Genomic DNA, 226,371 nt, shown 5'->3' with positions numbered 1-226,371 from the left:
CGGGCGAGAACGGTGGGCGGCTGGCCGCCTATACGGCCGGCCCCGTCGTTCGCGAGATCATCCGGCGCAGCGGCGCAATGCTTGGCGTTCAACCCCGCTTCGGAACGGAGGACGATCCGCAGTTGCTGGTCGATTATTGACCCCGGGTTCACTGCATACGGGTCGCGTTTTCTTCAAAATACAACGTGCGGCGGATGATTTCCGTGATCCGATGCGGCGCGTGAAGGGCCAGGACTATCTTTCCCGATGGTCTCCATGCTGTTTCGGCAAACGCCCAAGCTCTAGAAACGGTAGTGGAGCCGCACACAGCCCTGATCCAGCGTTTGCGCACCAATGAGTGTCGGGCTGGCGCGAAATCCGGTTGGCGGGAAGAGGCGGCGCCCATTGCCCAGCATCTCCGGAATGACATAGATTTCGATCTCGTCTAGCGCGCCGCGCTCGATGAAGGCCATCTGCAACTGGCCGCCGCCCACCATCCAGACGTCGCCGTCGTCCAGTGCGCGAAGCTCTGCGATCAATGTGTCGACGTCGTTGCGCACCTCGAGCGGCCCCTTGGGCTCGTCGATCGGCTGCGAGGTGACAACGATGACCCGCTGGTCCCCATAGGCCCAGGGGGAGGGCTCATTTGCAACGAAGTCGTAGGTGCCGCGTCCCATGACGATCGTGCGGATGCGTTTAATGAAGGTGCGGTAGTCGTGCTCGCCGAGATCCATGCCGTCATATTTGAACAGCCAATCGAGATTGTCGTCCGCGGTGGCAATATAGCCATCGAGACTGGTGGCGATATATCCTAGGATGCGGGCCATGGAAGCCTCCTTGAATAATAAATAAACGAACGTACATTTATATATAGCCATGGCAAGACGCAAGACAATCCCCGATGCGCAGGTTCTCGACGCGCTTCTCAACGTCCTGATGGAGGCCGGGCCTGCCGGGCTGACATTCGCCCGGGCCGCTCAAGCCGCGGGCCTTTCGGCGGCCACCTTGGTGCAGCGCTACGGCGACCGGGATGCATTGGTGCAGGCCATAATGTTGCGGGCCTGGGACTGTTTGGACGCGGAGACGGCGTCTGCCGATGCTCAAGAGGCGTCGATACCGGAGGGCGCGATTGCCCTTCTCCTGCGCCTCATGCCGCCGGACAGCGCGGAACGCGACGTGACTGACGGTCTGCTGCTGCTTCGGGAAGACATTCGCAACCCAATACTGCGCGCCCGTGGTGCAGCTTGGGGGCACCAGCTTGCAGAGGCTCTCGGCCGGCGCCTGTCACAGGACCCGGAAGAGGGGCGGCGCCTTGGCTGGCAAATGGCCAGCGTCTGGCAGGGCGCTCATACCTGGTGGGGGTTCACGCGCCAGGACACGGCGGAACGGGCGATACGAAATGCATTGGAGGAATGGGTGAGAGACGCAGTAGAACGACACGGTAAGGCGTAGGACAAGCCACTGATGTTCCTACGGCTGTTTACCGGCCCCGGTGACGGGAAACGTCCGTGCCCGAGCATTTCATTCCGCTGAACGCCGCGCGAACTTGTCGGCGCGGCGTTCAGTATGAATTTTGGCGCGCGAGGACTATATCCCTCCGCCCCTCGACTGGCGCTATGAGGCCGACGTCAGCTTGACGTTGCCGCCATGGCCGCCCCCGCCAAAAACCTGGTGGTCGCCGAAGGTCGAACGCAACTGGTTGCGCGGGCCGGGCAGGCCGAGTTCCGGGAAGAGCAGTTCGGAGACGCGGTAGGCCTCCTCGACATGCGGATAGCCGGAGGCGATGACGGTGTCGATGCCGAGAGCCTGATACTCGCGAAGCCGCGCGGCGACGGTCTTCGGCGACCCCACCAACGCCGTGCCGGCGCCCGAGCGCACCAGGCCGATGCCGGCCCAGAGGTTTGGCGACACCTCGAGCTTGTCGCGGCGGCCGTTGTGCAGGGCCACCATGCGGGCCTGGCCGACCGAGTCGGAGTTCTTGGTCAAAACCTCCTGCGCGGAGGCGACGGCTTCGTCGGAAAGTTTCGAGATCAGCCGGTCGGCGGCATCCCAGGCTTCATCGTCCGTCTCCCGCACGATGAAATGCAGGCGGATGCCGAAGGTCGCTTCGCGACCCTTCGCGGCGGCGGCCTTGCGGGCATGGGCGATCTTTTCCGCCACCTGCGCCGGTGGCTCGCCCCAGGTCAGGTACTTGTCGACGAGGCCGCCGGCAAAATCGATCGCGGCATCCGAAGAACCGCCGAAATAGATCGGCGGGCGCGGCTGCTGAACCGGCGGAAGGCCGAGGCGTGCATCGATGGCCTTGATGTACTTGCCGTCCAGCGTCGATCGGCCGGTTTCGATCAGTTCGTTGAAGACGTGGAAGAATTCGGCGGCGTGGTTGTAGCGTTCGTCGTGCGGCAGGAAAATGCCGTCGCCGGCCAGTTCCTGCGCGCTGCCGCCCACCACGATGTTTAGCAGCAGCCGCCCATTCGATACGCGATCGAGGGTGGAGGCGAGGCGCGCGTAGTAGGCAGGCGTCGCCGTACCAGGGCGGATTGCGACCAGAAATTTCAGCTTTTCCGTACGGGCAGCAAGGTCGGCGGCGAGCACGAAGGATTCTTCGCAGGCTGCACCGACCGGGATGAGCACGCCCGAATAGCCGAGGCGATCGACGGCAACCGCGATCTCGCGAAAATAACCTGGATCCGGCGGGCGGCTCAATTCGTCCGAACCGAGATAGGCGCCATCGCCGGAACTCGGGATGAACCACAGGAAATCGAGGGGCTGGTCGGTCTTGCTCATGAATAGGGTCCTGCCGGTCGTCTGAAAGGGTCGCGCATGCCGGGTGCATGTGCGGTTCAGCGCAGAATAATTATTTCTATAGTTTCTGTAAGAAATTCTATTCCCTGTTCGGCACCGCCTTGGGATTATTCATCGCCCGGCAAGGGTCGCCTTAAGCTACAGGCGCCGGCCTGCGGCAAGCCGCCGCTCGAGCCAACGGCTATAGCGCGATGCGCCAAAACAGATAGCGAAATAGACGACGGCCACCACGATGTAGGCCTCGTTGTAGAAGCCGAGCCATTTCGGATCGGCGGCGGAGGCGCGAGCGGCGTTCAGGAGATCGAAGATGCCGATGACGGCGAGTAGGGAGGTTGCCAGCAGAAAGCCGATGGCGAGATTGACCAATGCCGGAATGACGATGCGAAAGGCCTGCGGCAGGATAATGAGGTGCAGTGTGCGCCAGTAGCCGAGGCCAAGGGCGGTTGCCGCTTCGGTTTGCCCCGAGGGCAGGGCCTGCAGACCAGCGCGGATGACTTCGGCGATATAGGCCGCCCAGAACAGCGTGACCATCAGCATGGCGCGCAGCATCTTGTCGAAGGACAGCCCGTCCGGCAGCGCCATCGGCAGGATCAGCATGGCGACATAGAGGATGCCAACCATCGGCGTGCCGCGCATCAACTCGATATAGAGGACCGAGAATGTGCGCAGTCCACCAAGTGTCGAGCGGCGGGCGAGTGCCAGCAGAACCGCAATCGGCGTGGCGGCAGCAAAGCAGACGGCCCAGACGAAAAGCGTCACCGGCAGACCGCCCCATTGGTTCGAGGGGATGGGCGTGCTGGTAAAGGCGCCCTGCATCAGCAGCCAGCAGGCAAGAATCGTTAGCGGCCAGGCGAAAAGCAGCGGCCGGCCCCAGAGACGCGGCAAGGCACTTGCGATCAGGATCGCGGCAAGCAGCAGGATAACGAGCGCCGGCCGCCATTGCAGGTCCGGCGGGTAAAACGCGAAAAGAATGAAGCGCAGCTTGGCGGTGACAAAGGCCCAGCAGGCGCCGGCCCGCGTGCAGGCCTCCGCATTGCCGGTAAACGTGGCGTCGAGCACCGCCCACCGAAAGAGAGGCGGCAGGATCTGCGACAGCAGCAACAGCGTCGCCGCAGTAATGAGCGTGTTGGTGCGTGTGCCGAACAGGCCGGTGCGCAGCGTTGCAAGGGTGCGGGCGGCGGCGGTCATCGTGTGCTTCCCCGTAGCGCAACACGGCTATTGTAGGCATTCATCAAGGCGGAGAGGGAAAGGTTGATCGCGAGGAAAGTGCCGATCAGGATGATCAGGGCTTCCATGGATTGGCCGGTCGTGTTGGCTGTTGTGTTGATGATGCTGACGAGATCGGGAAATCCGATGGCGACGGCAAGGCTCGAATCCTTGGTGAGATCGAGATAACTCGATGTCGTCAGCGGCGTGATGACGCGCAGCGCCTGCGGCAGCACGACAAGACGGATGATCTGGCCTTCATGCAGGCCGAGCGCGCGCGCGGCTTCCCATTGGCCGCCACCCACCGATTGGATGCCCGCCCGAACGATCTCGGCGATGAGGGCGGAGAATTTTATGACGAGGCCGGTAAGGAGCGCAGCGAACTCAGGCGAAAGATTGAGCCCGCCGCGGATGTTGAAGCCGGAGAGCGCGGGCACCTCGACAGCCGGCCTGGTGCCGGAGAGGAAGAGGGCGGCAAGGATTGCGGCAAAAGCCAATGCTATTGCCATAGTTCCGGTGCGACGCGTGAGACGTCGGGAGAGGCGGAGGACAAGAAGAAGCGCGACGCCGAGGATTGCGACAAATCCCAATGCGGCGGCGAGGCCGAATGGCCCGCCCTCCAGCGAGACCGAGGGGATGTAGACGCCGCGGCTGGTGAGAAAGATTGTGCCGAACAGCGCGGAGGCCTGGCGCGGCGCGGGCAGGGCCTTTGCCAGCGACATCCAGAAGAAGAGCTGGAGCAGCAGCGGCGTGTTGCGAGTGATCTCGATGAACCAGCGTACGAGACCGGAGAGCAAAAGATTGCGCGAGAGGCCGGCAATGCCGATGGCAACACCGAGGATCGTCGCAAGCAGGCAGCCGAGCAACGAGACCTTTAGCGTGTTGAGAAGACCCGAAAGGATCGCCCGCAGATACGTATCGCCCGCGCGAAATGAAATGGCGCTTTCGCCGATCTCGAAATTGGCGGAACTCGACAGGAAGCCGAAGCCGGGCAGGATACCGATCCGCGCCATCGTATCGAACACGTTGTGCACGAACAAGGCGCCGACTGCAGCGATCACGGCAAGAAAGGCGAGCTGGCCGAGCGGCCAGCCGCCCCACCAGCCACGGGCTTTCTCGACAATGCCGGGCCTCGAAGGGCCCGGCACGACGGTTCGAAACACGCGTCTGTCCGACATCAACGGAACGGCGGAGAGTAGAGCAGGCCGCCATTGGTCCACAGGCTGTTGTAGCCGCGTTCCCAACCAAGTGGCTTCAGGTTACGGTCGAAGATCTCGCCGTAATTGCCGACGGTCTTGATGATATTGTAGGCCCATTTCGGATCAAGGCCGAGTTCCGTGCCGAAGGACGGATCGACGCCGAGGAAGCGCTGGATGGCCGGATCTTCCGATTCCAGGAACTGGTCGACATTCGCCGAGGTGATGCCCCATTCCTCGGCCTGGATCGTGGCGTTCACGGTCCAGTTCACCAGTTCCAGCCAACGATCGTCACCGCCGGCGATTGCCGGTGCAAGCGGCTCCTTGGACAGGCGCTCGGGCAGGAGAACGTAGTCGTCCGGCTTCTTCAACTGCGTGCGCTTGCCGACGAGGTCGGAAGAATCCTGCGTGATCGCGTCGACTCGGCCCGATTCCAACGCATCGATGAACTGCCCCGTATCCTCGATGGTGACGGGCGTGAATGTCTTTCCGGTCTTGCGGAAGAAGTCGGCGACGTTGAGTTCGCCCGTCGTGCCGCTCTGGGCGCCGATGGTCGCGCCGTCCAGATCGGCGGCCTTCGTCACGCCGAGATCCTTGCGCACCAGAATGCCCTGGCCGTCATAGAAGACCGTCGGGCCGAAATGGAAGCCGAGCTTGAAGGCGCGGGTGGTGGTAACCGTCACACCCGAAAGCAGGATGTCGAATTCGCCGCTCTGGAGGGCGGGAAGGCGCTGCTGCGGCGAAGAGGAGGTGAACTCCACCTTGTCCGGCGTGCCGAACACGGCAATCGACAGGGCCCGGCCGAAATCGATGAAGAAACCCTGCCACTTGCCGTTGCTGTCCGGCGCGAAGAAGCCGGGCGTCGTGCCGACGCCGACCTTGATCGCGCCGCGCTGGTTGATCTTGTCGAGTGTCGGGCCGGCATGGGCGATGCCCGAAAGCATGGTGGTGGCGAGAAAGGCGGCAGCGACCGCCGATTTGACGGCCCGCCGAAGGGTCTTGTGCGCTATCATATTGAAATGTCCTCGTTTTCAAAAGAACTAAACTTCCGCCGCGTGGGTGAATTACCCGAAGCGTTGAAGGTCTGTTTATATTATCTATAAAATTAGTGTATTTAAGAAATCGACATCCAAATTTGCCCGGTTCCGAAGCAAATTGCTTCTCACTGGCTGTGCGTTTCGATCTGCTGATTTTCAGATGGCCCGGTCGTAAGGCTCATCTCACACAGGAGACGGGCCGTGTCTGAACCGTGCTTTCAAGAAGCGTCCGGACGGGGCGGCGGCGAGGCGCGCGCGTTGGCCTCAAGGTCAATCGGGTTTGGCCGCTAGCGGGTGTTCAAATACTTCGGGAGGATGACTTGAAATCGGGTGAGGTGGATGGGGGCTTATGGAACGTCGTCGTGTGCTACGATGCCGCCTTCACCTTCCATTGTCTGGATACGCCGGGTTTCGGAGCGGTTGAACTTCAGTCGCACGCCGATCCCGCCACGATCTCCATCCGGCAGGAAAGCGGCGCCGGCAGCCTCCAGGGAAGCGCGGAGTGCCGCGATGCTTTCGTCATCAGGCTTCCCGAGCTTGCGCTCAAAGCTCTCGATCGTCGAGATGTCGACTCCCGAGGCGACGGCAAGACGCTCCCGACTGTATTCGACGAGTGCGCGCGCTGCCCGGCACTGAGAGCCTGTAATCATGGGATCTCCTTTTCGCGGCAGTATCGTTCAACAGCTTTGGCGGGTCAACGCGCCGGATTTCCCGCACTTGAACAGGCTTCCCTTGGCGAGAAGAGAAGGGCGGGCTGCTCGCGTGAGGACGCCGATCCAAGCGACAGCCTTCCGGTGAAAGAATATTCTCCGCGGTCGAAAAGAAATAATCTATAAATTCTATAAACTAATATGATTTTTGTTAGGCTAGTCCCATCAACGTATCGAGGGGACATTCGATGGGGCAGCAATCCGAAACCATTTTCTCCAAGGGACTCTCGCGCCGCAGCCTGATCAAGGCGGCTGGCGTAACGGCCGTGGCCGCGACCGCCGGTGTTATCGGTGCGCGTTCAACGCGCTACGCCATTGCCGGCAATCTCATTCCAATCAAGCTGGAATGGACCGAAGTGGCTGCGTGTCATTCGCCCGTCGGCTTCGGCCTTTCCAAGGGCATCTATGCCAAACATGGCCTCGATGTTGAGCTCTTCTATCAGGGCGCGAGCGGCCAGACGCTCATCCAGGCGCTCGCCACCCGCAAGGCGGAAGCCGGTCCGGGGCTCCTTTACGATTGGCTGAAGCCGATCGAGCAGGGTTTTGACGTGCGGCTCTTTGCGGGCTCGCATGGCGGTTGCCAGAGCGTGCTCGTCAAGCCGGACTCCGACATCAAGACGCTGACGGACCTGAAGGGCAAGACGATCGGCACCTTCGACGTCATGTCACCCTCGCGCGTCGCCTTCTCCGTCGCACTTGCCAAGGCCGGCCTCAACCCGGAGACCGACGTCACCTGGAAAGTCTTCCCCTTCGATCTGGTTGCCGAAGGCGTGCTGAAGGGCGAGGCGGATGCTGTCGCCCACATGGATCCCTGGGCCTATTCCTACGAGAAGCAGCACGGCTTCCGCCGCGTCGCCGATACGCAGACGGGCACGTTCAAGGACCGCGTCTGCTGCGTGCTCGGCGTCAACGGCGACTATTACGAGGCCAACAAGGACGCCATCAAGCGCGTGGCATCCGCCAATCTCGAAATCCACCAGTATACGTCCCAGCATCCGGACGAGGTGGCGAAGTGGTATTTCGATACGCTGAAGCCCGGCCTGCCGCTCGAAGACCTGACGGAAGTCCTCTCCGCCTTTACCTATCACGACCATTGGTTCGGCAAGGAACTCCTGAAGGAAGTGAGGATCGGCTACGAAGACCTCAAGCTGACCGGCGTCATCGACGCCGCCACCGATCCGGAAGAGATCGCCAACCGCATCACCATCGACATCTTCGCGTGATCCGATGAGTGCTGCGGTAGACGAAACATTCGGCGGGGCAGGGCGGCGATCCGTTAGCCTGCCCCTGGCGGGGATCTGGCGCAACGGGTTGTTCGCGGCCGCGACCTGGTTTCTTGCGTCGGCGCTGACCTACGGGCTGCCCGACGTCATCAGCTGGGGGGCGACGGGGCTGTTTGCCGCCGTCACCCTCGTCGGCGCGCTCATCTTTCTGGTGCTTTCGGTCACCGTCCATCGCCTCGGCAGCGCCGGCCGCACACTCGTGCACTACGGACCCTGGTTCATCGTGCTCGGCCTCTGGCTTGCCGTCTGGGAAGTGTTGACGGCAAAGCTCGGCTGGCTGCCAAAACCTTTCTTTTCGCCGCCGCAGGGTTTGCTGCACGTCTACATGACGGATTGGGATCGGCTGCTCATCTGCATCGCCTATACCGGCCGGCTGTGGGGGCTCGGTTTCTTCTCAGGCATCCTTGTCGGCTTTGCCGGTGGCGTGGCGCTCGGCTGGTCGAAACGCTTCGCCTATTGGGGCATGCCGCTTCTGAAACTCATCGGCCCCGTACCGGCGAGTGCCTGGATTCCCTGCACCTTCTTCATCTTTCCGTCGACCTTCCACGCCTCGATCTTCCTCGTGGCGCTCGCCTCCGGCATCCCGGTCGCAATTCTCACGGCGGCAGGCGTCAGCCAGGTGAACCGGTCCTTCTACGATGTCGCCCGCACGCTCGGGGCCGACAACCGCTTTCTGATCTTCAAGGTCGCGATTCCGGCAGCGCTGCCGAACGTCTTCGTCGGCATCTTCATGGGCCTCTATTACTCCTTCGCCGTTCTCGTCGTGGCCGAAATGCTCGGCGCAAAATTCGGCCTTGGCTGGTACCTGCAGTTCAACACGGCCTATTCGGCCTACGCCAATGTCTACGCCGCCCTCATCATCATGGCACTGATCTGCGCCGGCCTCGTTCGCCTGCTCTTTGTCGCGCGGGATCGACTGCTCGGCTGGCAGAAGGGGGTTCTCTAGATGTCCGTCGCCTTCGCAGAAGCCAGTGCCGCCAACAGCATCGCTCTCGACGTCGAGGGGGTCTCCCATCGCTACGACCTCGACGGCAAGGCACTTCAGGTCCTCGACAACGTCAGTTTCACCGTAGAGCCCGGCGAGCTTGTCGCCCTGCTCGGTCCCTCGGGCTGCGGCAAGTCCACGCTGCTGCGTCTTGCCGCCGGCCTGGAGGCGCCGACGGTCGGAAACGTGAGCGAGGACGGCCAGCCGATCCTGGGACCGAACCCGGACCGCATCCTCGTTTTCCAGGATGCAACGCTGTTTCCGTGGCGCACCGTGCGGGCCAATGTCGCGATCGGCCTCGAGGCACGCGGACTTATTCGCGAGCGCGAGTACCGCATCGACGAGGTGCTGAAGCTGGTGAAGCTGGAAGGCTTTGCCGATTTCTACCCGCACCAGCTGTCGGGCGGCATGGCACAGCGCGCAGCGCTGGCGCGTGCGCTCGTCAACGATCCGAAACTGCTGCTGCTCGATGAGCCTTTCGGCAAGCTCGATTCGCTGACACGCCTGCGCATGCAAAAGGAGCTTCTCAATCTCTGGAAGACCGCCGGCTTCACGGCATTGCTCGTCACGCACGATGTCGAGGAAGCGCTCCTCCTCGCCGATCGGGTGATCGTTCTCTCGGACCGGCCGGCCTCGATCGTCGCGGAGTTGCGTGTCGACCAACCCCATCCGCGCCGACGGGACGATGCGAACCTCATCGCATTGCGCACCTCGCTGCTCGAAAAGCTCGGTATCTCCCATGACGTCTAGTGGCCGCAGCAGCTATCCGGTGGTCGCCATCGCCGGCGGCGCCTTCGCACTCGCCGCGCTCGGCTGGTGGTGGCTGATCTTCAGCAAGGTCGTCGAGAACGACTACCTGACCGTCGGCCAGGCTGTCACCTGCATAGCCGGTGCAACCGATCTCTGCACGCTCGCCCAGGCGCTCTGCACCAACGACCATCTCTACGGCATCCGCTGGTACGCGCCGGAGGCTTTCTGGGCCGCTGCGGCCGTCCTCGTCGCGGGTGTCCTTCTGTCTGCCCGTCCCTCGCGCGCCTGAAAGCGCATCACTCAAGGAGAAGTGCCATGACGATCCACCAATCCCCCGAGATTGCCGAGCAGGACATCGTGCAGCCGCCGGCCGGCACCGCCACGTTCAAGAGCCGGCATCCGGAAACGATCGCGCTGCACGGCGGAAGCTTCCGCTTCGATCCGACAAGCGGCGCAGTGGCCGTGCCGATCTACCAGACCAGTTCCTTCCAGCTGCCCGGCACCGACGGCGCCGACAAGCTTTTCGCGCTCGAAGCCGCGGGGCATCTCTACACCCGCGTCTCGAACCCGACGCAGGATGCCTTCGAGCAGCGCCTTGCGGAACTCGAGGGCGGCGCGGCAGCCTTGGCGCTCGCCTCCGGCCAGGCGGCGTCCGCCTTCGCGATCCTCAACGTGGCACGCACCGGCGACAACATCGTCAGCGCCGCTGGTCTCTATGGCGGAACCTGGGCGCTCTTTGCCGCCACGCTGAAAAGCTTCGGCATCGAAACCCGTTTCGTCGATGCATCGGATCCGGAAGCCTTCGAGAAGGCGACGGACGACCGCACCCGAGCCTACTATGCGGAATCCCTGCCGAACCCGAAGCTGGAGGTCTTCCCGATCGCCGAAGTCGCCGCCATCGGCCGGCGCCACGGCATCCCGCTGATCGTCGACAACACGGCGGCCCCCCTGATCATTCGTCCGTTGGAGCACGGCGCGGCGATCGTGGTCTATTCGACGACGAAATATATCGGCGGCCACGGCACCTCGATCGGCGGCGCCATCGTCGACAGCGGCACGTTCCCCTGGGCGGAGCATGCCGAACGCCAGCCGAACCTCAACGAACCGGACCCGAGCTACCAGGGTAAGACCTGGATCGAGAAGGCCGCCACGATCGCCTTCCATCCCTACATCCTGCGCGCCCGCGCTGTGTTGCTGCGCGACCTCGGTGCCGCGATCAGCCCGCAGAACGCTTTCCAGTTCATCCAGGGCCTCGAGACATTGCCGCTGCGCCTGCGCCAGCACAATGAGAACGCGGTGAAAGTCGCCGAATACCTGAAGGGCCATGCGAAGGTCGAACGGGTGATCTTCCCGAAATACCAGGAGGGAAGCGCGAAGGCGCGGGCGGAAACATACTTCAAGCCCGGCTACTTTGGCGCACTGGTCGGCTTCGAGCTGAAAGGTGGGCGCGAGGCGGGGCGCCGGTTCATCGACTCTCTCCAGCTCTTCTACCACCTCGCCAATATCGGCGATGCCCGGTCGCTGGCGATCCACCCCTCGACGACGACGCATTCGCAGCTCTCACTGGAAGACCAGCTGGCGACGGGTGTCACGCCCGGCTACGTGCGACTTTCCATCGGCCTGGAGCATCCCGACGACCTGATCGCCGATCTGGAGCGCGCGATCGCGCTGGCCTGAAAGCCGGCCAGACTCCGATCGGCGATTAACCCCGGCGCTCCCTCCTCGCGTCGGGGTTTTTCGTTACGAGGAGAGCCGCACACGGGTCTCGTACAAAAAGAAACGCCATTCCATTTTATAATCCATAAAAAAGATAGAATTCCTGTATTCGGCCCGACCAAACGCTACTCTCGCCGTCAATTCCAAGCGTGACGGACCTTTGTCCAATCACGACAGCGATGAGTACGATACGAATGACGCAGATCGAGAGTGCCTGGGGTGCTGGCCCCGGTGATGACTATGAAGCGCTGGCAGCGCCGTTCCGGCCGATTTTCGCAGAAATTTCGGCGCGGGCAACGGAGCGTGACCTGGAGCGCGACCTTCCGCACGAGGCAATCCGCCACCTGAAGGAAGCCGGCTTCGGGGCCACGCGCCTCCCGGTCGCGGACGGTGGCAAGGGTGCGAGCCTGCCGCAGTTTTTCAATCTGCTTATCGAACTGTCCGAGGCCGACTCGAACATTACGCAGGCGCTGCGCGGCCATTTCGGCTTCACCGAGGATATCCTCAACACGAAGGATGCGGAGCGGCGAAATCTTTGGGCTGGTCGTATCGGGCGCGGTGAGATTACGGGAAATGCCTGGAGTGAGATTGGCACCGGTGCTGCCCTTGACCGCTTCGCCACCAATGTCGCGGAAAAGGACGGAAGGCTCGTCCTGAACGGGGCGAAATATTATACGACTGGCTCGTTCTTTGCCGATTGGATCGATGTCGGAGCGTCGAATGCGGACGGCGAAGGCATTTCGGTCGCCGTGCGGCGCGAGGCCGAGGGTGTCGAGGTCATCGACGACTGGGATGGTTTCGGCCAGACCCTGACGGCAAGCGGCACGACCACCTTCCTGGACGTCGCGGTGCAGCCGGAAGACATCGTTATCGATGATGAGCGCTTCAAATACAGCGCTGCCTTCTATCAGTTGGTGCACCTGGCGACGCTTGCCGGCATCGGACGCGCCATCACGGCGGATGTCGCCAAGGCCGTGGCGGAGCGCCGTCGGACTTACACCCACGCCGCCGCCGCCCGCTCCAGCCAGGACCCGCAGGTACTGCAGGTCGTCGGCCGCATCCGCGCCGCCGCCTATGCCGCAAGCGCGATCACCCTGCAGGCCGCCAGTAGCCTCCAGCGCGCATATGAAGCGCATTTCGTCGATGATCCAGAAGCCGAGGAAAAGGCGAACGCGATTGCGGAACTCGAAGCTGCGCAGGCCCAGACGGTGGTCTCCGACCTGATCCTCGAAGCCTCCACGTTGCTGTTCGACGCGCTTGGCGCCTCGGCGACGAAGAAGCCGGCCGGCCTTGACCGCCACTGGCGCAACGCCCGCACGCTCGCCTCGCACAATCCGCGGATCTACAAGCACCGCATCATCGGGGACTTCGCCGTCAACGGCACGCCACCACCCTACCAGTGGCGCATCGGCGCGAGCGCGGGTTGACTACGATGATCAGGCTCGAAGGCATCACCAAAAGCTTTGCCGGCAAGGATGGTCCGGTGGACGCGCTCGACGGCATCGACCTGTCGATCGCCAAGGGCGAGATCTTCGGCATCATCGGCTCGTCCGGGGCCGGCAAGTCGACGCTGGTACGCCTGATCAACCTGCTTGAGCGTCCGACCGGCGGTGACGTCTTTGTCGCCGGTCAGCGGGTCACGGACGCCAGGGGCGAGAGCTTGCGGGACCTGCGTCGATCGATCGGCATGGTCTTTCAGCACTTCAATCTCCTGAGCGCCCGTACGGTCGCAGGCAATGTCGCCTATCCGCTCGAACTGACTGGCCAATACGGCAAAATCGAAATCGCCGACAAGGTGGCGGCGCTGCTTGCCCGCGTCGGGCTGACCGAACATGCACACAAATATCCCCGGCAGCTTTCCGGTGGTCAGAAACAGCGCGTCGGCATTGCACGGGCGCTTGCCTGCGAGCCGCAGGTGCTACTCTGCGACGAGGCGACGAGCGCGCTTGATCCGCAGACGACCGGTGCCGTGCTCGATCTGCTCCGCCAGATCAATCGCGATCTCGGCGTGACGATTGTGCTCATCACGCACGAAATGGATGTCATCCGCCGTACCTGCGACCGGGTTGCCGTGCTCGATCGCGGTCGCGTCGTGGAAGAAGGGCGTGTGACCGACGTCTTTCTGCATCCACGCCACCCGGCAACGTTGCGTCTCGTTCGCGAAGCGGAACCGGATGGTGGGTCGCTCGATGCCGTTGCAGCGTCCGATCTCGGCGGACGCACGGTTCGGCTCACCTTCACGGGACCGTCCGCACATAAGCCGATCCTGGGGCGCATCGCGCGCGAAAACATCGTCGACTACAGCATTCTTGGCGGTCGCGTCGGCCATATCCGCGAGACGCCCTACGCCCAGTTTGTCGTGTCGCTCAGCGGCCGTGACGTGGCAAGCGCCATTGCGAGCCTGCGGGCCAGCGGCGTGCATGTTGAGTTGCAGGGTGGAGCACTTGCCGAAGACCTGCCCATTGTGCCGCCCGGCCTTCAGGAAAGGCCACTCCATGTCGTTTGAGAACCTCTACTGGGGGGATATCGGAGCGGCGCTCGGCCAGACGCTGGCCATGGTCGGTGGTGCGCTGCTGCTCACCGTGCTTGTCGGCCTGCCGCTCGGCATCCTGTTGTTCCTCACAGGTCGACAGCAGCTGTTCCAGGCGCCCGTCGCCTATGGTGGCCTGTCCTTCGTGCTGAACATCATCCGCTCGGTGCCCTTCATCATCCTGCTCATCGTGCTGATGCCGGTTACCGTGCTCGTCACCGGCACATCGCTCGGTATTCGCGGCGTCATTTTCCCGCTGGTCGTCGGCACGTCGCCGTTCTTTGCTCGGCTCGTGGAAACGGCGCTGCGCGAGGTTGATCGCGGCATCATCGAGGCGAGCCTCGCCATGGGCGCCTCGACGTCGCAGACGATTTTTCGCGCGGTGCTGCCTGAAGCGCTGCCGAGCCTCTTGGCCGCCGTTACCGTCACCGCAATCGTACTCGTCGACTACACGGCCATGTCCGGCGCCATCGGCGGCGGCGGGCTGGGGGATCTCGCCATCCGGTACGGCTACCACCGGTTCCAGACGGAAATCATGCTGGTTTGCGTCGCGATCCTCATCGTCTTCGTCCAGCTCATCCAGGCGAGCGGTAACCGCCTCGTCACCCATTTTTCCCGCAAATGACCAGCGCTCGGAGGACCCACATGCGCATCCTGAAATTCCTTACCATCGCCGCCGGCCTGGCGCTTGCGGCCTTCGGCACCGCCAAAGCCGACGAAACACTCGTTGTCGGTGCCACCGCCATCCCGCACGCGGAAATCCTCGAATTCGTCAAGCCGATCCTCGCCAAGGAAGGCCTCGAACTCGATATCCGAGTCTTCACCGATTATATCCAGCCGAACGCCCAGCTGGTCTCCGGTGAATTGGATGCCAACTACTATCAGTACCGGCCGTTCCTGAACGACTACAACAAGCAGCGCGGCACCGAGCTTACACCGATCGTACCGGTGCATATCGAGCCCTTCGTCGCCTATTCGACCAAGATCGATGCGGTGGATAAACTCGAAGATGGCGCGACCGTCGCGATCCCGAACGACCCGGTCAATGGTGGCCGCGGTCTGCTGCTGCTCCAGAAGCTCGGCCTCATCAAGGTCTCGGGCAAGCCGGAGCTGACCTCGCCGGAAGATCCGCTACCGACCATCAAGGATGTTACCGAGAACCCGAAGAACCTGAAGATCGTTGAATTGGAATCCGCGCTGCTTCCGCGCGCGCTGGGTGAGGTCGATCTGGCCGCGCTCAACGGCAACTACGTCTTCGAGGCGAAACTCGACATCACGAAGGCGCTGCTCATCGATCGCGGCCAGGACGGCTACAACGTCTGGAGCGAGTATCTCGTCACCCGCCCGGAGACCAAGGGCGACGCGCGCGTGGCAAAGCTCGCCAAGGTGCTGAACAGCGAGGAGACCCGAAAATTCATCGAAGAGCGCTACAAGGGACAGGTGGTCGCTGCCTTCTGAGCTTTTTAATCTCTCGCCGCCGGGCTGCACCCTATAGCAGCCCGGCTCCTCTCAAGACCCGATTGACGGCTGAGACATGACCACGACACACGCGACTGCAAAACTTCTCCCGCCTGATCCCGCTCCCGGCGAGCCCGGCTGGCTGCCCAACCCGCCGGCAACGGCGGCACATGTCATCCGCAACGATGCGGAGGCGATCGCGGTTGCCGAGCAGTTGAAGCCACTTTTTGCCGTCGAGGCAAAGGAGCGCGACCGGAATCGTCAGCTGCCGTTCCGGGAAGTGGACCTGTTTTCGCAAAGCGGCCTCTGGGGCATTACCATTCCCAAGGCCTACGGTGGCGCCGGCGTCTCGCAGGTCACGCTCGCAAAGGTTTTTGCCTCGCTTGCCGCGGGCGACCCCTCGCTTACGCAGATCGCACAGAACAGTTTCGAGATCATCGACGTCATCCGCCAGACGGGTAGCGAGGCGCAGAAGCACGAACTCTTCGGCGTCGTGCTTGCCGGAAAGCGCCTCGGCAATGCCTTCTCCGAATTCGGCGGCAAGAATGTCGAGAGCTTCGAAACGCGACTGGTGCGCAAGGGCGACCATTTCGTCGTCTCGGGTCGCAAGTTCTACTCCACGGGTGCGCTGTTTGCACATCTGGTGCCGATCGTCGCGCTGGACGAGGAAGGCCATGTCGTCGTTGCTGTTGCCGACCGGGATGCCGAAGGGCTGGAGGTCGTCAACGACTGGTCGGCCTTCGGCCAGCGCACCACGGCGAGCGGCACGGTTATCCTCAACGAGGTTTTCATTCCGGCAAGCCGGGTGCTGCCCGCCCACATCGTCTACGAAAACCAGAGCGCCGTCGGGCCGCAGAGCCAGCTTATCCACGCTGCGATCGATGCCGGCATTGCCTGTGGTGCCATCGACGCGACGATCGATCTCGTGCGCAACCACGCGCGACCGTGGATCGACAGCGGTGCGGACAGGGCATCCGACGATCCCTATACGATTGCGGCGATCGGCGACCTGAAAATCCGTCTGCATGCGGCCGAAGCACTTCTCGAACGCGCAGGCCGACAGCTCGACGACACGATTGCCGATGTCACCGACGAGACGATCGGCAAGGCGAAGATTGCAGTCGCTGAGGCCAAGGTTCTGACAACGGAAGTCGCGCTTGCGGCGGCCAACAAGCTCTTTGAGCTTGCCGGCACGCGCTCGACGCTCGGAACCCACAATCTCGATCGATTCTGGCGCGATGCGCGAACCCACACGCTGCACGATCCCGTGCGCTGGAAGTTCCACGCGGTCGGCCAGTATTACCTCAACGGTGTGCAGCCGCCGCTACATTCCTGGATCTGACGGAGAGGGCGGTCTCGTCCTCGCATGGAACATGCCAAAAGAAATTCTGCTCAACGCCTTCACCATGAACTGCGCCGGCCACATCAACCATGGCCTGTGGACCCATCCGCGCGACCAGTCGCATCGCTATACCAAGCTGAGCCATTGGATTGAGCTGGCGGCTACCCTCGAGCGCGGCCTGTTCGATGGTGTGTTCCTGGCCGACATTGTCGGGGTCTATGATGTCTACCAGCAGTCCATTGACCTCACGCTGCGCGAATCCATCCAGCTGCCGGTCAACGATCCGTTGATGCTGGTGTCCGCGATGGCTGCGGTGACGAAGGGACTCGGTTTCGGCGTCACGGTCAATGTGAATGCGGAGGAGCCCTATATCTTTGCCCGCCGCATGTCGACGCTCGATCACCTGACCGATGGCCGCATCGGCTGGAACATCGTGACGGGCTATCTCGACAGTGCCGCACGGGCAATTGGGCAGACGGCGCTCGGCGAACACGACCAGCGCTACGATCGGGCAGATGAATGCCTGGATCTGCTCTATGCGCTCTGGGAAGGTAGCTGGGACGACGACGCCGTGCTGCGCGACCGCCGCGGCCGGACCTATGCCGACCCATCGCGCGTGCGAAAAATCCGGCATGAGGGAGCCTATTACCGGGCTGAGGGCTATCACCTCAGTGAACCTTCGCGGCAGCGTACGCCGGTGCTTTATCAGGCCGGTACCTCCGGCCGTGGCCGGCAATTCGCGGCCCGCCATGCCGAATGCGTCTTCATCTCATCGCCCGATACGAAGGTCGCCCGCACCGCGTCGCGCGCCATCCGCAAGGGTGCGGTCGAGGCGGGGCGGCGGGCGGAAGACGTCCGCATCTTCGCCGGCATCACCGTCGTGGTCGACCGGACGGAACGGGCGGCCAAGGAGAAGTACGAGGACTATGCCCGCTACGCGAGCCCCGAGGCGGGGCTGGCGCATTTCTCCGCCGGCACCGGTATCGATTTTTCGCAGTATGAACTCGACGAGCCGATCACCTACGGCAAGGGCAATTTCGTGCAGACCTCCGTCGATCTCGCACGCGAACGCGGCTGGACGAAGCGCAGCATCCTCTCCGACATGCCGCTTGGCGGGCGTTATCCGCTGATCGTCGGCAATCCCTACCAGGTCGCCGATGCGCTTGAGGCATGGATTGCCGAAGGCGAGATCGACGGCTTCAACCTTGCCCGCACGGTGGCGCCGGAAAGCTACGAGGATTTCATCAATCTGGTGGTGCCCGTGCTGCAGGAGCGCGGCCGCTACAAGACAGCCTATGGCGAAGGCAGCCTGCGCAACCGCCTGTTCGGCGAAGGCAACCGATTGCCGGAGCGACATCACGGCGCGGACTTCCGGGCGAACGCCCTTCTTCGCGCGGCGGAATGACAAGACGCGCGTCCAAACCAATTTTTCGAGGAGCATGACATGACCATTCACACCAAGCCCGCCCACCTTCCGACAATCGACTTCTCGCGCTTTTACGGCGACGCCGCGGAGCGCGCTGGTTTCGTCAAGGAACTGACCCGTGTCCTGCACGACCATGGCTTCTTCTATCTCACCGGTCACGGCGTGCCGCAAAGCCTGATTGATGACGTGCTTTCGGCCTCGAAGCGCTTCTTTGCACTGCCGGAAGCGGACAAGCTGTCGATCGAGATGGTGAAGTCGTCGCATTTCCGCGGCTACAATCGCGCCGGTTACGAGCGCACCCGCGGTGAGCAGGACTGGCGCGAGCAGCTCGATATCAACACGGAAGGCGCGCCCGTTGACGCCGGAGCGGATACGCCGTGGAACCGGCTTTACGGCCCCAACCAATGGCCCGACGCCCTGCCGGAACTGAAGCCGCTGCTTCTGCGCTATCAGGCGGAAGTCACCCGCATCGGCATCGACGTGCTGAAGGCCATCGCGCTTGCGCTCGGCCAGCCGGAAAACGCCTTTGCCGAAATCTATGAACCCTCGCCGTCCCAGCTCCTGAAGATCATCCGCTATCCCGGTCGCGAGGCCGCGGGGAGCGATCAGGGCGTCGGCGCGCACAAGGACGGCGGCTTCGTCACCGTGCTCCTGCAGGACACCACGCCGGGCCTGCGTATCCGCACGGAAGAGGGTGTGTGGATCGAGGCGCCACCGGTGCCCGGCACCTTCATCATAAACAGCGGGGAGCTTCTGGAACTGGCGACGAACGGCTTTGTCCGGGCGGACGTCCATGACGTCGTGACGCCGCCCGCCGGCACGGAGCGGTTCTCGGTCGCCTTCTTCCTTGGCGCCCGCTACGACGCTACGATCCCGGTCATTCCGCTACCGGAGACGTTGAAGCGCGGTGAGCGCGGCGTGACGGTCGACCCGCTCAACCCGATCTTCCGGGAGGTCGGCATCAACCACCTGAAGAGCCGCCTGCGCTCCCATCCTGATGTCGCGGCGAAACACCATCCCGACCTGCTGCATCTTCTGGAAAAGCCGGCCAAGGCCTGATCCCTCTCCCGAAAGGAACGACCATGAGCAGTGTCACGACGCTCGTCCAGCCACCAGAGACAGCCCGCCGCATCGCGAGCGAGGAAGAGGCCCTCGCCGTGGCGCGCGAACTCGCCGGGGATTTCATTGGCGGTGCAAGCCGGCGAGACTACGAGCGTGCGCTTCCCTATGAAGAGCTCGACCGCCTGTCGGCCTCCGGATTGCTCGCCATCACCGTGCCCTCTGAGTATGGCGGCATCGATGTATCGAATGCGGTGCTGGCCGAGGTCACGGCGATCCTGTCCGAAGCCGACAGTTCGATCGGCCAGATCCCGCAGAACCATTTCTATATCCTTGAAGCCCTGCGCCATGATGGCAGTGAGGTGCAGAAGCGGTTCTATTTCGGGCGGGCACTTGCCGGCGACCGCTTTGGCAACGCGCTGTCGGAGGTCGGAACGAAGACCGTTGGCGACTACAACACCCGCATCACGCCGGATGGCGCGGGCTTTCGCATCAATGGCCGGAAATTCTATTCCACCGGTGTGCTCTTTGCCCATTGGGTGGTGATCTTCGCGCTCGATGGCGAGGAGCGGCTGACCATGTCCTTCGTGCCGCGCGAGACGGAAGGCATCGAGATCGTCGACGACTGGGATGGTTTCGGCCAGCGCACGACGGGCAGCGGAACGACGATCCTGACCGATGTATACGTCCCGGCCGATGCTGTGGTCCAGCACCACAAGGGGTTCGAGCGTCCCGGTACGATCGGCTCCGTAGGGCAGATCATCCATGCGGGGGTCGATCTCGGCATTGCACGCGCCGCGTTGAAGGAAACCATCGGCTATGTACGCGACCGGGCGCGGCCGTGGACCGACAGCGGCGTCGAGCGTGCGGCGGACGATCCGCTGACCATATCCCGCATCGGCGAGCTTGCCATCCGCATCGAGGCCGCCGAGGCGACACTGGAGCGGGCCGGGCGCAGGGTAGACCAGGCGCAGATAAGTCTCAGCCAGGAAAATTCCGTGGCGGCGACGCTGGCAGTTGCCGCCGCCAAGGTGTTGACGACGGAGCTTGCGATCGACGCCACCAACGTGCTCTTCGAACTCGCAGGCACCTCGGCCACGAAGCGCGGCCTCAATCTCGAACGGCACTGGCGAAACGCCCGCACCCATACGCTGCACGATCCGGTGCGCTGGAAGTACCACGTGGTCGGCAACTATCACCTCAACGGCGTCATTCCGCCGCGCAACGGCGCGCTCTGAAATCCAACCCTCGTGGTGGGGGTGGTCACCTGGCCGCAATCCTTCGGGGTTGCGGCCCTTTTTTTGCTCATGAAATAGAGGCGACGGAGGGCCGCATTTGATCTTGGTCTTCGCGCTCCCGCATGCGCGACAGAACTGCTTGCCTCTATCCGGCAAACAGAAATGCCATTTCCAAAATTAATACATATAAAAGATAGAATTCCTGTATTTGATCATCCAAGGCGCTATTCTCCGCCGGGACAGGAAGCCGCACGGCATCCTCAAGACGCTGGAGACCACCATGGCGCGCCATATCCGTTTCAATGCCTTCGACATGAATTGCGTGGGCCATCAGTCGCCGGGCCTCTGGGCGCATCCGCGCGACAAATCCTGGAAATACAAGGATCTGGACTACTGGCAGGATCTCGCGCGTACATTGGAGCGCGGCGTCTTCGATGGCATCTTCATCGCCGATGTCGTCGGCTACTACGATGTCTACAAGGGCTCGAACTACCATGCCATCCATCAGGCAGCGCAGCTGCCGGTAAACGATCCGTTGCAACTGGCGGCGCCCATCGCGCTTGCCACCGAACATCTCGGCATCGGCATCACCGCGTCTACCTCGTTCGAGCACCCCTATACCTTCGCCCGCCGCCTTGCGACGGCCGATCATCACTCCAAAGGCCGTGTCGGCTGGAACATCGTCACCTCCTACCTGGAAAGCGGGGCGAAGAATGTCGGGCAGGGCGGTCTTCGCGGGCACGACAACCGCTATGAGGTCGCCGCCGAATACGTCGAGGTGCTCTACAAGCTGCTGGAAGGCTCCTGGGAAGAGGGTGCGGTGGTGCGGGATGGTGACAAACGCATCTTCACCCATCCGGAGAAGGTCCACGAGATCGCCCACAAGGGCAAGTTCTTCGAGGTGCCCGGCTACGGTCTCACCGAGCCGTCGCCGCAGCGCACGCCCGTGCTGTACCAAGCCGGCGCTTCGGGTCCGGGCAAGGCTTTTGCAGCCGCCCATGCCGAATGCATCTTCGTCGCCGCGCCGACGAAATCCGTCCTGAAGGCCTATGTCGCCGAAATCCGCCAGCGCATCGCCGCGGCCGGGCGTGATCCGAAAAAGGTCTTCATCTATACCCTCGTCACCGTCATCACCGACGAGACCGAGGAAAAGGCGCAGAAGAAGTTCGAGGACTACAAGAGCTACGTCTCCTATGATGGCTCACTCACCTTCATGTCCGGCTGGAGCGGCATCGACTTCGGGCAGTATGCCCCGACCGACATCGTCGAAAAGATCGAGACCAATGCCATCCATTCCTTCGTCGAGCACATCGCCGGCGGCGACAAGTCCTGGACGATCGACGAACTCGCCCAGTTTGGGGGCATCGGTGGCATGGGACCGGTCTTCGTCGGTTCACCGGAACGCATCGCCGATATCCTTCAGGAGTGGGTTGCGGATACGGATGTCGATGGATTCAACCTCGCCTATGCCGTGACACCCGACAGTTTCGAGGATGTCGTCACCCATATCGTACCGGAACTACAAAAGCGCGGGGCCTATCCAACGGCCTACAAGCCAGGCACGCTGCGAGAAAAACTGTTTGGCGAGGGTGCATACCTGCCCAAGACTCATCCTGCCGATGGGTATCGCGATATCGAGGCGGTGAAGCGCCGCGAGGCCGAGGCGTTGCCGGCCCTGAAATCCGTCGGCGCATGACATGCCAGCCGGAAGGAATGAGGCGTTGACCGCCACCACGGACGCGACGACGCCGCCGCTGGGTTTGACGACGTCGGGTAACAGCTCGGATCGTCCGGTCGTGGCAATTATCGGCGGCGGTTTTACCGGGGCGGCGCTCGCCTATCACCTGGCCGGAAGTCTTGCCTCCGGTGCGGCGCGGATCGTCGTCTATGAGCCAAGGGCGACGCTTGGCGCAGGCCTCGCCTACGGCACGGACGATCCGGTCCACCGCATAAACGTGCCTGCCGCCCGCATGACGCTCGTGCCGGGCGATGACGAGCATTTTCAGCGCTGGCTGCTGGAGACCGGAGCGTTCGCGGACGACCCGCAGGCAACCATCGCGGATGGCCATGTCTTCGCCCGCCGGTCGACCTTCGGCCAGTACGTTTCCGCACAGCTCCAGCCGTTCATCGCCGCAGGAAGGATCGAGCATCGCCGAATCCGGGCGGAGGCCGCGACCCCGGCCTGGAGCGGAGGCTGGCATATCGACGCCGATGATGGGTCCCGGCTCACGGCCGACCTGATGGTTCTAGCGACAACCCATCCGAGCCCGACAGCTCCAGCGGCCCTCGATCGGGTGCTGGCCGGACATCCCCGCTACATAGCGGACGCCACTGTGGCCGGCGTATTGTTAAAAATCCGGCCACAGGATCGTGTCCTCGTGCTGGGCGCAGGTCTCACCGCTGCTGATGTCATCGCAGCGCTCGATGCGGCCGAACATCAGGGGCCGATCACAGCCGTCTCCCGTCGCGGTTTGCGTTCACGCGGGCACAACCTCGCCCCGCAGGATCCATTCGGCGAATTCGTCGTCCCACCGGCCCGCTCTGCACGCGCCCTTCTCCGGCGTGTCCGCAGCACCCTCGCGGAGGCTCAAGTCGTGGGTGTGACCTGGCATGCGGTGTTCGACCGGCTGCGGGCGCAGGGTGGCGACATCTGGCGCGCCCTGCCGACAATCGAACGCCGACGCGTCGTGCGCTTCCTGCGTCCCTATTGGGACGTGCACAGGTTCCGTATCGCACCGCAGGTCGAAGGCGCAATCGACCGGCGTCTCGCCGCGGCTACGCTCGCCTTTCGCGCCGCGTCGGTCCGCGAGGTCACTCGCGCGGTGGAGAACGATGAAATCACCGTGACGTTCCGGCAGCGCCACGGGCGGGGAACCTTTGAAGGCCGCTACGACGCAGTGATCGTTACGACCGGGCCGGACCATCGATCCATCCTGTCGAGCCAGCCGCTTGTCGCACAGCTTGCCATGGCCGGCCTGTTGCACGCCGACCCGGTGGGCCTTGGGATTGCGGTCGACGAAAACAGCCGCGTCATCCGGTCGGATGGCGGCATCGCGGAAACGCTCTACGTCGCAGGCCCGCTGGCGCGCGGGACATTCGGGGAACTGATGGGCCTGCCCCAGGTGACCGAGCATGCCGTTTTCGTCGCCGAGAGGATCGCCCTGACGGTGCGTGCCACGCAAAGCCGCATCGGCAGGGCGACCGGCATTCTCTAGCCGCTCGGCTTGTTGATGTAGCTCGCATTGCCCAACCCCGTCCCGATCGTCACGGCGGCCCAGCCCGCCACGTCGGCCATGCGCGGGGCCTCCGACAATCCCTGCACGACGGCATCGTTGTGCATGATGATAAAGGTCGGCTGATCCATAATCCGCGGGATTGCCTTGCGAAGCGCTTCCGGCAGGTTGAAGTGCGTGCTTTCCCAGTTTCCTCCGGGAAGGTTCTGCCCGCCCCGCGCGATGGACCCATCGGCTGCGATGATACCGGGACAGCCGATGCCGATCACCGGGGCAAGCGCGAGCTTCGCCTTCTCGGCCTTGGCGATGAGGCTCTCGATCATCCTGACGAGATGTTCGATGGTCGCGGTTCGCCGGGGCTCGTCGTCGGCATGGCGCCACAGCCGGGAATTCCAGACCTTGGCACGGGAGAAGTCCGGCTTGTCGTCGAGGTTGAGCTTGACGACGCCGGCGCGGATGTTGGTCCCGCCGATATCGACGGCGAGGATTGCGTCATGCCCCTTGAGCATCCAGGCGGGAATGAGGTGGACCGCGCCAACCAACCCGGCCTCGTTTGGGTGGTGGGAGATCGCGACCAGTTCGACCTTCAGGCCTTCCGCCTTGAGCTGCAGCCCGGCGCGCGCGATTGCCAGTGCACCGGCCTTGCTGTCGCTAAAACCACCTCCGACGACGATCCTGCGCGTTTCCCGCCACGTTTCCTCCTTGAGGTAGCGCATGAGGATGGTGGCCAGTTCCTGTGCGAAATCATTGATTGCGGCACGCACGAGGATCGCCGCTTCGGTCCCTTGCTCCTCAAGCAGCTTGTCGATTTCCTTCTTGGAAAGCTCGGCGGTTAGAACCGCGCCCAGCGGATCGGCACCACCTTCACGGACGCGTTTTCTCCACCCTTGGATGGCATCTCGGAAGGCGGATTTGTTGGCGCGGTCGCCGATAAAACCGTCCTTGTTGCGCAGTTCCAGATTGCAGCTTGCCACGTTCACGGTGGGCAGGTCATCGGCGCCGTGGGTGACGGGTGGGTCATTGTCCTGCGTCGGTTTTGGCTTCGTTTTCTGCTTGGCCATGCCGGCTCCTTGCCCGTGCGAGAAATGCGAGAGCACAATGCAGCGGATAAAAAGTTGTTCCTGTCGGGGCTTGCCGACTGGAGACAGCGATCTACTTGCTGGTCGATGAGCGAGCAGGAAAAGTTGCGGCCGTCGGATGCCGCAATCCGTCATCTGATCCGACGTCTCACCGACGAGCCTGACCGCTGGGCGCTTTTTCTTGATATCGACGGGACGCTGCTCGATCTGGCAGCGCGGCCGGATGACATTCAGGTTCCCCTGTCGTTGCCGCACGACCTCAATGCGGTTTCTGCCCGGCTGGGTGGGGCTCTCGCGCTCGTCACGGGGCGCAGCCTTCCTTACGCCGACAGGCTGTTTGCGCCGTTCCGCTTTCCGATCGCCGGGTTGCACGGCGCGGAATTTCGAAGCGCCGACGGCAAGACGGCCATGGTGTCTGCGACGCCATCCTTCGAAGGTTTGAAGCAGCGCCTCGTCGAGCAGACCGCCTGGATGGAGGGGGTACTGATCGAGGACAAGGGCGCGGCTGTTGCCGCGCATTACAGGCTGGCGCCCGCCTATAATACGGCGCTTGAACACCTCATGCAGAATGTCGCGGAGGAGGCCGGGCCGGACTGGGTGCTTCAGCCGGGCAAGATGGTTTTCGAAATTCGCCCCGCCCGCGCGGACAAGGGCGAAGCCGTCGCCTCCTATCTGGAGGAGCCGGGTTTTGAAGGAAGGTTGCCGATCGCGATCGGTGACGACCTGACGGATGAGACGATGTTCGCCCTTGCCAATGCGCGTGGTGGACAATCGATCCGGGTCGGTTCTCTCAATCCCGCCACCTGCGCGCTTTCAAGAGCGTCATCGCCTTCGGCCGTCCGCTCGGCGCTCGCCACCATTGCCGTCGCAACCGCCGGCGAGCACCGGACGGCGGCATCCTGAAGCAACGGCATCGGCGCTCGCGCGGAGCCGCCGTACAGGCGGATGTCACACGGGTGTCAAGTGGCAGGGATAGGGAGCGGTTCTGTTTCCGAAGGATGCTCCCATGAAAACGCTCGTTTCTGCCGCTGCTCTGTTCACCGCCAGCCTCGTCGCACTTCCGGCCTTTGCCGAAAACCTCGTCCTTTACACCAGCCAGCCCAACGAAGACGCGCAGGCGACTGTCGACGGCTTCATGGCCGCCAATCCGGACATCAAGGTGGATTGGGTCCGCGACGGAACGCCGAAGATCATGGCCAAGCTTCAGGCCGAGATCGCTGCCGGCAATCCGGTTGCCGACGTGCTGCTGATCGCCGACACCGTCACGCTCGAGCGCCTGAAGCAGGATGGCAAGCTGCTCGCCTACGCCTCGCCGGAAGCCGCCAATTATGACGCCAGCCTTTACGACAAGGACGGCCACTACTATTCGACCAAGCTGATCACCACCGGCATCGTCTACAACACCGCCGCCGGCATGAAGCCCGCAAGCTGGCAGGACCTGGTAAAGGCCGATGCCAAGGGCCTCGTGACCATGCCGAGCCCGCTCACCTCGGGTGCCGCCCTCATTCATGCGCAGACGCTGACGGGCGTCGAGAGCCTCGGCTGGGCCTACTACAAGGCACTCGCCGAAAACGGCACGACGGCTGCCGGTGGCAACGGCGCCGTGCTGAAGGCCGTCGCCTCGGGCGAAAAGGCCTATGGCATGGTGGTCGACTACATGCCGATCCGCGAGAAGGCCAAGGGCGCGCCGGTCGAATTCGTCTTCCCGGCCGAAGGCGTCTCCGCCGTCACCGAGCCGGTCGGTATCCTCGCTTCGTCCAAGAATGCCGAGGCCGCCAAGAAATTCGTCGACTATGTCCTGTCGGTCGAGGGCCAGGAAGGTTTTGTGAAGCTCGGTTACATCCCGGCTCGCAACGGCATCGCCATGCCGGAAGGCTTCCCGGTGCGCGAGACCATTCGCGTGCTGCCGCTCGATGCCGCAACCGCACTCAACAACACCGATGCGGACCTGAAGACCTTCTCCGATCACTTCGGCTCGAACTGAGGCTCGGCTGCGGCCTTCCATGCACGGATATGTTCGTCCGGGAAACAGCCAGCCGGCCTGGTTGTTTCCGCTTATCGTCAGCGTGGTCCTCGTCCTTAGCGTGCTGCCCCTTGCGCGGCTCGCCGTGACGGGTATCGCCGCCTTTGCGGGCGGTGGTGCGTTCGCCGTGCTCACCGACCGCACCCTCTGGTCGGCGACCTATTACACGCTGGTCACCGCCCTCTTCGGAACCATCATCTCGCTGGTGATCGGGGCGTTCTTTGCCTTCGTGCTGACGCTGACGGACGTGCCGGCGAGGGGGCCGTTCAGCTTTCTGTTCGTGCTGCCGATGATGATCCCGCCCCAGGTGACGGCACTTGCCTGGGTGCAGATGTCCGGCCCGTCCAGCCCGCTGCTCAAGGCGCTGCACATCGCGCCACCGCTCGGCTCGCCGCAGCCGCTCTACTCGGTCGGTGGCATTGCGCTGCTCTATGGCGTGCAGCACGCGCCGCTCGTCTATCTCGCGCTGAGAGCCGGGCTGTTGATCATTCCGCGCGATGGTATCGAGGCGGCGCGCCTCTCCGGTGCATCGGCCTTGCGCATCTTTCGCGATATCGTTCTGCCATTGGCGCTGCCAGGCATGATCGCGGGCGCGGCGGTCGCCTTCGTTTCGTGCATCGGTAATTTCGGCATTCCGGCGATCCTCGGTATACCGGCCTCGATCTACACACTGGCGACGCTGATCTTCACCAAGTTCGCTGCCTTCACGGATCAGACTTTTGGTGAAGTGGCCGTGCTTTCCGGTGTCATCGCGCTGATTGCCGTGGCCGGGCTTGCCGTGCAGGAGCGGGCGCTCGGCGGCCGCGATTACCGCATTCTCGGCCACTCCGGGGCGGCGACGTCATTCCAGGTCGGACGGTGGAAATTCGTCCTGATACCCCTGCTTGTGGTAGCACTTTTCTTCATGCTCGTCGCCCCCTTCCTCGCCCTCGTCGTCGGTGCGCTGGTCCCGGCCTTCGGCGTGCCGCTGACCTTGGAGACCCTGTCGTTCCATGCCTTCGAGGAGGTTCTGCTGCGGCAGGTCGTGACGCGCACCGCCTTTGCCAACTCGGTTTTCCTCGCCGCAATCACCGCGGGTGGTTTGCTGGGCCTGTCGGTGCTCGCCGGCTATGTGCTGACCCGTCGGCGCGATGCCGCTGCGCGCCTTGTCGCCAGCCTGATCGAGATCCCTTACGCGCTGCCCGGCATCATCGTCGCCGTCGCCTTCATCCTCGTCTTTGCCGCGCCGCTGCCGGTGTTCAACGTCACGCTCTATGGCACGATCTGGATCATCCTCCTTGCCTATTTCGCGAGCTTCTTCGCCGTCAGCCTCAAACCGGTCGTCAGCGCCTACCGACAGCTCGATCCGGGACTGGAGGAAGCGGCGCGGCTGGCCGGCGCCGGTTTCTTCCGGCGCCTCATGGATATTCTCCTGCCGCTCGTGGCGCCGGCAGCCGGCGCGTCGGTCATTCTCGTCTTCCTCATCGCCTGCAACGAGCTGACGGTATCGGCGTTGCTCTGGTCTGCCGGCACGCAGACGCTGGGCGTCGTCATTTACAATCTCGATGACAGCGGCAGCTCCGATCTCGCCTCGGCGCTGTCGGTGCTCGTGGTGGTCCTGGTCGTCGTCATGATGCTGCTGCTCGAACTGATGGCAAAATACCTGCCGAGAGGGGTGCTGCCATGGCGAAGCTGATCCTCAACAATGTCAGCAAGGATTTTGGCACGGGTCGCCCGGCAGTGAGTGGCTTGTCGCTGGATGTCCGCGAGGGCGGTTTTCTGGCGCTGCTCGGTCCCTCCGGTTGCGGCAAGACCACAGTGCTGCGCATGATCGCCGGCTTCGAGGCGCCGAGCGACGGGGCGATCTATCTCGGCGAGCGGCTCCTTGCCGATTCCGAAAAATCCCTGCCGCCGGAACGGCGCAACATGGCCATGGTGTTTCAGTCCTATGCCCTCTGGCCGCACATGACCGTCGCCGAGAATGTCGGCTATCCGCTGAAGGTGCGCGGCGTATCGAAGGAAATCCACCACACGCGAATAGGCGAGGCGCTCGATACCGTCCGGCTTGCAGACTACGCCGACCGGCGTCCGGCGGACCTGTCCGGCGGCCAGCGGCAACGGGTGGCGCTCGCCCGCTGCCTTGTCACCCAGCCGGACGTGGTGCTGCTCGACGAGCCGCTCGCCAATCTCGACCGGCATCTGCGGCAGGAAATGGAAGAGACCTTTCGCGAGTTCCACCGGCGCTCCGGCGCCACGATGGTCTATGTCACGCACGATCAGAGCGAAGCCATGGCGCTTGCAACGGATATTGCCGTCATGTCGCAGGGAAAACTCCTGCAAGTGGCGCCGCCAGAGGAAATCTATGCCCGGCCGGAGGGCCGGCTTGTCGGCGGTCTCATTGGTCGCGGCGCCATTCTGTCGCTTGCCCTGCCGGATGGGGCACCTCGGAGGATTCCGTCGCAGATGCTGCATGAGAGCCTCGCCGTACCATCGCCCTCCGATAGACCGATGGCCGGCGTCCTTGTTCGGCCGGAGGATGTCCAGCCGTCGGGAGAGGGGATTGCGACGCGCGTTCGCGCCTCGCTCTACGAGGGTGAGCGATATAGCCTCACCCTCGAACTCGGCGACGGCCAGATCCTGCGCGCCTTCAGTCGCCATCGGCCGCACATCGACGAAACGATACATGTGACGATCGCCGGTGCCTGGCGGCTGTAGAAAACCTTCGTCATCAGCGGGTGATCACCGGAACCAAACGCCCTTCTGAGAATTTCTGCGCGAATTGGTTGATCTTAGCAGACAAGGCGGCAGATCGTGCGAAATGAAGAATATCCGCTCCATGTCGAGGCAAATCCGCGCTCTCCCATCATCCAGCCGGGACAGAATGCCTGGCAGGTGGCAACAGCCGACCGGCTCGGTGTTCTCGTTGATGGCGAGGCGTATTTCCAGGCGCTGGAACGTGTTTTGGAGCAGGCACGCAACGAAATCTGGATTGTTGGCTGGGATTTCAATCCGGACATTCCGGTTCGCCCGGGAGAGCCACTGTCGCCGACGCTCGGCGCCTTCCTGCTGAGGCTCGTCGAGGAGCGCCCTGATCTGACCATTCGTGTCCTCGTTTGGGCGATGGGGCCGGTCTATTCCGGCAAATCGCTGAAAATGTTCCGCAAGCGGCGCTGGTCTTCCCATCCCCGCATCAGGCTCGCTTTCGACAGCCGCCATCCGATCCGTGGCTCCCACCACCAGAAGTTTGTCGTGGTCGACGACCGTGTCGCCTTTGTCGGCGGCATCGACCTGACAGCGAAACGCTGGGACACCAGCGACCACAGCGTCGATGACCCGCGCCGCACCATGCCTTCGGGCGAGCGCTATGAGCCCGTGCACGATATGCAGGTGGCGATGGATGGGGACGCGGCGCGGCTGGCGGGCGAACTCGCACGCCGGCGATGGTTACACGCCACCGACGAGGCGGTTCCGGTTTGCACGGGCCAGAGTGCCGCGAGCCTTGATGATCTCTCCGCCGACATGATCAATACCAGCGTCGCCTTTGCCCGAACCGAGCCGGGAATTCGCGGGCGTCCGGCTGCGCGAGAGGCGATGGACCTCACCCTTGCCGCGCTCTCGGCGGCGCGCGAGCACATCTATATCGAAAGCCAGTATTTTGCCTCGAAGACGATTTGCGACCTGCTGTGCGAAAAGCTTGCCGACCCTGTCGGTCCGGAGGTCGTCGTGATCTCGACGTTGAGTTCCCACGGCACGATCGAGCGCCTCGTGCTCGGCGCCAACCGCGACCGCTTCATCCGACGGCTCAGCCAATGCGACAAGCATGGTCGCCTGCGTGCCTTCTATCCCGTCGTGCCTAAACCGGATGGGACAGAACAGGAGATCATCATCCATTCCAAAACCATCGTGGTCGACGATGTGTTCCTGCGCGTCGGTTCGTCCAATCTCAACCAGCGTAGCGAAGGGCTTGATACGGAGCTTGACGTGGCAATCGAGGCGCGGACGGATGCGGAACGTGCGAGCATCGTTGCCTTGCGCGACCGGTTCGCGGCGGAACATCTGGATGTGGAGCCGGCCGCATTCGGAGCAGCTGTCCGTGCGAAAGGCTCTCTTGTAGGGGCAATCGACGCGTTCAATACGCGGGAGCGTGGCCTGAGGCCGTTTCTGCAGGCTGAGGGCCGGGGTGCCATCGACCCGGTTTTCGGAACGGGGCTTGTTGATCCGGTCGCGCCCTGGTGGCCTCTTTCCGCATGGCTGCGCTCGGCGCACTCCTTCGCGCGGCGTCATCTCGGATTGTCACGCAGGCCGGCTTCGTCCTTCGATCCGAGCAAGGCTTCGCTCGCCAGTAGCGACACGAGCCCCAGCGGCAGCGGGATGAAGAAATAGACGACACGGAAAGCGATCAACGCGCCGATCGAGGCGGAACTCCCGAGCAGGAAGGAAATCGCAGCCTCCAGGACGCCGATCCCGCCCGGCACATGGCTCACAAGTGCCGTAAGATTGCCGACGACATAGGCGGCGGTGGTTTCCATATAGCCTGCCGCGCCACCAAGAAGCTGATGCAGGCAGGCCGCGACGAAGGCAAAGTTGACTGTGCCAACACAGATTTGTAGGGCGGCAAGATTCGGTTTCGGCAAGGCAAAGTGCCAGCTTTTCACCTTCAATTCGCCGCGCACGAAGACGGCCAGCGCGAGGTAACCGGTGGTCACCGCAAGGCAGCAGAAGCCGAGCGCGATGGACGCCGTCGTTCCCAGCCCGGCAACCTTGCCGGCCGTACCGGGGAGCACGAGAAGGCAGAGCCCGGCAAGTGTGATCAGGCCGAGACCGACCGTAACGCCGCAGAAGACGATCAGCTTGGCGATCTCTTCGGCATTCAAGCCCCAGCGTGCATAGAAGCGGTAGCGCACGGCGCCGCTGCTGAGGGCCGCAACCCCGACATTGTGCCCGATCGACAGGCTTGTGAAGGAGGCGAGTGCCGCGCGTGGATAGGCAAGCGGTTTGCCAACGTAACGCAAACCGAGAAAATCGAAGAGCGTCAGGCAAAAATAGGAACAGGCCGCGAAGGCAAGCGCGAAAACCATGTTCGTTCGCGGGATGGCGGCGATTGAAGCCTGGATATCCTGCCAGGAGTACTGGTTCAAAGCCCGGTAGACCAGATAGCCGGCGACGAGAACGGCGCAGGCGATAAGCGCGTGGAGCAGGTGGGTGCGATTCATTCGGTCTGTCTTTCCTCACTCGGTGGAGCGGGAACGAAAACAAGCCTTTCCGTGTTCCGACGGCGACAAACAATTGAAAGGAAAGGCATGGGCAGGCGGCTCAGGATCGCGACCTACAATGTGCACAGCTGCTTTGGCACCGACCGCAAGCTCGACCCGGCGCGGATCGCTGCGGTGATTGCGGAATGCGAAGCGGACATCGTTGCGCTCCAGGAGGTCGACGTGGCGCGCGCCCGCAGCGGCGGAATCGACCAGGCGCAGACGATTGCTTCGCATCTGCAAATGATGTCGCATTTTCACCCCGCGCTTCATCTCGAGGAGGAGCGCTATGGTGATGCGCTCCTGACGGCGCTTCCGACACGTCTCGTCAAGGCGGACGGCTTGCCGTCGCGCGGAGAACCACGCGGCGCGCTCTGGGTCGAAGTGCCGGTCGAGGCGATAAAGCTCCAGATTTTCGTCACCCATCTCGGTCTTCTCGGCGCGGAGCGCGTGCGGCAGACAGAAGCTCTGATCGGCCCGGGCTGGCTCGGCGCTCCGATGCCGGAGGGTTCGCGCGTCCTGCTTGCCGGGGACCTCAATGCCATTGCGCGCTCGGCCTCGTATCGGATGGTGGCGCGCCGGCTGCGTGACGTGCAGGTCGAGGCGGGGGGCAGACCGCGGCCGACATTTCCCTCGCGCCTGCCGATCCTGCGGATCGATCACATGTTTGTCGGTGAGGGGATCCGCGTGCACAAAGCCTTCGTCCACGACAGCCCGCTTGCCCGCCGGGCCTCCGATCACCTGCCGCTCTGTGCCGAATTGGACATCGGATAGCGGACAAATCGGGGCAGACAGGGAACTTCCGTCCGTCATCGCAATTTATCGTTTTGCGTTGAAAGGAGGAAAAAATGGAAAACCATTCGGATGTCCAATTGCATTTCGATGTCTTGAGCTGCCGAGCGCTCCTGTGCTGCGCCGGCAAGGAATACGTCCTGCCGGATACCTATCCGAGCCGGGAGGCAGCCCATGCTGCGGCGCAGACGTTCGTCCGCGAAACGCTCGGTTTGAAGGATGACCGCGATCACGCTTTCGGCGATGTTGCGATCTGGCTGCGGTGAAAAACGCTCCTCAAAGGAAAGCGTGACGCCCGGTCTCAACAGGAGGTTTCGGTCATGCCGGCAAAATCAAAAGCGCAACAAAAGGCCGCCGGCGCCGCTCTGGCGGCAAAACGCGGTGACATGAAGAAGAGCGAGTTGAAGGGGGCTTCGAAGAGCATGGAAAAATCCATGTCCGAAAACCAACTGGAGGAACTCGCATCGACGAAACGCAAGGGCAAACCCGAGCACGTCTCGAAAACCGACTGACGCCTACCGCAACATCACGGCAGGTGGCAAACTCCGGAAAAGTGCATGGCGGCGTGTCCAAAGCACCGCTCAGATACCGCCCATGCAGAGATATTTCATTTCCAGGTAGTCCTCCAGCCCATGGCGGGAGCCTTCGCGGCCGATGCCGGATTGTTTCATGCCGCCGAACGGTGCTGCTTCGGAAGACATGCGGCCCGTATTGATCCCGACCATTCCGTATTCCAAGGCTTCGGCCACCCGCCAGACCCGGCTGAGGTTTGATGCATAGAAATATGCGGCGAGGCCGTAGATCGTGTCGTTCGCTTCGCGCACCACCTGGTCGGCATCGTCAAAGCGGATGATCGGCGCAAGCGGGCCGAAGGTTTCCTCCTGCGCCACGCGCATGGTGTGGGATATGCCGGTCAGCACGGTCGGCGCGTAAAAGGTGCCCACGCCGTCGATCCGCTGGCCACCGCAGCGGATGATTCCACCCTTTTCGACCGCGTCGGCGACATGCGCCTCGATCTTGGCGCGGGCGCGCGTGTCGATCAGCGGGCCGATTGCGACGCCCGGTTCGAAACCGTCGCCGACGGAAAGCGTTTCGACGCGTTCGGTGAATTTCCGCGCGAACTCGTCATGGACGCCGGACTGAACATAGAGCCGGTTGGCGGAGACGCAGGTCTGCCCGGCATTGCGGAACTTGGCCTGTATGGCGCCATCTACCGCGGCGTCCACATCAGCGTCGTCGAAAACGATGAACGGCGCGTTGCCGCCGAGTTCCAGGCTGAGCTTCTTCACCTGGTCGGAGCACTGGCGCATGAGGAGCCGCCCCACCTCTGTCGAGCCGGTGAAGCTGATCTTGCGAACCTTGGGGTGCGAGCAGAGTTCCCGTCCGACGATATCGCCATCGGACGCATAGATCAGATTGACCACGCCGGACGGAAAACCCGCTTTTTCAGCAAGCGCGAACATCGCACCCGCCACCAGTGGTGTCTGCTCGGCCGGCTTCAGCACGACCGTACAGCCGGCAGCAAGCGCCGGCGAGATCTTGCGGGCCACCATCGAGGCCGGAAAATTCCATGGCGTGATCGCACCGACAACGCCGATCGGCTGTTTGATGACCAGCATGCGGCGATCCCGCGACGGCGCCGGTATGGTTTCGCCGTAGATCCGGTTGGCTTCCTCGGCATACCATTGCAGATAGGCGGCGGCGTGCGAGACTTCGGATTTCGCCTCCGCAAGCGGCTTTCCCATCTCGGCGGTCAGGATGGTGGCGAGATCGTCGGTGTGGCGCACGATCAGCTGGTGCCAGCGCCACAGCGTATCCGAGCGTTCGCGGGCGGTCTGCGCGGCCCATTCCGTCTGTGCTTCGGATGCCCGCTCGATCGCCGCGCGGGTTTCGTCCACGCCCATGTCCGGGAGTTTGGCCAGGATTTCGCCCGTCGCGGGATTGAAGACCTCGAAGGTTTCCCGATTTGCAGGCCTGCCAAGCCAGACGGCATCAGCAATGCGTTCGAACAGGCCCGGCTCGGCAAGCCGGCGCATAAGATTGTCTGACAGAGTCACGTTGTATCCTCCCGGCTGTCCTGCTCTTATCTTCGGGAGCTACAGCTGAATTCTTCGCCAGACAATGCCCGACGTTCATCTCGGCAGGGAGGGGGCGAATTGTCACCGGTACAAATCACAGGCCGAACCGTCTATTGCGGCGCCTCGCTCTTGATTTCCCGCAGCAGGTCCCGTGCCTTGTAGAAGTTGGGATTGCGTCCGAGCACATGCTCCAGATCGGCCACTGCCTTGTCGGCCCGCCCTGTTTCCCGCAAGGCGACGGCACGGCCATAATAGGTTTCCTCATTGTCGAGCTTCAGCGCGATGACCGTGTCGAAATCGGCAATCGCCCTGTCGTATTGCTTCCTGTCGAGGAAAACGATGGCGCGATTTTGCTGGGCGCTTCTTTGCCGCGGATCGAGTTGGAGGGCACGGTCGAAATCCGCCAGTGCCTTTTCCGGTTTACCGTCCCGGCGATAGATTTCTCCACGGTTGTTGTAGTGGTCGGCATGGTTTGGATTGAGCGCGATGGCCTTGTCCAGGTCGACAAAGGCGCCGTCGAAGTCGCCGAGGCGATAGCGGACGAAGCCGCGGGAGGAGAGGGCCACGTCATCGCCCGGATTGAGGGCGAGGGCCTTGTCCAGATAGGCAAGTGCCGGCCTGTTGTCATCCTGTTCGGCGTGGCTGACGCCGAGGTTGCGCTGGTACTCCGCATTGCCGGGGTCCCGTTCGATCGCGCGTTGGAAATCTTCCGCAGCGCGCGCAAAATCACCTTTTGCGACATAGGCGGAACCCCGCAGATTGTACCAGGACGCCTGCCTGCCATCGAGTTCAATCGCTTTGTCGAAATCGGCGATGCCACGATCGATCTCTCCCTTGTATATCCATGCCGAACCCCGGCTCTGAATGCTCTCGGCGCGCTGCGGCTCGAGGCGCAGAGCTTCGTCGAAATCGACGATCGCCTGGTCGAACTGCTTTTCCATCGCATAGGCAGTGCCGCGCGACGTGTAGGAACTGGCGGTGGGTTTGCGCCTGATCGCCTCGTTGAAATCGGCGATGCCCTTGTCGAGTGCGCCGGACTTCGTGTGGGCCACCCCGCGCCCCTGGTAGCTCTCCGCCCAGGTAGGGTCGAGTTTCAGGGACGTGTCGAAATCGGCGATGGATCGGCCGAAGTCACCGGCTTCGAGATAGGCTCTGGCGCGGTTCTGGTAGGCGACCGCGTTGTTGGGAACCATCTCGATGACGGTGGCAAAATCAGCCGCCGCCTGTTTGGGGCGCCCTGCAAACAGGTGAACCATGCCGCGCTTGTTGTAGGAAATGGGGTTGGTGGGGTCGAGCCGGATCGCTCGGTTGAGATCCTCGATCGTTTCTATCGGCGTGCTGCCGCTCAAGCTGTCCTGCGCTCCCACAGGAGTGAAGCAAACCGCCATCAGAACGATCATCGCACCAAACACAGCTTTCATCGCCGAAACCCTCTCCAACGCACGTCGGGGCAGCGAATCTAGACGGGTATGCTGTCGAGTGCGCCCCTGTTTCGATGAAAGGACCCGCACAGGCGGTGAGCGACGAGACCGAAGACGGCTTCTTCGTTTTTAGGGCTCCCGTGAGGAGCGCTCCAAGCTGCGCCCCAGGACCCCGAGGAAGATCGCGAAGAAACCTTTCGGTTCCTGCGGGGCATGGGCGTGCACGTCGCCGTAGGTTTGCGCAAGGAACCGGTAGCTGTCCAGCCTTTCGGCGGGAATATAGCCCGGCGCCTGTGCCGGGGATTGGCGCAGGCAATACCAATCGACGACGAGGTCCAGCATCGGGCAACCCCGCAACCGGGTAGTATCGGCGCCGAATGTCGATGCGTGTTCCTCGACGGCATGTGCCATGCCGCCTGCCATCAACTGGCAAAGATCCCAGAGCGTCATGCCATGCACGCGCGCTGCCATTTCCGGCGGCCACTCTTTTGGCAGGTAACGCTGAGCGGTCAGGGAGTGCATGTGTCGATAGAGGAAATCACCATAAGCGCTAGCTTCTAAGACAGAATCTGGCTCCGCACCCATTTGGTAGTGCTCCGCGCGATAGAGCGAAACCAGGTCGGTATCGACGGGCTCGCCGGAAAGCGACACGCTCTGGACCATCGGGGTTTTGCCTCCCATTTCGACGACAACGAAGCCTGCCGGGAAGGCGACGAGCGAGGGCACGGCGATGTTGGTGAGCCTGCGGCCTTCGATATCAAGCGCGGAGCGGGCTTCGACATGCAGATGGCCGCTGAAATGGAGATTGATGCCCGCCTTCGCCAACGTCTCCGCTACTTGACGATGGGGCGTGCGCTTGGCCACGGTCGTCTCGCCGAACAGCGTCCTTTCGCTGCCCGTACCATCCTCGAAGGGATCGATCGCCGGGTAGTGAGAGAAGGCGAGCAGTTGCTTGCCTTGCTCTTTCGCGCGCCGTGCGACGTCCGCCATCCAGTCAACGAGATAGGGTTTGACGCGCAACAGCGCGTTCCAGCCGGCATCGGAACTGTCGAGGAATGCCTTCTTGCGGGCGATGTCGCGCTTGCCGTTACGCGGTTCAAAGACATTGGCGTCAATCAGCAGCAGCCAGAGACCGTCCTCCGGCTCGACCAGATAGGAAGCGTCCATCAACCGGCGCACGGTCTGCCCGTCGGCGGAGACAAGGTCGTGCTGGCGAAGATCCGGGTCGTCGCTTTCGCCAAATGGCGTTTCCCAGTGCAGATAGCCTGGCTGGTGGAAATAGCCGAAATCCCGCATGGCTATGAGGCCGGCGGGCACGCCGTCGCAGTACATTTTCGGTGTAACGACCGGCTGGCCGGGATCGCTTGCCGCTTTTTCGGCATCGCTCGTGACCAGCGTGGTTCCGCCGGATGCATCGACGTAGCGGGTGTCCCGGTGTTTGCCGAGTGGTCCGAAGACGTCATGGTTGCCGGGCGTCGCATAGAAGGAAAGCCCATGGTGGGCGCGGTAGCGTTCGAGCAGGCGGACGAGGCTTGCCGTGGTTTCGCGCTGTCCGTCGTCGGTATAGTCGCCGAGCAGCACGACGTGGCGGATACCCCTGGCGACGACCCGGTCCAGGGCTGCCATGAGCGCCGCGAAACTCTCGTTGAACACCCGCGTCGAGCCCGCCGTATCCGCCCAGGTCCTGACCGTCAGCTTGCGGCCGTTTACCGAAATCCCGGCGAAATCGTAATCGCCTTCGATATCGTGGAAGTGAGCGTCCGCGATGACGGCGACCGCCGGCATGGCCGTCAGGCCCTTCTGCGGTAGAGGAAGTAGCGGCGGCTGTCGACGGTCGCGGGGACCGGCAGCGGCTCCAGCGCCGCGTGGTCGAGCGGTAGGCCGCTGATGGCGATGCCGCCCGTTGCGAGCGCCCGGCTGACGATGTCCGGCAGCCAGGTCAGGGTGATCGCGTCCTTCTCGTCATAGCCCGTGCCGATATCGGCGTGGACAAGTGCCGCGGTTCCATCGGCATAGCCTTCGGCGGTTTGCGCGATCTCGCCGAGGATCAGGTCACCCGGCTCCGGCATGGAGGACGAATGCGCCCCGAGCGCCCGGTCGAACGCGACGATCCGCCGGCCCGGGAATTTTTCACGCAGGTGATCGAACGTGCGGCCATTGCCGAGCCCGATCTCCAGAATGACCCCGTCGGCTGGAAGCCGGAGCGTTTCGCTGACATGGTTGATCACGTCGCGCTGCGCCGACATGCGGCGGATGAAGCTTTCCAGACGGCTCATGACTATGCCTTGATGATCGCGTCGCCGGCGATATTGCGGCGTGCGAAGACGTTGCGGGTGTCGATGATCAGATCGCTCCATTCGGCGAGTGCCGCATAGTCGACGCTGTCATGATCGGTGGCGATGAGCACGGCGTCGAAGGCCCGGACCGCATCCTCACTCCAGACGATCGAGGGGCGTCCCTTGAAAGCGCCATATTCGCGCGTCGGCGGTATTTCGGGCACATAGGGGTCGTAATAGTCAACCGAACCGCCGCGTTCCTCGATCAGTTCGATCAGCTTGAGCGAGGGGCTTTCGCGGATGTCGGGCACGTTTTTCTTGTAAGCGAGGCCGATTATCAGCACTTTCGAGCGGCTCAGCGCCTTGCCCAGACGCCTGTCGAGCGCTTCGGCAAGCTTGCCGATCACATGGCGGGGCATGGCCGAGTTGATCTCGCCGGCAAGCTCGATGAAGCGGGTCGGCAGCTCGTAGGCGCGCGAGGCCCAGGTCAGGTAGAAGGGGTCGATCGGGATGCAATGCCCGCCAAGGCCGGGGCCGGGATAGAACGGCATGTAGCCGAAGGGTTTTGAGCTGGCGGCATCGATCACCTCCCAGATGTCGATGCCCATCGCCTCGTAGATCACCTTGAGTTCGTTCACCAGCGCGATATTGACCGCGCGGAAGACGTTTTCCGTCAGTTTCACGGCTTCAGCGGTGGCGGTGGACGAGACGGGCACGATGGTCTTGACGACTGCGCCGTAGAAGGCGGCCACGAGGGTCTGCGCCTCGGCGCCATCACCGGCGACGACCTTCGGGATGGTCGAGGTCTGGAATTCCCGGTTGCCTGGGTCTTCCCGCTCCGGCGAGAAACCGAGGAAGAAGTCTTCGCCCGATTTCAGGCCGCCGGCCTCCAGCGTTCGACGCACGAGGCCGTCGGTCGTGCCGGGATAGGTGGTCGACTCCAGCACCACGAGCTGTCCGCGTCGCAGCGTGCGGGCAATATCCTGGCACGTTTTCTCGACGAAGCTCATGTCGGGATCACGATGATGGGTCAGCGGCGTCGGCACGCAGATGGTGATGACGTCGCAGTCGGCAAGCTTGCCGAAATCGGAGGTCGCGCCGAACCGGCCGGCCCGGTGTTCTTCTGCGAGAATGTCGCTCGGAACGGCTTCGATATAGCTGCGGCCGGCATCGATCGCTATGATCTTGCCGGGATCGATGTCGAAACCGGTCACACTGAATCCGGCACGCGCGACCGTGATGGCGAGCGGCAATCCGACATAGCCGAGGCCGATAACGCCGATATGCGCCTCACGCGACTGGATACGTGCGAGCAGCGTTTCATAAGCATGCAAGGCTGTTGGCATCCGTACTCCGCGCTCATATACAGGATCGGCGAGTTCAGATGGGAGAGTTTGCCCCGCCTGTCAAGCCTCGCAAGGATAGGTGACATTGCGTCCCGGCTCCGTGGCGCCAGCCGTGCGGGCGCCGATGCCGCTCCGTCGACGAATGCGAAAACAAGGCCGCCGGCATTCATGAAGATTGCATTCTATGCCCCGCTGAAATCGCCGGAACACCCCGTTCCATCGGGGGACCGCCTGATGGCGCGGCAGATCATTACCTGCCTGCAGCGCGCCGGTCATGGCGTCGACCTCGCCTCGGAGCTTCGTGCTTTGCTGGGCGACAGCGCGGACGAGGCGGGCTATGCGGCCCTCCAAAGCCGTGCCGAGGCCGAGATTGCTCGGCTTTCGGCCCTTTGGCGGGAAGAAGGCGTGCCGGATCTCTGGTTCTGCTACCATCTGTATTACAAAGCGCCCGACCTGATCGGACCAGTGCTCTGCGAAACCTTCGGCCTGCCTTACGTCACGGTTGAGGCATCCTACTCCCATCGCCGGAACATCGGTATCTGGCGCGACATGCAGGCGAAGGTGCTGGACGCGATACGAGGCGCCACCGTCAATATCGGCCTGACCGCCCGGGATATGGAGGGGATTCGCGAGGTTGCGCCGGAGGCGGTGATGGCAACGCTAAAGCCCTTTATCGATGACGGAATTTTTACCGGAAAAGCGGCTGAACCGGAGCCGTTCCGTCTCGTCACTGTCGCCATGATGCGACCGGGCGACAAGATGGAGAGTTACCGTGCACTCGCCGCAAGCCTGCGGCAGATCACGGATATCCCCTGGACGCTGTCGGTTGTCGGGGATGGGCCGGCACGCGACGACGTCGTGGCGCTCTTTGCGGATTTTGCCGGGGACCGCATCGAATGGCTTGGGCAGAAAGAGCCCGTCGATGTAGCAAAAATCCTCGCGAAGGGTGCACTCTATGTCTGGCCGGGATGTGGCGAAGCCTATGGGCTTGCCTATCTCGAAGCCCAGGCCGCCGGCCTTCCCGTCGTGGCCTGGGCGACGGCGGGTGTGCCTGAAGTCATCGAGAACGGGGTCAGCGGCTTGCTGACGGCCCCTGGTGATCACGCGGCCTACGGCGCAGCCATCAAAGACCTCCTCGGGAACGAAGAGAAGCGCCGACGCATGGCGGACGACGCGCGCAACCGCGTCCGGAACGATCACTCCCTCTCTGCTGCGACCAGAACGCTCGACACCATCCTTCGACGCCATATTGGAGAGCGCAACCAATGACAACGGCAGACACCCGCTCTTTGCAGGACGAGATTGCCCGGCGCGCGGATATCGGCAAGCCGCTCGGCCTCTGGCTGCGCGACGATGATGCAATCGAACCCACCGCAGCCCTTGACCATCTGCTCGCTTTGACGACCACACATTCGGTGCCGGTTCTGCTCGCCGTCATTCCATCCCTCACGCACGAAGCGCTGGCGGGTCGGCTGACGGATGAGGGGCATGCTTCTGTTGCTGTCCACGGCTGGGCACACAAGAACCATGCGCCTTCCGACGAAAAGAACCAGGAACTCGGCGCTCACCGACCCGAGGATCAGGTTCTGGCAGAACTCGGCGCGGGTTTGGAAACCTTGGCTGCGCTCCATGCCGGGCGTTTTGTGCCGATGCTCGTGCCGCCGTGGAACCGCATTGCCCCTGCCGTTGTCGCCGGCCTGCCCGACCTTGGTTTCGAGGCCCTGTCGGTCTTTGGCCCGGAGAAGCCGGCGCCGCTGAAAGTGCTGAACACGCATGTCGACATCATCGATTGGCGCGGCACGCGTGGCGGCCGGCCGACCGAGGCGGTGATCGCCGATCTCATTCGTGTCTCGCAGTCGCATGACGGGCCGATCGGCCTGCTGACGCATCACCTCGTGCATGACGGCGCGGCCTGGGATTTGATGGAGATGATCTTCGAAGCGACAGCGGCGCAATCGGGTTGTTCGTGGCGTTCCGCCGGAGACCTGCTCCGAAACGGGTAAGGTTTCTCCAACGCGACCAACGAAAAACGTCCGATAGAGTGCAATCTTCTGGTTGTATTAGTATTTTGATCACTCTCTTGTGGTCCAATCCACTTTGCAAGCGATGGGACGGCTGCCGACGCTGCGGCTGCCATCGCGGGGAATGAGTTGCAAGGCAGGTACGGCCCTTGGACAGGACGCGAGCGACTACCTTCGGTGAGGGGCACCCCGTAGAGGCCAGACTGTTTCGATCTCTGGCCAGCCGTATGCGGTATCTCTGATGAAGCAGATACCAAAGACGCGGCTTCGCTTGATCGCCGTCGCCTGGCCCTTCGTCCTGATCGTTCTTCTCCAGACGGCACTCGCCACCTTCAGCCTGCAGGTTACCTCATCGCTGCGCGCCTTCGTTACCGGGGAAAGTCTCTGGTCGAAGGGGCAGCATGATGCGCTCTATTACCTCAACCGTTATGCTGAATCCGGCAACCGCACGTTTGTCACCCGCTTCAATCAAGCGGTTGCGATCCCGATCGGCGATCGTGAGGCACGCCTGGCGCTGGAGGCCGATCCGCCGGATACCAAGGCGGCCTTCGCGGGTTTCCTCAAGGGTGGCAACCATCCGGACGATATTCCGAATGTGATCTGGTTGTTCCGCTACTTTCGCTGGCTGCCGGTGATGGCGGATTGCATCGATGACTGGCGTACGGCGGAAGGCGCGTTGATGCAGCTTCTGCCGATCGGCGAGGCGATCGACACCTCCAGCCATATCAGCGAGGCCGACCGGCGCGACATCGTGCGGCAACTCGATGAGATCAACGTCCTCGTCACGCCGCTCACCAAGCGTTTTTCGGACCGTCTCGGCGAAGGCACGCGCCAGGTACAGACCGTCCTGCTTGTCAGCAACCTGGCGATGGCGCTGGTGTTCATCCTGCTTACGGTCTGGCGGCTGAACAGCTTTCTCATCCACCGGCGCGACATCGAGGCGCGACTGTCCCACAGCGCCCATCATGACGATCTCACCGGCCTGCCAAACCGCCGGCTGTTCGAGGAAAGCCTCGGCCGCGCGCTGGAAGGGTCAAGCAAACGCCATGCGCTGATGTTCATCGACCTCGACCAGTTCAAGGCGGTGAACGACCATGGCGGGCACGCAGCAGGCGACGAGTTGCTGCGACGGGTGTCTCGCGATCTGGGCAAGGCAATCCGTGGTACGGACCTGCTCGCTAGGCTTGGTGGCGACGAGTTCGGCATCGTGCTGCCGCACTGTGCACCAGAGGACGCCTTGCGCATTGCCATGCGCCTGCGCGAAATCACCGAGGCGATCGATTTCGTCTGGAACGGGCACCGCTATGCGATCAGCGCCAGTGTCGGCGTGGTCCATCTCGGCGATCACACCTATACGTTGCAGGAGGCGCTCCGCGCCGCCGACATCGCCTGCTACATGGCCAAGGAGAAGGGCCGCAACCGCGTCCATGTCTATGAGACGACCGACGCGGCGCAGACCCAGTTCGCCGCCAACCTCAACTGGGTGCAGCGCCTGCACCGCGCGCTGGAGGAAGACCGCTTCCTGCTCTTCTCCCAGCCGATTGCTGCCCTCGACACGGGCAAGGAGCGGCAGGATCATTGCGAAATCCTGCTTCGGCTTGAGGAAGATGGCAAGCTGTTGTCGCCCGGCGCCTTCATTCCTGCCGCTGAACGGTTCGGTCTCATGCCGTCGATCGACCGCTGGGTCGTCAGCCATGCGCTCGACATTATCGGCCGGCGCAAGGGCGCGGTTTCCGGCACCTATTCCATCAATCTCAGCGGCCTGACGCTGAAGGACGAGACGTTCCTGCCGTTCCTGCGCGAGGCGCTGCGGCGCAGCCACGTCCCGGCCGACGTGCTCTGCTTCGAGATCACAGAAACCAGCGCCATCGAAAATCTTGACGAGGCGATCGCCTTCATGAACGCGATGCGTGCCATGGGCTGCCGCTTCGCGCTCGATGATTTCGGTGTCGGGATGTCGTCGCTCACCTACATGAAGCGCCTACCCGTGGACTATGTGAAGATCGACGGCAGCTTCGTGCGCGACATGCTTTCCGACAAGGCGGACTGGATGACGGTCGAGATGATCAACCAGATCTCGCATCTCGCCGGCCGCAAGACGATTGCCGAATTCGTCGAGACTGTGGAGATCCGCAAGGCGCTTCGCGTCATTGGCGTCGATTATGCGCAGGGCTACTTCATCGGCCATCCCATGCCTTTTGAGGCGGATGAGGCAGCCGTCGTACCGCCCCGTCGCGCTGATGTTGCCTAGCAGAAACCGAGCTAACTTAGTGGAGTGGCAGGCGTTACGCCTGATCCGACGCCCGCTCCAGTGCCTTCAGCATCGTGCGTTCGGCAAGGTTCAGATAGGTCTCCATCTGCGCAGCCGCCTCGTGCGGCTTGTCCTGTTCGAGCAGCGTCACGATGGCGCCGTTCATGTCGACGAAGGGGGAGTGCAGGTGTTCCGGATCGTTGAGCAGTCCGAAGCAGAGACGCAGCTCCGCTGAAACCCGCTCGTAGAATTCGTTGAGCCGCACGCTGTCCGACAGGTCGATGATGGCGGTGTGAAACATCATGTTGGCGCTACCGACGCCGATCCAGTCGCCCTGCTCGCGCTGGCGTTGCCCTCGGTTCACGGCCTCCCGCATCACCTTGATCGCCGGATGCTGATACCAGGCCTGGCGGAGAGCGCCGCATTCCAGCATGCGCCGCACGCGATAAATGTCGATGATCGAGGCCATGCTGGGCACGGCGACGAAGACGCCGCGATTGGCCTCGTGGCGCAGCAGCCCATCCTTGGTGAGCAGGCGAAAGGCCTCGCGCAGCGAGTTGCGCGAGACGTCGAAACGCTCGCTGAACGCCGCCTCGGACAGTCGCTGGCCGGGTGCGAGCTCACCCGAAATCAAGAGCGTGCGAATGCGCCGCGCCAACCGGTCCGCAAGGGGCAGGCCCTCTCCGTCATCCGTCATTCCGTTCTCCCCGAACCCGGTTTCACACCGGATTTACCCTCATAATGTGCCTGCTCTTAGCACGAATGCGGGGGCGGTGGGGCTGAAAATTGTCGCCAATCCCGCGCTATGTGATTGGTAAAACGGCAGAAATAAGGAACGATATGACAAAATTGTTGAACAATATTGACATTTTTGTGTAGCAGCGCATGATTAAGCTATCGAGCCATTCGCGAGGGGCGATGGCAGACCTGGGAGAAACCCATGCAGCAGAACGAGCTTGCGGCCAGCCAGACCGGCACCGCGGCGCAGAGCAAGATTACGCAGCGTCGCGCCCTGCTTTCGGCCATGTTCCTGATGTCGATGTCCGCGGTCGGGCCGGGCTTCATCACGCAGACGGCGACATTCACGGTCAAACTCGGTGCGGCCTTCGCCTTCGCCATCCTTATTTCGATCCTGATCGATTTCGTCGTGCAGGCCAATATCTGGCGCATCGTCACGGTGACGCGCATGCGCGCCCCGGCCATTGCCAATGCGGCCATCCCGGGCTCCGGCTATGTCCTCGCCGTGCTGGTCATCATCGGCGGCCTGTTCTTCAACATCGGCAATATCGGCGGCGCCGGCCTCGGCTTCAACGCCATGATCGATCTTGATCCGAAGATCGGCGGCGCCATCGGCGCGCTCGCGGCCATCGGCATCTTCCTGTCGCGCCGCGCCGGCATTGCCATGGATCGCGTCGTTTTCGTCGCCGCCTTCATCAAGCTGGCGCTGATCGTCTATGCAGCGATCGTTTCCGGCCCGCCGGTTGCCGAAGCCTTCCGCCAGAGCTTCCTGCCGGACACCATAGATTTCGCCACCATCACCACCATCGTCGGTGGCACGGTCGGTGGCTACATCACCTATGCCGGCGCCCATCGTCTGCTCGACAAGGGCACGGTCGGGGTCGAGAACATCAGCGCGGTCAACCGTGCGGCCTTCAGCGGCATCGCCATCACCGGCGTGCTGCGCTACATCCTCTTCCTCGCGATCCTCGGCGTCGTTGCAAGCGGCGTGGTGATCGACCTTTCCGGCCAGGCCGCCAATCCGGCAGGCCAGGCTTTCCACGCTGCCTCCGGCAATATCGGTTTCCGCCTGTTCGGTGCGGTCTTCCTCGCCTCGGCGATGACCAGCATCATCGGTGCCGCCTATACGTCCGTCTCCTTCCTCACGGCTTTCAAGCCTGACATGACGGAGCGCCAGCGCAACCTTTCCACCGTCGCCTTCATCGCCTTCTCGCTCGTCTGCTACCTGATCATCACCACGCCGCCGGCCGCCATGCTGGTCTTCGTCGGTGGCCTGAACGGTCTCGTGCTGCCGATCGGATTCTCGATCTTCATGTATGCCGCATGGGCGCGGCCCGACCTGATGAACGGTTACCACTATCCGCGCTGGCTGCTGATCCTCGGTGTCCTGACCTGCGTGCTGACATGGTATATGGGCTACAAGTCGGCCGGCGCGATCTTCAGCCTGCTCGGCGCATAAGGGGAGGGAAACCATGGTAGCGATCGATCTCAACAGCGATCTCGGCGAAAGCTACGGTGCCTGGCGAATGGGCGATGACGCGGCGATGCTCGCCGTCGTCTCCTCCGCCAACATCGCCTGCGGCTTCCACGCCGGCGACCCGGCCGGCATCTACCGCACGGTGAAGGCGGCCGCAGCGAACGGCGTCGTCATCGGTGCCCATGTCTCTTATCCGGACCGTGTCGGCTTCGGTCGGCGCGATCTAGACGCTACCGCCGAAGAGCTGATCGCCGACGTGATCTACCAGATCGGCGCGATCAAGGGCGTTGCCGCCGCGGCGGGTACGACCGTGCGCTACGTCAAGCCGCACGGGGCGCTCTACAACCGCATCGCCTACGACGCCAAGCAGGGCCAGGCGGTGATCGATGGCATCAAGGCCGTCGATCCGTCGCTGATCCTGATGGGCCTTGCCAACGCGCCGATCCTCGATCTCGCACGTAAATCGGGCCTTGCCGTCGTCGCCGAAGCCTTTGCCGACCGCGCCTATACGCCGAAGGGCGAACTCGTCTCCCGCCGGGAAGCCGGTGCCGTGTTGCACGACGAGGCAAAAATCGCCGATCGCATGGTGCAGCTTGCCCGCGAGGGCACACTGGAAGCCATCGACGGCAGCACGATCAGGGTCGAGGCACAATCGATCTGCGTGCATGGCGACAGCCCCGGCGCGGTTTCGATCGCGCAGGAAATCCGGCGTCGCTTCGAGGCGGAAGGCATCGCCATCCGCTCCTTCGCCGACAAGGATTGAGGGGCCACGATGATCCCGACCGCGTACCTCAACCATACCGACGCCACGGCCGCCCGCGATGCGCGGGCGACGTATCGCGGCGGGCTTGTCAGGCCGACCTCCGGCATCGCGCCGGGCTTCACGCAGGCCAACATGATCGTGCTGCCGCGCGACTGGGCCTTCGATTTCCTGCTCTACGCGCAGCGCAATCCGAAACCGTGCCCGGTGCTGGACGTCTCCGATCCGGGCTCGCCGACGACATTGCTCGCCCCCGGCGCGGACCTGCGCACCGACCTGCCGCTCTACCGCATCTGGCGGGATGGCAAGCTCGCCGAGGAAACACCGGACGCGACCGCGGCCTGGGCGGAGCGAGACGACCTCGTCGCCTTCCTGATCGGCTGCTCCTTTACCTTCGAGACGCCGATGGTGGATGCCGGTATCGAGATCCGGCACATGACGGACAAGAGCAATGTGCCGATGTACCTCACCAACAAGGCCTGCCGCCCGGCCGGGAGGCTGAAGGGCAACCTGGTGGTCTCCATGCGACCGATCCCGGCTTCACGCGTTGCCGACGCCGCGACCATTTCTGGCCGCTTCCCGGCCGTGCATGGTTCGCCGGTGCATGTCGGCGCGCCGGAGGAAATCGGTATTGCGGATCTCGCAAAGCCGGATTTCGGCGACGCGGTGCGGATTGAACCCGGCGAAGTGCCGGTGTTCTGGGCGTGCGGCGTCACTCCGCAGGCGGCTGTGATGGCCTCCGGCGTGCCCTTCGCCATCACCCATGCCCCCGGCTACATGTTCATCACGGATATCCCCGATTCCGCCTACCACGTGTGAGGGTTCGATGCGCTTTCTTCCCGTCAGCCTGACCACCATCCTTGTCGAGCTTGCCGATCTCGACGAGACGCTCGCTCTCTTCGCCTCGCTGCAGGCCGAGCCCATCGACGGCATCGAAGAGATGGTGCCCGCGGCGCGCACGCTGATGATCCGCTTCCGTCCGGAAACGGTTTCATCCGCCGAGCTCGCGGCCCGCATCAGCACCCGCGACCTTTCGGCGAAAATCGCGCCGTCGGAGAATCTAGTCGAAATCCCGGTGCGCTATGACGGCGAGGATCTCGGTGACGTCGCGGAATTGACAGGCCTCAGCGTCGAAGAGGTCATTCGTCGGCACACCGAAAGCGAGTTCACCGTCGCATTCTGCGGTTTCGCGCCCGGCTTCGGCTATCTCGTCGGCGGTGATCCGGCGCTCACGGTGCCGCGCCGCAAGAGCCCCCGCACCCGCATTCCGGCTGGCTCCGTGGCGATCGCCGGTGCGTTCAGCGGGGTCTATCCGCAGGCAAGCCCGGGCGGTTGGCAGATCATCGGCACCACGCCGGTCAAGATGTGGGACATCGACCGTGATCCCGGCGCGCTGTTCCAGCCCGGCTATCGCGTGCGCTTCTTCGACATGGCGACATCCGGCAAGACCGTCAGCATCCCCGAGCCGGCTCCGCGTGCGGACCGCAGCGTTGCGGCAGAAGCTCCGCAGTTCAAGGTGCTTGCAGCACCAATGCCGGCCGTCTTTCAGGATCTCGGCCGCTTCGGCCAGACCGGGCAGGGGGTTTCCGCCTCCGGCGCGCTGGATCGCGGTGCCTTCCTCGCCGCAAACCGCATCGTCGGCAATCCGGCCAACACGCCGGGGCTCGAACTCACCCTTGGCGGCTTTTCCTTCGAGAGCAACGTTCGTGCCGTGATCGGCCTCGCCGGTGCGCCCTGTCCCGTCACGGTGCGCGATACCGCTGGCCGCAGTCAGGACTTCCAGGCCTATCAGCCGATTCCCCTCGAGCCCGGCGACGTCGTGACCGTCGGTCATCCAAAAAAGGGCATGCGCGCCTACCTTTCCGTTCGTGGCGGCTTTACTGTCGCGCCGGTCCTCGGCAGCGCGGCCACGGATACGCTGGCGGTCGTCGGCCCCGAACCCGTAACAACCGGGGCCGTGCTCGTCCTGAAGAACGACAAGGTTGGACTGACGAGCGTCTCAACCGATGAAGTCCCTGCCTTCGATCCGCCGTCAGCGGCAGACGTGGTGACGCTGGACGTCGTGCTCGGCCCGCGCACCGATTGGTTCACTGAAAAGGGTATCGAGACACTGACCAGCCAGCTCTGGCAGGTCACGCCGCAATCGAGCCGCGTCGGCATCCGCCTTGCCGGCGACGTGCCGCTGGAGCGCAAGGACAGCGCGGAATTGCCGAGCGAAGGCACGGCGACGGGCGCAATCCAGGTGCCGCACAGCGGTCAACCCGTCCTCTTCCTCGCCGACCATCCACTGACCGGGGGTTATCCGGTCATCGGCGCGGTCGCCGAGTATCACCTCGATCTCGCCGGCCAGGTTCCCATCAACGCAAAGATTCGTTTCCGCCCGATCGGCCCCTTCGCCGACATCGCCGCGACCCGATAGGAGGCATGCCATGAAGAAAGTGCTGATTGCCAATCGTGGCGAAATCGCCGTGCGCATCGTGCGCGCCTGCCGTGATCACGGCCTCCAGTCGGTCGCCGTCTATGCCGACCCGGATGCGGACGCACTCTTCGTGCGCCTCGCCGACGAGGCCTATGGCCTCGATGGGGTGCGTCCGGCGGAAACCTATCTCGATATCGAAAAGCTGGTCGCGATTGCAAAACGTTCCGGCGCCGATGCCGTTCACCCCGGTTACGGCTTTCTGTCGGAAAACGCCCGGTTCGCCAAGGCGGTGCAGGAGGCCGGGCTGATCTGGATCGGGCCTGATCCGAAGGTGATCGAGGCGCTCGGCGACAAGGTCGAGGCCCGGCGCATTGCGCAGAGTGTCGGGGCGCCGCTCGTCTCCGGCAGCGACGGCCCGGTGTCGTCCGCCGCCGAGGTAATCGCCTTTGCGGAACAGCACGGCCTGCCGGTGGCCATCAAGGCAGCCCATGGCGGCGGCGGCCGCGGTATCAAGGTCGCCTGGAAGATGGAGGAGGTCGCCGATCTCTATGAATCCGCGGTGCGCGAGGCGACCGTCGCCTTCGGCCGTGGCGAATGTTTCCTCGAACGTTTTCTCGATCGTCCGCGCCATATCGAGGCGCAGGTCATCGCCGACAAACACGGCAATGTGCTGGTGCTCGGCACCCGTGATTGCTCGGCACAGCGCCGTAACCAGAAACTAATCGAGGAGGCCCCAGCCCCCTTCCTCTCGCCGGAGCAGCGCGAAAGAATCCATGCCGCCGCCAAGGCGATCTGCGCCGCCGCCGGCTATTCCGGTGCTGGTACGGTGGAGTTCCTTCTGGGCGTCGACGGCACGATTTCCTTCCTTGAAGTGAACACGCGCCTTCAGGTCGAGCACCCCGTCACGGAAGAGACCACGGGCATCGACCTCGTCATCGAGCAGTTCCGCATTGCCGAAGGCCAGCGGCTGCATCTGCTTGAAACGCCGGCTCCGCGCGGCCATTCCATCGAATTCCGCATCAACGCGGAGGATCCGGGCCGCGGCTTCCTGCCGACGCCGGGTACGATCACCGTCTTCGATCCGCCGTCCGGCCCGGGCGTGCGCGTCGACAGTGGCGTCGTCAGCGGCTCCAGCATTCCGGGCGTCTTCGATTCGCTGATGGCCAAGCTGGTTGTCACCGGCGCGACGCGCGAGGAAGCGCTTCGCCGTGCCCGCCGGGCGCTGAAGGAATTCCGCATCGAGGGCGTGGCGACGGTCCTGCCGTTCCACCGCGCGGCCATCGACACCGAAGACTTCATCGGAACCGACGGCTTCAAGGTGCACACCCGCTGGATCGAAACCGATTTCGCAGCCATGCCGGATGCCATGGCTCGCCCCGAGCCGGCGAGCGATCCCACGCTGATCCGCACCCATCTCGAGATCGACGGCAAGCGTGTTTCGCTTGCGCTGCCGAGCCTGCTGCTTGCCGGCCTTGGTGCGGCCGGGCAGGGCGTGGCACCTGTCGTCGGCGGCAAACCGGCCGAGGATGGCATCGCCGCCCCCGTTTCCGGCACGTTGCAGGCCTTCAAGATCGCCGATGGCGCGGCCGTTGCCGAAGGCGAGTTGGTCGCGGTGATGGAGGCGATGAAGATGGAAACGCAGGTTCTTGCGCCAAAGGCCGGTCGGCTGCGCCTGCGCGTGAAAGAGGGCGAGTATCTCCAAGCCGGTGATACGCTGATGGTGTTCGAGGGCTGACCACCTCCCGCTGCCTATCCCAACAGGGACATTGACCCGGGCGGGGTGCGCTTGCCTAATCCAATCAGATTTTTGATTGGAGAAAACATGGTACGCACCCTTTCAAGCACTCCCAAGGCGGACGGTTTTCGTGCGCCGGGGGAATTCGAGCCGAAGGCCGGCTGCTGGCTGATCTGGCCTGAGCGGCCGGATACCTGGCGGCTCGGCGCCAAGCCCGCGCAAAAGCTTTTTGCGCGCGTGGCGGCGGCGATTGCCGAGAGCGAGCCGGTCACCATCGCCGTCTCGCGCCGCCAATGGCTGAATGCACGCGCCATGCTGCCGGAGAGCGTTCGCCTCGTCGAAATGTCGACGGACGATTCCTGGTTGCGTGATAGCGGCCCGAACTTCGTCATCAATGACCGCGGTGACGTTCGCGGCGTGGACTGGACCTTCAACGCCTATGGCGGCCATGACGGCGGCCTCTATTCGCCCTGGAACCTCGACGATCTCGCCGCCCGCAAGGTGCTGGAAACCGAACGCATGGACCGCTATCGCTCGACGCTGATCGCCGAAGGCGGCGGCCTGCAATGTGATGGCGAGGGCACGCTGATCACCACGGAACAGTGCCTCTTGAACCGCAACCGCAACGGCCATCTCGGCAAGGCGGCGGTGGAGCAGCAGCTTTGCGATTATCTCGGGCTGGAGCACGTCATCTGGCTGCCGCGGGGTTTCTGCTTCGACGAGACGGACGGCCATGTCGATGACGTCTGCTGCTTCGTGCGGCCGGGCGTGGTGGCGATGAGCTGGACGGAGGATCGTGACGACCCGCAATACGAGATCGTGCGCGAGGTGGAAGATGCCTTGCGCTCGGCGCGTGATGCGCGTGGCCGGTCGCTGGAAGTGCACCGCATCACCCATCCCCGCCCGATCGAGATGACGGCGGAGGAGGCGGAAAGCGTCGATCAGGTCGATTCCACCTGGGCGCGGCCGGCCGGCAACCGCATCGCTGCCACCTATATCAACTACTATCCCGGCAATTCCGTCGTCGTCGTGCCGCAGTTCGATGATGAAACATTGGATCTCGCAGCCAAGGCCAAGCTCGCCGAACTTTTCCCGCAGCACCGCATCACTGGCATCGAGAATTCCCGCGAAATCCTGCTCGGCGGCGGCAATGTCGCTTGCATCACCCTGCCGGTCTATGCCGGCCAGACGAAAGCCTGAGGGAGAGGACCATGCGCAAAACCACACTCGTCTCGGTCCTCGCCTTGCTCGCCACCATGGGCGGTGCCCGGGCGCAGGAAGAAAAGGTCGTCAACGTCTACAACTGGTCGGACTACATCGCGCCGGATACGGCCGAAAAATTCGAGAAGGAAACCGGCATTCGCGTCGTCTACGACGTCTATGACGGCAACGAGGTGCTGGAAACCAAGATGCTGACCGGCGGTTCGGGGTACGACGTTGTCTATCCCTCGGCCTATCCATTCCTGAAGAACCAGGTGAAGGCCGGCGTCTTTCTGCCGCTCGACAAGACGAAACTCGGCAATGTCGGCAAGCTCGACCCGCAGGCGTTGTCGCTGATTTCCGGCGCCGATCCGGACAATCTTCATGCCGTGCCCTACATGGCCGTCACCGATGGTATCGGCTACAATGTCGCCGCGGTGAAGCAGCGCATGGCGGATGCGCCGGTCGATAGCTTCGCCATGGTCTTCGACCCGGCCATTGTCGAAAAATTCGCCGATTGCGGCGTGGCGATGATCGATGCGCCGGCGGAAATCATCCCGATGGCGATGAACTATCTCGGCATCGATCCGCATTCCACCAGCCCGGATGACATCGCCAAGGTGGAGGAACTGCTTCTCAAGGTGCGCCCGCACATCCGCTACTTCCACTCCTCGCGCTATATCAACGACCTCGCCAATGGCGACATCTGCGTCGTGCTTGGCTGGTCGGGCGATATTCTGCAGGCCAAGGCGCGGGCGGCCGAAAGTGAGAAGAAACTGGAGGTCGCCTATGCCATCCCGAAGGAAGGCACGCTGATCAACTTCGACACGATGGCCGTGCCGAAAGATGCAGCGCATCCGAAAAACGCGCTGGCCTGGATTGACTTCAACATGCGGCCAGACATCGCTGCGGCCAATTCCAGCTACGTTTCCTATGCCAACCCGATCCCGGAATCGCTGCCACTGATGGACCAGTCCGTCGCGAAAGATCCCGGTGTGTTCCCGCCGGATGAGGTCAAGGACAAGCTCTTCGTGGTTGAATCGAGCGACGCAAAGCTCCTGCGCCTGCAAAACCGCATGTGGACGCGTATCGTCTCAGGCCAGTGAGGGCAAAGTCAGGTCGCCGCCGCGGGCGGCGGCCATCAGTTCGACCTGGGAGTGGATGCCGAGCTTGCGGTAGACGCTCTTGATATGGTTGCGCACGGTCCCAGGCGAGATGGACAGGGTGCGCGAAATGGCCTTTGCGCAGCCGCCATCGATCAGCAGGAGGGCGATCTGGCGCTCACGCCCGCTGAGGTCAGCAAGCGACAGCGGCGTCTCGCCCGGTGGTCGCCATTGCCGCCAGAGCCGTTCCAGCACGCGGCGGGTCGCATCGGCGGTCGCCTCCGCCATGGCCAGTTCCTCCATGCCGAAGGGGCGGGCGCCGCGGCGGCGCAGATAGGTCACGAAACCGGCGGCGTTGCGATCAAAATTGAAGACGCCGGTGATTTCGTCGAAGCTGCCGGAAGGCTCGTAGAAGTCCCGGTAATAGGCGCTGGTGTGGAAGTCGCCCTTGTCGAGCGCGGAAAGCGGCAACAGGAAATCCTGCCGCGAGCCGGCAAAGAGGCGGAAGAACGGGTCCTGACGATACTTGCGTGTGTCGTAGTTGCGGTTCCAGTCGTCGGGGTCGCGCTCGTAGATGGTGATCGAGGCGCTGTCGCGCAGGTAGAGGCCGATATAGACCTGGTCGGACGCGGTGAGATCACGCGCTCCGGCCGTGAAATGGGCTGAAATCTCTTCGGGCAATGTGGCGCTCACCGCAGCGGTGATGCCGCTGCTCCAGCGCTGGAGTTGCTCGAAGGTGAGATTCAATTGCATGACGACAGGATAGACGGGGCGCCGGGGAATTCAAGCCGGACGCCACTGACGGCCCGGCCCCCGATTTGGGCGATTTCCACAAAACCAACAGAACATCCATGGGGTATCCGACGTTTTCGTCACGGAACGGGCGGCGCTGTACGCTTTTCGTGCCCCGCGACCGCAGCTTTTGCGCGAGTTTGATGCCGAAAATTATGCTGATTTGGGCATATTGACAATTTCCACAAAACCAACATAAATCCACATAAGTGGAGATGAAGGTCGTGGATTTTTCGGTTCTTGCACTCAGGTCGGCAATCACATCAGGCAGCCTCTCGTCCGAGGCTCTGGTCCGGGAATGTCTGTCGCGCATCGAGCGCCTGAACCCGATCGTCAACGCCTTCAGCCAGGTTTTTGCGGAAGAGGCGCTGAAAGAGGCGCGGGCCTGCGACCGGGAGGCCGCAGAGGGCCGTTTCCGCGGTCCGCTGCACGGCATTCCGATGGGCGTGAAGGATCTTTTCTTCGTCGCGGACCATGTCTGCCAGCGTGGTTCGGCCGCGTATAAAAATTTCGCTCCCAAGGCGACGGCGCCGATCGTCCAGCGGATGATCGACGCCGGATCGATCATGATCGGCAAGACGACCACCACGGAGATGGGCTGGTCCGGTTCCGGTCACTCCGAGTTCTATGGTCCGACCCGCAATCCCTGGAATCCCGAACTGACGAGTGGCGGCTCCAGTTCGGGTTCCGGTGCGGCGCTCGCCGCCCGCATGGTCCCCTTCACCTTGGGGTCTGATGGCGGCGGGTCCGTGCGCATCCCGGCGGCCTTCTGTGGCGTCTTCGCCATGAAGGGCTCGCTGGGGCGCGTGCCGGCCTGGCCGTGGAGCGCGACGGAAATGCTGTCCCATGCGGGTCCGATGAGCCTTTCGGCCAGGGACAGTGCCTTGCTGTTCGACATTGCCAAAGGGCCGGACCCACGCGACCATCTGGCGCTGCCCGATGATGGTGTCCGTTACGTCGACGCCGAATTGCCCGGGCGACTGCGCATCGGCTTTGCGCCGAGCCTGTTCGGCTTTGATGTTGCGCCCGAAATCGAGCGGGTCGTGCGCGGGGCGGTGGCGACGATCGGACAGGAACTGCGGCTGGACATCCGGCCCGTCACCCCGGACTGGGACGATCCGATCCGGATTTTCGAAACACTCTGGGTCGCCGGTCGCGGTGTCGCCTATGGCGCGCAATCCGACAGGGCCAATTTCGGCAGCGGCTTCCGCGGCCTCATCGAGGCGTCCGCGCAGTATGATCTTGCCGACTATCTTTCGGCCATGAAGGCGCGGGCGGAGTTTGCCGGCAGCGTTCATGCGCTGTTCGAGGAGATCGACCTCCTGCTGCTTCCAACCCTTCCTGTCGAGCCGTTTGCGGCCGATCGCGAAGCGCCCGAAGGGTTCGCTTCCCCGTCCGAGGTGCTCGCCTGGACCGGCTGGACGCCCTTTACCTATCCCTTCAACCTGTCCGGCAACCCGGCGGCTTCGCTGCCCTGCGGCCTGACGGTGAACGGCCTACCGGTCGGCCTGCAAGTTGTTGGCCGCCGTCATGCCGATGCGCTTGTCATGGCGTTCTGCCAGCAGGCCGAAGATCATGTTTTCAAAGAAAAAATACCTCCGCTTGTCAGTGCTGGCGACAAAGCGGGGCGGGGAACACCCAGCAACCCAACTGCGGAGATATCGACATGGAATTCAACAGGAGAGCATTTCTAAAGAGCTCGGCGCTCGCGGGCGTTGCCGTCGGCCTGCCCGTGCTCAACACCGCCTTTTTCGTCAATCCGGCGCATGCTGCGGAGGGCAAGGTCCTCAACTTCATGTCGGCGGAAAACTTGACCGGAAACTGGGATCCGTCCTCCCACACGACGCTCGCCCAGATCAATCTGGAAAGTTTTGTGTTCGGCTATCTCACCCGTGCGCCGATGCGGCCGGACAAGCCGGACGAGCTGGTGATGGAACTGGCGACCGCGATGAAGCTCATCGACGAGCACACGCTGGAATTCACGCTGCGTGAAGGCGTGACCTTCCACGACGGCAAGCCGTTCACGGCCGAAGACGTCAAGGCGACCTACGAATATGCGAGCCAGCCCGACCGGCCGGCGGCCTGGTATCCCGGCATTTGCGAGGTCGAGGTGGTGAGCGACCATGTCGCCCGCATCAAGACCGAGAAGGGTGGGTATCCGGCGAGCCTCTTCTGGTTCCTCTCGGCCTTCCTGCCGATCATGTCGGCGAAGGACGTCGCCGACCCGAAGACGCTGTCGTCGCGTCCGAACGGCACCGGCGCCTTCAAGTTCGCCCGCCAGGAGGGCAACACGACGGTGCTTGAAGCCTTCGACGGCTTCTATCTCGGCAAACCGACCCTTCCGGGCATCAATTTCAGCTTCGTGGGTGACGCGACCACCCGCACGCTGGCCCTGCTGAACGGCGAGGCCGACCTCATCGAACGCCTTGAGGCAGAGCAAGTCCAGACCATCGAGGAAACCGGCGGGTTCAAGTTGAACAAGGCGGTGTCCGTCGAGAACAAGTATCTCTGGTTCCGCTGCTCAAAACCGCCCTTCAACGATCCGCGTGTGCGTAAGGCGGCGGCCCATGCCATCGACCGGGCCGTGTTGCTCGACATCCTCGGCGTCTCGGGTCATGCCTCCAAGGCGTGGATTTCGCCGGTGAAATTCGGCTACATCGATACGCCGAACTATCCGGAATACAATCCGGAGGAAAGCCAGCGGCTTCTTGCGGAGGCGGGCTTCCCGAAGGGCGAGGGCCTGCCGGAACTCGAATACATTACCTCGGTCGGCTTCTATCCGAAGACCAAGGAATATGGCGAGGTCATCACGGCGATGCTCCAGGAACAGGGCTTCCCCGTGAAGCTCAACGTCATGGAGGTCGCGGCCTGGAACGAGCGGCTCTACGACCGGCCGGGCGGCGGGCCGGGCCACATGATCGACTGCGGCTGGTCGACCGGCTCGCCGGAACCGGACCTCGTGCTGCGCACGCACTTCCATTCGAGTTCGAAGCGGATCTGCGGCATCGACGACAAGGATCTGGATGCGGTGCTCGACAAGGAGCGCAACACGCTCGACCCGGCGGCACGCAAGGCGGTGATCCAGAACGAGGTCATGCCGATGCTGGCCGACAAGGTGCCCGCGCTGTCGCTGTTCACCTCGGTGTTCATCCACGCCATGCGCGATGGGCTGGACGGGATGTATTTCTACCCGAACGGCATGATGGACGCGGCGAAGTCGACGCTTTCCTGATGGCAAGCGGCGGCCGCCATCGAAGGCGGCCGCCTCCATACCGATCAGTGTCAAGGGAAGCCGCATGTTCATCCTGTCGTTCCTGTTGAGACGGCTCCTGCAGGGAGCCCTCATCATTCTGCTTGTGACCTTCATCATCTTCACGCTGCTGCGCGTGGTGCCGGGCGATCCCGCGCGCCTCATCGTCGGCGGCATGGCGCCCGACGAGGTGGTGGCAATGAAGGCGAAGGAGCTCGGCCTCGACCGGCCGATTCCGCTGCAGTTCGTGTCCTATCTCGGCGACATCGTGACCGGCGATCTCGGCACGTCCTTCGTCCGGCCGAAGAGTGGCGCCAGCCTTGGCGGTGCGTCCTTTGACGATGCCACCCGCGAGGAGCGCGCCAAGGTGATGGACCTCATCCTCGGCACGCTGCCGATGACACTTCAGCTTGCGGCCGTCGCACTGGCGCTTGCCTTGCTTGTGGCCGTGCCGCTCGGCACTTTGGGCGGGCTCTATCCGGGGCGCTGGCCGGACAAGCTGGCGCTGGCGATTGGCTCCATCTGCGTGTCGACGCCAAATTTCTGGCTCGGCATCGTCCTGACGCTGTTCCTGTCGGTGAAGCTGAAACTGCTGCCGGCAATCGGCTATCGCGGCTTCAGCTACACCATCCTGCCGGCGATCGTGCTGGCGGTGGAGATCGTGCCGTTTATCCTGCGCACGCTCACCGTCTCGGTGGCGCAGGTGATGCGGGAGGATTTCATCCAGCTGGCGCCGATCCGGGGCTTGAGCCGCAGCCGCACGATCTTCCACCATGCGCTCGGCAATTCGGCGATCCCGCTGATCAACCTGCTCGGCGTGCAGCTCGGCATGCTGCTGGGCGGGGTTCTCGTCATCGAATTCATCTTCGACTATCCGGGCCTCGGCCTGCTGACGATCAACGCCGTGCTGCAACGCGACTTCCCGCTGATCCAGGGAATCGCGATCTTCATTTCCGTGATGTTCGTGATGATCAACGTGCTTGTCGACCTGATCGCGATGACCATCGATCCGAGACTGGAGTACTGACGTGGCCGATATCGTCCAAGAGAGCGCCGCCCCGCGTCCTGCCGAAAAACGCGGCGTCACCCCGACCCGGCGCATGCTCCAGATCGCGTCCGCGCGTACGGATTTCCGCATCGGGTTCATCGGCTTCGGCCTGCTCGTCGTGCTGGCGATCTTCCTGCCGCTCCTAAGCTCGATCGACCCGATCAAGATCGCATACAGTTCCAAGCTGCTGCCGCCGTTTCCCGCAGAAGGCTGGAAATGGCCCTATCTGCTCGGCACGGACCAGCTCGGCCGTGATGTTCTGCTGCGCTGTCTGGTCGGCCTGCGTTACTCGCTGATGATCGGCATCACCACGGTCGTCCTGATGTTCGTTGTCGGGTGTAGTCTTGGCCTCTATGCCGGCTTCCGCGGCGGTTGGGTCGATGCCGTCATCATGAGGCTGACCGATGCGCAGCTGTCGATACCGATGATCATCCTCGCCATCACCATTCTCGGCGTCTCCCGCCCGACGGTGCCGGCGATCATCCTCGTGCTCGGCCTCTCCGGCTGGCCGCTCTATGCCCGCGTCGCGCGCTCCGTGGCACTTGGCGAGCGCAATCGCGGCTACGTGCTCGGCGAACGGGTGCTTGGTGCATCGGATCTCCGGATCATGCTGCTCTTCGTCGCTCCCGTCGTGCTGCCGCCGATCGCCTTCGTCGCAGTGCTGGATATCGCCCGCATGATGATCTTCGAATCCATCCTCGGCTTCCTCGGCCTCGGCGTGCAGCCGCCGACGCCGACCTTCGGCAATGTCATCGCCGATGCGCGAAAATATCTGCTCAATGCCTGGTGGATCGCCACCATGCCGGGCCTCTTCATGCTGGTCTCGCTCACCTGCCTCAACCTGATGGGCTCGGCGCTGGAGCGTGCCCGCAATGCTGTCCTGAGAGGAGAGGCGTGATGACTGACCCCATTCTCGCCGTCTCCAACCTCAGCGTCGATCTGCAACGGGAAGACCGCAAGCGCCGGATCGTCGACGATGTGAGTTTTTCGCTGGCACGCGGCGAGGTGCTCGGCCTCGTCGGCGAGGCAGGCTCCGGCAAGTCGGTGCTCGCCCGCGCACTGGTGCGGGCGATTGCCTCGCCGCTCGACATTGCCGGCGGCAAGGTCGTCTTCGAGGGCAGGGATATCCTCACCCTCAACCCGCGCGGTCTCGCTTCGGTGCGCGGCAACCGCATCGGCTTCATTGGCGCAAACCCGATGGGTTCGCTCGATCCGCGCCTGCCGATCGGCAGCCAGATTGTCGAAAAGCTGCGTTGTGTGCAGCCGAGGATCGGACGGGCGGAGGCGCGGGATAAGGTGCTCGACCTGCTCGGCCGTGTCCGTATTCCATCGCCAAGCGCCCGCTTTCACGAGGCGCCGTTCCAGTTCTCCGGCGGCATGATGCAGCGGGTGATGATCGTCGATGCGCTCGTCTCCGATCCGTCGCTGGTCATCGCCGACAATATCACGCAGCCGCTCGACGTGACGGTTGCAGCACAGATCATCCGGCTGATCGATGGTCTCCGGCAAAGCCTCGACACGGCCTTCCTGTTCATCTCCTCATCGCTGCCGGTGGTGGCGCAGATCGCGGAACGCACGCTGGTCATGCAGCGCGGCCGTATCGTCGAAGAGGGCCGGACGGCAGAGCTTGCCACCAACCCGCAGCAATCCTACACGCAGACCCTGCTCTCCCGCATTCCGCCGATCTGGAAGAATGTGACGGCGCCGGTCGCGACCGAAGGCGAACCGGTGCTGACGGTCGACAACGTCCTTCGCACCTATCTCGTGCGCCGGCGCGGTTCCTTCAACGCCTATAACGAAGTGAAGGCGGTGCGCGATGTCTCCTTCACGGTGAAAGCCGGCGAGAATTTCGGAATCGTCGGCGAAAGCGGGTGCGGCAAGTCCACGCTGACACGGCTTCTGGCCTGGCTGGAGCAACCGGATGGCGGCCGTATCGCCTTCCTCGGCAAGGACCTGTCGCATCTCTCCGCCCGATCGCTGACGGAGATGCGCAAGTCGTTCCAACTCCTCCTGCAGGATCCCTACGGCTCGCTGCCGGCCGGCATGCCGCTCCGGCGCATGATCGAGGAACCGCTGCTGATCCACGGGATCGACCGGGTCGAAGCCGGACGGTTGGCGCTGGAGGCGATGGCGGAAGTGGGGCTCGACGCCGACCTTGCCGAACGGCTGCCGGTGGGCCTCAGTGCCGGCCAGCGCCAGCGCATCAACATTGCCCGGGCACTGGTCCTGAAACCGCGTCTCCTCATCCTCGACGAGACCCTGTCGGCACTCGACCAGGTGGAGCAGGCCGAATTGCTGGACCTCTTCACGCGGCTTCAGGCGACGCACGGATTTTCCTATGTGTTCATCTCGCACGATCTCGCGCTCGTGCGCCGGATGTGCCACCGTATCGCGGTCATGTATCTCGGACGCATCGTGGAACTTGCCGACAACACCACCCTGTTCGAACACCCGCACCACCCCTATACGCGGGCGCTTTTGAGTGCCATGCCGACGCTGGAGGACAACCGTTTTCCGCGTCCGCGCTATCTTCTCGATGGCGAGCCGCCGAGCCCGATCGATCTGCCGCTCGGCTGTTCGTTCCGCTCGCGCTGCCCGCGTGCGGAGAACGACTGCCAGAAGACCGATCCGCCGCTGGTCGCACTTGCCGGTGGCAACTACGCCGCCTGCCTGCACCGGCACACGGCGCTGCATGAGGAGGAGACCGCCGATGTCGAGTGAAGTCCGCAAGGAGGTCATCCTGGAACGGCTCGACCGCGACCAGCGTGTCAGCGTGCTCGAGCTTTCAGCGGAGTTCGGCGTGTCGGGCGAAACGATCCGGCGCGACCTGAAGGATCTGGAAGCCGAAGGCGCCGTCCGGCGCGTGCATGGTGGCGCCATCCCGGCGGGCCGTACGGCCGATACACCGATCACCGAACGCATCAAGCTGCATGCGCTGGAAAAGGACGCAGTCGCCGGCCTCGCGCGCGATATCATCAGCGACGATTGCGTCATCTTCCTGGATACGGGCACGACGACACTGGCACTCGCCCGCCGACTCATCGGCTTCAAGAAGCTCCGGCTCTACACCAATTCGCTGCGTATCGCGCAGGCCGCCTGCGAGCATTTTGGCGTGCAGGTGCTGATGACGCCGGGGCACCTTCGCCCGGTGGAGCAGGATCTCGTCGGCTACGACACCATCGCCTACATCCAGCAGTTCCACTTCGACATGGTTTTCATGGGGGCAGCGGCGGTCAATGCCGACTACGGCTTCATGGATTTCGAAGAGGACGAGGCCCGCATCCGCCAGGTGCTGCTGAAGCAGACGTCGCGAAGCGTGATGCTCGCGGATCATTCCAAGTTCGGCAAGGTCGGCAATGTCATCACCGCACCTTTCGGCCGCGTGCACACGCTCGTGACCGAGCGCCCTCCGCCGGAAGATATCGCCGGTGCTTTACGCGCGGAAGAGCTGGAGATTATCCATGGATAGCGCGGTGATGGTGCACGGTGCCGACCTGACGGCGATTTTCGACCGGATATCCGCCATCGGCGCACGGCCCGGCGAGGGTGTGACGCGGCTTGTGGCCAGCGCAGAGGATGGCGCGGCGCGTGCCCTTTTCTCCGAATGGATGGCGCAAGGCGGTGCCCGCATGGCGCAGGACGCCATCGGCAACCAGTTTGCCTGTTTCGACTGGGCCGGTGAAGGTTCCCCCTGGATCTTCGCCGGCTCGCATCTTGACACGCAGCCGCGCGGTGGCCGCTTCGACGGCACGCTCGGCGTGCTCGCCGCCGGCTGCGCAGCACTGGATCTCGACGCCGAGATAAAGAGTGGCCGCGCCCGGCCGACCCACAATCTTGCGGTCGTCAACTGGACGAACGAGGAGGGCGCACGATACCAGCCGAGCCTGACCGGTAGCAGCGTCTTCTCAGGCGCCTTGCCGCTTGGTGATGCTCTCACACTCACGGATGGCGCCGGGATTTCGCTTCGCGACGCGCTCGCCGCGATCGGCGTGTATGAGGGGACGGGACGCATTCCGCCACGCCCCGAAGCCTATGTCGAACTGCATGTCGAGCAAGGGCGCACGCTTGCGGAAGCTGGCCGCCGGATTGGCGTGATCGAGGGCACCTGGGCCGCCCGCAAGATGACGGTCACCTGGATCGGCCGTGCCGCCCATACCGGCCCGACGCCGATGGCCGACCGGCGCGATGCGCTTCTGGCCGCCGCGCAGGGGATCGCCGCCTTTGAGGCCGTCATTGCGGCAAACCACCCTCATCTTCATCGCTCCGCCGCGCGCCTCGTCGTCGAGCCGAACTCGCCGAATGTCGTGGTCGAACGGGCGACAGTCTGGTTCGAGTTGCGCGGCCTTGACGTGGCGGAACTGGGCAGGGCGGGAGAGGCGGCACTTGCAGCGTTCAGAACGGCCGCCGCCGGTACGGGCACACGGCTGGAGATCGCAGCCGACGCGCTGAGGCCACCCGCGGACATGGACAACCAACTCATGGCCATCGTCGACGAGACGGCTAGGTCCTGTGGTTTCGAACCGTTGGCCATACGCTCGGTTGCCGGGCACGATGCCGTCGCGCTGCAAAACAGCGGCATTCCCTCGGCCCTGATCTTCATTCCCAGCGTCGACGGCATCGCGCACCACCCGGACGAATTCACGCATCCGGAGGATGTGCAGGCCGGTTACACGGTGCTGACGGCGGTGCTCCGGCGCCTCGTGCAAGGAGGTTTCCATGCAGGTTGACGACGCAATGCGCGCTGCACTCGCGGCGGTCGGTTTGCCTGATGCGGTGCTCTCGCCCGCAATCGGCGGCGTCGTGTCGCCCATTCACCGGGCCGTCGAGAACCAGTGCTGCTTTGCCACCGGAAAAGGGTCAGACCCGGTCTTCGTGAAACGCCGGCACGACGACATGGCTGTGTTCATCACATCGGAACATGTGGTGGAGGCGAGCGGTAAGGCGGGCGAACTCGGCATCGCGCCACGCCTTCTCCATGCCGACCCTGCCAATGGAATCCTGGTATTCGAAGCGCTTGGCGAAGAATGGGCATGGGGACATACCGATGTCTTGCGCCGCCCGTCGGTCTTGGAAAACCTGCTTTTGGCGAAGCGGGCCTTCCATAAAGCCGTGCCGCTTTCTGAAACACGCAGCGTTTTCAACCTTATCGCAGACTATCGCCAATTGGCCGATGCAGCGGACGTGATCCTGCCCGCACCGGTTCTCACCGTCACGGCGGCTGCCGCGCAAATTGCTGCGGCCATTACCGCCGCGGGTATCGATACGGTTGCCTGCCATGCCGACGGCGCTTCGTCCAATGTCATGGTGGGACCCGGCAATACGGTCCGGCTCGTCGATTTTGAGTGGGCGCGCCAGGCGGACCTAGCCCACGATCTCGGTACGGTGCTCGCCGAACTGCTGCCCTTCGATGGCGAGGCTTTGCTGGCGATCGAGATCGCAACAGGCAGGCCGGATGCGCAGATGCTTGCGCGGGCGCGCCTCTATGGTGCGGCAGACGATCTGATGTGGGCGCTCTGGGGCTTCATCAGCGCCGCCCGCTCGCCACGCAAGCATGTCGAATTCTTCAAATATGCCGAGTGGCGGCTCTTGCGAGCGCGGACCGTCGTCGAGGGGCCGCACTTCGAGACGTGGCTGAGGAAAGTCTGATGGAGGGGGCGATGAGGCGCAGGTTGGGTGAAGGCGCATCTCTGGGAGAGCAGGCGATCGAGCGGGCTATCGCTGTCGTGACGGACTGGCAGGGACGGGAGATTTTCTACGAACCCGTGCCCGGCGGTATCAGCAACCCGAACTGGCGTGTCCATATCAGCGGCGCGCCGCACAGCTTCTTCGTGAAGATCCCCGGCGAGGGTACGGAGATGTTCATCGATCGCCGGACCGCCAACGAGGCAGGTCGCAAGGCGCATGCCGCGGGTGTCGGCGCCCGCATCGTCGACTTCTTTCCGGAAACCGGAATCGAGGTCAGCGAATTCGTCGACGGGCTGCGAACCTCCACCAATGCCGATTTTCTCGACCCTGTCGTCCGCTTCAATGGCCTGCGTGCTCTAAAGGCGTTCAACGACAGTGCGCCGCTCTCCCAGCTCAAGACCACCTTCGACATGATCGACGAGCATTTCCAGCAGGTGTTGACGCTGGGCGGCGAGTTCCCGATGGATTTCGGCTGGCTTAACGCCCGTTACCGCGAAGCGCGGGCTGCTCTGGAAGCCTCCGGCCTCGACCTGGCGCCTTGCATGAACGATACGCTGGCCGGCAATTTCCTGCTCCATGCCGACCGCCGGGTCATGCTGGTCGATTTCGAATATGCGTCCACCAACGACCGCGCCGCCGAACTTGCCCTCTGGTTCAGCGAGATGTGCTTTTCGCCGGAGGTCGAGGCGGAGTTGATCGAGGAATATTACGGCCGCGCCGACCGGGCCGTGCTGGCGCGAGTTTCGCTGTTCAAGGCGCTCGTCGATCTGAAATGGTCGACCTGGGCCATGGTGCAGAATGAGGTTTCACGCCTCGATTTCGATTTCTTCAAATACGGTTTCTGGAAGCACATGCGGGCGCGGTTCGTGATGAACGATCCGCGCTGGCCTGAATGGCTGAAGGCGGTTTAGGGGATTGGGAGGAGATGCCGTGCTGATTTCACCCGATTTCATGCGCCGGATTGCAACCGTTGCCGCGCGTGAAGCGCTTCCGCGTTTCCGCTTGCCGGGCCTTGTCACCAACAAGCTCGCCAGCGGCTTCGATCCCGTCACCGAGGCGGACCGCGAGACCGAAAAGGCGATCCGGGCACTGATCAGGGCGGAGTTTCCGGATCATGGCATTCGCGGCGAAGAGTTCGGTGCTGAAGGCGCCGATGCGAGCCATGTCTGGGTCGTCGATCCGATCGACGGCACGCGTTCCTTCATTTCGGGCATTCCACTCTGGGGCACGCTTGTGGGCTTGATGCAGGATGGCGATGCCATCGCCGGCATGATGGCACAGCCCTTCATCGGCGAATTGTTTTATGCGACGGGCGCGGGCACGCATTACGAAGGCCCGCACGGCAAGGCGCAGCTTTCAACACGCGCGACAACAGACCTGTCCGAGGCGACGCTCTGCACCACGACGCCGGCGATCTTCGAGCCGGAACGACGGGCCGCTTTCGACCATTTGGAGCGGCAGGTCCGTCTTTCGCGCTACGGAACGGATTGTTATGCCTATTGCATGCTCGCCGCTGGCCAGATCGACCTCGTGGTGGAAGCTGGCCTGCAACCGTATGACATCGTCGCCCTCATCCCGATTATCGAGCAGGCAGGTGGCACGGTGACGGATTGGGATGGTGGCCCGGCGGAAAGTGGTGGCGGCATCATTGCAGCGGCGAACTCGGAGCTGCACGCAAAGGCATTGGCCGTTCTGCACGGAAAATGAGCGGGCGGCACGCATGGTGCCGCCCCGTTTCATCCAATCGTTCAGACCTGAACGACATGCGCCGAGCGCGGCAGCGAGGAGAGAATTTCCGGACCGTTCTCGCGCAGGATCACGATGTCTTCCAGGCGAATGCCGAAGCGGCCGGGCAGGTAGATGCCGGGCTCGATCGAGAAGACCATGCCTTCCTCGAGCACGGTGTCGGAGGTCGCGGTGATGTAGGGCGGCTCATGACCGTCAATGCCCATGCCGTGGCCGGTGCGGTGCACGAAGTATTCGCCGTAGCCGGCATCCGTGATCACCTTGCGGGCGGCGGCATCGACGTCACGCGCCGGAACACCGGGCCGCGCGGCCTTCAGCGCCGCCTGCACGGCCTTCTCGACGATGGTGTGGATTTCGCCATAGCCTTCCGGCGGCAGGCCGATCACGGCCATGCGGGTAATGTCGGAGGGAAAGCCCTGCTTGCGGCCGCCGATGTCGATGACCACGGCGTCGCCCTCCTCGATCACCCGGTCGCTTGCCGAATGGTGCGGGAAGGCGCCGTTGCCGCCGGCGCCGACGATCCAGAACTGCGGTGAGGCGCCTTCCGAAGAGAAGTGCGCCCGGATCTCGGCAGCGAGATCCTTCTCGGTCATGCCCGGTTTGACGGCCGAAAATGCCGCCTGCATGGCCCGGTCGGCAATGCCGGCATTCATTTTCAGCTTGGCATATTCCGCACTGTCCTTGCGCATGCGCAGGCCGCCCAGCGTGGCGGGCGTGAAGTCGCGGCGCGTGTCTGCGGGCAGGGCGTCGAGAAGCAGCAGGGCAAAGTCGGCGCGCATAGTTTCGTCGAGCGCGACAAGGCCGGGGGCTTCCGCGCCGATCGCGGCGAGTGCTGCATGCAAGGCTTCAACCGGGCCGGCATCGTCCGCCCAGGTGTGGAAGGCGATGTCGGTGAATTCGCGGCTGCCCTCGGCATTCAGTCCCGGCATCAGGAAGGCTTCCTTTTCCGGGCCGATCAGCAGTAGGCAGGGCCGCTCATCGGGGTGCGGGTGGAAACCCAGCACCCAATCCATGTGCGAGCCCGGCGCGACGGCGACGAGGCCAGTGCCGGTGTCGGCCATGCTTTGACGTAACGCCTTGAAGCGCGTTGCGGTCTGTTCGTTCATGATCATGTCCTCGTTGAGATGGCGGAAAGGGGATGGTCGCTGCAGGCCGGTCCGACAGCGCCTGGGCGATCGGACCGGCGGCACCGTGTGCTAGCCTATGGGTTTACGGGTCTTGCTTGGCTTCGGCGCGCCGCGCTCGACGGCGGTGCGCTTGACGACGAGGCTTGGCGAGGTCTCGGCGGATGGTTCGCCGTCGCCGAAAACGTCCATCGTGCAGGTGTGGAAGACCGTTGCCATTTCGTTCGTATGGTTCCAGGTGACATGCGTCAGCGTCGACGGAAAATGCGCGGAATCGCCTGCCTCCAGAACGGTGCGTTCGCCATCGATCTCGATGGTCAGCGCACCTTTCACCACGAAGTAGATCTCCTCGCCCTCGTGCGACATCGGTTCGCTGCGGAAACCCGGTGGCTCGTGGATGAGGGTCGAGCGCAGGATGTTGCCCGGGAAGGATGCGGAAAGGCGCTCGTAACTGACGGCGCTATCGGGAGTACCGCCGAGCGCATAGACGAGGCGACCCTCGTGTCGTGTGATCGGTGCGTCGACCTTGGGCAACTGGAAGAAGGAGCCGACATCGGCCTTGAGGGCGCGGCTGACCGCAACGAGCGAGGTCAGCGACGGCACGGTGATGCCGCGCTCGATCTGCGAAATGAAGCCGACCGAAAACCCGGCCGCATCCGCGACCTGCTGCAATGTCATCTTGAGCTCGCGTCGGCGCTCGCGCAGGCGCTCTCCAACAGCAGAGCCCGCGTCAGACCCTTCTACACTCGTCACCGTCGTCATCCGAGTTTTTAGTATTACTTCAATAGTGCGCGAGCGGTCGGCATTGTCAAACGAATTTTAGTGCTGCTAAAAAATAGCGACACCTCTCATCGTCCTGGCAGGTGAAAGGCCTGCTGGAAATAGGAGCGGAAAGCGAGCATGGGCGGCGTTAATTCCATGTTGCGTCGCCAGGCGAGACCGACATCCATGGCCGGGACGGGGTCACTGATGTTCATGGTCTCGATGCGCCGGCCTTCGAGCGACCAGGGCCTATGCACCATGTCGGAGAGGATCGCCACGCCCTGGCCGTTTGCGACGAGCGAGCGGGTCGCCTCGACCGACGAGGTCCGCAAAATGACGCGTGGCTGGTAGGGCGAGGCGCTCCAGTATTTGAGCGCCGAATGTGCCGCTTCGTCCACCGTCAGCATGATGTAGGGTTCCTCGGCGATCTCCTTGAGGCCGACCGTTTCCGCCTGCAGGAGATGATGCTGCGCCGGCAGCCAGAGGCGGCGCGTCGAACTCAGCACCTTTTCCGTGATGAGGGCCGGATTGAGAATGTTGGAGGTGAGCAGCACGGACATGTCGTAGCGGTTGCTCAGGAGCCCTTCCTCGATAGACTCGCGGTTCAGTTCGAAAAGCTGGATCTCGAGTTTCGGGAAATGCCGGCGCAGTCGCTCGATGTGGAGCGGCAGGAAGTAGCCGATGACGGTATAGGTGGCGGCTACGGTCAGCGTGCCCTCGATCTCGCTGCTGACGACGTTGAGATGCGTCGCCTCGTCGACCTTCTTCAGGATCTCGTAGGCATGCGACAAGAACTGCCGTCCGGCGGACGTCAGGTCCATACCGTGCGGCGTGCGCAGAAAGAGGCTGACGCCCACCGTGCGTTCCAGCTCCTTGATCGCGGTCGTTACCGCGGACTGCGAAATGGAAAGATCGACGGCGGCCTGCGATATCTGCCCGAGTTCGGCGGTCGCGATAAAGTAGCGGATCTGCCGCAGACTGATCGTCATGGCTGTCGTCCTCTATCTGGTTTCCCGCGAAGAGGTATCAAAAAATCAGAATGGTCGATATCGAATTGGGCATCAAGCCGCCCAATTCCGTGCAGGTTCCAATTATCCATTTGTTTTTCCTAATTTTTGCGGCGCAACAAAAATGGGCAAGACGTTCTGATTTTCAGAATTCGTATATGAGAAAATAGAATTTTTCAAAAGAGGATAAACATCCTAGCGTTCTGTTGTCGAGAAAATGCATGTGAGGACGAGACATTGCGCGAGGTAGTCGACATCAACTGCGATATGGGTGAGGCGTTCGGTCGTTGGCACGTCGGCGATACCGAAGATGCATCCCTCATGCCGCTGATCAGTTCGGCCAATATCGCCGCGGGCTTCCATGCCGGCGATCCGAACCTGGTGGATCAGACGGTGCGTCTTGCCGCCCAGCACGGCGTCGGCATCGGTGCGCATCCCGGCTATAACGATCTTCAGGGTTTTGGCCGTCGCAAGATCGCCGGCACCGCGAAGGAACTCGTCAACGACATCGTCTACCAGGTCGGTGCGATCCGCGAATTCGCCCACAGGCACAGCGCACGCCTACAGCACGTGAAGCCGCACGGCGCGCTCTACATGGAAATGGCGGTCAATCCGGAATTGTCGCAGATCTTCGTGCAGTACATGCGCACCGTCGAGCCGAATGCCTACATCTTCTGCATGGGCGGCTCCGCGACGTGGCGCGCGGCAATCGAAGCCGGTCAGCCGACCGTGCGTGAATTCTACGCCGACCGTGATTACGACGACAGCGGCTCCATCGTGTTTACCCGCGACGCTGGCCGGCCGGATCCTGCCGCCATTGCCCGCAAGGTCGTGCGCGCCTGCAAGGAAGGCAAGGTCCGCACCGTCAAGGGCAACGACATCGAAATCGACTTCGAATCCATCTGCTTCCATTCCGACACACTCGGCGCGCTCGACATCGTGCGCCAGATGCGCGAGGCGCTGGTTGCCGAGGGCATTCGCATAACGTCGGTGTCCGGCGTCGCCGGCCCCTAGGACGAATGACACGAAAATAGACAGACAGGGCCCTTCCGCCGCTTGGAGAAAGCGGAAAGGCTCGACCATTCAAGCGGAGAGAGACATGAGCAAGATCGAGATCAGATCGCCCCTGCCGGGCACCTTCTACCGGTCATCCTCGCCGGATGTGCCGCCCTTCAAGGCGGATGGCGACAGCGTGGCGAGCGGCGATGCGATCGGGCTCATCGAGGTCATGAAGACGTTTCAGGAAGTGCCGGCCGGCGTCGAAGGCAAGAACATCACCTTCCTCGTCGACAATGACGAGCCGGTCATGGCGGGCCAGGTCATCGCCGAGGTGGAGGCATGACGATCCGCTCGCTCCTCGTTGCCAACCGCGGCGAGATCGCGGTGCGCATCATCAAGGCGGCAAAGGCGCTCGGCATTCGCACCGTGCAGGTCCATAGCGCCGCGGATGCCGACATGCTGGCGGTGAAGCTTGCCGATGCGGCCGTCGATATCGGCTCGCCGGCGCCGAAGAAATCCTATCTCAACATCGAGGCGGTGGTGAATGCCGCCAAGGCGGCAGGCGTCGACGCCGTGCATCCGGGCTACGGCTTCCTGTCGGAAAATGCCGATTTCGCCGATGCGGTGGAAGCGGCCGGCCTGATCTTCATCGGCCCGAAGGGTGACGCGATCCGCCTGCTCGGCGACAAGGTTGCGGCGCGCGAGGTTGCTGCCAAGGCCGGTGTTCCGACCGTGCCGGGCAGCGCAGGACGCCTTGCAACGATCGAGGAAGCCCGGGCCGTGGCGGCGAAGACCGGCTTTCCGATCATGATCAAGGCGGCAGCAGGCGGCGGCGGTCGCGGTATCCGCATCGCCGCCGACCTCGCCGATCTGGAGCGCCATTTCCCGCAGGCTTCTGCCGAAGCATTGGCTTCGTTCGGCGATGGCGGCCTCTATCTGGAAAAGGTCATCACCAAGGCGCGCCATGTCGAGGTGCAGATCCTCGGCGACGGCCAGAACTTCATCCATTGTTTCGAGCGGGAATGCTCGTTGCAGCGCCGCCGCCAGAAGGTCTGGGAAGAGGCGCCGTCCTTCCTGCTGCCCGCCGACGTGCGCACCCGGCTTTGCGACAGCGCCGTGGCGCTTGCCCGCGAGGTCGGCTACCGCGGCGCCGGCACGGTGGAATATCTCTATGACGAGGTGACGAACGAGTTCTACTTCATTGAGGTCAACACCCGCATCCAGGTCGAGCATCCGGTCACCGAGATGATCACCGGCATCGACCTCGTCGAGGAAATGATCCGCGTTGCCGGCGGCGCGCCGCTGTCGATCCGCCAGGAGGATGTGCAGGCCGAAGGCCACGCCATCGAGTGCCGTATCAACGCCGAAGACCCGGCCAAGGGCTTTCTGCCGGCGCCGGGCACCATCACCCGGCTCGTCGTGCCGGAGGGCGAGGGCATCCGTTTCGATACGATGCTCTACGAAGGCTACACGATCCCGCCGTTCTATGACTCGCTCGTCGGCAAGCTGATCGTCTGGGGTCGGACCCGCGATGCGTGCCTCGAACGACTGAGAGGTGCGCTGGAAGGCCTGACGATCGAGGGTATCAAGACGACGGTGCCGCTGCACCTGGCACTCGCTCAAGACGACAGCGTGCGGCGCGGTGCCTTCGACACGCGCTTCCTCGAAACATGGCTTGAAACCGAATTCGCCGCGAAAGCCGGCGCGACTGCGGAGGTTGCCTGATGAGCATCAGATACACATTCGGGGGCGACGAGCACCTCTTCGTCGAATGCAGCGAGGACATGTCGCTCGAAGCCTTCTTCAAGAGCCTCTCCATGGCAAAGGGCGTGCGTGAAAGCGGCATCAAGGGTGTCACGGAAATCTGCCCGGCCAATGCCTCGTTCCAGATCAAGTTCAACCCGGACATCATCCATCCCGACGACATCCTGAAGGAAGTGAAGTCGATCGAGGGGGCGGCCGCCAAGGCCGAGCCGGTGCTGAAGACCCGCATCGTCGAAATCCCGGTTTTCTACAACGACCCCTGGACGCACGAGACGCTGATGCGGTTTCGCGAGCGCCATCAGGACCCGACGGGCACGGATCTCGACTATGCCGCCCGCATCAACGATTACGGCTCGGTCGACGATTTCGTCGGCGCCCATTCCGGCTCGCCCTGGTTCGTCTCGATGGTCGGCTTCGTCGCCGGCCTGCCTTTCATGTACCAGATGGTCGAGCGGCAGCGGCAGATCCAGGTCCCAAAGTACCTGCGTCCGCGCACGGACACGCCAAAACTCACGGTCGGCCACGGCGGCTGCTTCGGCTGCATCTATTCGGTGCGCGGTGCCGGCGGCTACCAGATGTTCGGCATCACGCCGATGCCGATCTTCGACCCGACCCAGACGACCAGTTATCTGCGCGATTTCATGGTGTTCTTCCGCCCCGGCGACATCGTGAAGTTCAAGCCGATCGATCGCGATGCCTATGACCAGGCGGTCGAGGATGTCGACAAGGGCCGCTTCGCCCCGCCGATCCGCGAGGTGAGCTTCGACCTCCGGGAATTCCAGAAGGATATCGACGGCACAAACGCCAAGCTGGAGGGCATGCTCTATGGCCATTAAGGTTCTCCACCACGGTCTCGCGACCACCGTCCAGGATCTCGGCCGCCCCGGCTATTTCCACCTCGGCATCCCCGTCGGCGGCGCGATGGACCGCTATGCGATGCGCGCGGCAAACCTGCTCGTCGGCAATGACGAGGGTGCCGCCGGTCTCGAAGCCGTCTTCATCGGCCCGAAGCTGGAATTCACCGAGGACGCCCTCGTCGCGATTACCGGCGCCGAGATGCCGGCGAAGGTGGATGGCGTGGCACAGCCCGGCTGGACCGCCTTCAAGGTCAAGGCCGGCCAGACGCTGACCTTCGATTTCCTGAAGTCCGGCGCCCGCATCTGCATCGCCGTTTCCGGCGGCATCGATGTGCCGGAAGCGCTCGGCAGCCGCTCGACCTATCCGATCGGCGCACTCGGCGGCTTTAAGGGCCGCCCGATCGCCGCCGGTGACGAACTGCCGGTCGGCAAGGGAAGCCTTGCCAACGAGGGCAAGACGGTTGTCGAGGAGTTGCGCCGCAAGCCCGGCATGCCCGCGGAGCTGCGCGTGCTGCCCGGCCTCTACTGGCACCGCGTCACCGAGGAATCGCAGGAAAACTTCTTCGCCGACGAATGGAAGGTGGCAAACGAGGCGGACCGCATGGGCTATCGCTTCAAGGGCGGCCGAAAGCTCGATTTCGTCGAACGCGAACAGCCCTTCGGCGCCGGCTCTGACCCATCGAATATCGTCGACAGCTGCTACCCCTATGGTTCGATCCAGGTGCCGGGCGGAACCGAACCGATCATCCTGCACCGGGATGCCGTCTCCGGCGGCGGCTACTTCATGGTCGGCACGGTCATCTCCGCTGACATGGACCTGATCGGCCAGCTTCAGCCGCACACGCCCACCCGCTTCGTCAAGGTGACGATGGAAGAAGCGCTCGACGCCCGCAAGGACCGCGCCGCACTGCTCGGGAGGCTGCGCGCGACCTTCAACTGACAGCCAAACGCATGCATCAAAACAAGAGAGGGAACGATAATGAACACGCTCGTCAGAACTGCACTCGCCACGACGGCCTTGGCTTTCGCGCTCAACGGCGCAGCCATGGCCGAGACTTGGTATCCCTATGACGCCCAGGCGATCGAACCGCCGTTTGCGGCGGATGGCAAGCCGGTCGACGTGAAATACGAACCGCTCGCCAAGGCGGAAAAGCCCTGGAACATCTGCGTCTCCTTCCCGCACATGAAGGATGCCTACTGGCTCGGCGTCGACTACGGCGTCGCGGAACAGGCGAAGGACCTCGGCGTCAAGATGAACCTCGTCGATGCCGGCGGCTACACCGAACTTGCCAAGCAGATCAGCCAGATCGAGGATTGCGTCGCCGGCGGTGCGCAGGCCGTGGTGATCGGCGCCATCTCCTTCGATGGCCTCAACAACCTCGTCTCGGAAGTCACCAAGAAGGGCATTCCGGTCATCGACGTCATCAACGGCATTTCCTCGCCGGACCTGACAGCCAAGTCGCTCGTCTCCTTCTACACGATGGGCCACGAGACCGGCGCCTACCTCGCCAAGAAGCATCCGGCGGGCAGCGATCCGGTCAAGGTCGGCTGGTTCCCGGGCCCGGCCGGTGCGGGCTGGGTGGAAGCCGCAAACAAGGGCTTCATGGAAGCCGTTGCAGGTTCCGCCGTGCAGGTGCTCGATCCGAAATTCGGCGATACCGGCAAGGAAGCCCAGCTGAAGCTCGTCGAGGACGTGCTGCAGGCCGAGCCCGACGTGCGCTACATCGCCGGCACGGCGGTGACGGCAGAAGCCGCCCAGGGCCTCATCCGCGAACGCGGCCTCAAGGGCCAGGTCGAGCTTCTCGCCTTCTACATGACGCCCGGTGTCTACGAGGGCATCAAGCGCGGCTTCATCCTCGCAGGCCCAGCCGACTCCATGGTCATCCAGGGCCGTATCGCCATCGACCAGGCGGTGCGCGCACTGGAAGGCAAGGAACTCACCAAGCATGTCGGCCCCAAAATCTTCGTCGTCGATCCGTCGAATGTCGAGAGCGTGCCGCAGACCAACATCCTGCCGCCGGATGGCTACAAGCCGGTCTTCAGCGTGAACTAAAGAACCCAAGACGACCGCATGCGGTCCCGGCACGCCCCGGGGCCGCCATTGAGGAGGGACGAGGGTGACCGGTTCCGCGATGCCGCTCGTCGAGATGACGGGCATTACCAAGACATTTCCGGGGGTGAAGGCGCTGGACGGCGTGTCCTTCACGCTGATGCCGGGCGAAGTGCATGTGCTGTTCGGCGAGAACGGTGCGGGCAAGTCGACGCTGATCTCCATCCTCTCCGGCGTCTATCCGCAGACGGCAGGCACGCTGGTGCTCAATGGCGACACGGTGTCCTTTGCCTCGGTGGGCGATGCCAAGAAGAACGGCGTTGCCGCCGTCTTCCAGGAATTCTCGCTGGTGCCGACGATGAGCGTGGCGGAAAACATCTATCTCGGCAGCGAACCCAAGCGCGGCCCCTTCACCGACAAGGGCGCCATGCGCCGCGGTGCCGAAAAGCTCTTCGCCGATCTCGGCTTCCCGATCGACGTGCGCCGCTCCGTCGTCAGCCTGTCCCGCGCCGAGCAGCAGATGACGGAGATCGCCAAGGCGATCCATTCCGAGGCCCGTATTCTCATTCTCGACGAGCCGACCGCTTCCTTGACGGAACGCGAAACGGAAACGCTGTTCCGCATTGTGCGCGAGGCCAAGGCCCGCGGCGTCGGCATCGTCTATATCTCCCACCGCATCCAGGAATTCTCGCAGATCGCCGACCGCATCACGGTGCTGCGCGACGGCAAGCTGATCGGCACGGTCGGCGTCGATGCGCTCTCTCCCAAGGCTTTGGTCGAGATGATGACGGGCCGCGCCATCGACGAAATCTATCCGACCATCGCCCGCAAGGCGGACGGCGACGTGCTGCTGTCGATCCGCGGCCTGAAGGCCTGGGGTGTGGGCGGCGTGGATATCGATGTCCGTGCAGGCGAGGTGCTCGGCGTCGCCGGCCTGGTCGGCAGCGGCAAGTCGCGCACCTGGCGGGCCGCCGTCGGGCTGCTGCCGATCAAGGCCGGGTCCGTGACGCTGAAGGGCAGGGACGTCACCCACGCGCCGACCCGCCGCTTCGTCGGCGACGGTGTCTTCTACCTGCCGCCGGACCGCAAGTCCGAAGGGCTGATGCTCTCGGCCACGACGCGCCGCAACATCGATCTCGGCGCGCTTGAGCGTGACGAGGCGTCCGGTTTCCTCGGCGCGCTGTCGCCGGCAAAATTGCGCAGCATCACCGACGGCATCGCCCGGCGCGTCGACATTCCCGAAAACTATATGGGCCGCGCCATCTCGACGCTATCTGGCGGCAACCAGCAGAAGGCGCTGTTCGGCAAGGGTTTCGGCCGCGACTACGACCTCTACATCTTCGACGAGCCCACCGTCGGCGTCGACATGGGCACGCGCGCGGCCCTCTACCGCCTGATCAAGGAACTGGCGGAGGCCGGCAAGGCTGTCGTGGTCATTTCGTCCGATCTGCCCGAAGCCATGAACCTCGCCCATCGCCTCGTCGTCTTCTCGGCCGGCCGCATTTCGGCGGAGCTTGAGGGTGACGCCATCAACGAGGAGACCATCCTCGCCTCCTTCTTCTCCCATGAAAGGCCAGACGCATGAACACCAGCGCCCAACCGGTGGCGGAGACACAGGCTTCGGCCGGCTCGCCGATCCTCGCCTTCCTGCGCACCGTCTTCGTGCGCGCCGGCGTCCTGCCGTTCTTCCTCGTCGCCGCCCTCATCATCTTCACGCTCGCCTCGACGCAGTTCCTGTCGGTGCAGAACCTCACCAACGTCGCGCGCCAGTCGGTCTACCTGATCCTCGTGTCGCTCGGGCAGATGCTGGTGCTGATCACCGGCGGTTTCGACCTGTCCGTCGGAACGGCCATCGCGTTGACCTCGGTCGTCTCGGCGACCGCGATGGTCGCGGCGTCCGGCATGTTCCCGGATGCCGTCTGGCTTGTCATCGCGATGGGTCTTGCCGCAGGCTTCGGCTCGGCGCTCCTGATCGGCACGCTCAACAGCATCGGCATTGCCGGCTTCAGCGTCTCGCCCTTCATCATGACGCTCGGCGTGCAGTCGGTTGGCGCCGGCATCGCGTTGTTCATCACCGGCGGCGTACCGGTCTCGGGCCTGCCCTACGAGTTCGGCGAGTTTTTCGGTTTCGGCCGCATCTTCGGCGTACCCGTGCCGGTGCTCGTCGCCCTATTGGCGATCGCCGCCATGTGGATCCTGATGAACCGCACCCGCACCGGCGCGCAGATCTATGCCGTCGGCGGCAATATCAAGGCGGCGCACCTCTCCGGCATCAACACGCGCCGCACGCTGTTCATCGCCTATGTCGTCTGCGCGCTACTCGCTTCGCTCGCCGGCATCCTGCTGACGGCCCGCGTCGAAAGCGGCGAGACCAATCTCGGCGGCACCATCGCGCTCGAATCGATCGCGGCCTGCGTCATCGCCGGCGTGTCGCTGCGCGGCGGCATCGGTCGGGTGGAAAGTGTGGTGCTCGGCGCCTTCTTCATCGTGCTGGTGCAGAACGGCATGAACATCATGCAGATCGGCTCCTACATGCAGATGGTCCTGCTTGGCAGCCTGCTCGTGCTCGCCGTCGTCATAGATCAGCTGCGTTATCGGATGCTTGTCGGCAATCGCTAAGGCATAAATTTAACGGTAAAACCCCGCCGGTATTGCTCCGGCGGGGTTATCTGTCCGGATTACACCGTCAGCGATGACAGGAGATCCGAAAGGTCGTCATCCCCCATATAGGCCATGGCGGATGCGCCGCCCGCGCCGGGCAATGCATTGACCTGCGACGATGTCATGGAGGCGAGCTGGCCGGGCGTAAAGGCCTGCGCCTGCTCGGGGCTGAGGCCTGCAAGAGCTGCCGTGCTGAGGCCGGAGATCGCGCCCGATGTCAGCGAGATGAGATCCTCCACCGAGAAGCTTGCGAGGTCGTCGGGGCCGAGCGCCGCAGCCTGGGTTGCCGTGAGCGCGCCAACCTGCGTTGGCGAGAGCGCTGCGATTTGCGATGAGCCAAGGGCTGCCATCTGGCCGTAGGTGAGAGATGCGACCTGGCCCGTCGACAGCGCGGCGATCGCGTCGGACGAGAGCGTGCCGATGGCCGTCGATGAAAGCCCCTTGATGGCCGAGGAGCTGATGGCGCCGAGTTCCTCGATCGAAATGGTCGCCATATGCGCGGCCGTCAATCCCGAGATGCCGGACGGGCTGAGCGCGGCGATCTGCTCGGTGCTGAAGGCTTCCAGCTGCTCGACGGTGAGGGCTGCAACCTGGTTGCTGCTCAGGCCTGCGATACCGCCGGTGCCGAGCGCGCCGATTTCGGCTTCCGACAGGGTCGCAAGATAGCTGGCCGGCAGGCCGCGGATGGCGCTGGAGCTGATCGCTGCCAGTTTTTCGAACGTGAACGTATCGAGAGCCTGCGTCGACAAACCGGCAAGCGCGGAGGAACTCAGGGCGCCGATCTGTGCGGCCGAGAGAGCCTCGACCTGCTCGAGATTAAGGCCCGAGACCTGGCTGCTGGTGAGGCCGGCGACGGCGCTCGCGCTCAGGGCAGCGATCTGCTGGGGCGTGAGGGCGGCGACGTCCTGCGCATCCAGGGCCGAAACCTGTCGTGAGCTGAGCGCACTGATCTGGGCGGTGGAGAGTGCCGCGACCTGCTGTGAGCTCAGGGCCGAAACCTGCGCTGTCGTGAGGCCTGCGACGCCGCTGCTGCTGAGCGCCGCGATCTGGTCAGCCGAAAGTCCGGCAATAACCGAGACGGAAAGGCCGGAGATAGCAAGCGAACTGATTGCCGAGAGTTCGGGCAGCGAGAAGCGTGCGAAATCTTCCGCCGTCAGCGCCGCCAGCTGCTTGGCACTCATTGATCCGATCTGCGTACTGGTCAGCGCCTCGACCTGATCGGCATTGAGCGCCGCGATCTGATCGCTGGAAAGCCCCGATACGCCTTCGGCACTGAGCGCCGCAATCTGCGCCGTCGTCAACGTGGCGATCGTCGCTGCCGACAGGCCCGCGATGCCGCGGGAACTGATCGCAGCGAGGTCGGCGATCGAGAACCGTTCGAGATCATCCACGCCGAAGGCTGCGATCTGCCGTGAACCCAGGGCGCCGACCTGCGTGCTGGTCAGGGCTTCCGCCTGGTCGGGGCTGAGCGCCGCGATCTGGTCGGTGCTGAGGGACGCAATGGCGCCCGAACCCAGGGCCGCAATCTGAGCGAGCGAGAGGGCCGCGATGTCGGCCGTGCTGAGCGCGCCGACCTGCGTGGAGCCGAAGGCGGCAAGCTGGGCCGTCGTCAGTGCTTCCAGCTGTGTGGCGCTCAGGGCATTCACCTGCGCGCTTGTCAGGCCGGCGACATTGATGGCGGCGATCTGCGCCGTGGTGAGGGAGGCGATGGTCGCCGTCGAAAGACCGGCGACGGCACTCGACGTGATGGCGCCCATTTCACGGGCGGTGAAGGTTTCCAGATTGGCGACGCTGAAGGCGGAAATCTGCGACGAATTCAGGGCCGCGACCTGCGTGCTGGTCAGCGCTTCGGCCTGCGACAACGAGAGGGCGGCGATCTGACTGGACGTAAGGCCGGCAACGCCAGTCGCGCTCATCGCAGCGATCTGGTTCGGCGAGAGCGCTGCAATGTCCTCTGTCCCGAGCGCCGCGATCTGTCGCGATCCGAGCGCTGCGATCTGCGCCGTCGTCAGGGCAGAAACCTGATCCGTAGTGAGCGCCGCGATCTGGCTGCTCGTCATGCCGGAAAGGCCGGCCGGGCCGATCGCTGCGATCTGGCTCGTGGTAAGCGAGGCGAGCGTGGCGGTGGACAGGCCGGCCATGGCGCTGGCGCTGATCGCGCCCATGTCCGAAACCGAGAAGGTGTCGAGCTGGTCCGAATTGAGCGCCGCGATCTGTCGGGAGCTCAGGGCAGCGACCTGGCTGCTGGTGAGGGCTTCGGCCTGCGCGGTGCTGAGGGCGATGATCTGGTCCGTCGTCAGGCCGGAAATAGCGGCCGTGCTGAGGGCCGCAATCTGCGCGGTCGTAAGCGAGGCGATGTAGGACGGCCCGAGGATGGCAATCTGTCGGGCATCGAGTGCACGGACCTGCGCCGGCGTCAGCGCGTCGAGCTGGTCGCTGCTGAGGGCCTTGATCTGCTTCGTCTCGAGCGCGCCGATCGCGGATGTGCTCAGCGCTGCCACCTGTGTGCTGGAGAGCGAGGCGATGGCCGCTGTGGAGAGGCCTGCAATCGCGCCGGCATTGATGGAGGCGATTTCCCTGGTCGAGAACGTCGCGATATCATCGGCGCCGAAGGCTGCCAGTTGCTCGGAATTGAGCGCGGCGATCTGGCTGCTGGTGAGGGCTTCGGCTTGGGCGGTGCCGAGGGCTGCGATTTGCCTGGTGGTGAGCCCGCTGATGCCGCCGGTGCTGAGGGCGGCGATCTGCGCTGCCGAGAGCGCGGCGACAGAGCCCGTGGACAGGCCGCCGATCGCGTCGGAAGTAATAGCCGCGAGATCCTTTGTGGAGAAGGTTGCGATGTCCTCCGGGCTGAGGGCTGCAAGCTGCGTCGAGTCGAGGGCGGCGACCTGGTTGGAGGTCAGGGCTTCCGCCTGCGCGGTGCTCAAGGCCTGCAATTGCCGGGCTGTCATGGCGGCGATCGCGGATCCGCTGAGGGCCGCGATCTGGGCGGTCGAGAGCGAGGCGATGGTTGCCGTCGAAAGGCCGGCGATCGCGCTTGCGCTGATCATCGCGATGTCCTTCGTTGAGAAGGTCGCTATGTCGTCCGTGCCCAGTTCATGCAGCTGCTCGGAGGTGAGAGAGCCGACCTGGGTGCTGGTGAGCGCTTCCACCTGGCTGGTGCTGAGCACTGCCAACTGCTGCGACGTAAGGCCGGCGATGCTGGCTGCGTTGAGTGCCGCGATTTGCGCGATGGAAAGCGCGGCGATCTTGTCCGTTCCGAAGGCTTCGATCTGCGCCGAGGTGAGGGCCGACATCTGCCGGCTGGTGAGGGCGCCGATCTGGTTGAGGCCAAGCGCTTCGATCTGGTCGTCGGTCAAGCCGGAAATGCCGGATGCGCTGAGGGCGGCGATCTGCGTCGTCGAGAACGACGCGAGGTCACTTTCACTGAGAGCCGCGACCTGACTGGAACCCAGCGCCCCGAGCTGAGCCGTCGTGAACGCGGAAATCTGGTCGGCGGAGAGGGCCCGGACCTGGCCGGTGGTGAGACCTGCAATGGTAGTAGAGCTGAGGCTGGCGATCTGAGCGGTGGAAAGGGCCTGGATATCGTCTTCCAGCGCCGCGATCTGCGTTGGCGTGAGGGCCTTCAGCTGGGCGGTGGAAAGCTGGCCGACCTGCGCGGAGCTCAGCGCCTCGATCTGTGCGGTCGTGAAGCCGGAAAGCGCGGCGCTGCTGATTGCGGCGAGCTGCGCCGATGACAGCGAGGTCACGGTTTCGAGGCCAAGCCCGACGATGGCCTTGTTGGTGAGGGCGGCGATCTGGGCCGAGGAGAGCGCTGCAATGTCGCCCGGTTCGAGTGCGGCAACCTGGGTGGCCGTGAGCGCACCGACCTGGCTGGTAGTCAGGGCGGCTATCTGCGCAGTCGACAGAGCTTCGATCTGGGCGGCGGTCATGCCGGCGAGTGCATTACGGCTGAGCGCGGCCGCCTGCGCAGTGGACAGCCGCGACACAGCCGCCTCGTCGAGGCCGGCAATGGCCTTGTTGGTGATGGCGGCGATATCCTCGGTCGAGAAGGTGGCGATGTCGCTTGCGTCGAGCGTCGCAAGTTGCGTCGAGCTGAGAGCCTTGACCTGAGCCGGTGTCAGCGCCTTGATCTGCGCCGTGCTCAACGCATCGATCTGGTCGATCGTCAGCCCGGCGATCGCACTGCTGCTGAGGGCGGCGATCTGATCGGTGGTGAGTGAGGCGAAGAAGTCCGGGTCCATGCTGGCCAGTTGCTTGGACTGGAGAGCACCGATCTGGAGCGCCGAGAGTGCGGCGATCTGCCCGCTCTTCAGGGATGCGAAGGCATCGCTGCTCAGGCCGGGAATGGCCTTGTGGCTGATGGCTGCGATATCTGCGGTGGAGAAGGTGGCAAGGCCCGCTACGCCGATCGCGCCGAGCTGAGCGGAACTCAAGACTTTCACCTGCGCAGGCGTCATCGCCTCGATCTGGTCTGCGTCGAGCGCGGCGAACTGCTTGGTCGTGAGGCTCGCAATGGCGCCGGTGCTGAGGGCCGCGATCTGGTCGGTGGACAATGCGGCGATAGCTGCGGTGCCGAGAGCCCCTAGGGCCTTGCCGTCGATCGCGGCGATCTGTGTCGGCGTCAGTGCGGCGAGGCCCTGCTCGTCCAGCGACGAAATCTGGGCTGCGCTCATGACGCGGATCTGCAACGGCGTGAACGCTTCGATCTGGTCGGCATCGAAAACGGCCATCTGCGTGATGGTGAGGCTGGCAATGGCGGCGGTGCTGAATGCGGCGACCTGGTCGGCGGACAGCGCTGCGATGGCGCTCGTGCTGAGGCCTGCGACCGCCCGGTTGCTGAGTGCTGCAATGTCGGCGGTGGAGAAGGTGGCAAGGCTGTCCGGTTCGATGGCCGAAAGCTGGGAGATGGTCATGTAGCGGATTTGCGCCGGCGTCAGCGCCTCGACCTGCTCGACGCTGAGGGCGGCGATATGCCAGGGCTTGAGCACGCCGATCTGGCTGGGCGTCAGGGCCGCGATCTGCTCGGTGGTGAAAGCGGCGATGGCCGCGGAGTTCAGGCCCGAAATGGCGTTGACCGGAATTGCGGCAATCTCGTCGCCGGAAAAGGCTTCGAATGCATAGCGATCGAAGGCCGCAACCTGGGTTTCGCTGAACGCCTTGATCTGCGTAATCGTGAAGGCCTCGACCTGATCGGCATTGAGAACGCTGACCTGGCTGGCCGTCAGGCCGGGAATTGCCCTGGCATTGAGTGCCGTGATCTGGGCGGGCGTGAGCCCGGCAATGGCGCTGGTGCTGAGGCCGGCGACAGCGCTGGCGCTGAGCGCGGCGATATCCAGCGTAGAGAATGTCGAGATGGTGTCGCCGTCGAGGACGGCGAGTTGCGCGCCACTCAGCACCTTGACCTGCGAAGGCGAGAACGCCTCGACCTGATCCATGCTCATGGCGCCGATCTGGGCCGTTGTCAGGCCTGCAACAGCGGCGCTGCTCAGGGCGGTGACCTGCTGGGTCGACAGGGCGCTGATGCCGGCCGTACCGAGGGCGGCGATCTGCCATGGTTCGAGCGCATTGATCTGGCTGGTGTTCAGCGCCTCGATCTGGTCGGGCAAAAGCGCTGCCATCGCGCCGGTGCCAAAGCCCTTGAGCGCCTTGGCGGTGATGGCGGCGATATTTTCCTCGGAAAAAGCTGCAATGTCGCGCGAATCCATGACGGCGAACTGTGCTGCGGTCATCGCGCGGATCTGCGCGGTCGTCAGCCCCTCGATCTGTCCCGGACCGAAGGCCGTGATCTGGGCGGTCGTCAGTGCGGCGATGGTCTTCGGGCTGAGGGCGGTGATCTGGTCGGCCGACAGTGCGGCGATTGCCGCGGTCCCGAGACCCGGCAAGGCCTTGCCACTGATCGCGGCGATGTCGCCCGTCGAGAAGGTGGCGATGTCGTCGGCTCCCATGGCCGCGAGCTGCTGCGCCGTGACAACCTTGATCTGGTTGGGTGACAGAGCCTCGATCTGGTCGCTGCTCATCGCGCTGATCTGGGTCGCCGTCAGGCCGGTGATCGCGCTGGTGCTGAGTGCGGGAATTTGCGCCGTGGTGAAGGCGGCGATGGCGTCCGTGCTGAGCGCGGCGATCTGTGCCGGCTTGAGCATTGCGACCTGCGCCGTCGTCATGCCGGCAATCTGCTCGGGCGTCAGCGAGGTGGCCTGCGGCAGCGTGAAACCGGCAATGGCGAGGCTGTTCAGCGCCCCGATCTGGTCGGGTGACAGCGCCCTGATGGCCGCCGTGCTCAGGGTCTGAACGGCCTTGTAGCTGATCGCGGCCATATCCGCGGTCGAAAACGTCGCCAGTTCGTCCGGAGAGATGGCAGCAAGCTGGGCGGCGCTCAAAACCATGACCTGGGACGAGGTGAGCGCCTCGACCTGTTCCTCATTCAGAGCACCGATCTGCCCGGCCGTGAGGCCACCGATCTGGTTCTGGGTGAGGCTTTCGATGGCGAACTTGTCGAGGGCGCCGAGCTGGTCGAGCGACAGGCCGATGACGGCGTGCTGCGAAATGGCGCTCAACTGCTTCGTGCTGAGGGTCTCGATATCCTCGACTTCGAGTGCGGCGACCTGCTTGGAGGAGAAGGCAGCGAGCTGGCCGGTGGAAAGCGCGGCGACATCTTTCGTCGTCCAGTCTGCGATCGCCGCCGTGGAAAGCTGCTTGATCTGGCTGATGCTCAAGGAGGAAACGACAGACGTCATATGGCAAATCCCTAATGAAAGATCGCAGTGCCTCCCGCAAAATCCGGCTCCATTTGGCAGCCGCGCGCAGCGCACAGGCCGGATGTCTCCACAATCCGGCAATACATCGATACGAAAGGGGGCTTGCCTGAAGCTGAAGTTTCGGGTGCGGAGAGTATAGCGGGCGGCCTTGAAACCCTGGTTTTCCAGAGTTTTCTGTGCCGCGGGCTACAGGACGCCCGATCTCCGCCCGAGCGGGGCATCACGATCCGAAAGCTGTTCGCAACAGAATCGGTGGATACGCCGAATCGATAGATCCAGATTCGAAACGCGCGCCGGCGCTGGTGATCGGCCGGCCCGTTTTGCTGACGATGGAAGCCAGATACGGCGGCTATTCTGACGCGATATGGCAAGTGACAGCCGAGGCGGCGCGACCAGATGCCCGCCGGCACTGGCCGCTTTCCTTGTCGCTTCGGTGCGGAGCCTTAACTCGCGGAGCGGAAGGCGCCGTCGATTTTGCTCGCTGGTGGCGGGGCGTAGCCGCCGAGGCGGGAGGTGCGGATGCTGAGGCCGGCCATGGCTTCAGCAAGTTTTACCGCGCAGGAGACGCCGTCGAGCACGGGCAGGCCGTGTTCTGCGGAAAGGTCGGCGGCGAGGCTTGCCATTCCGGCGCAGCCGAGCACGATCGCCTCAGCCCGGTCCTCGCTGATCGCAAGGCCGATCTCGCCGCTGATCTTCTGGCGGGCGTTGGAGCCCGGTTGTTCCAGTTCCAGCACGGCCACTTCCGAAGAACGCACGCGGGCGCAGCGGGTATCGAGACCGTAGCGGGCAAGATTGTGTTCCAGCGCCGGAACCGAGCGCGCAAGCGTCGTCACCACTGAGAACTTGTTCGAGATCATCGAAGCGAAGTGATAGGCGGCCTCGCCGATGCCGATCACCGGCTTGTCGGTGAGGCAGCGGGCGGCGTCGAGGCCGGTGTCGTCGAAACAGGCGATGACGACGGCGTCGCAATCCGGGTTGCGGCGGATGGTGTCGAGCAGTCCGGCGAGGCTCATCGCCTCGTCGAAAAAGCCCTCGATGGAGACCGGCCCATGCACGGGGTTGATCGCCGTGATTTCGGTTCCGGGAGAGGCGGCGGCGCGCGCCGCCTTGCCGATGTGTTCCGTCATCGATGCGGTGGTGTTGGGGTTGATGACGAGGATTTTCATGTCAGAGTTCGCCTCCGAGGTAGGCAGCTTTGATGCGGTCGTCGTTCATCAGGTCTTTTGAGTTGCCTGAAAGTGCGATCGACCCGGTGGAAAGCGCATAAGCGCGGTTGGAGATGGAGAGCGCCATGCGGCTGTTCTGCTCGACGAGGAGGATGGAAACCTTCTCGTCGCGGCTGATGGCGACGATGGCACGTGCGATGTCCTGCACCAGTTTTGGCGCGATGCCGAGGGAAGGCTCGTCCAGCAACAGGAGTTTTGGTCGGGCCATGAGGGCACGGCCGATCACCATCATCTGTTGTTCGCCACCGGACATGGTGTTCGCCTGCTGGTGATAGCGCTCGCGCAGGCGTGGAAAGCGTGTCAGCACGCTTTCCAGCGTCTTTTCGATCTCCGCCTTGTCGGTTCGGGTGAAGGCCCCCATCAGGAGATTGTCCTTCACCGACATCAGCGGGAAGGCGCGCCGTCCCTCCGGCACCATGGAGATACCCTTGCGCACGACGTCGGCGGCGGATGTGCCGTCGAGCCGCTGGCCCTCATAGTGGATCTGGCCGGACTTGATGGGCCGAAGCCCGGTGATCGCCCTGAGGATGGAGGACTTGCCCGCGCCGTTCGCGCCGATCAGCGCGACGGTTTCGCCTTCCGCCACATCGATCGAGACACCTTTCAGCGCATAGATGTGATCGTAGTACAGCTCGACATTTTCAACGCTCAATATTTTTGTCATGGCTTACATCCCGATCGCAGCATCTTCGGAGCCGAGATAGGCTTCGATGACCTTCTCGTTCTCGCGGATTTCCTGGGGTGTGCCCTCGGCCAGTTTCTGGCCGAAGTTGATGCACACGATGCGGTCGCTGATCTTCATCACCGCAGGCATGTCGTGTTCCACGAGCAGCACGGTGACGCCGCGTTCGTCACGAAGCCGGCGGACAAGGCCCACCATCTTCATCGTCTCGTCGTGGTTCATGCCGGCGAAGGGCTCGTCGAGCAGGATGACCTTGGGGTCGGTGGCAAGCCCGATGGCCATGCCCAGCGCACGCAGATGCCCCTGCGGCAGGTTCGAGGCGAGTTCGTTGCGAATCGCCTGGAGCCCGAGAAAATCGACGATGTCGTCGGCAGAGGCCGCGAATGCCGCCTCGTCCTCCTTGGCCTGCTTGCTGCCGAGGAAGAAGCCGAAGAGGCTCGCCTTGGAGCGCAGATGGTGGGAGACGATGATGTTTTCGCGCACCGTCATGGAGCGGAAGATCGTCGTTTCCTGGAAGGTCCGCACGACGCCCATGCGGGCCACCTTGTGCGGTGCGAGGCTGGAGATGCGCTCGCCGTTGAAGAGCACTTCCCCGCTGGTTGCCGGAACGAAGGAGGAGATCAGCTTGAACAGCGTCGACTTTCCGGCACCGTTCGGGCCGATCACCGAGAGGATCTCGCCCTGTTTGACATCGAAGGAGACATCGTTCACCGCCGTCAGGCCGCCGTAGCGTTTGGTGATGTTCTTGATTTGCAGGATAGGGGTCATGCGCGGCTCTCCTTCTTGTCGAGAAGGCTCAGGACACCGTTCGGCAGGACCAGCATGAGCAGGATCATGATGCCGGAGTAGATGAGGAGCTGATATTCCCGGGCGATCGACAGCAGATCCCAGCCGAAATAGAGCAGGAGCGTGCCGAGCATCGGGCCGAAGACGTAGCCGAGCCCGCCAAGGAAGCAGTAGAGCATGAAGTTCACGCTGTCTGCGACAACGAAGGAGGACGGATAGATTGACTGCGCGATGGAGGCGAACATGGCGCCCGCGATGCCGCCGAAGAACGAGGAAATCGCATAGGCGAGCAGCCGGAGGTAGACGGTATTGACACCGATCGAGGCCGAAAGCTCCTCGTTCTGCTGGAGGCTGCGGCAGAGATGCCCGAGCCGCGAATTCACGATGCGCCAGAGCACCAGATAGGTGATCACCATCAGCAGCGCGGCCATGATGTAGAAGCCGAAGCGCGGATTGCTGAGCGATCCCAGGGCCGGGATGATGGTCAGGCCGAAGATCGACAATTCACCCGGCAGCGGGATGGAGGTAATGCCCTTCGCCCCGTTGGTGATCGGTAAGGCAAGGGCAGTGAGGCGTGCCACCTCAGTCAATACCAGCGTCACCATGGCGAAATAGACTCCGCGGAGACGAAGGATCGGAAAGCCGATCAGGACGGAGATGAAGGCGCAGAACAGGCCTGCCAGCGGCAGCGTCAGCCAGAACGAGACGTTCGCCTGGGTGACGAGGATGGCCGAGACATAGCCGCCGATCAGCGCATAGGCGCCCTGACCGATATTGATGCGGCCGATATAGAAGGTGAGCCAGACGCCGGCTGCACCGACAGAGAGCAGCGCGACCGAGGTCAGCGTGTAGAAGAAATCCCAGCGCCCGGTCAGACTGATGAAGATCGGTACGAGCACAAAGACGGTGAGGAGGAAGGCTGCAAAGCCGAGGATTCTTGAAGTGGTCATGATCTCAACCCCACGGCTTGCCCATCAGCCCCTGCGGGCGGACGGCGAGGAAAACCATCAACGTGGCGAAGATGACGAGGTAGGTGATATCGCCATAGGCCGAAAGCACGGTCAGACCGACACTCTCCATCATGCCGAGGATGAACCCGCCGGCAATCGCGCCTGAAATCACACCGGCACCACCGATCATGATCATCAGGAAGGCCTTGACCGAGGTCGGGCCACCCATGCCGAGATTGACGCCGGTGATGGTGACGAGCAGGCCGCCGACGAGGCCCGCGAGCATCGCGCCGAGCGCGAAGCCGATCATCGAGTAGCGGGAGACATTCACGCCCATCAGCTGGGCGGCCATCTTGTCCTGGGCGAGCGCACGCATGGCGCGGCCGGTCCGGGAGTAGTTCATGAAGCCGATGAAGGCGACGATCAACAGGATGGCGAGAACGCCGATCAGGATGCGGTCATAGGGCATGATGATCCGCATGTCCCAGTTGAACACGCCGTTGACGATCTTCGGTACGCCGCGCTGCTTTTCACCGAAGAACAGCAGGATGACGGCATCGAGGAAGAAGGCGACGCCCGCCGCAAGCAGCATGGTCGATTCATCGCGTTTCGAGCGGCGCACGACCGGCGCGAAGAGGAATTTTTCGATGGCCGCGCCCATGATCGCAAGGACCACCGCCGAGGCGAAGAGGCCGACGATGAAGGGCAGGCCGAGCTGGACGACGACCGTATAGGTGACGAAGCCGCCGAAGACGTACATCTGCCCATGGGCGAAGTTCAGCACGTTCATCAGCGAGAAGATCAGCGTCAGCCCGAGGGCGATCAATGCATATTGCGCGCCGAGGTAGAGACCGTTGGCGATTATCTGTTCCATCGTGAGCCTCCAATGGAAGGTTCAGGCAAAGAGGGACCCGGCCGGAACTGCACGCGCGGTCCGGATCCCGTTCTCTTAAGTGGCCGCGCAATTCCGGATGGAAAACCGCTTCACACTTTTCCTGGAATTGCCCCAGGGTGCCTAGGCTCGGATCAGTCGACCTGGCCGACGAACAGCGTCTCGAACTTGCCGCCCTTGTACTCGTTTACGACGAGCGGAACGGAGATCTGCCGCTTCTGGCCGAAGGAGGTCATGCCGACATATTTCAGCTTGGCGTCGCCCTTCATGAAGGGGTTGGCGGCCTCGAACGTGTCCATCGTCTTCTTGAATTCATCGACGTTGTCGATGGCGGCGGGGTTCGCCTTCAGCGTTTCGAGGATATATTCGAGTGCGTATACCTTGGTGTTCGACTCGTCATTGTATTCGCCGAACATCTTCGTGTAGCGCGTGACGAATTCCGTCATCGTGTCGCTGGCAAGCTCAGGAGTAGACGCGCCACCGACGGAAATGAAGCCATCCGCGAGTTCGCCGGCACCTTCCTGCAGAACGCTCGCATCCTGCCCGGTTTCCGTCGAGATGAGGCCGGTATAGCCGAGTTCACGCGCCGAGCGGATGAGCTGCGGAGCACTGGCCGGCGAGACGCCGGAGAGCACGAGCAGGTCGGGCGAAGCCTGGATGACGGGCAGCAGAACCGGGGTGAAGTCGGTCGTGTCCACCTGGTAGGTCACGTTTCCGGAGACGACTTCCAGTTCCAGCGCCTCGGCGGCGGCAATGCCGGATTCACGCTGGCTCAGCGGGTCGGATTCGTTGGCCGCAACGAAGGCCACCTTCTTCACGCCCTTGGTTTCCTTCAGGTACTTGTAGATGGCAGGACCCGACTGATAGTTCGCAACCATGCCGAGGATCGCGTTCGATGCCGGCGCGGTGAAGAGTTCCTTCGGGAAAGCATAGGGGAAATACATGATGCCGTTCTGCTCTGCGACCGGGCGCACGGCGGCAGCGCCGTCATCGACATTCGGGCCGACGACGTAGTGCACGCCGTCCTGCGACATCTTCTCCATGCCGGCGATGGCCCGCTTGGGGTCCTTCTGGTCGTCGAAGGGTACGATCTCGATGGTGTAGGTCTTGTCGCCGATCTTGACGCCGCCCAGCTCGTTCAGCCAAGCCGCACGGGCTTCCATCGAACGCTGGTTCGAGACGCCCCAGGACGCAGCCGGGCCGGAGGTGACGCCGACGAAGCCGACTTTCAGAGTCGGGTTCTGCGCGTACGCCATAAGCGGCATGGACAGCACGGTGGCTGCGGCGAGGGCGGAAAATTTCAGGAATGTGCGCTTGTGCATGATGTTCTTCCTCTGGGCCATTGATCTATTTTCTATGGGCGAGCGGGTCGCGAGGGCGGCACGTTCGGCCTTGGCCAGGGCATTGAATGCATTGTTAACAATCTTGTCAATAGCTCGTGAACAAGGCATTGTTATTTTCGTCGACGAAATATGCGCTTGTTGGTCAACCAAATCAGACATATTTAGAGGCAGTGCAATAGAATGCGCATATGAGGAGATGCGGTGGTTGATTTGAGCAGAGGCAACGTGGTGGAGGCGGACGAAGTCGACGAGAGCGACATCGTCGAGCGCATTTTCGATGCCGTCATCGAGCAGAGATTGCCGCCGGGCACGAAGCTTTCCGAGTCGGCCCTGTGCGACGCTTTCGGGGTGGGGCGCATGCGCATCCGCCGCAGCCTGCTGTTGCTTGCCAGCCGCGAAGTCGTGGAACTCCACGCCAACCGTGGCGCCTTCGTCGCTTCACCGACGCCCGAGCAGGCCCGCGAGGTCTTCGAGGCGCGCCTGGCGCTCGAGCCGAACATTGCGCGCCTTGCCGTCCAGCGCGCCTCGGACGAGGACATAACGGCGCTGACCCGCCACCTCGAGATGGAATATGTGGCGCACAAGGAGCGCCACAGGCACGACGCGATCCGCCTTTCCGGCCAGTTCCACACCCTGCTCGCGCAGGTCGCCGGCAACGCCATCCTTATTCGCACGATGAAGGAACTGGTGACGCGCACCTCGCTGATCATTGGCCTTTTCGGCGCCGGCGTCAGCAACTGTCGCGACGACGACCATGCGGCGATCGTCGGGGCCTTTCACACGCGCGACGCAGAAAAGGCCGCCTGGATGATGACGCTGCACCTCCGGCACATTCAGGATCACCTCGAACTCGGCGCGAAGTCCACGGATTCCGTGGACCTCATGGAGCTTTTCCGTAAGCCTTGAAACGGCTTACCTCTCCGCCATGACGAGCGGCGGGCAATGCAGGTAACGGGCGACCTTGCGCTTGGCCGTGATATCGGCCCAGACCAGTTCGACATCGCCATCCTTGAGCCCGGTCGCGGCCGCAATCGTTGCCGCCGGCAGCCCGTGCTCCAGCCCGTAGAGGCAGATGTCCATCTTGGCGTAGGGCAGGGCGAAGTAGAATTCTTCCTGCGTCTGCGGCAGTGAATAGGTGTCGGTGGTCGGCGGGCGGGAGAGGATTTCGGCCGGCACGCCGAGATGGGCGGCGAGCTGGTAAACCTGTGATTTGTAGAGATGGGCGATCGGCTTGATGTCGGCGGCACCATCGCCGTTCTTCACGAAGAAACCCTGGTCGTATTCCAGTAGGTTCGGGGTGCCGATGACGGCAAAGTTCAGCCGGTCGGCGTGGTAGTATTCGAGCTGCTTGCGGGTGCGCTGCTTCATGTTCGTCGCCGCGACGATGCCGAGATAGGCGTTTGCGGACAGCCGCACCTTGCGCATCTCACCGTCCGGCGCACGCACGACGAGCGAGGAAATATTGTAGCCACCGGTCGTCATCGGGTTGTCGAAGACGATTTTTGAGCCCCAGCCGGCGCCGAACTCCGGCACGGCCTCGCGGATGAAGGCGTCGCGGCGCTCATAGCAGCCCATGGCGGCGAGCGACGGGCCGATATCCTCGACGACGCTCTCGATGCCAAAGGTTTCCGCCACGCTGCGCCCGAGACGCAGGCTTTCCGGGTCGGAATCATTCTCCGGCATGAACAGGGCAAACACGTTTTTAGCACCGAGCGCCCGCACGGCGAGCGCCGCGCAGAGGCTGGAATCAATGCCACCGGAAATGCCGAGCACGAGGCCACGCTTGCGCAGGCCGGTGCGCAGCTCCTCGCGCATCCAGCGAGTAATACGCTCTACTTCCGCGGCAGCGTCGAGCACGAGCGGAGCGAAGGCTGGCGTGTGGGTCTTCGGCGTGGTCATGCGGTTGATCCTGTGGTGTTGGCGGGTTCGGCGGCGAGGCGGCGGATGGCCTTGCCGGAATCAGTCTTGGGCAAAGCGTCCCGGAACTCGACGAGCTTCGGGACCATGTGGTCTTCGAGGTTTCGGGCACAGAAGCGCATGACATCCCGCTCGGTCAGCGCGGCGTCGGTGGCAACGACGACGGCTTTCACGACCTGCCCGAGCACATCATGCGGCACACCGACGACAAGCGCTTCCGCTATGCCCGGCATACGGCAGAGCACGTCCTCGACGGCCTTCGGCGCGACCTTCTCGCCGCGCGACTTGATGATGTCGTCCAGACGGGCGACGAAGGTGAGATAGCCATCCGCATCCGCTGTGAAAAGATCGCCGGTGTGTAGCCGCAGGGCGCCGGTGCGCGGATCCGGCCGCAGCGATTGGCGCGTCGCAGCCTCGTTTTGCCAGTAGCCGCGCATGACATGCGGCCCGCTGATCACCAGTTCGCCAACCACCCCGGGGGGCAGCGGGTCGCCCGCTTCATCGATGACTTCGGTATGGGTTCCCGGAATGGCGATGCCGACGGAGCCGCGCCGGGTGTCGATCTCTTCCGGCGGCAGCCAGCTGACGCGGGTGCATTCGGTCTGGCCGTACATGATGTAGAGGCGGGCCTGCGGCAGGAAGGCGCGCAGTCCTTCGACATGGGCAAGCGGCAGCGGCGCGGCCGCGCTCGTCACGTAGCGCAGGCTAATAAAATAAGACGGGTCGAGTTCCCGGGCCTGCAGCATCATCGCGGCCATGGTCGGCACCAGCGGGAAGCCGGTTACGCGCTCGTCGCGGATCTTCTCGAAGATCGCTTGCGGGAAGGCGAACGACTTTTCGATGACCAGCGTCGCGCCGATGCGCATCGCGGTCACGAGTTGGGTGAGACCATAGCCGAAGGACAGGGGAAGCACGACGAGGATGACGTCGGAGGCGGTGTTTTCGAGATAGCTGATGATCGACCGGGCGGCCGCGTCCATGTTCTCATGGGCAAGCATCACGCCCTTGGGCTCGCCCGTCGATCCCGACGTATAAATCAGCGCGGCGAGATCGGTGTCCGGGTGTGTTTCGAGGGCGAGCGGATACGCTTCAAGCCCGGTATCGAAACTGCCTCCATCGCCTGTGACGAGGCGCGGTATATCTGCGAGATTCGGCACTCCCTGGACAATGGGCTCCAACCGTCCTTCGACAATCAGCACTGCAGGACGGCAGTCCCGCGCAATCTGCGCGAGGCGGGCAGTTTTGCTGGCAGGATTGACGGGGCAGATCACTGCGCCGGCGATCCATGTGGCGAAAATCGTGACAGCCGCCTGCCAGCCATTGTCGAGCAGGATGAGGACGCGGTCGCCGAGACCGATGCCGTTCGCGCGGAGTGTCGCGGCCATGCGGGAAGAAAGATCGAGAAAACGTGCGTAGCTCAGCCGCGTCTCCCCCGCGACGATCGCCGTCCGGGCGCCATCGCGGGCTGCGCTGTCTTGAAGATACCGCTCGATCCGCATGATCGTTTCCGCCGTCAGGCCGCCTGCTTGCGGGCGATGAAGCCGGCAATCCGGTCGATCGTATCGAGGTTAGCCGGAACGATATCGGCGTCGGCCACCCGAATGGCAAAACGCTCTTCGAGGAAGCCGACGAGTTCGAGAATGCCCGTCGAGTCGATCAGGTCATTGTCGATCAGCGACAGGTCTGCCGGCAGCGGATGGCTGTCGTCTCCGAAAAGAAAATTCTCCACCACGAAGGCGCGGATGGCGGTTCTGGTTTCGTCGGTCATTCTTGGTGTATCCCGATCCTCGGTGCGGTTTGTGATGATTGCGCAGCGTCCAGACCGCGCAGCAGTTCGGTCGACAGCACGCCGATGAAGGCCGCGTTGTCGCGAAATCCGGTGACGTGTCCCTTAAGGACTTTTTCCTTCAACTTGCCCACTGCCGGAGCATTGAACAATCCGCTTTGCGCCAGCCGCGCCGGCGACAGCACGGCGTCTAGATAGGCCGGCGCGTGAGGCGCGGCAAAACTCTCGCTATCAGGCGCGCGGTAGGGCTGCTTCGGCCGATCGATGATCTCGGCCGGCACGAGACCGCGGGCGGCTTGCTTGAGGATGTGCTTTTCCTTCAGGCCGAGCAGCTTCGTCTCCGGGGAGAGGCTCGCGGCAAAGCCAACCACGCGGTGATCGAGGAAGGGGAAACGCCCTTCCACGGCATTCGCCATCATCACCCTGTCGCCCTGGCTGGAGAGGATGTAGCCGGGCAGCAGAAAGGCCGTTTCGAGATATTGCGCCTGATGCAGCGGGTGCCAGCGACCGAAATCGGCCGGCAGCTGGGCTGCCAGGTCCGCCGCCGCATCGTAGTCGCCGATCGCCTGCTTGAGGTCGGCGGAGAAGAAGAGTTTGGCGGCCGATGTCGAGCGGAAGCGCGGGCGATGCGAATAGAGCGGATCGTCCAGCGCCTCGGACCCGAAGGAAAAGAAGCGCGCGAGATAATCCGGCGATTGCTGCTTGAGGCCGGGCAGATAGGGGTAAAGCCGCTGGAAGAGGCGCGGGCGCCGGTTGGAGTCCGGCTGGCGGCCGCAGAAGCGCCGGACCCGCGCCTCGCGGAACAGGTCATAGCCAGCGAAAATCTCGTCCGCGCCTTCGCCGGTCAGCACGACCTTCATGCCCTGATCGCGCACGCGCCCGGCGAGCACGTGAAGCGGGACAGGCGCGGTGCGCAGGATCGGGCGTTCGATATGGCGCATCACCTCCGGCAGCCGTTCGGCGATTGCCGCGGTGGAGCACTCGACGCTGTCGGAAGCGGTGCCGAGTGTCGCCGCCATTTGGCGCTGCCAGGCGCTTTCATCGTGTTCTTCGCTGCGGAACGTCAGCGAAAATGTCCTGAGTTCCCGTGTGACGGTGCGGGCGGCAAGCGCCGAGATCAGCGAAGAGTCGAGGCCACCGGAGAGATAGGCGCCGACCGGGACGTCGGCGCGCAGGCGGATGCGGGTTGCGTCCGTCAGGAGCGCCCGCAGTTCTTCTGCCTGCGCCTCCGGCGGGCCGGAAGGTGCTGCGTCGCCGCGATCCGGGAAAGAGAGCTGCCACCAGGGGCGGATCGTCCTCTGGCCGTCTCGAAGCGTCATCACATGGCCGGGCGGAAGTTCGTGGATGCCACGGAAGGCCGTGCGCGGCGGGATCGGGCACCAGAGCGTAAAGACCTGCTCGAGCGCCAGCGGGTCGATTTCGGCGGCGAAGCCGGGCAGGGCCAGCAGTGCCTTGATCTCCGAGGCGAAAAACAGCGCGCCCTCATACTCGGTGTAGAAGAGCGGACGCACCCCCATGCGGTCGCGGGCGAGCACAAGCGTCCGCTGTCGCGCATCGTGGATGGCAAAGGCGAAATCGCCGTTGAAATCCTCAAGGCAGTCGAGGCCCTTCCGCTCGTAGGCGGCGAGCAGCACCTCGGTATCCGAGGTTGTGCGGAAGCGTTGGCCACGGCTTTTCAGGTCGTCGCGCAGTTCGACATAGTTGAAGATTTCGCCGTTGAAGGAGACCGCGAGAGCATCATCCTCAGTCGCCATCGGCTGGGCGCCGTCCGCAAGGCCGACGATGGAAAGGCGGGTATGGGCAAGGCCGGTATCGCCGCGGACCAGAATGCCTTCGCCATCCGGGCCGCGATGCCGCAGTGCCGCGACCATAAGACGAAGGTATTCAGCCGCCCGGTCCGGCGCGATGTTTCCCCCATGATAGCCCGCTATCCCGCACATGATGAGCCTATCCGAACCGGTCGCCGATGAGGCGGGTCCAACCTTCGCCGGCAAGGCCGTTGAGGAAGGCATGCCCGTTCGTCATGGCGGCGAGTAGATCAGGGTTTCGGGAATGCACGACAGTCGAGGACGCGTGCAGGAAGGAGCATTTCTTGCCGATCATGGCGTTGAGCAGGACCGGCTGCGTGCGGCCGCGCATCGCCACCAAGCCGCGTTCATGGGCATTCCGCAACAGGCAGTCGATGACGACCGATTCCTGCCCGGCTGTGGCCAGAATCTGCACCGTGCGGCCGATGCCGCCGGGATTGCCGTAATAGAGATAGAGGCCGATCGCCTTGCCGGACCGGGACTTGACGGCATGCTGGACGCGCTCGCCATGCAGGGCCTTGCGCTTGGCATGTTGCAGCATCGCCGTCAGCGTCGACTGGTCCCAGGCAGGATGGAGGGGAAATTGCGTCACGAAGCTCTGGCAGAGGGCCGCAAACTCCTCGTCGTCGACCGGAACGTCTGCGAATGCGTCAGCCTTGCCGGCAAGTGGCGTATAGGAGATCCATGCTGATTTTCCGCGACGCCTGACCAGCGCGTCAGCCGCTTTCGCCACTGGCGAGAGCAGCCTGAGAGCGGACATTCGTCCGGCCGCGGCTTCCAGCGCGAAGGCGGCCGGCCGCAGGACACGCAGCCATTCGAGACTGTAGGGGCCGAGCACGGTGGCGCGCATGCTGCGCCACATATCGGTCGAAACATCGTTCGACGTTTCGGTAAAGGAGAAATCCTGCGGCCCGGAGAGCACGTCGCGCAGCAGGCGCGCACCGGCAAAGGGGTCGCTCTCGCGATCGTCGCAAGCGAAGGTGCCGCAATTCGCAGCCCGCACGGCGCGGCCCTCGAATTCCATCCGCACCGGCAGGACGCCGAGAAAGCCGGAAACGCTGCCGTCATCGCGCATATGGACGCGTGAGCGTATGTCGGGGTCGCGATCGGTGAAATCCAGGAAGAGCGCGCGCAGATAGGTTTTCAGGTCGTCGCCCGCCGGCTGCGCGCTCTTGCGCAGAAGCCGCTGGAAGAGATCCGCGACCGCATCGACATCTCCGACCTCAAATGAACGTACGCTCGGCATCGCGACCTACTCGGACCCTGTCCCCATTGCGGTTCTCCGGCGAACCACAGCCGCCCAGACTTGCTTACGCGACGACCATGAAAAAAAGGTCAAGAAATGGGTTTGCCGGGTGGAGCACGTTTCGCGTTTTGATGGAAAACCGCAATGCAGCAGGTGGCGCGCGGCATTTTGGGGCCGCGCGCCGCCTGGTACGTTACATTGCGTGGGGTGTCGTGTATCCCAGCGCTGCCGCAGCCATCCAGACCGCCATAGCGATCATCATCAGGTTTTCCGTCAGCGAGATGAAGCCGAGGGGAACATTGCTCGATCCGCCCACGCAGGCGCATTTCAGCTCCCGCCGGTCGATATAGACCGCCTTAAACACCGAGACGGCCCCGATGGTGCCGATGAAGAGGGCGGTCGGGATCGACAGCCAGTTGAGGGCGCCGGCCACCATCAGTACCCCGGCGAGGCCCTCGGCATAGGGGTAGATATAGCTGTAGGGCACCCAGCGTTTCGCGAGCAGGTCGTAGTTCAGGAACATGGTCGCGAAGCTCTCGACATTCTGTAGCTTCAGCATGGCAAGCACGACCATCGAGAAGGCGATGAACCACTCCGCCGCCTTCAGCGTGAAGGGCGTGCCGCTCACCGCAAAACTCGCCGCCATGGCCATCAACGCTGTCAGCGTGAACAGCACGATCACCGGCCGATAGCTGGTCGCCTTCGGGTCGGCGACGGGTTTGCCGAGGAAACGGCGAAGATCGTCGTAGCCGCCGATGCGTTTGCCGTCGATAAAGACCTGCGGCGTGGTCGCCACCTCATGCTTGGCCTTGAAGGCGTCGGTCTCCTCGCGCGTCGTCAGGTGACGGTCGTCGACCACATAGCCCGAGCGGCGCAGAAGATCCTTCGCCTTGAGGCCATAGGGGCAGGTGTGGCCTGGCATCACCATGCGGTAGAGGATGGCCTTGCGGTCTGAATCCGGATTGATCCTGTCCAACATCTCACGTCTCCTGTCTTGTGAAATCATTGGCAGGACTATAAGTTCCGTACCATGGTACGGAGTCAACACCCTCAAGACCTCACGATCGGAAAACTTGCGGCGGCGACCAATGTCGGTGTCGAGACGGTGCGCTTCTACCAGCGCCGCGGCCTGCTTTCGACGCCGAAGCGCCTCGACGGCTTCCGTCATTACGGCGAGGCGGATGTCAGTCGCCTCCGCTTCATCCGGCAAGCCCAGACGGCCGGTTTCACGCTGGAAGAAATCCGCCAGCTGCTGACCCTCGATTCCGGCGAAGACCGCGCCGCCGTGCGCGAGATGGCGAACAAGCGCCTTGCCGAGTTGGATGCCCGGATGAAAGAGCTTGAGAAGGCCCGGGCTTCGCTCCAAACGCTGGTTTCGGAATGCGCGGTCGGCAAGACTGGGCCGTGTCCGATCTTGAAGTCCTTTGCTTCGTAGAGGATGGAAGCCCGCGCGCGGAGCGGAATGTCAGACTCCCGCGATGCTCATCCAGGCCGTGCCATTCCAGAATTGCAGCTGGTGCAGGGTCATATTGTAGACGACCAGCCCCTCCGCCGGCGAGGCGATCGCGTTGCGTTGCGTCGTCGTCATACGGGGCGGCAGGAAGCCACGGGTCGTGCTGGTCATGTCGACCAATGCGGATGCGTTCGGTGCGGTGATGCCGATGCCGATCTGGCCAGTCGTCGCGATGCGGAAGGATTCGACCGTATCATTGACCTTGAACACCAGCGGATGATTGCTCTTCGACGCCAGCATCACATTGTTCGTGAAGGTGCCCATCACGAAGCGGACATTGTTCGTCGTGTCTTGCCCTCGGAAATAGGCAGCCCCCGCACCGGCCACACCGATCGTCTTGTCGTAGTTGAGAAGGCTGTCGGTCGCGCCGGGCTGGCCGACGGTCAGGAGGTAGCGGATGTCCGTCGCGTTGACACCGAAAAAACCATCGGATGCCTTCAGATAAAGCGGAGTTTTCCAGGTGCTGCCGTCGGCGGAGACCTTTACCGAGAAATCGTCATTGCCGGCGAGGCCCATTTCCGCCCGACCGGACCAGTTGGTCTGGAACAACAGGGAGGCCGTGTTTGCGGCTGCCGCCTTGTTGACCTTGATCTGGTGACCCGCACCGGCATGGGTAAACAGGCTTGCGGTTGCGGCAACGGCAAGGCGGTTGACGGTATCGGCGTCCGTCTCGATGCCAAGCAGGGTGAGTCGCTCCGGTGGCGGCGCTGCCTTGATCCAGTTGCTGTCGTGGAAGACATAGATGGCCTCGCCGGTGGCGTCCCACAGCGTCCAGCCCGGCTGCGGCGGAAAAAACACCCAGATGCCATCCTGAAAGGCGGCGATCTTGTTCGCATGGGAGATGAAGGCGCCCGTCGGCGCGCTACCGACCACGTGACGTTCACCCTCCACCGGCGCACCGGGCGGCGTATTGCTGCCAACGCCGCTCACGCGAATGTGGAGCACGGCATCGAGGATGCTCAGGGTCTCGTTGTGGGTGACGTGTTTCTGCGCCTGCGCCGGCATGATGTAGGGGAGTTTGAGGAGGTCGGTCTGTTCACTCACGGTCGGGCTCCTGTCCGGATGGAAACCCAGTATGAGGCGGGCCGGCGGAGCGGGGACAAAAACGGCCGCGCTCAGCGCAGAACCAGGCGATTCAGCCGAAAACCATCCACCTACGCCCCCGTCATGCGAGGCGGCGGAGCGCTAGCTCGACACCGTTGGCGCCGCACGTTTAAATTCGTTGGGATGGCCGCAGCTCACCCCGTGTCGCCCGTCGTTTGCGACGGTCATCACAGGCCTGTGATGAATTCCTGATTCTGGTTGAACGGAAGGACGGTCTTATTCCCTTGTTTTTGCCGCATTTTGCCAGCAAATGATTCTGCGTCGCTGCACGGTGCTTCGCCGATTGGAGCGCAGGAAACAAATGCAAAAAGCCTCGAGTGCGCGCACACCCGAGGCTAGCAGGATGACGGAAGCCCGTCGGAAAAGCTGCAGAAATGGCCTTAGTGGGCCATTGCAAGACGTTGACCAACCACGCGCATGGTTTCGGCCATGCTGTGCGGGCAAGTCGACAGAACCTTCAGGAAGCAGTCCTTGCTGATACGAAGGGCTTCGACGGCAGTGGATGCCTTGACGGTGGCATTGCGTGGCGTACCGCAGAGAATGGCGATTTCGCCGACGACCGAGCAACAGCCTTCGGAGGCGATCTTCTGTTCGCCAGCAGGGCTAGCCCTGTATATGTCGACGACGCCGGAAAGCACGACATAGGCTGCATCGCCTTCATCGCCCTCATGGAAGAGTTCCTGGCCTTCACGGTAGCTGACCCGGTTCGAGGCGAAGGCAAGCAATTTCAGCTTGCCCGCATCGATCCCTGAGAAGAGCGGAACACGTCGTAACATCTGTACTTCGTCGTTCAAGATCATAACAGTCAACCGCCTCGATTTCGGCTATCTGATCACGTCACACCAGTCATGCTATCAACTGCTTATATACCGTACCGCTTTCGACAATCGTCTCGTAGGTGCCGTCTTCCACCAAACTTCCGCCATCAAAAGCAAGCACCCTTTTAAAGTGTCTTGCAAGCGGGGTATTTGATAAAACCCAGACTACAGCCGGATTATCACCGCTCTTGGCCAGGAACGCAAGGGCCGCCTCCACGATATGCTCCTGGAGGTGGTGGTCCACGCCTGAAAACGCGCGGTTGAAGATGTAATAGTCCGACCGGCGGATAAGGGCGCGGGCAAGGCCGAGCTTCAGGCGTTGCAGGTTGTTCATTCTTCGCCCGCCGGCACCGATATTCGACTCAAGCCCCAACGCCATCAACGCCCGGTAGAGCTCCGGTCGATTGGCCAGCAACTCGCCGCCAATCTCCCTGAGCTTCGAAATGGCATCGCTGAAGCGATGATTGAGCTTGCCGAACACGATATTGTCCACCAGCGTTCCTGATGTCAGATAGGCATTCGGATTGTAACGTTCAATATACCCGAGAAGTTCCGACGGCAGGTTCGCGTGGAACTGGTGGCGCACCTCGACGATCTTGCGCATCAGCTTTTCGTCGAGCACCCCGAAGCGGTGTCGCGGCTCGATATAGAAGAAGCTGAGGCGGATGAGCGCGATCCTTTCTTCTTCGCTCGGTGCGGCATGATGCCGCAGTTTTTGCAGAAGATGTTGATAAGTCGGAATCTCTTCCGGCCGCATGAAAGTGAGCTGTTCGAAGAACGGGTGGTCGGGCGGCAGGTCCTTGAAGAGTTCCACCGTGCTTTCGGCGATTCCCTTGCCCATCTCGAAGAGCGCCTGACCAAGGCCGCTTTCGCGCATGATGTTGCGGAAGTAGGCCGTCTTGACGATTGCCTTGGTGGAGGCCTTCGGATCAGGCATCATACCGAAGAACAGGTTTTCAGCGACCGGCGCCTCGGTGTTGTATTCGTTGTCTTCGAAGGGCACGACGAGATTGTTGAGATCGCGGCGGTTCAACTCCTCACGCAGGTCACGGCGCATCTCGACGATCTGGGCGGCGAGCTCCGGATCGTGATCGTCCCCGAGCGAGGAATGAAGCGCAAGCTGCAACACGTCGTCGGAAAGCTCGACCACGTCCAGCACCGCCACCATGGCGCCGAAGAGCCCGTCCTCGCCGTGGGCGTGGAGTGTGCTCACATCGATCCAGTTGCTGTTGAGGTCGAAATCCGGGTTGCCGGAACGGCGTGCTTCGGTGATGTCCCATTTGCGCTTGTCGGCGGCAGGGCCCTTGTAGCTCACCGGTTCGATGGGGGCGTGCTTGAGGCCGTAGAGCAGGTTGTCCTTCAGGCTCCCGTGGAAGAAGTAGGCCTCGGGCGAGGCATAGGAAATCCGTCGGCCGGTGATGGATTCCGGTAGCGCGAAGAGGTCGTCGTCGCCGGCCGTCACCTTGCCGCCGGCGGGCCAGGTGACGCGGGCAAGCGCTTCGGCCAGGCGATCGCCTCCGCTGGCGGCGGCGCCGATGATGGCGACCGTTTCACCGGGTTGAATCTTTACCGTCACATGCTCGAGCACCCGGCCGCCGATATCATCGTCGATCAGCAGATTGGTGGTGCAGAGTGGGCCGAGCAACGCCGCCGCGCTCGCGCTGTTTATGGCCTGGATTTCCGGGTCGATCAGTTGGTCGGATTCAAACTGTTCGACGACCTGCTCATATTTCACCTGCACGTCCTGGCGCACGAGTTCCCAGTCGATCAGCTCCTTCAACGGGCCTGGCAGCTCCTTGTAGGCATTGATGACGGCCACGAGCTGGCCGACGTCGAGCTTGCCGACGATCGTGAGGTAGCCACCGATGCAATAGAAGAGGAACGGGGTAAGCTGGGCGAGAAAATTGTTCAGGAATTTGACCAGGAATTTCCACTGGTAGATGTCGTAGCGAATGCGGAAGATGCGCCCGAGGCGCTCGGCGATATCGGCGCGTTCGTAGTTCGAGGTGTCGTAGGCGTGGATCGTGTCGATGCCATCGACGATCTCGGCGACACGTCCGGCAAGCTGGCGGGCGGTGATCTGCCGCTCGCGACCAAGCTCGATCAGGCGCCGGCGCATGCGCGGGATGATGCCGACCTGGACCATCGCCATGGCGAACGCGATGAAGCCCAGCCAGAAATGCTGGATGAAGATGAAGATCAACGCTGTCAGTGCCTGGCCGCCGAGCAGGGCGGGCTGAACGAAGGCGTCCGCCGTGAAGCCGCCGAGCGGTTCCACCTCGTCCTTGATCATCGAGGAGACTTCGCCGGCCTTGACGTGCTTGAAATATTTTGGCGGGAACCGGAGGATCCGGTCGACGAGTTGATACCGGATGCGCCGCAGGAGCCGCTCACCGAGGCGGCCTTTGTAGGTGTTGATAAAATACTTGAACAGCCCGTTGATGATCACCAGCACGAGGAACATCAGGCTGAGCGCGAGGAGCGACGGCATGCGCTCCAGCGGCAGGCCGGAATAAAGCTCGACATGCCCCCAGAACGGCAGGTCGAAGCTGATCGGCATGAAGATCTGCGTATCGCCAGGCTTTTCGAAGCCGCTTCCCTGGATAGGTCCGTTGACGATCTGTTTGGGCAGGTCGAACGCGAGGTAATAGGGAATCATGGACAGGCCGACGATCAGCAGAATCCAGAGCTGCTGCGGCCTTGTATGGTCCCAAATATACCGGGCGAGACTTTTTTCCATCGACGACTTCTATGCGCGAGAAAGGTCGCTGTCCTATGTGAAGATTATAAGACAGGGGCAATACCGCAAGAACTAGGAAGCCGCGGGCTACTTTAGTAGGTCCCTCAGCATCTCGGCCGTGCGATTGGCGCCATCTAGTTGCAAAACAGGCACATTTTTCTCTGCTTCAGCCGAAAGTGCGCGGGAAATTGCGCTGGCCATCGTTTCCGCAGAAAGCGTCTCCTCCATCACGACGACCGCCTGGCCGAGTCGTTCCAGCCGCTGCGCGCGGGCCGTCTGCTCCGTCTCGCCGCCCGATGCGAAGGGCACGAGTACCGAGGCGCAGCCGGCTTGTAGAATATCGCAGACGGTATTGTAGCCGGCCTGCGATATCGACAACCGGGCGGTGGTCAGCAGGCTGCGGAAGTCGGTCCTGAAACGCACAAGCTCGACATTTTCAGCCGATTGCGCCGCGAAGCGTTCGAAATCGGCCTGCGGCATGTTGGGGCCGGTAATGACCAGCCAGCGCCCGATGTCGCCAAGGCGCCGGGACGCCTGGAGTGCTGCCTCGACCAGCCCTGCGCCAACCGCTCCACCACCGGCGGAGACGACGATATCGTAGCGTTCGGCCGGCGGGTCTGCCGATGCGGCACCGATAAGGCCGGTATAGAGGACGCGATCGGCAATCTGGCTTGCCAGCGGAAAGGTATCTTCAAGCCGCACGAAGGCGGGATCGCCGTGAACGAGGACACGGTCGAAATGGCGAATGACGAGGTCGATGGTTTCCTCGTCGCGGCCCGGCTTGGCGCGCTCCTGGAGAATGTCGCGCAACGATGTCATGAGCAGCGGCCGCGGTTCGCTCTTTTCGATCGCGTCGATCAGCGGCAGAAGCTCGAAACGCACCTGCCGGCGCCCGAAGGGAAACGCCTCCAGAATGACGACGTCCGGCCGACACGCATGGTAGGCGGCGAGAAGCCTGTCGCGCCGATCGGCCTTGAAGGCTTCATCGACGACGTTTCCATTCGCATCCACAAGCGCTGCAAAGCCACCGTCTCCGGCCGCGATGGCGGGCAGGGCGACGTGGTTGATGCCGGGACCGGGAAAGCCATCGACGGGCATGCCACCGGTGACGAGTGTAACGCCGAAACCGTTTTCCCCGAGCGCCCGCGCGATACGGCTGGCGCGTGCCAGATGCCCGATGCCGAGCAGGTGCTGGACATAGAAGAAGACACGCGGCGCCCTGCCAGCGTCGTTCGCCGCGGCATGGGCGCTCATGCGGCCTCCCGTGCTCCGGCGTCAAAAAGCGCCTTCAATTGCGAGATGCTGGCATGATGATCGAAGCTGCCGCGCACCTTCGCTTCTGCCGCCTGGCCGAGCCGTTCACGCAGAGCCGGGTCGCGAATAGCGCGTTCGAGTGCGCCGGCGAGGGCGGCGGCGTCTTCAGTGGGCACCAGCAGTCCGTTGACCTCATCCTCGAACAGTTCCGGGATGCCGGAAATATCCGACGCGACGCAGGTCAGCCGCTGGCTTGCCGCTTCCACCAGTACGTTCGGCAGACCGTCCCGGTCACCGTCGGCCGTAATGCGGCAGGCGAGGGCAAAGATGTCGGCCTTGCGGTAAGCCTCAAGCACATCCTTCTGGTCGACCGCCCCGAGCCAGGTGATCCTGTCCGCTATGCCAAGTTCGGCCGCCAGCTTTTGCAGCTTCGGCCGCTCGCCACCGTCACCGGCATGGACGAAACGCCAGTGGAGATCTGCGGGGAGCTTGGCGAATGCCCGCAGCAGTACGTCATAGCCTTTTTTCGGCACGGCACGCCCCACGCTGATGATGGTGACGGAGTCGGAAGCGTCGGAACCGTCACGCGCTGGCCGGGCGTGCTCAAAGCGAGGAAAACGGTCGAGATCAAGGCCATGGTAACTGAGATGCACCCGGTCGCGGTTCTGCGCCGCAAGGTTTTGCAGATGCGCGTGGCCGCTCTTCGTGCAGGTTACGGCCCAGTGGGCGGTCGAAAGCTTGCCGGCAAGCTCCCAGTCCTCGGAGGTCCAGATATCCTTGGCATGGGCGGAGACCGTCCAGGGGATATCGAGCATCTGGCTCGCATAGCTCGCGACAGAAGCCGGCGTGTGGATGAAGTGCGCATGCAGCCAGCCGGCGTCCTGCGGCCATTCTCGCACGAGTGCGGCGGCCTGGCCGAAGCGGCGAAAACGGTTCCGGCTGAAATCCCGGCGCAGGTCCTTCAGGAACTGGCGAAACGCCGCGCCGAAGCCGGGCGCACGAAAACTTGCGATAAGGCCGCGCAGAACCCGGATCGGCTCCTCGTGCAGGTATTCCGGTAGGTAGTGCACCGGCGCCTTGATCTCGTCATGCACGGGGTGACGCTTGCGGTCGGTCGGACGGCGGAGCGAAACGAGGACGAGGTCGAGCCCGGCCCGTTCAAGGCCAAGCAGTTCCTGCGCGATGAAGGTTTCCGACAGGCGCGGATAGCCCTTCAGGAGCACGACGATTTTTCGCGGCTGCGACAACCCGGCTTCGCCTCTCATCAGGCGGCGGGTGGCGTGAGTTCACGCGCCGCAAGCTCGTCGCCGACGATACGGGCGATGTTGCGAAGGCCTTCGAGCCGCAGTTCCGGGCTGCCGCTCGACGGCGGCGGACGTTGCGGCAAGGCCTTCAGGGCAGCGGCAAGCCGCACCGGGTCGCTCGATTCGTCCGGCAGCAGCATATCGACCAGCCCAAGCTCGGAGGCGCGCGACGCGCGTATCAGCTGCTCCTCGCGCGGCTGCACGCGGGGCACGATCAGCGCCGGCTTGTCGAAGGAAAGGATTTCGCAATAGGTGTTGTAGCCCCCCATCGCCACGACGGCCCGGGCACCTGCGACCAGGTCCTCCATGCGCGTGTCGAACTCGATCACTTCGACATAGGGGATTTTCGAGGCTTCCTGCGTGAGCTTGGTGCGCTGTTCCTGCGGCATGTAGGGGCCGAGGACGATGAGGGCCTTATGGGTCAGCTCGGCATCCTGCTGGTAGGCCCGAAGGACGTCCTGCACGAGCTCCGCTCCATCACCGCCACCACCCGTGGTCACGAGCAGGTAATCGCCGGACGGCTGATACTGGGCGCGGTCCATCTGAAGCGCGTTTCTTTGCAGGAAGCCGACGAAGTTCAGCTTGTCGCGCACACCCTGGGGCACGTCGAGGCCGACGAGGGGGTCATAAAAATCTGGTGGACCATAGACCCAGATGTCGTCATAGAACCTGTCGATCTTGTGCATGACGTCCTTGCGCTTCCACTCGGCTTCGAGCAGGTGCGGTGCGTCCATCACTTCGCGCAGGCCGAGAATGAGACGCTTGCCGCGGCTCTTGAGGTAGGCGAGCGTCTCTTCCACTTCGCCGCTGAGCCCCATCGGCTCCTTGTCGATGATGAAGATGTCCGGATTGAAGGTCTCCGCCGTGTGGCGGATGATCGACCGGCGCATGTTCAGCGTATCTTCAAGGTCGATATGGCGCTCCAGCGAGGTGTACTCGCCATTGCGCAGCTTGATGACGCTCGGGATCTTCACGAAGTCGACGCGGGCGCGATAATCGAAGGCGCCGGCGATCGTCGCGCCGGAAATGATCAGTACATTGAGGCCGCGATACTCCTCGACCAACGCATGGGCGATCGTGCGACACCGGCGCAGATGGCCGAGGCCGAACGTATCGTGGCTGTACATGAGGATGCGGGCGTGTTCGAAGCTGCGGCTCATGGTGCAAGCCTCCAGACTCCTACCCAGTTCGCCTTCAAGCAACGGCGATTGTTCTGCATTCGTTATCCCAATTTCACTTATAGGGGTCAGCCGCATCGCGTAGTCCATCGCCAAGGAAGTTGAAAGCAAGAATTACTAATACGACAGGTACCACCGGGTACAGCAGCCATGGGTATAGGGCGATAATGTTGATGCTGCGGGCCTCTGTCAGAAGAATGCCCCAGCTGGTGATGGGCGGGCGAAGGCCGAGCCCGAGGAAACTCAATGCCGTCTCCCCGAGGATCATGCCCGGAATGGTCAGCGTTGCGCTGGCGATCAGGTGGGACATGAAGCCGGGAATGAGATGGCGGCGAATGATGCGGGCGCTGCCAGCACCCATGACTTGCGCCGCCAATACATAATCTTCCTCGCGTAAGGCAAGAAGTTTCGAGCGTACGGCGCGCGCCAGCCCGGTCCAGTCGAGCATGCCGAGGATGATCGTAATGCCGATATAGACGAAAATAGGGCTCCAGGTGACGGGTATGATGGCGGCAAGCGCCATCCACAGCGGAATGCTGGGAATGGACTGCAAAACCTCGATCACGCGCTGCACGACGAGGTCGAACCAGCCGCCGTGATAGCCGGCAAGCCCGCCGATCACGATCCCGAGAACGAAGCTCATCATCACGCCAAGCGCGCCGATGGTCAGCGAAATGCGGGCGCCATAAAGGATGCGCGAGAGCATGTCCCGGCCCAGCCGGTCGGTGCCGAGGAAGAAGAACTGTCCGCCTTCCGCCGGGCAGACGAGATGGACATCCGACTTGAAGAGGCCCCAGAATCTGTAAGCATCGCCGCGGCAGAAGAAGCGCAGTTTCTGTACGTCCGACGTATCGTCCGTATAGACGCGCTTCAGATTGTCCATGTTCAGCGTCATGCGCTGGCCGTACACGAAGGGGCCGACGAACGCGCCCTCGTGCATGAAGCGCAATGTCTGCGGCGGGGAATAGATGAAGTCGATGTTGCGGGTGTGCAGGTTGTAGGGCGCCAGGAACTCGCTGATCGTGATCATGAAGTAAACCACGATCAGGAAGATGCCGGAGGCGAGCGCCATCTTGTGCCGGCGGAAATGCCACCACATCAATTGGAACTGCGAGGCCTGGGCGACCGCCTGCAGCTCCTCCGTCTTGCGCTCGGCGGCATAGGGATCGAACGGCGCGTCGGAGACGAAATGGGCGAGGGGCGCGCCGGGTTCAGGGAGCGAGGTCTTCACTTGCGGCTTCCTCCGCCAAGCCGGATGCGCGGATCGAGGATCGCGAGCGCGATGTCGGAAACCAGCACGCCGATGACCGTCAGGAAGGCCAGGAACATCAGGAAGGAGCCGGCGAGATACATGTCCTGTGTCTGGAGTGCCTTGATCAGCATCGGGCCGGTCGTTTCCAGCGACAGCACGATGGCGGTGACCTCCGCGCCGGAAATGATGGAGGGCAGGATCGAACCGATGTCGGATATGAAGAAGTTCAGGGACATGCGGAGCGGGTACTTCGTCAGAACCCGCATCGGATGCAGGCCCTTGGAGCGCGCGGTCACGACATATTGCTTATTGAGTTCATCGAGCAGGTTGGCGCGCAGGCGCCGTACCATGCCAGCCGTGCCCGCCGTGCCGATGATGATGACCGGAATCCAGATATGCGAAAGAATGGAGCGGAACTTCTCCCAGCTCATCGGCGCACCCAGGAACTGGCGGTCCATCAGCCCGCCGATCGACACCCCGAACCAGATATTGGCGAAATACATGACGATGAGCGCCAGCATGAAGTTCGGCACGGCGATGCCGATCAAACCGGCGAGCGTCAGGCCGTAGTCACCCCAGCTATACTGGTGCGTAGCGGAATAGATGCCGATCGGGAAGGCGAGCAGCCAGGTGAAGAGGATCGTGACAAACGAGACGAGAACCGTCAGCCACAATCGGTCCCCGACCACTTCGGAAACCGGCAGGCGGTATTCGAACGAATATCCGAAATCACCGATCAGCATGCCGCCGACCCAGTGCAGGTAGCGCAGCGGCGCCGGCTTGTCGAAGCCGTAGCGTTCGCGCAGTTCCTCGATCTCGGCCATGTCGGTTGCTTCGCCCATGGCGCGCAGCTCCGAGATATAGCTTTCGAAATAGTCGCCGGGCGGAAGCTCGATGATGGTGAAGACCAGCATCGAGATGAGAATCAATGTCGGTACCATGACGGCGATGCGCCCGAGAATGTAGCGAACCATCACGCGCCCCCTTCGTACCAGAACGTATCCGGCATGTAGACGCCGAGGAAACTGGTCGGGTTGAAGCCGTAGAGTGCCTTGTCGGGCACGTTGCGCATCCGCCGAGCGCGCACGACCGGCTGGGAAATGCCGTTGACGGTGCCGATGGTGAAGACTTGGTCGGCATGGTGCGCCAGCATCTCATGCCAGATCGTCGCCCGCTCGTCGTCGGTCGTCGTCATCTGCCAGGCATCGTACTTCTCGACGAGATATTGCACTTCCGGCATATCCGGCGGTTCGCCCTTGGTTTTGACGGTCGCGAAATACATGCCCCAGACGGGCCATTGATACTGATCGTCGGAGGTCGGCGCGAGTTCGGAGGGCGACATTTCGGGCGTCGGTACGCCGTTGTCGAGCCCGTACCATACGGACATCACGACCTCGCCGCCGATCGCGCGGCTGCGGAAGATGTCGCGCTGCGATGTGCGCACGAAAAGTCCCAGGCCGACGGTGCGGAAATGGTCGGTAATCAGCTCCAGCACGTCGGTCTCCAGCGTGCTTTCGCCGGCGCTTTCCACGACGACATGGGCAGAGCGGCCGTCCGGCAGCTGGCGCAGGCCTTCGTCGTCGCGTTTGTCGAGGCCCGCCTCGTCGAGCAGGCGATTGGCCTGGTCCGGGTCATAGGATGCCCAGGCCTTGGCATAGTCCGGCTTGAAGAGCGAGCTTTCCGGCAGCACCGTGTTGGCGCTCTCCTGGCCAAGTCCGTAAAAGACGGCCTTGTTGATTTCCGTGCGGTTGATGGCGAGCGACATGGCTCGGCGCACTCGCACGTCCCGCAAAACCTTCCGCCAGCCTTCGTCGCCGCAGTTGAGGTTCGGGATCAGAGCGACGCGCGAGCCGAGTGTGCGCTTCCAGAGCAGCACATTCAGCGGATAGGTCGTTTCGGCTTCCTTGAGGAGCGTGTAGTCGGCAAAATCGAGATTGGCAGTCTGAAGGTCGCTTTCCCCGGTCGCCGTCTTGGCGGAAATGAGGTCCGGCGAGGAGACATTCATCACCACGCGGTCGATGTAGGGCAGTTGCACCCCATTCTCGTCCACCCGGTGGAAGAAGGGGTTGCGATCGAAGATGAACTGCTCAGCCGGCGGGGCCGTGCGCGGGCGCCAGGCTTCAAGCGTCGGCAGATCCGGATTTTCCGGCCGGTTCTGCCGCGACATCTTGATATGCAGGCCGCGCCAATCGTCGACGCGCTGCTTGTGGATATGCTTTTTCAGAACGTCGGCGGCCTGAAATTTCTTGTGGAACTGCCGCATGTAGGCGGATGGCAATGCCAACACCAAGGGGATGGGGGCAGCGAGTTTCGGCAGGAAATCCGGGATCGGCCGTTCCCAGCTGTAGCGCACCGTCAGCGGATCGACCACCTCGAAAGTCGGCGGCTTGCCCTCAACGAGCAGATCCACCGGTGGCCCACCCTTGAGGAGTTCCCGGTTGAGGATGACCTCTTCCCAGCAGTAGCGAAAATCCTCAACGGTGAAGGGGTCGCCGCTCGACCATTTGTGACCTTCACGCAGGCGGAAGGTGAAGATACGCGCCTCCTCCACGGTGAAGGATTCCAGGATATCCGCCTGGAGCTTCAAGTCCCGGTCGTAGCCGACGAGGCGTGAGTAACTGTTGATCGGCATCAGACGGACGTCGCGCTGCCCACCGATCAGCATGCGTGCGGTGCCACCCTGGACGCCGGGCGCGCCACCAAGGGCCGCGTTGTTTATGATACGCGGTGTCTTCGGCAGCCGTTCGGCAACGGAAGGCAGTTCTCCCGCTTCCACCTTCGCCTTCAGATAATCGGATTCCGCAAAGGCCGTGCGGGCAAGGCCCGGAACGAAAGCTGTCGCGAGAAGGCCCAGCGCGGTGCGGCGCGTGATCATGGCGTCAACTCCCGCACATCGGCATTCCTGCGGGCAAGCACGAAATGGCCGCCGCCGAGATCGGCCGGCGCCATGCCCTCGCCGCCGTCATCATCGCGAAAGGCTTGTGCCCAGCTGGCGCGCGAGACGGCGCTGGTCTTGCCGGCTGTTTCGAAATTCAGCGGGCGGTCGAGGTCCGGAAAGGCGACGGCATCGAGCAGCGCCCTTGTATAGGGATGCACCGGCGCGGTCATGATGACCTCACGCGGCGCGATCTCGACAATCCTGCCGGCCCACATCACGGCAACCCGGTCGGCCATGTAGTCGACGACGGCGAGGTTGTGCGAGATGAAGAGGTAGGTAAGTCCAAGATCCTTCTGCAAGTCTTTGAGAAGGTTGAGGATCTGTGCCTGCACCGAAACGTCGAGCGCCGATACCGGTTCGTCGCAGATGATGAGGCTCGGGCCGAGCGCAAGCGCGCGCGCTATGCCGATGCGCTGGCGCTGGCCGCCGGAAAAGCTGTGCGGGTAGCGTTTGAGCGATGCCTCGTCGAGGCCGATCGCGCGGATCAGCGCCTTGATGGCCATCTTGCGCTTGGCGGTGTCGCCGTGGTCGTGGATATCGAGCGGTTCGCGCAGGATGTCGCCGATCGTCATGCGTGGCGAGAGAGAGGACAGCGGGTCCTGGAAGACCATCTGCATCCGGGTGCGCAGGCTTTGCAGTTCCGCGCCTTTGGCCTTCAGAACGTCGATCGGCCCCTTGCCGTCATCGAACAGGACGGAGCCGGCATCCGGCTCGATGGCGCGCATCAGGATCTTGCTGACGGTGGTCTTGCCGCAGCCGCTTTCGCCGACAAGACCGAGGCATTCGCCGCGCTTGATGTCGAAGCTAACGTCATCGACGGCTGGCCGGTTCTTTTCCTTCTGCCGGCCTGGCATCTGCCAGTTGTCCTTGCGGATCTCGAACGTCTTGCTGAGATTGCGAACCGAGAGGATTGTTTCCGGACCCGTGCGCGCCTGGTATTTCTTGCTGAGCAGGTTGTCTTGATTGACCTCGATTTCCCGGAGCGGCTTCAGGCGGTCGCCGCGCTGCATGCCGAAATGCGGGATCGCCGCCATCAGGCCCTTGAGATAGGGATGGGCGGGCTGGCGGAAGATCGTCTCGACCGGCCCGGCCTCCATGATCTCGCCCTGATAGATCACCACCACCTCGTCGGCGATGTTGGCGACGACGCCTAGGTCGTGTGTGACGAGCAGCACGGCCATGTCCATCTGCAACTGCAGGTCTTTCAGGAGCTTCAGAATCTGCGCCTGGATCGTCACGTCGAGCGCCGTGGTCGGCTCGTCGGCAATGAGGAGGGCAGGGCCGCAGACCAGTGCCATCGCGATCATCGCGCGCTGGCGCATGCCGCCCGACAACTCGAAGGAATACATGTCGTAGACTTTTTTCGGATTGTTGAATCCGACGCGGGACAGCATGTCCTCGCAGCGTTCGCGCATTTCCGCGCCGGTCAGGCCCGTGTGGATGCGTAGCGTCTCGCTGATCTGGTCGCCGATCGTGTGCAGCGGCGAGAAGGACGTCATCGGCTCCTGGAAGATCATGCCCATGCGTCCGCCGCGGATCGAGCGGATCTTCCGTCCGTCATGCGGCAGCGGCAGGATATCGATCGGGCCTTCGCCGGAGAGCGGATCGTCGAACAGGATTTTTCCCGAGACCCGCGCGGTCGTGGTCTGAAGTCCCATCGCGGTCTGGCTGATGACGGACTTGCCTGAGCCGGACTCCCCCACCAGGGCCGTTACCTTGCCCGGCAACACCCTGAGATTCGCGCCCCTGACGGCGGTGATCCTTGCGCCCATCAACGAAAAGGAGACGTGTAGGTTTTCAATCCGCAGCAGGTCCCTCGGCCGGCGCGTCGCATTCACGTTCATATGTACTTTCTCGCCTGACGGATATGCATCCACGCGGCATTTGGTTGTATTCCCCACCATGAGACTAGCGTGCACATTTTTTTCTGTCCACGCCTTACTTTAAAGGCAGGTTGGGGTTGTTCTCACTCGGGCGCGGACGGAATATGACAGTTCACTCCAGCGCGCGGGCGCCTTCCCTTAGGACAGATTGATGTCAGCCAAGCAACGATTGAACGCGGAACTCGAAAAAGCTGCGCTACACCGGGACGCTGGCGCGTTCGATGCCGCCCGCAAAGTGCTGGAGGCCGTTGCCGCCGATCCGGAGAAGGCGGCGCTGGGCCCGGATACGGCGCTCGGCTTGCCACGTCGGCTGCACTCCGCCCTGCTGAAGCTTGCCAAGGCCGAACAGGATCTCGTCAAGCGCATCGGCTACCAGTACCACCTCGTGCCCGATCCGGACATCCTGGCCGTCCACGGACGGTTCACCCTGGCCGAGAAGCGGGCGATTGCCGAGGCCAACCGGGCCGTGGTGCCGCCGATCATCCACCAGATCTGGATCGGAAGCGCCGACTTGCCGCCATCGACGAAAGCCTGGGAACACCACGCCAAGGCGCATGGCTACGGCTATTTTCTCTGGCGGGAAACGGACCTGGCGGAGGCCGGCGTCTACGAGAACAAAGCCTTCCAGGCGATGCTTTTGCGCGAAGACTATCCCGGCGCGGTCGATGTCGCGCGCTATCTGCTGGTGGAGCAGGAGGGCGGCATCTATCTCGATTGCGACTGGTATCCGGCCCGCATGGACATCAGTTTCCACGATCTTTTGCCGATGACCGGCCTGATTGCCATGGCGGAGGACATTCCGCGCAAGACCGGCCGCGGCAGCCTTCTGCTGGCCAATTCGTTCGTCGCCGCGCCCGCCCATCACCCGGTCCTGACGAAGCTCAATGCCGTTTTGCCTTCGGTTATCGCAGCGATGCCGGAGGCGCCCGCCTGGTGGTCGACGGGGCCATTGCTGTTTACCGTTATCGCGCGTGGTGGTGCGCTGACACTCGCGGATGCCTCCTTCGTAGCAGGTGAATTGCCCAGAAGGGCGCCTTTTTCTGAGGTCGAGGCAGCCTGCGGGACGTTCGAAGCTCAGGATGCGGGCCTGCTGCTCGCCTGGAAGTCGTGGTAGCTGCGGGTTCCGGTCGATGCCGCACCGTATTCTATTTGTGACAAATAGCGTGCTAGAGCACGTCCATAGAACGTGCGAACCGGTTTGATGGACCGAATTGCGCAGCAACTGACAGATTAGAGTGTCCGCTACGGTGGACCCGCTTGGAGACATTGCACCATGAAGATCGCCATGATTGGTTCCGGCTATGTAGGGCTGGTGTCTGGCGCCTGTTTTGCCGATTTCGGCCACACCGTCGTCTGCATCGACAAGGCAGAAAGCAAGATCGAGGCGCTGAACCGCGGCGAAATACCGATTTTCGAGCCTGGCCTCGATGCGCTCGTCGCCGAAAACGTCAAGGCCGGCCGTCTTTCCTTCACCACGGAGTTCGCCGGTCCGGTGAGCGAAGCGGATGTCGTCTTCATCGCGGTGGGCACCCCGTCGCGCCGCGGCGACGGGCACGCCGACCTTTCCTATGTCTACGCCGCCGCCCGCGAGATCGCCCAGTCGGTCAAGGGTTTCACCGTCGTCGTCACGAAATCGACGGTGCCTGTCGGCACGGGTGACGAGGTGGAGCGCATAATGCGCGAAACCCGCCCCGATGCGGACATTGCCGTCGTTTCCAATCCGGAATTCCTGCGCGAGGGCGCGGCGATCAGCGACTTCAAGCGGCCGGACCGCATCGTCGTCGGCATTGAGGATGAACGCGCGCGCGAGGTGATGACGGAGGTCTACCGGCCGCTCTATCTCAACCAGTTGCCGCTGCTCTTCACCACCCGCCGCACGTCCGAGCTGATCAAATACGCCGCCAATGCGTTTCTTGCGATGAAGATCACCTTCATCAACGAAATTGCCGACCTCTGCGAAAAGGTCGGCGCCGACGTGCAGCAGATTTCGCGCGGTATAGGCCTTGATGGCCGCATCGGCTCGAAGTTCCTTCATGCCGGCCCCGGTTACGGCGGATCGTGTTTTCCGAAGGATACGCTGGCGCTCGTCAAGACCGCACAGGACAATGACAGCCCGATGCGCCTGATCGAGACCACGATCGCCATCAACGATACGCGCAAGCGCGCCATGGCCCGCAAGGTGATCAATGCGCTGAACGGTGACGTGCGCGGCAAGAAGATCGCGATCCTCGGCCTCACCTTCAAGCCCGAGACCGACGACATGCGCGATGCGCCGTCGATCTCGATCATCCAGGCTTTGCAGGACGGTGGCGCCCGGATCTTCGCCTATGATCCGGAAGGTATGGAGGCCTCCAAGGCCATCCTCGACAATGTGACCTACGGCAGCTCGCCCTATGACATTGCCGAAGGTGCGGAGGCTGTGGTGATCGTCACGGAATGGAACCAGTTCCGCGCGCTGGATTTCCAGCGGCTGAAGTCCGTCATGGCCAAGCCCCTGCTGGTCGATCTGCGCAATGTCTATACGCCGGATGAGATCAAGCGCCACGGCTTTGCCTATGCCAGCATCGGCCGCGGCACCTCCGCCATGGTCGTGCCGGTCTCCGAGGCGGCGGAATGACGCATTTTCTCGTCACGGGCACGGCCGGTTTCATTGGTTTCCATCTGGCAAAACGACTGCTCGACGACGGCCATTCCGTCGTCGGCTTCGACGCCATGACGCCGTACTACGACGTGACGCTCAAGGAACAGCGCCTTGCGATCCTGGAACCCTATGCAGCATTCCGGCAGGTCAGCGGCAGGCTGGAAGACAGGGCGGCACTCGACGCGGCCGCCGCTATCCAGAAGCCCGACGTGATACTCCATCTCGCAGCACAGGCCGGCGTGCGTTACAGCCTCGAAAATCCCGGGGCCTATGTGGATTCCAATCTCGTCGGCTCATGGAATGTGCTGGAGCTCGCCAAGGCGCTCCAGCCGCAGCATCTGCTGCTCGCCTCGACCTCGTCGATCTACGGTGCAAACGAAAAAATCCCGTTCGCCGAATCCGACCGCGCCGACGAACCGATGACGCTCTATGCCGCTTCCAAGAAATCCATGGAGCTGATGGCGCACTCCTATGCCCATCTCTACAAGGTGCCGACGACGGCCTTCCGGTTTTTCACGGTTTATGGCCCTTGGGGACGCCCGGACATGGCGCCGATCAAGTTCACCGACGCCATCCTTAACGATCGCCCGATCGACGTTTACGGCCAGGGCAATATGAGCCGTGACTTCACCTATATCGACGACCTCGTCGAAGCCATCGTCCGCCTTGTCGGCGTCGTGCCATCGGAAAGCAACCGTGCGACGGCGCCGGGCGTCATCGATACGCTTTCGGCGCATGCACCCTTCCGCGTCGTCAACATCGGCGGCGGGCGCCCGGTCGAGCTGATGGCCTTCATCGAGACGATCGAAAAGGCCTTGGGTCGGCCAGCGGAGCGCAACTACATGCCGATGCAGCAAGGCGATGTGCCGCGCACCTTCGCCTCCACCGAACTCCTGCATCACCTCACCGGCTTTGTTCCGCGTGTGACGCTCGAAGAGGGCATCGCTGCCTTTACGCAATGGTATCTGGAGTGGCGCAAGCGCAATAGCGGGCCTAGCCACTCATAAGCGCACATAAGCTTGGGATGCGGGTGTCCTTCGCGTCAGCTGTCGCACTGCGTGCAAAGAAATTCTATGGTTTTTACCAGCAATAGGAGCGGCTTTCTTACCTTTACGACTCCCGGCGGGCATCATCGCAAGCAATATGATTTGCGAAGGAAGGCTGCCTCATGCCGTCAATCGATATTCCCATCGACACGCTCATCCTGCCCGGCCTCAACGGCTCGCCCGAAGGGCACTGGCAGCGCCACTGGGCGCGTGACAATCCCGAAAGCCGAGTGGTCGAGCAATTTGACTGGGCCTGCCCCGATCGACAGAGTTGGCTCCAGCAAGTGGAGCAGCAGGTCGAGATGGTCGGCAACGACGTCTGGCTCGTCGGCCACAGCCTCGGCTGCGTGCTGGCGGCGCATTTTGCGCAGAGCCGGCTGGCGTCACGGATCCGCGGTGCGCTGCTCGTCGCGCCCTGCGATCTCGATACGACCGAAACGATGCATCCCTGTATTGTCAAGTTCGGCGCCATGCCGCAGGCACGCCTGCCGTTTCCGTCGCTCGTGGTCGGCAGTCTGAATGACCCCTACATGCCGGTCGACCGCCTTCGCCAGACCGCGCGCGCCTGGGGCAGCGATCTCGTCGATATCGGCGATGCCGGCCATATCAATGTCGCCAGCGGTTTCGGCCGCTGGACAGCAGGCTACGATTTCCTCGAGCTCCTGAAGGCAAGGGCGGGGCGCTCGATCTTCCCCGTAAAACAAGACGGCCGCCTTTTCACGGCGGCCGTCGCGAACCTGGGGCTGGCGCTCAACTGAGCGCCAGAATCGTCTCACCGGTGCGAAGCCCAGGGCACCAGGCGCCGCTCGATGAGCCGGGCGATGTATTCCAGCAGAATGGCGATCAGCGCGATGACGATGATGCCGGCGATCACGATGTCGGTGACGAGGAACTGTGCGGCTGACTGGATCATGAAGCCGATACCGCTCGTCGCTGCAACCAGTTCCGCCGCCACCAGCGTCGTCCAGCCTGCACCAAGCGCGATGCGGATGCCGGTGAGGATCGACGGCACGGAGCTCGGCAAGACGACTTCGGCCAGAACCTGTCTTTTGCTCGCGCCAAGTGAACGTGCTGCATTGACATGATCCTTGGAGACCGCGCGCACGCCGGCGGAGGTCGACAGGATGATCGAGGGCAGCATGGACAGCGCAATCACGGTGATCTTCGAAGCTTCGCCGATGCCCACCCAGATGATGATGAGCGGCAGATAGGCAAGCGGCGGCAGCGGTCGCAGGAACTCGACGATCGGATCGAGAATACCGCGGCCGACCCTGCTGGTGCCGATGGCGATGCCGGCGGGTATGCCCATGATGATGGACGCAATCAGCGCGCCAAAAATACGGGTAAGGCTGGCGCCGACATGTTCGGCAAGCGTCGCATCGACGAAACCCTTCACGATGAGATTGTAGAGGGCAAGCACGACCTCTCGCGGCGAGGGCAGGAAGACCGGCGAGACCAGCGCATAGGCCGAGGCAAGCCCCCATGCCCCGATGATCAGGACTACAGTGATCGCCGAAATGACGGCAACGGGCAGGGGACGCGCTGGGCGCGGACGGGTGGTATCATCAGCCACGATCTGTTGCGGCAGGGAATCGATTTCTGCGGAGAGCGTCATGCGGCAATCTCCTCGTCACTGGTGGAATGGATGAGGCCGGTGAGCCCTGCATGCATGCGCTTGAAGAGCGGTGAGGCCTTCACGGCGGCCACCGAGGCACCATTCAGCACTTCCGCGTTGAAGCCGGCCTCGATCTCCGCCGTCAACCGGCCGGGATTGGGCGAGAGCACGACGATACGCGTGCCGAGCAGTAGCGCCTCCTCGATGCTGTGCGTGATGAGCAGAGCCCCGGCACCGCTCTCGGCCTTGATGCGCAGCAGGAATTCTTGCATGCGTGTGCGGGTCAGCGCATCGAGCGCGCCGAGCGGTTCGTCGAGGAGCAGGAACCGCGGCTCGGCGGCGAGCGCCCGGGCGATGCCGACACGCTGGCGCATGCCGCCGGACAGTTCCCAGATGCGCCGGTCGCCGGCATCTGCAAGGCCGACGCGATTGAGAAGTGCGTCCGCACGCGCGCGACGTTCGGCAAGCGGCATGCCCTTCAGCTTGAAGGGAAAGGCAATGTTGTCGCGAGCATCGAGCCAGGGATAAAGCGCATCGTCCTGGAAGACGACGGCCCTGTCAGCGCCAGGGCCGCGTATGGGCTCGCCGTCGACGGTGATCGTGCCCGAGGAGGGATTAAGAAAACCGGCGGCGAGATTGAGCAGGCTCGTCTTGCCGGAGCCGGAACGGCCGATGACGGCAACCAGCTCGTTCGAGGCGATTTGCAGGTCGATCGTATCGAGCACAAGCTGTTCGCTGGTGCCGCCGCGGCCAGCCCTTGGCGGGTAGCGCAGCGAAACGTTGCGGAATGTCAGGACGCTCATGGGGCCTCCGGAAATGGGGTAGCGTTTTATCTGGCGATGGCCCGGCGGCGCTTTCGCGCGACCGGGCCATCGCCGCCGCAGGATTGTTGCCGGATCAGTAGGCGAGCTTTGCCGCGTCGGTCACCCAGCGGGTTGAGACGTAGGGCTTGTAGTCGGAGAGTGCCGCCGGGATCTTGCCCTGCTCCAGCAGGAAGGCCGAGGTATCGGAAACCGCCTTCACCGTACCGCCGCCAAGCAATGCCTCACCGGCCTGCTCTTCGAGCGTCGGGAAGATGTAGCCCTTGAGAAGGGCCGGAACCTCGTCCTGCTTGGCGCCCGTCAGGCGGGCGATCTTTTCAGCTTCCGGTGACGTCGCGTTCCAGGCGTCTGGGTTGGCGCGGTAGGCGGCGGTTGCATCACCCGTCACCTTCACGAAGGCCGTCACGACGTCCGGATGCTCTTCGGCGAACTTCTTGCTGACGATCCACGCGTCGAAGGTTGGGCCGCCCCAGTCGGCGACGTCCGCAGACGTGGCCAGAACCTTGCCGCTCTTCTTCAACTGCGCCAGGACCGGATCCCAGACGTACGCGCCATCGATATCGCCACGTTCCCACGCCGCCGCGATTTCCGGCGGACGCAGGTTGAGGATCTCGACGGACTTAGGATCGACCTTCCAGTGCTTCAGCGCCGTCAGTAGGCTGTAATGGGCCGTGGAAACGAAGGGCGTCGCGATCTTTTTGCCGGCGAGGTCTTCCGGCTTGTCGATGGTCTTGACCGCAAGCGCTTCCGCCTCGCTGATCAGGCCGACGACGAAGATCGTCTCGATCGGCAGTTCGCGGCTCGACGCTGCGGCAAGCGGCGAGGAGCCGACATAGCCGATATCGAGCGAACCGGAGGCGATTGCGGCAATCACGTCGGCGCCGCCGTCGAATTTCTGCCAGTTGATCTTGGCGCCGGTCACCTTCTCGTAGGTGCCGTCGGCCTGCGGTACGCGCGAGGGCTCGACAATCGGCTGGTAGCCGATGTTGAGCGTCACCTCTTCGGCAAAGGCGGTGCCGAACGACGCGGCCATGGCAAGGGCGGCGGTCGCGGCAAGCAGGGTTCTGCGGTTAATGGTCATGGTCCTCTCCTCAAGTAGCCGTTGCCCGAGGTTGGTGCGGGCCGGTTTCTCAAGGCTATATAATCAATAAATTTAGTAGAGAAATTTTTACCTCAATTTCACCGCGCATCGGCGATTGCTTTTGCGTTTTCCGGGAGCAGTGCCGAAAACGGCCGCCCTGCATTTCGCGTGGTGTCAAAGATAGCTTGGGAGCGCCGAAAAGCGCGGAAGGAACAATTCGCCCGCAAAACCGATGCAGATTGGGCACGTCGTCGACGAAACCTGCATAAGAGCTTGACAAAAGACGCCAATTCCCTTGCTGCACCCGGCACAAATAAATTATACCGTTTTTATATGTTTTTCGCACTTCGGTGCCAAGAATGAGCCAGAATCACCCGGCAAGGGTGAACCGTCGATCTTCCCCAAGATCGACGGATGGAACCCCTGGGACGCGGGATGCACGCGTCCGCGCTCCCGGGCGTATCCGGACGATGCCCCAGTGCTGATGGAAAGCAGACCGACATGCTGACGAAAAAAGGAAAATACGGACTAAAGGCGCTGGTGGACTTGGCGCGTCTGGGGCCGGGCGAAACCGCGTTCGTGGCGGAAATCGCGCTGCGCAACAATATTCCGAAGAAGTTTCTCGACACGATCCTGCTCGAACTGCGCAATGCCGGCATGCTGCGTTCGAAGAAGGGTCCGGGCGGCGGCTACTCGCTGTCCCATCCGGCCTCCGAAATTCGCATCGGCCATGCTATCCGCGTGCTCGACGGGCCGCTTGCGCCCATTCGCTGCGCCAGCCGCACGGCTTTTGAGGCCTGCGAAGATTGCGCCGATCCGGAAACCTGTCAGGTCCGTCGCGCCATGACGGATGTGCGCGACGCCATTGCCTCGATCCTCGACACGATGACGCTGGAGCAGTTCGTTGCCGTACCGGGCGCGGCCGCCATCATCGACGAGGAAGAGCTGGAAAAGCGCGTCGGCTGACCCGCAGGCGGCCTTTGCAAGGCCGCCTCTTCCGCACCATTTTCAAAAGTTCGGCGGGCTGATCGCCCATAGCACCACGGCATCTCGTTGCCCAGGATTGCGATAGCGATGTGGCTCGCCGGCCGAGTATGAGCAACTGTCGCCCTCGTGGAGATGGAAGCGCCGCTCCCCGACCCAGATTTCCAGCTCCCCGGACAACACGAAGCCGACGCCGTCGCCGGTGTGGCTATAGCTTTCCGCGCTCTCGCTGCCGGGCGGCAGGTTTGTGTAGATCAGCTCTACCTGCAGACTCATTTTCGGCGTCAGCAACTCGTCAATGATGCCTTGTTCATACTGGATCTTCAGCCGGTTGCCGCGCCGGACCACATAGCCATGCTCCTCCTGCGGCACCCGCGAGGCGCCAGCGAAGAACCATTGAACGGTCACGCCGAGACTGCGGGCAATCCCCACCAGCGCGGGGATAGACGGATAGGCGAGGTTGCGCTCGATCTGGCTGATATAGCCGGTTGAAAGGCCGGCGCTTTCCGCAAGCTGCGCCAGCGTCATCTTGCGCCGCTTGCGCAGATCGCGAATGCGTTCGCCGAGAACGGCCTCCTCACCGGCAGGATCGGCCGGCAGGTTGATGCCGAGATGGTCGTCAGAGGCCATGGCTGCCTTCCGTTTTTCTCTGGGGCACGGCTCCGGGCTTTCCTTCGCTGCGTAGATTTCCGGCACAGGCATGCACAACCCAGTGTGAATGGCAACAAATTTTGCCCAAAGTAAAAATAGAATATGTATTTTTTACTCAGGATAAAATATGCATCAACAAGCTTTCGTAGTTACGGCAGGAGGAGGCCGGGTTCCATGACGGCAGACGCATTCCCCCATCTGTTTCAGCCGCTGCAGATCCGTGGCGTGCGACTGAAGAATCGCATCATGTCGTCTGGTCACGATACGACGCTGCCAACTGACGGCCTGGTCAACGATGCGCTAATTGCCTATCACGCAGCGCGAGCGCTGGGCGGGGTGGGTCTGATCGTCAGCCAGGTGGCCGGCGTGCATGAGACGGCACGCTATACCTCGCACATGCTCATGGCGGTCGGCGACGACTGTATCGAGGGCTATCGACGGCTTGCGGAGGTCTGTCATGCCGAGGGATGTGCGTTGTTCTCGCAGCTCTTTCATCCCGGGCGCGAGATCATGGAGGGCGGCGACGGGCTCTTGACCGTTGCCTACGCGCCGTCCGTCTCGCCGAACGAGCGTTTTCGCGTGATGCCGCGGCAGCTCGACCAGCGCATGATCGACGAAATCGTTGCCGGCTATGCCGCCGCCGCGCGCCGCATGCATGCGGCCGGCATCGATGGCGTCGAGTTCGTCGCAAGCCACGGCTACCTGCCCGCCCAATTCTTCAATCCCCGGGTTAACCGCCGCAGCGATGCCTATGGCGGCGATCTGGAAAACCGGCTGCGCTTTGCGGTGGACGCGCTGTCGGCAATGCGTGCCGAGACATCGGAGGATTTCGTCATCGGCATGCGTATCAGCACCAGCGAGCGCGATGAACAGGGGCTGACGGGCGACGAGGCGCTCGATATCTGTCGCCGGCTCGAGCCGCTGCTGGATTATGTCAGCCTGACGGCCGGCACGTCGGCCTCGCTCGGCGGGGCCGTGCACATCGTGCCGCCCATGGCCTATCGTCATGTCTATCTTGCCGGCGATGCCGCGCGGTTTCGCCAGGCGCTTGCCATTCCCGTCTTCGTCACGGGGCGCATCAACCAGCCGCAGGAGGCCGAAGCGGTCCTTGCCGGCGGTTCGGCCGACGTCTGCGGCATGACGCGGGCGATGATCTGCGATCCGGCCATGCCGGGCAAAGCCGAGGCGGGACACACCGACGATATCCGCGCCTGCATCGCCTGCAACCAGGCCTGTATCGGCCATTTTCACCGCGGCGTGCCGATTTCCTGCATCCAGCACCCTGAAACCGGGCGAGAGCTGAAATTCGGCACACTTACGCCGGCGGTACGGCCGAAATCCGTCATGGTGATCGGCGGCGGGCCGGCCGGCCTCAAGGCTGCGGCGGTTGCCGGCAGTCGCGGGCATCGCGTGACGCTCTACGAAGCCGCACCGCAACTCGGCGGCCAGGCGCTGCTTGCCCAGCAGCTTCCCAGACGCGCCGAGTTCGGCGGCATCGTCACCAATCTCGCCCACGAGGTGGAGCGGGCCAATGTGCGCGTGGTGCGCGGCACGCGCGTCGATCGCGTGCTGGTGGAGGCGGAAAGGCCGGACGCGGTGATCCTCGCCACCGGCGCGAAACCCTATCGACCCGATATCGAGCAGGATGGCAGCGTCCAGATCGTCGACGCATGGCAGGTGTTGCGCCGCGAGGTAAAAACCGGTAGCCACGTCGTCGTCGCGGATTGGCGCTGCGACTGGATAGGTCCTGGCATTGCCGAACTGCTGACCGGCGAGGGGTGTAGCGTCGAGCTTGCCGTCAACGGCACCCATGCGGCCGAACTCCTGCCGCTCTACGTGCGCGACAACATCGCCGCCGAACTGCATCGCATCGGCGTGCGCATCACGCCCTATGCCCGCCTCTACGGTTGCGATGGGGGCACGGTCTACATGCAGCACACGGTGAGCGAGCTGCCGATCCTGTTCGAGGACGTGGACACGCTGGTGCTCTGTCTTGGCCATGAGCCGGTGGACGAACTCGGCGACATGCTGCGGGAGATGGTGCCGGAAGTCCACATCATCGGCGACAGCCTCGCCCCCCGCACCGCCGAAGAGGCGGTCTACGAGGGGCTAAAGGTTGGCGCTTCGCTGTGAGCCTCCGGGGGCTCGCAGCCCTTGCCGTCACAGCGTCTTCAATACATCGCCCAGCGCATCCACCAGCATGTCGGCATTCTCGCGGGAGAAGACGAGCGGCGGGCGGATTTTGAGGACGTTGGCCCGCGGGCCGGAAGCGCTGATGAGGATGCGGCGCTCGCGCAGGCCGTTGACGATGCGGGTGGTCAGGGCGGCATCGGGGCTCTTAGCAGCCGGATCGGCGACGATCTCGACACCGATAAACAGGCCGGAGCCGCGCACGTCACCGATGGCATGATAACGGTCCGCAAGGCTTTTGAGGCCGTCCATCAGATAGCGGCCGACCTCCAGCGCGTTCTGCTGCAGGCCTTCAATCTGGATCGTGTCGAGCACGGCCTTGCCGGCTGCGGCAGCAATCGGATTGCCGCCGAACGTGTTGAAATAGCGCGCCCGCGGGCCGAATTCGGCAATCACCTCGGGCCTGAGCACGATGCCCGCCATCGGATAGCCATTGCCCATCGGCTTGCCGATCGTCACCATGTCGGGTGAAACGCCGTGGCGTTCAAAACCCCACATGGCCTCGCCGGTGCGGCCGAAGCCGGGTTGGACCTCGTCGGCAACGAAGAGGCCGCCCGCCGCGTGGATCGCATCGACAGCCGGCTTCAAAAAACCCTTCGGGCCGGCGAAAATGCCGTCGCTGGAAAAAATCGTGTCGGTGATCAGCATGGCCGGCTTGATGCCGTGGCGCTGGAGATCAGCGATGGCGGCGCGCACGTCGCGACCGAATTTCTCCATCACCTCTTCCGGCGAATGGCGATAGCTGTCCGGTGCGGGCACGGTGCGCACATGCGGCCCGAGCGTCACCGATTCGCCAAGCGACGGCGAGAACTCGGCAACCGCGCTCGTCAGGCCATGATAGGCGAGATCCGTTGCAATGATGCCGGTGCCGCCTGTCACATAGCGGGCGATGCGCACGGCTAGGTCGTTTGCCTCGCTGCCCGTGCAGGTAAACATGGCCTGGCTGAGCGCTTCGGGGAACGTCGCCGTCAGCGCCTCGGCATAGTCGATGATGCCTTCGTGCAGGTAGCGCGTATGGGTGTTGAGCACCGCTGTTTGCTTGGTGATTGCCTCCACGACGCGCGGATGGCAATGGCCGAGCGAGGCGACGTTGTTATAGGCATCGAGATATTTTTCACCCGAGGCGTCATAGAGGAAGACGCCTTCGCCGCGCACCAGATGCAGCGGCTTTTCATAAAACAGGCGGTAGGCGGGGCCGAGCACCTTTTCCCGTCGGGCGATCAACGCCCGTTCGGCCTCGTTCAGCCGCTCGAAATCTTCCTGCGAAAATGCATTCACCATCGACATGATCAGGCCTCGGAAAGGTTGGGCACGAGCCGTTTCAGCCCGGCGGGTGTCAGATCGGATATGTTTTGCAGACCCCGCCAGGCGGTGGCGTGGTTGCGCATGATGTAGTCGCGGTTCTCCGGGAACCGTGCGGAGCGCCATTCGGCGATGATGATGGACATCGCCAGCCGGCAGCGGCACAGAAGCGGCAGAAGTTCGATCTCGCCAGGCTCGAGTGGGCGTGCAGACAGGAACCCTTCGAGAAGGGCCCGGGTGCGCGCTTGCCAGTTGTCCGTCGCGAGATGATAGGACAGCCCGACGGCGAGATCGTTGATCAGCGGCGCATGCACCATGTCACCGAAATCGATGATGCCGACGACGCGGGTGGGGGATGCCGGGTCGAGTAGGATATTATGCGGATTGAAATCGTTGTGGATGATCTGCTGCCGCTTTAGCGCGGCGATGGCCGGCAGTGCGCGCTCGAATTCCGCAATCACGCCCGCCGCCTGCGCCCGGCGTTCCGGCGCGACATCGTCGATGACAGCGGCAAGATCGAGCATATGGGAGATGTCCCACATCAGCTTTCCTGCTGGTGGGCGGCCGTTGTAGGCCTCGAGCCCAAGGCCTAGTTCCGCGAGTGCCCGGCCCACATTGCGGCTCTGGGCTTCGGTCGTGGGCGTGCGATATTGCAGTTCTCCCGGCAGGAAAGTGAGCAGGCGCATGATGCGCGGGCCGTCGGCGGTTGCGAGCGTGCGGCTTTGTTCGCCGTGTTTTGTGCGCACCAGCCGCGGCACGGGCACTGTGGGGGCTGCTGCTTCTAGATGCAGCAGCGCGCCGTCCTGGAACTCCAGTGCGGCCGGGTCCTCGGCGGGATTGGCGATCTTGAGAACGAAATCCGTACCGTCAACGCGGGTGAACAGGAAGGTTTCGTCCCGCTCGCTCGAAAGCCGTTTGACGGCGCCTGAAAGACCGTAAACATCCTCGACCGCCAGCTTTGCATCGTCGAGCGACGTCACGCTCCATGTCGCCGACATGGAATCCGGTTTCTTGGCGGCGGGCGATGGCTCCGTCATGCTTGCTCCGTTGATGCGGTGGTCCGCACTTTTCTTGCCTGTATCGTCCCGCCGTTGAGGTGCTTACGGCGGGAGTATGTGCCATCCGGTAGAGAAAGATAACGTCCGGCAGAGGCTCATACTTGAAACACGTCAAAAAAGATGCATCAAGTATCTTATTATTTTATTTTGCGGATGAGTTCCATGGCTGAATTTACGACACTGGAACATGAGAACCTCAACAGCGTCGTCTACGCCGCACTGTGCGATGCGTTGATGCAGGGACGGTTCCAGCCCGGCGACCGGCTGAAGATCCGCGATCTCGCCGAACAGTTCGGCACCAGCGTCACGCCGATCCGTGACGCCATCCTGCGCCTTGCCAACGATGAGGCAATCACCTTCCGCTCTCCGCGCGACATTCGCATTCCCGGCATGGCCGAAAGCCGCTACCGGGAAATCCGGGCGATCCGCATCCGGCTGGAGGGTCTGGCCGCAGAGACGGCCGCGCAAGTCGCTACCAGTGCCGATATCCATGCTTTGGAGGGCATTTTACGGGAAAATGAGCAGGCAATCGACGCTGGCGATCGCCTGAAAGGCACGCAGCTCAATCAGGCCTTTCACTTCATGCTGCCGCAGATTGCCGGGCTTCCGGTGTTGAACAACATCTTGCGCCGGCTGTGGTTGCAGATGGGGCCGCATATTTCGGATGCCTATATCGAAGGCGGGCGGGCTATGATCGATCATCATTACCCCGTTATCGAGGCGTTGAAACGGCATGATCCTGCCGCCGCTTCAATGGCGATTGTCGATGATATCCTGCTCGGCGGCAAGCCGATCCTCGAACGCATCGTGCATGGTGTGGAGCGACCCGCCCGCCGCGCGTGATGACCGTGCGAACAAGAGGCTTGCATTTCGCGAGCCGCCAATTACGATGCATCAAGCATCAATGGAGAATGCGTCCATGACCGAAGAACGCCGCTACATGTTGCTGACGGGAGCGAGCCGCGGCATCGGCCATGCGACGGTAAAGCTCTTCCAGTCGAAGGGCTGGCGTATTCTCACTGTTTCGCGCCAGGCATTCTCGGAGGAATGCGCCTGGCCGTCCGCCCGCGAAAGCCATATCCAGGCCGACCTTGCCGATCTGAGCCAGATTGAGCGTCTCGCCGCGACCGTGCGCGAACGCCTGCCGAACGGCCGCCTGCATGCATTGGTCAACAATGCCGGCATCTCGCCGAAGGGGCCGGGCCGCTCGCGCCTTGGCGTGCTGGAGACCGAGGCGGATGTCTGGACGCAGGTGCTCAATGTCAATCTCATCTCGACCGCGCTTATTGCCCGCGCGCTGATGCCGGAGCTGGAGGCCGCGAAGGGATCGATCGTCAACGTGACCTCGATTGCCGGTTCCCGCGTGCATCCTTTCGCTGGCGTCGCCTATGCGGCCTCGAAGGCGGCGCTCGCGTCGCTGACGCGGGAAATGGCGCATGAATTCGGCCGCCTTGGTGTGAGGGCGAATGCCATCGCACCCGGTGAGATCGAAACGTCAATCCTTTCACCGGGAACGGATGAACTGGTGGCGGCGGAAGTGCCGATGGAGAGGCTGGGCGAACCGCGCGAAGTAGCGGAAACCATCTATTTCCTCTGCACCGAACCATCGTCCTACATCAACGGTGCGGAAATCCACATCAACGGAGGGCAGCACGTCTGACAACGGTCAAGACGGCAACGAAACCCGTTGACCGACGCTGACCGGAATGCATCAATCGGCCGACACGCGCCCCGGGGAAAGGGCGCAGCGACCGGAAGGGCTGCAATGCCGCCGATACGCCAAAGGCGAGGGCGGGCGCAGTCGCACAAGTTCGTCATCGGGGCCGGCCTGCCGGTTCCTTCATAAATGAGAAAAGGGGAGTGCCATGAAGTCCATCATGAAATCCGGAATCCTGACGGCCGCAGCCGTCGTGCTGTCCGCAAGCCTGGCCCTGCCGGCTCTGGCGCGCGACCTGACCGTCGTCTCCTGGGGCGGCAATTATCAGGATGCGCAGCGCAACATCTATTTCAAGCCGTTCGCGGAAAAGACCGGCAAGCCTGTGCTGGACGAGGCCTGGGACGGCGGTATCGGCGTCATCCAGTCGAAGGTCAAGGCCGGCGCGCCGAACTGGGATGCCGTTCAGGTGGAAGCCGAAGAACTGGCGCTCGGCTGTGCCGACGGTCTCTACGAGAAGATCGACTGGGACAAGTTGGGCGGCAAGGACAAGTTCCTCGACAGCGCGGTCAATGACTGCGGCGTTGGCGCCATCGTCTGGTCCACGGCGATTGCCTATGACGGCGACAAGCTGAAGGAAGGCCCGGCCTCATGGGCGGATTTCTGGAACGTGGAAAAGTTTCCGGGCAAGCGCTCGCTGCGCAAGGGTCCGAAATACACGCTCGAATTCGCGCTGCTCGCCGATGGCGTCTCGAAGGACGAGCTCTATGACGTGCTCGGCACGGACGAGGGCGTCGAGCGCGCCTTCAAGAAGCTCGACGAGTTGAAGGCGAACATCGTCTGGTGGGAATCCGGCGCCCAGCCGCTGCAGTTCCTTGCGTCTGGCGAAGTCGCGATGGCCTCGGCCTATAACGGCCGCATCACCGGCATCAACCGCACGGAAGGCAAGAACTTCAAGGTCGTCTTCCCCGGCAGCATCTACGCCGTCGATAGCTGGGTCGTGCTGAAGGACGCGGAGAACAAGGACGCCGCGCAGGACTTCATCGCGTTTGCGAGCCTGCCGGACAACCAGGCAAAGCTGCCGGAATTCGTCGCCTACGGCCTGCCGAACAAGGAAGCGGCCGCCAAGGTGCCGGCGGAATTCGCCAAGGACCTGCCGACCGATCCCGCGAACATGACGGACTCGATCGCCCTCAATGTCGACTTTTGGATCGACAATGCGGAATCGCTGACGCAGCGCTTCAACGCCTGGCTGGCCCAGTAAGCACATCCGCGATGGAGGGCGTTCGAAACGGGCGCCCTTCCTGTCCGGCTGGATGCGTCCTCGCGGGGTTGCCGCATGATGTATCCTTCGCCTCTAGCGATGGAGTCTTCCTTGGCCGAATTCATTCGATTTGACCGCATCACCAAATTCTACGGTCCGCTCTGCGTGGTGGAGAACCTCGACCTCGGCATTGCGAAGGGCGAGTTCGTCAGCCTTCTCGGCCCGTCCGGTTCCGGCAAGACGACGTTGCTGATGATGCTCGCTGGCTTTGAGCAACCGACCTCCGGCAACATCCTGCTTGATGGAACGGCGATCAATACCGTGCCGACCCACAAGCGCGACATGGGCGTGGTCTTCCAGAGTTATGCGCTATTCCCGCACATGTCCGTTGGCGACAACATCGCCTTTCCCTTGCAGATGCGGGGGCTCGGCAAGGCGGAGACCGGCGAGCGGGTCAAGCGGGCGCTTGACATGGTGCAGATGTCCGCGCTTGTCGACCGCCGGCCGTCCCAGCTCTCCGGCGGCCAGCAGCAGCGCGTGGCGCTCGCCAGGGCGCTGGTCTTCGAGCCGCGCGTCGTGCTGATGGACGAACCGCTCGGCGCGCTCGACAAGCAGTTGCGCGAGCAAATGCAGCTCGACATCCGCGATCTGCATCGCCGCCTCGGCCTCACCATCGTCTTCGTCACGCACGATCAGTCCGAAGCGCTGACCATGTCGGATCGCGTCGCGGTCTTCAACAAGGGTAAGATCGAGCAGATCGGCACGCCGCGGCAGGTCTATGACGAACCGGCGACGCGCTTCGTCGCCGAGTTCATCGGTGAGACCAACCTGGTCGAGGGTGTCGTCGAGGCTGTGCAGGGTGCTGAAGCCAATGTGCGGCTGAGTTCCGGCGCCCAGATCGTTTCGGCCGTTTCCGGCACCGTGGCACCGGGCCAGACCGTCTATCTTTCCATCCGTCCCGAGCGGGTCGATCTCACCGAGATCGCCGGCGACGCCCGCAACAGTCTGGAAACCGAGGTGACGGACAGCGTCTATCAGGGCGATCACCTGCGTGTGCAGCTGCAGAATGCGGCGCATCCGCTCATCGCCAAGCTTGGGCGCCGGTCGCGCGAGTTCCCGCCGGGCACCAAGGTCTATGCGGCCTTTGCGGCCGGCGATTGCCGGGTCATTGCACCATGAGCGGGGGCTCGTCGCGCACCGGGCGGTCGCTGCTGCTGCTGGCGCCGCTGCTCGTCTTCCTTGTCGGCTTCTTCGTCTGGCCGCTGTTCAGCATGATGTCTCAGGCGATATCGGATCCGGCCGTGCTGCGCCTTCTGCCACGCAGCGCCGAGGTCATCGGCGACTGGGATCGGAAGTCGCCACCGACCATGCCCATGCAGACGGCGCTGATGGAGGACCTCAAGGCTGTCGACGACGACCAGGCGCTCGGCGACATGGTGCGTCGCCTGAACAGTGCCCGCTCCGGTTTCCGCACGCTGATGGGCAAGACTACGAGCGCGCTGACTGATCCGGCCAACCCGCCCGCCGATCTCGTCTCGATCGACAAGCGCTGGGAAAAACCGGAATTCTGGATCGCCATCGCCGATGCGCTTTCTCCCTATACCGACCGCAACTTGCTCGCCGCCGCCGACCTCGGCCGCAACGCCGCCGGTAGCATAGAGCACCTGCCGGCCGACCAGTCCGTCAACCGCGTGATCCTCGTGCGCACCTTCTGGATTGCAGCACTCGTCACCTTCTTCTGTGCCTGTATCGGCTTTCCCTATGCGATTATCGCCGCGTCGCTCGAGGGTTGGAAGCGCGACCTGATGCTCGCCGCCGTGCTGCTGCCGCTGTGGACATCGCTTCTCGTGCGCACCGCCGCCTGGTTCATCCTGTTGCAGGAGCAGGGCCTCATCAACGATCTGCTACGCGGCATCGGCCTTATCGACACGCCGCTGGCACTGATCTTCAACCGCACCGGCGTCATCATCGCCATGACCCATGTGCTCCTGCCCTTCATGGTGCTGCCGATCTATTCGGTGCTCATCACCATCCCGAAGAACCTCATGCCGGCCGCCGCCTCGCTCGGCGCGCCGCCGCTGCGAGCGTTCGTGCGCGTGCTCTTGCCGCTCAGCCTGCGCGGGGTTGCCTCCGGCTGCCTGCTCGTCTTCATCTCGGCCATCGGCTATTACATCACGCCGGCGCTGATCGGCGGGCCGGGAGACCAGATGATCTCCTCGATCATCGCCTTTTACGCTACGGGTTCGGCGAACTGGGGCATGGCCGGCGCGCTTGGTATGGTGCTGCTTGTCGCAACGCTCGTGCTCTACAGCGTCTATGCGCGTCTCTCTAGCGACGAACCGGGGAGGCGCTGACCATGCCGATGAAAATCGCAAAGGCCACCTTTGCCACGCTGACGGTCCTCTTTCTCGTCGCGCCGCTGATTGCCATCCTGCCGCTCGCCTTCACGTCGAGCGTCATTCTCACCTATCCGATCCCCTCCTGGTCGCTGCGATGGTTCGAAGAACTGTTCTTCGCCGATGCCTGGCGCCGCGCGATCGTCAACAGCCTGATTATCGGCACGGGCACGACATTGCTTGCCACCATTCTCGGCACGGCGGCATCGCTTGGCCTGCGCAACCGGCTGCTGTTCTTTCGCGGCTCGATCCGCACGCTCTTCCTGCTGCCGATGGTGGTGCCCGCCGTGGTGCTCGGCGTCGGCATGCAGGTGCTGCTGGCAGGCTTCGGCCTGACGAACAGCTATGCCGGCGTCATCATCGCCCACACGGTCGTCGCCGTGCCCTTCGTGATCGTCAGCGTCAGCGGCGCGCTTGCCGGCATAGACGAGCGGGTGGAACTGGCAGCGCAAAGCCTCGGAGCATCGCCAACGACGGTGTTTCGGCGTGTGACTTTGCCGCTCGCCATGCCGGGCGTGCTGTCCGGCGCCGTGCTCGCCTTTGCCACGTCGCTGGATGAGGTGGTGCTCACCCTCTTCGTCGCCGGTCCCAACCAGCGCACATTGGCGCGGCAGATGTTTTCCAGTATCCGCGAAAACATCAGCCCCGCCATCGCCGCCGCCGCCTTCCTGTTCATCGTGGCGACGGTGATCATCGGCCTCGTCGTCGCGCTGTCGCGTTCCATGCTCGCCAAGCGCCGCTAAGCAGCGGGTTTCAGCACCGCGCCGAGCACCTGGTACACGCGCGGCTCCAGCATATGCGCGACGTTGAAGCGCATGAAGCCGGCCGCCGTCTGCGACACGCTGAAGACGTTGCCTGGCGCGAGCACGACGCCCTCGGCCACGGCGGCCTGCGCGACGTCACCGGAATCAAGTCCCTCCGGCAGCCGGCACCAGAGGTAGAAACCGCCGCGCGGCGTGAGCCATGGCTCTATGTCGAGCCGGGCGAGCCGGTCCGCTGTTTCGCGCCGGGTACGCACAAGCTTCCGGCGTAGCTCTTCCATATGCTTGCGGTAACCGCCACCGGCGAGCATTTGGGCGATGATCTCGCTGGACATCGGGCTCGGACCGCCGAAATTGGTGGCGATCTGCAAATCCACCAGCCCTTCGATCCAGTCCGGCCGCGCGGCGATGTAGCCGCAGCGCGCGGAGGCAGAAAGCGTTTTGGAGAAGCTGCCGATGCGGATGACGCGGTCGAATCCATCGAGCGCGGCCAGTCGCGTGGAGGGCTCGGGCTCGAAATCGGCAAAGATATCGTCCTCGACGATGATCATCTCGCTGCCTGCAGCCGCATTCAGCACGCGATATGCCGTCTGGGGCGAAAGGGTAGCACCCGTCGGATTGTGGATCGCGGAATTGGTGATGTAGAGCCGTGGCCGTTCGGTGGCGAGTATGGCCTCAAACCTTGCGATATCTGGCCCAAACGGCGTGTAGGGAACGCCGACCACCTCGACCTGATGCGCTTTCAGAAGGGCTTGAAAGTTGAAGTAACAGGGGTCGTCGATGAGCACCTTGTCGCCGGGGCGCAGCAGGAAGCGGCAGATCAGGTCCAGCGCCTGGGTGCCGGTGCTGGTCAGCATCAGATGATCCCGCCCGGCCTCGATGCCTTCCTCCGCCAGCCGGCCGAGCAGCAAGCGGCGTAGCGCAAGCGAACCCTGCGTGCTGCCGTAATAGGAGAGCAGGTCGCTGTCGCTGCGAGCCAGGCTGCGGATGGCCCGGCGCAACGCCGCGTCCGGCATCCAGTCCGCCGGCAGCCAGCCACAGCCGGGCTTGAGCACCGCGGCATCGGCATCCAGGGATTGCCGCGACACCCAGAACGGATCGACCGCACGCGCCTTCGGCGTTTCCGCCTCCGCCAGTTTCAGCGGCGGCAGGCCGACGCCGGCGACGTAAAAGCCGGATCCCCGCTGCGCGCGGATCAAGCCCTCCGCCGCCAGCCGGTCATAGGCCTCCACCACGGTGGAGGGGGAGACGCCCGTCGTGGTGGCAAAGCGGCGGATCGAGGGAAGGCGGTCGCCGGGGGCAAGCGCGCGGGTGGCGATGCGTTTGCGGATCGCCGTCATGACATCCGAAATCCGGCTTCCGGTCGAATTTTCAGTCATGCTCACTTTCACTGTATTGGCTCATACACCGGTACACTTCCTCCAAATTGTATTGCTTTGTTCCTGTCTTTTCTAGCCCCTGCGCCTGTATCGTCCCGTGGAATGCGAGGTACAATGAAAACATCCATGGACGGTTGGGGCAGCGGGCTTGCCGGGGTCATCATCTTCAGCGGTTCGCTTCCGGCGACGCGCGTCGCGGTATCGGACTTCTCACCGCTTTTCCTGACTTCGGCGCGCGCCGTCATCGCTGCGTTGCTCGGCGCCGCTCTGCTCTTTGCGTTGCGCCAGAAAAAACCATCGCGCGACAATCTCCTGTCACTGCTGATCGTCGCGCTCGGCGTGGTCGTTGGTTTTCCGTTGCTGACGGCGATCGCGCTGCAATACATCACGTCCGCCCATTCCATCGTCTTCATCGGCCTCCTGCCGCTTGCGACAGCGACCTTCGGCGTGCTTAGGGGCGGGGAGCGCCCAAAACCGCTGTTCTGGCTGTTTTCCATCATAGGCAGCGCCACGGTGGTGGGCTTTGCCTTGAGCGCCGGTGCTGAGGTCTCGCTTGTCGGGGATCTGCTGATGGTCGCGGCGGTCATCGCCTGTGGTCTGGGTTATGCGGAAGGTGCAAAACTCTCGCGCACCCTCGGCGGATGGCAGGTCATTTCCTGGGCGCTCATCCTTGCGCTGCCGTTGATGGCGATCATCGCGCTTTTCTCCTTGCCCGAGACCTGGGCCGGTATCGGCGGCGGCGCCTGGATGGGGCTCGCCTATGTCTCCGTCTTCAGCATGCTGATCGGCTTCGTCTTCTGGTATCGTGGACTAGCACTTGGCGGTATCGCGGCCGTGGGCCAGTTGCAATTGCTTCAGCCTTTCTTCGGCCTGCTGCTCGCCGCCGGCCTGCTGCATGAAAAGGTCAGCCCCCTGATGGTGGTCACGACGCTTGCCATCGTGCTCTGCGTTGCCGGCGCCCGGAAGTTTGCGCGCTGACGCTTTGTTACGCTTGCCCGGGGCGGCGCGATGGCTATCCTGCCGCAGTGCAACGCGGAGGGAGTGAGGCTGATGTCGTTTTTCGAGGCCGAGGAGAAGGTTTTTTCCAGTTTCGTATTGGGAAATGCTCCCCTCAAGAAGCTTGCCAGCGGTTTCGACTGGGCCGAAGGCCCCGCCTGGTTCGGCGATCACGATTGCCTGCTGTTTTCCGACATTCCCAACAACCGCATGCTGCGCTGGCACCCGACGTCGGGCCTGACGGTCTTCCGCGAGCCCGCGAACTTTTCCAACGGCAACACCCGCGACCGGGAAGGCAGGCTCGTGACCTGCGAGCACGGCACGCGCCGCGTCACCCGCACCGAATATGACGGTTCGAACACCGTGATCGCTGATCGGTACGAAGGCAAGCCGCTGAATTCGCCGAACGACGTGATCGTCGCCTCGGACGGCGCGATCTGGTTCACCGATCCGCATTACGGCATCGTTTCCGACTACGAGGGCACCCGCTCGGAACAGGAATTGCCGTGCAACGTCTATCGCGTCGATCCGCTTTCCGGCGCGGTCCACGCTGTGCTCACGGATTTCCAGTGCCCGAACGGCCTTGCCTTCAGCCCGGACGAAAAACGTCTCTATGTCGCCGATACCGGACGCATCCACAGCGATGATCCGCGTCATATCCGTGCCTTCGATGTCGATGCGGATTGGAAGCTCACCGGCGGCGAGGTCTTTCACACCATTGCGCCGGGCTGCGCGGATGGGATGCGGGTCGATGAGAACGGCAATCTCTGGTCCTCGGCGGGCGACGGCGTGCATTGCATCGCGCCGGATGGCCGCCGCCTTGGAAAAATCCTCGTGCCGGAGACCGTTTCCAATGTCTGTTTCGGCGGCCGGAACGGCCACCGCCTTTTTATCACCGCCACCACGTCGCTTTATGCCGTGTCATTGACTGTGCGTGGCGCACGCCGGCGCGAATGAAGAGACAAACATCGGCCAGGGAATGGAGCGAGCCCGTAAAATCTGATAGGACTCCTCTCAACGGTGTTGGCCCGCGGCGATAATGTCCGGCGGAACGGTCTGGGAGATCTGGATGGCGGTGGATGTTCGGACGGGGAAGGAGATGAGCGCAACGGCAGCGCCGAAGGCGTTACGTGTCGGTTTCATCCTCTCGAAGAGCTTTACGCTCTCTGCCTTCGCGCTGTTCGTGGATACGCTGCGGCTCGCTAGCGATAGCGAAGACCGCTCCCGTCGCGTCAATTGCGACTGGGACGTTTTGAGCAGCACGCGCAACTTCATCTCGTCGTCGAGCGGCATCCAGGTCGCGCCGACAGCCCCCTTCGCCGATCCCTCCTGTTTCGACTACATCGCCGTCGTCGGCGGCCTTTTGAAGGTCGACGAGCCGATCGACAGCTATGCGCAAGCCTATCTGCGCAAGGCGGCCAATGCGGGCGTCGGGCTGATTGGTCTCTGTACCGGCAGTTTCATTCTCGCTGAAGCCGGGCTGCTCAAGGGGCATACGGCCTGTGTGAGCTGGCTGCATCATCGTGAATTCCGCGGTCGCTTCCCGGATATCGAGGCAACGTCCGAGCAGATCTTCCGCTTCGATGGCAAGGTCGCAACCTGTGCCGGCGGCAGCAGCGTCGCCGATCTCGCAGCAACGCTGGTCCGTCACCATGTCGGCGAGGCGGCGGAGCGCAACGCGCTGGAAATCCTGCAGATCCGCCATCGCCGCGATGCGACCGACCTCCAGCCGCGCAATCCGCTCGGCCTCGAGGCGCGTGACCGCCGCGTGCACCTCGCCATCATGATGATGGAGCAGCACACGGAAGACCTGCTGTCGATCGACAGCATCGCCACCATGACCAACGTCTCCCGCCGCCAGCTCGAACGGCTGTTCGAAAGCGACATGGGCGCCTCGCCAAGCGCGATCTACATGAAAATCCGCATGGCGGCGGCGCTCAACATGGTGGTGCGCACCAACAAGCCGTTGATCGAGATCGCGCTCGAAACCGGCTTCGAGAGCCTGTCGCACTTCACCCGCCGTTTCCGCGCGGCCTTTGGCGACACGCCTTCGCAAATCCGTCGAGACGGTCGCCGCCAGGCAAGCTGACGCGCAATTCCTGCCGCAAGGCCGCTTCACACTTTTGCTGGAATTGCGCTGGCCGATTGGAACCAAGCCGCTCGCCAGCCGTTCGGTTTCCATTGCAGACAAGGAGACCGCAATGGCAAGCACTGACGTTCAATCCCAGATTTCCGCTCTTCGCGCAGAAATCGCCGCGCTTCAGAAGGATCTTGGGGAGCGGGGCACCGAGGCCTACGAGACGATCCGTGATCGTGCCGGCAATGCCGTCGAGGCTGCACGGCCCGCCGTCCGTTCGGCAACGAAGTATGTTCGCAACGAAGGTGCCGCAGTCGCCCAGGCAGCACGCGAGCACCCCGCGGCCCTTTCCACCGTCGTGCTGACGGCCGGCCTTGCCGGTGTCGTCATCGGCTATCTGCTGGGTTCCCTGGAAAGCGAACCACCACGCCGCCAGCGCTGGTTCTGAACAAACGAAAAAGCCCGGCATTGCCGGGCTTTTTCATGGAACGATGAGGGAGCAATTGCTCCCTTGTTTCGTTACCGGTGGCGCAGGCCGAAAAGGTAACCGATGAAGGCGGCACCGGCCAGCGCCGCGAGCGGATTGGTCTGGATGGTGGTGCGCACTTCGTCGCGCAGCGATTCCGCCTTGGCAACAGCAAGCTGGCCGGTGCCTTCAGCGATAAGGCCCGCGGATTCCTTCAGCCGGCTGATTTCGGCCTTCAGCGCTTCGATCTGCTCGTTGACCGTTGCTTCCGCCGCCGCGGCGCGGGCATCTTCCGAAATGCTGTCGCGACCTTCAACGACGCCGAGCGTGCGTTTGCCGGTGCTCTTTTCGTCAGCCATGAACATGTCTCCTGAATTTGATGGAATGGCGAAGGAAGAACTTCCTTCGCGCCAGTTGGTTCCACAGGTGATTCAAACTGTGATCGCTGTAAGGCGGTTTGGCGATTGACTCTCGTGCATCCAATGGAACAAATAGAGAACATAACTCTTTCAATCCGGGAGCTGCCACGCCGATGTCCGCCTTCGCCGCCCGTGCCGTTGTCGCCGACCTGCGCGACCGCATCCGGCAGTTCGATGGCCGTACGGCGCGCGACCGGGCGGTGCTGCCCTTCGGCGTGCCGGAGATCGACGACCGCTTGCCGGGTGGCGGACTGGCCCTTGCGAGCCTGCATGAGGTGTGCGGCGGCGGCAACGACGCGGTGGAGGGTGCTGCCGCCATGCTCTTTGCCGCGGGGATTGCGGCGCGCACCAAGGGGCAGGTGCTGTGGTGCCTGACACGGCCAGACCTCTTCGCACCGGCTCTGGCGCAGGCGGGGCTTGCACCGGGCCGGGTGATCTATGTGGAGGCGGGCGACGAGAAGAGCCTGCTCCTCTGTTTCGAGGAGGGGCTGCGCCATGGCGGGCTCGGCGCGGTGGTGGCGGAAGTGGCGCGGCTGTCGATGACCGCCTCGCGCCGCCTGCAACTGGCGGCCGAAGCCGGCGGCACGCTCGCCATTGCGCTGCGGCGTTTGCGCCACCGGTCGGAGGCGGATGCCTTTACCCAGCCATCCGCCGCGGTAACGCGCTGGCGGGTTGCGGTCCGCCCGTCCGTCACCCTTCCCGTGCCCGGCGTCGGCCGGGCGCAGTGGCATTTGCAACTTGTGCGCTGTCGGGCTGGCGCGGCAGCAGATTTTGACGTGGAGGCCTCCGATGCCGAGGGTCGTATCGCTTTTTCTTCCCGGCTGGCCGATCGATCGCCTGAGACGCACCATGGGCGCTTCGACGCCTCCGCCTGATGCGCGCCTTGTGCTTGTCGGCCGCGAGGGATCACGCCGCATCGTCACGGCGGTGAGCCGGCCTGCCGAGCAGGCGGGCCTGCGCGTCGGCATGGCGCTCACCAAGGCCCATGCGCTTTTGCCCGATGTGATGACCATGCCGACCGATCCCACGGCGGATGCGGCGGCACTCAACCGCCTGGCGCTCTGGGCCTTGCAGCACTACGCACCCATCGTCGCACCCGACCCGCCGGATGGCCTGGTCATCGACACCACTGGCGCCGACCATCTGCACGGCGGCGAAGAACGCATGCTGACCGGTCTCGTCAATCGGCTCGGCGCCTCCGGCATCGCCGCTCGCGCCGCCATTGCCGATAGCTGGGGCGCAGCCCACGCTGCCGCCCGTTTCCGCGCCGATCCCGTCTGCATCATTGCGCCCGGCGCGACGAGCAACATGGTGGCGCCGCTGCCGATCCCCGGGCTCAGGATTCCGCCGGATATCGTGACAGGCCTGCACGTGCTGGGTTTTGCCACGATCGGCGACGTGCTCGCCGTGCCACGCGCGCCGCTCGTGCTGCGTTTCGGCCCACTCCTCGGCCGCCGGCTCAACCAACTGCAAGGCACCATCTCCGAACCCGTCGATCCGCTCCGCGATCCCGAACTTGCCAGTGTGCGAAAAGTCTTCGGCGAACCCATAGGTGCGCCCGAAACCATCGCTCGCTACACGACAAGCCTCGTCCATGACCTCTGTCTGGCGCTGGAAAAACGTGGTCTCGGTGCCCGAAGGCTCGATCTCCTCTTCCACCGCGTCGACAACTCGCTCCAGGCGATTCGCGTCGGCACGGCGCAGCCCGTTCGGGATGAAAAACGGCTCACCCGGCTCCTCTCGGATCGCATCGAGACGATCGATCCGGGTTTCGGCATCGAGATCATGGACCTGACCGCCACGCTTGCCGAACCGCTCGTCCTGCAGCAGGCCGTCTCTTCGCTGATCGAGGAGGAACAGGCGGACATTGCCGGCCTTGTCGACGTGATCGCCAACCGCATCGGCGCGCGCCGGCTTTACCGCATGGCCCCGGTCGAGAGCGATGTGCCCGAGCGGTCCGTCCGCCGCGTCGCCCCGCTTGCCCCGGATGACGGTGCGACCTGGCAGGGCCGCTGGCCGCGTCCGTCGCGCCTGCTCGCCCGGCCGGAGCCGATCGAGGTCATGGCGCTCCTGCCGGATCATCCGCCGGGTGCCTTCACCTGGCGCGGCGTGCGGCGGCTGGTGAAGCGCGCCGACGGCCCGGAACGTATCTTTGGCGAATGGTGGAAGCGCGATGCCGAGCTTGCCGCCGTGCGGGACTATTTTCAGGTCGAGGATGCTTCTGGCGAACGCTTCTGGCTCTTCCGTTCAGGTGATGAACAGCAGGTGACGAACGGTGTTGGCCGCTGGTTCCTTCATGGGGTTTTTGCATGAAACCGCGTTATGCCGAGCTTCAGGTGACCTCCCACTTCTCGTTCCTGCGGGGTGCGAGTAGCTGCGCGGAGCTGTTTGCTCAGGCCAGCGCCCTCGGCATCGAGGCTGTGGCCGTCGTCGACCGCAACAGCCTTGCCGGTGTCGTCCAGGCCTTCAAGGCGGCGCGGGAGCTTCCGCCGGATGTGGCACAGGTACGTCTGGTGGTCGGCTGCCGCCTGGATCTTGTCGACGGCATGTCGCTGCTTGTCTATCCGACCGACCGTGACGCCTATGCCCGTCTCTGCCGTCTGCTTACCATCGGCAAGAAGAGGGCCGGCAAAGGAAAGTGCCATCTCGACTGGGCGGACGTCGTGGAATGGAACGAAGGCCTGCTCGCCGTGCTGGTACCAGACGACGCGGACGAGACTGTCGCCTTTCACCTGCGCCGCCTGCGCGAAACCTTTCGCGATCGCTGTTATATTGCCCTTACGCTCCGTCGCCGGCCAAACGACCAGGTGCGGCTCTTCGACCTCTCCAACCTCGCCACCCAACACCGCGTCCCCACCGTCGTCACCAACGACGTGCTCTACCACGAACCCGGCCGCCGCATGTTGCAGGACATCGTCACCTGCATCCGCCACACCGTCGTCATCGACAATGCCGGTTTTCTGCGCGAACGCCACGCCGACCGTTACCTGAAGCCGCCGACGGAAATGCACCGCCTTTTTGCGCGTTATCCGGAAGCACTTGCCCGCACGCTGGAGATTGTGGAGCGCTGCAAATTCTCGCTGGACGAGCTGCAATACCAATATCCGGACGAGAAGGAGTACGCGCATCTCACGCCGCAGGAGGCGCTGGAGAAGTATACGTGGGAAGGGGCGGCGCTCCGCTATTCCGAGGGACTGCCAGAGGATGTGCAAGCGCAGATCGTCCACGAGTTGGACCTGATCGCAAGGATGCAATATGCGCCTTACTTTTTGACCGTAAACGCCATCGTTCGGCAGGCAAGAGCGATGAAAATTCTCTGCCAGGGTAGGGGTTCCGCGGCCAACAGTGCTGTTTGCTACATGCTCGGCATCACCGCCGTGGATCCACGGGGCAATGGTCTTCTCTTCGAGCGCTTCGTATCGGAGCAGCGCGGCGAGCCGCCCGACATAGACGTGGACTTCGAGCACGAGCGGCGCGAGGAGATCATCCAGTGGATTTACGATACCTATGGACTCAGTCGCGCCGCACTTTGCGCGACCGTCATCAGATATCGCTCTCGTGGCGCCATGCGCGATGTCGGACGTGCACTGGGCATGCCGGAGGATGTGCTGAAGGCGATGTCATCTCAGGTCTGGGGTTGGTCCGAGGACATACCGAAGTCGGAGGTCGCGGACATTGGCCTTAATGTAGATGACAGGCGTATGCGATTGCTCGTGGAGCTTTCTCGTCAGCTCATGGGCGTGCCGCGCCATCTCTCGCAACACCCAGGCGGCTTTGTACTGACGCGCGATCGGCTGGACGACCTTGTGCCTATCGAGCCGGCAGCAATGGACGATCGCCAGGTGATCGAATGGGACAAGGACGACATCGAATTTCTCAACTTCATGAAGGTGGATGTCCTGGCACTCGGCATGCTCTCCTGTATGCGCAGGGCCTTCGAGTATTTGGAGGATCTCAAGGGAATCCGGAAGGGGCTGTGGAACATCGAGCTGGATGACGAGCCGACCTACGACATGATTTCGAAGGCGGACACGCTTGGTACATTCCAGATCGAGAGCCGTGCTCAAATGTCCATGTTGCCGCGACTTAAACCTCGAGAATTCTACGACATCGTCATTCAGGTGGCGATCGTACGACCTGGGCCGATCCAGGGGGATATGGTGCACCCCTATTTGAGGCGGCGGCAGGGACTGGAAAAACCGGATTATCCAAATGATGAGAAATTAAGGAAGGTCCTCGAAAAAACACTCGGTGTGCCGCTTTTTCAGGAGCAGGCCATGCAGGTGGCCATTGTCGGAGCTGATTTTTCGCCCGGCCGCGCCGACCAGTTGCGGCGTGCCATGGCGACTTTCAAGCATACTGGTGGCGTCGATAAATTCCGGCAAGAGTTGATCGATGGCATGACCGAGAAAGGATATCCTTTGGAGTTCGCCGAGCGCATGTGCCGTCAGCTCGAAGGTTTTGGTTCCTATGGCTTCCCGGAAAGCCACGCCTATAGCTTCGCCATTATTGCCTATGCCTCGGCCTGGATGAAGTGCCATCATCCGGACGTCTTTTGCGCCGCGCTCCTTAATTCCCAGCCGATGGGTTTTTACGCACCGGCACAGATTGTGCGCGACGCCCAACAACATGGGGTGGAGGTGCGACCGGTCTGCGTCAATGAAAGTCGTTGGGATTGCACGCTGGAGCCGACGGACAACGAGAAGCGCTTTGCCGTGCGGCTCGGCCTCGGAATGATCAAAGGGCTGAACGACAAGAAGCTGGAACGTTTCTTCGCCGAGCGATCGGAAGAGCCTTTCGTCTCGGTGGATGATCTGTGGCGCCGTTGTGGCCTGCCGGTGGCCGCACTTGTCGAAATGGCAGAGGCGGATGCCTTCCGGCCATCGCTTGGCCTATCCCGACGCGAAGCACTGTGGGCGATTCGGGCGTTGCGCGACGAGCCGCTGCCGCTTTTTGCCGCCGCCGCCCAGCGCGAGGAAGCGGTGATTGCGGAACTCGATGAGCCTGTCGTTTCCCTCCGTCCCATGACGGCCGGCAACGAAGTCGTCGAGGACTATGGCCATGTCGGCCTGACGCTACGAGCCCACCCCGTCAGCTTTCTGCGGGAGGATTTGCAGCGACAAAAAATCCTCTCCTGCCATGTCGCCACAAACCTGCGCGACCGGCAACGGGTCGAGACGGCAGGTGTCGTTCTGGTACGCCAGCGGCCGGGTTCCGCCAAGGGCGTTATCTTCGTGACGATCGAAGACGAGACCGGCATTGCCAACCTTGTCGTCTGGAAGAAGGTCTTTACCGCTTATCGCAGGGTGGTGATGAGTGCCTCTATGCTCGGTGTGAAGGGCTATATCCAGCGGGAAGGGGAGGTAGTCCATGTCGTCGCACAGCACCTGACGGACCTTTCCGGTATGCTCTCGAGTGTCGGCCGCCGTGATGGGCCGTTTCCCCTCCCGCACGGACGTGGAGACGAATTCCACCACGGCAGCCCGCCGCGCGATCCACGCGGCGGGCCAAAGCTCGTCGAGGCGCGCAACCTCATCGATGGATATGGCCATATCGACGAGATTCGCGTCAAATCCCGCGACTTCCACTAGGTCTACATGAAGTCGCGCGCCACCACCTGCTCGAACGTCTTCTCGAAAATCTGCGCCTCATCCTCGAAGGCACGGACGGAGGCCGAGATCAGCCAATCCGTCGCTGTGCAGGCGATGGTTGCCGTCGAAACCGTGCGCACGAACCAGCCGGGGCGCTGCATGTCGCAGGTCCAGATGGAGGTGCCGGTCATCGACAGCGGGTCGTCTTGCCTGATCGACCAGAGTTCGTCGCGCACCTGCCGCGTGGCAAGCCCCGTGCCCGGATGCTCGAAAAGACCGGTATCCTCGTAGATCGAATATTCGGTGAGGCCGTTCGTCAGGTCGCGCTCGACGCCGCGTGCTGTTTCGCCGGGCGCAAGCTCGGTATATTTCGGCAAAGGATCTGGATTAGTCGGCTCGGGGATAGCGACGACCTCATGTGCGCCGAGTTTCGGCAGAGCCAGGCCGAGCGACGCGAGGTCAATCGTCACGCCGGCATCCGTTGGCGGCGGCAGCACCATCGGCCAATAGGCGGTCGAGAGCGACAGGCGGATGCGATGGCCGGCGCGGAAACGGTAGCCCATGGCGTCGAGCACGAGGCGGATGCGGGTCTTCTCGCCCCTCGGCATGGCTTTCGGCTCGGCATTGCCGTCGCGGTGCGCGAGGTTCACGACACCGAAGGTGACGCGCGTCGCGGTGCCGTCCGGATGCACGTCGACGAGGCGGGCGCAGAGATTGCCGATCTCGGCCTCAGTGGAAACATCGAGTTCCAACACCGGCTGGCCAAGGAAGTCCTGGGGCTCGGTGAGCGGCGGCGTCTCGATGATGAGCGAGCCGGCATCGTCGAGGCGCTGATCGAGCGCCATCTCGGCATCCGGCTTCAGCGTGAACCATTCGCCGGCCATGATGCCGGTATCGAGCGGTGATTTCAGATAACGGTCATGCCCGGAAGCCCCGGCAATCGGCATTCCGGGCGTGAGCGTGCCATACTGCTCCACGTAGAAGGTCGCCATGTCCGGCGTCTCCCAAGTATCCTTGGCAATCCAGAAGCCGGGATCGACCTCGCGACGAAGCGCCGGACGGGCGGCGTCCTGGATATAGGCGCGGACCTGTGGGGTGTTTTCCGCACCGTTTTCCTCGCCACGCAGCCAGCGGTTCCACCAGGCGATGGCCTCGGCATGAAAATCCATGCGCGGCTTCGGCCAGGCAAAATGCGGATACTTGTGAACCCAGGGTCCGATCAGCGCCTTGGCCTTGTCGCCCAGCCCCTTGACCGCCTTCAGCGGTGTGCTGCGATAACCATCCGCCCAGCCAGCGATAACAAGCGCGGGCACGGGGAAGCCGGCAAAATCCTCACAAATGGAACCGTGTTTCCAGAAGGCGTCGCGGCGCTGGTGCTGCAGCCATTCCTCCAGGAAAAAAGGCTCGTTTTCCAATCGCTCTAGCCACATGTCCTTCCAGCGGTCGCCGACGATCTCCGGATCGGGAGAGCGGGACTGGTAGGCGAGCATGGTGGCGGCCCAGGAGAGTTGGGCGGAAAGATGCGTGCCGTTCTTGTAGTGAATGTCGTCGTTGTAGCGGTCGACGGTGGAGGCGATGGAGATGACGGCCTTCAGCGCCGGCGGCTTGAGGGCCGCGACCTGCAGGCAGTTGAAGCCGCCCCAGGAGATGCCCATCATGCCCACAGAACCGTTCGACCACGGCTGCGCCGCGATCCAGGCGACGAGTTCACACGCATTGGCAAGTTCGAGCGGCGTGTATTCCCCATCGATGACGCCATCGGATTCACCCGAGCCGCGGATATCGACACGCACGCCGGCAATGCCGGCGGCGGCGAAGACCGGATAGGTCGATTCATCGCGCGGGCTGGTTCCGTCTCCCTTTCGGTAGGGCAGGAACTCGAAGACGGCCGGCACGTGATCCTGTTCCGCGCGCTCCGGCATCCAGATGCGGGCAGCAAGCCGCGTGCCGTCGGCAAGCGTGATCCATTCGTTTTCGATGACGGTGAAGGCACGAGATGTCATGGGCAATCCTCTTCAGCGCCTCTTTATGGAGGGCGTATAGCGGGCGGGCAATACGATGGTTTTGACGTGCCATGTCGCTTTTGCGTGGGGCCACCGCCGCTTGCCCGGCCCGGAAAACTCGCCTACGAAAATGTGGGACGAGCAGGGAGCGGTGCCATGCAGGATCAACAAGCGGGTTCGAACGACAGCACGCGGCGGGATGAGCCGCAGCGCGCCTACAGGATCCTGATCGCCGATCTCGTCGGCCTGCGGTTCGATGCGGAGGGCCGGCCCGATCCGAGCGAAGCCAAGGCCCATATCGAGGCGCGAGGCGGTGTCTTCCATGACGGCGGCTATCAGCGCGAAACCCTCCCGCCGGGCATCCATTTCTTCTACACTCCCGATCTCAGCGCAGAGGTCGAGATCATCGCGCAGACGGCCGATGGCCGGTACGACGCGCTGATTGCCGCCGCCACGTTCATCCCCAAACAGGCGATCTTCCCGCTCGGCGGCGTGCGCATCGGCGCGGGCACCGGCAATATGGGCTCAGCCTCCTGGGGTGGCGGCGATGGCGAGGGCGGCGCCGCGCCGCTGATGAACACGCCTGGCATCAATAGCCGCGCGACGGCGCAGATGGTGATGAAGGCGATCATGAAGGTCACGCCCGATTTGCCGGTCGACCTTCTGCACCAGCGCGTTGCAGCGGGTGATTTCGATACCGGCCGCGACCTCAAGTCCTACCCGACCGCCAAGCTCGAAGGCCGCCGCATGGCGGTGCTCGGTTATGGCAATATCGGCCGCGAAGTGGCGAAACTCGGTCGCGCCTTCGGCATGGGCGTCGTTATCTATGCCCGCGCAAAACACCGGCAATGGATCGAAGCCGAGGGTTTTGACTATGCTGAGACACCGGTGGAGGCCGCCCAGGGCGCCGACGTGCTCTCCGTCCATGTCGGGCTCGGCCGGTTCGATGCGGCGACCCACATCCATGCCAATGCGGGCATCGTTGGAGAGGCGGTGCTATCGGCGATGAACCGAGGCGCGGTCGTGGTGAATTACGATCGCGGTGAGGTGGTCGATATGAGCGCGCTCGACCGGGCGATCGCCTCGGGGCAGCTGCGCCATGCCGCCATCGATGCCGACCTTTTCAAGAACGCGACGAGCGGCGCCTTGAGCGGCCCCATGCAGCCCTATCTCAAGCTCGCCGAGCGGCATCCAGGGAAACTTGAACTGCTGCCGCATGCGGCGGCCGACACGGATCATCCGTCGCGGGTGGCGGGTGCGTGTCAGGCCGTCGACCAGATCATCGACGCCATCCGCTATCGTCGTGTGACCAATCTGAAGGGTGATCTGCCGGAAAATTATGTCGATGCGGGTGCGAAGGTGCCGGCCGGCATCGGACGTGTCACGACCGCAGTGTTGGCGGCGGCGGCCGTCGATCCGCGTTTTGCGGAACTGCATGACATTTCCCGCGAGATTGCCGATACGCTCGAAGCCATCGTGGAAGCGGTGGACGAAGGGATGACACACCAGCCCGCCGATGGCGACGTTTCCGCGCTCACCCATTTGCTGCTCCGCCAGCGCCGCCTGATAGAAGCGCTCGGCCTGGACGGGCCGGCGGGCGGGTAGGGCGCGGAACTTTCGCGCTCACCACAGGTTCCTTCCCTGATACGATATCAAGGAGTGCCAGCCATGACCCATCAGCAAGATGAACGCGGTGATCCGCTGACCCGCACCCATGACCCTGCCCGCAAGCACTATGCCGCGCAGGAGAGCCGTCAGGGCGGCCTTGGCCGGCCTGTGCTGAAGGTGCTCGGCATCAGCCTCGCGCTCGCGCTCCTCGTCTGGGGCGGCGTCGAGATCTGGGGCGAGCGGGTCGACCCCACAAATCCGGTCGATGCGTCGCAGACATCCTCCACCGCAGGTGGGACGCCGACGCAGGATACAATCGACAATACGGTTCCGAGCAGTGGTGAAGCGGTACCGGCAGATCGAGATCCGACCGCGCAGTCCGGCACCGGTGGCGATAGCCAGCGCGTCACGCCGGATGGCACGGCCAACTAAATGGGCGACGGCTGAGCATCGGCCGGCCCCCTAGGGATGCCGGCCGTACTGCTGCATGACGGCTATAAGCTGGTCATGTTTGATCGCATCGATGCGGAAGCGATCATGTGGCGTGCCGCCGCTGTCTTCCGCCGCCAGCATGGCATTGACCACGGCCTCTTCCACGCTATCCACCGCCGCCGTATAAATAGGGTCGAGATGTTCATCGTTGATGATCTCGAGCCCGAGCATGGCAGGGGCCTTGTGCGCCATGGGCTGCGGATTGGCGGTCGAGAAGGCGAGGAAGATATCGCCGGAATTGTTGCCGCCGGGTGTGCCGTTGCGGCCGATGCCGATGGCGGCGCGGCGGGCGAGGCGCTTCAGTTGGTGCGGTGCCATCGGCAGGTCCGTTGCGATAACGACGATGATCGAGCCGCGCTCCTTGAGCTGGCTTTGCGGCGTGTTGTCCTGGAGATGCTTTCCGATAGGCACGCCGCAGATCGTCAACCAGTCGCGCTGGCCGTGGTTGGCCTGAACCAGCGTACCGATCGTGTAGTCCTTGCCGCCGCAGGTGACGACGCGCGATGCAGTGCCGGTGCCCCCCTTGAAGCCATAGGTGATCATGCCGGTGCCGCCGCCGCAATTGCCTTCCGATACGGGGCCGCGCGAGAGGTTTTCAAGGGCCGCGTGCACGTCCGCTTCCGTCACGGGCAGGCCATTGATGTCGTTCAGCACGCCGTCATAGGTCTCGGCGATGACCGGCATCAACCAGAGGAAATCGCCGACCTCGTAGGTCGAGGCGTAGTGCTCCAGCATCCAGCGGGTCGTCGCATGATGGGTGATGCCGACGCCGTGGGTGTTGGTGATCATCACCGGACCCAGAAACGTGCCGCCGTCCTCGATCCAGTGGGTGCCGGTCATCTCGCCATTGCCGTTGAAGCGGTGCACGCCGGCATAAACCGGGACAGGCGTCTCACTTTCGCTATGCGGCAGGATGGCGGTGACGCCGGTGCGCACCGGCAGCTTGCGCCCGGGCCGGGGTGTCTCTTCCTGAATGGTACGGAAGCCCACGGCGATGCCATCGACATCGGTAATGGCATTGAAGGGGCCGGTGCGGCCGGTGAAGGGCAGGCCGAGGGCGCGGGCGCGAGGTTTTGTTGTCTGGGTCATGGTCATTTCTGCCGGGAGCGAAGGTAGAGGCCGAGCGAGGCGATAACGAAGGAGAAGGTCAGCATCATCACCGCGATGGCGTTGATCTCCGGCTTGATGCCGCGCCGGAGCATGGCGAAGATGAACATCGGCAGGGTCGTCACATCGACGCCGGCGATGAAGTAGGTGATGACCAGGTCGTCCATCGAGATGATGAAGGCGAGCAGTGCGCCGCCGACGATACCAGGCAGGAGCTGCGGGAAGACCACCCTGCGGAAGGTCGTCCATTCATTCGCGCCGAGATCGGCCGAGGCGTGCTCCAGCGTGCGGTCCATGCCGGCAAGACGGGCGGAGACGACGATGAAGACATAGGAGATCAGGAAGGTGCACTGGCCGATGATGATGGTCGTGAGGCCGAGGTTCACGCCGGCATTGACGAAGAAGATCAGGAGCGCGATGCCAAGCACGATGTCCGGCATCAGCATCGGCATGAACATGACGACGCGGTAGAAGCGGCGGCCGAAAAAGTCGAAGCGGTAGAGAGCAATGGCGATCGCCGTGCCGAGCACGGTTGCGATGGTCGTCGTGGAGGCGGCGATCATCAGGCTGTTCCAGACGGCCTGCAAGAGCTGGTCGGTCGATTCGATATAAAGCGCGCTTTCCGAAATCGCTGTCTTGAACCCGAGGACCTGGGCGTACCAATCGGTGGTGAAACCGGTCCAGGTCATCATGTTGATCGGGTTGGAATTGAACGAATAGACCGCGATCAGCACCAGCGGGATGTAGATGAAGGCAAAGAAGAGCGCGGTGTAGCCGATGAGGCTGCCGCGGGCGAGCGAGGCGAGGATTTTCATGGACAGTCCTCCCTCAGCGTCCGGTCGCGGCATCGATGCCGCGGCGGCCGGACACGATGACATAAACGAAAAGCAGGACCAGCATGACGGCCATCACCATCATGGCGAGCGCCGAGCCGAACGGCCAGTTGCGTGCCGCGAGGAACTGCTGCTCGATGAGGTTTCCGAGCATCATCACCTTCGCCCCACCAAGGATAGCCGGCACGACGAAATTGCCGAGCGCCGGGATGAAGACGATCACCGCCCCGCCGGCAATGCCGGGCGCTGTCAGCGGCAGGATGATGCGCAGGAAGGTGCGGATCGGCCCGGCGCCGAGATCAAGCGAGGCGCGCACCAGCGTCCAGTCGAGCTTTTCGACGCTGGCATAGACCGGCATGAACATGAATGGGATGAAGATATAGACCATGCCAAGGATGATCGCGCCGTCCGTATAGATCAGCTCCAATGGCCGGGCAATGAAGCCGGTGTTCAACAACACGGAATTCACGAGGCCGGTTTGGCGCAGGATCAGCACCCAGATGAAGAGCCGTACGATGAGGCTGGTGAAGAAGGGCAACGTGATCAGGAACAGGCAAAAATTCTTCCAGCGCTCGGAAAGCCGGCTGATGCAGAAGGCGGCCGGGTAGCAGACGAAGAGTGTCGCAACGACGGTCAGCGCCGCGATCTTCAGCGAGCGCAGGAAGATGGCGATATAGACTGGGTCGAAATCCTCGAACATTGGGTCGGCGAAGCCGAGGATGCGGCCGTAATTGTGCGGATACCAGGTCCATTCCACCCCGCCGTAAAGGCCGGGCGCCAGAAAGCTCGTCACGATCATGATGGCGAGCGGGCCTAGGAAGAAGACCGCGAGGAACAGCGAGACCGGCCCGAGCAGCAGGCCAAGCTGGGCGCGGCGGCGAAGCGCAATCGACGACATGTCAGGCCGCCTCCGCCGGAATGAGATGCACCGCTGCCGGATCATAGGCGAGACGCGCGCGGCGTGACTGTTCGATTTCGCCCACAAGGTTGCGGCGGGTCGCCGGGATTTCCGCGATGACGCGTCGGCCCGTGGCGGTGCGGCCGAACAGCTCGAAGGTGGAACCGACGAAGACGATCTGTTCGAGATCGACGTCTAGGCTCGGCGAGGTATCGCCCGATTGGGCGATAAAGAACTGTTCCGGGCGGATGAGCGCGGTTGCGGTGCCCATTGTCTCCGCCTTGGCATGCGTGATGGAGAGGCCGTCCGCCGTTAGCAGCTGTCTGCCGATCGCTTCGCCCTCGAAGAGGTTGCTGGCTCCGACGAAGGTGGCAACAAAGCTGTTCTTCGGTTGGTCGTAGATGGCGCGCGGCGTGTCGAGCTGCTGGATGCGGCCGCCGGACAGAACGGCGACGCGGTCCGACATGGTCAGCGCCTCCTGCTGGTCATGCGTGACGAAGATGAAGGAGATGCCGAGCTCGTGCTGCAGCGTCTTCAACTCGATCTGCATGGCCTGCCGCAGGTTTTTGTCCAACGCGGATAGTGGCTCGTCGAGCAGCAGCAGTTTCGGGCGGGCAATGATGGCGCGGGCGAGCGCCACGCGCTGCTGCTGGCCGCCGGAAAGCTGGCGCGGCTTGCGGCCCTCCATGCCTTCGAGGCCGACCATGCGCAGGGCGTCGGCGACGCGCTTCATGCGTTCTGCCTTTGCAACGCCGGCCACTTCCAGCGCATAGGCGGTGTTTTCGCCGACCGTCATGTGCGGGAACAGCGCGTAGTTCTGGAAGACCGTATTGACCGGCCGACGATACGGCGGCCGGTCGGTGATGTCTTCGCCGTCGATCAGGATGCGGCCGGCATCAAGCTCGACGAAGCCGCTGATCGCCTGGAGCAGCGTGGTCTTGCCGCAGCCGGATGGTCCGAGCAGCGTCAGGAATTCGTTGCGCGCGACATCGAGGTCGATCGCGTCCAGCGCCGTGACCGTCTGGCCTTCGGGCGTGGCAAAGGCCTTCGCCGCCTTCTCCAGGCGGACTATGGAATCTCGCATCGTCGTTCCCCATTATGTTATAAAAATAACGCTTGTGCGATTTGGATATCTGGATACCATTTACGCATCCAAGTCAACGGCCGACAGAAGCCGGGACGGGAACAGACGGCGCAAAGGAAAGCGCCGGGGCCTCGACGGGCCAAACCATCAGAGGAGACTATCGATGACAAAATTTGATCGTGCCGGCGCATCCGGTCTTCGCGCATTGGCGCGCAATACCGCCTTCTCGCTTGCCGCCCTCGTGGCAAGTGCGGGCATGGCAGGTGCCGCCGAACTCAACGTCTACAACTGGGGCGAATACATCAATCCGGAGGTTCTGAAGAAGTTTGAGGAGGAGACCCAGATCAAGGTCAACCTCTCGACCTATTCCTCCAACGAGGAAATGCTGGCGAAAATCCAGGGCGGCGCCACGGGCTATGACGTGGTCTTCCCGTCGGTGCACATGCAAGACATCATGGCCAAGCTCGACCTGCTCGAGAAGACCGACATCAACACCTATGAAGGCTTCAAGAACATCGATCCCGCCTTCTTGCGTGCGAAAAGCGACCCGAAGGGCGAATATTGCCTGCCCTATGCCTGGGGCTCGGTCGGCATCTTCTACAACCGCACGATCCTCGGCAAGGACATCACCGGCTGGAAGGATTTGATCGAGACGGTCAAGGCCAAGGGACTGAAGTTCACGCTGCTCGACGACATGCGCGAAGTGCTCGCGGTCGGCCTCATGTTGAACGGCCACAAGATCAACTCCACCGATCCGGCCGAATTGCAGCAGGCGGCGGACACGATCATCGCCATGAAACCCGACGTCGCGGCCTTCACTTATGACACGCGGCCGATGGTGCAGTCCGGCGACGTCGCGGCCGGTCATTTCTTCGTCGGTGCCATGGTCGATGTCTTCGGTAACGAGAAGGACCTCGGCTACGTGATCCCGGAAGAGGGCGCGACCATGTATCAGGAGGATGCCTGCGTGCTGAAGAGCGCGCCGAACAAGGAAAACGCCATCAAGTTCTTACAGTTCTATACGCGTCCGGAGATCGTTGCGCTGAATGTCTCGCAACAGACCAACGGCACGGCCAACGTTCCGGCGCGGCAATTGACCCCGGAAAAGATCAAGAATAGCAAGGAGATCAATCCATCAGCGGAAACGATGGCGCGTCTCCAGATCTTCGAAGATCTCGGCCCCGCGCTGCGCCAGCTGGACCGAGTCTGGACGAAGGTGAAGACCGCGCAGTGACAGCGCTGGCCCGCCTGTCTCCGGATGGGCGGGCTTCGAGGAGGAGCGACGTGTCGAAACGCATTGTGAAGCTCGTACAGTCCGATGACCTCCGGCGGTCCAAGTCCGACAAGCTGATCGCCAACTATATCGAGCGCAATATCGCCGATCTGCCTTTCGAGACGGCGCGTTCCATCGCCCAGCGCCTCGAACTTTCGCCGATGACCGTCGGCCGCTATCTGCGCCGCATGGGTTTTGATGGCCTTGATGAGTTGAAGGGCGAACTGCGGCATGGCAGTTCCAACCCCGCCTGGCAGGTCAAGGGTCAGGTCGACCGGCTGGAACAGGACCGCAAGGAAGGCAAACTGCTCGCCGGCCTCATCCAGCAGCAGATCGACAATCTTGGGCAGATCTACGAAATCACCACCGCGCCGGAATGGCAGCAGACGATCGACGCGCTCATCGGTGCCAGCGAGGTCTATGTCGCGGCCTACCAGAATGTGCGCGGCATCGCCCAGTATTTTGCGAGCCAGCTTTCCTATACCCGCTCGCGCGTCCAGTTCGTCGATGGCGTCAACGGCACCTATGCCGAAGTGCTCGACGGTTCCGTCGAGGGGCGGCTGCTCTTCCTGCACGACGTGCGCCGCTTCGCCGCCAAGGCGCGACCGCTGGCGCTGGAGGCGCGGCGTGCCGGCGTCAAGGTCGTGCTGCTCACCGATGAATTCTGCCCCTGGGGGCCGGAGGTCTCCGACATCTGCCTCGTCGTACCCGGCTCCCATGGTCCGCTGTGGGATGGTGCCGCCACCATGACGGCCGTCATGGACCTCATGCTCAGCAACATCATCGTCGTGATGGGCGAGGCGGTGAGTGAACGCGTCGATACGCTGACCCGCCTGCAGGATGTCTTCGGGGATTTCGAGACCTGACGGCTATCGCGCCTTGACGCTGCCGAGTGGCGCGGACTAAGGATGGGCCGACGGTTCCCTGACGGATGACTCCCAGGGGATTAATAGGGAACACGGTGCGGACGACCCAACAGGGACCCATTCCGTGGCTGCCCCCGCAACTGTAGGCGGATTGCCGCCTGTCCTCGGACGCGTTTATGCGTCATGCCACTGCGGTTTTCCGCGGGAAGGCAGACAGGCAGCAGATATCCGTGAGCCAGGAGACCTGCCGTCATAGCAACAATCCAAGTCACGGGCGGGGATGCCCGGAACGGAGACGCCATGACGATTTTCGCTGCCACCCCTGGCAGATATCTACTCGCTTTCTCCCGACCGCAATCGATCCGCTCCTGTTGGTGCGTCGGCTAGGCTTCTGCCTGCCGCCGTGTCCCTCCGCGCCTTTTGCGCAGTCCTTCATTCGGGAGAAACCCATGACCATCTTTGCCGCGGCCTCACGTGCCGCCCCTCTGCTTTCGTTCGTTGCCGGCACGGCAGCTTTTGTTCTCTCCTCGGGTGCGGTCCACGCCGCCGAAACCCAGTATCCGCTGACGTTCGAGAATTGCGGCCGTCCGGTCACCTTCGAGAAGGCGCCGGAGCGTGCCGTCTCACTCGGCCAGAGTTCGACCGAAATCCTCTACCTGCTCGGCGTCGGCGACCGCATGGTCGGCACCGCGGTCTGGATCGGCCCGGTTCTGACCGGTTACGAGGAGGCCAATGCCAAGGTCGAGCGCCTTGCCGACAATGATCCGAGCTTCGAGAGCGTCGTCGCCAAGAAGCCGGACCTCGTGACGGCGCAGTTCCAGTGGCATGTCGGCCCGGAAGGCATCGTCGCGACGCCGGAACAGTTCGAGGAATTGAAGATCCCCGTCTACACCTCGCCAGCCGATTGCATCGGCAAAGACAATACCGGTGGCGGAGACGGTGTGCGCAAGACGGTCTTCACCATGGACCTTATCTACAAGGAAATCAGCGAACTGGCGCAGATTTTCAATGTACAGGATCAGGGCGAGAAGGTGATCGCCGAGCTCAAGGCCCGCGAGGCCGCGGCCCGCAAGAAGATCGCCTCTGCCGACGGCAAGCTGTCCGCCGTCTTCTGGTTCTCCAGCGCCGAACTCGACATCGACCCCTATGTCGCCGGCCGCAACGGCGCGCCGGGCTACATCCTGTCCGCGCTCGGCATCAAGAACGTCATCGAGAGCGACGAGGAATGGCCGACCGTCGGCTGGGAAACCGTTGCCAAGGCCGATCCGACGATCATCGTCGCCGGCAAGATGGAACGCCGCCGCTTCCCGGCCGATGACGTCGCCGTCAAGCACAAGTTCCTGAAGGAAGATCCGGTCGCCAGCCTGATGCCGGCGGTCAAGAACGGCTATGTGGTCGACATGGACGCCCAGGCGATGAACCCGACGATCCGCACCATCGAGGGCATCGAAGTGCTCGCCGACGCGGTCGAAAAGGCTGGCCTCGCCAAGTGATGGCAGATCGCCCCCTCTTGCTCCGGACGGGCGCCGCTTTCGCGGCGCTCGTGCTCCTGCTTGCCGCACTCGGTGTGGGCGCGGCGGTTGGCGAGACGGCAATCCCGCTCGATGTCGTGGCCAAGACGGTGGCGAACCGTCTTTGGCAGGCGGGTTATGCGCTGGAGCCGATCGACGAGGGCATCATCTGGAACTACCGACTGAGCCGCGCCGTGGTCGCCGCCTGCTGCGGCTCGGCATTGGCGCTTTCCGGCGTGATCCTGCAATCGCTACTGCGCAATGCGCTGGCCGATCCTTATATTCTCGGCATTTCGGCTGGTGCCTCGACCGGCGCCGTCGCCGTCGCGATCCTCGGCATCGGTGCCGGCATGCTGACGCTGCCGATCGGCGCTTTCATCGGCGCGCTTGTCGCCTTCGCTCTGGTCAGCGTTCTGGCCGTGCGCGCCGGGCGCGGCACCAGCGCGATCATTCTGGCAGGCGTCGCTGGCTCCCAGCTGTTCAACGCGCTCACCTCGTTCATCGTCACCAAGGCGGCCAATGCCGAGCAGGCGCGCGGCATCATGTTCTGGCTGCTCGGCAATCTTTCCGGCGTGCGCTGGCCGGATGTCTGGCTGGCGCTGCCGGTCGCGCTTGCCGGCCTGCTCGTCTGCCTCTGGCATGCCCGCGCGCTGGACGCCTTCACCTTCGGAACCGAATCGGCTGCATCGCTCGGCATACCGGTGCGCCGCGTTTACGTCGTGCTGATTGCCATTTCCGCGTTGATGACGGCCGTCATGGTCTCGATCGTAGGCTCGATCGGCTTCGTCGGCCTTGTCATTCCCCATGCCGCCCGCATGGTCGTCGGCGTGCGCCACGGCTTGCTGCTGCCGGCCTCGGCGCTGATCGGCGCTATCTTCATGATCGCCGCCGACGTGCTGTCCCGCGTCATCATTCCCGGCCAGGTGCTGCCTATCGGCGTCATTACGGCGCTGTTCGGTGCACCGGCCTTTGCGCTCATCCTAAGTCAGAGGAGATCGGCGCTATGACACTGGTTGCAAAAGGACTTTCCTGGTCGGCGGGTGGCACGAAAATCCTGTCGGATGTCTCGCTCGACGTGCGCCCCGGCGAGTTTCTCGGCATCATCGGCCCGAACGGATCCGGCAAGACCAGCCTGATGGCGCTCATCGCGGGCATCCGCAAGCCGCAGCGTGGCGAGGTGACGCTGGACGGCAAACCGCTTTTGGCGCACGGGCGGCAGGCGATCGCGCGGCGCATTGCCTTCGTCGAACAGCAAGCGGAAACGACGGAACGCATCACGGCGCGCCAGGCCGTCGAACTCGGTCGCACGCCCCATCTGGGCGCGCTAACACCCTGGTCGAAGGCGGATGATGCCATCGTCGACCGGGCTCTGGAAGAAGTGGACATGGCGCATTTCGCCAACCGTCTCTGGCACACGCTGTCCGGCGGCGAGCGCCAGCGGCTGCATATTGCCCGTGCGCTTGCCCAGCAGTCGCCGATCCTGCTGCTCGACGAGCCGACCAACCATCTTGACATCGGCCACCAGATCGGCCTGCTCCAGCTCGTGCGTGAACAGGACCTGACCGTGGTCGCAGCGCTTCACGACCTCAACCATGCCGCCATGTTCTGTGACCGCATCGCCGTGATGCAGGCAGGACGCATCGTGGCCCTCGGCGCGCCCGCCAAGGTGCTGGAGCCGCAGCGTCTGCACGACGTGTTCGGCGTCACCGTCGATATCGAGCGCGACAGCGTCGGCGGCTGCTTCATCCGTTACCGCCGGCCCAATCCGCGACCGGCCAAACTCAAGCTCGTTGCAGAGGCAAGATGAAAATCCGGCTCCTTCTCGCCACGGCCGTGATGGCCGCTTTTCTTCATTCTCTTCCGGCCGCCGCCGAGACGTTCAAGGTCGAGATGCGCAACCGTGGCGAAAAGGGCTCGATGGTGTTCGAGCCGGATTTCTTAGCGATCAAGTCGGGCGACAGCATCAAATTCATTGCCACCCATAAGAGCCACAATGCCGCGAGCATCGACGGCATGGTTCCGGAGGGCTATGCCGGTTTCAAGGGCAAGATCAACGAAGAGATCGAGGTCACCTTCGACCAGCCGGGCTTTTACGGCATCAAGTGCTCGCCGCATTTCGGCATGGGCATGGTCATGCTGGTGAAGGTCGGCGAGGCGGAGTTGACGGATGCGATCCGCACGGTCGAGGTACCGGCCCGCGCCCGGCCGCGCTTCGACGACCTTTTTGCCCGCGTGGATGCGGGCGAGGGGAAGTGATGCACGGCACGCTTTCCAACAGCAATCTCAAGGAAGACATCCGAGACTACTGGTCGCGCCGCTCGGAGACCTTCGACCTCGCCTTCGGTCACCGCATTCCGCAAGGGCCGGAATTCGACGCCTGGGCTGCGGCAATCCGTGAACGGCTCGGCCCGGAGCCGCGTCACGTGCTGGAGCTTGCCTGCGGTACTGGCGAGGTGACGCGCCTGCTGCTCTCGCTCGGCCATGAGGTGACGGCACTCGATTTTTCCGAAGCGATGTTGGCGGTTGCGCGGGAAAAACATGCCGGCGCTAAAAACCTTCGCTTCCTGCTTGCCGATGCGGAAAACCCGATGGAACCGGACGAGAGCTATGATGCGATCGTCTGCCGTCATCTCGTCTGGACTTTGACCACGCCGGAACAGGCCTTTGCCGAATGGTACCGCATGCTGAAACCCGGCGGCATGTTGCTGTTCTTCGATGGCGACTGGGCAGCGCCCACCCGGCTCGGCCGGCTAGCGAGCCGCGCCATTGCCATCATCGACAGGTTTGCCGGCGTCGATCCGTTCTATGACGGCGCGATGAGCGACCGGCACTCCAGCATTATGGAGCGTCTGCCGTTTGGCGACGGCCTGCGCGTCGAACGCGTTTTGCCACTGCTCGAAGCGCTCGGTTTTCGGGATATGACGATCGGCTCCCACGCGCCGATCGCGGCAGCGCAGCGCCGTACGGCTGACCTGCGCAACAAGCTGCGCACGCTGCTTTACCGCCGCTTCATCCTTTGCTGCCGAAAATAGTCTAGCCGAGCTCCGGTTCCACCGTCAGCTTGACCCGGTCGGCGGCAAAGCGCGTGCGGGAGAACTGGATAGGCGTGCCGTCGAGGTCCGTATTGACGGCCGTCGCCACCAGGATGATTGCGCCGGGCGAGAGTTTCAGGTGCCGCATGTCGTCGCCCTCCGCATGGATGGCGGATATTTCCGTTGAACGACGCACGTAATCCGGCACACCGAGTTCGCGGAAGGCAGCGGTGACGGAGCGTGTCCGCTCGTAGATCGCGCCAATCTCGGCGAAGCGGTCGGCCGGGAAATAATGAGTCCCGCGCGAGATCGGCCGTTTGTCGGCGCTGTTAACGGTTTCCATCCGCACGCAAGGCGTGCCTGCCAGCAATCCCAGCGCTTCCGCGACGACAGCGGGTGCGAGCTCCGTCATCGCCTCCAGCAATTTGCCTTCGATATCGCGTGTCTGATTGCCAAGGCCCTGCGAAAAGCGGGTGCGCCGCGAGATCGGGAAGCGCAGGCGGTCGCGACGCTCGATGCGCGTGCCGATACCCTGGATCGGCCGAACGATGCCTTCTTCCGCGAGTGCTGCAAGCGCACTGCGCACCGTGTGCCGATTTACGCCGAAGCGGCTCGCCAGCACCACTTCCGGCGGCATCATGTTGGTTTCGTCGAAATCCCCGTTGTTGATCGCCAGCCGCATGCGGTCCGCGATCTGTCGCCAGAGGGCGACGCCCGATTGCCGCTCTACCATTTTGTGCCTGTCATACCCTTGTCACGCGCCCCCGTTAAGACAAGACTTAGATGTTCGGTTGTCTAGATTAATAGACATTTGGAGAAATGACAATGGCATCACTACAGAAATCTGCCGAAGCCACCGCGAAGGACGCGGGCGGCGAGCGGCAGAGGGCGATGGGCCTGCTTGCGAAGGCAAGCCGGGCCGAGTTGCAGGCAGCCTGGGATGCGCTCGGCGAAAAGCCGACGGTCCAGCCGGTGCGCGGACCGGAAACCGGCCTCGTCATGGTACGTGGCCGTATCGGTGGCGGCGGTGCGCCGTTCAATCTCGGCGAGGCGACGGTGAGCCGCGCCAGCATCCGCCTCGACGACGGCACGGTCGGTCACGGCCAGGCGCTCGGCACCGATGGCGCAAAGGCGCGCCTTGCGGCGACCTTTGACGCGTTGTTCCAGCAGCCAGCCCGCAAAGCCGAAGTCGAGACGCTGCTCGATGCCGTGGCCGCCCGCGTTGCCAAAGAGGACGCCGAAAAGGCCCGCCAGACGGCGGCCACCCGCGTCGATTTCTTCACCATGGTTCGGGGAGAGGACTGATGTCACTCGATACGCTCGCCTTTGCCGGCGGTTTTCAGAAGCCGGTGTTCGAGGCGCAGGCCGTCTTCCGCACGCTGATGGATTGCATGGCCCGTCCCGGCACGATCGGGCGCGTTGCCGCGACCGTGACGCCGCCCGCACCGCTCAACGCTACCGCTGGTGCAGTGGCGCTCACGCTCTGCGATCACGACACATCGATCTGGCTGACGCCGGTGCTTGCCAAGTCGGCGCTGCCCGGCTGGCTCGCCTTCAATGCCGGCGCGACCGTGACGGAAGAGCGGCAGGACGCCCGTTTCGCCTTCGTGGAAAAGGGCGCAATGCTGCCCAATCTCTGCCTGTTCGCCCAGGGCACGCAGGAATATCCGGATCGTTCGACGACGCTCGTCGTCGAAATCGAGGCCTTCGAGGGTGGTCGGCCGCTGGTGCTGACCGGCCCGGGCATCCGCACGGAAGAAGAGATCGCGCCGATCGGCCTGCCGGACATGTTCCCGCATTTCTGGTCCGAGAACCGGCAGGGTTTTCCGCGCGGCGTGGATCTGATCCTCGTTGCCGGTGACGGCATCCTCTGCCTGCCGCGCACCACCGTTCTTCGCGTCAAATCCGCCGCAGGGGAGGCCTGAACCATGTACGTTGCCGTCAAGGGTGGCGAAGCCGCCATCTCCAACGCCCATCGCCTTCTCGCCGACCGCCGCCGCGGTGACCGCTCGCTGCCGGCAATCGGCATCGAGCAGATCGTCGCCCAGCTTGGCCTCGCTGTCGACCGCGTGATGGCGGAAGCCTCGCTTTACGATCGTGCGCTGGCTGCGCTCGCCATCCGGCAGTCGCGCGGTGACATGATCGAGGCGATCTTCATCCTGCGTGCCTATCGCACGACATTGCCGCGCTTCGGCTATTCCAAGCCGGTCGAGACGGGCGCCATGCTGATCGAGCGCCGCGTCTCGGCGACCTACAAGGACTTGCCTGGCGGCCAGCTTCTCGGCCCCACCTTCGACTATACCCACCGCCTTCTCGACCCGTCACTTTTGGGTGACGAGACTGTCGAAGCGGGCCTGGAGCGGGAAGAGCCCGGCGAGGCGGTCATGCGCGTCTCCGACATCCTGGCCGATGAAGGCCTGGTCGAGGGCGATGGCAGCTTGCCGGACGGCCATGTCGCAGGCGACATCACACGCGAGCCGCTGGAATTCCCGATGGCGCGTGACCTGCGTCTGCAGGCGCTCGCCCGAGGCGATGAAGGTTTCCTGCTGGCGCTCGGCTATTCCACCCAGCGCGGCTACGCCCGCACCCATCCCTTCGTTGGGGAAGTGCGCATCGGCGAGGTCGAGGTGGAGCTGGATATGCCGGAACTCGGCTTTTCCGTCTCGCTCGGCCGCGTCCAGGTGACCGAATGCCAGATGATCGCCCAGTTCAAGGGCTCGGCGAAAAACCCGCCGCAGTTCACCCGCGGCTATGGCCTCGTTTTCGGCCAGAGCGAGCGCAAGGCCATGGCCATGTCGCTGGTCGACCGTGCGTTGCGTGCGGAAGAGTTCGGCGAGGATATCGTGGCGCCTGCGCAGGATGAGGAGTTCGTCATTTCCCATTCGGACAACGTCCAGGCAACCGGCTTCGTCGAGCACCTGAAACTGCCGCATTACGTGGATTTCCAGGCCGAACTCGATCTCGTACGCCGCATGCGGCGCGAGTACGAGGCCGCGCAGAACATCGATCTTCCGGAGGCCGCAGAATGAATACGACCGATCTGGCGACCTACAATTTCGCCTATCTCGACGAACAGACGAAACGCATGATCCGCCGGGCGATTCTGAAAGCGATCGCCATTCCCGGCTATCAGGTGCCCTTCGCATCGCGTGAAATGCCTATGCCCTACGGTTGGGGCACCGGCGGCGTGCAGGTGACGGCGGCGATCCTCGGACCGGACGATGTGCTGAAAGTCATCGACCAGGGCGCCGACGACACGACGAATGCCGTCTCCATCCGCGCCTTTTTCCAGAAGGTGGCCAATGTCGCGGTGACGACGGAGACCCGCGAGGCGACGATCATCCAGACGCGCCACCGTATTCCCGAGGAGAAGCTGACGGCCGGGCAGACGCTGGTCTACCAGGTGCCGATTCCGGAGCCGCTTCGCTTCCTCGAGCCGCGCGAGACCGAGACGCGCAAGATGCACGCGCTGGAAGAATACGGCCTGATGCATGTCAAGCTCTACGAGGACATCGCCAAGAACGGCCATATCGCCACGACCTATGCCTATCCGGTGAAAGTCGAGGGTCGCTACGTCATGGACCCGTCGCCGACCCCGAAATTCGACAATCCGAAGATGCACATGTCGGAAGCGCTTCAGCTGTTTGGCGCGGGTCGCGAAAAGCGCATCTACGCCGTACCGCCCTATACCGAGGTCGTCAGCCTCGATTTCGAGGACCATCCCTTCGAGATCCAGACCTTCGACAAGCCCTGCGCGCTGTGCGGCGCGGAGAATGTCTATCTCGACGAGGTGGTGCTCGATGACAGAGGCGGGCGGATGTTCGTCTGCTCGGATACCGACCATTGCGAAGACCGTTGCGCCCACGGCCACCGCGGCCATCTCGCCTATAACAAGGAGGCTGCCGAATGACCGACACGCCGCTTCTCAAAGTCCGCGACATCTCGAAATTCTATGGCGCGCGCATCGGCTGCCAGAATGTCTCCTTCGACCTCTGGCCCGGTGAAGTGCTGGCGATCGTCGGAGAATCCGGCTCCGGCAAGACGACGCTGCTGAATTGCCTCGCAACGCGGTTGATGCCGAGCTCCGGCGCCGTCGAATACCGCATGCGTGACGGCCAGATGCGCGATCTCTCCCGCATGAGCGAGGCGGAGCGCCGTTTCCTGATGCGCACCGACTGGGGCTTCGTGCACCAAAACCCGGCGGACGGCCTGCGCATGGCCGTGTCGGCCGGCGCCAATGTCGGCGAGCGGCTGATGGCCATCGGTGAGCGGCATTACGGCAATATCCGCGAGACGGCGGGCTCCTGGCTCGGCCGCGTCGAGATCAGCGTCGATCGCATCGACGACCAGCCGCGCGACTTCTCCGGCGGCATGCGTCAGCGCCTGCAGATCGCCCGCAACCTCGTCACATCGCCGCGCCTCATCTTCATGGACGAGCCGACCGGCGGTCTCGACGTTTCGGTGCAGGCCCGCCTGCTCGATCTGTTGCGCGGCCTCGTGCAGGACCTTGGCCTCTCGGCGATCATCGTCACGCATGATCTCGCCGTGGCGCGTCTCCTCTCGCACCGCATGATGGTGATGAAGGACGGCCTCGTCATCGAGCAGGGCCTGACAGACCGCGTGCTCGACGATCCGCGCGAAGCCTATACCCAGCTCCTCGTCTCCTCGATCCTTCAGGTCTGAAAGCATGGTCCCGAAAAGTGGAACCCGGTTTTCGGACAAGACCATGCGTCAAAAGGAAAAGTGACATGCCCACACCCCTCGTTGTCTCCGAAGTGGCGAAGAGCTTTACCATGCATCTTCGCGACGGCATCCGACTGCCTGTCATGTCGAATGTCACCTTCTCGGTGAAGTCAGGCGAATGCGTCGTGCTGGGCGGACCGTCCGGCATCGGCAAGAGTTCGCTGCTCAAGATGGTCTACGGCAACTACGCTGTCGATAACGGCCAGATCCTGGTCGATCACGACGGCAAGCTGCTCGATCTCGCGACCGCCGATCCGCGCACGATCCTGTCGGTTCGCCGGGCGACGCTGGGTTACGTCAGCCAGTTCCTGCGCACCGTGCCGCGTGTTGCAGCCGTCGATGTCGTGGCCGAACCACTCACGGCCCGCGGCGTCGATGCGGCCGAGGCGAAGGCGACGGCAGAGGCCATGCTGGCCCGTCTCAACCTGCCGCGCGAACTCTGGCAGCTGCCGCCCGCCACCTTCTCCGGCGGTGAACAGCAGCGCGTCAACATCGCGCGCGGCTTCATCACCGATCACCGCATCCTGCTGCTCGATGAGCCGACCGCCTCGCTTGATGCGAAGAACCGCGCCGTCGTCGTCGGCATGATCGAGCAGAAGAAGGCGGCCGGTGTAGCGCTGCTCGGCATCTTCCACGACGAGGACGTGCGCGAAAAGGTCGCCGACCGCATCGTCGACGTCTCTGCCTTTTCGCCGCGAAAGGCCGCCGCATGACCAAGCTGTCCGAAACGCCGCTGATCCACCCGACAGCCATTGTCTCCGACACGGTGCTCGGCCGCTACACCGAGATCGCCGAGAACTGCCGCATCAGCGAAGCTGATATCGGCGACTATTCCTACATCATGGATGGTGGCTCGGTCTGGTGCGCAACGATCGGCAAGTTCGCCAACATCGCCTCGTCGGTCCGCCTCAATGCCACCAACCACCCGATGTGGCGCGCGACGCTGCACCACTTCACCTACCGGGCCAACGATTACTGGCCCGATACGGAACAGGAACCGGATTTCTTTGCCTGGCGGCGCGAGCATCGCGTCACCGTCGGCCATGACGTGTGGATCGGCCATGGCTCGACGATTTTGCCGGGTGTCACAATCGGCAACGGGGCTGTCATAGGGTCCGGCGCGGTCGTCACAAAAGACGTCGAACCCTACATGATCGTCGGCGGCGTGGCAGCGAAAGTCATCCGCGAACGCTTCCCGCGAAGCATCGCCGAACGCATGGAAAAACTCGCCTGGTGGGACTGGGATCATGCCCGGTTGCGCGCCGCTTTGGACGACTTTCGCAAACTTGACGCAGAAGCCTTTCTCGCCCGTCACGACGGCTGAGCGGGCATGTGCAATGCCGGAAATTCAGGCCTGTGGACTGTAATTTTTCCGACATGAAACTGACATCGCCGCTTCATCAACAGCGTTTACAGCCAATCCCGAAAACGACATTGCCCCATCACGGGCTCGCTACTGGAAATTAAGAGGGATCCGCCATGTTCCGACTGAAGAATGTCACCCGCCGTTTCGGCGAGCGCGTTGCGGTCGACGCTGTGACCTTCGACATCCCGCAGGGCCAGATGGTTGGCGTCATCGGCCGCTCGGGTGCCGGCAAGTCCACCATGCTGCGCATGATCAACCGTCTTGCCGATCCGAGTGAAGGCTCGATCCATTTCAACGACGTCTTGGTTTCGTCGTTGCGCGGTTCGGCACTGCGCAACTGGCAGCGCGACTGTGCGATGATCTTCCAGCAGTTCAACCTCGTGCCGCGCCTCGACGTCCTGACCAATGTTCTGCTCGGCCGCCTCAACCACCGTTCGACGACGCTCAGCATCCTCAACCTCTTCACCCGCGAAGAGCGCATCATGGCGATTGCCGCCCTCGAACGCCTGGGCATCGAGCAGACGGCGCTCCAGCCGGCCGGCACGCTGTCCGGCGGGCAGCAACAGCGCGTGGCGATTGCCCGCGCCCTGATGCAGAACCCGAAGATGCTGCTCGCCGACGAGCCGATCGCCTCGCTCGACCCGCTGAACGCCAAGATCGTCATGGACGCGCTGCGCGACATCAACGAGCGCGAAGGCATTACGGTCATCACCAACCTTCACACGCTCGACACGGCACGCGCCTATTGCGAACGCATCATCGGCATGGCGCACGGCCGCGTCGTGTTCGACGGGTCTGCACGCGAACTCGACAGCGAAGCGGTACGCACGATCTACGGCACGGGCGCCGATGGCGCGGAGATCGACGAGAGCCTCACATCCACGGCGATCCGCAACCCGGCCCGTCAGGACAATATCAAGGAATCCGCCAGCCCGACACCGCTGGCACTGGCCGGGCTCTGAGCCCCGCCGGGATCGAACGACCCGCGTAAAGGGTCAGACAACTTCCAGTCCGGCAAAGCCGGTCAAACAGGAGAGAGACCATGCTGAAGAAAGTACTTCTCGGCGCCGTCGCGCTCATCGCGCTCGCCGGCCACGTCCAGGCTGAAGACCTCAAGGAATTCCGCGTCGGCATCATCGGCGGCGAAAACGAAGCCGACCGCCTGCGCAACTACCAGTGCCTCGGCGATCACCTGAAGGCCGAACTCGGCTTCGAGAAGGTCTCGTTCTTCCCGGCTGCCGACTATGACGGCGTTATCCAGGGCCTGCTCGGCGGCACGCTCGACTACGCCGAACTCGGCGCGTCCGGCTTTGCCAAGATTTACCTCGCCAAGGCCGACGCCGTCGAGCCGATCCTGACGACCGTCCAGACCGACGGCTCGACCGGCTACCACTCGATCATGGTCGCCCGCAAGGACAGCGGCATCACCAAGCTCGAAGACCTCAAGGGCAAGAAGCTCGGCTTCGCCGACCCGGACTCGACCTCGGGCTATCTCGTACCGCTCGTCACCCTGCCGGAAGCCATCGGCGGCCCGGTCAAGGAATATTTCGCTGAAACCGGCTTCGGCGGCGGTCACGAAAACCTCGTCCTCGAAGTGCTGAAGGGCACCTTCGACGCCGGCACGACCTTCGGTTCGGGCGTTGGCGAGTGGAAGGACGGTTACACGTCCGGCAACCTGCACAAGATGGTCGAGAAGGGCATTCTCGACATGAACGACATCGTCGAACTCTGGAAGTCGCCGCTGATCCCGAACGGCCCGATCGTCGTTCGCACCTCGATGGCTGACGAGACCAAGGCGAAGTTCAAGCAGTTCATGCTCGACCTGCCGAAGAAGGACGCAGCCTGCTTCTCCGCCGTCATGGGCGGCGACTTCACCGCGTTCACGGAAGTCAATGTCGACTTCTACAAGCCGATCATCGACGCCCGCAAGGCAACGATCGGCGGCTGATAGCCACGCAGACACTGGCGCCGGCCGCAACCCGGCCGGCGCCTCGTCTTTTTTGAGCCCAGGCGGAACAGACATGGCCTTGAACACGCTTCACGACGGCTTCAGCGAGAAGGGCGCTCTCATCGAGCGGCACTGGCAGGAGCTGAACGCACGGCGCCGCCTCTACACCTGGCTCGGCCTTGCCATCCTGGCCGTCGCGCTTTCCGGTTCGCTGTGGTTCGCCAACGAGACGAATGCCGGCAAGTTCTTCGACCGGCTGCCCTATCTCTTCGACTTCGTCGGCGACATGGTGCCGCGCGATGGTCTCGAAGTGTTCCGCGCGCTGTTCGATCTGCCGTCGCCCTATGACGACGGCAGCTTCAAGTACAATTATCCCGAAGGCCGGCTCTATCTCACCGAGAGCTTCTACATCCCGGAATATTTCCACAAGATGCTGGAGACGCTGAACATCGCGCTGTTCTCCACGCTGATCGGCATGGTCTTCGGCTTTCTGCTCTGTTTCCTCGCGGCCAAGAACCTCGTCGCGAACTGCCTGCTGCGCGGCTTCGTTCGCCGCTTCATGGAAATCCTGCGCGCGTTCCCGGAAGTGGTGCTCGCAGGCTTCTTCCTCGCCATTCTTTCCCTTGGGCCTCTCCCAGCCGTCATCGCCGTGTCGATCCATACGGTCGGCGCACTCGGAAAACTGTTCTTCGAGGTGGTCGAGAATGCCGACATGAAGGCGGAGGAGGGGCTACGCGCCGTGGGCGCCAGCTGGATCGAGCGCGTCTGGTTCGGCATCGTGCCGCAGGTCCTGCCGAACTTCATGAGCTATTTCCTGCTGCGCCTTGAAATCAACGTGCGCGCCTCGACGATCATCGGTGCCGTCGGCGGCGGCGGGATCGGCGAATTGCTGCGCCTGTCGATCGGCCAGAACCATCAGGCGAAGACGCTCGCCATCGTGCTGCTTCTCCTCATCACCATCATCGCCGTCGACCAGTTTTCCGCCTGGCTGCGCCGCAAGCTCGTCGGCGATCATGCCTTCCGGCTGGCCCAATAGGAGTGTGCCATGACGACCCTCAATCCCGCACTGATGGATGAGATCGCGGCACGCCATCCGGCCGTCTTCCACCGCTCGTTCTGGCAGCGTTTTCGCGTGGCGTTCATCACCGGCGGCTTTGTGCTCTACGCGCTCTATTGCTGGTGGTTCTTCGCTATCGGCCATGTGCTGACCACGGCCAACTGGAACATTGCCGGCACCTATCTCGCCGACTGGGTTTCCTACGAGGTGCGCCCGGAAGTGGCGATCGCTCCCGATGGCGCCATGAAGCTCACCTATCCGCGCTTTTCGCCGCTCGGACCCAATGCCGCGCCGGACTGGGTGGAGATCGAGCTTGGCACGATGACCCGCACCACGCCGGCCGCAGATGCCGCAAGCACGGCGGCCAAGAAACCGGCATCCATGGGCTTCATGGGAACCGGCGCCACCCTCGGCGGCTCGGCCGCTGCCGTGGAAGGCCTGGCAACGGCGACAACGCGCGAGGAAGAGGTGGTCAAGCGTGCGAAGATCGCGCTCAATTCCTCGACAAGCGTCGAGGTCGTGCCGGAGCGCGTGACTGTCCAGCATGCCGGCGAGACGCTGGTCGTCGATATGGATGGGGCCGAGATGGCGGTCGAGGGTGCACTTCCGGCCTGGGCGACGCAGAAGACGCCAGGTCAGAAGATCACGCTTGCATTTGGTTTTGCCGGCTGGGGCGAGATCGAGCCGGGCGATATCAGCATCCGCAGGCGCTTCCTCGGCTGGGCCAATTTCATCTTCGACACGAACTCGCCCTTCCATGGAAAATCGACCTCTGAGGTCGTCTCGCTGATCACCTCGGGCGACCGGATCGACGCGAAACAATCGAACCTCTCGCTTGCCTGGAATAACATCCTCTATAATGCGGAATGGCAGCATCTCGACGTCTGGACGAAGCTGCTCCAGACCATCGTCATGGCCTTTGTCGGCACGCTGTTCGCAATGCTGCTGGCCTTCCCGCTCGCCTTCCTTGCGGCGCGCAACATCACCCGCAACTGGATCTCCAACCAGGTCACCAAGCGTCTGTTCGACTTCCTGCGCTCCGTCGACATGCTGATCTGGGCGTTGTTCTTCACCCGCGCCTTCGGTCCGGGGCCACTCGCCGGCATGTCGGCGATCTTCTTCACCGATACCGGCACGCTCGGAAAACTCTATTCCGAAGCGCTGGAGAACATTGACGACAAGCAGCGTGAGGGTGTGAAATCGGTGGGGGCGGCCCCCATTGCCGTACAACGCTACGGTGTGTTGCCGCAGGTCATGCCGCTCTTTGCCTCGCAGGCGCTCTACTTCTGGGAATCGAACACCCGCTCCGCGACCATTATCGGCGCGGTCGGCGCCGGTGGCATCGGTCTCAAGCTCTGGGAAGCGATGCGCACGAATTCCGATTGGGAGAACGTCGCCTACATGGTGCTGCTCATCCTCATCGTGGTCTTCGTCTTCGACGGCATCTCGAATGCGCTGCGTTCGCGCCTGATGGGGAAACCGGCGCACTGAGCAAGTCCAGCAAAAGTGTAGAGCGGTTTTGCGTCCGGACGTGCGAAAAACGAAAGACCCGTGAGGCGGCATGATGCTGCCACACGAATCCCTACAAGGTTCGATGTCGCCGGTCCGGCGGCATCTTCTGAATTGCATAGGAATGAGCCATTGCGTTACGCCCTCTACTTCACCCCGTCCGCAAGCGATCCGCTGACCCTTTCCGCCCAGCGCTGGTTGGGGCGCAACGCGTTTACGGGTGCCACGCTTGCGCAGCCGTCCGTGCAGGGTTTTGATGCGGCCACACTCGCAGGACTGACGGCAGACCCGCGCCGCTATGGCTTCCATGCGACGCTGAAGGCGCCGTTCTCGCTCGCCGAAGGCCGCACGGAGGCCGAACTGGTGGCCGAGGTCGGGCGCTTCGTCTCCGAGGTCGAGCCGTTTGAAATCCCCGAGCTCGTCGTCGGGCGCCTCGGTTCCTTCTTTGCGCTGGTGCCCGGCGATCACTGCGAGCCGCTGCACAGCTTTGCCGGTGAGGTTGTACGCCGTTTCGAGCGCTTCCGTGCGCCGCTCACCTCCGCCGATATCGCACGCCGCAAGCCAGACGAACTGACCGGCGCCGAGCGACAGAACCTCGTGCAATGGGGCTATCCCTACGTGTTCGACGAGTTCCGCTTCCACATGACGCTGACGGGACGCGTGCCGGCCGAGCGCCGCGATGCCGTCGAAGGTGTGCTTCTCGATCAATTCGCCGATTTCCACGACCGCCCGCTGGCAGTTCACGGCCTCGCGCTGTTCCGGGAACAGTCGCGCGGCGCCGATTTCACCGTCCATTCGCTCTTCCCGCTGGGTGGAGCAGCCAACAGAAAGACCGCCTGACATGACCCGCGAAATCGTTCTCTCCAATGCCCGTATCGTGCTTGAGGACAAGATCCTCGACGGCACGCTGGTGTTGCGCGATGGTCTCATCGCCGACATCTCGGAAGGTGCTTCCGCCGCCGGCGAGGACATGGAAGGCGACTTCCTGCTCCCCGGCCTCGTGGAACTGCACACCGATCACCTCGAAGCCCACTATTCGCCGCGTCCCGGTGTACGTTGGGGCCTGACGGCCGCCATCCAGTCGCATGACGCCCAGGTCGTTACCTCGGGCATCACCACCGTCTTCGACTGCCTGCGCATGGGATCGGACGAGGACGGCGGTTTTGAGAAGGGCGAGATGCGCGCCATGGCCAGCGCCATCGCCGAAGCGCAGGCCGAAGATCGCCTGCGCGCCGAACACCTCATCCACCTGCGCTGCGAAGTCTCGACCGACAACGTGCTGGAGCACTACGACGAATTCGAGAACGACCCGATGGTCCGCCTCGTCTCGCTGATGGACCACGCACCCGGCCAGCGCCAGTTCCAGACGCTGGAGCAATATATCCTCTACTACAAGAAGAAGCGCGGCCTCACCGACGATGAGTTCGACGCCTTCTGCAAGCGCCAGCAGGACCTTTCCGCCCGCTACGCCAAGCCGCACCGCGATGCGATCGCCGCTTCTTGCGCCGCGCGCAACATCTCGGTCGCAAGCCATGATGATGCGACGCTGGAGCATGTCGAGGAAGCGATCGGCTACGGCATCCGCCTTGCCGAATTCCCGACGAGCTTCGAGGCTGCGAAAGCATCGCACGGTGCCGGCATGAGCGTGCTGATGGGCGCCCCGAATATCGTGCGCGGCAAGTCGCATTCCGGCAACATCGCCGCCCGCGATCTGGCGAACATGGGTGTGCTCGACGTGCTCTCGTCGGATTACGTGCCGTTCAGCCTGATGCATGCACCGTTCATCCTCGCCGACGAGGGCATGAGCCTGCCGAAGGCGATCGCCATGGTGTCGACGACGCCCGCCCGCACGGTCGGTCTCGACGATCGCGGCGCCATCGCCACGGGCCTTCGTGCCGATCTCGCCCGCGTCCGCCGTCCGTCAGGCGTGCCGGTCGTGCGTTCGGTGTGGCGCCAGGGCAAGCGGGTGGCATGACCATGGCCGCCGAAGAGGTCGTCGCGCGGCCATCGCCTGTCGCGGCGGGCACGATGGTTGTCGTGGTCGGCCCGAGCGGGGCCGGCAAGGACAGCGTGATGTCCTACGCCGCACAGCATTTCGCCGAGGAGGCGCGGGTGCGGTTCGTGCGCCGTGTCATCACGCGTCCGGCGGATGCCGGCGGGGAGGCGCATGAGGCGATCGATGCGGATGGTTTTCGCCAACACGCGGCCGGAGGCGCCTTTGCCGTTTCCTGGGACGCGCACGGATTGTCTTACGGCATTCCGCGCGAAACTCTCGACCAGTTGGGACAAGGCGTAACGCTGATCGCCAATGGCAGCCGCTCGGCACTGCCGGCTTTTGCCGAGGCCTATCCGCGGCTGAAGGTCGTGCTCGTCACAGCCCGCCCCGACATTCTCGCTGCACGCCTTGCCGCGAGAGGCCGGGAAAGCGGCGAGGCGATCGCCAGGCGGCTTGAGCGTGCCGTGCCAGAAATCGTCGTCACGGCCGATACCGTCGTCATTGACAACAGCGGTGCGCTCGAAGAGGCGGGCGATGCGTTTGTCTCGCTGCTTGCCTCGGCACTTGCGCGCAACGATTAGGTCAATCGTTCTTCAGCGATTTGTAGGCCGCGAGTGCGCGTTCGCGGGCCTTGCGATGGTCGACGATCGGCTTGGGATAGGTTTTTCCGAGGTCGAGGCCAGCCTCCCTCAACACACTTTCCGGCGCATCGAAAGGCTTGTGGATCCAGGCCGAATCCAGCTCTTCCAGCTCCGGCACGAAGCTGCGTACATAGGTGCCGTCAGGATCGAATTTTTCACCCTGCAAGATCGGGTTGAAGATGCGGAAAAACGGCGAGGCATCCGCGCCGGAGCCTGCCACCCATTGCCAGTTTGCCGCATTCGATGCGGCATCGGCATCCACAAGCGTATCGCGAAACCATTTTTCGCCGCGTCGCCAGTCGATCATCAGGTGCTTGATCAGGAAGGAAGCCGTGATCATGCGCACGCGATTGTGCATCCAGCCATGTTTCCAGAGCTGCCGCATCCCCGCATCGACGATGGGGTACCCGGTCATGCCGCGCGTCCAGAGCCTGAAATTCTTGCCCGCCGCCTCCCACGGAAAGGCGTCGAACCGGCCGTTCCAGTTCTTTTCCGCCAGTTCCGGGAAATGAAAATGCAGATGGTAGCAGAACTCCCGCCAGGCCAATTCCTTGCGGAAATGCACGACATCGTCCTTCGATGACGTCAGGCCACGGGTCGCGTGCCAGACGCGGGCGGGGGAAATTTCGCCGAACGCCAGGTGGGGCGAGAGCATGGATGTGGCATCGATTGCCGGAAAGTCGCGATCCGTCTTATAGCCGTCGATTGCACCGTCAGCGAAGTCGTCAAGGCGCTCGCGTGCCGCGCCTTCTCCCGGCGTCCAGATGTCGCTGAATGAGGCTGCCCAATCCGGTTTCGTCGGCAGCAGCTGCCAATCGTCCAGTACCTCCGATTTTGGAGCTGTCGTGGGAGGCGTCAGTTTTTCCGGCGCATCGACCGGCTCGTGTGGCTCTCCGTCCCGCTCCAGTGCTTTCCAGAAGGGCGTATAGACGCGGTACGGCTTCTTTTCTCCAGTCAGCAGGCGCATCGGGTCGTGCAGCAATTCCGCCGCGAAGCTGCTGGCGTCGATACCACGCGCCTTGAGTGCGGCCTTGATATCCATGTCGATTTTCACGCCGGCTGGATTGTGCCTGCGGTTCCAGTAGACGCTGTCGGCGCCGGTATCCCTGATCAGGTCATCGAGAACTTTGCTCGCCGCTCCACTGCGAAGGGTGAGGGGCGTACCAAGCCTGTCGAGCGTCCCACCAAGGGAGGTCAGCGAGTGGTGCAGCCACCAGTCCTGCGCCGCCCCAAGGGGACCGGTACCAGCTTCCTCCGGCTCGCGTATGTAGAGCGCGATAACGGGGAGGCCGGTCTCGGCCGCAGCGATCAGAGCAGGGTTGTCGTCTGTGCGCAAATCCTTGCGGAACCAGACGATGATCGGAGGCCCACTTTTCATCGTCATGTCTCGTTTCCTTTTTGCGCCGCTGCACTAGCGATCATTTCGGCAGTGGTCGGGTCAGAATGAAGAGCACGCTTCCCGACAGGATAAGCCCGACGATGGCAGCAAGAAGCGGTGAGGGCTGCGTGCGGTACCAGAAGAAGCCGTAGCTCGCGGCAATGAGAGAAACCGCGACGATTTTCGCACGCGCGGCGATCGCTCCCTCGCGTTGCCAATTTCTCAACGGCGGGCCGAGCGTGCGATGGTTGAGCAGCCACTGCTCCAGGCGGGGCGAGGAACGGGAAAAACACCAGACGGCGACCAGCAGGAACGGCGTTGTGGGCAGCAGAGGCAGGAAGGCCCCGACGATGCCGAGCGCTGTCATTAGCAGGCCAGCCAGCATGTAGATCGAGCGCACGAGGTTCCTCATCACAAACGGTGTTGACCGTTCAGATAGAGTGCTTTGTCCTTGTGTCCAAGAGGCCACGACGTCGCGACGATTGGAACGAACATCTTCGTCAGGCATTCCTATGCCGACTGAAGCAGGGCGGGCTAAGCGAATGTTGGATGATGCCGCGGGCGAAAACACGAATGCCTGGTGGACGACGCACCGGGGCGCGTCGCCCGTGGTTGCGACAGCCATTCACGATGGCCATGCGGTCCGCGAAAATCTGCTGCTGAAAATGGCACTCAAAGAGGATGAACGCCTGCGTGAAGAGGACCCTTTCACCGCGCAAACCATCCGCGATCTTCAAAACCGTATCGTCTTTCATCGTTCCCGTTTCGAGGTCGACCTCAATCGTGCCCGGGATGGGGCTTTCTATCTCCGGCCTGAGCAGGCCTGGGGACTTAAGGTCTGGCACGAAACGCCCTCCGATGGAGAGATCGCAGAGACGCTCGCCGTTCACGACGCCTATTATGACATGCTGGAAAACTACCTGCGGGGTGTCACGGCGCAATACGGCCGTTTCATCGTGCTCGACATCCACAGCTACAACCATCGCCGGGCCGGAGCGGCGGCCGCCTCGACCGAGGCGAGCGGTGCGCCGGAGATCAATATCGGCACCATCTCGATGGACCGCGATCGTTGGGCGCCAGTTGTCGATGCCTTCATGGGCTTTGCTGCGGATTTCGATTTTCTTGGCCGCAGATTGGATGTGCGCGAGAACATCGCCTTCCAGGGACGCGGTGAGCAGACGCGGTTCATCCATGAGCGGTTTCCCGAAACCGGCTGTGCCATCGCGATCGAATTCAAGAAGATTTTCATGGATGAGTGGACGGGCGCGCCGGACTGGCAGGCCATCGCGGCGTTTGGCGCGCTGATAGCCGGATCCGTGCCAGTGCTCGAAAGGGCGCTGCGGGAGGTCGCATGAGCCCCACCAAGACGGCCCGCAAGCCACGACGAAAGAAAGAGAAGTCTCTCGTCGAAGAGGTGGTCGAGGCGCTCGACGCCGGGAAATCCGTGCGCCGGGAGATCGACGGGGGACGCCTGCATATCGACCGGCCGTTGCCGTTCCTGTGCCTGCATGTCGGGGATCCGGGCGGGCATATCGTGGCCCGCGAGGTTGCGGCCGCAAACGCTTCCTATCTGCTTGTAAGCCGCATCGAGGATGCGGTTGAACTCATCGTGCCGATCGCAGAGGCTCTCCGCCGGAAATTCGGTACCTTCGTGCTGCTCGACGTGGACGAATTCGACCGCGACCGATTGCTTTCCGACGACGCGCCGTTTCTGCAACCCTTCGAAGTCATGCTGTCGGCAACCCCAGGCATTGCGGCGAAGCGAGCGCTCGGAGCATTCGAGGCGGTGGTGAAGGGGTTCGAGGCCCGTTTTCGCACACCGCATGTCGAGCTTTGCGCCGCCGAGGACGATCCGTGCGTGCGCCCTGAGCTTCTGGCGCTGCGGCTGCCGCTTCTGACGCTGCGTTTCGCGCCGATCTACCGCGTCACCGGATCGGACGCCACCTATCCGGATTTGCGCGAACGTCTCATCGACAATTTCCTCGATGCGGGCCTGCGGGCCTTCGCAGCGTTTCTCGATGCGGATGGTTTTCCGAAGCCGGCCACCTACCGCGCCTTTGGCCGCAAGGCTTTCATCGATGCGGTCGAACGGGCGGACCGCGGCATGGATGACGTCGCCTCGAGCTTCGATTTTCTGCTCGCCGTTACCCCGATCAATGCGGATGCGGCCTGGAAGGAATTCAAGGCGAACAAATTCGAAAAGCCGCCGCGCTTCCTCTATCGGCCGTTGAGCCTGCTGGTGGAGCAGGAAAAACGCCGGCTCTATTCGATCGCGCTTGACCGGCTCGAAGACCCCGTGCTGCACCAGATCTACCGGGAAAAACAGCAGGAACTCGATCTTCAGCTGACGCTGATCGCCGAACGGGAAAAAGCGCGGTTCGTCGAGTTCGGGCGCGCGCTCTACGGTCCGGTCGAGCCGTCGCTGTTGAAGGCGGCCCACGAGGTTCTGGATGGAACCTCCGATGGCAGGCGCAAGTCTTCCCTTTCGGGAGGTAACGACGAGGTCGTGGACTGCTTTTATGTCGAGCACCGCGCACGCACGATGATGCTGGACTATCATCTTCGCTACGACGGTTTCGATGCCGCCATCGAACTGCGCGACGACGTGCCTGCCGGTTTGCTGGTGTCGGGGCGGCGCCTGCTCATTTCCCGCCGCACGCGCATGATGCGCCACCGCGTGGAGGCGCTGCTCAGCCACGAGGTGGGCGTCCATCTTCTTACCTATTTCAACGGGTCGGCACAGGGGTTGCGTGTGTTCCGGACCGGCCTTTCTGGTTACGAGGGCATGCAGGAGGGACTTGCGGTTTTCGCCGAATTCCTGGCTGGTGGTTTTACGCCGGAGCGCCTCCGCCTGCTGGCTGCCCGCGTCATCGGCTGCGATCTCATGCTGGCCGGAGCGTCCTTCGCCGAAAGCTTTCACACTTTTGTGCAAGAGCATGATTTCGATGCGGAAACAGCCTTCGGCCTTTTGCTGCGGGTCTTTCGGGGAGGAGGGCTCGCCAAGGATGCGATCTATCTGCGGGGGCTGCTATCGCTGCTCAGCCACCTGAAGGCCGGCGGTGCGCTCGATCCTTTCTGGATGGGTAAAATTTCCGCATCCCATTTCAGCGTAATGGAGGAGCTTGGTGCCCGCGGCCTGCTGAAGGAGCCGATCCTGCGACCACTCTGTCTCGAAACCGACCGGGGCCGCGCAAGGTTGGAACGCGCCCGCGCCGGTCTCACACCCCTTTCCATGCTCGAAGCTTGAGGAGAGCAACCATGCGTATCGCCTTTTTCGTCAACTCGATCGAGGGGGAGACCCCGACCTATACGACCACAGCGCTCGCCATGGCGGCGGTCGCGCGCGGACACGACATTTGCTACATAACGCCCGGTGATTTCGTGCTGCGGGCCGACGATAGTCTCGCCATCCGCGGCCATGTTCTGCCCGGCAAACGCTACAAGAAGCCGGAGAGTTTTCACGCCGCCCTCCAGGGCGATGACGCAACCGTTGAAACGATGGACGTGGGCGACGTCGACGTGGTTTTCCTTCGCAACGACCCGTCGCTCGACGCCGACGACCGGCCCTGGGCCGCTCATGTTGGTGCAATGTTCGGCCGGCTGGCCGCCGCACGCGGTAGCATTGTCGTCAACGATCCCGACGGCCTGACGCTGGCGCAGAACAAGCTCTACTTTCAGGGCTTTCCGCGGGCTGTTCGGCCGGAGACGCTGATTTCCAAGAGCATCCACGAGATTCGCGCCTTCATCGACAGTCACAAGGACGGCGTCATCATGAAGCCGTTGCAGGGATCCGGCGGCAAGAACGTCTTCAAGATCGGTTCTGCCGACGAAGCCAACCTCAACCAGATTTTCGAGGCGGTCAGCGGCGAGGGGTACCTGATCGTCCAGAACTACCTGCCGGCAGCGACTGAGGGAGACATCCGCCTTTTCCTGATGAACGGGCGCCCGCTGGAGCAGGATGGCAAATATGCTGCCATCCGCCGCGTGCCGGCCAAGGGCGAGTTGCGGTCGAACATTCACGCAGCGGGCACTGCAGTCGCGGTCGAGATCACGCCAGAGATCCTGGCGATTGCCGAGATGGTCCGCCCCAAGCTCATCGAGGACGGCATGTTCCTCGTCGGCCTCGACATCGTCGGCGACAAAATCCTCGAGATCAACGTCTTCACGCCGGGTGGCCTCAGCGCGATGCTCGACCTCTACGATGTCGATTTCGCCGAGAACATCATATCGGCTCTGGAGGACAAGGTGGCCCAGCGCGATGCCTATGCCGGCGCGATTGCCAACAGAACGCTGGCCACCTTGTGAAAGCGATCAGATCAATTTGCTGTTTGCCGAAGCCTTGGTCGATTTCGCCTTGGCGACGGCCTTGGCTGCGGCAGGCTTCTCAGCAGCGGCTTCCGCCTTCTTCTTCGGCTTGGCCGTCTCTGCTTTCTTCTCCCCGGCCTTTGTGGAGATTTCGATCAGTGGCTTCTTCGCGCTCGCCGGTTTTGCCTCTGTGACAAGGGCTACACGCTCGAGTTCCTCGCGCTCACGCACGGCCTGTTCCCAATGGTCGCCGTCATGACCATGCGGCCGGCCGGCTTCTTCCCAGATCAAGTAGGCGCGCTTGCTGATCCATTCACTTTTCGCATCCGTCATCGTGTATCCCCGTTCCAGAGTGGACTGACGCCGTGCCGGATATGCCGCAGGCTTGCGAGCAGTCACCGGGACACGGAACTCACTGGACGACCGGGAACATCGACCGGCAGGTCCAGATATTCGACGCACCTTTCGCTCCGGCCGAAGCCTCCGGGAGCAGGTCTGCTAAATGCGATTCGCCAGACTAGAATGCGCCCAAAGCGAAATGGCATCAAGCCGAGCGGATTGCGGCGGGATCACCGTTTTGAGGGATGGTAAGGAAATTTTATCGCGTTCCTCGCGGTGAAACGGCGTAATTTTGGAAAAGTTTCGTGCTTGCGGGTGGACAGCGCCAACCCGGCCAACGTATTGTCCGGATGAAAGAATCTTCAAGATAATCGACGAACTAGAGAGGCAGGGCGTTTGGCAGCATTCGGGCAACAGCATCGACCGGCTTGTCGGACTTTTCGCCTTCTCTGCACCTCGCTGACCTGTCTTTTGTTGTTGATATCGACGCTGACGGTTCCCGCTGCCGCCAGTTCTCCGTCAAAAGTGCTTCGGTATGGCACGCTGAAGACGGCGAATACCTCCTCTGCTCTTGCCGATATGGAATGCCGCAAGCGCGTCGTGGCCGGCAAGGCAATGACATTCGATGGCAGCGGGATAGACCACGCCTGTCTGTCGACAGAGACGAACGTTCACCAGAACGGCATTGCCGTCAACGCGGCCATTGTACCGCCTGCCGGTATCGGCAATGGTTGTATCCAGACGCATCGGGCGCGTGCGCCCCCGCTCGATTTCGCCTGACGGCCGCCTCGATCGTCCCCGTCGATCGCCGCGGTCTTCCCGATGTCGCCGGCGTGCCGGCATGTGAGAAGTTCTGACGTTCGAAAGCGATCGATCATCCGATGACAGGTGAAATGATTCTGGTCCTGCTGGTCTGCCTTCCCTTTGCGGGAAGCCTCGCCGCGACCATTCTCTTGCGGACGGATTCCCGCATTCTTGCGGCGCGCATGTCGGGCGCCGTGTCGTTTGCGGCCCTCCTGCTGACGGCTGCGCTCTACCCGGCGGTGCGCGCTGGCGGCAAAGTGCGGTTCGATCTCGAATGGCTGCCGCAGCTCGGATTGAACGTCACACTACGCATGGATGGGTTTGCCTGGCTCTTTGCCATGCTCATCACCGGTATTGGCTGCCTCGTCGTGCTCTATGCGCGCTACTACATGTCGGAAGAGGATCCGGTCCCGCGGTTCTTCTCCTTCCTGCTTGCCTTCATGGGCTCGATGCTCGGCATAGTGCTATCGGGCAACATCATCCTGCTCTCGGTGTTCTGGGAACTGACGAGCATCTTCTCTTTCCTGCTGATCAGCTACTGGCACCACAATGCCGCGGCGCGCGACGGTGCGCGCATGGCGCTGACGATCACCGGCATCGGCGGCTTCTGCCTGCTCGCGGGCTTGCTGGTTCTCGGCCATATCGTCGGTAGCTACGATCTCGACGTGGTGCTCGCCTCCGGAGACCAGATCAAGGCGCATCCGCTCTATCTCACCGCGCTCGTCCTGATCCTCATGGGTGCGCTGACCAAAAGCGCGCAGGTGCCGTTCCATTTCTGGCTGCCGAATGCCATGGCGGCGCCGACGCCGGTTTCGGCCTATCTGCATTCCGCGACCATGGTGAAGGCGGGCGTCTTCCTGCTCGTGCGCTTCTGGCCGGCCCTGTCCGGCACCTATGAATGGTTCATGCTGGTCGGCATCGCCGGTATCAGCACGCTGCTGCTCGGCGCCTATTTCGCCATGTTCCAGCAGGACCTGAAGGGCCTGCTCGCCTATTCGACGATCAGCCACCTCGGCCTCATCACCACGCTGCTCAGCCTCGGCAGCCCGCTGGCGGCTGTGGCTGCGATCTTCCACATGATGAACCATGCCACCTTCAAGGCATCGCTCTTCATGGCTGCCGGCATCATCGACCATGAGACCGGCACACGCGACATGCGACGATTAAGCGGGCTCTTAAAATACCTGCCGATTACCGGCACGCTCGCCATGGTGGCGAGCGCAGCCATGGCGGGCGTACCGCTGCTCAACGGCTTCATCTCGAAGGAGATGTTCTTTGCCGAAGCGGTTGAAACGCATGCAGATTCGGTTCTTGATCGCATCCTGCCCTATGTCGCGGTGCTCGCTGGCGCCTTCTCAGTTGCCTATTCGCTGCGCTTCATCCACATGGTGTTCTTCGGCCCGGAGCCGACCGACTTGCCGAAGCCGAAACCCCACGAGCCTCCGCACTGGATGCGCTTCCCGATCGAGTTCCTGGTGCTCGCCTGCCTGGTGGTCGGCATCATTCCGAGCCTGTCGATCGGCCCGTTCCTGCATTCGGCCGTCGTCTCCGTGCTTGGCGACCGTACGCCGGAATACAGCCTCGCCGTCTGGCATGGTGTCAACACGCCACTGATCATGAGCATAATTGCGCTCGTCGGCGGCGTGGCACTCTACGCCGTGATGAAGGACTACCTCGCCAAGTGCGACGATGGTCCGCCGCTCTTCCGCCATCTCGGCGGCCAGCGCATCTTCGAGCGTGTGCTCGTGACCGTCTCCTGGAAATGGGCGCGCTGGATGGAAAGCCGTCTGGGTACCCGCAATCTGCAACCGCAGTTGCGCCTCATCGCGACCGCCGGGCTGCTTGCCGGTGTCGTGCCGCTCTCCATTGCCGGTTTTGCGCCGACGCCGCTGGTTTTTGACGGCGTTGATCCGATCTTCGCAGCCGTCTGGTGCATCGGTGCCTTCTGCGCGCTGGGTGCCGCCTATCAGGCGAAGTATCACCGTCTTGCAGCACTAGTCCTGCTCGGCGGCGCGGGCATCACCACCTGCATCACCTTCGTCTGGCTATCGGCGCCAGATCTCGCCATCACGCAGCTCGTCGTCGAGATCGTCACGACGGTGCTGTTGCTGCTCGGCCTGCGCTGGCTGCCCAAGCGCTCGGAAAAAGTCGACAATTCGGTGTCGTTCTCTGCCCGCAGCCGCCGCTTTCGCGACTTCCTGCTCGCGATTTCCTGCGGCTTCGGCATGTTTGTCTTTTCCTACGCGATCATGAAACAGCCGGTACCGGATGCAATCGCCAGCTATTTCTTGGAGAAGGCCTATACGGAAGGCGGCGGGCGCAACGTGGTCAACGTCATCCTCGTCGACTTCCGCGGCTTCGACACGCTGGGCGAAATCGCGGTTCTCGCCATCGTGGCGCTGACCGTCTTCGCGCTGCTGCGCCGTTTCCGCCCGGCCGCCGACAGCGTCGACAAGCCGGAGCAGCAGCGCATCCAAAATGCCTATGATGCGGAGCGTCCCGAGCGTTCGGCCGGCGACACCGTGCGCGACTATCTGCTCGTGCCGTCCGTGATCATGCAGTGGATGTTCCCGGTCATCATCACCTTCTCGATCTACCTGCTCCTGCGCGGACATGACCTGCCAGGCGGTGGCTTTGCCGCTGGCATCACCATGGCGATCGCCTTCCTGCTGCAATATCTCGCGGGCGGTGTGCGCTGGGCGGAGGATCGCCTGCGCATCCTGCCGCTACGCTGGATGGGTATCGGTCTTCTGCTGGCAGCCCTTACCGGTATGGGCGCCTGGCTGTTCGGCTATCCGTTCCTGACGACCTATTCGCAATATATTGAGGTGCCGTTCATCGGCAAAATTCCGGCTGCGACCGCGCTCCTGTTCGATCTCGGGGTCTTCTCGCTAGTCGTCGGCGCCACGGTGCTGATCCTGATTGCGCTTGCGCACCAGTCCATACGTACGCATCGGGTCCGCGGCCTCGAAGCCACCAAGGCGGAGGAAACCTGATGGAACTCGTTCTTTCGATCGGCATCGGCATCATGACGGGTTCCGGCGTCTGGCTCATCCTGCGCCCGCGCACCTATCAGGTCATCATCGGCCTTTCGCTGCTGTCCTACGCGGTCAACCTCTTCATCTTCGGCGTCGGCGGTGTGAAATCCAATGCCGCGCCGTTGCTCGGCGACGGCGTCGACATCTCGGCGGTGACCGATCCGGTGCCGCATGCGCTGGTGCTGACCGCCATCGTCATCGGTTTTGCGACCACGGCACTGTTCCTCGTCGTGCTTCTCGCTGCACGCGGCCTCACCGGCACAGACCATGTCGACGGCAGGGAGCAGCCGAAATGAGCGGCTGGCAGCAACACCTCATCATCGCGCCGATCCTCATCCCGCTTGTCGCCGGCGCGACACTCCTCTTCTTCGATGAGCGCGAGCGCGTCATCAAGGCCATGATCAGCGTCGTCTCAGGCCTGGCGCTAGCCGCCGTCGCCATCAGCCTGTTCCGGCTTGCCAATAACGGCGACGGCAGCTTCGAGGGCGTCTACATGCTCGGCAACTGGCCGGCGCCCTTCGGCATCGTGCTGGTCGTCGATCGGCTCTCGGCGTTGATGCTCGTCCTCGCCTCGATCCTGGCCATCCCCACGCTCGTCTACGCGCTCGCCCGCTGGCACACCGCGGGTGCGCATTTCCATTCGTTGTTCCAATTCCTGCTGATGGGGCTCAACGGCGCCTTCCTGACGGGGGACCTCTTCAACCTCTTCGTCTTCTTCGAGGTAATGCTGGCCGCCTCCTACGGCTTGCTGATGCACGGCTCCGGCCCCATGCGCGTCAAGGCAGGCCTGCATTACATCGCCGTCAACCTTGCGGCAGCACTCTGCTTCCTGATCGGCGTCAGTGCTATCTACGGGTCGGCGGGCACGCTCAACATGGCGGACCTCGCCGTGCGCATCGGCGAAATCGAAGGCGAGCGGCGTATGCTGCTGGAGGCGGGCGCCGGCATTCTTGGCATCGTCTTCCTCATCAAGGCCGGTATGTGGCCGCTGAATTTCTGGCTGCCGGGCGCCTATAGCGCCGCGACTGCTCCAGTTGCCGGCATATTCGCGATCATGAGCAAGGTCGGCATCTACGTCATCCTGCGTCTGTCGCTGCTGGTCTTTGGGCAGGGCGCTTCCGCCGGTCTCGGGCTCAATGTGCTGCTCTACGGCGGCATGGCGACCATCGCCTTCGGTACGATCGGCGTGCTGGCCTCGCAGGCACTCGGGCGATTGGCGAGTTACTCCGTGCTCGTCTCCTCGGGCACGCTGCTCGCAGTTCTCGGCCTCAACAACGGCATGGTGACGGCCGGCGCGCTCTTCTACATGGTGAGCTCGACCCTCACGATCGCCGCCTTCTTTCTGCTCATCGAACTTGTCGAGCGCGGGCAGGATGCTGGTGCATCGGTTCTCGCCGTCACGATGGAAGCCTATGGCGACGCGGACGAGGAGGACGAAGAGGTCGAGGTGGGCGTAACCATGCCGGGAACGATTGCGGTGCTCGGCATATGCTTTGCCGCCTGCGGCATCCTGCTGTCGGGTCTGCCGCCGCTCTCCGGCTTCGTCGCGAAGTTTGCCATGCTGTCGGGCATGATCGGCGCGACTGCGCAGGGCGACGCGCCCATCGCAGCCTCCGCTTGGTGGATCGTCGGACTGCTCATCTTGTCCGGGCTTGCCGCGCTCATCTCCATGACCCGCGCCGGCATCCGCACCTTCTGGGCCTCGATGGAGGGCACCGTCCCCCGCGTGCTCGTGATGGAAATGGCGCCTGTGATGCTGCTGATCGCCCTGACGCTCGCCTTGACCATCAAGGCGGGGCCGGCGATGAGCTATATGGAGGAGACTGTTCGCAACCTCCAGCAGCCGACGGCCTATATCGATGCCGTGATCAATGCACGCCGCGCCGGCGTGAGCGAGCCGAGCGGCCCGGATGGCGGGGGAGGGATCTGACATGCTGCCCTATCCGCTTCTCAGCGCCTCGCTCGTCCTCATGTGGCTCGCCCTCAACGGGTTCACACTCGGCCATCTCATTCTTGGCTGCATCGTTTCGGTCTTCGCTTCCTGGGGCATGGCCGCCTTGCGACCCGCCAAGCCGCGCTTGCGAAAATGGTACCTGCTGCCCAAGCTGGTCGGCATCGTGCTCTATGACATCGTGCGCTCGAACATTGCCGTCGCCTCGATCCTGCTGACCGGGCGCAGCAAGCGCATCAAATCCGGGTTCATAACCGTGCCGCTGGAACTGGAGAATCCGACGGCGCTTGCCGTGCTCGCCGTGGTGGTGACAAGCACGCCGGGAACCGCCTGGCTGGAATACAACTCGCTGACCAAATCGGTGCTGATCCATGTGCTCGACCTCGTCGACCAGGAGGCGTGGCGTGTGCTGATCAAGACCCGCTACGAGGCGCTGCTGATGGAGATCTTCGAATGAGCCAAACGATCCTCCTCTGGTCCGTAACCTTTGCGCAGATCTGCCTGGCGGTTGCGATGGCGCTTGCCGCACTGCGCATGTCGCGCGGCCCGCGCGCGCAGGACCGGGTGCTGGCGCTCGATACGCTGTACGTGAACTCCATGCTTCTCCTGATGGTGTTCGGCATTCGCACTGGCAAGGTCATCTATTTCGAGGCCTCTCTGGTCATCGGCATGCTCGGCTTCGTCGCGACGGTTGCCCTCGCCAAATTCCTGATGCGGGGGGAGGTGGTCGAATGAGCACGATTGAACACGCAAGCGACCTGCCGGCCTGGGCTGCAATCCTCATTTCCTTCTTCCTGGTCATCGGCGCCGGTCTCACGCTGATCGGCACGATTGGTTTCGTCCGCCTGCCGACCTTCTACGAGCGCATCCATGCGCCGACGCTCGGCACGAGCTGGGGCACGGGCGGCATCGTCATGGCCTCGATGATTTTCTTCACCGTGCTTGCCACGCGGCCCGTCGTTCACGAAATTTTGATCGGCATCTTCGTGACGGTCACCACGCCCGTCACGCTCATGCTGCTCGCCCGTGCGGCGCTGCATCGCGACCGAACCGAGGGAAATCCGGGCGTTCCAGCCGAAGGCCCCGCCCAGCCGCCGGTCGAGATTGTGGACGCCAAATGATCTTTTGGTTGTAAGAACTTGCGGAGCATGTTCCAGCAATATTAAGGCTGCCCCCTCTAATTTGCCCGACCATGGGGCAAAGCCACTCACAACACGCCACCCGTGATGCGTCGATCATGGAAGAGCCGATCATGCATGCCAGAAAAATCGTCGTCTTGACGTCGCACGTCTTCCTCGACGGTTTCAGGAAGGCGAGCATCCATTTTGTTGCGCGCAACTGGGCAGCCGCCGGTCATGACGTGTTTTTCACGACAGTCGGTCACAGCGGCTTGAGCCGCTTCAAGCAGAAGGCACGATTGGAGGCGCTGCGCCGCACGCAAGGCAACCGATACGCCGAAATCGAGCCGCACCTCCATGCTGGGGCCTATCTGCCGCCGGTCCACGCCTTCAGCACATCCAATTCGCTCGTCAATGCGGCGGTAAAACCGCTTTTCGCGCTCTACGGACGTTTTCTTCCCGGATTCGTGGCGCAGAAGATCAAGGACGCGGATCTCGTCGTCGTCGAGAGCGGCACGCCGATCGCCTTCGTGCCACTTCTAAGGCGCCTGAATCCGAAGGCGAAATTGCTCTATTTCTGCCGCGACCTCCTGCTTAGCGTCGGTGCGGCGCCCTATCTTTGCGAAACCGAGCGTCGGGTCATAGAGCTGTTCGACAGCATCTGCGTTCCGTCGCGCCGCCTTGGCGAAATGCTTCCGCCGGGCGGCAAAGTGAATTTTGTTCCGCAGGGTATCGAGGGGGCTGCCTTCGATAAAGCCGAGGCCTCACCCTATGCGCAGGGCAGCTGCAACGCGGTCGCTGTCGGCGACATGCTGTTCGACCAGGCTGCCGTGGAGCAGATGGCTGCCGTCGCGCCCGAAGTGACGTTCCATCTCTTCGGCATCAAGTGGCGCGGCGAGGCGCCTGCCAATATCGAGGTGCATGGCGAGCAGTCTTTCGAGACGCTGGCCGCCTATATCCGGCATGCCGATATCGGGCTTGCGCCATACAAGGTGAACACCAGCGAAGTCTATCTGGCCGAATCGAGCCTAAAGCTGCTGCAATACGGCTATTGCCTGCTCCCTGTCGTGCTTCCGGATATCATCCCCGTATCCCGCGGCAATGAGATCACCTATTCCCTCGATGGCGCCAACGATTGGCGGGCAATCATCGACACGGCGCTCGGCTGGCCACACGATCGGTCCTACCGTCTTGGCATTCTCAGTTGGGAGGATGTGGCGGCACAGACGCTCGCCACGGTGTTTCCGCAGTAGCCTCAGCCGCTCCCCGCCGGGGACGCGGCGATCAAGCCGACAAGACGCTGAGCAAGGGGGCGGACCTTGCCCGGCAGGCGTGCCTCGACCAGCTGGAACAGGCGCGCTGCCTCGTCTGCGGCGATGAGGCCGAGCACGCGGATCGCCATCAGGTAGACAAGCGCCCCCGCCCCAATAGCCAAAACAATCCCGATGGCGCCCGGCACCACGGTCGTGACGGCAAAGGCTACCAGCCCGCATACGCTTGCGGCCACCAGCGTGCGCAAAAGCGCGCTCCAGGGAGCAGTAGGACCGCCATGGCTGCTTGCAGCCCTCAGCAAAAACGCCAGCGTCAGCGTTTCCGACAGGACCCGAACCACTGCCGCACCCAGAATGCCCGCGACCGGCACAACGACGACAAGCAGGGCGAAAATCAGCGCGGCGGAAAAAAGCGTCACATGCATCAAGGTCCGCCCCCGTGCTCCGGCCGCGAGATAGGCCCAGGGCACCACGGCGATCCCGGCCGGCACGGAAGCCAGCATGAACAGGACGGCGGCATTTGCAGCCGGCGCAAAGTCGGCGCCGAAGACGAGGGGAACGAGCGGACCGACGACGGCAGCCCCGCCAAGGCCGAGCGGCATCATGAAGAGGGCGGTCAGCCGCAGGCTGTTCCTGTAGAGTTCCGTGGGTGGACCGGACGTGCCGTCACTGGACGCACGCGCCGTGAGGCCGACGAGGAAGGCCGGCGACAGTTGCAGGGTCATCTGGCCCACCAGGCCGGCAAACACCACGGCGGCGGCGAAATAGCCGATATCCGCGTCCGCCAGGAAGTAGCCGATGACGAGGTATTCGATCCGGGTGAGCAGGACGATGTCGATCGCGTCGCTTGCCCACATGCTGCGGCGATAGCTCTGCATTTCGGGCGACACGGTGGTTGCGTCCGACGCGGAGCGGCGGCCGAGGTGTTTTGGCAGGCTGAGAGCCTGCGGCAGGTAGCGGGTCAGCATGCCGAGAAAGGCGCCGCCCGGCCCCACGAGAAACGCGCCGATGAAGACAAGCGGTATCTGAAAAAGGCTGCCGACGGCGGTGATGGCCGCAACCTCGCCGAAGCGCCCGCGCCCACGCGCCGTGGCGGCCGAGAAAGCGGAAAAGACATAGGCGAGGAAAAGCACGCTTGCGGCGATCCAGATCCAGGGGGCTGGGCGATCCAGGGTCCGGTGGTAGAGACCATAGCCAAGCAGCAGCAGGAAAACCGCCAGCACGACCGGCAGGAATGAGCGAAAAGCCTGCCGTACAACCGGCTGCCATGCAGCCTCGCCCTGGTCGCGCAGCGCTGCGACGTAGCGCAGCACCATCTGCGGAAAGCCCCGGTCCGCAAGCGCCGCGGCGCAGACGACCATCCACATCGCATAGGCGACCGTGCCCGAGCCAGCCGGGCCGAGCACGCGTGCATTTATGACGCTGACGAGGAAGCCTGCCATCAGCGACACGAGTGTTGCCGCCAAATTGAGCAAGGAAGAGCCGAGGATGCTGGTCATTCGCCCTTTTCTCACGAAAAGATAACTTTGCATTAAATAAAGCCGGGCATTGGTGGAGCGTGGCAAAATAAAGGCGGTGGGGGCGATCATGGAGAAACCGGAGCGCAAGGAGACGTTCCTTGTCCCCGGCTATCAGCAGCGGACGCTCAAGGAGATGTTCCATCACCTGATCTGGCGCGTGATCAAGCCGCTGCCGGACAAGCCGTACCTCAAGCTGAAATACTGGGTCATCAAGGGCCAATGGCCGGATATCGACCAGCCAAGGACGTTTTGCGAGAAGGTGCAGGCGCGCAAACTCTACGATCGCAAGCCGGTCTATGCGACGCTGGTCGACAAGGCCGCTGTAAAGCCCTTCGTTGCCGAAAAGCTCGGGCCGGCCTATGTGACGCCGACCTATTGGGTCGGTACGGATCTTTCGACGGTGGATTGGACGGCGGTTCCGTTGCCGGCGGTGGTAAAACCCACCCATGCCAGCGCGCAGGGGCGGTTCCTTTATACGCAGGACGACATCCAGCGGCTGCTTGCGGAAAACCCCGCACCGGCGTGGCTGCAGCTCGACCATGCCCAGTACAATCGCGAATGGGCCTATAGCGGCGTGAAACCGCAGGTCCTCATAGAAGCGATGCTCGTCGTTGATGGCGGCGTGCCGTGGGACTACCGCTTCTTCACCTTTAACGGTATCGTTTCCCATATCGAGATCAACCTGCGGATCGATGGCGAAGGCTATGCCTGCCACTACACGCCGGACTGGGAAAAGCTGCCGTTCCACGACCCCGACTACCTGACATTCTATCCGGGTGATGTGCCGAAGCCGGCCCGTTTCGACGAGATGATGCGCGTTGCCCAGACCATCGGCCGCGGCTTCGACTTCCTGCGCATCGACCTCTATGCCAGCGACGACTGGATCAAGCTCGGCGAATTGACGCTTTACCCCGGTGGCGGCTTCGAACGCTTCGACCCCCCGCAATACGACCGCTTGATCGGCGACAAATGGACACTCGATTTCGACCTGCCGAACGCCGCCTAGCGGGCAGCCGTTGACCACGACGGTTCGTCATTCGATAAGGGCAGACCACGCGAACCGGGGGCGATGCGTTGAAGACACCGAAAGCCGCTCCGGCGCCGAACGACGATGCGGACGCTTCCACGCCGATGACCAAGACCGGCAGGCAGGATCGTCGCCATCTGCGCGGGCAGGCAAGTGCACAGCGTATCATCGATACTACCATCCGCCTCATCGCAGAGGAGGGGATTGCCGGTGTCACCATGCAGCGCATCGCTCGCGAGATGGGCTCCTCCAATGCGCTGGTGGTGTTTCACTTTGGCTCGAAGGAAAAGCTGTTTCGCGCGGTTCTCGAATATCTGGACGAACAGTTCGCCAGGCTCTGGGAAGACACGGTGAACAAGCCCGGTCTATCGTCGGCCGAACGCGTCGTCGCCTCCATTGACTGCGCCCGGCATTTCCGCAACCAGCATCCCGACTGGGTCTCGGTCTGGGTCGTGTTCGGCAGTGATCGGCAAACCATGCAGCTCGACCGCCTGATCAGCCTGCCGAGCGACCAGGCCTATCTCGCCCAGTCACGCACGCTGCTGGCTGAGGTGGCCCGGGATGGCGGCTACGAGGGCGTGGATACGGATACGCTCGCCGAGGGTCTGAACTACCTCGTTCAGGGCGCCTGGTACTGGGATACGTTCAATCCAGACATGGTTCGTTCGGACGCCCTGCACAAGACAGCCATGGCCCTGCTGCGCCAGGCTTTTCCGAGCAGTTTTCCGGGGTGAGCGCAAAAAAAGAGCCCCGCACGAAGCGGGGCAGCAAGCGCCACGGTTTGGCTCCCAATGACGCGGGGAAGCTCGCGGGTTGCGCGAGTGATATCCCAGTAGGATGTTGCCGAAATGCAGGGAAGGTCTGATTCGGCGATTCCGGTACGCTCGTGCAAATAAACTGCAGAAGCCGCTGGTTTGGCCTCTCTCAGGCGGCAAATGCCTGAGAAATGAGCAACGGCCCTGTCCATGTCAACCATGCGCGCATCGCCTATGGGGCGTCCTTCAAGATCGCGGAAAAGCGCGGGTCGAAGGCGCGGCGGATTGGTTCGGCTGCCGCGCCAAGCGCGACCGCCCAGGGGCCGATCATGCCGATCTGCAGGCGGGGCAGACTGCGGTCGGGCCGGTCGGCGTTCGACGGGAGGAGGGGGAACATCGCCTCAAACAGCCGATTTGCCAGCGGGCCGGGCGCGCTACCGGAAAGGATCACCGTCTGCGGGTCGAAAATCGTTTCGACCATATGCACCGCCTGCCGCATGTCGGCAGCAGCGCCGGCTATCCAATCAAGGATGCGCGGGTCCCCCGCAAGTGTGAGCCGCTCAACGTCGGCATAGGCTTCGGTGGTCGCCGAATCGAGGCCGAGATGCTGGAACAGCGAGGCGAGCGAGGCACGATGCTCGAGCGGCGACTGGGTGCCGCCGCGCGAAAACAGCACCATGCCGATCTCGCCAGCATTGCTGTTGCTGCCGGTGTAGAGTTCTCCGCCGAGGATGAGGCCAGCGCCGATACCATAGCCGAAATAGATGCAGACGGCGTGATCGAGGCCATCGGCGGCCCCATTCATTCTTTCTGCCGTCGCGCAGGCCGTCGCATCGTTCTGCAGGCTGGTGACAAGCCCTGTGCCGGCCGCCAACGTTTCCACCAGCGGAAAGGATTGCCACTGCGCCATCATCCAGGTGTCGTCATCTGAGGGCGGTAACCCGAACGGGCCCGGCATGGCGACCCCCAGGCCGGCAAGCCTGTGCACGGATTCCGGAAAGCGGGCGACTAGATCGCGGCGAACGGTATCGATCAGGTGGAGAATAAGCTTGCTGCCCTCCGCCGGACCTCCGGGCGGTAGGTTTGCCACGACACGCGCCACTTCGTGGCCCATCAGGTCGACGGCGACGACGCGCGTCAGGTGACGGTCGATCTGCACGCCGAGCGCAAAGGCGCCCTCCGGAACCAGCCGGTAGGGTGTCGAGGGCTGCCCCCGTGCGCCACGAACCACCTCTTGCGAGGCGACGAGCCCGTCCACTTCAAGGCTTTCGATCAGGTTTGAAATCGTCTGCTTGGTCAGCCGGGTGGCGCGGGCGAGATCGGCGCGCGACAGCGACCCGTTCAGGCGGATGGCCTCGATGATGACGCGCCGGTTATGCGCGCTCGTACCTTCCTGATTGGTCCCGCTCTTGGCACGGATCGTCCGCAAATCATGCATCGGCAATTCCCTCTTGACACCATTTGAATAATACAGAACATTTAAGTCAAGCCATTTGACTTAATGGGAACCAAAGAGTTCCAGGGAACACGAACCACGGACGGGCCTACACAACGACAGGCGCCTTTTCGTTACTTTCGCAATCAAGAAGCAAACCGGAGGAAGACATGTTGAAATCAATCAAGAAATCCCTGCTTGGCGCGGCGCTGATCGCTGCCGTTTCGGCCCCGCACGCCTTTGCTGAAACCACGCTTAACGCCCTCTTCATGGCGCAGGCCGCCTATAGCGAAGCCGATGTGCGCGCTATGACCGACGCCTTCAGCAAGGCGAACCCGGACGTCAAGGTGAACCTCGAATTCGTTCCCTACGAGGGTCTGCACGACAAGGCGGTGCTCGCGCAAGGGTCCGGCAGCGGCTATGACGTCGTGCTGTTCGACGTGATCTGGCCGGCTGAGTACGCGACGAACAACGTGCTTGTCGACGTTTCCTCGCGCATTACCGACGAGATGAAGAAGGGCGTGCTGCCGGGCGCCTGGACGACCGTCAATTATGACGGCAAGTCCTACGGCATGCCGTGGATCCTCGACACGAAATACCTGTTCTATAACAAGGAAATTCTCGAAAAGGCCGGCATCAAGGCACCGCCGAAGACCTGGGCCGAACTCAACGATCAGGCCAAGATCATCAAGGACAAGGGCCTGCTGGCGACGCCGATCGCCTGGAGCTGGTCGCAAGCCGAAGCCGCGATCTGCGACTACACCACGCTGGTCAGTGCCTATGGCGGCGAGTTCCTGAAGGACGGCAAGCCGGCCTTTACCGAAGGCGGCGGTCTCGACGCGCTGAAATACATGGTCGACAGCTACAAGTCGGGCCTCACCAACCCGAACTCCAAGGAGTTCCTGGAAGAGGACGTACGCAACGTCTTCCAGAACGGCGAGGCAGCCTTCGCACTGAACTGGACCTACATGTACAACATGGCCAATGGCGGCAAGGACAGCAAGGTTGCCGGCAAGGTCGGCGTCGTGCCGGCACCGGGCGTTGAAGGCCAGAGCACGGTTTCGGCCGTCAACGGCTCGATGGGTCTCGGCGTCACCACGACGAGCAAACATCCCGATGAGGCCTGGAAATATATCGTGCACATGACCTCGCAGGAGACGCAGAACGCCTATGCGAAGCTCAGCTTGCCGATCTGGGCGTCCTCCTACGAAGATGCAGCTGTCACTGCCGGCCAGGAAGAGCTGATCGCCGCCGCCAAGCTCGGCTTGGCCGCGATGTATCCGCGTCCGACGACGGCGAAGTATCAGGAACTGTCCACGGCGCTCCAGCAGGCCATTCAGGAGGCTCTGCTTGATCAGGCATCGCCCGAAGACGCGCTGAAGTCCGCTGCGGAAAACAGCGGCCTCTGATAATCATGCCTTGCGGGCGGCCCCGGTCGCCCGCACACTTTCCTTCCCGACAATCGATGACGAGGACGCTATGTCCGGCACCTGGATGACCACCCGGGCATGGCTTCTCATGCTGCCGCTTCTGATAATCATGCTCGCCGTGATCGGCTGGCCGATGATCGACACGGTCCGGCTGTCCTTCACCGATGCCAAGCTGGTCGGCGCTTCCGGCAATTTCGTCGGCGTCGACAATTACTTGAAAATGCTGGGCAGCAGCAACTTCCAGCGTGCGCTCTGGGCGACCACCTGGTTTGCCGTGGTGTCCGTGACGGCGGAAATGGTAATCGGCGTTCTCGCGGCCCTGCTGTTGAACCAGCAGTTCTATGGCCGCACGGTGCTGCGCGCGCTGTTGATCCTGCCCTGGGCTTTGCCGACCGTCGTCAACGCAACCTTGTGGCGGCTCATCTACAATCCGGAATACGGCGCGCTGAATGCCGCGCTGACCCAGATCGGCCTGCTTGACAGCTACCGCTCCTGGCTGGGAGAACCGGGCACGGCAATGACGGCGCTGATCATCGCCGATTGCTGGAAGAATTTTCCGCTCGTCGCCCTCATCGCGCTGGCCGCCCTTCAGGCCGTACCGCGCGACATCACTTCTGCCTCGCTGGTCGATGGTGCCGGCTCCTTCGCGCGCTTCCGTTTCGTCATTCTGCCCTATCTCGCCGGCCCGCTGATGGTGGCGCTCGTGCTGCGCACGATCGAGGCCTTCAAGGTGTTCGACATCATCTGGGTGATGACGCGCGGCGGCCCGGCCAATTCGACGCGCACTCTGTCGATCCTCGTCTACCAAGAAGCGTTCTCCTTCCAGCGCGCAGGCTCCGGGGCTTCGCTCGCCCTCGTCGTCACGCTCATCGTGACGGTGCTGGCGATCGGCTACGGCATGCTGGTGCGCCGCGCCGCCGGGAGTGCCGCCTGATGGAACACCGCAGCCAACTGGCCTCCATTCTGATCCACACCGCAGCCCTCCTGTTCGCCGCCGTCATCCTCGCGCCGATCTTCTGGCTTTTCGTCATGAGCATCTCGCCGGCCGCCGATCTCGTCGAAAAACCGTTGCGCTGGTGGCCGAGCGAGATTGATTTTTCGCGCTATGCCACGTTGCTGTCGACCATCCCGAACAGTGCCGGCGCCGCCTTCACCGCCTCGCTCGTTAACAGCATCCTGGTCGCCAGCATGGCGACGTTTGCGGCCGTGGCACTTGCCGTCCCTGCCGGCTGGGCCGTCTCGCGCACGCCTTCGATCGGCTGGTCGCTGTCGCTGGTGATCGCCACCTACATGTTGCCACCTGTTGCGCTCGCCGTGCCGCTCTACATGGCGCTCGCAGCCCTGGGGCTCCTCAACTCGGTCTTCGGTCTGGCGCTCGTCTATCTCAGCATCCTTGCTCCTTTCACGACCTGGCTCATGAAATCCGGCTTCGACGGCATTCCTCGCGAGATCGAGCAGGCCGCGATGATGGACGGTGCGAGCCTCTTTGCCACGCTGCGTATCGTTACCCTGCCGCTTGCCATGCCGATCGTCGCCACATCGGCGCTGTTCGCCTTCCTGCTCGCCTGGGACGAGTTTTTCTATGCGCTGCTCTTCACCTCGGACCAGCGCGCACGAACCTTGACGGTGACCATCGCCGACCTCGCCGGCGGGCGCGTTTCCGACTACGGGCTGATCGCCACGGCCGGCGTGCTTGCCGCACTGCCGCCGGTCCTGGTCGGCCTTCTCATGCAACGGGCCTTGATTTCGGGCCTCACCAGCGGCGGTGTGAAAGGATGACAATGACGACGACACGACCGGAGGGCCTTCTGGCCATCGAGCGGGAAATGGCCCGGCAGCATGCCGATGCGCTTGCCTCCTTCCGCACCAATGGCGAAGTGGCCGCGAAGGCGGCCGAAAGCCTGAAACGCACCGGCAGGCTGCTGCTGCTCGGCATGGGCGGATCGCACGCCGTCGGCCGGGCCGTCGAGCCGCTCTACCGCCTGCTCGGCATCGACGCGATCGCGCTGCCGTTGTCCGAACAGCTCGGCGCACCGCTGTCGCTTGAGGGCCGCACGGTCTTCATCACCTCGCAATCCGGCGAGAGTGCGGAAGTGCTGCGCTGGTTCGACGAGACGGGTGGCAATGCCGAAACCTTCGGCTTCACGCTCGAAAACGGCTCCTTCCTCGCCCGCACCGCCCCCTGCCTAATCGGCCAAGGCGGCACCGAACAGGCCTTTGCCGCGACGCGAAGCCTGACCGTGAGCTTTGCGCTGCACCTCGCCATTCTTGAAGCGCTCGGCGAGGATGCCGCGCAGGCCGTCGATGCGCTGGAGAACCCGCTGGAGCCTGCCGTCGACGAGGCGCTTGCCGCTCTTTCCAGCGTCCGCTCGGTCGTGACATCCGGGCGGCGGTTGCAGGGCCTTGCGGAGGCCATTGCACTCGGCTTTACGGAACTCTCCCGCGTGCCGTGCTTCTCGCTGGAGGGCGGCCAGTTGCGGCACGGGCCAATGGAAATGCTGTCGCCGGAAATGGGCGTCGTGTTGTTCCGCAGCGATGATGAGACGGCCGATCTCGTAACGGCCATGGCGACGTCCGTGGTCGATGCCGGCGCCAAGCTCGTGGTCTTCGATGCGTCCGGCCTCTTGCCGGTCGCCGGCGCGGCAACGATTACCTTTCCGCCGCTGACGGGGCTTGCCGCTGTCTTCGCCATGCTGCCGACGGCGCAGCGCCTGATGATCGCTTTCGCCGCCGCGCGCGTGGCCGATGCCGGAACGCCGGTGCGCTCCAGCAAGATTACCCGGAGTGAATGAGTGAAACCGCTTGCCGTCATTGGAAACGTCAATATCGACCTGATCATGGGCCCTGCCGCGCCCTGGCCGCAGCCCGGGACAGAAATCATTGTCGATCATGACGAGTTGCGCGTCGGCGGTTCGGCCGGCAATGCAGCCCTCGCGTGGCTCGCCCTCGGCACGCCCTTCGAGATCGCCGCAAGCATCGGCAGCGACCGCTTCGGAACCTGGCTCGCGGAGAGTTTTGGTACGCATGCCGAGAACTGGCCGGTGCATGGCGAAAGCACGACGCTCTCGGTCGGCATCACCCATCCGGACGGTGAACGCACCTTCTTCACGACGCGGGGCCATCTGCCGCTATTCAGCCTGGAGGATGTTTTCGCCGTGCTCGACGGCCCGCGTCTTGCCGGCGGCATCGCACTGCTCTGCGGCTCTTTCCTCACCGACAAGCTGGTGGAGGACTACGACCGTTTCTTCGACTGGGCGGATCGCCACGACATCGCCGTCGCCCTCGATACCGGCTGGCCGCTGGCGGGCTGGACCTTAAACAACAGGGCGGCGGCCAGACGCTGGCTGTCGCGCTGCCGCATCGCCCTGCTCAATGAGGTGGAGACGACAAACCTCGCCGGTGTTTCCGACCCGACCGAGGCGGCGTCCATCCTTCGCCGGGGCATGCCGACGGATGCCATCGTCGTGGTGAAAAGCGGGCCGAACGGCGCGATTGCTCTCGACGCTGACGGCAAGGTTTTTCGCGCCGAGGCGCCCCGGGTGACCGTCATCGACACGATCGGCGCCGGGGACGTGTTTAACGCGGCCTTCCTGGCCACCTTCGCCGCCGGCAACGGGCTCGAGGAAAGCCTTGCGGCCGGCACCCGCGTCGCCTCATGCGCCATTTCCACCCATCCCAGACGCTACGCACCGATCGTGCAGGAAGCCCTCGCATGAGCACGCTGACCATCAACGCTATCCGCAAGAGCTACGGCGCCATCGAGACGCTGAAGGGAATCGACGTTGCGCTGGAAAGCGGCGAGTTCCTCGTGCTGCTTGGGGCATCCGGCTGTGGCAAGTCCACGCTGCTCAACATCATTGCCGGCCTTGCCGAGCCGACGAGCGGCGATATCCGCATCGACGAGCGCTCGATCGTCGGCGTGCATCCGAAGGATCGCGACATCGCCATGGTGTTCCAGTCCTATGCGCTCTATCCCAATCTCACCGTGCACCGGAACATTGGTTTCGGGCTTGAAATGCGCAAGGTCGACAAGGCGGAGCGTGACCGCGCGGTGCAAGAGACCGCAAAGCTCCTGCAGATTGAAAATCTTCTGGAACGCAAACCCGGCCAACTTTCCGGCGGCCAGCGCCAGCGTGTGGCGATCGGCCGTGCGCTGGTGCGCAATCCAAAAATCTTTCTCTTCGACGAACCGCTTTCGAACCTCGATGCGAAACTGCGCATGGAGATGCGCACCGAACTGAAGCGCCTGCACCAGATGACCCGGACGACGGTCGTCTATGTCACGCACGACCAGATCGAGGCGATGACGCTTGCAACCCGCATTGCGGTAATGCGCAACGGCCGCATCGAGCAACTCGACACGCCGGAAAACATCTACAACCGGCCGGCGACCCTCTACGTCGCGACCTTCGTTGGTGCGCCGCCGATGAATCTGCTGGCAGCGACCGCGGGTGAGGGCGGTCTCCGCGTTGACGATACGGATATCGTTGTATCCGTGCCGGGACTGGAATCCATCACTCCGGGCCGCCGGCTGGTTCTAGGCCTCCGACCGGAGGCCATCCGGAAAGCCGACGGCGGCCTGTCTCTGTCGGCGCGCTGCGAGGTAGCAGAACTCACCGGCCCGGAACTGGTCGTGACCGCGATGGTCGGCAGCCAGCGTATCGTTGCAGCCCTTCCGGCCTCTGCGAAACTTCAGGCTGGCGACGAGATCGTCCTCAGCGCCGATACCGCCGCCTTTCACGTCTTCGACGCCGAAACGGAACAGCGGCTGAACTGACGGCAACGCTAAGTTTCCTGCCGGATCGCTATCTGGCGAGCATCTGAGATTTGGCCTTGCCGCCCGGCTTTTCTTGCCGAAAAAACATGAGTATGGAGGTTGTGTTTTAACTGCGTAGCGCGTCCCGTCGCAGTCCAAGGATGAGAGGAAAAAGTATGATTGAATCCGCCGCCTATTTGAAGACCGTGCACGGCTCGAAATATCTGGTGCAATTGTGCAAGCACTTCGCCCACAAGGTTGACGTCACCTACTCGGACAATCACGGCGAATGCCGTTTCGACCGTGGCGTCGCCACACTGGATGCGGATGCGGCCGGTCTGCGCATGACGGTGAAGGCGGACGATGAGGAGAGCCTCGGCTGGGGCCAGTCGGTCATCGAATCCCATCTTGTCCGTTTTGCTTTCCGCGAAGAACCCGGCGCCTTCGACTGGCAGCGTCAGGGCGAGGCCGCCTGACGCTTTTCCTCTCGCCGGCATGACCGGTGAAGCAAGCAGTATCGCAGCCCGATCATGGGCCGTGCCGCCCGAGCCTTTCCGCACGCTCGGGCAAAGATGTACGACAACTACACAGAATCGCGTGGCGAGCCGTGTTGTTGTCGATTGGTCGAGTCATCACAGAATTCTATGGCCTCATCTCATCGTTTCATGATTTCTGTCATCCAGCACCCTTGACTCTGAAACCCCCGACCTGACACATTTCGTTGTCAGACATCTTACATAAATGGGGATTCCGGTTTCCGGATCAAAAGGAGGACCACATGAAAACGCTCTTCATGCGACTGGCCGTAGGTGCCGCTTTCGTCGCAGCCGCCGTCTCGGCCCAGGCCGGCGAGACGCTTGACCGCGTCATGGAAAAGAAGGCGATGGTCGTTGCCACCAACAGCGGCTGGCCGCCCCAGAGCTATCTGGACGACAGCAACGAGATGGTCGGCTTCGACATCGACGTGTCGCGCGAAATCGCCAAGCGCCTCGGCGCCGAGGTCACCTTCGATACCCCGGACTGGGCGACGCTGACGGGCGGCCGCTGGCAGGGTCGTTACGATCTCGGCGTCGGCTCCGTGACGCCCACCAAGGCGCGCGCCCAGGTCATCGACTTCGTCGGCATCTATTACTACAGCCCCTATGTCTACGTTGTGCACAAAGACAGCGGCGCGAAGACCGTCACCGATCTCAACGGCAAGGTCATCGGCGTCGAGACGGCAACGACATCGGAAGACTTCATCAACCGCAAGCTGGAAATCGATGCGCCGGGCCTGCCGCCGATCGAATATAAGCTGGAGCCGGGCGAGGTTCGCACCTTCGCCGATTCCATGCTGCCCTTCGATGACCTGCGCCTCGGCGCCGGTGTGCGTCTCGATGCCGTGATCGCGCCGGAACAGACCGCGCTCAACGCCATCAAGAATGGCTATCCGCTGCGCGTTCTGGATGGCGACTATGCCTTCCGCGAGCCGCTCGTCGTGATTGCCGAAAAGGTCGATCCGGAATGGACCGCCAAGGTCGGCGGCATCATCGAGGAGATGAAGAAGGACGGCACGCTCGGCACGCTCACCACCAAGTGGTACGGCAAGGACTACAGCGCCGACTGATGAACTGCCGGCGCGGGCGGTTTCCTGCCCGCGCCCTTCATATTCGAGGGGGAGCATGCGCATGGCCTATCCGGACACCTATTACAAACGAACCATGGCGGACCAGACGGCGCGCGCCGCCCTTTCGGGCACGGTCGAATGCGACGCGGTCATCGTCGGCGGCGGCCTTGCCGGCCTTTCGGCCGCGTTGCAGCTTGCCCGCGCTGGCAAGCGCGTTACGGTACTGGAGGCCGAAAGCATTGGTTTTGGCGCTTCCGGGCGCAATGGCGGTTTTGTTGGGCCAGGCTATGCAACGGGCGGCGACGATATCGCGCGTGTCGTCGGCAAGAGCGCGGCACGCCAGCTCCACCAGCTTTCCGTCGAAGGCATGGAATTCATTCGCGAGAATATCCAGTCGCTCGGCATCGTCGATGCCAAGCCTGAGCCGGGAATCATGAGCGTGCTGCGCTACGACGACGGCGCGGGCCTCAAGGCCTATGCGGAAGCGACACGCAGGGACTATGGCTGCGAACTCGAATACATGGACCGCGATGCCGTGCGTTCGGTGCTGAAATCCGAACGCTATTTCCAGGCCCTGCGCAATCCGAACGCCTTTCACATGCATCCGCTCAACTATCTGCGGGCCATAGCACAGGAAATCGAACGACTGGGCGGGCGTATCTGCGAACAGTCGCCAGCGACCTCCGCGGAGCTTTCCGATGCGGAAAAGCAGGTGAAGACAGCCGGCGGCGAGGTGAAAGCCCGCGACGTGGTTTTCACCACGGGCGGCTATACCGGCGCGCTGAACGGCAGGCTGAAGCGCTCGTTCCTGCCGATCGCCACCTATGTCATGGTGAGCGAAGAAGCACCGGAGCTGATTGCCTCGGCGATCACCACCAGAAATGCGATCGGCGACAACCGTAGGGCAGGTGACTACTACCGCGTCGTCGACGACGGCCGCCGCCTGCTCTGGGGCGGGCGCATTACCACCCATGCAGCTTCGACGGCGGGTCTCGTCAAGGAACTGCGCGACGAAATGGTCGGCACCTATCCGCAGCTTGCCGGCCTGAAGACGGAACTCGCCTGGTCGGGCCTGATGTCCTACGCCCGCCACCTGATGCCCCAGATCGGGCGCATGAGCCCCGGCGTCTGGTACTGCACCGCGTTCGGCGGGCACGGCCTCAACACGACGGCGATCGGCGGCAAGGTGATTGCCGAAGGCATTCTGGGCGAAAGCGAGCGCTACAAGCTGTATGAACCCTTCGGCCTCGTCTGGGCCGGCGGTCTTGCGGGGCTCGCTGTGGCGCAGCTCACCTATTGGAAGCTCCAGGCACAGGACTGGTGGCGCGAGCGCGCCGCCTGAAGCGTTTGCGGCGACGGCTTGCGGACATAAACAACAAGGCAAGGGCGGAACATGATCGGTCGACTGATACTCACCTACCCTGAAACATCACGCAGGGCCGGTAGCCTGCTGATCCTCGCCATGGTGACGGCGGCGCTTTACTCGATCGGCGTCAGTTCCGCCTGGCTTGGGCATCTCCTGCCGTCCTCGGCAACCTGGCTTGGCGAGAACCCGGCAGCCGGGCGACTTGTCTCGGCGGTGTTGATCGCCCTTATCGTAGCCGCGAACTGGAAGGCGCTGCGCCAGCTGTCGCGCCGCCAGCAGACCATCGCTGTCTGGGTCGAGCTGTTCTCGCTCCTGATGCTGTTCTTCTATTCCTTCGACCTCTCCTTCGCCTTCATCGCCAAGAAGGTGGGCTTTCTCATCACGCAGGGCGTGACGACGACGCTCTACATTTCCGCGATCTCCATCATCATCGCCACGATCATCGCGCTTGCCGGCGCCATCGCAAAACTCTCGAACAACGGCGTCATCTACGGCCTTGCGACCTTCTACACCTCGCTGTTCCGCGGCCTGCCGCTGCTCATGCAGATCTACATCATCTATCTCGGCCTGCCGCAGGTGGGCTATGTGATCGGCGCCGTCCCGGCCGGCATCCTCGCGCTGTCGCTCTGCTACGGCGCCTACATGACCGAAATCTTCCGCGCCGGCATCCAGAGCATCGACCGCGGGCAGACGGAGGGCGCCACCGCGCTCGGCCTCAGCCCGGCACAGACGATGACGCTCGTCATCCTTCCGCAGGCCATGCGCGTCATCATCCCGCCGACCGGCAACCAGTTCATCGCCATGTTGAAGGATTCGTCGCTCGTATCGGTCGTCGGCGTCTGGGAAATCATGTATCTCGCCCGCACCATGGGTCAGACCGAGTTCCGCCATATCGAGATGCTGATCACGGCCTCGATGATCTACTGGATTCTTTCGATCGGGCTGGAATATGCCCAGTCCCGCATCGAGGAACGGTTCGGTCGCTTCAATGCCCGCTGAGGCGCAGGCTATGAATGGCGGCGGCGCACCCATCGCGCCGTCGAACGGCCGCGGTGCGCTGATCGTGCTCGTGGCCTTTTCGATCTTTTCCGGAACCGACGCCATCGTGAAGATCATGGCGGCCGATATGCCGGCACCACAGGTGACATTCCTCGTCACCGTCACGGCGCTCGCTTTGCTGCTCGTCCATGCCCTCGTGACGGGGCGTGTGCGCCGGCTGGTGCCGCGCCAGCCGAGCCTTGCCTTCTGGCGTGCTCTGCTGCTTGCCGTGGATACCCTCTTGATCCACTACGCATTCGCAAAACTGCCCTTGGCGGAAGCCTATCTCATTGCCTTCCTGACGCCGATCCTCGTTGCCATGCTCGGTTTCTTCCTGCTCGGAGAGCGGCTCTCCACAGTGGGTTGGGCGGGTGTGCTGATCGGCTTTGCCGGCGTGGCCGTCGCGCTGAAGCCGGGCGTCGCACCGCTCAATCTCGGCCATGCCGCAGCCCTCGGCTCGGCGGTGTTCTTTGCGTTTTCGCTCATCCTGCTGCGCCGGGCGAAGCTTGCGGAGACGGACGAGGCGCTCGTCGCAAGCCTGCTGGTCGTCATGACGCCGGTCGCCCTGGGGGTCGCCGCCAGCTCCGGTGGTCTGATCGCGATCGGCCTTGCCGATCTGGGGTTCGCGCTGGCCGGCGGCGCCATGATGCTCGGCGGTCATGCGCTGCTGGTGCGGGCCTTCCGGGTCGGCGAAGCGTCGGTGGTGGCGCCGTTCCAGTACAGCCAGATCATCTGGGGCTGTCTCTACGGCGTGCTTATCTTTGCAACGCCGGTCGAGATGCATACGCTTGCCGGCGCGGCGATCATTATCTTTTCGGGCTGGCTGGTCCTGAAGTAGAAGCCCTGCTGTGGCGATCCCATACGCTGCCTATAGCGGCTGCGGCTCCTGCGGAAACCCGCCGACATGCATGCAGGTTACTGCTGCCTGATCGCGACCGACCTCAAGGCATTGCGATAGCGGCTGGCCGGCGATGCGGGCCGAGAGAAAGCCGGCTATGAAACTGTCGCCGGCACCGGTCGTATCGACCACATCGACCGGCCGGATGCCAATCTCGACGCGGTCCACGTCATCGCTGGCGAGCGAGCCCTTGCTGCCACGCGTGACGACGGCGAGCGGCACCCCATTTGCGAGAAGGCGCTGCAACAGGATCTCGGCCACGTCGTCGTGGCTTCCGGCCGAGGCGAAGGCGATGGAGAGACCATCGGTGCCGAGATTGGCCGGATCCGCATTGACGGAAATGTCCTGCGAGACGCTGACGCCGGCAGCAGCAAGCGTTCGGCGCAGGGCGCCGCCATCGTCCATCCAGCCGATATGGACGTGATCCATGGTCTTGAGGAGGGCGACGTCCGCATCATCGGGCCTGTAACCGGCGCACACGCCGAAGTCCTCGTAGACAAAGACGCGGTCGCCGGAGGGTAGGACGTCGACATCAGTATAGGCCGTGATACCGGGTCGCTCGCCAAGATAGGTGACATCGACGCCATTTGCCGCGAGCAATGCGCGTGTCCGCCTGCCGGCCGCATCGGGGCCGGCGGCACCGAAATAGAGCGACGTCCGGCCGAGGCGGGCGAGCTGCACGGCGACATTCACCGCATTGCCGCCGACAAGCGACTGCGAGAGGGGCGGGCGGAAACGGTCGATGCAATTGTCGCCGACGGCGGCGAAGCGGAGGGGTCTCATGCGAATCTCGTGATGGGCTTCAAAGCCGCGAATGCGGTCACCTGCATTCGCAGCTTTGGAGGGGACGTCAAGCCGCTGATTTCAATAGGCGACGCGCTTGTAGTAGCGCCGCGTCGTCAGCGGATGGTTGCGCATGACTTCGAGATGCGCGCTGATGCGCTCCAGCACGGTCGCCAACAGCACCGGCGAGACCAGCGCCCGCACCTTCGGCGAAATGCCCGGCAGGTCGAAGTCGGCGGTGTCGAGCACCGTCAGCTTGTCCGTGTAGCTCGGCACGAAAGCCTGGACGCGGTCGGCGAGCGGGCGCAACGCGTCTTCACCCTTGAAGAGGATGACGCTTACGCCCTTCTCCACCAGTTCCAGCGTGCCGTGAAAGAAGTCGGAGGCGTGAACCGGGCGGGTGCGGATCCACTGCATTTCTTCCAGGATGCACATGCCGTAGTAGAAGGCTTCCGGCCAGACGTTTCCGGCGCCGGTGACGATATGGTAGTCGGAGCCGGCCAGCACCGCGGCGAAAGCCTCCGCCTTCGGCTCATAGGCGCGTTTCACCTCGAGCAGCAGTTCCGGCATGCGGGCAAGTTCGGCGACGAGCGCGTCATGGTTTTCGATTTCGCCGCGATGTTTCAGGATCGCGAGCGCGATGAAAAGCGACTGGAGATAGAACGACTCGCAGGACGTGTCGTCCTCGGCGAAGTTGACGAAGACATGGTCGCCGCCCTTGCCGAGCGGAGTTTCCGCATGCCCCACCAGCGTGATGACAGTCGCACCGATCGCCTTCAGCTTGTCGAGCAGCGCCACGCTCTCCTTCGTCGTACCGGAGAGGGAGGGCATGACGATGATCGACTTGTCGGTCAGATTGGCCGAGCCGGTGAGCACGAGTTCCGCCGGCATGTCGATGAAGGCGGGGAAACGCGAACGGCGTTGCAACAATTGCGCCGCCGGTTGCATCAGGATTGCCGCGCCGCCTGTGCCAAGGAAGAAGATGTTTTCCGCGCCCGCCGACAGGCAGGAGCCGACCACGCTTTCCAGCCGCGCCTGCAAGCCGACTGCGCCCGACTGGATGCGGAGGAATCTCTGCTCGTCAAAATTCAACATGGTTCTGCCCCCGATGATGATCATTTCAATGTTGTCTGACAACTGACATCGCGACATTTGTCTGTCAAGATGGTGGAGCCGAAAATTCAGGGGACACGAAAGCGTAACATATTGCACACGGTTATGCCGAATCTGCTCGCACTTGACCGGTCAAAATTTGTCAGACAAGAAAGGAAGCGTGATCAATGAACACAGAGGCATTTCGGTGGACGAGCCCCTTCGCGATTCGCGCACCCTCGCCGTCCAGCTACGCGACCGGATTGCCGACCTGATCCGTGACGAGGGACTGCGGCCGGGCGACAAGCTGCCGACCGAGGCGCAACTCACCCAGCGTTTCAAGATTTCCCGGCCCGCTCTGCGCGAGGCGCTGAAACTGCTCGAACAGGACGACGTGATCTATGTGGAGCATGGCCGCGGGCGTTTCGTCTCGGCGCTCTCCGCAGTCCAGGTCGACCGGCCGATCACCGTCTTCGAGAGCGTCACCGACATGACGCGCCAATACGGCTACCACCCAGTCAACAAGGTTCTGTCGATCTCGGAAGAGACACCGGACACGCGCGTCGCCGAGGGCCTGCGATTGGGCCCAACCGACCGCGTCATCCGCATCGAGCGCATCCGCCTGCATGAAGACGAGCCGATCCTCTACTGCGTTGACTACCTGCCGCGCGGCATCATCCCGGGCCGGCTCTACGATATCGACTGGAGCGGGTCACTCCTGAGCCTTCTCGAGGAATACGGCAACCGCCCCCGTATGTCGGCGGCGAGCGTTTCCGCCGTGCTGCTGCCGGACGAGGTGGTCGAGCGCCATGGCCTGCGGGATTTCGGCCCGGCACTGCTGATCACCGAAGTCTGTTTCAACGCGGCCGGCGAGCCGGTCAATTATGCGATCGACTACCATCGCGGCAGCCATTTTTCCTTCAGCCTGACGCGCAAATAGCGGCCGGCACCCAATTCAGCAGAGGCAGACATGACCGATCAGGCCAACCGAAGAGTAGCGCTCATTGCCGGCGGGGCCGGCGGCATGGGAGCGGCGATTGCTGCACGGCTGTCTGCCGGCGGTTACGCCGTTGCTATCGCGGATCTCGAATCGGAACGCCTGACCGCAACGGCGGAAAGGCTCACGGGCGAGGGCGGCGATGCGCTCGCCGTTCCGCTCGACATGCGCAAGGTCGTCTCCTGCGCTTCTGCCGTTGAGGCTGTGATCGGCTGGCGCGGCCGCCTCGACGTCGTCGTCAATTCCGCTGGCGTCTGGCGCGAAGGCGATTCCGTGACAATGACGGAGGCGGATTGGGACATCGTCATGGACGTCAACCTCAAGGGGGCATTCTTCCTCATCCAAGCCGCCATTCCGCATCTCGGCGCCGGCGCGTCGATCGTCAACATCGCCTCGGACGCCGGCCTCGTCGGTAACAATGGCGCGGCCATCTACTGTGCCTCAAAGGGTGGGCTAGTGCTGCTCACCAAGGCTCTGGCGTTGGAACTCGCCCCACGCCAGATCCGCGTTAATGCCGTCTGCCCGGGCGACGTCGCGACGCCGATGATCGAGTTCCAGGCTGACCGTTATGGCGACGGCGATCCGGATGGCTACAAGGCGAAGCTGTTGTCCAATTACCCCCAGAAAGCGGCGGCGCGCTTCATCAAGCCGGAGGAAATCGCCCGCATGGTGGCCTTCCTCTGCGAACCGGACGCAGCGCCGATCACCGGCGCCGCGCTGTCGGCCGATTTCGGCGTGACGGCAGGCTACTGAGGAGACGGTTATGCAGCGCAAGACAGCGATCATCACAGGGGCGGGGGCGAAGGACGGCATCGGCTTTGCCTGCGCAAAAAGCCTTGCCGAAGAAGGGTATGCGGTTCATCTCGTCGCAACCAGCGACCGCATCTTCGCCCGCGCCGAAGAGCTTCGCGCGGCGGGTTTCTCGGCCACGGGCCATCTTTGTGATCTTACCTCCAAGGCCGCCGTCGAAAAGCTCCGGCAGGTGACCGGGCCGGCGGCCGTGCTCGTCAACAATGCCGGTATGGGCAGCCTCGCCCAGCCGGCGCTCCAGCGGCATTTCGTGGACCTGGAGGAAGCGGACTGGGACCGCGGCATTTCAGTCACCCTCAAGACGGCCTTCCTCGCCACCCGCATCTACCTGCCGGACATGCTTACGGACGGCTATGGCCGGGTCGTCAACGTCGCATCGGTGACCGGCCCCTATGTCGCCAATCCCGGCGAGACGGCCTATTCCGCCGCCAAGGCCGGCATGGTGGGCATGACGCATGCGCTGGCGCTCGAAGCCGGCCCGCGCGGCGTCACCATCAATGCAGTGGCGCCCGGCTGGATCGAAACCGGCGCCTCCACGGAAGAGGAACGCCGTGCCGCGCAGGCCACGCCCTGCGGCCGCGCCGGCCGGCCGGACGAAGTGGCCGCCGCGGTCGCCTTCCTCGCCTCGCCGAAAGCCAGCTACATAAATGGTGCTGTTCTCGTCGTGGATGGCGGCAACATCCTGCAGGAGACAAAGCACTAATCCCGGACCGGGAGGATTGGAGCGGCGCTCTCCCGGTTTCCGCTAATCGCCGAGCACCTGCCGGTCATTGCCGTCGCGGCGGCGGACCAGTTCCTCCTTGATGCTGCGCAAGCTTCTCGTTGCTCGGTCGCGGTCGGCATAGGCAACGAGATTGGCGAGCATGTCGATCACGGCAAGATAGGCGTAGCGCGTCGAGGTCGGGCGAAAGATGTTCTTGCCTTCCGGCAGGTCGATGGGGATCACGACATCGGCGAGTTGTGCGACCGGTGAATGGCTTTGCGTCACGACGATGCTCGGGATGGCGCGCTGGCGCAGCAGTTCGAGACAACGCACCAAGGCCGGGTCTCGACCGCTGAAAGAGGACGCGAAGACGACCGTGCCGGGCTCAGCGGCAGCAGCGAGCATCATGTTCATGTTGTGGTCGCTGGACGCATGGATGCGGCAGCCGAGGCGGAAGAGGCGGTTGTGCAACTCGTTGGCGATCATCGCGGAATTTCCGCTGGCGCCGAAGGCATGGATGAACTCTGCACTGCGCAGCATCTCGGCCGCCTTGCCGATCGCCTCCAGATCAAGCTGGCGATGAAGCTGGGATAGGGCGTTCTGCGCCGTGGAGACGATGTCCTCCGCAACTTCCGCTGGCGTCTGTGTGGGGACATCCGGCTTCAGGTACCGCAGGCCCACATAGGGCATCTTGGCGAGTTGTACCTTGAAGTCCGGAAAGCCCTGGCAGCCGAGCCTGCGGCAGAACCGCGTTACCGTTGGCGGCGAAACCCCGGCACGTTCGGCAAGCGCGTTGATCGATGCGTTGACGACGAAATCGATATCCTCCAGCACGAGGCGGGCAAGCGTTTTCTCTCGGGCCGAAAACGTGCCCTCTTCATCCGAAAGGGCGTGGAACAGGTCCATTCAAACTCCTGCGCGTCGCATGCCGTGAGGGACGCGCTCCGTGAAAACCGATTTCTTCTCTCGCCCTTTCGTACCATAATGGCGGGCAGCTTCAACGGGCGCCCTCGACCGATCGGCGCCGAAAATCCGCAGGTTCCCATGACGTCTCCCTGGCCGGCCGCCGGCACGCCGCTCGATCAGATCGCAACCCCCATGCCCGTCGTGGACGAGGACCGGCTCGCTGCGAACATCCACCGGGCGCAGGCCTATTTCGACGCGCATGGCAAGGCATTCAGGCCGCATATCAAGACGCACAAGATCGTCGCCGTCGCCGAGGCGCAACGTGCGGCCGGGGCCATCGGGATCAATTGCCAGAAGGTGAGCGAGGCGGAGGTTTTCGCCGACGCCGGCTTCGAGAATATCCTGATCACCTACAATATCCTCGGCGCCGCAAAACTGCAGCGTCTGCGTGCCCTGCACGACCGCATGCCGCGTTTGAGCGTGGTGGCCGACAGCGAGACGACAGTCGCGGGGCTGGCCTCGGCCTTCGAGGTTGCACACCCGCTGACGGTGCTTGTCGAATGCGATACGGGCGGCAAGCGCTGCGGCTTGCAGACGCCGGAGGCGGCGGCGCATCTGGCTGAACGGATAACGGCATCGCCGGCGCTTCGGTTCGGTGGCATCCTCACCTATCCCGCGCCGGCTGGCGCCCAGGCGGTCGAGGCTTTCCTGACCGAGACGATGGCGCTGCTGGCGAGGAAAGGCATCGATTGCCCGGTCCGCTCGAGCGGCGGTTCACCCGATCTGTACCAGGCCCACCTCGTACCCTCGGCGACCGAACACCGCGCCGGCACCTATGTCTATAACGACCGCAGCATGGTGCGCGCAGGCCATTGCACGCGGGCGGATCTCGCCATGCACATCCTTGCTACCGTGGTCTCGCGCCCGACTGAGGACCGCGCCGTGCTGGACGCCGGCTCGAAGGCGCTCACCTCGGACCTGCTCGGTTTCAGCGACTATGGCGAAATCGAAGGTTTTGAGGCAGCGCGCATCGTTTCCCTGTCGGAAGAACACGCGGTCGTCGATATCGGCGAATGCCGGGATCGTTTTCCCGCCATCGGCAGCGTGGTGCGGGTCGTGCCCAACCATACCTGCGTCGTCAGCAACCTGTTCGACCGCATGGTTTTCCATCGCGACGGGATCGTGACGCGGGTCGAGGATGTGGCGGCGCGTGGCACGGTCTGGTAATATAATTTCAGAAATTATCGAAATTTTTCGCCGATAATTGACATATCTGAGAAAAATGCCTTTTCTGTGAAAACTATTTACAAGCCTTCACGAAGGCTCATAAATCCACGGATGAACGGCATGCGCATTTTTACGGCCTCCCTTGCGACGGAAACCAACACGTTTTCGCCCGTGCCCACCGATATGAACGCCTTCAAGGCGGCGTTCTATGCGGGGCCGGGCGAACATCCGGATACGCCGACGCTGTGCTCCTCCGTGGTGCCGATTCTACGCCATCGCGGACGGGCGGAGGGTTTTACCGTCATCGAAGGGGCATCCTGCTGGGCGGAACCCGCCGGGCTCATTCAGCGCAAGACCTATGAGACGTTGCGCGACCAGATTCTTGGCGAACTCGACGCCGCAATGCCGGTCGACGCTGTCGTGCTTGGCCTGCATGGCGCGATGGTTGCGCAGGGCTATGACGACCCGGAGGGGGATTTTCTGGAGCGCGTTCGTGGCCGTGTCGGCCCGGACGTGCTGATCGCCGTCGAATTCGATCCGCACAGCCACCTCACCGCCAAGCGCGTCGCCAATCTGGATATCCTGGCCGCCTTCCTCGAATTCCCGCACACCGACTTCGAGGAGCGCGGCGACCATGTCGTCGATCTGGCGCTGCGCACGTTGAACGGGGAAATCAAGCCGGCCATCTCGACCTTCGACTGCCGCATGATCACCATCTACCCGACGAGCCGCGAGCCGATGCGCTCCTTTGTCGACCGGCTGAAGGCGATGGAGGGCAAGGACGGCATCCTGTCTATTTCCGTCATCCACGGCTTCATGGCCGGCGACGTGCCGGAGATGGGCACGCGCATCGTCGTCATCACGGATGGTGACAAGGCGAAGGGTGACGCGCTTGCGCAGGCGCTCGGCCGTGAGCTTTATCGCCTTCGCAAACAGACGGCCATGCCGATGCTGGATACCGAGGCCGGGCTCGACAAAGTGCTGGCGATCCGCGCCGAGCAGCCGGAAAAGTCTGTCGTCATCGCGGACGTCTGGGACAATCCCGGCGGGGGCGTGGCGGGCGACGCGACGCATATCCTGCGCCGGATGCTCGAACGCGGCTTCGAAGACGTCGCGGTGGCGACGATCTGGGATCCGATCGCCGTGTCCTTCTGCCATGCCGCAGGGGAGGGGGCGGAGCTTGCGCTACGCTTCGGCGGAAAGTCAGGCCCCGAAGGCGGTGCGCCGCTCGATCTCCGGGTGACGGTGCAACGCGTCTTTGATGCCGGCTGGCAGAGCTTTCGCAACAGCCGGGTGACGCTTGGCAGCACTGCGGTCGTCCGGCCGGTCGGCACAACGATCGACATCGTGCTGATCACCAGCCGCACCCAGACCTACGAGCCCGATATCTTTTCCAACCAGGGCATCGATTTTACGGAAAAAGCCTTCCTGCTGGTGAAATCGACCAACCATTTCCACGCCGGTTTCCAGCCGGTCTCCTCGGATATCGTCTATATCGCGGCACCGACCTCCTATCCGACCGACCCGGCGACGACACCTTACCGCAAGGTGCGCCTCGACATCTGGCCCCGTGTCGCCGACCCGCTTGGGCTCGATCCTGTCATTTCCGGTTGACGGCAGCTGGCAAAGCCGGTGGTGCTTGGACGAAACGATCCAAAGGAGAATCGGCCATGGCTGACTACGACGCACCCTTCTTCATCGAGGATACCGACGAGGGCGAGATTTCCTCGGATGTTGCCGGCCTCGGCAACCTGCTCGTCACCACGCATATTCCACTCGCAGCGGACGGCTCGCTGGAAACCGGGGACATCAGGACCCAGAGCATCGCGACGCTGGAAAGCCTGAAGACCTCGCTGGAAAAAGCCGGCAGCAGCCTTGCCGACGTGATGCACCTGACGATCTATCTCACCGACATGGCCGAGCGTCCGGCCTTCAACGAGGTCTACTGCGCCTATTTCAAGAAGCCCTATCCGGTCCGCTGTGCCGTCGGCGTCGCGGCACTTGCCGATCCCGGCATGAAGGTCGAGGTGACGGCGATGGCGGCGCGGCGCAGGCGCGTCTGAGATTTCGCCGCATTCTCCCTACGAACAGGCCCGCCGGCAGGGAAAGTCGGCGGGCCTTCTGACTGATATGCATATTTTCTATAAAAATAGTCAATTTCAGAAATCCGTGCCTGCTACCTCTCGTTTTCGTTTGTTATCCCTATGAACATCCGAAGTCTCAAGCGGAGCGGGAACGATGAATGCGCATGCCGAAAACACTCTCTTCAACGTCCGTGATACGGCGGTGCTCGATCACCCGGCGGATGCCGATCACCTGAAGGCGGCGCTGCGCACGCTGGGTGGCGGCGTCAGCATCATCACCGCAGGGGAGGGCGAAAGCCGCACAGGCGCCACCGTCACCTCTGCGACGGCTCTGTCCATGGAGCCGGCGCGCATGCTCGTCTCCCTCAACCGCACATCGTCCACGTGGCCCGTCGTCGAGCGCTACGGCCATCTCGGCATCAACATCGTCGGCGCCAGCCATGAAGCGCTCGCCGACCAGTTCGCCGGGCGCGGCGGCCTTCGTGGGCCGGACCGCTATCGGGGGGCCGAATGGACCACGGCCGTCAGCGGCGCGCCGCTGCTCGTCGATGCCGTCGCGGCGATCGATTGTACGGTCGAGGAAGCCATTGAGCGGCATAGCCATGTCATCGTCATCGGCAGGGTCCTGGCGATCCGCATCGGCACCGGTCATTCGCTGCTCTATCAGGACGGCCGCTATCACGCCGTACCCCGGTAACGGCTAAGCGGCCACCCGCCGCAGGCATCACCCATTCTGCAATGCCCCAACCCGCAGCTGGCGGGATCGAGAACCTGCGGCCACGCGGCCGTCTTCGAAAGGAAACAAGATGACACGCAAGATCAGACTTGGCGCCTTCCTTCCCGGCGGGGGACAGCACGTCGCCTCGTGGCGACATCCGGACCAGCCGGTCGACGGCGCAACGAGTTTCGCATTCCACAGGCAGCTCGCCGAGACGGCCGAACGCGGGCTCTTCGACGCCTACTTTCTCGCCGACAACCTCGCCATCGGCTTTGGCGGTGCGCGTGAAGGCGGCAATGCGCGCATCGCAGGCTTCGAGCCTGTGACGCTGTTCTCCGCGCTCGCCCCCTTGACCTCGAACATCGGCTTCATTGCCACGGCGTCCACGACCTACGAGGAGCCTTACAACACGGCGCGCAAATTCGCTTCGCTGGACCTCCTCTCCGGCGGCAGGGCCGGCTGGAACGTCGTCACCACGACCGGCGACCCGACCGCGCAGAACTTCAACCGCGAAACCCAGCTTCCCCATGCCGCGCGGTATCGGCGTGCCGCCGAGCATGTCGATGTGGTCAAGAAGCTCTGGGACAGTTTCGAGGACGACGCCTTCATTCGCGACAAGGAGAGCGGCGTCTTCTACGATCAGGACAAGCTGCATGAGAGCGAACATCGCGGCGAACATTTCCAGGTGCGCGGGCCGCTCAACGTTCCCCGCTCGCCGCAAGGCCATCCGGTAATCGTGCAGGCCGGCCAGTCGGATGACGGGCGCGGGCTTGCCGCTGCCACTGCCGAGGTGATCTTCACCGCACATCAGCACATCGAGACGGCGCAGGAGTTTTACCGCGATATCAAGGCGCGCGCCCGTGGCCTCGGCCGCAGCCCCGACCATATTCTCGTCATGCCGGGTGTGGCGCCGTTCGTCGGCCGTACTGAAGCCGAGGCGCGAGAGAAATACGATCGTCTGACGGCACTTATCGTCGAAGAAGATGGCATCGGCCTGCTGAACGGCCTCACCGGCGGGACACTCGACTTGCGCGGCTATGACGTTGACGGCCCGCTGCCGCCCGCCCCACCGACCGAGGGCATGAAGAGCCGGCAGGCGCTGATCCGCCAGATCGCCGACGAGAACAATTTCTCCATTCGCCAGCTCTATCAGTGGATCGCCACCGCGCGTGGGCATTTCACCATCGTCGGCACGCCGGAAACGATCGTCGACACCCTGCAGGAATGGTTCGAGAACGAGGCCGCCGACGGCTTCAACATCCTGCCGCCATGGCTGCCGACAGGGCTTGAGGATTTTGTCGAGCTGATCGTGCCGGAACTTCAGCGCCGCGGCCTGTTCCGCACGGCCTATGAGGGCCGGACGCTGCGTGAAAATCTCGGCCTGCCGTTCCCCATCAACCGCTGGGCCGGCGCGCGCGCCACGGCCCAGGCTGCCGAGTAAGGAGAGCGCCATGTCCTACGAAAACGTCAACTCCACCCTCGGCGCAGACTTCCGCCTGACCAACGGCCCACGCGCGACACCGGCTCTCATCACTCGGTTGAATGCCCTGTTACCGGCATTCTTTGCCCGTTACGGACTGGTGTTGGCCTTCCTGGCGCTCTGGCAGGTTTCGAGCACGCAGGGGTGGGTCAATCCGTCCGTCTTCCCGCCGCTCGACCTTATCCTGTCCGCTCTTTGGGGCAGTCTTTCGAGCGGGGCGCTGCTGGATGACATCGCCATCAGCCTCCAGCGTTCCGGCATCGCCTTTGCCGCCGCGGTCGTGATTGGCATCCCGCTCGGCCTCGTCATGGGGCAGGCGCGGGTTATCGAGCAGGCGCTCGACCCGCTGCTGCAGTTCTTCCGCCAGACCTCCGCGCTTGCGCTCTATCCGGTTTTCATCCTGCTGCTTGGCCTTGGCGAAACCTCGAAGGTCTTCGTCATCTTCTGGGCGACGCTTTTTCCGATCCTGCTTTCGACGATCGGCGGCGTGAAGGAAGTCGACACAAAACTCATCGAAATGGCGCGAACCTATGGTGCCGGACGTCTCGCGATCTTCCGTCGCGTCGTGCTGCCGGCCTCGGTTCCGGCGATTTTCGTGGGCCTCAGGCTTTCGGCGACCACGGCGCTGCTGCTGCTCATCGCCGCCGAGATGATCGGCGCCAACAAGGGCATCGGCTTCCAGGTGATGAACGCCCAGTACAATTTCCAGATTCCGCTGATGTTCGCAGCCATCCTGCTGCTGGCACTGCTCGGTCTGCTTGCCAATGCGGTGCTCGTCCTGCTCCAGCGAAAACTCTGCCGCTGGGCGCAGCCCAACGCCTGATCCCAATTTTTCTTTCCGAAAGGACACGTCCATGACCTTCCATTCCCGCAAACTGCTCCTCTCTGCAGCCCTCTTTATCGGCCTCGCCGCCACCGCCTCGGCGGAAGACGTCAAGCTGCGCTATCTCGCCAGCCAGGGTGGTCTTTCCGCCCATGAACTGGCGGCCGAACTCGGCTATTTCGACGGAACCGGCATCACGATCGAAAATGTCGGTTATGCCACGGGCGGCCCGGCCTCGCTGATCGCGCTTGCCTCGGGCGATGTGGAACTCGGCAGCGCCGCGACATCGGCTGTCTTGAATTCCATTATCAGCGGCAACGACTTCGCCGCGGCCTATCCCTCGAACGGCATCAACAAGGAAGTCGAATCGATTTTCTATGTGCTGGAAGACAGCCCGATCAAGGACATCAAGGATATTGCCGGCAAGAGCATCGCCGTGAACACGCTCGGCGCCCATCTCGATTATACGATCCGCGAAGCGCTGCATTCGGTCGGACTGCCCACGGATGCCGCCAACCAGATCGTCGTGCCCGGGCCGCAACTTGAGCAGGTTCTGCGGTCGGGCCAGGTGGATATTTCTGCCTTCGGCTATTGGCAGACGACGTTCGAGGGCGCAGCAAGAAAGACCGGTGGCCTGCGTGCGGTCTTCGGGGATACGGATGTACTCGGCGAAATCGCCGGCGGTTTCGTCGTGCTGCGGCGTGATTTCATCAAGGCGCATCCGGAGGCTGCCAAGACCTTCGTGGAGCAGTCCGCACGCGCGCTCGACTATGCCCGCGAGCACCCTGAAGAAACCCGCAAGATCTTCGCAAAAGCCTTGGGAGAACGCGGAGAAAACCCTGAAATTGCGCAATATTTCCGCGGTTATGGCGTGCGCGCCGGCGGTCTTCCGGTCGAGCGGGACGTGCAGTTCTGGATCGACGTTCTGGTCCGCGAGGGCAAGCTGAAGGAAGGCCAGCTTGCGGCCAAGGACGTGCTTTATTCTCCCGACGCCGCAACGAACTGAGGCACGATCATGAGCCTTGCTCCACAGACCGTGCGCGGGGAGGTGACGATCCGTCACCTCTCCAAATCCTTCACCCTGAACGGGCGCCCGCTGCCGGTCCTCAGCGATGTCAACCTGCAGATCCGCTCTGGCGAAAGCCTCGCCATCGTCGGCGCCAGCGGCTCCGGCAAGACGACGTTGCTGCGCATTCTCGCCGGTCTCGACGAGGCCGACAACGGGGAGGTGCTGATCGACGGCAAGGCGGTTAAAGGCATGGGGGCCGAGCGCGCCGTCATCTTCCAGGAACCACGCCTGCTGCCCTGGCTGACCGTGCTCGACAACGTCGCCTTCGGTCTCGATACCCGCGGTGGCATCAGCCGGGAGGAGGCGTGCAACCGGGCCCGGCGCTACGTGCATCTTGTCGGGCTCCAGGCCTTCGAAACCGCATACCCGCGGCAACTCTCCGGCGGCATGGCACAACGCGTCGGGATTGCCCGCGCCCTTGCCGTCCAGCCGGAAATCCTGCTGCTCGACGAGCCGCTGGGCGCGCTCGACGCGATGACCAAGATCAGCATGCAGCAGGAACTGACGCGCATCTGGCGCGACGAGGACGTGACGACGATTCTCGTCACGCACGATCTGGAAGAGGCAATCTATCTCGCCGACCGCATTCTCATCCTGCCGCGCGAGAAGAACGCCGCGCCGCGACTGATCGAGATCGATCTGCCGCGCCCGCGCGACCGGAGTTCACCGCAATTCGTTCGCCACCGCGAGGAACTGCTGAACCTCTTCGGGCTGCACTGACCGCAATTCCCTGACGATTGCCTTTGACCCTGCCTGCTTCGGCCGATAGACGAACGTCATTCGACCGGAGCAGGCGTTTTTGTTGATGCCTGACCTCGTCGGACGGACAGAATCTTTCGACGAGGATCCCATGACCGATCTTTTCGATGCCGCACCGCGCACAGGCTCGATGCCGCTTGCCGCCGAACTGCGGCCGGCCACTCTGGACGATGTGATCGGCCAGGAGAAGATCATCGGCGAGGGTACGATGCTGCGCCGGCGCATCGCAGCCGGCCGGCTCGGCAGCATTATCCTCTACGGCCCGCCGGGTCTGGGGAAGACGTCGATCGCGCGCGCCATCGGCAACATGCTTGGAAAGAGCTTTCGGCCGCTGCATGCCGCGCACAACAATGTTGCCGATATCCGTAAGATCGCCGATGAGGCGCGCATGCGGCCGACGCTGCTTTTCGCAGACGAGGTGCATCGCTTCAGCGCCACGCAGCAGGACCACCTTCTGGCGCTCTGCGAGGAAGGCGTCGCAGATTTCATCGGCGCGACGACCGGCAACCCCTATCACACGCTGACGCCCGCTCTCATATCGCGTTCGACCATCCTGAAGCTCGAGCCGCTTACCCTCCAGGAGATGGAGGAAGTGGTGCAGCGCGGCCTTGCCCATCTGGCGGCGCGCGGCCTGGACGTCCGGCTGGAGCCGGCTCAATTGCGCCGTATCGCAGGCCGTTCCGGCGGCGATGCGCGGCGCGCGCTGACCGTGCTGGAGGGCCTCGCGGTCGGCCATGCGCCGGGCAAGCCGGTCGTCATAACCGAGGCCATGGTCGAGGAGGCCTATGCGGCCGCTCCCGTCAATCACGACCGGTCCGGCGATGCGCATTACGACGTCGTCTCGGCCTTCGTGAAGTCGATGCGCGGCTCCGATCCTGATGCGACGCTCTACTGGCTCGCACGGCTGATCCATGGCGGCGAGGATCCGCGCTACATCGCGCGACGCATCATGATCCACGCCTCGGAAGATGTCGGCCTTGCCGACAACACCGCTTTGCAGACCGCCGTCGCCGCGCTGCACGCCGTGGAAAAGATCGGTTATCCCGAGGCGCAGATCATTCTGGCGCACGCCGCGCTGCATGTCGCCCGCGCGCCAAAATCCAACTCCGCCTGCCGTGGCATTTCGCTGGCACTTACGCATGTGGCAAACGAGGCGCCGTCGGCCGTACCGATGCACCTGCGCGATGCGCATTACAAGGGCGCGGCCGCACTCGGCCATGTCGGCTATGCCTTTCCGCATGACGACGGACGCGGCTGGAGCGAGCAGGTCTATGCGCCGGATGTCTCACGCGGCAGCTTCTACCAGAGCGACGCCCGTGATGCGGCGACCTTCGAGCGGCGTGCCGACGAGCATTGGGACCAGGTGACGGGCCGTCCGACGCCGCGCCGGTTCGGCGGCGGACGCTGAGGTTCAGGCCTCGACGAGGCCGGCCCTGATGCGGTTGACGACCGTCCAGACCAGCAGCACGCAGGTCATCGGCTGGATATGCCATGTCCATGCCGGCAGGACACCGAAGACGGCGACCAGCGCACCGAGCGCGCCGAACAGCAGCGCCCGATCGCTCTTGCCCATCGGCCCCTCATAGTTGCGACCCTTGCCATGCGCGACGCCCAGCACGCCGGCAAATTCCGTCAGCATGGCAAGGAAGATGATCGCGAAGAGCCATGGCAGCGAGAAGGGGGCGATCAGCGCGAAGGGCACATAGAGCGCGGCATCGGAGATGACATCGGTGATCTCGTTGAGATAACCGCCAAGCGCGCTCTTCTGGCCATGTTCGCGGGCCAGCATGCCATCGACGGCATTGAACGCCATGCGCAGGACCATCCAGATCGGCACGAGCGCGAACAAGGTGGGCTCGGGGCGCAGAACGAGAAGCGCGCCGATCGCAACCGAGACTGTGGCCGCGATAAGCGTCACCTGGTTGGCGGTGACGCCCAGGCCTGCGAGCCGGCCGACAAGCGGGCGAAGAAGGGTCTGGAAGGACGATTTCAGTTTATAGATCGACATGAAAGTTTAAATCCGCTCGATTGCCTTCAACAAATGCAGACGCAACGCTATGAAATCAACTGCAAACCGCAGGGCTCATCCGTATAGGGTGGACAAGGTTTGAAAGGGAGTGAGGACCGCATGATCGAATCGGCGTTTGCGAGCCACGATGGCGTGGAGCTTTTCTATCGCACCTGGCCCGCACGCTCCGGCACGGCGAAGGGTGCGATCGTGCTCCTGCACCGCGGCCACGAGCACAGCGGCCGGGTGGCCCATATCGCCGAAGAGCTCGGCCTCGACGACTTTGCCATCTACGCCTGGGATGCCCGCGGCCATGGCCGATCGCCCGGCGAGCGCGGCCATTCTCCGTCCTTTGCCCATTCGGTGCGCGACTTAGACTGCTTCGTGCGCCACATTCGCGAGACCGGCGGCTTCGCGATGGACCAGATCGCGGTCGTTGCGCAGAGCGTTGGCGCCGTGCTGGCCGCAACCTGGGTGCATGACTATGCGCCGGATATCCGCGCACTGGTGCTTGCCTCGCCCGCTTTCGACGTCAAGCTCTACGTGCCCTTCGCCAAGGAGGGGATTGCGCTTTGGCAGAAGCTGAAGGGCACGTTCTTCGTCAATTCCTACGTGAAGGCGCGCTTCCTGACGCATGATCCGGCGCGAATCGCCTCCTTCGAGGCCGATCCGCTGATCAGCCGCCCGATCGCCTCCAACATCCTGCTGGAACTCTACGAGGCGGCGGACCGGGTGGTGGCCGATGCGCGCGCCATCACCGTGCCGACTCAACTCCTCATCTCGGGCGCCGACTTCGTCGTGCGCCACGGGCCGCAGCACCGCTTCTTCGAAAATCTCGGCAGCACGATCAAGGAACGGCATGTGCTGCCTGGCTTCTACCACGACACGCTCGGCGAGCGGGACCGGGCGAAAGCCCTGGAGAAAGTGCGCGCCTTCATCACGGCGCGTTTTGCCGAGCCGCCGGTGGTGGCGGATGTTCGTCGCGCGCATCTTTCCGGCTACACCCGCGACGAGGCCGACCGGCTGGCGACGCCGCTGTCGCTTCTGTCGCCGCGCGGGCTTTACTGGGCGATGACGCGTGCCTCGATCCGCTTTGGCGGGCTGTTTTCCAAAGGCATCGCCACCGGTGTGCGCACCGGTTTCGATTCCGGCTCGACGTTGGATTACGTTTATGAGAACGAACCGCGCGGCCTGGGGCCGGGGGGTCGCCTGATCGACCGGCAGTTTATCGATGCCATCGGCTGGCGCGGCATCCGCCAGCGCAAGGTCCATCTGGAGGAACTGATCGGCAAGGCACTCTCGCGCCTCAAGACCGAAGGCAAGCCGCTCCGCGTGCTGGATATCGCAGCCGGTCACGGGCGCTACGTGCTCGACGCGGTGGCGGCATCGGAGGCGAAACCCGAAAGCATCCGCCTGCAGGATTACTCGCCGATCAACGTGGAGAAGGGCACGGCGCTGATCGCCGAACGCGGTCTCCAGGGTGTCGCCGCCTTCCACCGCGCCGATGCCTTCGATACGGAAGGGCTGGCGACGATAGACCCCCGGCCGACGCTTGCCATCGTCTCCGGCCTCTACGAACTCTTCCCGGAAAATGCCATGATCGAGGCCTCGCTTGCCGGCCTTGCGCGTGCCGTGGAGCCCGGGTCGCTTTTGATCTATACCGGCCAGCCCTGGCATCCGCAGCTCGAAATGATCGCCCGCGCCCTCACCTCCCACCGTGGCGGCGAAGCGTGGATCATGCGCCGGCGCACCCAGCAGGAAATGGACCAGCTCGTTGCCGCCGCCGGCTTCCACAAGATCGAGCAGCGCATCGACAAGTGGGGCATCTTCACCGTCTCGCTGGCCGAACGTCTCTGAGGCCGGCATGGGGGAGGGCATCGTACCGGTTCTTGTCACCGATCGCCGCGCGGTCTTTCGCGCGGCGGCACTCTGGCTCGCCGTCCTGGCGCCGTTCTTCTACCTGACCTACGGTACCGCGAACTGGCTTGCTTCCTTACGGACAGGGGTGCCGAACCTCGCCTTCGGCTGGGAAACACACATTCCCTTCATCGCCTGGACGATCATCCCCTATTGGTCGATCAACGCCTTCTATGCGCTCTCGCTCTTCGTCAACGACACGCCGGATGAGGTGGGCCGGCTGGCACGGCGCTATCTTACGGCGCAGGTTGTCGCCGTCGTCTGCTTCATCGTCCTGCCCTTGCAGGCCATCTTCGTGCGGCCGGAGACGGACGGCCTGCCCGGCTTCATGTTCGACGTGCTTGGCGGTTTCGACAAGCCTTTCAACCAGGCGCCGTCGCTGCATATCGCGCTGCTCGTCATCATCTGGGATCATTGGCGCGGACGGCTGCGCGGGATCGGGCTTGCCGTCTGGCATGTCTGGTGCCTGCTGATCGGCCTTTCCGTGCTGACAACCTGGCAGCATCACGTCATCGATATCCCGACCGGCGCCTTGCTCGGCCTCTTCGCGCTCTGGCTTTTTCCAGCGGGCAAACCATCACCGCTCGCCGGTTTCCGCCGGACAAATGATGCGAAGGCGTGGCGGCTCGTGACCTACTACGCCGCCGGCGCCTTGGTGTTCCTCATCCTGACCATCCTCGCGACGCTGGATTCCGGCGCGGGGCTGCTTCTGCTTTGGCCAAGCCTGGCACTTGCCATCGTCGCGCTCGGCTATGCCGGGGCAGGGGCAGCCGTTTTCCAGAAACAGGCGGATGGACGCGTCAGCCTTGCCAGCCGATGGCTGCTTGCACCCTCCCGGCTCGGCGCGCGGCTGAACATCCTGTGGTGGACCCGAAAACTTCCGCCGGCGGTGGAGGTGGCGGACGGCGTCTTCCTTGGCCGCTTTCCATCCCGTGCGGACCTTTCGACCTATGTCGCGGTGATTGACCTGTCGGCGGAGTTTCCGGGACATAACGTGCCTGGCCTCGCCTGGCACGCCTTTCCCGTCCTTGATCTGCTTTCTGCCTCCGCGCCGCGCATTCGTGAAGCGGCGATGGCGGTCGAGGAGGCGCGGCGGCACGGCCCCGTTCTCGTCAGTTGCGCGCTCGGCTTCCAACGCAGCGCCGCTGTTGCCGCTTGCTGGCTGATGCGATCGGGCCACGCCACCAATGCGGCCGCGGCCGTGGCGCAGGTCAAGGCGAAGGGCCGGCCGGTCCATCTTCCATTTGACGCCTATGCCCTTATCGAGGAGGCCGCGCGGTGACGGACTGGAAGGGGGTTGCAGGCGACGCCGGTCGCCGCCTGCGGCGGAACGGCCTGATCGGCGGCGCGCTGGCTCTGCTGATCCTCGCGATCGCCCCGCCAACGGCGGGCGTGCATGGCTTTACCGCACCGCTCGGCTGGTGGCTGCTGCTGGCCTTCTGCCTGTTGCCGCTTGCCGTCTCGGTCCATCTGCTGTTCGACGCAGCACTCTTCCGGCTTGCCGCGTCCCATGACACGGAAGACGAAGGTCTCTCTGCCATCGATGATGTCTTATCTCGCATGGGGCTCCGGGCGAGGGACCACACGCCGCGATCGCTGGCGGAGCGTCTTCAGGGATGCCGCCGGCTTGTCTGGTTCCAGCGCGCATCGCTCGCCATCGGTGCGGTGCTCTATGCCATCCTTCTCCTCGACGCGATGGATGGAGGCGGCGCATGACGGGTGGTGGAGCATCCCTGCTGCAAAAAGTGTCCGGCGCAGCACTTGCGGGCCTTTCCCGCGCCGTCACAGGCGTCAGGCCCATCTGGGCGGGCGCGGCGCCGAACGGCCGGCAGCGCATCTATTTTGCCAATCATGCGAGCCATGGCGATTTCATCCTCATCTCGACCTGCCTGCATCCGGCCGAGCGCAGCCGCACCGCCGCTGTTGCGGGCGCCGACTATTGGAACGCGGATTCCATCCGCCGTTTCATTGCCGGAAAGCTGCTGCGCACGGTGCTCGTCGAGCGCAACTGGGTCGAGCGGACGGCCGATCCTTTGCAGGTCATGCTCTCGGCGCTCGAAGCGGGCGAATCCCTGATCTTCTTCCCGGAGGGCACACGCAACATGACCGAAGAGCCGTTGCTGCGCTTCCGCTCAGGCCTCTACAATCTCGCGGCCGCCCGGCCGGATGTCGAACTGGTGCCCTGCTGGATCGAGAATATGTCGCGCGTCTTGCCCAAAGGGGCAGTACTGCCCGTGCCGTTGCTCTGTCGCGTGGTTTTTGGCGCGCCGCTCGTGCTGGAGGCCGAGGAGGAGCGCAAGGCTTTTCTCGACAGGGCCCGACAGGCGCTTCTGGCGCTGGCGCCGCAAAAGGATGGAAACCGCTGATGAGCGACGATACCACACGCCTCTTTTTCGGCCTTGTTGCCGTGCTCGTCACGGCAAGCCTCGTTGCCGGTGCGCTTTCCTATCGCAGCCCGAAGCCGCTGCCGTCGACGCTCGAAAATCTCAATGCGCGCATCAAGGCCTGGTGGATCATGGTGACGGGTATCAGCGTCGCCTTCCTGTTCGGCACGGGCGGCGTGATCCTGCTGTTCGCCTTCGTCTCCTTCGCGGCGCTTCGCGAATATGTGACGCTGACCAACACGCGCCATGCCGACCGCTGGACGCTGCTCGGCATGTTCCTGATCATCATACCGGTGCAGTACTACCTGATCTGGATCGACTGGTACGGGCTCTATTCGATCTTCATCCCCGTCTACTGCTTCCTCGCCATGCCGGCGCTGACGGCAATCCGGGGCGATACATCGCGTTTCCTCGAACGGGTCAGCGAGCAGCAATGGGGCATCATGCTCTCGGTCTATTGCATCAGCCACGTGCCGGCGCTGGTGACCCTGCCCATTCCGGGCAACGAGGGACGCGGCCTGCTTCTGATCGCTTTCCTCATCGCCACCGTGCAGGGCAGCGACGTGCTGCAATATATTTTTGGAAAACTCTTCGGCCGGCACAAGGTCGCGCCGAGCATTTCGCCGTCGAAGACCTGGGAAGGCTTGATCGGCGGCATTGCCAGCGCCTCGCTGCTTGGGGCCGGGCTCTACTGGCTGACGCCCTTCTCGCCCTTCGAAGCCGGCGTGCTGGCAGGCCTTGCGTGCATCATGGGCTTCTTCGGCGGCCTCGTCGCTTCGGCGATCAAGCGCGATCGCGGCGTGAAGGACTGGGGACACATGATCGAGGGCCATGGCGGCATGCTCGACCGCGCCGACAGCCTCGTCTTCGCGGCACCGGTCTTCTTTCACATCGTGCGCTACGCCTGGACCTGATCAGCGCCGCTTCGGCATGGGCACCAGCGGCCCGAGGCTGTCGAGATAGGTCGAGGCCCCGCCATTCTCGTAAGTCGTGAAGGCGACGTTGCGATCGCGGTAGGATTTCAGCACCTGGCCGAGGCCGTTGGCGCCTTCGGCGCGCACCTGGCGCACGAGGCCGAGATCGATGTTGATCGGGAAGATTTCCGTGACCTGGCCACACTGGTGCACGACATTGCCGGTCGGATCGGCGACCAGCGAACGGCCGACGCCGCCGGCATCGAGCCCATTCACGTCGATGACGTAGCAGGAGAACATCACCGCCGTCGCCTGCACGATAGCAAGTTCCGCCTTGCGGTCCGTCGTGCCGGTCAGCACAGGGTGGATGAGCACCTCGACGCCTGCCGAAGTCAGCGTGCGCGTCGTCTCCGGGACCCAGATGTCGTAGCAGATGGAAAGGCCGAAGCGGCCGACATCCGGCACGTCGAAGATCAGGAAGTCGGTTCCGCCGGTGACACCCGCCTCGAAGGGCATGAAGGGGAACATCTTGTCGTAGCGCCCGACGATCTCGCCGTCCGGATTGATGACGACCGAATGATTGTAGGTCCTGCCCTCCCGGTGCACGAAGTAGGTGCCGGGAATGATCCAGACGCGGTGTTTTGCGGCGAGCGCCTGGAAGACGGCCTCGTCGGCCAGCGGATCCTCCGCCGCGCAGGCATGCAGCGGACCATGCATGGCAAGCTCGGAAAAGACGATCATGTCGGTGCCCGGATAGAGCGCCATGGTCTTTTCCACCTGGATCGTCATGGCCGCGATGTTTCGGCCGGTGATCGGCACCGACATCTGGATGCCTGATATCATGAAGCGGGAATTATCCCGCCGGCCGGCGGAGGCGGGCATAGCGTTTGCGTCGGAAAAAGTGCCTGACATGATGTATCTCTATGGAAGCTATTTGCCGGTGCGGACAGCGGGCCGGGTCGGCACGCCGCGCGGCGTCGGGGAGACGAGATCGTCGAAGGCCACGCCCCGGTAGGGCTTGCTCGACTTGAGCACGATGTAGCTCGAAAGATTGCCGATCTTGGGGCCGAGACGCAAAAGCTCGTCCGACAGCATCTGGTAGGAGGCGATATCAGGGCAGACGAAGCGCACGAGGTAATCGATCGGCCCGCTGACCTTGGTGCATTCCACCACGTAGCGCATCTCTTCGACCATCGTTTCGAAGATCTCGAAATCCTCCAACCCATGGCTGTTGAGCGTCACTGCAGCGATGACGTCGACATGGCGGCAGACCTTTGCGAGGTCGATAATGGCATGGTAATTGGTGATGACGCCGGCCTTTTCGAGCCGCTTCACCCGCTGCAGGCAGGGGCTGGGCGAAAGGCCCACGGCATCGGCCAGTTCCTGGTTCGTCATGCGCGCATTGGCCTGAAGACATGCCAGAATACGCAGATCGATCTGATCGAGCCGGATCGACCCGTCTTCATCCTTCATTCACTCGCCCCCTGCTGCATGGACGGGCCATGCGTCTCCCGATGAGCGTGGCCCGACAGCCTCGACCCATAAGGATACGTTTGTCCCGACCCTGTCAAGCTGGCCTCCAGGTCACCGTTTCGCCCCTCCCGGTCACCCCTTGGCGCTTGCGACAAGAACTTTCGAGAAGGGTGCTGTGCTCAGCAGCAAGTGTCGGAAAATGACAGAAATACGGCAGCACCTTTGCCGGCCCCGACGCTACAGTGATTGCATATGGGGAGACATCGGGGGGAACGATGGCGTCAACTATCCTGGAACAAATCACACGCAAGAAGCCGGTTGACCGGCTGATTGCGGACACCTCGGGTGCCGGCGACGGGCATGGCCATCTCGGACGCTCGATCACGCTGTTCCAGCTGATCATGTTCGGCGTGGGGGCGACGATTGGCACGGGTATCTTCTTCGTGCTGAGCGAACAGGTGCCGGTGGCCGGCCCGGCGGTCGTGCTCTCCTTCATCATCGCGGCGGTCGCGGCGGGCTTGTCGGCGCTCTGCTATGCCGAGATGAGTTCGATGATCCCGGTCTCGGGCTCCTCCTATTCCTACGCCTATGCGACGCTCGGCGAGGGCATCGCCTTCTTCGTCGCCGCCTGCCTCGTTCTGGAATACGGCATCTCTGCCGCCGCGGTAGCGGTCGGCTGGGCCGAATATGTCGAAAAGCTGCTCTTCAACATCACCGGCATCGTGCTGCCCGGCTGGATGATCAAGGGGCCGATCACCGTCGTAGATGGTGACCATCCCTTTGCCATGGCCTTCTTCGCGGAAGGTTCCGGCCTCATCAACCTGCCGGCCGTCATCCTTGTCATGCTCTGCTGCATCCTGCTTTTGCGCGGCGCCAAGGAATCGGCGCGGGCCAATGCCATCATGGTGATGGTCAAGCTCGCCGTGCTGACCCTCTTCATCGTGATCGCCGGCAGTGCCTTCAACAGCGCGAATTTCATGCCCTTCTTCAACGAGAGCGGTTTTGGCGGCGTGCAGGCGGCAGCGGCTTCGATCTTCTTTACCTTCGTCGGCCTCGATGCAGTCTCGACGGCTGGCGAAGAGGTGGTCAATCCGCGGCGCAACCTGCCGATCGCCATCATCTCGGCGCTCGTCATCGTCACCGGCTTTTATATCCTGGTCGCGCTGGCCGCCCTTGGTGTACAGCCGGCGGATGCCTTCGACGGGCAGGAGGCAGGTCTCGCCACCATCCTGCAGAACCTGACGGGTGCGGCCTGGCCGGCGAACCTGCTGGCGGCCGGTGCGGTCATCTCGATCTTTTCGGTCACGCTCATCGTGCTTTACGGTCAGTCGCGCATCCTCTTTGCGGTGTCGCGGGACGGCCTGCTGCCGTCGATTTTCCACAAGGTCGATCCGCGCAGCATGACGCCGGTCGCCTGCACCATCATCGTCGCGGTCTTCGTGTCGCTGATCGCCGCCTTCGTGCCCTCGGGCCTGCTCTGGGACCTGACGAGCATGGGCACGCTCACCGCCTTCACCGTCGTTTCGGCCGGCGTGCTGATCCTGCGCTACACGCAGCCCGACATGCCGCGCGGCTATCGCGTGCCGTTCGGCCCGGTTTTGCCGGTGCTCAGCATCGTCGCCTGCCTGTACCTCATCTTCAAGTTGAGCTGGATGGTCTATGCCATTACCGGCGTCTGGGTGGCGATCGCCGCACTTGTCTATTTCGGTTACTCCGCCCGCAACTCGCGGCTCGAAAAGCCGGAAGGTCTCGGCGAGGCAGCAGAATGAAGATTCTCGTCGGTCTATCCGCCGACCAGGGCGGGCAGGAGGCACTGGCGCTCGGTGCGGTACTCGCCCGGTCCTGCAAGGCATCGCTCGTCGCCTGCACGGTGACGCCCGACACCTGGGGCCATCCTTCGCCGGCACGCGTCGACGGCGAATATGGCAGCTTCCTCGCCCGGCACACCGCCACGGTGCAGGCCGAGGCAAAGGCATCGCTTCCCGACGACGTGACCGCGGAGTTCCTCGCCGTTTCCGCCTCCTCGGCGCGTGAAGGCCTCGCCAGGACCGCCTCCGAGATCGGCGCCGATTGCCTTGTGCTCGGTTCGGCGCGCGAGGCCCCGTTCGGCCGCTTCGGCGAGGGCGGCGTGACGACGGAACTCTTGCGCTCCGCGCATCTGCCGATCGCGGTGGCGCCGCATGGCTATTCGGCCGGCCCCGAGAGCCGTATTCGACGGCTCAGCGCCGCCTATTCCGGTTCGTCTTCCGCTCCAGGTATCGTCGCCCGCAGTGCGGCACTCGCACAGGAATATTCGGTGCCGCTTCGTCTCGTGACCTTCGTTGTGCGCGACAAGCAGATGTATCCAACGGGTGCCGGCTACGACGCGGAGCATTTCGTCTCCAACGTGCTGCGCGAGCAGGCACGGGATGTGCAGACCACCCTGCTTGCCGGACAGGCGGGGCTTTCCGCCGAGATCGCCGACGGCCCGACCTGGAAGGCGGCTTTCGAGTCGCTCGCCTGGGAGGAGGGCGAACTGCTCGTTCTCGGTTCCAGCAAGCTGGGGCCGCTGATGCGGGTCTTTCTCGGCTCGAACGCCCGCAAGATCGTGCACAACGCGCCGGTGCCCTGCCTCATCCTGCCGCGCGCCGAAGAATAATCGAAAAGGGTATTCCAGCCGCTCGGACAAGTCTCGTAGAGTACCATTCAGGATGGGGCAAAAGACGTGAAACACCGCCCCACCGGAGGAAAACAGATGACGACCAAGACTTACAACCAGCCGCTCGGCGGCAACGAGATGCCGCGCTTTGGCGGGCCTGCGACGATGATGC

Annotated in this window: 206 protein-coding genes, 1 pseudogene and 1 riboswitch (1 of these 208 only partly in view); of the genes and pseudogenes, 141 read left to right on the top strand and 66 right to left on the bottom strand. The window is 63.2% G+C overall.

Annotated elements, in window-relative coordinates; genetic code table 11:
• Positions 1 to 140 carry the end of a peptidoglycan D,D-transpeptidase FtsI family protein gene (locus AC1RT2_RS01035; RefSeq protein ID WP_493098650.1) on the top strand. 1,606 nt of this gene lie to the left of the window's left edge, so 140 of the gene's 1,746 nt are visible here — the last part of the coding sequence; the start codon falls outside the window, past its left edge; its stop codon occupies positions 138 to 140.
• Positions 141 to 281: 141 nt separating this feature from the next.
• On the opposite strand, the gene AC1RT2_RS01030 is transcribed toward AC1RT2_RS01035, so the two are convergent.
• A complete protein-coding gene (locus tag AC1RT2_RS01030) occupies positions 282 to 806 on the bottom strand; it encodes a dihydrofolate reductase family protein (protein ID WP_493098648.1) in 525 nt (174 codons plus the stop codon).
• 49 nt (positions 807 to 855) lie between these two features.
• On the opposite strand from AC1RT2_RS01030, the gene AC1RT2_RS01025 reads away from it, so the two are divergent.
• Complete coding sequence (locus tag AC1RT2_RS01025; protein WP_493098646.1) at positions 856 to 1,431, top strand: TetR family transcriptional regulator; 576 nt, start codon at positions 856 to 858, stop codon at positions 1,429 to 1,431.
• A gap of 162 nt (positions 1,432 to 1,593) precedes the next feature.
• Here AC1RT2_RS01025 and ssuD read toward each other — a convergent pair whose 3' ends face one another.
• The 5 genes from ssuD to AC1RT2_RS01000 form a co-directional block, all read right to left on the bottom strand.
• Complete coding sequence (gene ssuD, locus AC1RT2_RS01020) at positions 1,594 to 2,763, bottom strand: FMNH2-dependent alkanesulfonate monooxygenase (RefSeq protein WP_493098644.1); 1,170 nt, start codon at positions 2,761 to 2,763, stop codon at positions 1,594 to 1,596.
• A gap of 156 nt (positions 2,764 to 2,919) precedes the next feature.
• Positions 2,920 to 3,969: an amino acid ABC transporter permease gene (locus tag AC1RT2_RS01015; protein ID WP_493098642.1), complete on the bottom strand. Its 1,050-nt coding sequence runs from the start codon at positions 3,967 to 3,969 to the stop codon at positions 2,920 to 2,922.
• Positions 3,966 to 5,150: an amino acid ABC transporter permease gene (locus AC1RT2_RS01010; protein WP_493098640.1), complete on the bottom strand. Its 1,185-nt coding sequence runs from the start codon at positions 5,148 to 5,150 to the stop codon at positions 3,966 to 3,968. The genes AC1RT2_RS01015 and AC1RT2_RS01010 overlap by 4 nt, the downstream gene beginning before the upstream one ends.
• Before the next feature lie 14 nt (positions 5,151 to 5,164).
• Entirely contained in the window at positions 5,165 to 6,196 is a 1,032-nt protein-coding gene (locus tag AC1RT2_RS01005) for an amino acid ABC transporter substrate-binding protein (RefSeq protein ID WP_444798448.1), read from the bottom strand.
• A 371-nt stretch (positions 6,197 to 6,567) separates the two neighbouring features.
• Positions 6,568 to 6,870 carry a helix-turn-helix domain-containing protein gene (locus AC1RT2_RS01000; RefSeq protein WP_493098638.1) on the bottom strand — a complete coding sequence of 101 codons (303 nt, stop codon included), beginning with the start codon at positions 6,868 to 6,870 and terminating at the stop codon, positions 6,568 to 6,570.
• 248 nt (positions 6,871 to 7,118) lie between these two features.
• Here AC1RT2_RS01000 and AC1RT2_RS00995 point away from each other — a divergent pair, with 248 nt between their 5' ends.
• The 15 genes from AC1RT2_RS00995 (at position 7,119) to AC1RT2_RS00925 (ending at position 23,932) form a co-directional block, all read left to right on the top strand.
• The gene (locus tag AC1RT2_RS00995; RefSeq protein ID WP_493098636.1) at positions 7,119 to 8,153 is read left to right on the top strand and encodes an ABC transporter substrate-binding protein; all 1,035 of its coding nucleotides are present in this window, start codon (positions 7,119 to 7,121) and stop codon (positions 8,151 to 8,153) included.
• A 4-nt stretch (positions 8,154 to 8,157) separates the two neighbouring features.
• A complete protein-coding gene (locus AC1RT2_RS00990; RefSeq protein ID WP_493098634.1) occupies positions 8,158 to 9,159 on the top strand; it encodes an ABC transporter permease in 1,002 nt (333 codons plus the stop codon).
• Positions 9,160 to 9,948 carry an ABC transporter ATP-binding protein gene (locus AC1RT2_RS00985; RefSeq protein WP_493098632.1) on the top strand — a complete coding sequence of 263 codons (789 nt, stop codon included), beginning with the start codon at positions 9,160 to 9,162 and terminating at the stop codon, positions 9,946 to 9,948. It abuts the gene before it with no gap.
• On the top strand, positions 9,938 to 10,237 hold the full coding sequence (locus tag AC1RT2_RS00980) for a hypothetical protein (protein ID WP_493098630.1): 300 nt from the start codon (positions 9,938 to 9,940) through the stop codon (positions 10,235 to 10,237). The genes AC1RT2_RS00985 and AC1RT2_RS00980 overlap by 11 nt, the downstream gene beginning before the upstream one ends.
• 26 nt (positions 10,238 to 10,263) lie before the next feature.
• The gene (locus tag AC1RT2_RS00975) at positions 10,264 to 11,625 is read left to right on the top strand and encodes an O-acetylhomoserine aminocarboxypropyltransferase/cysteine synthase family protein (protein ID WP_493098628.1); all 1,362 of its coding nucleotides are present in this window, start codon (positions 10,264 to 10,266) and stop codon (positions 11,623 to 11,625) included.
• Between the two features lie 233 nt (positions 11,626 to 11,858).
• Positions 11,859 to 13,091, top strand: coding sequence for an acyl-CoA dehydrogenase family protein (locus AC1RT2_RS00970; protein ID WP_493098626.1), 1,233 nt, complete (start codon positions 11,859 to 11,861; stop codon positions 13,089 to 13,091).
• 5 nt (positions 13,092 to 13,096) lie between these two features.
• Complete coding sequence (locus tag AC1RT2_RS00965; protein WP_493098624.1) at positions 13,097 to 14,170, top strand: methionine ABC transporter ATP-binding protein; 1,074 nt, start codon at positions 13,097 to 13,099, stop codon at positions 14,168 to 14,170.
• Positions 14,160 to 14,819, top strand: coding sequence for a methionine ABC transporter permease (locus AC1RT2_RS00960; protein WP_493098622.1), 660 nt, complete (start codon positions 14,160 to 14,162; stop codon positions 14,817 to 14,819). Before AC1RT2_RS00965 ends, AC1RT2_RS00960 begins: the two co-directional genes overlap by 11 nt.
• Positions 14,820 to 14,839: 20 nt before the next feature.
• Positions 14,840 to 15,652, top strand: a complete 813-nt coding sequence (locus AC1RT2_RS00955; RefSeq protein WP_493098620.1) for a MetQ/NlpA family ABC transporter substrate-binding protein — start codon at positions 14,840 to 14,842, stop codon at positions 15,650 to 15,652.
• Between the two features lie 76 nt (positions 15,653 to 15,728).
• Positions 15,729 to 16,994, top strand: coding sequence for an SfnB family sulfur acquisition oxidoreductase (locus AC1RT2_RS00950; protein ID WP_493098618.1), 1,266 nt, complete (start codon positions 15,729 to 15,731; stop codon positions 16,992 to 16,994).
• Positions 16,995 to 17,025: 31 nt separating this feature from the next.
• Positions 17,026 to 18,399, top strand: coding sequence for an LLM class flavin-dependent oxidoreductase (locus AC1RT2_RS00945; RefSeq protein ID WP_493098616.1), 1,374 nt, complete (start codon positions 17,026 to 17,028; stop codon positions 18,397 to 18,399).
• 39 nt (positions 18,400 to 18,438) lie between these two features.
• A complete protein-coding gene (locus AC1RT2_RS00940) occupies positions 18,439 to 19,479 on the top strand; it encodes an isopenicillin N synthase family dioxygenase (protein ID WP_493098614.1) in 1,041 nt (346 codons plus the stop codon).
• Between the two features lie 23 nt (positions 19,480 to 19,502).
• Entirely contained in the window at positions 19,503 to 20,717 is a 1,215-nt protein-coding gene (locus tag AC1RT2_RS00935) for an SfnB family sulfur acquisition oxidoreductase (RefSeq protein WP_444798434.1), read from the top strand.
• A gap of 280 nt (positions 20,718 to 20,997) precedes the next feature.
• Positions 20,998 to 22,413 (top strand): LLM class flavin-dependent oxidoreductase, encoded by a 1,416-nt coding sequence (locus AC1RT2_RS00930; RefSeq protein WP_493098610.1) that lies wholly within the window; start codon positions 20,998 to 21,000, stop codon positions 22,411 to 22,413.
• A 1-nt stretch (position 22,414) separates the two neighbouring features.
• Positions 22,415 to 23,932, top strand: a complete 1,518-nt coding sequence (locus AC1RT2_RS00925; protein ID WP_493098608.1) for an FAD/NAD(P)-binding protein — start codon at positions 22,415 to 22,417, stop codon at positions 23,930 to 23,932.
• Here the strand turns inward: AC1RT2_RS00925 and AC1RT2_RS00920 are convergent.
• Entirely contained in the window at positions 23,929 to 25,011 is a 1,083-nt protein-coding gene (locus tag AC1RT2_RS00920; protein ID WP_493098606.1) for an ROK family protein, read from the bottom strand. The genes AC1RT2_RS00925 and AC1RT2_RS00920 overlap by 4 nt on opposite strands.
• 105 nt (positions 25,012 to 25,116) lie before the next feature.
• Here AC1RT2_RS00920 and otsB point away from each other — a divergent pair, with 105 nt between their 5' ends.
• From otsB to AC1RT2_RS00895, 5 genes are all read left to right on the top strand, one after another.
• Positions 25,117 to 25,932, top strand: coding sequence for a trehalose-phosphatase (gene otsB, locus AC1RT2_RS00915; RefSeq protein WP_493098604.1), 816 nt, complete (start codon positions 25,117 to 25,119; stop codon positions 25,930 to 25,932).
• 103 nt (positions 25,933 to 26,035) lie between these two features.
• Complete coding sequence (locus AC1RT2_RS00910; RefSeq protein WP_493098602.1) at positions 26,036 to 27,013, top strand: ABC transporter substrate-binding protein; 978 nt, start codon at positions 26,036 to 26,038, stop codon at positions 27,011 to 27,013.
• 19 nt (positions 27,014 to 27,032) lie between these two features.
• On the top strand, positions 27,033 to 28,727 hold the full coding sequence (locus AC1RT2_RS00905) for an ABC transporter permease (protein ID WP_493098600.1): 1,695 nt from the start codon (positions 27,033 to 27,035) through the stop codon (positions 28,725 to 28,727).
• A complete protein-coding gene (locus tag AC1RT2_RS00900; protein ID WP_493098598.1) occupies positions 28,715 to 29,746 on the top strand; it encodes an ABC transporter ATP-binding protein in 1,032 nt (343 codons plus the stop codon). Before AC1RT2_RS00905 ends, AC1RT2_RS00900 begins: the two co-directional genes overlap by 13 nt.
• A 96-nt stretch (positions 29,747 to 29,842) precedes the next feature.
• Entirely contained in the window at positions 29,843 to 31,414 is a 1,572-nt protein-coding gene (locus AC1RT2_RS00895; protein WP_493098596.1) for a phospholipase D-like domain-containing protein, read from the top strand.
• Here AC1RT2_RS00895 and AC1RT2_RS00890 read toward each other — a convergent pair.
• Positions 31,312 to 32,244, bottom strand: a complete 933-nt coding sequence (locus AC1RT2_RS00890) for a lysylphosphatidylglycerol synthase domain-containing protein (RefSeq protein ID WP_493098594.1) — start codon at positions 32,242 to 32,244, stop codon at positions 31,312 to 31,314. The genes AC1RT2_RS00895 and AC1RT2_RS00890 overlap by 103 nt on opposite strands.
• An 87-nt stretch (positions 32,245 to 32,331) precedes the next feature.
• Here AC1RT2_RS00890 and AC1RT2_RS00885 point away from each other — a divergent pair, with 87 nt between their 5' ends.
• The 3 genes from AC1RT2_RS00885 (at position 32,332) to AC1RT2_RS00875 (ending at position 33,587) form a co-directional block, all read left to right on the top strand.
• Positions 32,332 to 33,057: an endonuclease/exonuclease/phosphatase family protein gene (locus AC1RT2_RS00885; RefSeq protein WP_493098592.1), complete on the top strand. Its 726-nt coding sequence runs from the start codon at positions 32,332 to 32,334 to the stop codon at positions 33,055 to 33,057.
• A 74-nt stretch (positions 33,058 to 33,131) separates the two neighbouring features.
• On the top strand, positions 33,132 to 33,341 hold the full coding sequence (locus AC1RT2_RS00880; RefSeq protein WP_493098590.1) for a hypothetical protein: 210 nt from the start codon (positions 33,132 to 33,134) through the stop codon (positions 33,339 to 33,341).
• A gap of 54 nt (positions 33,342 to 33,395) precedes the next feature.
• Complete coding sequence (locus AC1RT2_RS00875; RefSeq protein ID WP_493098588.1) at positions 33,396 to 33,587, top strand: DUF3008 family protein; 192 nt, start codon at positions 33,396 to 33,398, stop codon at positions 33,585 to 33,587.
• A gap of 69 nt (positions 33,588 to 33,656) precedes the next feature.
• Here the strand turns inward: AC1RT2_RS00875 and AC1RT2_RS00870 are convergent, their stop codons facing one another.
• The 5 genes from AC1RT2_RS00870 to AC1RT2_RS00850 form a co-directional block, all read right to left on the bottom strand.
• Positions 33,657 to 35,111 (bottom strand): NAD-dependent succinate-semialdehyde dehydrogenase, encoded by a 1,455-nt coding sequence (locus AC1RT2_RS00870; protein ID WP_493099539.1) that lies wholly within the window; start codon positions 35,109 to 35,111, stop codon positions 33,657 to 33,659.
• Positions 35,112 to 35,263: 152 nt separating this feature from the next.
• Positions 35,264 to 36,574 carry a tetratricopeptide repeat protein gene (locus AC1RT2_RS00865; RefSeq protein WP_493098586.1) on the bottom strand — a complete coding sequence of 437 codons (1,311 nt, stop codon included), beginning with the start codon at positions 36,572 to 36,574 and terminating at the stop codon, positions 35,264 to 35,266.
• Between the two features lie 129 nt (positions 36,575 to 36,703).
• Positions 36,704 to 38,359, bottom strand: a complete 1,656-nt coding sequence (locus AC1RT2_RS00860) for a metallophosphoesterase family protein (RefSeq protein WP_493098584.1) — start codon at positions 38,357 to 38,359, stop codon at positions 36,704 to 36,706.
• A gap of 5 nt (positions 38,360 to 38,364) precedes the next feature.
• The gene (locus AC1RT2_RS00855; RefSeq protein ID WP_493098582.1) at positions 38,365 to 38,850 is read right to left on the bottom strand and encodes a class I SAM-dependent methyltransferase; all 486 of its coding nucleotides are present in this window, start codon (positions 38,848 to 38,850) and stop codon (positions 38,365 to 38,367) included.
• Between the two features lie 2 nt (positions 38,851 to 38,852).
• Positions 38,853 to 40,196 (bottom strand): nucleotide sugar dehydrogenase, encoded by a 1,344-nt coding sequence (locus tag AC1RT2_RS00850; RefSeq protein WP_493098580.1) that lies wholly within the window; start codon positions 40,194 to 40,196, stop codon positions 38,853 to 38,855.
• 168 nt (positions 40,197 to 40,364) lie between these two features.
• On the opposite strand from AC1RT2_RS00850, the gene AC1RT2_RS00845 reads away from it, so the two are divergent.
• The 3 genes from AC1RT2_RS00845 (at position 40,365) to AC1RT2_RS00835 (ending at position 44,468) form a co-directional block, all read left to right on the top strand.
• Positions 40,365 to 41,465, top strand: a complete 1,101-nt coding sequence (locus tag AC1RT2_RS00845; protein ID WP_493098578.1) for a glycosyltransferase family 4 protein — start codon at positions 40,365 to 40,367, stop codon at positions 41,463 to 41,465.
• Positions 41,462 to 42,199, top strand: coding sequence for a polysaccharide deacetylase family protein (locus AC1RT2_RS00840; RefSeq protein ID WP_493098576.1), 738 nt, complete (start codon positions 41,462 to 41,464; stop codon positions 42,197 to 42,199). The genes AC1RT2_RS00845 and AC1RT2_RS00840 overlap by 4 nt, the downstream gene beginning before the upstream one ends.
• Positions 42,200 to 42,458: 259 nt before the next feature.
• Complete coding sequence (locus AC1RT2_RS00835; protein WP_493098574.1) at positions 42,459 to 44,468, top strand: putative bifunctional diguanylate cyclase/phosphodiesterase; 2,010 nt, start codon at positions 42,459 to 42,461, stop codon at positions 44,466 to 44,468.
• A gap of 34 nt (positions 44,469 to 44,502) precedes the next feature.
• Here the strand turns inward: AC1RT2_RS00835 and AC1RT2_RS00830 are convergent, their stop codons facing one another.
• Positions 44,503 to 45,165 (bottom strand): GntR family transcriptional regulator, encoded by a 663-nt coding sequence (locus AC1RT2_RS00830; protein ID WP_493098572.1) that lies wholly within the window; start codon positions 45,163 to 45,165, stop codon positions 44,503 to 44,505.
• 243 nt (positions 45,166 to 45,408) lie between these two features.
• Here AC1RT2_RS00830 and AC1RT2_RS00825 point away from each other — a divergent pair, with 243 nt between their 5' ends.
• The 7 genes from AC1RT2_RS00825 (at position 45,409) to AC1RT2_RS00795 (ending at position 53,903) form a co-directional block, all read left to right on the top strand.
• Entirely contained in the window at positions 45,409 to 46,665 is a 1,257-nt protein-coding gene (locus AC1RT2_RS00825) for an NRAMP family divalent metal transporter (RefSeq protein WP_493098570.1), read from the top strand.
• 13 nt (positions 46,666 to 46,678) lie between these two features.
• Complete coding sequence (locus tag AC1RT2_RS00820; protein ID WP_069062883.1) at positions 46,679 to 47,446, top strand: LamB/YcsF family protein; 768 nt, start codon at positions 46,679 to 46,681, stop codon at positions 47,444 to 47,446.
• Positions 47,447 to 47,455: 9 nt separating this feature from the next.
• Positions 47,456 to 48,262 (top strand): putative hydro-lyase, encoded by an 807-nt coding sequence (locus tag AC1RT2_RS00815; protein ID WP_493098567.1) that lies wholly within the window; start codon positions 47,456 to 47,458, stop codon positions 48,260 to 48,262.
• 7 nt (positions 48,263 to 48,269) lie between these two features.
• Positions 48,270 to 49,862: a 5-oxoprolinase subunit B/C family protein gene (locus tag AC1RT2_RS00810; RefSeq protein WP_493098565.1), complete on the top strand. Its 1,593-nt coding sequence runs from the start codon at positions 48,270 to 48,272 to the stop codon at positions 49,860 to 49,862.
• 10 nt (positions 49,863 to 49,872) lie between these two features.
• Positions 49,873 to 51,597 (top strand): acetyl/propionyl/methylcrotonyl-CoA carboxylase subunit alpha, encoded by a 1,725-nt coding sequence (locus AC1RT2_RS00805; protein WP_493098563.1) that lies wholly within the window; start codon positions 49,873 to 49,875, stop codon positions 51,595 to 51,597.
• Positions 51,598 to 51,684: 87 nt separating this feature from the next.
• Positions 51,685 to 52,797, top strand: a complete 1,113-nt coding sequence (aguA, locus tag AC1RT2_RS00800; RefSeq protein WP_493098561.1) for an agmatine deiminase — start codon at positions 51,685 to 51,687, stop codon at positions 52,795 to 52,797.
• Positions 52,798 to 52,808: 11 nt separating this feature from the next.
• Entirely contained in the window at positions 52,809 to 53,903 is a 1,095-nt protein-coding gene (locus tag AC1RT2_RS00795) for a polyamine ABC transporter substrate-binding protein (RefSeq protein WP_493098559.1), read from the top strand.
• Here AC1RT2_RS00795 and AC1RT2_RS00790 read toward each other — a convergent pair.
• The gene (locus tag AC1RT2_RS00790) at positions 53,892 to 54,653 is read right to left on the bottom strand and encodes a LuxR family transcriptional regulator (RefSeq protein WP_493098557.1); all 762 of its coding nucleotides are present in this window, start codon (positions 54,651 to 54,653) and stop codon (positions 53,892 to 53,894) included. The genes AC1RT2_RS00795 and AC1RT2_RS00790 overlap by 12 nt on opposite strands.
• A gap of 263 nt (positions 54,654 to 54,916) precedes the next feature.
• Here AC1RT2_RS00790 and AC1RT2_RS00785 point away from each other — a divergent pair, with 263 nt between their 5' ends.
• From AC1RT2_RS00785 to hisN, 10 genes are all read left to right on the top strand, one after another.
• Positions 54,917 to 56,386 (top strand): amidase, encoded by a 1,470-nt coding sequence (locus AC1RT2_RS00785; RefSeq protein WP_493098555.1) that lies wholly within the window; start codon positions 54,917 to 54,919, stop codon positions 56,384 to 56,386.
• Positions 56,359 to 57,924 carry an ABC transporter substrate-binding protein gene (locus AC1RT2_RS00780; RefSeq protein ID WP_493098553.1) on the top strand — a complete coding sequence of 522 codons (1,566 nt, stop codon included), beginning with the start codon at positions 56,359 to 56,361 and terminating at the stop codon, positions 57,922 to 57,924. The genes AC1RT2_RS00785 and AC1RT2_RS00780 overlap by 28 nt, the downstream gene beginning before the upstream one ends.
• A gap of 64 nt (positions 57,925 to 57,988) precedes the next feature.
• A complete protein-coding gene (locus tag AC1RT2_RS00775) occupies positions 57,989 to 58,969 on the top strand; it encodes an ABC transporter permease (RefSeq protein ID WP_069062892.1) in 981 nt (326 codons plus the stop codon).
• 1 nt (position 58,970) lies between these two features.
• Positions 58,971 to 59,888 carry an ABC transporter permease gene (locus tag AC1RT2_RS00770; RefSeq protein WP_493098550.1) on the top strand — a complete coding sequence of 306 codons (918 nt, stop codon included), beginning with the start codon at positions 58,971 to 58,973 and terminating at the stop codon, positions 59,886 to 59,888.
• Positions 59,888 to 61,711, top strand: a complete 1,824-nt coding sequence (locus tag AC1RT2_RS00765) for a dipeptide ABC transporter ATP-binding protein (protein ID WP_493098548.1) — start codon at positions 59,888 to 59,890, stop codon at positions 61,709 to 61,711. Before AC1RT2_RS00770 ends, AC1RT2_RS00765 begins: the two co-directional genes overlap by 1 nt.
• Positions 61,701 to 62,459: a DeoR/GlpR family DNA-binding transcription regulator gene (locus AC1RT2_RS00760; protein WP_493098546.1), complete on the top strand. Its 759-nt coding sequence runs from the start codon at positions 61,701 to 61,703 to the stop codon at positions 62,457 to 62,459. Before AC1RT2_RS00765 ends, AC1RT2_RS00760 begins: the two co-directional genes overlap by 11 nt.
• Positions 62,452 to 63,717, top strand: a complete 1,266-nt coding sequence (locus tag AC1RT2_RS00755) for a Zn-dependent hydrolase (protein WP_493098544.1) — start codon at positions 62,452 to 62,454, stop codon at positions 63,715 to 63,717. Before AC1RT2_RS00760 ends, AC1RT2_RS00755 begins: the two co-directional genes overlap by 8 nt.
• Positions 63,707 to 64,636, top strand: a complete 930-nt coding sequence (locus tag AC1RT2_RS00750) for a phosphotransferase (protein ID WP_493098542.1) — start codon at positions 63,707 to 63,709, stop codon at positions 64,634 to 64,636. The genes AC1RT2_RS00755 and AC1RT2_RS00750 overlap by 11 nt, the downstream gene beginning before the upstream one ends.
• A gap of 11 nt (positions 64,637 to 64,647) precedes the next feature.
• Complete coding sequence (locus AC1RT2_RS00745) at positions 64,648 to 65,586, top strand: phosphotransferase (protein WP_493098540.1); 939 nt, start codon at positions 64,648 to 64,650, stop codon at positions 65,584 to 65,586.
• A gap of 19 nt (positions 65,587 to 65,605) precedes the next feature.
• Positions 65,606 to 66,382: a histidinol-phosphatase gene (hisN, locus tag AC1RT2_RS00740; RefSeq protein ID WP_493098538.1), complete on the top strand. Its 777-nt coding sequence runs from the start codon at positions 65,606 to 65,608 to the stop codon at positions 66,380 to 66,382.
• Positions 66,383 to 66,423: 41 nt separating this feature from the next.
• Here the strand turns inward: hisN and AC1RT2_RS00735 are convergent, their stop codons facing one another.
• From AC1RT2_RS00735 to AC1RT2_RS00725, 3 genes are all read right to left on the bottom strand, one after another.
• Positions 66,424 to 67,527, bottom strand: a complete 1,104-nt coding sequence (locus tag AC1RT2_RS00735; RefSeq protein ID WP_493098536.1) for a M24 family metallopeptidase — start codon at positions 67,525 to 67,527, stop codon at positions 66,424 to 66,426.
• Between the two features lie 90 nt (positions 67,528 to 67,617).
• Positions 67,618 to 68,298, bottom strand: a complete 681-nt coding sequence (locus tag AC1RT2_RS00730) for a helix-turn-helix domain-containing protein (protein ID WP_493098534.1) — start codon at positions 68,296 to 68,298, stop codon at positions 67,618 to 67,620.
• 95 nt (positions 68,299 to 68,393) lie between these two features.
• Entirely contained in the window at positions 68,394 to 69,296 is a 903-nt protein-coding gene (locus AC1RT2_RS00725; RefSeq protein WP_444798398.1) for a LysR family transcriptional regulator, read from the bottom strand.
• On the opposite strand from AC1RT2_RS00725, the gene AC1RT2_RS00720 reads away from it, so the two are divergent.
• From AC1RT2_RS00720 to AC1RT2_RS00680, 9 genes are all read left to right on the top strand, one after another.
• Positions 69,295 to 69,456: a hypothetical protein gene (locus AC1RT2_RS00720; RefSeq protein ID WP_493098532.1), complete on the top strand. Its 162-nt coding sequence runs from the start codon at positions 69,295 to 69,297 to the stop codon at positions 69,454 to 69,456. The genes AC1RT2_RS00725 and AC1RT2_RS00720 overlap by 2 nt on opposite strands.
• Before the next feature lie 95 nt (positions 69,457 to 69,551).
• Entirely contained in the window at positions 69,552 to 70,328 is a 777-nt protein-coding gene (locus AC1RT2_RS00715) for a 5-oxoprolinase subunit PxpA (protein WP_493098531.1), read from the top strand.
• An 85-nt stretch (positions 70,329 to 70,413) separates the two neighbouring features.
• Positions 70,414 to 70,656 (top strand): acetyl-CoA carboxylase, encoded by a 243-nt coding sequence (locus tag AC1RT2_RS00710; RefSeq protein ID WP_493098529.1) that lies wholly within the window; start codon positions 70,414 to 70,416, stop codon positions 70,654 to 70,656.
• Entirely contained in the window at positions 70,653 to 72,038 is a 1,386-nt protein-coding gene (locus tag AC1RT2_RS00705) for an acetyl-CoA carboxylase biotin carboxylase subunit (protein ID WP_493098527.1), read from the top strand. The genes AC1RT2_RS00710 and AC1RT2_RS00705 overlap by 4 nt, the downstream gene beginning before the upstream one ends.
• Positions 72,038 to 72,913, top strand: a complete 876-nt coding sequence (locus AC1RT2_RS00700) for a 5-oxoprolinase subunit B family protein (RefSeq protein ID WP_069062901.1) — start codon at positions 72,038 to 72,040, stop codon at positions 72,911 to 72,913. The genes AC1RT2_RS00705 and AC1RT2_RS00700 overlap by 1 nt, the downstream gene beginning before the upstream one ends.
• On the top strand, positions 72,903 to 73,874 hold the full coding sequence (locus tag AC1RT2_RS00695) for a 5-oxoprolinase subunit C family protein (RefSeq protein WP_493098524.1): 972 nt from the start codon (positions 72,903 to 72,905) through the stop codon (positions 73,872 to 73,874). The genes AC1RT2_RS00700 and AC1RT2_RS00695 overlap by 11 nt, the downstream gene beginning before the upstream one ends.
• A 39-nt stretch (positions 73,875 to 73,913) precedes the next feature.
• Positions 73,914 to 74,987 (top strand): TMAO reductase system periplasmic protein TorT, encoded by a 1,074-nt coding sequence (gene torT, locus AC1RT2_RS00690; protein ID WP_493098522.1) that lies wholly within the window; start codon positions 73,914 to 73,916, stop codon positions 74,985 to 74,987.
• A 64-nt stretch (positions 74,988 to 75,051) separates the two neighbouring features.
• Complete coding sequence (locus tag AC1RT2_RS00685) at positions 75,052 to 76,569, top strand: sugar ABC transporter ATP-binding protein (protein ID WP_493098520.1); 1,518 nt, start codon at positions 75,052 to 75,054, stop codon at positions 76,567 to 76,569.
• A complete protein-coding gene (locus tag AC1RT2_RS00680; protein WP_493098518.1) occupies positions 76,566 to 77,603 on the top strand; it encodes an ABC transporter permease in 1,038 nt (345 codons plus the stop codon). The genes AC1RT2_RS00685 and AC1RT2_RS00680 overlap by 4 nt, the downstream gene beginning before the upstream one ends.
• Before the next feature lie 59 nt (positions 77,604 to 77,662).
• Here AC1RT2_RS00680 and AC1RT2_RS00675 read toward each other — a convergent pair whose 3' ends face one another.
• The 7 genes from AC1RT2_RS00675 to AC1RT2_RS00645 all read right to left on the bottom strand — a co-directional run bounded on the left by AC1RT2_RS00675 (position 77,663) and on the right by AC1RT2_RS00645 (position 90,258).
• Complete coding sequence (locus AC1RT2_RS00675) at positions 77,663 to 84,379, bottom strand: hypothetical protein (protein WP_493098516.1); 6,717 nt, start codon at positions 84,377 to 84,379, stop codon at positions 77,663 to 77,665.
• A gap of 464 nt (positions 84,380 to 84,843) precedes the next feature.
• Positions 84,844 to 85,566: an aspartate/glutamate racemase family protein gene (locus AC1RT2_RS00670; protein WP_069062905.1), complete on the bottom strand. Its 723-nt coding sequence runs from the start codon at positions 85,564 to 85,566 to the stop codon at positions 84,844 to 84,846.
• A gap of 1 nt (position 85,567) precedes the next feature.
• Entirely contained in the window at positions 85,568 to 86,290 is a 723-nt protein-coding gene (locus AC1RT2_RS00665) for an ABC transporter ATP-binding protein (RefSeq protein ID WP_493098514.1), read from the bottom strand.
• Positions 86,291 to 86,293: 3 nt separating this feature from the next.
• Complete coding sequence (locus AC1RT2_RS00660; RefSeq protein WP_069062907.1) at positions 86,294 to 87,076, bottom strand: ABC transporter ATP-binding protein; 783 nt, start codon at positions 87,074 to 87,076, stop codon at positions 86,294 to 86,296.
• Positions 87,073 to 88,044, bottom strand: a complete 972-nt coding sequence (locus AC1RT2_RS00655; protein ID WP_069062908.1) for a branched-chain amino acid ABC transporter permease — start codon at positions 88,042 to 88,044, stop codon at positions 87,073 to 87,075. Before AC1RT2_RS00655 ends, AC1RT2_RS00660 begins: the two co-directional genes overlap by 4 nt.
• Before the next feature lie 4 nt (positions 88,045 to 88,048).
• Entirely contained in the window at positions 88,049 to 88,918 is an 870-nt protein-coding gene (locus tag AC1RT2_RS00650; RefSeq protein WP_069062909.1) for a branched-chain amino acid ABC transporter permease, read from the bottom strand.
• A gap of 152 nt (positions 88,919 to 89,070) precedes the next feature.
• Entirely contained in the window at positions 89,071 to 90,258 is a 1,188-nt protein-coding gene (locus AC1RT2_RS00645; RefSeq protein WP_493098510.1) for an ABC transporter substrate-binding protein, read from the bottom strand.
• Between the two features lie 222 nt (positions 90,259 to 90,480).
• On the opposite strand from AC1RT2_RS00645, the gene AC1RT2_RS00640 reads away from it, so the two are divergent.
• Positions 90,481 to 91,185, top strand: coding sequence for a GntR family transcriptional regulator (locus AC1RT2_RS00640; protein WP_493098508.1), 705 nt, complete (start codon positions 90,481 to 90,483; stop codon positions 91,183 to 91,185).
• A 6-nt stretch (positions 91,186 to 91,191) separates the two neighbouring features.
• On the opposite strand, the gene nadE is transcribed toward AC1RT2_RS00640, so the two are convergent.
• The 6 genes from nadE to AC1RT2_RS00610 form a co-directional block, all read right to left on the bottom strand.
• Positions 91,192 to 92,178: an NAD(+) synthase gene (gene nadE, locus AC1RT2_RS00635; protein ID WP_493098506.1), complete on the bottom strand. Its 987-nt coding sequence runs from the start codon at positions 92,176 to 92,178 to the stop codon at positions 91,192 to 91,194.
• Positions 92,175 to 93,695 (bottom strand): class I adenylate-forming enzyme family protein, encoded by a 1,521-nt coding sequence (locus AC1RT2_RS00630; RefSeq protein WP_493098504.1) that lies wholly within the window; start codon positions 93,693 to 93,695, stop codon positions 92,175 to 92,177. Before AC1RT2_RS00630 ends, nadE begins: the two co-directional genes overlap by 4 nt.
• A 14-nt stretch (positions 93,696 to 93,709) precedes the next feature.
• Entirely contained in the window at positions 93,710 to 93,964 is a 255-nt protein-coding gene (locus AC1RT2_RS00625) for an acyl carrier protein (protein WP_069062915.1), read from the bottom strand.
• Entirely contained in the window at positions 93,961 to 95,922 is a 1,962-nt protein-coding gene (asnB, locus tag AC1RT2_RS00620) for an asparagine synthase (glutamine-hydrolyzing) (protein ID WP_493098502.1), read from the bottom strand. The genes AC1RT2_RS00625 and asnB overlap by 4 nt, the downstream gene beginning before the upstream one ends.
• A 7-nt stretch (positions 95,923 to 95,929) precedes the next feature.
• Positions 95,930 to 97,036: a hypothetical protein gene (locus tag AC1RT2_RS00615; RefSeq protein ID WP_493098500.1), complete on the bottom strand. Its 1,107-nt coding sequence runs from the start codon at positions 97,034 to 97,036 to the stop codon at positions 95,930 to 95,932.
• A gap of 193 nt (positions 97,037 to 97,229) precedes the next feature.
• Complete coding sequence (locus tag AC1RT2_RS00610; protein WP_493098498.1) at positions 97,230 to 98,015, bottom strand: MauE/DoxX family redox-associated membrane protein; 786 nt, start codon at positions 98,013 to 98,015, stop codon at positions 97,230 to 97,232.
• 51 nt (positions 98,016 to 98,066) lie between these two features.
• Here AC1RT2_RS00610 and AC1RT2_RS00605 point away from each other — a divergent pair, with 51 nt between their 5' ends.
• Entirely contained in the window at positions 98,067 to 98,471 is a 405-nt protein-coding gene (locus tag AC1RT2_RS00605) for a MerR family transcriptional regulator (RefSeq protein ID WP_493098495.1), read from the top strand.
• A gap of 30 nt (positions 98,472 to 98,501) precedes the next feature.
• On the opposite strand, the gene AC1RT2_RS00600 is transcribed toward AC1RT2_RS00605, so the two are convergent.
• The 10 genes from AC1RT2_RS00600 to AC1RT2_RS00555 form a co-directional block, all read right to left on the bottom strand.
• Positions 98,502 to 99,593, bottom strand: coding sequence for a DUF2793 domain-containing protein (locus AC1RT2_RS00600; protein WP_493098493.1), 1,092 nt, complete (start codon positions 99,591 to 99,593; stop codon positions 98,502 to 98,504).
• Between the two features lie 440 nt (positions 99,594 to 100,033).
• Positions 100,034 to 100,453 (bottom strand): cyclic nucleotide-binding domain-containing protein, encoded by a 420-nt coding sequence (locus tag AC1RT2_RS00595; protein ID WP_069062921.1) that lies wholly within the window; start codon positions 100,451 to 100,453, stop codon positions 100,034 to 100,036.
• A gap of 46 nt (positions 100,454 to 100,499) precedes the next feature.
• Positions 100,500 to 103,211 (bottom strand): ABC transporter transmembrane domain-containing protein, encoded by a 2,712-nt coding sequence (locus tag AC1RT2_RS00590; RefSeq protein WP_069062922.1) that lies wholly within the window; start codon positions 103,209 to 103,211, stop codon positions 100,500 to 100,502.
• 87 nt (positions 103,212 to 103,298) lie between these two features.
• Positions 103,299 to 104,465: a glycosyltransferase family protein gene (locus AC1RT2_RS00585; protein WP_493098490.1), complete on the bottom strand. Its 1,167-nt coding sequence runs from the start codon at positions 104,463 to 104,465 to the stop codon at positions 103,299 to 103,301.
• On the bottom strand, positions 104,462 to 105,712 hold the full coding sequence (locus AC1RT2_RS00580) for a glycosyltransferase family 4 protein (protein ID WP_493098488.1): 1,251 nt from the start codon (positions 105,710 to 105,712) through the stop codon (positions 104,462 to 104,464). The genes AC1RT2_RS00585 and AC1RT2_RS00580 overlap by 4 nt, the downstream gene beginning before the upstream one ends.
• 17 nt (positions 105,713 to 105,729) lie before the next feature.
• Complete coding sequence (locus AC1RT2_RS00575; RefSeq protein ID WP_493098486.1) at positions 105,730 to 106,929, bottom strand: glycosyltransferase family protein; 1,200 nt, start codon at positions 106,927 to 106,929, stop codon at positions 105,730 to 105,732.
• 73 nt (positions 106,930 to 107,002) lie between these two features.
• Positions 107,003 to 108,178, bottom strand: a complete 1,176-nt coding sequence (locus tag AC1RT2_RS00570) for an ABC transporter permease (protein WP_493098482.1) — start codon at positions 108,176 to 108,178, stop codon at positions 107,003 to 107,005.
• Positions 108,175 to 109,173: an ABC transporter permease gene (locus tag AC1RT2_RS00565; protein ID WP_069062926.1), complete on the bottom strand. Its 999-nt coding sequence runs from the start codon at positions 109,171 to 109,173 to the stop codon at positions 108,175 to 108,177. Before AC1RT2_RS00565 ends, AC1RT2_RS00570 begins: the two co-directional genes overlap by 4 nt.
• Complete coding sequence (locus tag AC1RT2_RS00560) at positions 109,173 to 111,074, bottom strand: ABC transporter substrate-binding protein (RefSeq protein ID WP_493098478.1); 1,902 nt, start codon at positions 111,072 to 111,074, stop codon at positions 109,173 to 109,175. The genes AC1RT2_RS00565 and AC1RT2_RS00560 overlap by 1 nt, the downstream gene beginning before the upstream one ends.
• Entirely contained in the window at positions 111,071 to 112,981 is a 1,911-nt protein-coding gene (locus AC1RT2_RS00555) for a dipeptide ABC transporter ATP-binding protein (protein WP_493098476.1), read from the bottom strand. Before AC1RT2_RS00555 ends, AC1RT2_RS00560 begins: the two co-directional genes overlap by 4 nt.
• A 190-nt stretch (positions 112,982 to 113,171) precedes the next feature.
• On the opposite strand from AC1RT2_RS00555, the gene AC1RT2_RS00550 reads away from it, so the two are divergent.
• From AC1RT2_RS00550 to AC1RT2_RS00535, 4 genes are all read left to right on the top strand, one after another.
• Positions 113,172 to 114,134 carry a glycosyltransferase family 32 protein gene (locus tag AC1RT2_RS00550; RefSeq protein ID WP_493098474.1) on the top strand — a complete coding sequence of 321 codons (963 nt, stop codon included), beginning with the start codon at positions 113,172 to 113,174 and terminating at the stop codon, positions 114,132 to 114,134.
• Positions 114,135 to 114,293: 159 nt separating this feature from the next.
• A complete protein-coding gene (locus AC1RT2_RS00545; protein WP_493098472.1) occupies positions 114,294 to 115,637 on the top strand; it encodes a UDP-glucose dehydrogenase family protein in 1,344 nt (447 codons plus the stop codon).
• Entirely contained in the window at positions 115,634 to 116,668 is a 1,035-nt protein-coding gene (locus tag AC1RT2_RS00540) for an NAD-dependent epimerase (protein ID WP_493098470.1), read from the top strand. Before AC1RT2_RS00545 ends, AC1RT2_RS00540 begins: the two co-directional genes overlap by 4 nt.
• Before the next feature lie 161 nt (positions 116,669 to 116,829).
• Entirely contained in the window at positions 116,830 to 117,465 is a 636-nt protein-coding gene (locus AC1RT2_RS00535; protein ID WP_493098468.1) for an RBBP9/YdeN family alpha/beta hydrolase, read from the top strand.
• A gap of 14 nt (positions 117,466 to 117,479) precedes the next feature.
• On the opposite strand, the gene AC1RT2_RS00530 is transcribed toward AC1RT2_RS00535, so the two are convergent.
• The 3 genes from AC1RT2_RS00530 to tauA all read right to left on the bottom strand — a co-directional run bounded on the left by AC1RT2_RS00530 (position 117,480) and on the right by tauA (position 120,224).
• On the bottom strand, positions 117,480 to 118,322 hold the full coding sequence (locus AC1RT2_RS00530; protein ID WP_493098466.1) for an ABC transporter permease subunit: 843 nt from the start codon (positions 118,320 to 118,322) through the stop codon (positions 117,480 to 117,482).
• On the bottom strand, positions 118,319 to 119,125 hold the full coding sequence (locus AC1RT2_RS00525; RefSeq protein WP_493098464.1) for a taurine ABC transporter ATP-binding protein: 807 nt from the start codon (positions 119,123 to 119,125) through the stop codon (positions 118,319 to 118,321). The genes AC1RT2_RS00530 and AC1RT2_RS00525 overlap by 4 nt, the downstream gene beginning before the upstream one ends.
• A 94-nt stretch (positions 119,126 to 119,219) precedes the next feature.
• Positions 119,220 to 120,224, bottom strand: a complete 1,005-nt coding sequence (gene tauA, locus AC1RT2_RS00520; protein ID WP_069062934.1) for a taurine ABC transporter substrate-binding protein — start codon at positions 120,222 to 120,224, stop codon at positions 119,220 to 119,222.
• A 501-nt stretch (positions 120,225 to 120,725) separates the two neighbouring features.
• On the opposite strand from tauA, the gene AC1RT2_RS00515 reads away from it, so the two are divergent.
• The gene (locus AC1RT2_RS00515) at positions 120,726 to 121,190 is read left to right on the top strand and encodes an RrF2 family transcriptional regulator (protein ID WP_069062935.1); all 465 of its coding nucleotides are present in this window, start codon (positions 120,726 to 120,728) and stop codon (positions 121,188 to 121,190) included.
• A 42-nt stretch (positions 121,191 to 121,232) separates the two neighbouring features.
• On the opposite strand, the gene AC1RT2_RS00510 is transcribed toward AC1RT2_RS00515, so the two are convergent.
• Complete coding sequence (locus AC1RT2_RS00510; RefSeq protein ID WP_493098461.1) at positions 121,233 to 121,910, bottom strand: helix-turn-helix domain-containing protein; 678 nt, start codon at positions 121,908 to 121,910, stop codon at positions 121,233 to 121,235.
• 123 nt (positions 121,911 to 122,033) lie between these two features.
• Here AC1RT2_RS00510 and AC1RT2_RS00505 point away from each other — a divergent pair, with 123 nt between their 5' ends.
• On the top strand, positions 122,034 to 123,992 hold the full coding sequence (locus AC1RT2_RS00505; protein WP_493098459.1) for an oxidoreductase: 1,959 nt from the start codon (positions 122,034 to 122,036) through the stop codon (positions 123,990 to 123,992).
• A 27-nt stretch (positions 123,993 to 124,019) separates the two neighbouring features.
• Here the strand turns inward: AC1RT2_RS00505 and AC1RT2_RS00500 are convergent, their stop codons facing one another.
• A complete protein-coding gene (locus AC1RT2_RS00500; RefSeq protein ID WP_493098457.1) occupies positions 124,020 to 125,336 on the bottom strand; it encodes an aspartate aminotransferase family protein in 1,317 nt (438 codons plus the stop codon).
• Positions 125,337 to 125,338: 2 nt separating this feature from the next.
• Positions 125,339 to 126,388 carry a phosphotransferase gene (locus AC1RT2_RS00495; protein WP_493098455.1) on the bottom strand — a complete coding sequence of 350 codons (1,050 nt, stop codon included), beginning with the start codon at positions 126,386 to 126,388 and terminating at the stop codon, positions 125,339 to 125,341.
• A 183-nt stretch (positions 126,389 to 126,571) separates the two neighbouring features.
• Between AC1RT2_RS00495 and AC1RT2_RS00490 the strand changes: the two genes are divergently transcribed.
• The 6 genes from AC1RT2_RS00490 (at position 126,572) to AC1RT2_RS00465 (ending at position 132,466) form a co-directional block, all read left to right on the top strand.
• A complete protein-coding gene (locus AC1RT2_RS00490) occupies positions 126,572 to 127,252 on the top strand; it encodes a GntR family transcriptional regulator (RefSeq protein WP_261003367.1) in 681 nt (226 codons plus the stop codon).
• Positions 127,253 to 127,328: 76 nt separating this feature from the next.
• Entirely contained in the window at positions 127,329 to 128,069 is a 741-nt protein-coding gene (locus AC1RT2_RS00485; protein ID WP_493098452.1) for an SDR family NAD(P)-dependent oxidoreductase, read from the top strand.
• Positions 128,070 to 128,286: 217 nt separating this feature from the next.
• A complete protein-coding gene (locus AC1RT2_RS00480) occupies positions 128,287 to 129,327 on the top strand; it encodes an ABC transporter substrate-binding protein (RefSeq protein ID WP_444798625.1) in 1,041 nt (346 codons plus the stop codon).
• Between the two features lie 99 nt (positions 129,328 to 129,426).
• On the top strand, positions 129,427 to 130,506 hold the full coding sequence (locus AC1RT2_RS00475) for an ABC transporter ATP-binding protein (RefSeq protein WP_493098450.1): 1,080 nt from the start codon (positions 129,427 to 129,429) through the stop codon (positions 130,504 to 130,506).
• Positions 130,503 to 131,681 (top strand): ABC transporter permease, encoded by a 1,179-nt coding sequence (locus AC1RT2_RS00470; RefSeq protein WP_493098448.1) that lies wholly within the window; start codon positions 130,503 to 130,505, stop codon positions 131,679 to 131,681. Before AC1RT2_RS00475 ends, AC1RT2_RS00470 begins: the two co-directional genes overlap by 4 nt.
• A gap of 2 nt (positions 131,682 to 131,683) precedes the next feature.
• A complete protein-coding gene (locus AC1RT2_RS00465) occupies positions 131,684 to 132,466 on the top strand; it encodes an ABC transporter permease (RefSeq protein ID WP_493098446.1) in 783 nt (260 codons plus the stop codon).
• On the opposite strand, the gene AC1RT2_RS00460 is transcribed toward AC1RT2_RS00465, so the two are convergent.
• A complete protein-coding gene (locus AC1RT2_RS00460) occupies positions 132,463 to 133,863 on the bottom strand; it encodes an aminotransferase-like domain-containing protein (RefSeq protein ID WP_493098444.1) in 1,401 nt (466 codons plus the stop codon). The two genes, AC1RT2_RS00465 and AC1RT2_RS00460, sit on opposite strands and share 4 nt — an antisense overlap.
• A gap of 114 nt (positions 133,864 to 133,977) precedes the next feature.
• On the opposite strand from AC1RT2_RS00460, the gene AC1RT2_RS00455 reads away from it, so the two are divergent.
• From AC1RT2_RS00455 to AC1RT2_RS00440, 4 genes are all read left to right on the top strand, one after another.
• Positions 133,978 to 134,841 carry a DMT family transporter gene (locus AC1RT2_RS00455; protein WP_493098442.1) on the top strand — a complete coding sequence of 288 codons (864 nt, stop codon included), beginning with the start codon at positions 133,978 to 133,980 and terminating at the stop codon, positions 134,839 to 134,841.
• A gap of 72 nt (positions 134,842 to 134,913) precedes the next feature.
• Complete coding sequence (locus AC1RT2_RS00450) at positions 134,914 to 135,816, top strand: SMP-30/gluconolactonase/LRE family protein (protein ID WP_493098439.1); 903 nt, start codon at positions 134,914 to 134,916, stop codon at positions 135,814 to 135,816.
• Between the two features lie 142 nt (positions 135,817 to 135,958).
• Entirely contained in the window at positions 135,959 to 136,948 is a 990-nt protein-coding gene (locus tag AC1RT2_RS00445) for a GlxA family transcriptional regulator (RefSeq protein WP_069063741.1), read from the top strand.
• Positions 136,949 to 137,060: 112 nt separating this feature from the next.
• Positions 137,061 to 137,384 (top strand): hypothetical protein, encoded by a 324-nt coding sequence (locus AC1RT2_RS00440; RefSeq protein WP_444798347.1) that lies wholly within the window; start codon positions 137,061 to 137,063, stop codon positions 137,382 to 137,384.
• A 71-nt stretch (positions 137,385 to 137,455) separates the two neighbouring features.
• On the opposite strand, the gene AC1RT2_RS00435 is transcribed toward AC1RT2_RS00440, so the two are convergent.
• Positions 137,456 to 137,761, bottom strand: a complete 306-nt coding sequence (locus tag AC1RT2_RS00435) for a hypothetical protein (RefSeq protein ID WP_150130163.1) — start codon at positions 137,759 to 137,761, stop codon at positions 137,456 to 137,458.
• A 173-nt stretch (positions 137,762 to 137,934) separates the two neighbouring features.
• Between AC1RT2_RS00435 and AC1RT2_RS00430 the strand changes: the two genes are divergently transcribed.
• Genes AC1RT2_RS00430 through AC1RT2_RS00420 form a run of 3 tightly spaced genes read left to right on the top strand, consistent with a single transcriptional unit; the run spans position 137,935 to position 143,412 of the window.
• The gene (locus AC1RT2_RS00430; RefSeq protein ID WP_493098436.1) at positions 137,935 to 138,696 is read left to right on the top strand and encodes an ImuA family protein; all 762 of its coding nucleotides are present in this window, start codon (positions 137,935 to 137,937) and stop codon (positions 138,694 to 138,696) included.
• Entirely contained in the window at positions 138,611 to 140,134 is a 1,524-nt protein-coding gene (locus AC1RT2_RS00425; protein ID WP_493098434.1) for a Y-family DNA polymerase, read from the top strand. The genes AC1RT2_RS00430 and AC1RT2_RS00425 overlap by 86 nt, the downstream gene beginning before the upstream one ends.
• Positions 140,131 to 143,412, top strand: a complete 3,282-nt coding sequence (locus AC1RT2_RS00420) for an error-prone DNA polymerase (protein WP_493098432.1) — start codon at positions 140,131 to 140,133, stop codon at positions 143,410 to 143,412. The genes AC1RT2_RS00425 and AC1RT2_RS00420 overlap by 4 nt, the downstream gene beginning before the upstream one ends.
• A gap of 2 nt (positions 143,413 to 143,414) precedes the next feature.
• Here AC1RT2_RS00420 and AC1RT2_RS00415 read toward each other — a convergent pair whose 3' ends face one another.
• Positions 143,415 to 145,415 (bottom strand): CocE/NonD family hydrolase, encoded by a 2,001-nt coding sequence (locus AC1RT2_RS00415; protein WP_493098430.1) that lies wholly within the window; start codon positions 145,413 to 145,415, stop codon positions 143,415 to 143,417.
• Between the two features lie 192 nt (positions 145,416 to 145,607).
• On the opposite strand from AC1RT2_RS00415, the pseudogene AC1RT2_RS00410 reads away from it, so the two are divergent.
• Positions 145,608 to 147,020 (top strand): annotated as a pseudogene (locus AC1RT2_RS00410) (NAD(P)-dependent oxidoreductase); the annotation flags it as partial.
• Positions 147,021 to 147,083: 63 nt separating this feature from the next.
• Positions 147,084 to 147,455, top strand: coding sequence for a hypothetical protein (locus tag AC1RT2_RS00405; protein ID WP_493098428.1), 372 nt, complete (start codon positions 147,084 to 147,086; stop codon positions 147,453 to 147,455).
• A gap of 30 nt (positions 147,456 to 147,485) precedes the next feature.
• Here the strand turns inward: AC1RT2_RS00405 and AC1RT2_RS00400 are convergent, their stop codons facing one another.
• The 4 genes from AC1RT2_RS00400 to AC1RT2_RS00385 are packed head-to-tail and all read right to left on the bottom strand — an operon-like array spanning position 147,486 to position 151,437.
• Positions 147,486 to 148,604, bottom strand: coding sequence for a DmpA family aminopeptidase (locus AC1RT2_RS00400; protein ID WP_493098426.1), 1,119 nt, complete (start codon positions 148,602 to 148,604; stop codon positions 147,486 to 147,488).
• A gap of 2 nt (positions 148,605 to 148,606) precedes the next feature.
• Positions 148,607 to 149,437, bottom strand: a complete 831-nt coding sequence (locus tag AC1RT2_RS00395; protein WP_493098424.1) for an ABC transporter permease — start codon at positions 149,435 to 149,437, stop codon at positions 148,607 to 148,609.
• 13 nt (positions 149,438 to 149,450) lie between these two features.
• Positions 149,451 to 150,353 carry an ABC transporter permease gene (locus AC1RT2_RS00390; RefSeq protein WP_493098422.1) on the bottom strand — a complete coding sequence of 301 codons (903 nt, stop codon included), beginning with the start codon at positions 150,351 to 150,353 and terminating at the stop codon, positions 149,451 to 149,453.
• A 1-nt stretch (position 150,354) separates the two neighbouring features.
• Positions 150,355 to 151,437: an ABC transporter ATP-binding protein gene (locus AC1RT2_RS00385; protein WP_493098420.1), complete on the bottom strand. Its 1,083-nt coding sequence runs from the start codon at positions 151,435 to 151,437 to the stop codon at positions 150,355 to 150,357.
• Positions 151,438 to 151,600: 163 nt separating this feature from the next.
• On the opposite strand from AC1RT2_RS00385, the gene AC1RT2_RS00380 reads away from it, so the two are divergent.
• From AC1RT2_RS00380 to AC1RT2_RS00350, 7 genes are all read left to right on the top strand, one after another.
• A complete protein-coding gene (locus AC1RT2_RS00380; RefSeq protein WP_493098418.1) occupies positions 151,601 to 152,671 on the top strand; it encodes a polyamine ABC transporter substrate-binding protein in 1,071 nt (356 codons plus the stop codon).
• Positions 152,672 to 152,721: 50 nt separating this feature from the next.
• Entirely contained in the window at positions 152,722 to 153,576 is an 855-nt protein-coding gene (locus tag AC1RT2_RS00375) for a MurR/RpiR family transcriptional regulator (RefSeq protein WP_069062959.1), read from the top strand.
• 34 nt (positions 153,577 to 153,610) lie between these two features.
• Positions 153,611 to 153,842, top strand: a riboswitch (cobalamin riboswitch).
• 219 nt (positions 153,843 to 154,061) lie between these two features.
• The gene (locus tag AC1RT2_RS00370; protein WP_493099537.1) at positions 154,062 to 155,069 is read left to right on the top strand and encodes an ABC transporter substrate-binding protein; all 1,008 of its coding nucleotides are present in this window, start codon (positions 154,062 to 154,064) and stop codon (positions 155,067 to 155,069) included.
• Entirely contained in the window at positions 155,069 to 156,094 is a 1,026-nt protein-coding gene (locus AC1RT2_RS00365; protein WP_493098415.1) for a FecCD family ABC transporter permease, read from the top strand. The genes AC1RT2_RS00370 and AC1RT2_RS00365 overlap by 1 nt, the downstream gene beginning before the upstream one ends.
• Complete coding sequence (locus AC1RT2_RS00360; RefSeq protein ID WP_493098413.1) at positions 156,091 to 156,894, top strand: ABC transporter ATP-binding protein; 804 nt, start codon at positions 156,091 to 156,093, stop codon at positions 156,892 to 156,894. Before AC1RT2_RS00365 ends, AC1RT2_RS00360 begins: the two co-directional genes overlap by 4 nt.
• Positions 156,891 to 157,343, top strand: coding sequence for a pseudoazurin (locus AC1RT2_RS00355; protein WP_493098411.1), 453 nt, complete (start codon positions 156,891 to 156,893; stop codon positions 157,341 to 157,343). The genes AC1RT2_RS00360 and AC1RT2_RS00355 overlap by 4 nt, the downstream gene beginning before the upstream one ends.
• Positions 157,343 to 158,119, top strand: coding sequence for a class I SAM-dependent methyltransferase (locus AC1RT2_RS00350; protein WP_493098409.1), 777 nt, complete (start codon positions 157,343 to 157,345; stop codon positions 158,117 to 158,119). The genes AC1RT2_RS00355 and AC1RT2_RS00350 overlap by 1 nt, the downstream gene beginning before the upstream one ends.
• A gap of 1 nt (position 158,120) precedes the next feature.
• Here the strand turns inward: AC1RT2_RS00350 and phnF are convergent, their stop codons facing one another.
• Entirely contained in the window at positions 158,121 to 158,852 is a 732-nt protein-coding gene (gene phnF / locus AC1RT2_RS00345; protein WP_493098407.1) for a phosphonate metabolism transcriptional regulator PhnF, read from the bottom strand.
• A 92-nt stretch (positions 158,853 to 158,944) separates the two neighbouring features.
• Between phnF and phnG the strand changes: the two genes are divergently transcribed.
• From phnG to phnN, 14 genes are all read left to right on the top strand, one after another.
• Positions 158,945 to 159,424, top strand: a complete 480-nt coding sequence (phnG, locus tag AC1RT2_RS00340; protein ID WP_493098405.1) for a phosphonate C-P lyase system protein PhnG — start codon at positions 158,945 to 158,947, stop codon at positions 159,422 to 159,424.
• On the top strand, positions 159,424 to 160,044 hold the full coding sequence (gene phnH, locus AC1RT2_RS00335) for a phosphonate C-P lyase system protein PhnH (RefSeq protein WP_493098403.1): 621 nt from the start codon (positions 159,424 to 159,426) through the stop codon (positions 160,042 to 160,044). Before phnG ends, phnH begins: the two co-directional genes overlap by 1 nt.
• Positions 160,045 to 160,047: 3 nt before the next feature.
• Positions 160,048 to 161,148 carry a carbon-phosphorus lyase complex subunit gene (locus AC1RT2_RS00330; protein WP_493098401.1) on the top strand — a complete coding sequence of 367 codons (1,101 nt, stop codon included), beginning with the start codon at positions 160,048 to 160,050 and terminating at the stop codon, positions 161,146 to 161,148.
• Positions 161,145 to 162,029 carry an alpha-D-ribose 1-methylphosphonate 5-phosphate C-P-lyase PhnJ gene (locus AC1RT2_RS00325; RefSeq protein WP_493098399.1) on the top strand — a complete coding sequence of 295 codons (885 nt, stop codon included), beginning with the start codon at positions 161,145 to 161,147 and terminating at the stop codon, positions 162,027 to 162,029. The genes AC1RT2_RS00330 and AC1RT2_RS00325 overlap by 4 nt, the downstream gene beginning before the upstream one ends.
• Positions 162,026 to 162,802: a phosphonate C-P lyase system protein PhnK gene (gene phnK, locus AC1RT2_RS00320; RefSeq protein ID WP_493098397.1), complete on the top strand. Its 777-nt coding sequence runs from the start codon at positions 162,026 to 162,028 to the stop codon at positions 162,800 to 162,802. Before AC1RT2_RS00325 ends, phnK begins: the two co-directional genes overlap by 4 nt.
• A 65-nt stretch (positions 162,803 to 162,867) precedes the next feature.
• Positions 162,868 to 163,575, top strand: a complete 708-nt coding sequence (gene phnL, locus AC1RT2_RS00315; RefSeq protein ID WP_493098395.1) for a phosphonate C-P lyase system protein PhnL — start codon at positions 162,868 to 162,870, stop codon at positions 163,573 to 163,575.
• Entirely contained in the window at positions 163,572 to 164,186 is a 615-nt protein-coding gene (locus tag AC1RT2_RS00310; RefSeq protein WP_493098393.1) for a DapH/DapD/GlmU-related protein, read from the top strand. Before phnL ends, AC1RT2_RS00310 begins: the two co-directional genes overlap by 4 nt.
• 155 nt (positions 164,187 to 164,341) lie before the next feature.
• A complete protein-coding gene (gene phnC / locus AC1RT2_RS00305; protein WP_069062972.1) occupies positions 164,342 to 165,190 on the top strand; it encodes a phosphonate ABC transporter ATP-binding protein in 849 nt (282 codons plus the stop codon).
• An 80-nt stretch (positions 165,191 to 165,270) separates the two neighbouring features.
• Entirely contained in the window at positions 165,271 to 166,176 is a 906-nt protein-coding gene (gene phnD, locus AC1RT2_RS00300; protein WP_069062973.1) for a phosphonate ABC transporter substrate-binding protein, read from the top strand.
• Positions 166,177 to 166,249: 73 nt separating this feature from the next.
• Positions 166,250 to 167,212 carry a phosphonate ABC transporter, permease protein PhnE gene (phnE, locus tag AC1RT2_RS00295; RefSeq protein WP_493098390.1) on the top strand — a complete coding sequence of 321 codons (963 nt, stop codon included), beginning with the start codon at positions 166,250 to 166,252 and terminating at the stop codon, positions 167,210 to 167,212.
• Positions 167,213 to 167,221: 9 nt separating this feature from the next.
• A complete protein-coding gene (gene phnE / locus AC1RT2_RS00290; protein ID WP_493098388.1) occupies positions 167,222 to 168,724 on the top strand; it encodes a phosphonate ABC transporter, permease protein PhnE in 1,503 nt (500 codons plus the stop codon).
• Positions 168,725 to 168,874: 150 nt separating this feature from the next.
• Positions 168,875 to 169,582: a DUF1045 domain-containing protein gene (locus AC1RT2_RS00285; protein ID WP_493098386.1), complete on the top strand. Its 708-nt coding sequence runs from the start codon at positions 168,875 to 168,877 to the stop codon at positions 169,580 to 169,582.
• A 1-nt stretch (position 169,583) separates the two neighbouring features.
• Complete coding sequence (locus tag AC1RT2_RS00280) at positions 169,584 to 170,717, top strand: alpha-D-ribose 1-methylphosphonate 5-triphosphate diphosphatase (protein ID WP_493098384.1); 1,134 nt, start codon at positions 169,584 to 169,586, stop codon at positions 170,715 to 170,717.
• Positions 170,714 to 171,319: a phosphonate metabolism protein/1,5-bisphosphokinase (PRPP-forming) PhnN gene (gene phnN / locus AC1RT2_RS00275; RefSeq protein ID WP_493098382.1), complete on the top strand. Its 606-nt coding sequence runs from the start codon at positions 170,714 to 170,716 to the stop codon at positions 171,317 to 171,319. The genes AC1RT2_RS00280 and phnN overlap by 4 nt, the downstream gene beginning before the upstream one ends.
• A gap of 1 nt (position 171,320) precedes the next feature.
• Here phnN and AC1RT2_RS00270 read toward each other — a convergent pair whose 3' ends face one another.
• Positions 171,321 to 172,763, bottom strand: a complete 1,443-nt coding sequence (locus AC1RT2_RS00270; protein WP_493098380.1) for a cryptochrome/photolyase family protein — start codon at positions 172,761 to 172,763, stop codon at positions 171,321 to 171,323.
• Positions 172,764 to 172,797: 34 nt separating this feature from the next.
• A complete protein-coding gene (locus AC1RT2_RS00265) occupies positions 172,798 to 173,157 on the bottom strand; it encodes a YbaN family protein (protein WP_493098378.1) in 360 nt (119 codons plus the stop codon).
• Positions 173,158 to 173,299: 142 nt separating this feature from the next.
• Here AC1RT2_RS00265 and AC1RT2_RS00260 point away from each other — a divergent pair, with 142 nt between their 5' ends.
• From AC1RT2_RS00260 to AC1RT2_RS00250, 3 genes are read left to right on the top strand one after another with little or no spacing between them, the layout of a single operon-like run.
• The gene (locus AC1RT2_RS00260; protein WP_493098376.1) at positions 173,300 to 174,112 is read left to right on the top strand and encodes an N-formylglutamate amidohydrolase; all 813 of its coding nucleotides are present in this window, start codon (positions 173,300 to 173,302) and stop codon (positions 174,110 to 174,112) included.
• A complete protein-coding gene (locus AC1RT2_RS00255; protein ID WP_493098374.1) occupies positions 174,109 to 176,004 on the top strand; it encodes a flavohemoglobin expression-modulating QEGLA motif protein in 1,896 nt (631 codons plus the stop codon). The genes AC1RT2_RS00260 and AC1RT2_RS00255 overlap by 4 nt, the downstream gene beginning before the upstream one ends.
• Before the next feature lie 11 nt (positions 176,005 to 176,015).
• Positions 176,016 to 177,062 carry a glutathione synthase gene (locus tag AC1RT2_RS00250; RefSeq protein WP_493098372.1) on the top strand — a complete coding sequence of 349 codons (1,047 nt, stop codon included), beginning with the start codon at positions 176,016 to 176,018 and terminating at the stop codon, positions 177,060 to 177,062.
• A 6-nt stretch (positions 177,063 to 177,068) separates the two neighbouring features.
• Here the strand turns inward: AC1RT2_RS00250 and AC1RT2_RS00245 are convergent, their stop codons facing one another.
• Complete coding sequence (locus tag AC1RT2_RS00245; protein ID WP_493098370.1) at positions 177,069 to 177,395, bottom strand: DUF2934 domain-containing protein; 327 nt, start codon at positions 177,393 to 177,395, stop codon at positions 177,069 to 177,071.
• Between the two features lie 477 nt (positions 177,396 to 177,872).
• On the opposite strand from AC1RT2_RS00245, the gene AC1RT2_RS00240 reads away from it, so the two are divergent.
• The 8 genes from AC1RT2_RS00240 to AC1RT2_RS00205 all read left to right on the top strand — a co-directional run bounded on the left by AC1RT2_RS00240 (position 177,873) and on the right by AC1RT2_RS00205 (position 185,565).
• Entirely contained in the window at positions 177,873 to 178,181 is a 309-nt protein-coding gene (locus tag AC1RT2_RS00240; protein ID WP_493098368.1) for a hypothetical protein, read from the top strand.
• 101 nt (positions 178,182 to 178,282) lie between these two features.
• Entirely contained in the window at positions 178,283 to 181,201 is a 2,919-nt protein-coding gene (locus tag AC1RT2_RS00235; protein ID WP_493098366.1) for a monovalent cation/H+ antiporter subunit A, read from the top strand.
• The gene (locus AC1RT2_RS00230) at positions 181,201 to 181,539 is read left to right on the top strand and encodes a Na+/H+ antiporter subunit C (RefSeq protein ID WP_444798309.1); all 339 of its coding nucleotides are present in this window, start codon (positions 181,201 to 181,203) and stop codon (positions 181,537 to 181,539) included. The genes AC1RT2_RS00235 and AC1RT2_RS00230 overlap by 1 nt, the downstream gene beginning before the upstream one ends.
• Entirely contained in the window at positions 181,536 to 183,173 is a 1,638-nt protein-coding gene (locus AC1RT2_RS00225; protein ID WP_493098364.1) for a monovalent cation/H+ antiporter subunit D, read from the top strand. Before AC1RT2_RS00230 ends, AC1RT2_RS00225 begins: the two co-directional genes overlap by 4 nt.
• A 1-nt stretch (position 183,174) precedes the next feature.
• Positions 183,175 to 183,651, top strand: a complete 477-nt coding sequence (locus tag AC1RT2_RS00220) for a Na+/H+ antiporter subunit E (RefSeq protein ID WP_069062988.1) — start codon at positions 183,175 to 183,177, stop codon at positions 183,649 to 183,651.
• The gene (locus AC1RT2_RS00215; RefSeq protein ID WP_069062989.1) at positions 183,648 to 183,929 is read left to right on the top strand and encodes a K+/H+ antiporter subunit F; all 282 of its coding nucleotides are present in this window, start codon (positions 183,648 to 183,650) and stop codon (positions 183,927 to 183,929) included. Before AC1RT2_RS00220 ends, AC1RT2_RS00215 begins: the two co-directional genes overlap by 4 nt.
• Positions 183,926 to 184,315, top strand: a complete 390-nt coding sequence (gene mnhG, locus AC1RT2_RS00210; RefSeq protein WP_493098361.1) for a monovalent cation/H(+) antiporter subunit G — start codon at positions 183,926 to 183,928, stop codon at positions 184,313 to 184,315. Before AC1RT2_RS00215 ends, mnhG begins: the two co-directional genes overlap by 4 nt.
• A 131-nt stretch (positions 184,316 to 184,446) precedes the next feature.
• The gene (locus AC1RT2_RS00205) at positions 184,447 to 185,565 is read left to right on the top strand and encodes a GumK N-terminal domain-containing glycosyltransferase (protein WP_493098359.1); all 1,119 of its coding nucleotides are present in this window, start codon (positions 184,447 to 184,449) and stop codon (positions 185,563 to 185,565) included.
• A 2-nt stretch (positions 185,566 to 185,567) separates the two neighbouring features.
• Here the strand turns inward: AC1RT2_RS00205 and AC1RT2_RS00200 are convergent, their stop codons facing one another.
• Entirely contained in the window at positions 185,568 to 187,082 is a 1,515-nt protein-coding gene (locus tag AC1RT2_RS00200) for a lipopolysaccharide biosynthesis protein (protein WP_493098357.1), read from the bottom strand.
• 88 nt (positions 187,083 to 187,170) lie between these two features.
• On the opposite strand from AC1RT2_RS00200, the gene AC1RT2_RS00195 reads away from it, so the two are divergent.
• Both AC1RT2_RS00195 and AC1RT2_RS00190 read left to right on the top strand, forming a co-directional pair.
• Positions 187,171 to 188,109, top strand: a complete 939-nt coding sequence (locus AC1RT2_RS00195; RefSeq protein ID WP_493098355.1) for an ATP-grasp fold amidoligase family protein — start codon at positions 187,171 to 187,173, stop codon at positions 188,107 to 188,109.
• A 68-nt stretch (positions 188,110 to 188,177) separates the two neighbouring features.
• Positions 188,178 to 188,864 (top strand): TetR/AcrR family transcriptional regulator, encoded by a 687-nt coding sequence (locus AC1RT2_RS00190; RefSeq protein ID WP_493098353.1) that lies wholly within the window; start codon positions 188,178 to 188,180, stop codon positions 188,862 to 188,864.
• Positions 188,865 to 189,117: 253 nt separating this feature from the next.
• Here the strand turns inward: AC1RT2_RS00190 and AC1RT2_RS00185 are convergent, their stop codons facing one another.
• Positions 189,118 to 190,323 carry an ROK family protein gene (locus tag AC1RT2_RS00185; RefSeq protein ID WP_493098351.1) on the bottom strand — a complete coding sequence of 402 codons (1,206 nt, stop codon included), beginning with the start codon at positions 190,321 to 190,323 and terminating at the stop codon, positions 189,118 to 189,120.
• Between the two features lie 167 nt (positions 190,324 to 190,490).
• Between AC1RT2_RS00185 and AC1RT2_RS00180 the strand changes: the two genes are divergently transcribed.
• The 11 genes from AC1RT2_RS00180 (at position 190,491) to AC1RT2_RS00130 (ending at position 201,354) form a co-directional block, all read left to right on the top strand.
• Positions 190,491 to 191,729 carry an extracellular solute-binding protein gene (locus AC1RT2_RS00180; protein ID WP_493098349.1) on the top strand — a complete coding sequence of 413 codons (1,239 nt, stop codon included), beginning with the start codon at positions 190,491 to 190,493 and terminating at the stop codon, positions 191,727 to 191,729.
• Between the two features lie 70 nt (positions 191,730 to 191,799).
• On the top strand, positions 191,800 to 192,684 hold the full coding sequence (locus AC1RT2_RS00175) for a carbohydrate ABC transporter permease (protein ID WP_493098346.1): 885 nt from the start codon (positions 191,800 to 191,802) through the stop codon (positions 192,682 to 192,684).
• Positions 192,684 to 193,529, top strand: a complete 846-nt coding sequence (locus tag AC1RT2_RS00170) for a carbohydrate ABC transporter permease (protein WP_493098344.1) — start codon at positions 192,684 to 192,686, stop codon at positions 193,527 to 193,529. Before AC1RT2_RS00175 ends, AC1RT2_RS00170 begins: the two co-directional genes overlap by 1 nt.
• Complete coding sequence (locus tag AC1RT2_RS00165) at positions 193,526 to 194,542, top strand: SIS domain-containing protein (RefSeq protein WP_493098342.1); 1,017 nt, start codon at positions 193,526 to 193,528, stop codon at positions 194,540 to 194,542. Before AC1RT2_RS00170 ends, AC1RT2_RS00165 begins: the two co-directional genes overlap by 4 nt.
• Positions 194,543 to 195,466, top strand: coding sequence for a PfkB family carbohydrate kinase (locus AC1RT2_RS00160; RefSeq protein ID WP_493098339.1), 924 nt, complete (start codon positions 194,543 to 194,545; stop codon positions 195,464 to 195,466). It abuts the gene before it with no gap.
• Positions 195,463 to 196,527 carry an ABC transporter ATP-binding protein gene (locus AC1RT2_RS00155; RefSeq protein WP_493098337.1) on the top strand — a complete coding sequence of 355 codons (1,065 nt, stop codon included), beginning with the start codon at positions 195,463 to 195,465 and terminating at the stop codon, positions 196,525 to 196,527. The genes AC1RT2_RS00160 and AC1RT2_RS00155 overlap by 4 nt, the downstream gene beginning before the upstream one ends.
• A gap of 155 nt (positions 196,528 to 196,682) precedes the next feature.
• Positions 196,683 to 196,982, top strand: a complete 300-nt coding sequence (locus AC1RT2_RS00150; protein ID WP_493098335.1) for a DUF2218 domain-containing protein — start codon at positions 196,683 to 196,685, stop codon at positions 196,980 to 196,982.
• Positions 196,983 to 197,284: 302 nt separating this feature from the next.
• The gene (locus tag AC1RT2_RS00145; protein WP_493098333.1) at positions 197,285 to 198,112 is read left to right on the top strand and encodes a transporter substrate-binding domain-containing protein; all 828 of its coding nucleotides are present in this window, start codon (positions 197,285 to 197,287) and stop codon (positions 198,110 to 198,112) included.
• 61 nt (positions 198,113 to 198,173) lie between these two features.
• Entirely contained in the window at positions 198,174 to 199,454 is a 1,281-nt protein-coding gene (locus tag AC1RT2_RS00140; protein WP_493098331.1) for an NAD(P)/FAD-dependent oxidoreductase, read from the top strand.
• Positions 199,455 to 199,505: 51 nt separating this feature from the next.
• Positions 199,506 to 200,477, top strand: coding sequence for an amino acid ABC transporter permease (locus AC1RT2_RS00135; RefSeq protein ID WP_493098329.1), 972 nt, complete (start codon positions 199,506 to 199,508; stop codon positions 200,475 to 200,477).
• Positions 200,467 to 201,354, top strand: coding sequence for a DMT family transporter (locus AC1RT2_RS00130; protein WP_493098327.1), 888 nt, complete (start codon positions 200,467 to 200,469; stop codon positions 201,352 to 201,354). Before AC1RT2_RS00135 ends, AC1RT2_RS00130 begins: the two co-directional genes overlap by 11 nt.
• A gap of 30 nt (positions 201,355 to 201,384) precedes the next feature.
• Here AC1RT2_RS00130 and AC1RT2_RS00125 read toward each other — a convergent pair whose 3' ends face one another.
• Together AC1RT2_RS00125 and AC1RT2_RS00120 are read right to left on the bottom strand one after the other, a co-directional pair.
• Positions 201,385 to 202,197, bottom strand: coding sequence for a PfkB family carbohydrate kinase (locus AC1RT2_RS00125; RefSeq protein WP_493098325.1), 813 nt, complete (start codon positions 202,195 to 202,197; stop codon positions 201,385 to 201,387).
• A gap of 81 nt (positions 202,198 to 202,278) precedes the next feature.
• A complete protein-coding gene (locus AC1RT2_RS00120; protein ID WP_493098323.1) occupies positions 202,279 to 203,292 on the bottom strand; it encodes an SIS domain-containing protein in 1,014 nt (337 codons plus the stop codon).
• Positions 203,293 to 203,497: 205 nt separating this feature from the next.
• On the opposite strand from AC1RT2_RS00120, the gene AC1RT2_RS00115 reads away from it, so the two are divergent.
• Genes AC1RT2_RS00115 through AC1RT2_RS00105 form a run of 3 tightly spaced genes read left to right on the top strand, consistent with a single transcriptional unit; the run spans position 203,498 to position 205,799 of the window.
• Positions 203,498 to 204,229: a GntR family transcriptional regulator gene (locus tag AC1RT2_RS00115; RefSeq protein WP_493099535.1), complete on the top strand. Its 732-nt coding sequence runs from the start codon at positions 203,498 to 203,500 to the stop codon at positions 204,227 to 204,229.
• A 30-nt stretch (positions 204,230 to 204,259) separates the two neighbouring features.
• Positions 204,260 to 205,039 (top strand): SDR family NAD(P)-dependent oxidoreductase, encoded by a 780-nt coding sequence (locus AC1RT2_RS00110; RefSeq protein ID WP_493098321.1) that lies wholly within the window; start codon positions 204,260 to 204,262, stop codon positions 205,037 to 205,039.
• A gap of 10 nt (positions 205,040 to 205,049) precedes the next feature.
• On the top strand, positions 205,050 to 205,799 hold the full coding sequence (locus AC1RT2_RS00105; protein ID WP_493098319.1) for an SDR family NAD(P)-dependent oxidoreductase: 750 nt from the start codon (positions 205,050 to 205,052) through the stop codon (positions 205,797 to 205,799).
• 42 nt (positions 205,800 to 205,841) lie between these two features.
• Here AC1RT2_RS00105 and AC1RT2_RS00100 read toward each other — a convergent pair whose 3' ends face one another.
• Positions 205,842 to 206,705, bottom strand: coding sequence for a MurR/RpiR family transcriptional regulator (locus AC1RT2_RS00100; protein ID WP_493098317.1), 864 nt, complete (start codon positions 206,703 to 206,705; stop codon positions 205,842 to 205,844).
• A 138-nt stretch (positions 206,706 to 206,843) separates the two neighbouring features.
• Here AC1RT2_RS00100 and AC1RT2_RS00095 point away from each other — a divergent pair, with 138 nt between their 5' ends.
• The 9 genes from AC1RT2_RS00095 (at position 206,844) to AC1RT2_RS00055 (ending at position 216,273) form a co-directional block, all read left to right on the top strand.
• Positions 206,844 to 207,932, top strand: a complete 1,089-nt coding sequence (locus tag AC1RT2_RS00095) for a D-TA family PLP-dependent enzyme (RefSeq protein ID WP_493098315.1) — start codon at positions 206,844 to 206,846, stop codon at positions 207,930 to 207,932.
• Positions 207,933 to 208,052: 120 nt separating this feature from the next.
• A complete protein-coding gene (locus tag AC1RT2_RS00090; RefSeq protein ID WP_493098313.1) occupies positions 208,053 to 209,546 on the top strand; it encodes a M81 family metallopeptidase in 1,494 nt (497 codons plus the stop codon).
• Positions 209,547 to 209,602: 56 nt separating this feature from the next.
• Entirely contained in the window at positions 209,603 to 209,995 is a 393-nt protein-coding gene (locus AC1RT2_RS00085) for a RidA family protein (RefSeq protein WP_493098311.1), read from the top strand.
• Between the two features lie 175 nt (positions 209,996 to 210,170).
• Positions 210,171 to 210,713: a flavin reductase family protein gene (locus AC1RT2_RS00080; RefSeq protein WP_493098309.1), complete on the top strand. Its 543-nt coding sequence runs from the start codon at positions 210,171 to 210,173 to the stop codon at positions 210,711 to 210,713.
• Positions 210,714 to 210,822: 109 nt separating this feature from the next.
• The gene (locus AC1RT2_RS00075; protein ID WP_493098307.1) at positions 210,823 to 212,175 is read left to right on the top strand and encodes an LLM class flavin-dependent oxidoreductase; all 1,353 of its coding nucleotides are present in this window, start codon (positions 210,823 to 210,825) and stop codon (positions 212,173 to 212,175) included.
• Between the two features lie 10 nt (positions 212,176 to 212,185).
• Positions 212,186 to 213,037: an ABC transporter permease gene (locus AC1RT2_RS00070; RefSeq protein ID WP_493098305.1), complete on the top strand. Its 852-nt coding sequence runs from the start codon at positions 212,186 to 212,188 to the stop codon at positions 213,035 to 213,037.
• 31 nt (positions 213,038 to 213,068) lie between these two features.
• Positions 213,069 to 214,043, top strand: coding sequence for an ABC transporter substrate-binding protein (locus AC1RT2_RS00065; protein WP_493098303.1), 975 nt, complete (start codon positions 213,069 to 213,071; stop codon positions 214,041 to 214,043).
• Positions 214,044 to 214,052: 9 nt separating this feature from the next.
• Positions 214,053 to 214,826, top strand: coding sequence for an ABC transporter ATP-binding protein (locus AC1RT2_RS00060; RefSeq protein WP_493098301.1), 774 nt, complete (start codon positions 214,053 to 214,055; stop codon positions 214,824 to 214,826).
• A gap of 130 nt (positions 214,827 to 214,956) precedes the next feature.
• Positions 214,957 to 216,273, top strand: coding sequence for a replication-associated recombination protein A (locus tag AC1RT2_RS00055; RefSeq protein ID WP_493098299.1), 1,317 nt, complete (start codon positions 214,957 to 214,959; stop codon positions 216,271 to 216,273).
• Between the two features lie 3 nt (positions 216,274 to 216,276).
• Here AC1RT2_RS00055 and AC1RT2_RS00050 read toward each other — a convergent pair whose 3' ends face one another.
• Positions 216,277 to 216,873: a CDP-alcohol phosphatidyltransferase family protein gene (locus AC1RT2_RS00050; RefSeq protein ID WP_493098298.1), complete on the bottom strand. Its 597-nt coding sequence runs from the start codon at positions 216,871 to 216,873 to the stop codon at positions 216,277 to 216,279.
• A 120-nt stretch (positions 216,874 to 216,993) separates the two neighbouring features.
• Between AC1RT2_RS00050 and AC1RT2_RS00045 the strand changes: the two genes are divergently transcribed.
• The 5 genes from AC1RT2_RS00045 to AC1RT2_RS00025 are packed head-to-tail and all read left to right on the top strand — an operon-like array spanning position 216,994 to position 222,088.
• Entirely contained in the window at positions 216,994 to 218,730 is a 1,737-nt protein-coding gene (locus tag AC1RT2_RS00045; RefSeq protein ID WP_493098296.1) for a bifunctional alpha/beta hydrolase/class I SAM-dependent methyltransferase, read from the top strand.
• A gap of 7 nt (positions 218,731 to 218,737) precedes the next feature.
• Positions 218,738 to 220,072, top strand: coding sequence for a phosphatase PAP2/dual specificity phosphatase family protein (locus tag AC1RT2_RS00040; RefSeq protein WP_493098294.1), 1,335 nt, complete (start codon positions 218,738 to 218,740; stop codon positions 220,070 to 220,072).
• Entirely contained in the window at positions 220,069 to 220,506 is a 438-nt protein-coding gene (locus tag AC1RT2_RS00035) for a hypothetical protein (RefSeq protein ID WP_493098292.1), read from the top strand. Before AC1RT2_RS00040 ends, AC1RT2_RS00035 begins: the two co-directional genes overlap by 4 nt.
• Positions 220,503 to 221,156 (top strand): lysophospholipid acyltransferase family protein, encoded by a 654-nt coding sequence (locus AC1RT2_RS00030; protein WP_493098290.1) that lies wholly within the window; start codon positions 220,503 to 220,505, stop codon positions 221,154 to 221,156. Before AC1RT2_RS00035 ends, AC1RT2_RS00030 begins: the two co-directional genes overlap by 4 nt.
• Complete coding sequence (locus tag AC1RT2_RS00025) at positions 221,156 to 222,088, top strand: phosphatidate cytidylyltransferase (protein WP_493098288.1); 933 nt, start codon at positions 221,156 to 221,158, stop codon at positions 222,086 to 222,088. Before AC1RT2_RS00030 ends, AC1RT2_RS00025 begins: the two co-directional genes overlap by 1 nt.
• Here the strand turns inward: AC1RT2_RS00025 and AC1RT2_RS00020 are convergent, their stop codons facing one another.
• Both AC1RT2_RS00020 and AC1RT2_RS00015 read right to left on the bottom strand, forming a co-directional pair.
• The gene (locus tag AC1RT2_RS00020; RefSeq protein WP_493098286.1) at positions 222,089 to 222,931 is read right to left on the bottom strand and encodes a carbon-nitrogen hydrolase family protein; all 843 of its coding nucleotides are present in this window, start codon (positions 222,929 to 222,931) and stop codon (positions 222,089 to 222,091) included.
• A gap of 87 nt (positions 222,932 to 223,018) precedes the next feature.
• The gene (locus AC1RT2_RS00015) at positions 223,019 to 223,561 is read right to left on the bottom strand and encodes an Lrp/AsnC family transcriptional regulator (RefSeq protein WP_069063019.1); all 543 of its coding nucleotides are present in this window, start codon (positions 223,559 to 223,561) and stop codon (positions 223,019 to 223,021) included.
• A 275-nt stretch (positions 223,562 to 223,836) separates the two neighbouring features.
• On the opposite strand from AC1RT2_RS00015, the gene AC1RT2_RS00010 reads away from it, so the two are divergent.
• Complete coding sequence (locus AC1RT2_RS00010) at positions 223,837 to 225,330, top strand: APC family permease (RefSeq protein ID WP_493098283.1); 1,494 nt, start codon at positions 223,837 to 223,839, stop codon at positions 225,328 to 225,330.
• Positions 225,327 to 226,199 carry a universal stress protein gene (locus AC1RT2_RS00005; RefSeq protein WP_493098281.1) on the top strand — a complete coding sequence of 291 codons (873 nt, stop codon included), beginning with the start codon at positions 225,327 to 225,329 and terminating at the stop codon, positions 226,197 to 226,199. Before AC1RT2_RS00010 ends, AC1RT2_RS00005 begins: the two co-directional genes overlap by 4 nt.
• Positions 226,200 to 226,371 lie beyond the last annotated feature (172 nt).

The sequence above is a fragment of the Shinella sp. GW821-FHT11G07 genome (assembly GCF_058808115.1).
Note: the sequence above shows the minus strand (reverse complement) of the source record. Positions and strands in the feature narration are given on the sequence as shown.

What these genes read in the sequence shown, in the direction of transcription:
- AC1RT2_RS01030 (WP_493098648.1), bottom strand. Translation starts at nt 806, where the DNA reads ATGGCCCGCATCCTAGGATATATCGCCACCAGTCTCGATGGCTATATT.
- AC1RT2_RS01025 (WP_493098646.1), top strand. Translation starts at nt 856, where the DNA reads ATGGCAAGACGCAAGACAATCCCCGATGCGCAGGTTCTCGACGCGCTT.
- ssuD (WP_493098644.1), bottom strand. Translation starts at nt 2,763, where the DNA reads ATGAGCAAGACCGACCAGCCCCTCGATTTCCTGTGGTTCATCCCGAGT.
- AC1RT2_RS01015 (WP_493098642.1), bottom strand. Translation starts at nt 3,969, where the DNA reads ATGACCGCCGCCGCCCGCACCCTTGCAACGCTGCGCACCGGCCTGTTC.
- AC1RT2_RS01005 (WP_444798448.1), bottom strand. Translation starts at nt 6,196, where the DNA reads ATGATAGCGCACAAGACCCTTCGGCGGGCCGTCAAATCGGCGGTCGCT.
- AC1RT2_RS01000 (WP_493098638.1), bottom strand. Translation starts at nt 6,870, where the DNA reads ATGATTACAGGCTCTCAGTGCCGGGCAGCGCGCGCACTCGTCGAATAC.
- AC1RT2_RS00995 (WP_493098636.1), top strand. Translation starts at nt 7,119, where the DNA reads ATGGGGCAGCAATCCGAAACCATTTTCTCCAAGGGACTCTCGCGCCGC.
- AC1RT2_RS00990 (WP_493098634.1), top strand. Translation starts at nt 8,158, where the DNA reads ATGAGTGCTGCGGTAGACGAAACATTCGGCGGGGCAGGGCGGCGATCC.
- AC1RT2_RS00985 (WP_493098632.1), top strand. Translation starts at nt 9,160, where the DNA reads ATGTCCGTCGCCTTCGCAGAAGCCAGTGCCGCCAACAGCATCGCTCTC.
- AC1RT2_RS00980 (WP_493098630.1), top strand. Translation starts at nt 9,938, where the DNA reads ATGACGTCTAGTGGCCGCAGCAGCTATCCGGTGGTCGCCATCGCCGGC.
- AC1RT2_RS00975 (WP_493098628.1), top strand. Translation starts at nt 10,264, where the DNA reads ATGACGATCCACCAATCCCCCGAGATTGCCGAGCAGGACATCGTGCAG.
- AC1RT2_RS00970 (WP_493098626.1), top strand. Translation starts at nt 11,859, where the DNA reads ATGACGCAGATCGAGAGTGCCTGGGGTGCTGGCCCCGGTGATGACTAT.
- AC1RT2_RS00965 (WP_493098624.1), top strand. Translation starts at nt 13,097, where the DNA reads ATGATCAGGCTCGAAGGCATCACCAAAAGCTTTGCCGGCAAGGATGGT.
- AC1RT2_RS00960 (WP_493098622.1), top strand. Translation starts at nt 14,160, where the DNA reads ATGTCGTTTGAGAACCTCTACTGGGGGGATATCGGAGCGGCGCTCGGC.
- AC1RT2_RS00955 (WP_493098620.1), top strand. Translation starts at nt 14,840, where the DNA reads ATGCGCATCCTGAAATTCCTTACCATCGCCGCCGGCCTGGCGCTTGCG.
- AC1RT2_RS00950 (WP_493098618.1), top strand. Translation starts at nt 15,729, where the DNA reads ATGACCACGACACACGCGACTGCAAAACTTCTCCCGCCTGATCCCGCT.
- AC1RT2_RS00945 (WP_493098616.1), top strand. Translation starts at nt 17,026, where the DNA reads ATGCCAAAAGAAATTCTGCTCAACGCCTTCACCATGAACTGCGCCGGC.
- AC1RT2_RS00940 (WP_493098614.1), top strand. Translation starts at nt 18,439, where the DNA reads ATGACCATTCACACCAAGCCCGCCCACCTTCCGACAATCGACTTCTCG.
- AC1RT2_RS00935 (WP_444798434.1), top strand. Translation starts at nt 19,503, where the DNA reads ATGAGCAGTGTCACGACGCTCGTCCAGCCACCAGAGACAGCCCGCCGC.
- AC1RT2_RS00930 (WP_493098610.1), top strand. Translation starts at nt 20,998, where the DNA reads ATGGCGCGCCATATCCGTTTCAATGCCTTCGACATGAATTGCGTGGGC.
- AC1RT2_RS00925 (WP_493098608.1), top strand. Translation starts at nt 22,415, where the DNA reads ATGCCAGCCGGAAGGAATGAGGCGTTGACCGCCACCACGGACGCGACG.
- AC1RT2_RS00920 (WP_493098606.1), bottom strand. Translation starts at nt 25,011, where the DNA reads ATGGCCAAGCAGAAAACGAAGCCAAAACCGACGCAGGACAATGACCCA.
- otsB (WP_493098604.1), top strand. Translation starts at nt 25,117, where the DNA reads ATGAGCGAGCAGGAAAAGTTGCGGCCGTCGGATGCCGCAATCCGTCAT.
- AC1RT2_RS00910 (WP_493098602.1), top strand. Translation starts at nt 26,036, where the DNA reads ATGAAAACGCTCGTTTCTGCCGCTGCTCTGTTCACCGCCAGCCTCGTC.
- AC1RT2_RS00905 (WP_493098600.1), top strand. Translation starts at nt 27,033, where the DNA reads ATGCACGGATATGTTCGTCCGGGAAACAGCCAGCCGGCCTGGTTGTTT.
- AC1RT2_RS00900 (WP_493098598.1), top strand. Translation starts at nt 28,715, where the DNA reads ATGGCGAAGCTGATCCTCAACAATGTCAGCAAGGATTTTGGCACGGGT.
- AC1RT2_RS00890 (WP_493098594.1), bottom strand. Translation starts at nt 32,244, where the DNA reads ATGAATCGCACCCACCTGCTCCACGCGCTTATCGCCTGCGCCGTTCTC.
- AC1RT2_RS00885 (WP_493098592.1), top strand. Translation starts at nt 32,332, where the DNA reads ATGGGCAGGCGGCTCAGGATCGCGACCTACAATGTGCACAGCTGCTTT.
- AC1RT2_RS00880 (WP_493098590.1), top strand. Translation starts at nt 33,132, where the DNA reads ATGGAAAACCATTCGGATGTCCAATTGCATTTCGATGTCTTGAGCTGC.
- AC1RT2_RS00875 (WP_493098588.1), top strand. Translation starts at nt 33,396, where the DNA reads ATGCCGGCAAAATCAAAAGCGCAACAAAAGGCCGCCGGCGCCGCTCTG.
- AC1RT2_RS00870 (WP_493099539.1), bottom strand. Translation starts at nt 35,111, where the DNA reads ATGCGCCGGCTTGCCGAGCCGGGCCTGTTCGAACGCATTGCTGATGCC.
- AC1RT2_RS00865 (WP_493098586.1), bottom strand. Translation starts at nt 36,574, where the DNA reads ATGAAAGCTGTGTTTGGTGCGATGATCGTTCTGATGGCGGTTTGCTTC.
- AC1RT2_RS00860 (WP_493098584.1), bottom strand. Translation starts at nt 38,359, where the DNA reads ATGCCGGCGGTCGCCGTCATCGCGGACGCTCACTTCCACGATATCGAA.
- AC1RT2_RS00855 (WP_493098582.1), bottom strand. Translation starts at nt 38,850, where the DNA reads ATGAGCCGTCTGGAAAGCTTCATCCGCCGCATGTCGGCGCAGCGCGAC.
- AC1RT2_RS00850 (WP_493098580.1), bottom strand. Translation starts at nt 40,196, where the DNA reads ATGCCAACAGCCTTGCATGCTTATGAAACGCTGCTCGCACGTATCCAG.
- AC1RT2_RS00845 (WP_493098578.1), top strand. Translation starts at nt 40,365, where the DNA reads ATGAAGATTGCATTCTATGCCCCGCTGAAATCGCCGGAACACCCCGTT.
- AC1RT2_RS00840 (WP_493098576.1), top strand. Translation starts at nt 41,462, where the DNA reads ATGACAACGGCAGACACCCGCTCTTTGCAGGACGAGATTGCCCGGCGC.
- AC1RT2_RS00835 (WP_493098574.1), top strand. Translation starts at nt 42,459, where the DNA reads ATGAAGCAGATACCAAAGACGCGGCTTCGCTTGATCGCCGTCGCCTGG.
- AC1RT2_RS00830 (WP_493098572.1), bottom strand. Translation starts at nt 45,165, where the DNA reads ATGACGGATGACGGAGAGGGCCTGCCCCTTGCGGACCGGTTGGCGCGG.
- AC1RT2_RS00825 (WP_493098570.1), top strand. Translation starts at nt 45,409, where the DNA reads ATGCAGCAGAACGAGCTTGCGGCCAGCCAGACCGGCACCGCGGCGCAG.
- AC1RT2_RS00820 (WP_069062883.1), top strand. Translation starts at nt 46,679, where the DNA reads ATGGTAGCGATCGATCTCAACAGCGATCTCGGCGAAAGCTACGGTGCC.
- AC1RT2_RS00815 (WP_493098567.1), top strand. Translation starts at nt 47,456, where the DNA reads ATGATCCCGACCGCGTACCTCAACCATACCGACGCCACGGCCGCCCGC.
- AC1RT2_RS00810 (WP_493098565.1), top strand. Translation starts at nt 48,270, where the DNA reads ATGCGCTTTCTTCCCGTCAGCCTGACCACCATCCTTGTCGAGCTTGCC.
- AC1RT2_RS00805 (WP_493098563.1), top strand. Translation starts at nt 49,873, where the DNA reads ATGAAGAAAGTGCTGATTGCCAATCGTGGCGAAATCGCCGTGCGCATC.
- aguA (WP_493098561.1), top strand. Translation starts at nt 51,685, where the DNA reads ATGGTACGCACCCTTTCAAGCACTCCCAAGGCGGACGGTTTTCGTGCG.
- AC1RT2_RS00795 (WP_493098559.1), top strand. Translation starts at nt 52,809, where the DNA reads ATGCGCAAAACCACACTCGTCTCGGTCCTCGCCTTGCTCGCCACCATG.
- AC1RT2_RS00790 (WP_493098557.1), bottom strand. Translation starts at nt 54,653, where the DNA reads ATGCAATTGAATCTCACCTTCGAGCAACTCCAGCGCTGGAGCAGCGGC.
- AC1RT2_RS00780 (WP_493098553.1), top strand. Translation starts at nt 56,359, where the DNA reads ATGGAATTCAACAGGAGAGCATTTCTAAAGAGCTCGGCGCTCGCGGGC.
- AC1RT2_RS00775 (WP_069062892.1), top strand. Translation starts at nt 57,989, where the DNA reads ATGTTCATCCTGTCGTTCCTGTTGAGACGGCTCCTGCAGGGAGCCCTC.
- AC1RT2_RS00765 (WP_493098548.1), top strand. Translation starts at nt 59,888, where the DNA reads ATGACTGACCCCATTCTCGCCGTCTCCAACCTCAGCGTCGATCTGCAA.
- AC1RT2_RS00760 (WP_493098546.1), top strand. Translation starts at nt 61,701, where the DNA reads ATGTCGAGTGAAGTCCGCAAGGAGGTCATCCTGGAACGGCTCGACCGC.
- AC1RT2_RS00755 (WP_493098544.1), top strand. Translation starts at nt 62,452, where the DNA reads ATGGATAGCGCGGTGATGGTGCACGGTGCCGACCTGACGGCGATTTTC.
- AC1RT2_RS00750 (WP_493098542.1), top strand. Translation starts at nt 63,707, where the DNA reads ATGCAGGTTGACGACGCAATGCGCGCTGCACTCGCGGCGGTCGGTTTG.
- AC1RT2_RS00745 (WP_493098540.1), top strand. Translation starts at nt 64,648, where the DNA reads ATGAGGCGCAGGTTGGGTGAAGGCGCATCTCTGGGAGAGCAGGCGATC.
- AC1RT2_RS00735 (WP_493098536.1), bottom strand. Translation starts at nt 67,527, where the DNA reads ATGAACGAACAGACCGCAACGCGCTTCAAGGCGTTACGTCAAAGCATG.
- AC1RT2_RS00720 (WP_493098532.1), top strand. Translation starts at nt 69,295, where the DNA reads ATGGCTGTCGTCCTCTATCTGGTTTCCCGCGAAGAGGTATCAAAAAAT.
- AC1RT2_RS00725 (WP_444798398.1), bottom strand. Translation starts at nt 69,296, where the DNA reads ATGACGATCAGTCTGCGGCAGATCCGCTACTTTATCGCGACCGCCGAA.
- AC1RT2_RS00710 (WP_493098529.1), top strand. Translation starts at nt 70,414, where the DNA reads ATGAGCAAGATCGAGATCAGATCGCCCCTGCCGGGCACCTTCTACCGG.
- AC1RT2_RS00705 (WP_493098527.1), top strand. Translation starts at nt 70,653, where the DNA reads ATGACGATCCGCTCGCTCCTCGTTGCCAACCGCGGCGAGATCGCGGTG.
- AC1RT2_RS00700 (WP_069062901.1), top strand. Translation starts at nt 72,038, where the DNA reads ATGAGCATCAGATACACATTCGGGGGCGACGAGCACCTCTTCGTCGAA.
- AC1RT2_RS00695 (WP_493098524.1), top strand. Translation starts at nt 72,903, where the DNA reads ATGGCCATTAAGGTTCTCCACCACGGTCTCGCGACCACCGTCCAGGAT.
- torT (WP_493098522.1), top strand. Translation starts at nt 73,914, where the DNA reads ATGAACACGCTCGTCAGAACTGCACTCGCCACGACGGCCTTGGCTTTC.
- AC1RT2_RS00680 (WP_493098518.1), top strand. Translation starts at nt 76,566, where the DNA reads ATGAACACCAGCGCCCAACCGGTGGCGGAGACACAGGCTTCGGCCGGC.
- AC1RT2_RS00675 (WP_493098516.1), bottom strand. Translation starts at nt 84,379, where the DNA reads ATGACGTCTGTCGTTTCCTCCTTGAGCATCAGCCAGATCAAGCAGCTT.
- AC1RT2_RS00670 (WP_069062905.1), bottom strand. Translation starts at nt 85,566, where the DNA reads ATGAAAATCCTCGTCATCAACCCCAACACCACCGCATCGATGACGGAA.
- AC1RT2_RS00665 (WP_493098514.1), bottom strand. Translation starts at nt 86,290, where the DNA reads ATGACAAAAATATTGAGCGTTGAAAATGTCGAGCTGTACTACGATCAC.
- AC1RT2_RS00660 (WP_069062907.1), bottom strand. Translation starts at nt 87,076, where the DNA reads ATGACCCCTATCCTGCAAATCAAGAACATCACCAAACGCTACGGCGGC.
- AC1RT2_RS00655 (WP_069062908.1), bottom strand. Translation starts at nt 88,044, where the DNA reads ATGACCACTTCAAGAATCCTCGGCTTTGCAGCCTTCCTCCTCACCGTC.
- AC1RT2_RS00650 (WP_069062909.1), bottom strand. Translation starts at nt 88,918, where the DNA reads ATGGAACAGATAATCGCCAACGGTCTCTACCTCGGCGCGCAATATGCA.
- AC1RT2_RS00645 (WP_493098510.1), bottom strand. Translation starts at nt 90,258, where the DNA reads ATGCACAAGCGCACATTCCTGAAATTTTCCGCCCTCGCCGCAGCCACC.
- nadE (WP_493098506.1), bottom strand. Translation starts at nt 92,178, where the DNA reads ATGACCACGCCGAAGACCCACACGCCAGCCTTCGCTCCGCTCGTGCTC.
- AC1RT2_RS00630 (WP_493098504.1), bottom strand. Translation starts at nt 93,695, where the DNA reads ATGCGGATCGAGCGGTATCTTCAAGACAGCGCAGCCCGCGATGGCGCC.
- AC1RT2_RS00625 (WP_069062915.1), bottom strand. Translation starts at nt 93,964, where the DNA reads ATGACCGACGAAACCAGAACCGCCATCCGCGCCTTCGTGGTGGAGAAT.
- asnB (WP_493098502.1), bottom strand. Translation starts at nt 95,922, where the DNA reads ATGTGCGGGATAGCGGGCTATCATGGGGGAAACATCGCGCCGGACCGG.
- AC1RT2_RS00615 (WP_493098500.1), bottom strand. Translation starts at nt 97,036, where the DNA reads ATGCCGAGCGTACGTTCATTTGAGGTCGGAGATGTCGATGCGGTCGCG.
- AC1RT2_RS00610 (WP_493098498.1), bottom strand. Translation starts at nt 98,015, where the DNA reads ATGTTGGACAGGATCAATCCGGATTCAGACCGCAAGGCCATCCTCTAC.
- AC1RT2_RS00605 (WP_493098495.1), top strand. Translation starts at nt 98,067, where the DNA reads ATGGTACGGAGTCAACACCCTCAAGACCTCACGATCGGAAAACTTGCG.
- AC1RT2_RS00595 (WP_069062921.1), bottom strand. Translation starts at nt 100,453, where the DNA reads ATGATCTTGAACGACGAAGTACAGATGTTACGACGTGTTCCGCTCTTC.
- AC1RT2_RS00590 (WP_069062922.1), bottom strand. Translation starts at nt 103,211, where the DNA reads ATGGAAAAAAGTCTCGCCCGGTATATTTGGGACCATACAAGGCCGCAG.
- AC1RT2_RS00585 (WP_493098490.1), bottom strand. Translation starts at nt 104,465, where the DNA reads ATGAGCGCCCATGCCGCGGCGAACGACGCTGGCAGGGCGCCGCGTGTC.
- AC1RT2_RS00575 (WP_493098486.1), bottom strand. Translation starts at nt 106,929, where the DNA reads ATGAGCCGCAGCTTCGAACACGCCCGCATCCTCATGTACAGCCACGAT.
- AC1RT2_RS00565 (WP_069062926.1), bottom strand. Translation starts at nt 109,173, where the DNA reads ATGGTTCGCTACATTCTCGGGCGCATCGCCGTCATGGTACCGACATTG.
- AC1RT2_RS00560 (WP_493098478.1), bottom strand. Translation starts at nt 111,074, where the DNA reads ATGATCACGCGCCGCACCGCGCTGGGCCTTCTCGCGACAGCTTTCGTT.
- AC1RT2_RS00555 (WP_493098476.1), bottom strand. Translation starts at nt 112,981, where the DNA reads ATGAACGTGAATGCGACGCGCCGGCCGAGGGACCTGCTGCGGATTGAA.
- AC1RT2_RS00550 (WP_493098474.1), top strand. Translation starts at nt 113,172, where the DNA reads ATGTCAGCCAAGCAACGATTGAACGCGGAACTCGAAAAAGCTGCGCTA.
- AC1RT2_RS00545 (WP_493098472.1), top strand. Translation starts at nt 114,294, where the DNA reads ATGAAGATCGCCATGATTGGTTCCGGCTATGTAGGGCTGGTGTCTGGC.
- AC1RT2_RS00540 (WP_493098470.1), top strand. Translation starts at nt 115,634, where the DNA reads ATGACGCATTTTCTCGTCACGGGCACGGCCGGTTTCATTGGTTTCCAT.
- AC1RT2_RS00535 (WP_493098468.1), top strand. Translation starts at nt 116,830, where the DNA reads ATGCCGTCAATCGATATTCCCATCGACACGCTCATCCTGCCCGGCCTC.
- AC1RT2_RS00530 (WP_493098466.1), bottom strand. Translation starts at nt 118,322, where the DNA reads ATGACGCTCTCCGCAGAAATCGATTCCCTGCCGCAACAGATCGTGGCT.
- AC1RT2_RS00525 (WP_493098464.1), bottom strand. Translation starts at nt 119,125, where the DNA reads ATGAGCGTCCTGACATTCCGCAACGTTTCGCTGCGCTACCCGCCAAGG.
- tauA (WP_069062934.1), bottom strand. Translation starts at nt 120,224, where the DNA reads ATGACCATTAACCGCAGAACCCTGCTTGCCGCGACCGCCGCCCTTGCC.
- AC1RT2_RS00515 (WP_069062935.1), top strand. Translation starts at nt 120,726, where the DNA reads ATGCTGACGAAAAAAGGAAAATACGGACTAAAGGCGCTGGTGGACTTG.
- AC1RT2_RS00510 (WP_493098461.1), bottom strand. Translation starts at nt 121,910, where the DNA reads ATGCCTGTGCCGGAAATCTACGCAGCGAAGGAAAGCCCGGAGCCGTGC.
- AC1RT2_RS00505 (WP_493098459.1), top strand. Translation starts at nt 122,034, where the DNA reads ATGACGGCAGACGCATTCCCCCATCTGTTTCAGCCGCTGCAGATCCGT.
- AC1RT2_RS00500 (WP_493098457.1), bottom strand. Translation starts at nt 125,336, where the DNA reads ATGTCGATGGTGAATGCATTTTCGCAGGAAGATTTCGAGCGGCTGAAC.
- AC1RT2_RS00495 (WP_493098455.1), bottom strand. Translation starts at nt 126,388, where the DNA reads ATGACGGAGCCATCGCCCGCCGCCAAGAAACCGGATTCCATGTCGGCG.
- AC1RT2_RS00490 (WP_261003367.1), top strand. Translation starts at nt 126,572, where the DNA reads ATGGCTGAATTTACGACACTGGAACATGAGAACCTCAACAGCGTCGTC.
- AC1RT2_RS00485 (WP_493098452.1), top strand. Translation starts at nt 127,329, where the DNA reads ATGACCGAAGAACGCCGCTACATGTTGCTGACGGGAGCGAGCCGCGGC.
- AC1RT2_RS00480 (WP_444798625.1), top strand. Translation starts at nt 128,287, where the DNA reads ATGAAATCCGGAATCCTGACGGCCGCAGCCGTCGTGCTGTCCGCAAGC.
- AC1RT2_RS00475 (WP_493098450.1), top strand. Translation starts at nt 129,427, where the DNA reads ATGGAGTCTTCCTTGGCCGAATTCATTCGATTTGACCGCATCACCAAA.
- AC1RT2_RS00470 (WP_493098448.1), top strand. Translation starts at nt 130,503, where the DNA reads ATGAGCGGGGGCTCGTCGCGCACCGGGCGGTCGCTGCTGCTGCTGGCG.
- AC1RT2_RS00465 (WP_493098446.1), top strand. Translation starts at nt 131,684, where the DNA reads ATGCCGATGAAAATCGCAAAGGCCACCTTTGCCACGCTGACGGTCCTC.
- AC1RT2_RS00460 (WP_493098444.1), bottom strand. Translation starts at nt 133,863, where the DNA reads ATGACTGAAAATTCGACCGGAAGCCGGATTTCGGATGTCATGACGGCG.
- AC1RT2_RS00455 (WP_493098442.1), top strand. Translation starts at nt 133,978, where the DNA reads ATGAAAACATCCATGGACGGTTGGGGCAGCGGGCTTGCCGGGGTCATC.
- AC1RT2_RS00450 (WP_493098439.1), top strand. Translation starts at nt 134,914, where the DNA reads ATGTCGTTTTTCGAGGCCGAGGAGAAGGTTTTTTCCAGTTTCGTATTG.
- AC1RT2_RS00445 (WP_069063741.1), top strand. Translation starts at nt 135,959, where the DNA reads ATGAGCGCAACGGCAGCGCCGAAGGCGTTACGTGTCGGTTTCATCCTC.
- AC1RT2_RS00440 (WP_444798347.1), top strand. Translation starts at nt 137,061, where the DNA reads ATGGCAAGCACTGACGTTCAATCCCAGATTTCCGCTCTTCGCGCAGAA.
- AC1RT2_RS00435 (WP_150130163.1), bottom strand. Translation starts at nt 137,761, where the DNA reads ATGGCTGACGAAAAGAGCACCGGCAAACGCACGCTCGGCGTCGTTGAA.
- AC1RT2_RS00430 (WP_493098436.1), top strand. Translation starts at nt 137,935, where the DNA reads ATGTCCGCCTTCGCCGCCCGTGCCGTTGTCGCCGACCTGCGCGACCGC.
- AC1RT2_RS00425 (WP_493098434.1), top strand. Translation starts at nt 138,611, where the DNA reads ATGCCGAGGGTCGTATCGCTTTTTCTTCCCGGCTGGCCGATCGATCGC.
- AC1RT2_RS00420 (WP_493098432.1), top strand. Translation starts at nt 140,131, where the DNA reads ATGAAACCGCGTTATGCCGAGCTTCAGGTGACCTCCCACTTCTCGTTC.
- AC1RT2_RS00415 (WP_493098430.1), bottom strand. Translation starts at nt 145,415, where the DNA reads ATGACATCTCGTGCCTTCACCGTCATCGAAAACGAATGGATCACGCTT.
- AC1RT2_RS00405 (WP_493098428.1), top strand. Translation starts at nt 147,084, where the DNA reads ATGACCCATCAGCAAGATGAACGCGGTGATCCGCTGACCCGCACCCAT.
- AC1RT2_RS00400 (WP_493098426.1), bottom strand. Translation starts at nt 148,604, where the DNA reads ATGACCCAGACAACAAAACCTCGCGCCCGCGCCCTCGGCCTGCCCTTC.
- AC1RT2_RS00395 (WP_493098424.1), bottom strand. Translation starts at nt 149,437, where the DNA reads ATGAAAATCCTCGCCTCGCTCGCCCGCGGCAGCCTCATCGGCTACACC.
- AC1RT2_RS00390 (WP_493098422.1), bottom strand. Translation starts at nt 150,353, where the DNA reads ATGTCGTCGATTGCGCTTCGCCGCCGCGCCCAGCTTGGCCTGCTGCTC.
- AC1RT2_RS00385 (WP_493098420.1), bottom strand. Translation starts at nt 151,437, where the DNA reads ATGCGAGATTCCATAGTCCGCCTGGAGAAGGCGGCGAAGGCCTTTGCC.
- AC1RT2_RS00380 (WP_493098418.1), top strand. Translation starts at nt 151,601, where the DNA reads ATGACAAAATTTGATCGTGCCGGCGCATCCGGTCTTCGCGCATTGGCG.
- AC1RT2_RS00365 (WP_493098415.1), top strand. Translation starts at nt 155,069, where the DNA reads ATGGCAGATCGCCCCCTCTTGCTCCGGACGGGCGCCGCTTTCGCGGCG.
- AC1RT2_RS00360 (WP_493098413.1), top strand. Translation starts at nt 156,091, where the DNA reads ATGACACTGGTTGCAAAAGGACTTTCCTGGTCGGCGGGTGGCACGAAA.
- AC1RT2_RS00355 (WP_493098411.1), top strand. Translation starts at nt 156,891, where the DNA reads ATGAAAATCCGGCTCCTTCTCGCCACGGCCGTGATGGCCGCTTTTCTT.
- AC1RT2_RS00350 (WP_493098409.1), top strand. Translation starts at nt 157,343, where the DNA reads ATGCACGGCACGCTTTCCAACAGCAATCTCAAGGAAGACATCCGAGAC.
- phnF (WP_493098407.1), bottom strand. Translation starts at nt 158,852, where the DNA reads ATGGTAGAGCGGCAATCGGGCGTCGCCCTCTGGCGACAGATCGCGGAC.
- phnG (WP_493098405.1), top strand. Translation starts at nt 158,945, where the DNA reads ATGGCATCACTACAGAAATCTGCCGAAGCCACCGCGAAGGACGCGGGC.
- phnH (WP_493098403.1), top strand. Translation starts at nt 159,424, where the DNA reads ATGTCACTCGATACGCTCGCCTTTGCCGGCGGTTTTCAGAAGCCGGTG.
- AC1RT2_RS00330 (WP_493098401.1), top strand. Translation starts at nt 160,048, where the DNA reads ATGTACGTTGCCGTCAAGGGTGGCGAAGCCGCCATCTCCAACGCCCAT.
- AC1RT2_RS00325 (WP_493098399.1), top strand. Translation starts at nt 161,145, where the DNA reads ATGAATACGACCGATCTGGCGACCTACAATTTCGCCTATCTCGACGAA.
- phnK (WP_493098397.1), top strand. Translation starts at nt 162,026, where the DNA reads ATGACCGACACGCCGCTTCTCAAAGTCCGCGACATCTCGAAATTCTAT.
- phnL (WP_493098395.1), top strand. Translation starts at nt 162,868, where the DNA reads ATGCCCACACCCCTCGTTGTCTCCGAAGTGGCGAAGAGCTTTACCATG.
- AC1RT2_RS00310 (WP_493098393.1), top strand. Translation starts at nt 163,572, where the DNA reads ATGACCAAGCTGTCCGAAACGCCGCTGATCCACCCGACAGCCATTGTC.
- phnC (WP_069062972.1), top strand. Translation starts at nt 164,342, where the DNA reads ATGTTCCGACTGAAGAATGTCACCCGCCGTTTCGGCGAGCGCGTTGCG.
- phnD (WP_069062973.1), top strand. Translation starts at nt 165,271, where the DNA reads ATGCTGAAGAAAGTACTTCTCGGCGCCGTCGCGCTCATCGCGCTCGCC.
- phnE (WP_493098390.1), top strand. Translation starts at nt 166,250, where the DNA reads ATGGCCTTGAACACGCTTCACGACGGCTTCAGCGAGAAGGGCGCTCTC.
- phnE (WP_493098388.1), top strand. Translation starts at nt 167,222, where the DNA reads ATGACGACCCTCAATCCCGCACTGATGGATGAGATCGCGGCACGCCAT.
- AC1RT2_RS00280 (WP_493098384.1), top strand. Translation starts at nt 169,584, where the DNA reads ATGACCCGCGAAATCGTTCTCTCCAATGCCCGTATCGTGCTTGAGGAC.
- phnN (WP_493098382.1), top strand. Translation starts at nt 170,714, where the DNA reads ATGACCATGGCCGCCGAAGAGGTCGTCGCGCGGCCATCGCCTGTCGCG.
- AC1RT2_RS00270 (WP_493098380.1), bottom strand. Translation starts at nt 172,763, where the DNA reads ATGACGATGAAAAGTGGGCCTCCGATCATCGTCTGGTTCCGCAAGGAT.
- AC1RT2_RS00260 (WP_493098376.1), top strand. Translation starts at nt 173,300, where the DNA reads ATGTTGGATGATGCCGCGGGCGAAAACACGAATGCCTGGTGGACGACG.
- AC1RT2_RS00255 (WP_493098374.1), top strand. Translation starts at nt 174,109, where the DNA reads ATGAGCCCCACCAAGACGGCCCGCAAGCCACGACGAAAGAAAGAGAAG.
- AC1RT2_RS00250 (WP_493098372.1), top strand. Translation starts at nt 176,016, where the DNA reads ATGCGTATCGCCTTTTTCGTCAACTCGATCGAGGGGGAGACCCCGACC.
- AC1RT2_RS00245 (WP_493098370.1), bottom strand. Translation starts at nt 177,395, where the DNA reads ATGACGGATGCGAAAAGTGAATGGATCAGCAAGCGCGCCTACTTGATC.
- AC1RT2_RS00235 (WP_493098366.1), top strand. Translation starts at nt 178,283, where the DNA reads ATGACAGGTGAAATGATTCTGGTCCTGCTGGTCTGCCTTCCCTTTGCG.
- AC1RT2_RS00230 (WP_444798309.1), top strand. Translation starts at nt 181,201, where the DNA reads ATGGAACTCGTTCTTTCGATCGGCATCGGCATCATGACGGGTTCCGGC.
- AC1RT2_RS00225 (WP_493098364.1), top strand. Translation starts at nt 181,536, where the DNA reads ATGAGCGGCTGGCAGCAACACCTCATCATCGCGCCGATCCTCATCCCG.
- AC1RT2_RS00220 (WP_069062988.1), top strand. Translation starts at nt 183,175, where the DNA reads ATGCTGCCCTATCCGCTTCTCAGCGCCTCGCTCGTCCTCATGTGGCTC.
- AC1RT2_RS00215 (WP_069062989.1), top strand. Translation starts at nt 183,648, where the DNA reads ATGAGCCAAACGATCCTCCTCTGGTCCGTAACCTTTGCGCAGATCTGC.
- mnhG (WP_493098361.1), top strand. Translation starts at nt 183,926, where the DNA reads ATGAGCACGATTGAACACGCAAGCGACCTGCCGGCCTGGGCTGCAATC.
- AC1RT2_RS00205 (WP_493098359.1), top strand. Translation starts at nt 184,447, where the DNA reads ATGCATGCCAGAAAAATCGTCGTCTTGACGTCGCACGTCTTCCTCGAC.
- AC1RT2_RS00200 (WP_493098357.1), bottom strand. Translation starts at nt 187,082, where the DNA reads ATGACCAGCATCCTCGGCTCTTCCTTGCTCAATTTGGCGGCAACACTC.
- AC1RT2_RS00195 (WP_493098355.1), top strand. Translation starts at nt 187,171, where the DNA reads ATGGAGAAACCGGAGCGCAAGGAGACGTTCCTTGTCCCCGGCTATCAG.
- AC1RT2_RS00185 (WP_493098351.1), bottom strand. Translation starts at nt 190,323, where the DNA reads ATGCATGATTTGCGGACGATCCGTGCCAAGAGCGGGACCAATCAGGAA.
- AC1RT2_RS00180 (WP_493098349.1), top strand. Translation starts at nt 190,491, where the DNA reads ATGTTGAAATCAATCAAGAAATCCCTGCTTGGCGCGGCGCTGATCGCT.
- AC1RT2_RS00175 (WP_493098346.1), top strand. Translation starts at nt 191,800, where the DNA reads ATGTCCGGCACCTGGATGACCACCCGGGCATGGCTTCTCATGCTGCCG.
- AC1RT2_RS00170 (WP_493098344.1), top strand. Translation starts at nt 192,684, where the DNA reads ATGGAACACCGCAGCCAACTGGCCTCCATTCTGATCCACACCGCAGCC.
- AC1RT2_RS00165 (WP_493098342.1), top strand. Translation starts at nt 193,526, where the DNA reads ATGACAATGACGACGACACGACCGGAGGGCCTTCTGGCCATCGAGCGG.
- AC1RT2_RS00155 (WP_493098337.1), top strand. Translation starts at nt 195,463, where the DNA reads ATGAGCACGCTGACCATCAACGCTATCCGCAAGAGCTACGGCGCCATC.
- AC1RT2_RS00150 (WP_493098335.1), top strand. Translation starts at nt 196,683, where the DNA reads ATGATTGAATCCGCCGCCTATTTGAAGACCGTGCACGGCTCGAAATAT.
- AC1RT2_RS00145 (WP_493098333.1), top strand. Translation starts at nt 197,285, where the DNA reads ATGAAAACGCTCTTCATGCGACTGGCCGTAGGTGCCGCTTTCGTCGCA.
- AC1RT2_RS00140 (WP_493098331.1), top strand. Translation starts at nt 198,174, where the DNA reads ATGGCCTATCCGGACACCTATTACAAACGAACCATGGCGGACCAGACG.
- AC1RT2_RS00135 (WP_493098329.1), top strand. Translation starts at nt 199,506, where the DNA reads ATGATCGGTCGACTGATACTCACCTACCCTGAAACATCACGCAGGGCC.
- AC1RT2_RS00130 (WP_493098327.1), top strand. Translation starts at nt 200,467, where the DNA reads ATGCCCGCTGAGGCGCAGGCTATGAATGGCGGCGGCGCACCCATCGCG.
- AC1RT2_RS00125 (WP_493098325.1), bottom strand. Translation starts at nt 202,197, where the DNA reads ATGAGACCCCTCCGCTTCGCCGCCGTCGGCGACAATTGCATCGACCGT.
- AC1RT2_RS00120 (WP_493098323.1), bottom strand. Translation starts at nt 203,292, where the DNA reads ATGTTGAATTTTGACGAGCAGAGATTCCTCCGCATCCAGTCGGGCGCA.
- AC1RT2_RS00110 (WP_493098321.1), top strand. Translation starts at nt 204,260, where the DNA reads ATGACCGATCAGGCCAACCGAAGAGTAGCGCTCATTGCCGGCGGGGCC.
- AC1RT2_RS00105 (WP_493098319.1), top strand. Translation starts at nt 205,050, where the DNA reads ATGCAGCGCAAGACAGCGATCATCACAGGGGCGGGGGCGAAGGACGGC.
- AC1RT2_RS00100 (WP_493098317.1), bottom strand. Translation starts at nt 206,705, where the DNA reads ATGGACCTGTTCCACGCCCTTTCGGATGAAGAGGGCACGTTTTCGGCC.
- AC1RT2_RS00095 (WP_493098315.1), top strand. Translation starts at nt 206,844, where the DNA reads ATGACGTCTCCCTGGCCGGCCGCCGGCACGCCGCTCGATCAGATCGCA.
- AC1RT2_RS00090 (WP_493098313.1), top strand. Translation starts at nt 208,053, where the DNA reads ATGCGCATTTTTACGGCCTCCCTTGCGACGGAAACCAACACGTTTTCG.
- AC1RT2_RS00085 (WP_493098311.1), top strand. Translation starts at nt 209,603, where the DNA reads ATGGCTGACTACGACGCACCCTTCTTCATCGAGGATACCGACGAGGGC.
- AC1RT2_RS00080 (WP_493098309.1), top strand. Translation starts at nt 210,171, where the DNA reads ATGAATGCGCATGCCGAAAACACTCTCTTCAACGTCCGTGATACGGCG.
- AC1RT2_RS00075 (WP_493098307.1), top strand. Translation starts at nt 210,823, where the DNA reads ATGACACGCAAGATCAGACTTGGCGCCTTCCTTCCCGGCGGGGGACAG.
- AC1RT2_RS00070 (WP_493098305.1), top strand. Translation starts at nt 212,186, where the DNA reads ATGTCCTACGAAAACGTCAACTCCACCCTCGGCGCAGACTTCCGCCTG.
- AC1RT2_RS00065 (WP_493098303.1), top strand. Translation starts at nt 213,069, where the DNA reads ATGACCTTCCATTCCCGCAAACTGCTCCTCTCTGCAGCCCTCTTTATC.
- AC1RT2_RS00060 (WP_493098301.1), top strand. Translation starts at nt 214,053, where the DNA reads ATGAGCCTTGCTCCACAGACCGTGCGCGGGGAGGTGACGATCCGTCAC.
- AC1RT2_RS00055 (WP_493098299.1), top strand. Translation starts at nt 214,957, where the DNA reads ATGACCGATCTTTTCGATGCCGCACCGCGCACAGGCTCGATGCCGCTT.
- AC1RT2_RS00050 (WP_493098298.1), bottom strand. Translation starts at nt 216,873, where the DNA reads ATGTCGATCTATAAACTGAAATCGTCCTTCCAGACCCTTCTTCGCCCG.
- AC1RT2_RS00045 (WP_493098296.1), top strand. Translation starts at nt 216,994, where the DNA reads ATGATCGAATCGGCGTTTGCGAGCCACGATGGCGTGGAGCTTTTCTAT.
- AC1RT2_RS00040 (WP_493098294.1), top strand. Translation starts at nt 218,738, where the DNA reads ATGGGGGAGGGCATCGTACCGGTTCTTGTCACCGATCGCCGCGCGGTC.
- AC1RT2_RS00030 (WP_493098290.1), top strand. Translation starts at nt 220,503, where the DNA reads ATGACGGGTGGTGGAGCATCCCTGCTGCAAAAAGTGTCCGGCGCAGCA.
- AC1RT2_RS00025 (WP_493098288.1), top strand. Translation starts at nt 221,156, where the DNA reads ATGAGCGACGATACCACACGCCTCTTTTTCGGCCTTGTTGCCGTGCTC.
- AC1RT2_RS00020 (WP_493098286.1), bottom strand. Translation starts at nt 222,931, where the DNA reads ATGATATCAGGCATCCAGATGTCGGTGCCGATCACCGGCCGAAACATC.
- AC1RT2_RS00015 (WP_069063019.1), bottom strand. Translation starts at nt 223,561, where the DNA reads ATGAAGGATGAAGACGGGTCGATCCGGCTCGATCAGATCGATCTGCGT.
- AC1RT2_RS00010 (WP_493098283.1), top strand. Translation starts at nt 223,837, where the DNA reads ATGGCGTCAACTATCCTGGAACAAATCACACGCAAGAAGCCGGTTGAC.
- AC1RT2_RS00005 (WP_493098281.1), top strand. Translation starts at nt 225,327, where the DNA reads ATGAAGATTCTCGTCGGTCTATCCGCCGACCAGGGCGGGCAGGAGGCA.